General features: G+C 63.2%; 222 protein-coding genes, 3 tRNA genes, 1 other RNA gene, 3 pseudogenes and 1 riboswitch (1 of these 230 running past the window's edge). Of the genes and pseudogenes, 87 read left to right on the top strand and 142 right to left on the bottom strand.

The genetic code is table 11. The features are described from left to right. The 6 genes from ilvC to mrcB all read right to left on the bottom strand — a co-directional run. On the bottom strand, window positions 1-426 hold the start of the coding sequence (ilvC, locus tag AC1MHZ_RS20020) for a ketol-acid reductoisomerase (protein ID WP_043215774.1). Its footprint begins 591 nt before the window's first position; 426 of the gene's 1,017 nt are visible here — the first part of the coding sequence; it begins with the start codon at window positions 424-426; its stop codon lies beyond the left edge, outside the window. Between the two features lie 58 nt (window positions 427-484). Beyond that, window positions 485-976 carry an acetolactate synthase small subunit gene (ilvN, locus tag AC1MHZ_RS20015; RefSeq protein ID WP_003250040.1) on the bottom strand — a complete coding sequence of 164 codons (492 nt, stop codon included), beginning with the start codon at window positions 974-976 and terminating at the stop codon, window positions 485-487. Between the two features lies 1 nt (window position 977). Beyond that, entirely contained in the window at window positions 978-2,702 is a 1,725-nt protein-coding gene (locus AC1MHZ_RS20010; RefSeq protein ID WP_084855570.1) for an acetolactate synthase 3 large subunit, read from the bottom strand. 408 nt (window positions 2,703-3,110) lie between these two features. Next, on the bottom strand, window positions 3,111-3,443 hold the full coding sequence (locus tag AC1MHZ_RS20005; RefSeq protein ID WP_084855447.1) for a YqcC family protein: 333 nt from the start codon (window positions 3,441-3,443) through the stop codon (window positions 3,111-3,113). Continuing rightward, on the bottom strand, window positions 3,440-4,222 hold the full coding sequence (locus tag AC1MHZ_RS20000; RefSeq protein ID WP_084855448.1) for a tetratricopeptide repeat protein: 783 nt from the start codon (window positions 4,220-4,222) through the stop codon (window positions 3,440-3,442). The genes AC1MHZ_RS20005 and AC1MHZ_RS20000 overlap by 4 nt, the downstream gene beginning before the upstream one ends. 25 nt (window positions 4,223-4,247) lie before the next feature. Next, window positions 4,248-6,566 carry a penicillin-binding protein 1B gene (gene mrcB / locus AC1MHZ_RS19995; RefSeq protein WP_084855449.1) on the bottom strand — a complete coding sequence of 773 codons (2,319 nt, stop codon included), beginning with the start codon at window positions 6,564-6,566 and terminating at the stop codon, window positions 4,248-4,250. Between the two features lie 153 nt (window positions 6,567-6,719). Between mrcB and AC1MHZ_RS19990 the strand changes: the two genes are divergently transcribed. Further along, the gene (locus tag AC1MHZ_RS19990) at window positions 6,720-8,282 is read left to right on the top strand and encodes a bifunctional aminoglycoside phosphotransferase/ATP-binding protein (protein WP_084855450.1); all 1,563 of its coding nucleotides are present in this window, start codon (window positions 6,720-6,722) and stop codon (window positions 8,280-8,282) included. Window positions 8,283-8,497: 215 nt separating this feature from the next. Continuing rightward, window positions 8,498-8,776 (top strand): TfoX/Sxy family protein, encoded by a 279-nt coding sequence (locus AC1MHZ_RS19985; RefSeq protein ID WP_224457905.1) that lies wholly within the window; start codon window positions 8,498-8,500, stop codon window positions 8,774-8,776. A gap of 190 nt (window positions 8,777-8,966) precedes the next feature. Here the strand turns inward: AC1MHZ_RS19985 and AC1MHZ_RS19980 are convergent, their stop codons facing one another. From AC1MHZ_RS19980 to AC1MHZ_RS19965, 4 genes are read right to left on the bottom strand one after another with little or no spacing between them, the layout of a single operon-like run. After that, window positions 8,967-9,845 carry a ChaN family lipoprotein gene (locus AC1MHZ_RS19980; RefSeq protein ID WP_482966825.1) on the bottom strand — a complete coding sequence of 293 codons (879 nt, stop codon included), beginning with the start codon at window positions 9,843-9,845 and terminating at the stop codon, window positions 8,967-8,969. An 11-nt stretch (window positions 9,846-9,856) separates the two neighbouring features. After that, on the bottom strand, window positions 9,857-10,624 hold the full coding sequence (locus AC1MHZ_RS19975; protein ID WP_084855453.1) for a heme ABC transporter ATP-binding protein: 768 nt from the start codon (window positions 10,622-10,624) through the stop codon (window positions 9,857-9,859). Beyond that, window positions 10,624-11,607: a FecCD family ABC transporter permease gene (locus AC1MHZ_RS19970; protein ID WP_172402965.1), complete on the bottom strand. Its 984-nt coding sequence runs from the start codon at window positions 11,605-11,607 to the stop codon at window positions 10,624-10,626. Before AC1MHZ_RS19970 ends, AC1MHZ_RS19975 begins: the two co-directional genes overlap by 1 nt. A 50-nt stretch (window positions 11,608-11,657) precedes the next feature. Continuing rightward, a complete protein-coding gene (locus tag AC1MHZ_RS19965) occupies window positions 11,658-12,527 on the bottom strand; it encodes a heme/hemin ABC transporter substrate-binding protein (protein WP_482966824.1) in 870 nt (289 codons plus the stop codon). A 150-nt stretch (window positions 12,528-12,677) separates the two neighbouring features. On the opposite strand from AC1MHZ_RS19965, the gene AC1MHZ_RS19960 reads away from it, so the two are divergent. Continuing rightward, the gene (locus AC1MHZ_RS19960; protein ID WP_084855456.1) at window positions 12,678-12,995 is read left to right on the top strand and encodes a Rieske (2Fe-2S) protein; all 318 of its coding nucleotides are present in this window, start codon (window positions 12,678-12,680) and stop codon (window positions 12,993-12,995) included. Here AC1MHZ_RS19960 and sfsA read toward each other — a convergent pair. Beyond that, window positions 12,985-13,698, bottom strand: a complete 714-nt coding sequence (gene sfsA / locus AC1MHZ_RS19955) for a DNA/RNA nuclease SfsA (RefSeq protein ID WP_084855457.1) — start codon at window positions 13,696-13,698, stop codon at window positions 12,985-12,987. The two genes, AC1MHZ_RS19960 and sfsA, sit on opposite strands and share 11 nt — an antisense overlap. Then, window positions 13,698-14,870: a pyridoxal phosphate-dependent aminotransferase gene (locus AC1MHZ_RS19950; protein WP_084855458.1), complete on the bottom strand. Its 1,173-nt coding sequence runs from the start codon at window positions 14,868-14,870 to the stop codon at window positions 13,698-13,700. Before AC1MHZ_RS19950 ends, sfsA begins: the two co-directional genes overlap by 1 nt. Before the next feature lie 211 nt (window positions 14,871-15,081). Between AC1MHZ_RS19950 and dksA the strand changes: the two genes are divergently transcribed. From dksA to AC1MHZ_RS19885, 13 genes are all read left to right on the top strand, one after another. Next, window positions 15,082-15,528: an RNA polymerase-binding protein DksA gene (gene dksA, locus AC1MHZ_RS19945; RefSeq protein ID WP_084855459.1), complete on the top strand. Its 447-nt coding sequence runs from the start codon at window positions 15,082-15,084 to the stop codon at window positions 15,526-15,528. Window positions 15,529-15,590: 62 nt separating this feature from the next. Continuing rightward, the gene (gene gluQRS / locus AC1MHZ_RS19940; protein ID WP_084855460.1) at window positions 15,591-16,478 is read left to right on the top strand and encodes a tRNA glutamyl-Q(34) synthetase GluQRS; all 888 of its coding nucleotides are present in this window, start codon (window positions 15,591-15,593) and stop codon (window positions 16,476-16,478) included. 161 nt (window positions 16,479-16,639) lie between these two features. Next, on the top strand, window positions 16,640-16,816 hold the full coding sequence (locus AC1MHZ_RS19935; RefSeq protein ID WP_003250005.1) for a hypothetical protein: 177 nt from the start codon (window positions 16,640-16,642) through the stop codon (window positions 16,814-16,816). Continuing rightward, window positions 16,800-19,775, top strand: coding sequence for a sensor histidine kinase (locus AC1MHZ_RS19930; RefSeq protein ID WP_172402961.1), 2,976 nt, complete (start codon window positions 16,800-16,802; stop codon window positions 19,773-19,775). Before AC1MHZ_RS19935 ends, AC1MHZ_RS19930 begins: the two co-directional genes overlap by 17 nt. 4 nt (window positions 19,776-19,779) lie before the next feature. Beyond that, window positions 19,780-21,237 carry a sigma-54-dependent transcriptional regulator gene (locus tag AC1MHZ_RS19925; protein ID WP_324814819.1) on the top strand — a complete coding sequence of 486 codons (1,458 nt, stop codon included), beginning with the start codon at window positions 19,780-19,782 and terminating at the stop codon, window positions 21,235-21,237. Window positions 21,238-22,006: 769 nt separating this feature from the next. Beyond that, window positions 22,007-23,395 (top strand): polynucleotide adenylyltransferase PcnB, encoded by a 1,389-nt coding sequence (locus tag AC1MHZ_RS19920; protein WP_482966823.1) that lies wholly within the window; start codon window positions 22,007-22,009, stop codon window positions 23,393-23,395. Window positions 23,396-23,397: 2 nt separating this feature from the next. Then, window positions 23,398-23,877, top strand: a complete 480-nt coding sequence (folK, locus tag AC1MHZ_RS19915) for a 2-amino-4-hydroxy-6-hydroxymethyldihydropteridine diphosphokinase (protein ID WP_482966822.1) — start codon at window positions 23,398-23,400, stop codon at window positions 23,875-23,877. Between the two features lie 251 nt (window positions 23,878-24,128). Next, window positions 24,129-24,929, top strand: coding sequence for a 3-methyl-2-oxobutanoate hydroxymethyltransferase (gene panB, locus AC1MHZ_RS19910; protein WP_084855465.1), 801 nt, complete (start codon window positions 24,129-24,131; stop codon window positions 24,927-24,929). Beyond that, the gene (panC, locus tag AC1MHZ_RS19905) at window positions 24,926-25,789 is read left to right on the top strand and encodes a pantoate--beta-alanine ligase (RefSeq protein ID WP_482966821.1); all 864 of its coding nucleotides are present in this window, start codon (window positions 24,926-24,928) and stop codon (window positions 25,787-25,789) included. Before panB ends, panC begins: the two co-directional genes overlap by 4 nt. 194 nt (window positions 25,790-25,983) lie before the next feature. After that, window positions 25,984-27,648: a glucose-6-phosphate isomerase gene (gene pgi, locus AC1MHZ_RS19900; RefSeq protein WP_084855467.1), complete on the top strand. Its 1,665-nt coding sequence runs from the start codon at window positions 25,984-25,986 to the stop codon at window positions 27,646-27,648. A gap of 228 nt (window positions 27,649-27,876) precedes the next feature. Next, window positions 27,877-29,811 (top strand): acetate--CoA ligase, encoded by a 1,935-nt coding sequence (gene acs, locus AC1MHZ_RS19895; protein ID WP_324817908.1) that lies wholly within the window; start codon window positions 27,877-27,879, stop codon window positions 29,809-29,811. Between the two features lie 30 nt (window positions 29,812-29,841). Next, window positions 29,842-30,711, top strand: a complete 870-nt coding sequence (locus AC1MHZ_RS19890) for an oxygenase MpaB family protein (RefSeq protein WP_482966820.1) — start codon at window positions 29,842-29,844, stop codon at window positions 30,709-30,711. A gap of 79 nt (window positions 30,712-30,790) precedes the next feature. Continuing rightward, on the top strand, window positions 30,791-33,727 hold the full coding sequence (locus AC1MHZ_RS19885; RefSeq protein WP_482966819.1) for a DUF748 domain-containing protein: 2,937 nt from the start codon (window positions 30,791-30,793) through the stop codon (window positions 33,725-33,727). A gap of 122 nt (window positions 33,728-33,849) precedes the next feature. Here AC1MHZ_RS19885 and AC1MHZ_RS19880 read toward each other — a convergent pair whose 3' ends face one another. Beyond that, window positions 33,850-34,263, bottom strand: a complete 414-nt coding sequence (locus tag AC1MHZ_RS19880) for a VOC family protein (RefSeq protein WP_084855470.1) — start codon at window positions 34,261-34,263, stop codon at window positions 33,850-33,852. 60 nt (window positions 34,264-34,323) lie between these two features. On the opposite strand from AC1MHZ_RS19880, the gene AC1MHZ_RS19875 reads away from it, so the two are divergent. Further along, window positions 34,324-34,638: a heme-binding protein gene (locus tag AC1MHZ_RS19875; RefSeq protein ID WP_324817902.1), complete on the top strand. Its 315-nt coding sequence runs from the start codon at window positions 34,324-34,326 to the stop codon at window positions 34,636-34,638. Between the two features lie 107 nt (window positions 34,639-34,745). Here the strand turns inward: AC1MHZ_RS19875 and AC1MHZ_RS19870 are convergent, their stop codons facing one another. The 16 genes from AC1MHZ_RS19870 to rlmE form a co-directional block, all read right to left on the bottom strand. Next, window positions 34,746-35,093, bottom strand: a complete 348-nt coding sequence (locus AC1MHZ_RS19870; RefSeq protein ID WP_084855472.1) for a BON domain-containing protein — start codon at window positions 35,091-35,093, stop codon at window positions 34,746-34,748. Window positions 35,094-35,348: 255 nt separating this feature from the next. Continuing rightward, window positions 35,349-37,454: a polyribonucleotide nucleotidyltransferase gene (gene pnp, locus AC1MHZ_RS19865; protein WP_084855473.1), complete on the bottom strand. Its 2,106-nt coding sequence runs from the start codon at window positions 37,452-37,454 to the stop codon at window positions 35,349-35,351. A gap of 250 nt (window positions 37,455-37,704) precedes the next feature. Next, the gene (rpsO, locus tag AC1MHZ_RS19860) at window positions 37,705-37,974 is read right to left on the bottom strand and encodes a 30S ribosomal protein S15 (RefSeq protein WP_011532144.1); all 270 of its coding nucleotides are present in this window, start codon (window positions 37,972-37,974) and stop codon (window positions 37,705-37,707) included. 149 nt (window positions 37,975-38,123) lie between these two features. Beyond that, window positions 38,124-39,041: a tRNA pseudouridine(55) synthase TruB gene (gene truB / locus AC1MHZ_RS19855; protein WP_368829983.1), complete on the bottom strand. Its 918-nt coding sequence runs from the start codon at window positions 39,039-39,041 to the stop codon at window positions 38,124-38,126. A gap of 3 nt (window positions 39,042-39,044) precedes the next feature. Beyond that, on the bottom strand, window positions 39,045-39,443 hold the full coding sequence (gene rbfA / locus AC1MHZ_RS19850) for a 30S ribosome-binding factor RbfA (protein WP_084855475.1): 399 nt from the start codon (window positions 39,441-39,443) through the stop codon (window positions 39,045-39,047). 115 nt (window positions 39,444-39,558) lie between these two features. Then, complete coding sequence (gene infB, locus AC1MHZ_RS19845) at window positions 39,559-42,096, bottom strand: translation initiation factor IF-2 (RefSeq protein WP_084855476.1); 2,538 nt, start codon at window positions 42,094-42,096, stop codon at window positions 39,559-39,561. Between the two features lie 27 nt (window positions 42,097-42,123). Beyond that, on the bottom strand, window positions 42,124-43,605 hold the full coding sequence (gene nusA / locus AC1MHZ_RS19840; protein ID WP_070092245.1) for a transcription termination factor NusA: 1,482 nt from the start codon (window positions 43,603-43,605) through the stop codon (window positions 42,124-42,126). Window positions 43,606-43,664: 59 nt separating this feature from the next. Further along, entirely contained in the window at window positions 43,665-44,123 is a 459-nt protein-coding gene (rimP, locus tag AC1MHZ_RS19835) for a ribosome maturation factor RimP (RefSeq protein ID WP_043210161.1), read from the bottom strand. A gap of 130 nt (window positions 44,124-44,253) precedes the next feature. After that, window positions 44,254-44,330 (bottom strand) — tRNA-Met (locus AC1MHZ_RS19830). 98 nt (window positions 44,331-44,428) lie between these two features. Then, window positions 44,429-44,514 (bottom strand) — tRNA-Leu (locus AC1MHZ_RS19825). Window positions 44,515-44,535: 21 nt separating this feature from the next. Next, entirely contained in the window at window positions 44,536-44,928 is a 393-nt protein-coding gene (secG, locus tag AC1MHZ_RS19820; protein ID WP_084855477.1) for a preprotein translocase subunit SecG, read from the bottom strand. A gap of 4 nt (window positions 44,929-44,932) precedes the next feature. Continuing rightward, on the bottom strand, window positions 44,933-45,688 hold the full coding sequence (gene tpiA, locus AC1MHZ_RS19815) for a triose-phosphate isomerase (protein WP_084855478.1): 756 nt from the start codon (window positions 45,686-45,688) through the stop codon (window positions 44,933-44,935). Between the two features lie 66 nt (window positions 45,689-45,754). Further along, the gene (glmM, locus tag AC1MHZ_RS19810; protein WP_480462124.1) at window positions 45,755-47,095 is read right to left on the bottom strand and encodes a phosphoglucosamine mutase; all 1,341 of its coding nucleotides are present in this window, start codon (window positions 47,093-47,095) and stop codon (window positions 45,755-45,757) included. Window positions 47,096-47,111: 16 nt separating this feature from the next. After that, complete coding sequence (gene folP / locus AC1MHZ_RS19805; protein ID WP_084855480.1) at window positions 47,112-47,963, bottom strand: dihydropteroate synthase; 852 nt, start codon at window positions 47,961-47,963, stop codon at window positions 47,112-47,114. Window positions 47,964-47,971: 8 nt separating this feature from the next. Next, entirely contained in the window at window positions 47,972-49,879 is a 1,908-nt protein-coding gene (gene ftsH, locus AC1MHZ_RS19800) for an ATP-dependent zinc metalloprotease FtsH (RefSeq protein ID WP_084855481.1), read from the bottom strand. A gap of 203 nt (window positions 49,880-50,082) precedes the next feature. After that, window positions 50,083-50,709 (bottom strand): 23S rRNA (uridine(2552)-2'-O)-methyltransferase RlmE, encoded by a 627-nt coding sequence (gene rlmE, locus AC1MHZ_RS19795; protein ID WP_084855482.1) that lies wholly within the window; start codon window positions 50,707-50,709, stop codon window positions 50,083-50,085. Window positions 50,710-50,811: 102 nt separating this feature from the next. Between rlmE and yhbY the strand changes: the two genes are divergently transcribed. Next, window positions 50,812-51,120 (top strand): ribosome assembly RNA-binding protein YhbY, encoded by a 309-nt coding sequence (gene yhbY / locus AC1MHZ_RS19790; RefSeq protein ID WP_084855483.1) that lies wholly within the window; start codon window positions 50,812-50,814, stop codon window positions 51,118-51,120. Between the two features lie 119 nt (window positions 51,121-51,239). On the opposite strand, the gene AC1MHZ_RS19785 is transcribed toward yhbY, so the two are convergent. From AC1MHZ_RS19785 to grpE, 8 genes are all read right to left on the bottom strand, one after another. Then, window positions 51,240-51,689 (bottom strand): MFS transporter, encoded by a 450-nt coding sequence (locus AC1MHZ_RS19785; protein WP_084855484.1) that lies wholly within the window; start codon window positions 51,687-51,689, stop codon window positions 51,240-51,242. After that, window positions 51,667-52,149, bottom strand: a complete 483-nt coding sequence (greA, locus tag AC1MHZ_RS19780) for a transcription elongation factor GreA (protein WP_003258067.1) — start codon at window positions 52,147-52,149, stop codon at window positions 51,667-51,669. The genes AC1MHZ_RS19785 and greA overlap by 23 nt, the downstream gene beginning before the upstream one ends. Then, complete coding sequence (gene carB / locus AC1MHZ_RS19775; RefSeq protein ID WP_482966818.1) at window positions 52,146-55,367, bottom strand: carbamoyl-phosphate synthase large subunit; 3,222 nt, start codon at window positions 55,365-55,367, stop codon at window positions 52,146-52,148. The genes greA and carB overlap by 4 nt, the downstream gene beginning before the upstream one ends. Before the next feature lie 107 nt (window positions 55,368-55,474). Continuing rightward, a complete protein-coding gene (gene carA / locus AC1MHZ_RS19770; RefSeq protein WP_084855486.1) occupies window positions 55,475-56,611 on the bottom strand; it encodes a glutamine-hydrolyzing carbamoyl-phosphate synthase small subunit in 1,137 nt (378 codons plus the stop codon). A 253-nt stretch (window positions 56,612-56,864) separates the two neighbouring features. After that, window positions 56,865-57,671 carry a 4-hydroxy-tetrahydrodipicolinate reductase gene (gene dapB, locus AC1MHZ_RS19765; RefSeq protein WP_084855487.1) on the bottom strand — a complete coding sequence of 269 codons (807 nt, stop codon included), beginning with the start codon at window positions 57,669-57,671 and terminating at the stop codon, window positions 56,865-56,867. A 13-nt stretch (window positions 57,672-57,684) separates the two neighbouring features. Next, window positions 57,685-58,809 (bottom strand): molecular chaperone DnaJ, encoded by a 1,125-nt coding sequence (dnaJ, locus tag AC1MHZ_RS19760; RefSeq protein WP_084855488.1) that lies wholly within the window; start codon window positions 58,807-58,809, stop codon window positions 57,685-57,687. A 190-nt stretch (window positions 58,810-58,999) separates the two neighbouring features. Beyond that, entirely contained in the window at window positions 59,000-60,925 is a 1,926-nt protein-coding gene (gene dnaK, locus AC1MHZ_RS19755) for a molecular chaperone DnaK (protein WP_084855489.1), read from the bottom strand. A 101-nt stretch (window positions 60,926-61,026) separates the two neighbouring features. After that, on the bottom strand, window positions 61,027-61,581 hold the full coding sequence (grpE, locus tag AC1MHZ_RS19750; RefSeq protein WP_084855490.1) for a nucleotide exchange factor GrpE: 555 nt from the start codon (window positions 61,579-61,581) through the stop codon (window positions 61,027-61,029). Between the two features lie 192 nt (window positions 61,582-61,773). Between grpE and recN the strand changes: the two genes are divergently transcribed. Continuing rightward, entirely contained in the window at window positions 61,774-63,441 is a 1,668-nt protein-coding gene (recN, locus tag AC1MHZ_RS19745; protein ID WP_482966817.1) for a DNA repair protein RecN, read from the top strand. A gap of 197 nt (window positions 63,442-63,638) precedes the next feature. Here the strand turns inward: recN and fur are convergent, their stop codons facing one another. Then, on the bottom strand, window positions 63,639-64,043 hold the full coding sequence (gene fur, locus AC1MHZ_RS19740; protein ID WP_084855492.1) for a ferric iron uptake transcriptional regulator: 405 nt from the start codon (window positions 64,041-64,043) through the stop codon (window positions 63,639-63,641). A 97-nt stretch (window positions 64,044-64,140) separates the two neighbouring features. Here fur and AC1MHZ_RS19735 point away from each other — a divergent pair, with 97 nt between their 5' ends. Continuing rightward, complete coding sequence (locus AC1MHZ_RS19735; RefSeq protein ID WP_084855493.1) at window positions 64,141-64,662, top strand: outer membrane protein assembly factor BamE; 522 nt, start codon at window positions 64,141-64,143, stop codon at window positions 64,660-64,662. An 88-nt stretch (window positions 64,663-64,750) separates the two neighbouring features. Here AC1MHZ_RS19735 and AC1MHZ_RS19730 read toward each other — a convergent pair whose 3' ends face one another. Both AC1MHZ_RS19730 and AC1MHZ_RS19725 read right to left on the bottom strand, forming a co-directional pair. Next, complete coding sequence (locus AC1MHZ_RS19730; RefSeq protein WP_482966816.1) at window positions 64,751-65,059, bottom strand: RnfH family protein; 309 nt, start codon at window positions 65,057-65,059, stop codon at window positions 64,751-64,753. Continuing rightward, window positions 65,052-65,486 carry a type II toxin-antitoxin system RatA family toxin gene (locus AC1MHZ_RS19725; RefSeq protein ID WP_482966815.1) on the bottom strand — a complete coding sequence of 145 codons (435 nt, stop codon included), beginning with the start codon at window positions 65,484-65,486 and terminating at the stop codon, window positions 65,052-65,054. The genes AC1MHZ_RS19730 and AC1MHZ_RS19725 overlap by 8 nt, the downstream gene beginning before the upstream one ends. Before the next feature lie 162 nt (window positions 65,487-65,648). On the opposite strand from AC1MHZ_RS19725, the gene smpB reads away from it, so the two are divergent. Continuing rightward, on the top strand, window positions 65,649-66,131 hold the full coding sequence (gene smpB, locus AC1MHZ_RS19720; RefSeq protein WP_084855496.1) for an SsrA-binding protein SmpB: 483 nt from the start codon (window positions 65,649-65,651) through the stop codon (window positions 66,129-66,131). A 173-nt stretch (window positions 66,132-66,304) separates the two neighbouring features. Here the strand turns inward: smpB and AC1MHZ_RS19715 are convergent, their stop codons facing one another. Continuing rightward, window positions 66,305-67,072 carry an FCD domain-containing protein gene (locus AC1MHZ_RS19715; protein WP_084855497.1) on the bottom strand — a complete coding sequence of 256 codons (768 nt, stop codon included), beginning with the start codon at window positions 67,070-67,072 and terminating at the stop codon, window positions 66,305-66,307. Between the two features lie 253 nt (window positions 67,073-67,325). Here AC1MHZ_RS19715 and AC1MHZ_RS19710 point away from each other — a divergent pair, with 253 nt between their 5' ends. The 5 genes from AC1MHZ_RS19710 to ssrA all read left to right on the top strand — a co-directional run bounded on the left by AC1MHZ_RS19710 (window position 67,326) and on the right by ssrA (window position 74,092). Next, window positions 67,326-68,996, top strand: a complete 1,671-nt coding sequence (locus AC1MHZ_RS19710; RefSeq protein ID WP_084855498.1) for a lactate permease LctP family transporter — start codon at window positions 67,326-67,328, stop codon at window positions 68,994-68,996. Window positions 68,997-69,059: 63 nt separating this feature from the next. Further along, window positions 69,060-70,205, top strand: coding sequence for an FMN-dependent L-lactate dehydrogenase LldD (gene lldD, locus AC1MHZ_RS19705; protein ID WP_084855499.1), 1,146 nt, complete (start codon window positions 69,060-69,062; stop codon window positions 70,203-70,205). Window positions 70,206-70,279: 74 nt separating this feature from the next. Next, on the top strand, window positions 70,280-73,090 hold the full coding sequence (locus AC1MHZ_RS19700; protein WP_482966814.1) for an FAD-binding and (Fe-S)-binding domain-containing protein: 2,811 nt from the start codon (window positions 70,280-70,282) through the stop codon (window positions 73,088-73,090). Between the two features lie 221 nt (window positions 73,091-73,311). Further along, complete coding sequence (locus AC1MHZ_RS19695; protein ID WP_084855501.1) at window positions 73,312-73,611, top strand: hypothetical protein; 300 nt, start codon at window positions 73,312-73,314, stop codon at window positions 73,609-73,611. Between the two features lie 89 nt (window positions 73,612-73,700). Further along, window positions 73,701-74,092: a transfer-messenger RNA gene (gene ssrA / locus AC1MHZ_RS19690) on the top strand. Between the two features lie 79 nt (window positions 74,093-74,171). Here the strand turns inward: ssrA and AC1MHZ_RS19685 are convergent. Then, a complete protein-coding gene (locus AC1MHZ_RS19685) occupies window positions 74,172-74,396 on the bottom strand; it encodes a hypothetical protein (RefSeq protein ID WP_482966813.1) in 225 nt (74 codons plus the stop codon). A gap of 460 nt (window positions 74,397-74,856) precedes the next feature. On the opposite strand from AC1MHZ_RS19685, the pseudogene AC1MHZ_RS19680 reads away from it, so the two are divergent. From AC1MHZ_RS19680 to AC1MHZ_RS19670, 3 genes and pseudogenes are all read left to right on the top strand, one after another. Beyond that, a pseudogene (locus AC1MHZ_RS19680) lies at window positions 74,857-75,027 on the top strand (integrase domain-containing protein); the annotation flags it as partial. Beyond that, window positions 75,024-75,297: pseudogene (locus AC1MHZ_RS19675) on the top strand (hypothetical protein). The pseudogenes AC1MHZ_RS19680 and AC1MHZ_RS19675, both read left to right, overlap by 4 nt. A 260-nt stretch (window positions 75,298-75,557) precedes the next feature. Continuing rightward, complete coding sequence (locus AC1MHZ_RS19670) at window positions 75,558-76,220, top strand: hypothetical protein (RefSeq protein ID WP_482966812.1); 663 nt, start codon at window positions 75,558-75,560, stop codon at window positions 76,218-76,220. 161 nt (window positions 76,221-76,381) lie between these two features. Here the strand turns inward: AC1MHZ_RS19670 and AC1MHZ_RS19665 are convergent, their stop codons facing one another. After that, window positions 76,382-79,321 carry a DEAD/DEAH box helicase gene (locus AC1MHZ_RS19665; protein ID WP_482966811.1) on the bottom strand — a complete coding sequence of 980 codons (2,940 nt, stop codon included), beginning with the start codon at window positions 79,319-79,321 and terminating at the stop codon, window positions 76,382-76,384. Window positions 79,322-79,617: 296 nt separating this feature from the next. On the opposite strand from AC1MHZ_RS19665, the gene AC1MHZ_RS19660 reads away from it, so the two are divergent. The 3 genes and pseudogenes from AC1MHZ_RS19660 to AC1MHZ_RS19650 form a co-directional block, all read left to right on the top strand. Then, window positions 79,618-80,001 (top strand): nucleotide pyrophosphohydrolase, encoded by a 384-nt coding sequence (locus AC1MHZ_RS19660; protein WP_482966810.1) that lies wholly within the window; start codon window positions 79,618-79,620, stop codon window positions 79,999-80,001. Window positions 80,002-80,025: 24 nt separating this feature from the next. After that, window positions 80,026-81,894 (top strand): DNA/RNA helicase domain-containing protein, encoded by a 1,869-nt coding sequence (locus AC1MHZ_RS19655; RefSeq protein ID WP_482966809.1) that lies wholly within the window; start codon window positions 80,026-80,028, stop codon window positions 81,892-81,894. 449 nt (window positions 81,895-82,343) lie between these two features. Continuing rightward, window positions 82,344-82,512, top strand: a pseudogene (locus AC1MHZ_RS19650) (arsenic resistance protein); the annotation flags it as partial. 91 nt (window positions 82,513-82,603) lie between these two features. Here the strand turns inward: AC1MHZ_RS19650 and AC1MHZ_RS19645 are convergent. The 7 genes from AC1MHZ_RS19645 to AC1MHZ_RS19615 all read right to left on the bottom strand — a co-directional run bounded on the left by AC1MHZ_RS19645 (window position 82,604) and on the right by AC1MHZ_RS19615 (window position 89,421). After that, window positions 82,604-83,533: a malate dehydrogenase gene (locus AC1MHZ_RS19645; RefSeq protein ID WP_482966808.1), complete on the bottom strand. Its 930-nt coding sequence runs from the start codon at window positions 83,531-83,533 to the stop codon at window positions 82,604-82,606. A gap of 134 nt (window positions 83,534-83,667) precedes the next feature. Further along, window positions 83,668-84,111 carry a GFA family protein gene (locus tag AC1MHZ_RS19640; protein WP_084855508.1) on the bottom strand — a complete coding sequence of 148 codons (444 nt, stop codon included), beginning with the start codon at window positions 84,109-84,111 and terminating at the stop codon, window positions 83,668-83,670. 270 nt (window positions 84,112-84,381) lie between these two features. Beyond that, window positions 84,382-85,776 (bottom strand): GABA permease, encoded by a 1,395-nt coding sequence (gene gabP / locus AC1MHZ_RS19635; protein WP_084855509.1) that lies wholly within the window; start codon window positions 85,774-85,776, stop codon window positions 84,382-84,384. Window positions 85,777-86,230: 454 nt separating this feature from the next. Beyond that, a complete protein-coding gene (locus AC1MHZ_RS19630; protein ID WP_324818081.1) occupies window positions 86,231-87,241 on the bottom strand; it encodes a zinc-dependent alcohol dehydrogenase family protein in 1,011 nt (336 codons plus the stop codon). A gap of 61 nt (window positions 87,242-87,302) precedes the next feature. After that, complete coding sequence (locus tag AC1MHZ_RS19625) at window positions 87,303-87,893, bottom strand: HAD family hydrolase (RefSeq protein ID WP_084855511.1); 591 nt, start codon at window positions 87,891-87,893, stop codon at window positions 87,303-87,305. Beyond that, on the bottom strand, window positions 87,890-88,759 hold the full coding sequence (gene tesB, locus AC1MHZ_RS19620; RefSeq protein ID WP_482966807.1) for an acyl-CoA thioesterase II: 870 nt from the start codon (window positions 88,757-88,759) through the stop codon (window positions 87,890-87,892). Before tesB ends, AC1MHZ_RS19625 begins: the two co-directional genes overlap by 4 nt. Window positions 88,760-88,851: 92 nt before the next feature. Next, entirely contained in the window at window positions 88,852-89,421 is a 570-nt protein-coding gene (locus AC1MHZ_RS19615) for a GNAT family N-acetyltransferase (protein WP_084855513.1), read from the bottom strand. A 225-nt stretch (window positions 89,422-89,646) separates the two neighbouring features. Between AC1MHZ_RS19615 and AC1MHZ_RS19610 the strand changes: the two genes are divergently transcribed. Together AC1MHZ_RS19610 and AC1MHZ_RS19605 are read left to right on the top strand one after the other, a co-directional pair. Then, window positions 89,647-90,561: a histone deacetylase family protein gene (locus AC1MHZ_RS19610; RefSeq protein ID WP_084855514.1), complete on the top strand. Its 915-nt coding sequence runs from the start codon at window positions 89,647-89,649 to the stop codon at window positions 90,559-90,561. Between the two features lie 149 nt (window positions 90,562-90,710). Beyond that, entirely contained in the window at window positions 90,711-91,952 is a 1,242-nt protein-coding gene (locus tag AC1MHZ_RS19605) for a TIGR03862 family flavoprotein (protein ID WP_482966806.1), read from the top strand. Window positions 91,953-92,057: 105 nt separating this feature from the next. On the opposite strand, the gene rhlE1 is transcribed toward AC1MHZ_RS19605, so the two are convergent. Both rhlE1 and yedA read right to left on the bottom strand, forming a co-directional pair. Next, window positions 92,058-93,389, bottom strand: a complete 1,332-nt coding sequence (rhlE1, locus tag AC1MHZ_RS19600; RefSeq protein WP_084855516.1) for an RNA helicase RhlE1 — start codon at window positions 93,387-93,389, stop codon at window positions 92,058-92,060. 54 nt (window positions 93,390-93,443) lie between these two features. After that, entirely contained in the window at window positions 93,444-94,364 is a 921-nt protein-coding gene (yedA, locus tag AC1MHZ_RS19595) for a drug/metabolite exporter YedA (protein WP_084855517.1), read from the bottom strand. A 154-nt stretch (window positions 94,365-94,518) separates the two neighbouring features. On the opposite strand from yedA, the gene AC1MHZ_RS19590 reads away from it, so the two are divergent. Next, window positions 94,519-94,977 (top strand): Lrp/AsnC family transcriptional regulator, encoded by a 459-nt coding sequence (locus tag AC1MHZ_RS19590; RefSeq protein WP_084855518.1) that lies wholly within the window; start codon window positions 94,519-94,521, stop codon window positions 94,975-94,977. Window positions 94,978-95,014: 37 nt separating this feature from the next. Here AC1MHZ_RS19590 and AC1MHZ_RS19585 read toward each other — a convergent pair whose 3' ends face one another. Both AC1MHZ_RS19585 and AC1MHZ_RS19580 read right to left on the bottom strand, forming a co-directional pair. Then, the gene (locus tag AC1MHZ_RS19585) at window positions 95,015-95,494 is read right to left on the bottom strand and encodes an NYN domain-containing protein (protein ID WP_084855519.1); all 480 of its coding nucleotides are present in this window, start codon (window positions 95,492-95,494) and stop codon (window positions 95,015-95,017) included. A gap of 71 nt (window positions 95,495-95,565) precedes the next feature. Next, window positions 95,566-96,297, bottom strand: coding sequence for a DUF2076 domain-containing protein (locus AC1MHZ_RS19580; RefSeq protein WP_482966805.1), 732 nt, complete (start codon window positions 96,295-96,297; stop codon window positions 95,566-95,568). Between the two features lie 154 nt (window positions 96,298-96,451). On the opposite strand from AC1MHZ_RS19580, the gene AC1MHZ_RS19575 reads away from it, so the two are divergent. Continuing rightward, window positions 96,452-97,108 carry a YciC family protein gene (locus tag AC1MHZ_RS19575; protein ID WP_084855521.1) on the top strand — a complete coding sequence of 219 codons (657 nt, stop codon included), beginning with the start codon at window positions 96,452-96,454 and terminating at the stop codon, window positions 97,106-97,108. 355 nt (window positions 97,109-97,463) lie between these two features. Beyond that, window positions 97,464-97,985: a hypothetical protein gene (locus AC1MHZ_RS19570; RefSeq protein WP_084855522.1), complete on the top strand. Its 522-nt coding sequence runs from the start codon at window positions 97,464-97,466 to the stop codon at window positions 97,983-97,985. 38 nt (window positions 97,986-98,023) lie between these two features. Here AC1MHZ_RS19570 and hrpB read toward each other — a convergent pair whose 3' ends face one another. After that, a complete protein-coding gene (gene hrpB, locus AC1MHZ_RS19565) occupies window positions 98,024-100,552 on the bottom strand; it encodes an ATP-dependent helicase HrpB (RefSeq protein WP_482966804.1) in 2,529 nt (842 codons plus the stop codon). 117 nt (window positions 100,553-100,669) lie between these two features. Here hrpB and AC1MHZ_RS19560 point away from each other — a divergent pair, with 117 nt between their 5' ends. Further along, window positions 100,670-101,089, top strand: a complete 420-nt coding sequence (locus AC1MHZ_RS19560; protein ID WP_084855524.1) for a polyribonucleotide nucleotidyltransferase — start codon at window positions 100,670-100,672, stop codon at window positions 101,087-101,089. A gap of 22 nt (window positions 101,090-101,111) precedes the next feature. After that, window positions 101,112-101,981 carry a cation diffusion facilitator family transporter gene (locus AC1MHZ_RS19555; protein WP_482966803.1) on the top strand — a complete coding sequence of 290 codons (870 nt, stop codon included), beginning with the start codon at window positions 101,112-101,114 and terminating at the stop codon, window positions 101,979-101,981. Between the two features lie 8 nt (window positions 101,982-101,989). On the opposite strand, the gene AC1MHZ_RS19550 is transcribed toward AC1MHZ_RS19555, so the two are convergent. Next, window positions 101,990-102,793, bottom strand: a complete 804-nt coding sequence (locus AC1MHZ_RS19550; protein WP_084855526.1) for a DUF6515 family protein — start codon at window positions 102,791-102,793, stop codon at window positions 101,990-101,992. Window positions 102,794-103,180: 387 nt separating this feature from the next. Between AC1MHZ_RS19550 and AC1MHZ_RS19545 the strand changes: the two genes are divergently transcribed. Then, window positions 103,181-103,657, top strand: coding sequence for an Lrp/AsnC family transcriptional regulator (locus tag AC1MHZ_RS19545; protein ID WP_011535815.1), 477 nt, complete (start codon window positions 103,181-103,183; stop codon window positions 103,655-103,657). A 45-nt stretch (window positions 103,658-103,702) separates the two neighbouring features. Continuing rightward, window positions 103,703-103,906 carry a DUF2788 domain-containing protein gene (locus AC1MHZ_RS19540; protein WP_013974331.1) on the top strand — a complete coding sequence of 68 codons (204 nt, stop codon included), beginning with the start codon at window positions 103,703-103,705 and terminating at the stop codon, window positions 103,904-103,906. Window positions 103,907-104,014: 108 nt separating this feature from the next. Here the strand turns inward: AC1MHZ_RS19540 and AC1MHZ_RS19535 are convergent, their stop codons facing one another. The 4 genes from AC1MHZ_RS19535 to AC1MHZ_RS19520 form a co-directional block, all read right to left on the bottom strand. Next, complete coding sequence (locus tag AC1MHZ_RS19535) at window positions 104,015-104,644, bottom strand: pseudouridine synthase (RefSeq protein WP_084855527.1); 630 nt, start codon at window positions 104,642-104,644, stop codon at window positions 104,015-104,017. 6 nt (window positions 104,645-104,650) lie between these two features. Then, window positions 104,651-106,138, bottom strand: coding sequence for an AMP nucleosidase (gene amn / locus AC1MHZ_RS19530; protein WP_172402964.1), 1,488 nt, complete (start codon window positions 106,136-106,138; stop codon window positions 104,651-104,653). A gap of 70 nt (window positions 106,139-106,208) precedes the next feature. Beyond that, window positions 106,209-107,861: an acyl-CoA dehydrogenase family protein gene (locus AC1MHZ_RS19525; RefSeq protein ID WP_482966802.1), complete on the bottom strand. Its 1,653-nt coding sequence runs from the start codon at window positions 107,859-107,861 to the stop codon at window positions 106,209-106,211. Window positions 107,862-107,965: 104 nt separating this feature from the next. Continuing rightward, on the bottom strand, window positions 107,966-109,945 hold the full coding sequence (locus AC1MHZ_RS19520; protein WP_324817530.1) for a sensor histidine kinase: 1,980 nt from the start codon (window positions 109,943-109,945) through the stop codon (window positions 107,966-107,968). Window positions 109,946-110,210: 265 nt separating this feature from the next. On the opposite strand from AC1MHZ_RS19520, the gene AC1MHZ_RS19515 reads away from it, so the two are divergent. From AC1MHZ_RS19515 to AC1MHZ_RS19500, 4 genes are all read left to right on the top strand, one after another. Beyond that, entirely contained in the window at window positions 110,211-111,008 is a 798-nt protein-coding gene (locus AC1MHZ_RS19515; protein WP_084855531.1) for a hydroxymethylpyrimidine/phosphomethylpyrimidine kinase, read from the top strand. Window positions 111,009-111,024: 16 nt separating this feature from the next. After that, window positions 111,025-111,648, top strand: a complete 624-nt coding sequence (gene thiE / locus AC1MHZ_RS19510; protein WP_324817534.1) for a thiamine phosphate synthase — start codon at window positions 111,025-111,027, stop codon at window positions 111,646-111,648. A gap of 15 nt (window positions 111,649-111,663) precedes the next feature. Beyond that, window positions 111,664-112,947 (top strand): glutamate-1-semialdehyde 2,1-aminomutase, encoded by a 1,284-nt coding sequence (gene hemL, locus AC1MHZ_RS19505; RefSeq protein ID WP_368830152.1) that lies wholly within the window; start codon window positions 111,664-111,666, stop codon window positions 112,945-112,947. Window positions 112,948-113,200: 253 nt separating this feature from the next. Further along, window positions 113,201-113,752: a tetratricopeptide repeat protein gene (locus tag AC1MHZ_RS19500; protein ID WP_084855534.1), complete on the top strand. Its 552-nt coding sequence runs from the start codon at window positions 113,201-113,203 to the stop codon at window positions 113,750-113,752. A gap of 8 nt (window positions 113,753-113,760) precedes the next feature. Here the strand turns inward: AC1MHZ_RS19500 and AC1MHZ_RS19495 are convergent, their stop codons facing one another. After that, window positions 113,761-114,087 (bottom strand): DUF1820 family protein, encoded by a 327-nt coding sequence (locus AC1MHZ_RS19495; protein ID WP_084855572.1) that lies wholly within the window; start codon window positions 114,085-114,087, stop codon window positions 113,761-113,763. Between the two features lie 125 nt (window positions 114,088-114,212). Here AC1MHZ_RS19495 and miaB point away from each other — a divergent pair, with 125 nt between their 5' ends. From miaB to lnt, 5 genes are all read left to right on the top strand, one after another. Then, window positions 114,213-115,541 (top strand): tRNA (N6-isopentenyl adenosine(37)-C2)-methylthiotransferase MiaB, encoded by a 1,329-nt coding sequence (gene miaB / locus AC1MHZ_RS19490; protein WP_084855535.1) that lies wholly within the window; start codon window positions 114,213-114,215, stop codon window positions 115,539-115,541. A 189-nt stretch (window positions 115,542-115,730) separates the two neighbouring features. Then, window positions 115,731-116,729 carry a PhoH family protein gene (locus AC1MHZ_RS19485; RefSeq protein ID WP_084855536.1) on the top strand — a complete coding sequence of 333 codons (999 nt, stop codon included), beginning with the start codon at window positions 115,731-115,733 and terminating at the stop codon, window positions 116,727-116,729. Beyond that, window positions 116,722-117,207, top strand: a complete 486-nt coding sequence (gene ybeY / locus AC1MHZ_RS19480; RefSeq protein ID WP_084855537.1) for an rRNA maturation RNase YbeY — start codon at window positions 116,722-116,724, stop codon at window positions 117,205-117,207. Before AC1MHZ_RS19485 ends, ybeY begins: the two co-directional genes overlap by 8 nt. Window positions 117,208-117,212: 5 nt before the next feature. Further along, the gene (locus AC1MHZ_RS19475) at window positions 117,213-118,052 is read left to right on the top strand and encodes an HlyC/CorC family transporter (protein ID WP_084855538.1); all 840 of its coding nucleotides are present in this window, start codon (window positions 117,213-117,215) and stop codon (window positions 118,050-118,052) included. An 8-nt stretch (window positions 118,053-118,060) separates the two neighbouring features. Next, window positions 118,061-119,578: an apolipoprotein N-acyltransferase gene (gene lnt / locus AC1MHZ_RS19470; RefSeq protein WP_084855539.1), complete on the top strand. Its 1,518-nt coding sequence runs from the start codon at window positions 118,061-118,063 to the stop codon at window positions 119,576-119,578. A gap of 127 nt (window positions 119,579-119,705) precedes the next feature. Here lnt and AC1MHZ_RS19465 read toward each other — a convergent pair whose 3' ends face one another. Both AC1MHZ_RS19465 and AC1MHZ_RS19460 read right to left on the bottom strand, forming a co-directional pair. Next, window positions 119,706-120,467 carry a YdcF family protein gene (locus tag AC1MHZ_RS19465; RefSeq protein WP_482966801.1) on the bottom strand — a complete coding sequence of 254 codons (762 nt, stop codon included), beginning with the start codon at window positions 120,465-120,467 and terminating at the stop codon, window positions 119,706-119,708. Between the two features lie 132 nt (window positions 120,468-120,599). Beyond that, complete coding sequence (locus AC1MHZ_RS19460) at window positions 120,600-120,911, bottom strand: hypothetical protein (protein ID WP_084855541.1); 312 nt, start codon at window positions 120,909-120,911, stop codon at window positions 120,600-120,602. 230 nt (window positions 120,912-121,141) lie between these two features. On the opposite strand from AC1MHZ_RS19460, the gene leuS reads away from it, so the two are divergent. From leuS to AC1MHZ_RS19435, 5 genes are all read left to right on the top strand, one after another. Next, the gene (gene leuS, locus AC1MHZ_RS19455) at window positions 121,142-123,748 is read left to right on the top strand and encodes a leucine--tRNA ligase (RefSeq protein WP_482966800.1); all 2,607 of its coding nucleotides are present in this window, start codon (window positions 121,142-121,144) and stop codon (window positions 123,746-123,748) included. A gap of 61 nt (window positions 123,749-123,809) precedes the next feature. Then, entirely contained in the window at window positions 123,810-124,415 is a 606-nt protein-coding gene (locus tag AC1MHZ_RS19450; protein WP_084855543.1) for an LPS-assembly lipoprotein LptE, read from the top strand. A 39-nt stretch (window positions 124,416-124,454) separates the two neighbouring features. Continuing rightward, complete coding sequence (gene holA / locus AC1MHZ_RS19445; protein WP_084855544.1) at window positions 124,455-125,492, top strand: DNA polymerase III subunit delta; 1,038 nt, start codon at window positions 124,455-124,457, stop codon at window positions 125,490-125,492. Between the two features lie 110 nt (window positions 125,493-125,602). Further along, window positions 125,603-125,767 carry an alternative ribosome rescue factor ArfA gene (gene arfA / locus AC1MHZ_RS19440; protein ID WP_084855545.1) on the top strand — a complete coding sequence of 55 codons (165 nt, stop codon included), beginning with the start codon at window positions 125,603-125,605 and terminating at the stop codon, window positions 125,765-125,767. Window positions 125,768-125,827: 60 nt separating this feature from the next. Continuing rightward, window positions 125,828-127,144 (top strand): lytic murein transglycosylase, encoded by a 1,317-nt coding sequence (locus tag AC1MHZ_RS19435; RefSeq protein WP_084855546.1) that lies wholly within the window; start codon window positions 125,828-125,830, stop codon window positions 127,142-127,144. A gap of 106 nt (window positions 127,145-127,250) precedes the next feature. Here the strand turns inward: AC1MHZ_RS19435 and AC1MHZ_RS19430 are convergent, their stop codons facing one another. From AC1MHZ_RS19430 to AC1MHZ_RS19370, 13 genes are all read right to left on the bottom strand, one after another. Further along, window positions 127,251-128,189, bottom strand: coding sequence for a S66 peptidase family protein (locus tag AC1MHZ_RS19430; RefSeq protein ID WP_324817264.1), 939 nt, complete (start codon window positions 128,187-128,189; stop codon window positions 127,251-127,253). 135 nt (window positions 128,190-128,324) lie between these two features. After that, window positions 128,325-129,332: a lipoyl synthase gene (gene lipA / locus AC1MHZ_RS19425; RefSeq protein ID WP_084855548.1), complete on the bottom strand. Its 1,008-nt coding sequence runs from the start codon at window positions 129,330-129,332 to the stop codon at window positions 128,325-128,327. Between the two features lie 2 nt (window positions 129,333-129,334). Further along, entirely contained in the window at window positions 129,335-129,982 is a 648-nt protein-coding gene (gene lipB / locus AC1MHZ_RS19420) for a lipoyl(octanoyl) transferase LipB (protein ID WP_084855549.1), read from the bottom strand. Then, on the bottom strand, window positions 129,982-130,257 hold the full coding sequence (locus AC1MHZ_RS19415) for a DUF493 domain-containing protein (protein WP_043211184.1): 276 nt from the start codon (window positions 130,255-130,257) through the stop codon (window positions 129,982-129,984). The genes lipB and AC1MHZ_RS19415 overlap by 1 nt, the downstream gene beginning before the upstream one ends. A gap of 73 nt (window positions 130,258-130,330) precedes the next feature. Next, window positions 130,331-131,491 carry a D-alanyl-D-alanine carboxypeptidase family protein gene (locus AC1MHZ_RS19410; RefSeq protein WP_084855550.1) on the bottom strand — a complete coding sequence of 387 codons (1,161 nt, stop codon included), beginning with the start codon at window positions 131,489-131,491 and terminating at the stop codon, window positions 130,331-130,333. 253 nt (window positions 131,492-131,744) lie between these two features. Continuing rightward, window positions 131,745-132,749, bottom strand: a complete 1,005-nt coding sequence (locus AC1MHZ_RS19405; protein ID WP_482966799.1) for a septal ring lytic transglycosylase RlpA family protein — start codon at window positions 132,747-132,749, stop codon at window positions 131,745-131,747. After that, window positions 132,749-133,759 carry a lytic murein transglycosylase B gene (gene mltB / locus AC1MHZ_RS19400; RefSeq protein WP_084855573.1) on the bottom strand — a complete coding sequence of 337 codons (1,011 nt, stop codon included), beginning with the start codon at window positions 133,757-133,759 and terminating at the stop codon, window positions 132,749-132,751. The genes AC1MHZ_RS19405 and mltB overlap by 1 nt, the downstream gene beginning before the upstream one ends. A gap of 17 nt (window positions 133,760-133,776) precedes the next feature. Beyond that, on the bottom strand, window positions 133,777-134,880 hold the full coding sequence (gene rodA / locus AC1MHZ_RS19395; RefSeq protein ID WP_172402970.1) for a rod shape-determining protein RodA: 1,104 nt from the start codon (window positions 134,878-134,880) through the stop codon (window positions 133,777-133,779). A 38-nt stretch (window positions 134,881-134,918) separates the two neighbouring features. After that, entirely contained in the window at window positions 134,919-136,808 is a 1,890-nt protein-coding gene (gene mrdA, locus AC1MHZ_RS19390; protein ID WP_084855553.1) for a penicillin-binding protein 2, read from the bottom strand. A 17-nt stretch (window positions 136,809-136,825) separates the two neighbouring features. Beyond that, entirely contained in the window at window positions 136,826-137,293 is a 468-nt protein-coding gene (rlmH, locus tag AC1MHZ_RS19385) for a 23S rRNA (pseudouridine(1915)-N(3))-methyltransferase RlmH (protein WP_084855554.1), read from the bottom strand. 9 nt (window positions 137,294-137,302) lie between these two features. Continuing rightward, window positions 137,303-137,722 carry a ribosome silencing factor gene (gene rsfS, locus AC1MHZ_RS19380; protein WP_084855555.1) on the bottom strand — a complete coding sequence of 140 codons (420 nt, stop codon included), beginning with the start codon at window positions 137,720-137,722 and terminating at the stop codon, window positions 137,303-137,305. A 43-nt stretch (window positions 137,723-137,765) separates the two neighbouring features. Then, window positions 137,766-138,425 carry a nicotinate-nucleotide adenylyltransferase gene (gene nadD / locus AC1MHZ_RS19375; RefSeq protein WP_084855556.1) on the bottom strand — a complete coding sequence of 220 codons (660 nt, stop codon included), beginning with the start codon at window positions 138,423-138,425 and terminating at the stop codon, window positions 137,766-137,768. 1 nt (window position 138,426) lies between these two features. After that, a complete protein-coding gene (locus AC1MHZ_RS19370) occupies window positions 138,427-139,698 on the bottom strand; it encodes a glutamate-5-semialdehyde dehydrogenase (RefSeq protein WP_324817277.1) in 1,272 nt (423 codons plus the stop codon). Between the two features lie 219 nt (window positions 139,699-139,917). On the opposite strand from AC1MHZ_RS19370, the gene AC1MHZ_RS19365 reads away from it, so the two are divergent. Together AC1MHZ_RS19365 and AC1MHZ_RS19360 are read left to right on the top strand one after the other, a co-directional pair. Continuing rightward, window positions 139,918-140,610, top strand: coding sequence for a DNA-3-methyladenine glycosylase (locus AC1MHZ_RS19365; protein WP_482966798.1), 693 nt, complete (start codon window positions 139,918-139,920; stop codon window positions 140,608-140,610). Window positions 140,611-140,613: 3 nt separating this feature from the next. Then, complete coding sequence (locus tag AC1MHZ_RS19360) at window positions 140,614-141,930, top strand: bifunctional DedA family/phosphatase PAP2 family protein (RefSeq protein WP_084855559.1); 1,317 nt, start codon at window positions 140,614-140,616, stop codon at window positions 141,928-141,930. Between the two features lie 45 nt (window positions 141,931-141,975). Here the strand turns inward: AC1MHZ_RS19360 and AC1MHZ_RS19355 are convergent, their stop codons facing one another. Genes AC1MHZ_RS19355 through AC1MHZ_RS19345 form a run of 3 tightly spaced genes read right to left on the bottom strand, consistent with a single transcriptional unit; the run spans window position 141,976 to window position 143,651 of the window. Then, window positions 141,976-142,566, bottom strand: coding sequence for an LON peptidase substrate-binding domain-containing protein (locus AC1MHZ_RS19355; RefSeq protein WP_084855560.1), 591 nt, complete (start codon window positions 142,564-142,566; stop codon window positions 141,976-141,978). A gap of 9 nt (window positions 142,567-142,575) precedes the next feature. Beyond that, on the bottom strand, window positions 142,576-143,292 hold the full coding sequence (locus AC1MHZ_RS19350) for an LrgB family protein (RefSeq protein ID WP_084855561.1): 717 nt from the start codon (window positions 143,290-143,292) through the stop codon (window positions 142,576-142,578). Further along, on the bottom strand, window positions 143,289-143,651 hold the full coding sequence (locus tag AC1MHZ_RS19345) for a CidA/LrgA family protein (protein WP_084855562.1): 363 nt from the start codon (window positions 143,649-143,651) through the stop codon (window positions 143,289-143,291). The genes AC1MHZ_RS19350 and AC1MHZ_RS19345 overlap by 4 nt, the downstream gene beginning before the upstream one ends. Before the next feature lie 168 nt (window positions 143,652-143,819). Here AC1MHZ_RS19345 and AC1MHZ_RS19340 point away from each other — a divergent pair, with 168 nt between their 5' ends. The 3 genes from AC1MHZ_RS19340 to AC1MHZ_RS19330 all read left to right on the top strand — a co-directional run bounded on the left by AC1MHZ_RS19340 (window position 143,820) and on the right by AC1MHZ_RS19330 (window position 146,756). Then, complete coding sequence (locus AC1MHZ_RS19340) at window positions 143,820-144,275, top strand: MaoC family dehydratase (RefSeq protein WP_084855563.1); 456 nt, start codon at window positions 143,820-143,822, stop codon at window positions 144,273-144,275. A gap of 76 nt (window positions 144,276-144,351) precedes the next feature. Further along, complete coding sequence (locus AC1MHZ_RS19335) at window positions 144,352-146,085, top strand: C13 family peptidase (protein WP_084855564.1); 1,734 nt, start codon at window positions 144,352-144,354, stop codon at window positions 146,083-146,085. A 26-nt stretch (window positions 146,086-146,111) separates the two neighbouring features. Continuing rightward, entirely contained in the window at window positions 146,112-146,756 is a 645-nt protein-coding gene (locus tag AC1MHZ_RS19330) for an oxidoreductase (RefSeq protein ID WP_084855565.1), read from the top strand. Window positions 146,757-146,832: 76 nt separating this feature from the next. On the opposite strand, the gene AC1MHZ_RS19325 is transcribed toward AC1MHZ_RS19330, so the two are convergent. The 4 genes from AC1MHZ_RS19325 to AC1MHZ_RS19310 form a co-directional block, all read right to left on the bottom strand. Further along, a complete protein-coding gene (locus tag AC1MHZ_RS19325) occupies window positions 146,833-147,120 on the bottom strand; it encodes a YceK/YidQ family lipoprotein (protein ID WP_084855566.1) in 288 nt (95 codons plus the stop codon). Next, window positions 147,117-147,746 (bottom strand): flavin prenyltransferase UbiX, encoded by a 630-nt coding sequence (gene ubiX, locus AC1MHZ_RS19320; RefSeq protein ID WP_482966797.1) that lies wholly within the window; start codon window positions 147,744-147,746, stop codon window positions 147,117-147,119. The genes AC1MHZ_RS19325 and ubiX overlap by 4 nt, the downstream gene beginning before the upstream one ends. Continuing rightward, complete coding sequence (gene mpl, locus AC1MHZ_RS19315) at window positions 147,743-149,092, bottom strand: UDP-N-acetylmuramate:L-alanyl-gamma-D-glutamyl-meso-diaminopimelate ligase (RefSeq protein ID WP_482966796.1); 1,350 nt, start codon at window positions 149,090-149,092, stop codon at window positions 147,743-147,745. Before mpl ends, ubiX begins: the two co-directional genes overlap by 4 nt. Window positions 149,093-149,158: 66 nt before the next feature. Next, the gene (locus AC1MHZ_RS19310; RefSeq protein WP_368830274.1) at window positions 149,159-151,123 is read right to left on the bottom strand and encodes a sigma-54-dependent Fis family transcriptional regulator; all 1,965 of its coding nucleotides are present in this window, start codon (window positions 151,121-151,123) and stop codon (window positions 149,159-149,161) included. A gap of 266 nt (window positions 151,124-151,389) precedes the next feature. On the opposite strand from AC1MHZ_RS19310, the gene exaC reads away from it, so the two are divergent. The 9 genes from exaC to AC1MHZ_RS19265 all read left to right on the top strand — a co-directional run bounded on the left by exaC (window position 151,390) and on the right by AC1MHZ_RS19265 (window position 160,714). Beyond that, on the top strand, window positions 151,390-152,910 hold the full coding sequence (gene exaC / locus AC1MHZ_RS19305) for an acetaldehyde dehydrogenase ExaC (protein ID WP_324815770.1): 1,521 nt from the start codon (window positions 151,390-151,392) through the stop codon (window positions 152,908-152,910). Window positions 152,911-153,081: 171 nt separating this feature from the next. Continuing rightward, on the top strand, window positions 153,082-154,530 hold the full coding sequence (gene eat, locus AC1MHZ_RS19300; protein ID WP_084857425.1) for an ethanolamine permease: 1,449 nt from the start codon (window positions 153,082-153,084) through the stop codon (window positions 154,528-154,530). Window positions 154,531-154,578: 48 nt separating this feature from the next. After that, window positions 154,579-155,973 (top strand): ethanolamine ammonia-lyase subunit EutB, encoded by a 1,395-nt coding sequence (locus tag AC1MHZ_RS19295; protein WP_324815772.1) that lies wholly within the window; start codon window positions 154,579-154,581, stop codon window positions 155,971-155,973. Window positions 155,974-155,981: 8 nt separating this feature from the next. Next, window positions 155,982-156,800 carry an ethanolamine ammonia-lyase subunit EutC gene (gene eutC, locus AC1MHZ_RS19290; protein ID WP_084857431.1) on the top strand — a complete coding sequence of 273 codons (819 nt, stop codon included), beginning with the start codon at window positions 155,982-155,984 and terminating at the stop codon, window positions 156,798-156,800. 104 nt (window positions 156,801-156,904) lie between these two features. Further along, window positions 156,905-157,363, top strand: a complete 459-nt coding sequence (locus tag AC1MHZ_RS19285) for a GNAT family N-acetyltransferase (protein WP_084857421.1) — start codon at window positions 156,905-156,907, stop codon at window positions 157,361-157,363. A 324-nt stretch (window positions 157,364-157,687) separates the two neighbouring features. Beyond that, entirely contained in the window at window positions 157,688-158,335 is a 648-nt protein-coding gene (locus AC1MHZ_RS19280; protein WP_084857419.1) for a DedA family protein, read from the top strand. A 5-nt stretch (window positions 158,336-158,340) separates the two neighbouring features. Continuing rightward, the gene (locus AC1MHZ_RS19275) at window positions 158,341-159,156 is read left to right on the top strand and encodes a M90 family metallopeptidase (protein ID WP_084857416.1); all 816 of its coding nucleotides are present in this window, start codon (window positions 158,341-158,343) and stop codon (window positions 159,154-159,156) included. Window positions 159,157-159,248: 92 nt separating this feature from the next. Further along, window positions 159,249-159,776 carry an inorganic diphosphatase gene (gene ppa / locus AC1MHZ_RS19270; protein WP_084857414.1) on the top strand — a complete coding sequence of 176 codons (528 nt, stop codon included), beginning with the start codon at window positions 159,249-159,251 and terminating at the stop codon, window positions 159,774-159,776. Window positions 159,777-160,036: 260 nt separating this feature from the next. Further along, window positions 160,037-160,714, top strand: a complete 678-nt coding sequence (locus tag AC1MHZ_RS19265; RefSeq protein ID WP_482966795.1) for an XRE family transcriptional regulator — start codon at window positions 160,037-160,039, stop codon at window positions 160,712-160,714. Between the two features lie 244 nt (window positions 160,715-160,958). On the opposite strand, the gene AC1MHZ_RS19260 is transcribed toward AC1MHZ_RS19265, so the two are convergent. Further along, window positions 160,959-161,858, bottom strand: a complete 900-nt coding sequence (locus tag AC1MHZ_RS19260) for a LysR family transcriptional regulator (protein WP_084857410.1) — start codon at window positions 161,856-161,858, stop codon at window positions 160,959-160,961. A gap of 113 nt (window positions 161,859-161,971) precedes the next feature. Between AC1MHZ_RS19260 and AC1MHZ_RS19255 the strand changes: the two genes are divergently transcribed. Both AC1MHZ_RS19255 and AC1MHZ_RS19250 read left to right on the top strand, forming a co-directional pair. Then, window positions 161,972-162,397, top strand: coding sequence for a VOC family protein (locus tag AC1MHZ_RS19255; RefSeq protein WP_084857408.1), 426 nt, complete (start codon window positions 161,972-161,974; stop codon window positions 162,395-162,397). 12 nt (window positions 162,398-162,409) lie between these two features. After that, on the top strand, window positions 162,410-163,003 hold the full coding sequence (locus AC1MHZ_RS19250; protein ID WP_368829827.1) for a glutathione S-transferase family protein: 594 nt from the start codon (window positions 162,410-162,412) through the stop codon (window positions 163,001-163,003). 75 nt (window positions 163,004-163,078) lie between these two features. Here AC1MHZ_RS19250 and AC1MHZ_RS19245 read toward each other — a convergent pair whose 3' ends face one another. Next, on the bottom strand, window positions 163,079-164,284 hold the full coding sequence (locus AC1MHZ_RS19245; protein WP_084857430.1) for an RtcB family protein: 1,206 nt from the start codon (window positions 164,282-164,284) through the stop codon (window positions 163,079-163,081). 95 nt (window positions 164,285-164,379) lie between these two features. Continuing rightward, window positions 164,380-164,521: riboswitch (FMN riboswitch) on the top strand. A gap of 79 nt (window positions 164,522-164,600) precedes the next feature. Between AC1MHZ_RS19245 and ribB the strand changes: the two genes are divergently transcribed. The 5 genes from ribB to AC1MHZ_RS19220 all read left to right on the top strand — a co-directional run bounded on the left by ribB (window position 164,601) and on the right by AC1MHZ_RS19220 (window position 170,581). Beyond that, entirely contained in the window at window positions 164,601-165,248 is a 648-nt protein-coding gene (ribB, locus tag AC1MHZ_RS19240; protein WP_324815785.1) for a 3,4-dihydroxy-2-butanone-4-phosphate synthase, read from the top strand. Window positions 165,249-165,466: 218 nt separating this feature from the next. Further along, window positions 165,467-165,709: an exodeoxyribonuclease VII small subunit gene (locus AC1MHZ_RS19235; protein ID WP_011531978.1), complete on the top strand. Its 243-nt coding sequence runs from the start codon at window positions 165,467-165,469 to the stop codon at window positions 165,707-165,709. Beyond that, entirely contained in the window at window positions 165,706-166,593 is an 888-nt protein-coding gene (gene ispA / locus AC1MHZ_RS19230) for a (2E,6E)-farnesyl diphosphate synthase (RefSeq protein WP_324815788.1), read from the top strand. The genes AC1MHZ_RS19235 and ispA overlap by 4 nt, the downstream gene beginning before the upstream one ends. Before the next feature lie 131 nt (window positions 166,594-166,724). After that, window positions 166,725-168,620 (top strand): 1-deoxy-D-xylulose-5-phosphate synthase, encoded by a 1,896-nt coding sequence (dxs, locus tag AC1MHZ_RS19225; protein ID WP_084857399.1) that lies wholly within the window; start codon window positions 166,725-166,727, stop codon window positions 168,618-168,620. A 116-nt stretch (window positions 168,621-168,736) separates the two neighbouring features. Beyond that, window positions 168,737-170,581, top strand: a complete 1,845-nt coding sequence (locus AC1MHZ_RS19220; protein WP_482966794.1) for a TonB-dependent receptor plug domain-containing protein — start codon at window positions 168,737-168,739, stop codon at window positions 170,579-170,581. Here the strand turns inward: AC1MHZ_RS19220 and AC1MHZ_RS19215 are convergent. The 11 genes from AC1MHZ_RS19215 to nrdR form a co-directional block, all read right to left on the bottom strand. Continuing rightward, window positions 170,559-171,371 carry a cobalamin-binding protein gene (locus AC1MHZ_RS19215; protein WP_084857396.1) on the bottom strand — a complete coding sequence of 271 codons (813 nt, stop codon included), beginning with the start codon at window positions 171,369-171,371 and terminating at the stop codon, window positions 170,559-170,561. The genes AC1MHZ_RS19220 and AC1MHZ_RS19215 overlap by 23 nt on opposite strands. Continuing rightward, on the bottom strand, window positions 171,371-171,790 hold the full coding sequence (locus AC1MHZ_RS19210) for an MFS transporter (protein WP_084857394.1): 420 nt from the start codon (window positions 171,788-171,790) through the stop codon (window positions 171,371-171,373). Before AC1MHZ_RS19210 ends, AC1MHZ_RS19215 begins: the two co-directional genes overlap by 1 nt. Continuing rightward, the gene (gene ribA, locus AC1MHZ_RS19205; protein WP_084857392.1) at window positions 171,787-172,401 is read right to left on the bottom strand and encodes a GTP cyclohydrolase II; all 615 of its coding nucleotides are present in this window, start codon (window positions 172,399-172,401) and stop codon (window positions 171,787-171,789) included. The genes AC1MHZ_RS19210 and ribA overlap by 4 nt, the downstream gene beginning before the upstream one ends. A 238-nt stretch (window positions 172,402-172,639) precedes the next feature. Next, window positions 172,640-173,143 carry a phosphatidylglycerophosphatase A family protein gene (locus AC1MHZ_RS19200; protein ID WP_084857390.1) on the bottom strand — a complete coding sequence of 168 codons (504 nt, stop codon included), beginning with the start codon at window positions 173,141-173,143 and terminating at the stop codon, window positions 172,640-172,642. Continuing rightward, complete coding sequence (thiL, locus tag AC1MHZ_RS19195; protein ID WP_368829823.1) at window positions 173,140-174,102, bottom strand: thiamine-phosphate kinase; 963 nt, start codon at window positions 174,100-174,102, stop codon at window positions 173,140-173,142. The genes AC1MHZ_RS19200 and thiL overlap by 4 nt, the downstream gene beginning before the upstream one ends. Window positions 174,103-174,120: 18 nt before the next feature. Further along, window positions 174,121-174,621 (bottom strand): transcription antitermination factor NusB, encoded by a 501-nt coding sequence (gene nusB / locus AC1MHZ_RS19190; RefSeq protein ID WP_084857386.1) that lies wholly within the window; start codon window positions 174,619-174,621, stop codon window positions 174,121-174,123. Next, on the bottom strand, window positions 174,618-175,094 hold the full coding sequence (gene ribH / locus AC1MHZ_RS19185) for a 6,7-dimethyl-8-ribityllumazine synthase (RefSeq protein WP_043210219.1): 477 nt from the start codon (window positions 175,092-175,094) through the stop codon (window positions 174,618-174,620). Before ribH ends, nusB begins: the two co-directional genes overlap by 4 nt. 91 nt (window positions 175,095-175,185) lie before the next feature. Further along, window positions 175,186-176,277 (bottom strand): bifunctional 3,4-dihydroxy-2-butanone-4-phosphate synthase/GTP cyclohydrolase II, encoded by a 1,092-nt coding sequence (gene ribBA, locus AC1MHZ_RS19180; RefSeq protein WP_084857384.1) that lies wholly within the window; start codon window positions 176,275-176,277, stop codon window positions 175,186-175,188. Between the two features lie 18 nt (window positions 176,278-176,295). Continuing rightward, window positions 176,296-176,961 carry a riboflavin synthase gene (locus AC1MHZ_RS19175; RefSeq protein ID WP_070093931.1) on the bottom strand — a complete coding sequence of 222 codons (666 nt, stop codon included), beginning with the start codon at window positions 176,959-176,961 and terminating at the stop codon, window positions 176,296-176,298. Between the two features lie 43 nt (window positions 176,962-177,004). Further along, window positions 177,005-178,135: a bifunctional diaminohydroxyphosphoribosylaminopyrimidine deaminase/5-amino-6-(5-phosphoribosylamino)uracil reductase RibD gene (ribD, locus tag AC1MHZ_RS19170; RefSeq protein WP_482966793.1), complete on the bottom strand. Its 1,131-nt coding sequence runs from the start codon at window positions 178,133-178,135 to the stop codon at window positions 177,005-177,007. A 2-nt stretch (window positions 178,136-178,137) separates the two neighbouring features. After that, window positions 178,138-178,602 (bottom strand): transcriptional regulator NrdR, encoded by a 465-nt coding sequence (gene nrdR / locus AC1MHZ_RS19165; protein ID WP_043210325.1) that lies wholly within the window; start codon window positions 178,600-178,602, stop codon window positions 178,138-178,140. 105 nt (window positions 178,603-178,707) lie between these two features. On the opposite strand from nrdR, the gene AC1MHZ_RS19160 reads away from it, so the two are divergent. From AC1MHZ_RS19160 to trxA, 3 genes are read left to right on the top strand one after another with little or no spacing between them, the layout of a single operon-like run. Next, window positions 178,708-179,160 (top strand): YbaY family lipoprotein, encoded by a 453-nt coding sequence (locus AC1MHZ_RS19160; RefSeq protein WP_084857381.1) that lies wholly within the window; start codon window positions 178,708-178,710, stop codon window positions 179,158-179,160. Then, complete coding sequence (locus tag AC1MHZ_RS19155; protein WP_084857379.1) at window positions 179,161-179,820, top strand: class I SAM-dependent methyltransferase; 660 nt, start codon at window positions 179,161-179,163, stop codon at window positions 179,818-179,820. 31 nt (window positions 179,821-179,851) lie between these two features. Next, a complete protein-coding gene (trxA, locus tag AC1MHZ_RS19150; RefSeq protein ID WP_084857377.1) occupies window positions 179,852-180,736 on the top strand; it encodes a thioredoxin in 885 nt (294 codons plus the stop codon). A 326-nt stretch (window positions 180,737-181,062) separates the two neighbouring features. Here the strand turns inward: trxA and AC1MHZ_RS19145 are convergent, their stop codons facing one another. Next, window positions 181,063-181,407: a hypothetical protein gene (locus tag AC1MHZ_RS19145; RefSeq protein ID WP_084857428.1), complete on the bottom strand. Its 345-nt coding sequence runs from the start codon at window positions 181,405-181,407 to the stop codon at window positions 181,063-181,065. A gap of 187 nt (window positions 181,408-181,594) precedes the next feature. On the opposite strand from AC1MHZ_RS19145, the gene AC1MHZ_RS19140 reads away from it, so the two are divergent. The 5 genes from AC1MHZ_RS19140 (at window position 181,595) to AC1MHZ_RS19120 (ending at window position 185,551) form a co-directional block, all read left to right on the top strand. Then, on the top strand, window positions 181,595-182,176 hold the full coding sequence (locus tag AC1MHZ_RS19140) for a DUF2796 domain-containing protein (RefSeq protein WP_482966792.1): 582 nt from the start codon (window positions 181,595-181,597) through the stop codon (window positions 182,174-182,176). After that, a complete protein-coding gene (locus tag AC1MHZ_RS19135; RefSeq protein ID WP_084857373.1) occupies window positions 182,177-182,887 on the top strand; it encodes an ABC transporter ATP-binding protein in 711 nt (236 codons plus the stop codon). Beyond that, window positions 182,887-184,152: an ABC transporter permease gene (locus AC1MHZ_RS19130; protein WP_482966791.1), complete on the top strand. Its 1,266-nt coding sequence runs from the start codon at window positions 182,887-182,889 to the stop codon at window positions 184,150-184,152. The genes AC1MHZ_RS19135 and AC1MHZ_RS19130 overlap by 1 nt, the downstream gene beginning before the upstream one ends. An 84-nt stretch (window positions 184,153-184,236) precedes the next feature. Further along, window positions 184,237-184,758: a DUF3299 domain-containing protein gene (locus tag AC1MHZ_RS19125; protein WP_253249343.1), complete on the top strand. Its 522-nt coding sequence runs from the start codon at window positions 184,237-184,239 to the stop codon at window positions 184,756-184,758. A 109-nt stretch (window positions 184,759-184,867) separates the two neighbouring features. Continuing rightward, a complete protein-coding gene (locus AC1MHZ_RS19120) occupies window positions 184,868-185,551 on the top strand; it encodes an OmpW/AlkL family protein (protein WP_084857366.1) in 684 nt (227 codons plus the stop codon). Window positions 185,552-185,623: 72 nt separating this feature from the next. Here AC1MHZ_RS19120 and AC1MHZ_RS19115 read toward each other — a convergent pair whose 3' ends face one another. From AC1MHZ_RS19115 to AC1MHZ_RS19105, 3 genes are all read right to left on the bottom strand, one after another. Next, entirely contained in the window at window positions 185,624-186,556 is a 933-nt protein-coding gene (locus AC1MHZ_RS19115; RefSeq protein WP_084857364.1) for an NAD-dependent epimerase/dehydratase family protein, read from the bottom strand. Beyond that, complete coding sequence (locus AC1MHZ_RS19110) at window positions 186,549-187,433, bottom strand: sugar nucleotide-binding protein (RefSeq protein WP_084857362.1); 885 nt, start codon at window positions 187,431-187,433, stop codon at window positions 186,549-186,551. Before AC1MHZ_RS19110 ends, AC1MHZ_RS19115 begins: the two co-directional genes overlap by 8 nt. 120 nt (window positions 187,434-187,553) lie before the next feature. Beyond that, window positions 187,554-188,366: a helix-turn-helix domain-containing protein gene (locus tag AC1MHZ_RS19105; protein WP_084857360.1), complete on the bottom strand. Its 813-nt coding sequence runs from the start codon at window positions 188,364-188,366 to the stop codon at window positions 187,554-187,556. A 178-nt stretch (window positions 188,367-188,544) separates the two neighbouring features. On the opposite strand from AC1MHZ_RS19105, the gene AC1MHZ_RS19100 reads away from it, so the two are divergent. Then, window positions 188,545-189,987 (top strand): alanine/glycine:cation symporter family protein, encoded by a 1,443-nt coding sequence (locus AC1MHZ_RS19100; protein WP_084857358.1) that lies wholly within the window; start codon window positions 188,545-188,547, stop codon window positions 189,985-189,987. 69 nt (window positions 189,988-190,056) lie between these two features. Continuing rightward, window positions 190,057-191,046 carry an asparaginase gene (locus AC1MHZ_RS19095; RefSeq protein WP_084857356.1) on the top strand — a complete coding sequence of 330 codons (990 nt, stop codon included), beginning with the start codon at window positions 190,057-190,059 and terminating at the stop codon, window positions 191,044-191,046. 93 nt (window positions 191,047-191,139) lie between these two features. Here the strand turns inward: AC1MHZ_RS19095 and AC1MHZ_RS19090 are convergent, their stop codons facing one another. The 11 genes from AC1MHZ_RS19090 to AC1MHZ_RS19040 all read right to left on the bottom strand — a co-directional run bounded on the left by AC1MHZ_RS19090 (window position 191,140) and on the right by AC1MHZ_RS19040 (window position 204,660). Beyond that, complete coding sequence (locus AC1MHZ_RS19090; RefSeq protein WP_482966790.1) at window positions 191,140-191,790, bottom strand: hypothetical protein; 651 nt, start codon at window positions 191,788-191,790, stop codon at window positions 191,140-191,142. 59 nt (window positions 191,791-191,849) lie between these two features. Beyond that, a complete protein-coding gene (locus AC1MHZ_RS19085; RefSeq protein WP_482966789.1) occupies window positions 191,850-192,869 on the bottom strand; it encodes a hypothetical protein in 1,020 nt (339 codons plus the stop codon). 372 nt (window positions 192,870-193,241) lie between these two features. Beyond that, window positions 193,242-193,337 (bottom strand) — tRNA-Sec (locus AC1MHZ_RS19080). Between the two features lie 6 nt (window positions 193,338-193,343). Further along, entirely contained in the window at window positions 193,344-195,266 is a 1,923-nt protein-coding gene (gene selB, locus AC1MHZ_RS19075) for a selenocysteine-specific translation elongation factor (RefSeq protein ID WP_324813737.1), read from the bottom strand. Beyond that, window positions 195,263-196,690: an L-seryl-tRNA(Sec) selenium transferase gene (selA, locus tag AC1MHZ_RS19070; RefSeq protein ID WP_084857348.1), complete on the bottom strand. Its 1,428-nt coding sequence runs from the start codon at window positions 196,688-196,690 to the stop codon at window positions 195,263-195,265. Before selA ends, selB begins: the two co-directional genes overlap by 4 nt. A gap of 159 nt (window positions 196,691-196,849) precedes the next feature. After that, window positions 196,850-197,770, bottom strand: coding sequence for a formate dehydrogenase accessory protein FdhE (fdhE, locus tag AC1MHZ_RS19065; protein WP_084857346.1), 921 nt, complete (start codon window positions 197,768-197,770; stop codon window positions 196,850-196,852). 4 nt (window positions 197,771-197,774) lie between these two features. Beyond that, entirely contained in the window at window positions 197,775-198,431 is a 657-nt protein-coding gene (locus tag AC1MHZ_RS19060) for a formate dehydrogenase subunit gamma (RefSeq protein ID WP_084857344.1), read from the bottom strand. Next, entirely contained in the window at window positions 198,428-199,378 is a 951-nt protein-coding gene (fdxH, locus tag AC1MHZ_RS19055; protein WP_084857342.1) for a formate dehydrogenase subunit beta, read from the bottom strand. Before fdxH ends, AC1MHZ_RS19060 begins: the two co-directional genes overlap by 4 nt. After that, a complete protein-coding gene (gene fdnG, locus AC1MHZ_RS19050; RefSeq protein ID WP_482966788.1) occupies window positions 199,379-202,447 on the bottom strand; it encodes a formate dehydrogenase-N subunit alpha in 3,069 nt (1,022 codons plus the stop codon). It lies immediately after the preceding gene. A gap of 269 nt (window positions 202,448-202,716) precedes the next feature. Further along, window positions 202,717-203,256 carry a single-stranded DNA-binding protein gene (locus AC1MHZ_RS19045; protein ID WP_196145403.1) on the bottom strand — a complete coding sequence of 180 codons (540 nt, stop codon included), beginning with the start codon at window positions 203,254-203,256 and terminating at the stop codon, window positions 202,717-202,719. A gap of 9 nt (window positions 203,257-203,265) precedes the next feature. Beyond that, on the bottom strand, window positions 203,266-204,660 hold the full coding sequence (locus AC1MHZ_RS19040; protein WP_084857334.1) for an MFS transporter: 1,395 nt from the start codon (window positions 204,658-204,660) through the stop codon (window positions 203,266-203,268). A gap of 129 nt (window positions 204,661-204,789) precedes the next feature. On the opposite strand from AC1MHZ_RS19040, the gene uvrA reads away from it, so the two are divergent. Then, window positions 204,790-207,624: an excinuclease ABC subunit UvrA gene (uvrA, locus tag AC1MHZ_RS19035; RefSeq protein WP_084857332.1), complete on the top strand. Its 2,835-nt coding sequence runs from the start codon at window positions 204,790-204,792 to the stop codon at window positions 207,622-207,624. A gap of 119 nt (window positions 207,625-207,743) precedes the next feature. On the opposite strand, the gene bfr is transcribed toward uvrA, so the two are convergent. The 31 genes from bfr to AC1MHZ_RS18880 form a co-directional block, all read right to left on the bottom strand. Beyond that, window positions 207,744-208,208: a bacterioferritin gene (bfr, locus tag AC1MHZ_RS19030; protein ID WP_084857331.1), complete on the bottom strand. Its 465-nt coding sequence runs from the start codon at window positions 208,206-208,208 to the stop codon at window positions 207,744-207,746. 162 nt (window positions 208,209-208,370) lie between these two features. Then, window positions 208,371-209,810 carry a catalase gene (locus AC1MHZ_RS19025; RefSeq protein ID WP_482966787.1) on the bottom strand — a complete coding sequence of 480 codons (1,440 nt, stop codon included), beginning with the start codon at window positions 209,808-209,810 and terminating at the stop codon, window positions 208,371-208,373. A gap of 171 nt (window positions 209,811-209,981) precedes the next feature. Further along, window positions 209,982-210,368 (bottom strand): 50S ribosomal protein L17, encoded by a 387-nt coding sequence (gene rplQ, locus AC1MHZ_RS19020; protein WP_043210290.1) that lies wholly within the window; start codon window positions 210,366-210,368, stop codon window positions 209,982-209,984. 42 nt (window positions 210,369-210,410) lie between these two features. Further along, the gene (locus AC1MHZ_RS19015) at window positions 210,411-211,412 is read right to left on the bottom strand and encodes a DNA-directed RNA polymerase subunit alpha (RefSeq protein ID WP_003255452.1); all 1,002 of its coding nucleotides are present in this window, start codon (window positions 211,410-211,412) and stop codon (window positions 210,411-210,413) included. 22 nt (window positions 211,413-211,434) lie between these two features. Then, window positions 211,435-212,055 (bottom strand): 30S ribosomal protein S4, encoded by a 621-nt coding sequence (gene rpsD, locus AC1MHZ_RS19010; protein ID WP_084857327.1) that lies wholly within the window; start codon window positions 212,053-212,055, stop codon window positions 211,435-211,437. A gap of 15 nt (window positions 212,056-212,070) precedes the next feature. After that, on the bottom strand, window positions 212,071-212,460 hold the full coding sequence (rpsK, locus tag AC1MHZ_RS19005) for a 30S ribosomal protein S11 (protein ID WP_003255454.1): 390 nt from the start codon (window positions 212,458-212,460) through the stop codon (window positions 212,071-212,073). A gap of 18 nt (window positions 212,461-212,478) precedes the next feature. Then, a complete protein-coding gene (gene rpsM / locus AC1MHZ_RS19000; protein WP_084857325.1) occupies window positions 212,479-212,835 on the bottom strand; it encodes a 30S ribosomal protein S13 in 357 nt (118 codons plus the stop codon). Window positions 212,836-212,966: 131 nt separating this feature from the next. Continuing rightward, window positions 212,967-213,083, bottom strand: a complete 117-nt coding sequence (gene rpmJ, locus AC1MHZ_RS18995) for a 50S ribosomal protein L36 (protein ID WP_011531897.1) — start codon at window positions 213,081-213,083, stop codon at window positions 212,967-212,969. 29 nt (window positions 213,084-213,112) lie between these two features. Continuing rightward, a complete protein-coding gene (gene secY, locus AC1MHZ_RS18990) occupies window positions 213,113-214,444 on the bottom strand; it encodes a preprotein translocase subunit SecY (RefSeq protein WP_084857323.1) in 1,332 nt (443 codons plus the stop codon). Then, window positions 214,445-214,879 (bottom strand): 50S ribosomal protein L15, encoded by a 435-nt coding sequence (rplO, locus tag AC1MHZ_RS18985; protein ID WP_084857322.1) that lies wholly within the window; start codon window positions 214,877-214,879, stop codon window positions 214,445-214,447. Between the two features lie 3 nt (window positions 214,880-214,882). Next, on the bottom strand, window positions 214,883-215,059 hold the full coding sequence (rpmD, locus tag AC1MHZ_RS18980; RefSeq protein ID WP_028690238.1) for a 50S ribosomal protein L30: 177 nt from the start codon (window positions 215,057-215,059) through the stop codon (window positions 214,883-214,885). Between the two features lie 2 nt (window positions 215,060-215,061). Continuing rightward, complete coding sequence (gene rpsE / locus AC1MHZ_RS18975) at window positions 215,062-215,562, bottom strand: 30S ribosomal protein S5 (RefSeq protein ID WP_023382626.1); 501 nt, start codon at window positions 215,560-215,562, stop codon at window positions 215,062-215,064. Between the two features lie 3 nt (window positions 215,563-215,565). Beyond that, window positions 215,566-215,916, bottom strand: a complete 351-nt coding sequence (gene rplR / locus AC1MHZ_RS18970; protein ID WP_009397496.1) for a 50S ribosomal protein L18 — start codon at window positions 215,914-215,916, stop codon at window positions 215,566-215,568. A gap of 10 nt (window positions 215,917-215,926) precedes the next feature. Further along, complete coding sequence (rplF, locus tag AC1MHZ_RS18965) at window positions 215,927-216,460, bottom strand: 50S ribosomal protein L6 (RefSeq protein WP_084857320.1); 534 nt, start codon at window positions 216,458-216,460, stop codon at window positions 215,927-215,929. 12 nt (window positions 216,461-216,472) lie between these two features. Next, window positions 216,473-216,865 carry a 30S ribosomal protein S8 gene (gene rpsH, locus AC1MHZ_RS18960; RefSeq protein ID WP_084857318.1) on the bottom strand — a complete coding sequence of 131 codons (393 nt, stop codon included), beginning with the start codon at window positions 216,863-216,865 and terminating at the stop codon, window positions 216,473-216,475. Window positions 216,866-217,070: 205 nt separating this feature from the next. Next, entirely contained in the window at window positions 217,071-217,376 is a 306-nt protein-coding gene (rpsN, locus tag AC1MHZ_RS18955; protein ID WP_013970638.1) for a 30S ribosomal protein S14, read from the bottom strand. A 13-nt stretch (window positions 217,377-217,389) separates the two neighbouring features. After that, the gene (gene rplE / locus AC1MHZ_RS18950; protein WP_084857317.1) at window positions 217,390-217,929 is read right to left on the bottom strand and encodes a 50S ribosomal protein L5; all 540 of its coding nucleotides are present in this window, start codon (window positions 217,927-217,929) and stop codon (window positions 217,390-217,392) included. 20 nt (window positions 217,930-217,949) lie between these two features. Then, window positions 217,950-218,264 carry a 50S ribosomal protein L24 gene (gene rplX, locus AC1MHZ_RS18945; RefSeq protein WP_013970637.1) on the bottom strand — a complete coding sequence of 105 codons (315 nt, stop codon included), beginning with the start codon at window positions 218,262-218,264 and terminating at the stop codon, window positions 217,950-217,952. Window positions 218,265-218,275: 11 nt separating this feature from the next. Continuing rightward, a complete protein-coding gene (gene rplN / locus AC1MHZ_RS18940; protein WP_008089810.1) occupies window positions 218,276-218,644 on the bottom strand; it encodes a 50S ribosomal protein L14 in 369 nt (122 codons plus the stop codon). Between the two features lie 23 nt (window positions 218,645-218,667). Continuing rightward, a complete protein-coding gene (rpsQ, locus tag AC1MHZ_RS18935) occupies window positions 218,668-218,934 on the bottom strand; it encodes a 30S ribosomal protein S17 (protein ID WP_084857315.1) in 267 nt (88 codons plus the stop codon). A gap of 2 nt (window positions 218,935-218,936) precedes the next feature. After that, complete coding sequence (gene rpmC, locus AC1MHZ_RS18930) at window positions 218,937-219,128, bottom strand: 50S ribosomal protein L29 (RefSeq protein ID WP_002555481.1); 192 nt, start codon at window positions 219,126-219,128, stop codon at window positions 218,937-218,939. Further along, window positions 219,128-219,541: a 50S ribosomal protein L16 gene (rplP, locus tag AC1MHZ_RS18925; RefSeq protein WP_009397508.1), complete on the bottom strand. Its 414-nt coding sequence runs from the start codon at window positions 219,539-219,541 to the stop codon at window positions 219,128-219,130. Before rplP ends, rpmC begins: the two co-directional genes overlap by 1 nt. Window positions 219,542-219,553: 12 nt before the next feature. Then, complete coding sequence (gene rpsC / locus AC1MHZ_RS18920; protein ID WP_003255481.1) at window positions 219,554-220,240, bottom strand: 30S ribosomal protein S3; 687 nt, start codon at window positions 220,238-220,240, stop codon at window positions 219,554-219,556. Window positions 220,241-220,253: 13 nt separating this feature from the next. Next, the gene (gene rplV, locus AC1MHZ_RS18915) at window positions 220,254-220,586 is read right to left on the bottom strand and encodes a 50S ribosomal protein L22 (protein ID WP_003103908.1); all 333 of its coding nucleotides are present in this window, start codon (window positions 220,584-220,586) and stop codon (window positions 220,254-220,256) included. An 11-nt stretch (window positions 220,587-220,597) separates the two neighbouring features. Further along, window positions 220,598-220,873: a 30S ribosomal protein S19 gene (gene rpsS / locus AC1MHZ_RS18910; RefSeq protein WP_010486981.1), complete on the bottom strand. Its 276-nt coding sequence runs from the start codon at window positions 220,871-220,873 to the stop codon at window positions 220,598-220,600. A gap of 16 nt (window positions 220,874-220,889) precedes the next feature. Then, window positions 220,890-221,714, bottom strand: a complete 825-nt coding sequence (gene rplB / locus AC1MHZ_RS18905) for a 50S ribosomal protein L2 (protein WP_084857313.1) — start codon at window positions 221,712-221,714, stop codon at window positions 220,890-220,892. A gap of 14 nt (window positions 221,715-221,728) precedes the next feature. Beyond that, on the bottom strand, window positions 221,729-222,028 hold the full coding sequence (rplW, locus tag AC1MHZ_RS18900) for a 50S ribosomal protein L23 (protein ID WP_003255484.1): 300 nt from the start codon (window positions 222,026-222,028) through the stop codon (window positions 221,729-221,731). Next, the gene (gene rplD / locus AC1MHZ_RS18895) at window positions 222,025-222,627 is read right to left on the bottom strand and encodes a 50S ribosomal protein L4 (protein WP_043210315.1); all 603 of its coding nucleotides are present in this window, start codon (window positions 222,625-222,627) and stop codon (window positions 222,025-222,027) included. Before rplD ends, rplW begins: the two co-directional genes overlap by 4 nt. A gap of 12 nt (window positions 222,628-222,639) precedes the next feature. Next, window positions 222,640-223,275 carry a 50S ribosomal protein L3 gene (gene rplC, locus AC1MHZ_RS18890; protein ID WP_043210317.1) on the bottom strand — a complete coding sequence of 212 codons (636 nt, stop codon included), beginning with the start codon at window positions 223,273-223,275 and terminating at the stop codon, window positions 222,640-222,642. Between the two features lie 80 nt (window positions 223,276-223,355). Continuing rightward, window positions 223,356-223,667, bottom strand: a complete 312-nt coding sequence (gene rpsJ, locus AC1MHZ_RS18885) for a 30S ribosomal protein S10 (RefSeq protein WP_003186070.1) — start codon at window positions 223,665-223,667, stop codon at window positions 223,356-223,358. Between the two features lie 141 nt (window positions 223,668-223,808). Next, a partial coding sequence (locus AC1MHZ_RS18880) for an EF-Tu C-terminal domain-related protein (protein ID WP_455752439.1) occupies window positions 223,809-224,006 on the bottom strand: 198 nt, incomplete at its 5' end.

The raw sequence follows: 224,006 nt of genomic DNA, 5'->3' as shown, positions 1-224,006 counted from the left end.
CTTGACGAACTCGGAGCGCACGGTGTGGCCCGGAGCCTTCGGCGCGATCATGATCACGTCGAGGTCGGCACGCGGCACGACCTGGTTGTAGTGGATCGAGAAGCCGTGGGAGAAGGCCAGGGTAGCGCCCTTCTTGATGTTCGGCTCGATCTCGTTCTTGTACAGAGCGCCCTGGAACTCGTCCGGGGTCAGGATCATGACCAGGTCGGCGGCAGCGACGGCAGTGGCCACGTCAGCCACTTTCAGGCCGTGGGCTTCTGCCTTGGCCACGGTGGCCGAACCTTTACGCAGACCGACGGTAACGTCCACACCGGAGTCCTTCAGGTTGCACGCCTGGGCGTGGCCCTGGGAGCCGTAACCGATGATGGCGACTTTCTTGCCCTGGATGATGGAAAGGTCGCAGTCTTTGTCGTAATAAACTTTCATGAAATACCCCTGTTATATCTCGGCTCCACGGAGCCATCACTGATTCTTGTATGCGTATTCAGATACTGAGCACTTTGTCGCCACGGGCAATGCCGGTAACGCCGCTGCGCACGGTTTCCAGGATCGACGCAGTGCCGATGGCCTGGATGAAGCTGTCCAGCTTGTCGCTGGTGCCGCTCAGTTGCACGGTGTACACGCTGGCGGTGACGTCGACGATCTGGCCACGGAAGATATCCGTGGTGCGCTTGATCTCGGCGCGCTGGGCGCCGGTGGCCTTGACCTTGACCAGCATCAGCTCGCGCTCGATGTGAGCACTTTCCGACAGATCGACGAGTTTGACCACTTCGACCAGCTTGTTCAGGTTCTTGGTGATCTGTTCGATCACTTCGTCATGACCAACGGTCGTCAGGGTCAGGCGCGACAGGGTCGGATCCTCGGTCGGCGCCACGGTCAGGCTTTCGATGTTGTAGTTACGCTGGGAGAACAGGCCGACCACGCGAGACAAGGCACCGGGTTCGTTTTCCAACAGCAGGGAAATGATGTGCCGCATATCAGGTACGCTCCGTCTTGCTCAGCCACATGTCACGCATCGAGCCGTCCTTGATCTGCATCGGATAGACGTGCTCGGTCCTGTCGACCGCGATGTCGATGAACACCAGGCGGTCCTTCATCGCGAAAGCCTCTTCCAGCTTCGGCTTGAGGTCCTTCAGGCTGGTGATGCGGATACCCACGTGACCATAGGCCTCGACCAGCTTGACGAAGTCAGGCAGCGACTCCACGTAGGAGTGCGAGTGACGGCCGCTGTAGGCCATGTCCTGCCACTGGCGAACCATGCCCAACACACCGTTGTTCAGGTTGACGATCTTCACCGGCAGGTCGTACTGCATGCAGGTGGACAGCTCCTGGATGTTCATCTGGATACTGCCTTCGCCGGTCACGCAAGCGACGTCCTGATCGGGGAAGTTGAGCTTGATGCCCATCGCCGCCGGGAAACCGAAGCCCATGGTGCCCAGGCCGCCGGAGTTGATCCAACGGTTCGGCTTGTTGAAGCGGTAGTACTGCGCCGCGAACATCTGGTGCTGGCCTACGTCGGAGGTGATGAAGGCATCGCCCTTGGTCACTTCGCAGAGGGTCTCGATCACGGTCTGCGGCTTGATCACGCTGCCGTCGCCCTTGTCGTAGGGGAACAGGTCGCGATCGCCGCGCCACTCCTCGATCTGCTTCCACCAAGCGTCGAGCGCGGCCTTGTCGGGCTGCTCGCCGATTTCCTTGAGGATGGCCAGCATCTCGTTGAGGACGCTTTCCACAGGGCCTACGATCGGCACGTCGGCCTTGATCATCTTGGAGATCGACGCAGGGTCGATGTCGATGTGGATGATCTTGGCATTCGGACAGAACTTGGCCGGGCCGTTGACCACACGGTCATCGAAGCGCGCGCCGACCGCGAAGATCACGTCGGCATTGTGCATGGCCATGTTGGCGGTGTAGCTGCCATGCATACCGAGCATGCCGAGGAACTGACGGTCGGTACCCGGGAAGCCTCCCAGGCCCATCAGAGTATTGGTGACCGGCAGGTTCAGCGACTTGGCGATCTCGGTGAGCGCTTCGGAGCCGCCGCCAAGGATGACGCCGCCGCCGGAGTACACCACCGGGCGCTTGGCGGCCAGGAGCATCTCGGCCGCCTTGCGGATCTGGCCGGAGTGACCGCGTACCGCCGGGCTGTAGGAGCGCAGCTTGACCTTCTTCGGGTAGACGTATTCGAACTTCTCAGCCGGGTTGGTCATATCTTTTGGAATGTCGACCACGACCGGGCCTGGGCGACCGGATTGCGCCAGGTAGAAGGCTTTTTTCAGAACTTCGGGAATTTCCGTGGCATGTTTGACCATGAAGCTGTGCTTCACGATCGGCCGGGAAATACCAATCATGTCGGTTTCCTGGAAGGCATCGGTCCCTACCATGGTGCTGGGCACCTGGCCGGAGAGGATGACCATCGGGATCGAGTCCATGTAGGCGGTGGCAATGCCGGTGATGGCATTGGTCGCGCCCGGGCCGGAAGTGACCAGTACCACACCAGCCTTGCCGGTGGCACGGGCATAGCCGTCCGCCATATGGGTGGCAGCCTGCTCATGACGAACCAGGATGTGGTTGATCTCCGGTTCCTTGAACAGGGCGTCGTAAACATGAAGGAGAGCACCACCAGGGTACCCATAGATGTGCTTAACGCCTTCGTCACGCAAGAAGCGGACGACCATCTCAGCGCCAGATAAAAGCTCCACGTTGTTCACCTCTAAAACGCCAGAATACCGCCCTCATTGGGCGGGTCTTAATAGGTTTACTGCCAAGCAGAGCATGAGCGAACGTCAGCACTGACTGAGCAAGTATTGGGAGCGCCCCAGAGTGTTGCGGGGGTTTCCCACCCAGCGCGAGGTAACGCGTTGCGGGGTGTAACAAGTCGGCGCGGGTGTGCGCCTCATGATCTGCTTAGCGGGTCTGCTTCTGGCAGTCCCTCTACAGCGGAAACTGGATTCTTCTGATTCGGCACGCGTAAGTCAAGAAAAATTATTGCCAATTTTTCCAAAGGATGAAGTGCTGCCACCACTAAAAACGAACTCTGCAGCAGAAAAATAAAGAATTCAATAAAAAAGGGCCACAATCTGCGGCCCTTGAAGGAAAAAGAGAAGAAATCAGGCGGAAGGGCCGATCAATTGATCGAACGCTGCCAGCAGGCGCCGTAGCTCGCGGCTCTGTTCCGGACGATCGACGAACACGGTTTCGGCCATGACCAGGATGCCGGAGGCGTTGGGCAGCGGATGTCCTTGCTCGATGATGAGCTTCATACGGGGCAGGAAGATCCATTGCAACCACTGCTCGAAGGCCATGGTGTCCACCGCGAACGGCACCACGCTGGCGAGCGCTTCGGCCGTCGGCGTCTCGGCGCTCCACCAGCCTTGAACCTGTAGCTCACGCTCGATCAGCAGCAGGTGGTCGGCGATGTCCAGGATACGCTGCTCCATCACGATGTCGTCCGCGCCTTCTGCCGCGCCAATGCCGCGCCAGCGCTGTCACCCTGCTTCTCGCGGGCCTGGGCGATGGTGTTCCACAGCTCGGCCTGCAGGTCGGGGCGACCGTTGGCGTAGGTCAGGGCGCGACGGGCCAGTTGTTCGGCCTGGGCGGCGTCGCCCTGGGCCAGGCGTACCTGGGCCAGACGGAACAGTACCTGCGGCTCGCGCGGGGCGATGCGCTGGGCACGCTCCAGGCTCGATGCGGCACCGTTGAAGTCACCGCCGCCCTGCTGTTGTTGGGCAGTGGTCAGCAACGCCAGCACAGGGCCATCCAGTTGCTCGTCGGCCGACAAGCCACCGCTGCCCACGTTGCTGCGCGGAATGCCGGTCGGGGCACCGGAGGTGGCGCTCGGCGCGCTGTTCATCGACGCGATGTCGAACGGCTCATCCGCCACCGGATTGGGGTTGGTGGTAATCGGGCCGGTGCTGATCGGCCCAGGCGTGATCGGCCCAGTGCTGATTGGCGCCGCGCTGCTGCCGGCCGGGAAGGACTGGATCGGTGCACCGCCGGCCCCTTGCGGGATCATTACGGTCACGCCGGAGTCTTCGGGCAGGGCCTGGGCCTGGCGGGTGCCGCCACTGGTCGGCAGGCCACCACTGCGGTTGGCCGCGACCCGCTCGCTGTTGGAGACCCGGGTGCTGGAGTCCACCACCGGGATATTGCCGCGCGGCACGCTGGCGCAGCCATGGAGCACGGCCATCGCCGTCAAGGCAGGAAACAACCACTTGTTCACGTCACACCCTCTTCGAAGCTAGCGCTCAATTCATCCATCCCTTGACCCAGTCCATGACGGACTCGACCGGGTCCTGTGGGCCACAGATGGCACCGGGAGCCGGTTCACTCCCTCGAATATACGGCATCTGCACCGCACCCGGACAGCTGCTGTCCGACCCCTGGCCGCTGTACGGGTCGATCCAGGCTTGTACCACGTTGTCCGGTTGCGGCATGTCCAGCGGCAGTGGGTCGGCCTTGCGCATGAAGCTGGTCCAGACCTGCAGAGCGCCGGTGGCACCGGTGAAAGGGGTCTTGCCGTTGTCGTCACGCCCCAGCCAGACCACCGCCAGCAGGTCCTGGCTGAAACCGGAGAACCAGCTATCGCGCGAGTCGTTGCTGGTACCGGTCTTGCCGGCCAGGGTCAGCGAGCGTGGCAGCACGTTGTAGACCGAGCGGCCCGTACCTTCGCGCATCACCCGCTGCATGGCGTTCTGCACCAGGTAGATGGCGCCCGGGTCGAAGGACTGCTGGATCTGGAACGGATAGCGCTTGAGCGGCTCGCCTTCGGCGGTGAGCACGCTACGGATACCGCGCATCGGCGTGTTGAAGCCACCGTTGGCGATGGTCTGGTACATGGTCGCGACCTGCATCGGCGACATGCCGCCGGCCCCCAGCAGCATCGACGGGAATGCCGGCCAGTCGACGTTCACGCCGAGCCTGCCGATGGTCTTGATCACGTTGGGCACACCCACTTCCAGGCCGATCTTGGCGGTGGACAGGTTGTACGAGTTCGCCAGGCCCTGGTACAGGTAGATGGTGCCGTGGGGGCGGCGGTCGTAGTTCTGCGGGCGCCAGACCTGGCCGTCGGCACCTTTGACCGAGAACGGCTCGTCCTGCACCCAGCTGGTCAGGGTGTACTTGGTCGGTTTTTCCAGCGCGGTCAGGTACACCGCCGGTTTCACCAGCGAGCCGATCGGCCGTACCGCGTCGATGGCCCGGTTGAAGCCGGCGAAACCGGCCTGGCGACTGCCGATCAGTGCCTGCACCTCGCCGGTTTCGGGGTTGGTCACCACCATGGCCGACTCCACCTCATCAGCGCCCTTGCGTCCGGCCAGGCGCTTGAAGGTCTCGCTCATGGCCGTCTCGGCCTTCATCTGCAGGATCGGGTCGAAACTGGTGAAGATGCGCAGGCCTTCTTCGGTCAAGTCTTCGTCGCGGTAGTCCTGGCGCAACTGGCGCTTGACCAGGTCGAGGAATGCCGGGAAGGAGCTGTCGGCGAGGCTGCCGCGCTTGGTCACGCCCAACGGCATCTTCTTCGCCGCCGCGACCGCTTCCGGGGTCGCCACGCCCTGCTCGGCCAGCAGGTCGAGCACCAGGTTGCGACGGGCCAGGGCGCGGTCCGGATGGCGCCGCGGGTTGTAGTAGGACGGCCCCTTGACCATACCGACCAACAGGGCGATCTGGTGCAGCTTGAGTTCGGCCAGCGGCTGGCTGAAGAAGAACTGGCTGGCCAGGCCGAAGCCGTGCACGGCGCGCTGGCCGTCCTGGCCGACGAACACCTCATTGAGGTAGGCCTCGAGGATCTCGCGCTTGTCGTAGTGCAGCTCCAGCAACACCGCCATCATCGCTTCGGTCAGCTTGCGGCTGAGGCTACGCTCGTTGGTGAGGTAGAAGTTCTTCACCAATTGCTGAGTCAGCGTACTGCCGCCCTGGCGCATCGCGCCCGCCGACGTGTTGACCCACATGGCACGGGCGATGGACTTGGGTGATACGCCGAAATGGCTGTAGAAGTCGCGGTCTTCCACGGCCACCAGGGTTTCCAGCAGATACGGTGGCACCTGGTCGATCTTGATCAGGATGCGGTCTTCCAGGTTCTTGGGGTAGATGCCGCCGATCATCAGCGGCTCCAGACGCACCACGTCGAGCTTGCCGCCATTGGCCCCGGAGAGCCCTGCCACATAGTCGCCGGAAAAACGCACGCGTACGAACTGCGCGGGCTCCATCCCCTCGTAGAACTGGAAGCCACGGGTATTGAGGTCGACGGTGTTACCGTTGACCGATGCTTCGCCCGGGCCTTGGGCGGCGGTTTCACGGCGGTAGCCGAGGGCATCGAGTTCGGTGAGGAAGTCGTTCTTGCTCAGCTTCTGGCCGACGAACAGCTCCAATGGCCGGGCGTACACCTTGGCCGGGATGGTCCAGCGCTTGCCGGAGAACTTCTCCTGGACGACAGCATCGAGGTAGACCGCGAAGCCGGCGATCAGCACCAGGCCGACCAGGCTGAGCTTGAGGGCCCAGCCCAGCCAGGCGCGGGAGCGGCCGGTCGGGCGTTTCTTGGGGGTGCGGGAGTTTCGGGTACGAGTCATGGCGGCGGATTATACGCACTTTGGTCAAGGCTGGTGGGCTGCGGGGCGATTCAGAATAGTCGCTTCGTCCGCCTGGAATTCCAGCGGTTTGCAGGGACGGCACCATTGACCATAATGGCGCTTTCGAATTCCCTGCCTCCAGAAGGATTGCCCGTGAGCCAAGCCCTGATCAGCGCGCTGCAGAACCCCGCCCTCTATTCCCATCCAGTGGACGGGTTCCAACTCATCGAGACGCATATCTCCTGGGTGCTGCTGACCGGCGAATATGCCTACAAGATCAAGAAGCCGATGAACTTCGGCTTCCTCGACTTCACCGGCCTGGACCAGCGCCAGCATTTTTGTAACGAAGAGCTGCGCCTGAACCAGCGCCTGACCGACGGCCTGTACCTGGAAGTCCTGCCGATCACCGGCAGCGCCGAAGTCCCGCAACTGGGCGGCGATGGCGAGCCGATCGAATATGCACTGAAGATGCGTCAGTTCCCCCAGGGGCAGATGCTCAATACCCTGCAGGCCAATGGGGAACTGAACGCCGGCCACATCGACCAGATGGCCCGACAGATCGCCGAGTTCCACCTGCAGGCGCCCAAAGTCTCGGTCGATCACCCATTGGGGACACCGGAGAGCGTCATGGCCCCGGTGGAGCAGAACTTCGAGCAGATTCGCCCGTTCCTCACCGACAAGGCCGACCTGCAACAACTGGACAACCTGCAGGCCTGGGCTCGCAGCAGCTTCGAGCGGCTGCACGGCCTGCTCGAGTCGCGCAAGGCCAACGGCTTCATCCGTGAATGCCACGGCGACATCCACCTGGGCAATGCCACACTGATCGATGGCAAGGTGGTGATCTTCGATTGCATCGAATTCAACGAGCCCTTCCGCCTGACCGATGTCTACGCCGACATCGCCTTCCTGGCCATGGACCTCGAGGACCGCGGCCTGAAGTGCCTGGCGCGCCGCTTCATCAACCAGTACCTGGAGCTGACCGGCGACTACGAAGGCCTGGAGCTGCTGAACTTCTACAAAGCTTACCGTGCCCTGGTACGCGCCAAGGTCGCCCTGTTCAGCATGCCGGCCGAAGCCGACGGCGTGCAGCGCGCCACCACCCTGCGCACCTACCGCAACTATGCCAACCTGGCCGAAAGCTACAGCGCTATTCCATCGCGCCTGCTGGCCATCACCCATGGCGTCTCGGCCGTGGGCAAGAGCCACGTGGCCATGCGCCTGGTCGAAGCCCTGGGCGCGATTCGTGTCCGTTCGGATGTCGAGCGCAAGCGCCTGTTCGGCGAGCAACAGCAACAAAGCGCTGGCCAACTGCAGGCCGGCATCTATGACCAGGACGCCAGCCGCGCCACGTATCAGCGCCTGCATGAGCTGGCGGCGATCATCCTGCGTGCAGGCTTCCCGGTAGTGCTCGATGCCACCTACCTCAAGCTGGCCCAGCGCCAGGCCGCGGCCCAGGTTGCCAACGAAACGGGCGTTCCCTTCCTCATCCTCGATTGCCAGGCGCCCGACGCCGTCATTGCCAGCTGGCTGGCCCAGCGCCAGACCGAGGCTAACGACCCCTCCGATGCGACCCTGGAAGTGGTCAAGGCCCAGCAGGCCAGCCGCGAACCGCTGAGCGCCGAAGAACTGCCCCACTGCAAGCGGGTGGACACTCAGGAAAGCGCCAGCATGGACCAGTTGATCGAGCAGATCCGCCAGCGCCTCCCGGGTATCTGAACGATTCATGAAGGGCTGCTTTTGCAGCCCTTTTTTTGCATGCCATCACGGCCGGGCAAAGCCGCTCTCACGGACGCCAATGCCCAGCTTTCAGGATCGCCCTCGTCGGGGGTCGATGGCAAAAGGCCGCGTATTTCCCAACCCCCGCTACACTCCTTTCTGACCTGCTCGCGATTTATTCCACAGACCTCGTTCAGCCATCGCCAGGAGGCCAGATGAACGATGAATTGCAGCATCTGAGAAATCTTGGCAAGACCTCCGCACAATGGCTTCACGCCGTCGGTATCCACAGTGCATCGGACCTGCGCCGCCTGGGCGCGGTGGGCGCCTATCAGGCCGTGAAGTCACGAGGGTTCCGGGCCTCGAAGGTGTTGTTGTACTCCATCGAGGCAGCATTGCTGGACATGCACTGGAACGATTTGCCCGCCGAGCGCAAGCAGGCGCTCGACGATCAACTGGATGCCAAGACCCCTGCGCAAAAAAAACCAAAATAATCGGGTGGAGGGATTGACGCCGAAATGAGAATAGTTATGATTATCACGGCTGGTCGCGAGACTGGTTGGATAAGCTGAAAGGTCCCTGGTTCGGACGCTCAGATTATCTCCTCATCAGGCTAATCACGGTTATTGACCCGGCAGTTTTGCCGGGTCTTTTTTTTGGCCGGCATTCGGCAACGGCGGTATCTCATCGCCGCAACTGAGCGCAATAGTCCTGGGCAGGCAATGCCGCCGTGTACCACACATAGTCCGCCATGCCTGGCTCGACCTTCTCTCCGACCTCCACCAGCAGCAAGACCTTCGTCTCGCCCGGCGTCCCCAGGTCTGCCAAGTGCAGCGGCACGCCAAGGTCCTTGCGTGCATGGTAGCTGCCAGCGAACAGCAAGGCCGGGGCCGGCGCAGCCATGATCCGCTCGGCGATACGCCGGTCGCGTTGCTGCTGGACGGCAAGCATGGCTGGCAGTTGCGGCTCCGGCAGCAACCCACAATGGCCAGCACGGACGTGCTCTAGCAACGCAGCCTTCACCGCCGGAGCATTCGAGTGCTGCCCGTCCAACACCAGCGGGTTGCGATAGGCCTGGCGCATTTCATCTGGCGTCAGGTTGGCCGCCAGCAAAGGGATCTGCCGCTGCAAGGCCTCACGCACGATAGGCCCGTACAACCGCCAGTCCCATCCCTCTTGCCAGGCCAGGGCCTGCGGCAGCTTCTCGGGCTGTGTCGCCTGCCCTTGCAGTGCATCGACCAAAGGTTGCTGCGCTGGCTGTAGCATTTCCAGCAACAGGCTGCCCTGCGCACGCCGGGTTTCCAGCGCACGCAGCAACCATAACTGCAGGGCGTGGTGGTCGGGATTGTCGTGCTTTTCGCCCACCAGCACCCGAGGGGCTCGGGCCAACTGCGCCACGAGCTGGTCAGGGGTGAGCTGTTGACCATCGGCCAAGTTGCGGATCGCCCCTAGCTGCGCATCATTCCGCCCCTCGGAGCCCTGCCAGGCGGGCAAGGGCGGCAGGCTGGCCTGGCAGCCGGTCAATGCCAGAACCAACAAGCCGGACAACAACCCATGGCGCATGGCAGAACCTCCTAGCGGATGATGATCAGCGGATGCCCACGCTCCGGATGCGCCTGCACCAACACATCGATGCCGAACACCGCCTTGAGCGCTGCGGGTGCAAGAACTTGTTGCGGCGTACCCAGGGCATGGCTGCGCCCCTGCTCCAGCAACAGGATACGGTCACAGTAGCGCGCCGCCAGGTTGAGATCATGCAGGATGACCAGGATCGCAGCCCCCTGGTCGGCGAATCGACGTACCGCCTGCAAGGTGGTGTGCTGGTGCAAGGGGTCAAGCATCGAGGTGGGTTCGTCCAGCAATAACGTGCTGCCCGCCTCGCCTGGCCATAACTGCGCCAATACCCGGGCCAGGTGCACCCGCTGGCGCTCGCCGCCGGACAGCGCCAGGTAGTTGCGCTCCAGCAGGTGCCAGGCATCTGCCGCACGCAAGGCCGCCTCGACGATTTCCCGATCACGCTGGCGGCCACTGGCATGAGGCAGCCGGCCGAGCCCGACCACCTCTTCGACGCCAAAAGCAAAACCCAGGCTGGAGACCTGTGGCAACACCGCCAGGCGACGAGCGCGCTCCTGGCCCGGCCAGTCTGCCAACGGGCGCCCCTGCAACTGCACCTGCCCCTGGCTGGGCACCAACTCGCCACACAAGGCGCCCAACAGGCTGCTCTTGCCGGCGCCATTGGGCCCTAGCACACCCAGGACCTGCCCGGGCCGCACCTGCAGGTCTATCCCGTGCAGCACATCATTGCTGCCACGCCGCAGGTGCAGGCCGTCGACTTGCAACATCAGGCGCGCCCTCGAATCAGCAGGAACAGGAAAAATGGCGCACCGATGAATGCGGTCACGATACCGATCGGTAGCTCTGCGGGTGCCAACGCCAAGCGCGCCACCAGGTCGGCGAACAGCAACAGCGCCCCGCCGGCCAACAAGGATGCCGGCAACAGCACCCGATGGTCCGGGCCGCAGAGCAGACGTACCAGGTGTGGCACCACCAGGCCGATGAAGCCGATCAGCCCGGCTGCAGCAACGGCGGCCCCCACTCCCAAGGCAGTACAGAACACCAGCTCGCGCTTGAGCGCTTCCACGTCGACACCCAGGTGCCGCGCCTCCGATTCTCCCAGCAGCAGGGCATTGAGCGCCTGGGCTCGGCGTGGCAACCACAACGAGACGGCCGTCGCCACCAGCAACAAAGGCCACAGGCGCTCGTAGCTGGCGCCGTTGAGGCTGCCCAGGTTCCAGAATGTCAATGTACGCAAGGTGGCATCGTCGGCCAGGTAGGTGAACAGCCCCACGGCCGAACCCGCCAGCGCGGTCAGGGCGATGCCCGCCAACAGCATGGTGGCGACGTTGGTCTGGCCGTCGCGCCGCCCCAGGCGATAGACCAGCGCAGTGACGCCAAGACCGCCAAGAAAAGCGCACGCCGACAACAGGTAAGGGGCGAACCACTCCGGGATTCCGCCCAACCAGCTGCCGCCGACGATCGCCACTGCCGCGCCCAGGGCCGCGCCACTGGCAACGCCGACGAGCCCGGGGTCGGCCAACGGGTTGCGGAACAACCCCTGCATCGCCACGCCCGACAGCGCCAGCACCGCACCTACCGCCAACCCCAGCAGGGTACGTGGCAGACGAATCTGCCCGAGAATCATCTCGGCCTGCTCCAGACCATCGACGGCAATGGGCAACCCCAACAGGTGCAACCCTGCACGCAACGTATCGAACAGCGGCAGGCTGACCGGGCCCAATGCCAGCGACAACCAAGTCGCCAACAGGCACAGCAGGGTCAGGCCGATGAACAGAGCACGAGGCTGGACACGTTGTCTCATTGGGCGGCCGGATAGAAGGCCTCGACCAGGCCGTTCAAGGTCGTTGGCAGGCGCGGGCCAAGACCACCGACCAGCAAGGTCGGGTCCAGGGAAACCAGGCGTTTGTCACGCGCTGCACGGGAGGCTGCCAGAGCTGGGTTTTCCTTGAGCAGCGCCTGCATGGCCTGCTCCCCCTCCAGGGCGCGGTCGGAAAACACCACCACGTCCGGGTCCAGGACAGCGAGGGTCTCGACGGAGAAGTTCTTGTAGCCTTGGTGATCGGCCAGGTTGCGGGCACCGGCCTGGCGCAGCAGCCAATCGCCGGACGTCCCCTGCCCTGCGATCAGGGGCATGGCGCCAGCATGACCGACCAACAACAGGACTCCCGGAACCTTCCCGCTGGCCTGGGCCCGCTTGACCTTCGCCTGCACGGCCTTCAGTTGCTGGTGATAACCGGCGCTCAGCTCGGCGGCCTTCTGCTCGGCACCAAGCAGGCTGCCCAATTGCTTGAGGTTGCCGTCCACGGCGCCCAGTTCGGCTTTGCTGGAAAACAGCTCGACCCGCACACCCGCCTTACGGATCTGCGCCAGCACGGGGGGTGGCCCCATTTCCTCGGTACCAACCAGCACGTCAGGTCGCAGGCTGAGGATGCCTTCGGCAGAGAGCTGGCGCTGGTAGCCGATGCTGGGCAGCGCCTTGAGCGATGCCGGGTGCTGGCTGGTGGTATCGACCCCGACCAACCGCGGCTCGCCCCCCAACGCACTGATCCATTCACTCAACGCACCGCCGGCGCTGACCCAGCGCTTGGGCAGCTCGTCGCTCAGGGCCTGGGTGGAGAGAAAGACACCCAGGCACAGAGCGATCAGGGCAGCAGGACGACGCATCATCGTATTCCTTTGCAGAGGGGGGGCACACGCTTGTCGCAGGCGGCGGAACTGCGCACCATAGACAGCCGGACGCAGCGCGTGCGGGCAATTTGATAATTATTCGCATTGAAGCGTCAAGCCATCCCTTTGTTACACGAGTCGTCTGCATCGATGCATTTTCTCTGCGCTTCAACCGACCTGGCCGAAGGTGCCAGCCGCGCTTTCAGCGTAGCCGGCGAGCACCTGTTCGGTGTGCGCCGCCAGGGCCGGGTCTATCTCTACCGCAATCGCTGCCCGCACCGCGGCATCCCCTTGAACTGGGATGTCGATGCCTTTCTCGACGACAGTGCCAGCCTGATCCATTGCGCCCACCATGGCGCATTGTTCCTGATCGAAAGTGGTGAATGCGTGGCCGGCCCTTGCGAAGGCGAGCAGCTGGACGCCCTGGACTGCCTGGAAGACAGCCAGGGCATCTGGGTCAAGGCGTGAGCAACACCGGCAATGGCCGGTCGATGACGATCTGCTCGGCATCCAGCCGGGTACCGTAGGCCAGCACTTCGACGCCATCCGCCACTGCAGCCCGCAAAGCCTGCGCATAGGCCGCGTCGATCTCCTCGGCCGGGCGCACCGCCTCCACGCCGGTGAGGTTGACGCAGTACAGCTGCACCGCGCGAATACCTTGGCGCGCCAGCGCCGCCAGCTCGCGCAGATGCTTGGCGCCGCGCTGGGTCACCGCATCGGGAAAGGCGGCAATCGGCGTATCCGGGTAACCCAGGGTAACGCTCTTGACCTCCACGTAGGCCGGCCCGTCCGGAAACTCCAGGCGAAAGTCCACCCGGCTGCCTTCCTCGCCATAGGCCACCTCGCGCTTGAGCGCGGTGAAGCCGGACAGCTCGGCGATCTGCCCACCGCGCAGGGCCTCCTCCACCAAGGCATTGGCCCGACCGGTGTTGACGCAGGCCAGGCGTCCCTGGGGCGTCTCGCTGATTTCCCAGGTGCCCGGCAGCTTGCGCTTGGGGTCATTGGAGCGGCTGAACCAGACCTGCCCGCCCTCGCGCATGCAATTGAGCATGGACCCGGTATTCGGGCAATGGATGGTCAGTTGTTCGCCACTGGCCAGTTCGATATCGGCCAGGAAGCGTTTGTAGCGGCGCAGCAGGCGCGCCTGTTCAAGTGCGGGAAAGAACAGCATCAGCCTTGCCAGCTCTTCAGGCCACGGGCAATGCGCTGCACCGCCTCCTCCAGGCGCGGCAGGCTTTGGGTATAGGCGAACCGTACGTGGTGGCCGGCCTGGTGGCGGCCGAAGTCCAGGCCGGGGGTGAAGGCCAGGTGCTCGGTCTCCAGGAAATGCCGGCAGAACGCGAAGGCATCACCGCCGAAGGCGCTGATATCGGCGTACAGGTAGAAGGCGCCCTGGGGCTCCACGGCAATGCCGAAGCCCAGCTCGCGCAGGGCCGGCAGCAGGTAGTCGCGTCGCCGGGCGAATTCGGCCCGGCGCTCCTCGAGGATGGCCAGGGTCGCAGGCTCGAAACACGCCAACGCTGCGTGCTGGGCCATGCTGGGCGCACTGATGTAGAGATTCTGAGCGAGTTTTTCCAGGTCGCCCACGGCACTGGGAGGCGCTACCAGCCAACCGAGCCGCCAGCCCGTCATGCCGAAGTACTTGGAAAAACTGTTCAGGACAAACGCCTGGTCGTCCACTTCCAGCACGCTGGGCGCGTCCATGCCATAGGTCAGGCCGTGGTAGATCTCGTCCACCACCAGGTGCCCGTGGCGTTCACGGGTGGCCTTGGACAGGCTGGCCAGCTCGGCGCGGTCGAGGACCGTGCCAGTGGGGTTGGCCGGCGAGGCCACCAGCGCACCGACGGTGTCTTTGTCCCAGTAGCGCTCGACCAGGTCGGCAGTGAGTTGGTAGTTGACCTCCGGCCCTACCGGCACCAGCTGCGCCCCACCTTCGACCAGCCGCAGGAAGTGCCGGTTGCAGGGATAGCCAGGGTCGGCCAACAGCCAGTGCTTGCCCGGGTCGACCAGCAGGCTGCTGGCCAGCAGCAGTGCACCCGAACCGCCCGGGGTGACGAGGATGCGCTCCGGGTCCACGCTCACGCCATAGCGCTGGGCATAGAAGCCGGCGATCGCCTCGCGCAGCGCCGGCAGGCCACGCGCCGCGGTGTAGCGGGTGTGGCCTGCGGCCAATGCCGCCTGGCCTGCAGCCACGATGGGTTCCGCTGTGGTGAAGTCCGGCTCGCCGATCTCCAGGTGGATGACATCATGGCCGGCCGCCTGCAGCTCATTGGCGCGCGCCAGCAAGGCCATGACGTGGAAGGGTTCGATGGCGCGACTGCGCGCACTGTGTGGCTGAGCCATGGGCCTTCTCTCAATTGGGTCTAAACTGGTGATTCTACCTCTGCGCGGCATCGAACGTGCGGCTTGCGTCGCTGTCAACACCTAGGATCGGGCGGGGTAGCGCACCCCCGATCTATCTGGTAAGTTCGGCGGCTCGCAGTCGCAGGGCCGGCGGGTGCCGGAGATGGAGCAGCCTGCGCATTGGATCAGATGAGTAAGAGGCGGTCTATTCATGTCCACCGTAGAAAAGCAAAAAGCCGGTCAGACCATGTACGGTGTCGAACCCTACGTCGAAACCAAGGGTGAAGAGTACATGGGCGAGCCCATGAAACAGCACTTCACCAAGCTCCTCAGTGCCTGGAAGCAGGAACTGATGACCAGCGTGGATCGCACCGTGGATCACATGAAGGACGAAGCGGCCAACTTCCCCGACCCGGCCGACCGCGCCAGCCAGGAAGAAGAATTCGCCCTGGAACTGCGTAACCGTGATCGCGAGCGCAAGCTGATCAAGAAGATCGACAAGACCCTCGACAAGATCAAGGAAGACGAATACGGCTGGTGCGATGCCTGCGGCGTCGAGATTGGCCTGCGTCGCCTGGAAGCCCGCCCGACCGCCGACCTGTGCTTCGACTGCAAGGAGCTGGCGGAGAAGAAGGAAAAGCAGGTCGGCAAGGCCTGACCTGATTCCCACCTGAACGGGGCGCTCGAGGCGCCCCGTTTCATTTATATAGCCTGTACCCCATGAACGACTCCCGCTACATCGGACGCTTCGCCCCTACGCCCAGTGGTTTTCTGCATTTCGGCTCCCTGGTCGCCGCCCTCGCCTCGTGGCTCGATGCACGCGCGGTGGGCGGCCGTTGGCTGCTGCGCATGGAAGACACCGACCCACCACGGGAAATGCCCGGCGCCCGCGATGCCATCCTGCAGACCCTGGAGCGCTACGGCCTGGAGTGGGATGGCGAGGTGGTATTCCAGAGCCAGCGGCACGACGCCTATGCCGCCGTGGTCGACCGCCTGTTCAATATGGGCCTGGCCTATGCCTGCACTTGCTCACGTAAGCAACTGGAGGAGTACAACGGCATCTACCCGGGCTTGTGCCGCAACGCCGGGCATGCCCGAGAGGGGGCCGCGATCCGCTTGCGGGTACCGGAGCTGATCTACCGCTTCACCGACCGGGTGCAAGGCGAATTCCAGCAACACCTGGGCCGCGAGGTGGGCGATTTCGTCATCCAGCGCCGCGACGGGTTGTATGCGTACCAGTTGGCGGTGGTGCTGGACGATGCCTGGCAGGGTGTCACTGACATCGTGCGCGGCGCCGACCTGCTCGACAACACCCCACGCCAACTGTACCTGCAGGAGCTGCTGGGCTTCTCGCAGCCGCGTTACCTGCACATTCCGCTGATCGTGCAGCCGGATGGGCACAAGCTGGGCAAGTCATACCGCTCGCCGCCGCTCGAGGCCGACCAGGCAACGCCCTTGCTGTTGCGGGCCTTGCGTGCGCTGGGGCAGGACACCGAGCCTGCCATGGCAAGTGCTGGCCCCGCCGAGGTGCTGGCTGTCGCCCGGCAACGCTGGCGGCCGGAGGCGATTGCACGGCAACTGAGCGTGCCTGAGGCTGACCTGCACTGATACAGCGGACACGATCGATGTAGGAGCGGCGTGCAGGCTGAAAAACAAAAGGCCAATAAATTCAAACTCTTGGCGAACCCTACCGATTCCCGCTAGCATCGCTCCAGCCATTTGCGCCAATAATAAGTCCAAGCCCGCAGCGCCCAATCAACGAGGCCAGCATGTACATCTATCGTTTGGTCCTGCTTCTGGTCGTGGGGATCTACCTCTTCTCCCCGGCCATCATGGACTGGTGGATCGAGCCGACCGGTGCCTGGTACCGCCCTTACCTGCTCTGGCTGATCCTCATCGTCGTCACCTTCATTCTGCAGAGCCAACGAGATGCCGATGAGCTTTAGCCTGACCCAGATGATCCTGATCAGCGCCGCCTACCTGCTGGTGCTGTTCGGCGTGGCCTGGATCAGCGAGCGCGGGCTGATCCCCCGCTCGATCATTCGCCACCCGCTGACCTACACCCTGTCTTTGGGCGTCTACGCCAGTGCCTGGGCCTTCTACGGTTCGGTAGGCCTCGCCTATCAGTACGGCTATGGCTTCCTGGCCTGCTACCTGGGGGTGTCCGGCGCCTTCCTGCTGGCCCCGGTGCTGCTCTACCCGATCCTGAAGATCACGCGCACCTACCAGCTCTCATCACTGGCCGACCTGCTGGCGTTTCGCTTTCGCAGCACCTGGGCCGGCGCGCTGACCACCATCTTCATGTTGATCGGCGTGCTGCCGCTGCTGGCCTTGCAGATCCAGGCGGTCGCCGACTCGATCAGCATTCTCACCGGTGAGCCGGTCAAGGCACGGGTGGCCTTCGCCTTCTGCGCGCTGATCATTCTGTTCACTATCTTCTTCGGCTCGCGCCACATCGCCACCCGCGAGAAGCATGAAGGCCTGGTATTCGCCATTGCCTTCGAATCGGTGATCAAGCTCCTGGCCCTGGGCGGCATCGGCCTGTACGCGCTGTATGGAGTATTCGGCGGCCCGCACCAGCTGGAGGTCTGGCTGTTGCAGAACCAGACCGCCCTGGCCGCGCTGCACACCCCGCTGCAGGAAGGCCCCTGGCGGACCCTGCTGCTGGTGTTCTTCGCCTCGGCGATCGTCATGCCGCACATGTATCACATGGCCTTCACCGAGAACCTCAACCCGCGCTCGCTGGTCAGCGCCAGCTGGGGCCTGCCGCTATTCCTGCTGCTGATGAGCCTGGCCGTGCCGCTGGTACTCTGGGCAGGGCTGCGCCTGGGCGCGAGCACCAACCCCGAGTACTTCACCCTGGGCCTGGGCATCGCCGCCGACAACCCAGCGCTGGCGCTGCTCGCCTACGTGGGCGGGTTGTCGGCCGCCAGTGGCCTGATCATCGTCACCACCCTGGCGCTGTCCGGCATGGCGCTGAACCACCTGGTGCTGCCGCTCTACCAGCCGCCGGCCGAAGGCAACATCTACCGCTGGCTGAAGTGGACCCGTCGGGCCCTGATCGTGGCCATCATCACCGCAGGCTTCGTGTTCTACCTGACCCAGAACAACCATCAGAGCCTGGCCAACCTAGGCATCGTCGCCTTCGTCGCCACCTTGCAGTTCTTGCCTGGCGTGCTGTCGGTGCTGTACTGGCCGACCGCCAACCGGCGCGGCTTCATCGCCGGCCTGATGGCCGGTATCGCGGTGTGGATGGTGACCATGCTGCTGCCGCTGCTGGGCAACCTGCAGGGCTTCTATATTCCTTTGCTGGATATGATCTATGTGCTGGACGACACCAGCTGGCACATGGCCGCCATCGGTTCGCTGGCAGCGAACGTGCTGCTGTTCACCCTGATCTCGCTGTTCACCAACGCCAGCAGCGAAGAGGTCAGCGCCGCCGAGGCCTGTGCCGTCGACAACGTCCGCCGCCCGCAGCGTCGGGAGCTGCACGCCGCCTCCCCCCAAGAGTTCGCCACCCAGCTGGCCAAGCCGCTGGGCGCCAAGGCGGCGCAGAAGGAGGTGGAGCAGGCCCTGCGCGACCTCTACCTGCCCTTCGATGAACGCCGCCCCTACGCCTTGCGCCGTCTGCGCGACCGCATTGAGGCCAACCTGTCCGGCCTGATGGGGCCAAGCGTGGCCCAGGACATGGTCGAGACCTTCCTGCCGTACAAGTCGGGCAACGAGAACTACGTCACCGAAGACATCCACTTCATCGAGAGCCGCCTGGAAGACTACCACTCGCGCCTGACCGGCCTTGCCGCCGAGCTCGACGCCCTGCGTCGCTACCACCGCCAGACCCTGCAGGAGCTGCCGATGGGCGTCTGCTCCCTGGCCAAGGATCAGGAGATCCTGATGTGGAACAAGGCCATGGAGGAATTGACCGGTGTTGCCGCCAAGCATGTGGTCGGCTCGCGCCTGGTCACCGTCTCCGAGCCCTGGCGCGGGCTGCTGCAGAACTTCATCAATGTCCCGGACGAACATTTGCACAAGCAGCGCCTGGCCCTGGACGGCCAGACCCGCTGGCTGAACCTGCACAAGGCCGCCATCGCCGAGCCACTGGCACCGGGCAACAGCGGCTTGGTGCTGCTGGTCGAGGACCTCACCGAGACCCAGGCCCTGGAAGACAAGCTGGTGCATTCCGAGCGCCTGGCGAGCATCGGCCGCCTGGCCGCGGGTGTGGCCCACGAGATCGGCAACCCCATCACCGGCATCGCCTGCCTGGCGCAGAACTTGCGCGAAGAACGCGAAGGCGACGGCGAGATCATCGAGCTGTCCAGCCAGATCATCGAGCAGACCAAGCGCGTCTCGCGCATCGTGCAGTCGCTGATGAGCTTCGCCCATGCCGGCGGCAGCCACCAGAACAGCGAGGAGCCGGTATGCCTGGCCGAGGTGGCGCAGGATGCCATTGGTCTGCTGGCGTTGAACCGGCGCAATTTCGAAGTACAGTTCTTCAACCTTTGCGACCCGGACCACTGGGTAGAAGGTGACCCGCAACGCCTGGCCCAGGTGCTGATCAACCTGCTTTCCAACGCCCGCGACGCGTCCCCGCCCGGCAGTGCCGTGCGTGTGCGCAGCGAGGTCAACGAGCACACCGTCGACCTGGTCGTCGAGGATGAAGGCAGCGGGATCCCGAAAAGCATCATGGACCGTCTGTTCGAACCCTTCTTCACCACCAAGGACCCGGGCGAAGGCACCGGACTTGGGCTTGCTCTGGTCTATTCCATCGTGGAAGAGCATTATGGGCAAATCACCATCGACAGCCCCGCCGATATCGAACGGCAGCGTGGCACCCGGATCCGCGTGACCCTGCCCCGGCATGTCGTAGCGACGTCCCCTGAAATTCGAGACCGTCGAGAGAATTGAATCAATGCCGCACATTCTGATCGTCGAAGACGAAACCATCATCCGCTCGGCCTTGCGTCGACTGCTCGAGCGGAACCAGTACCAGGTCAGCGAAGCCGGCTCGGTGCAGGAAGCCCAGGAACGCTTCAGCATTGCCACCTTCGACCTGATCGTCAGCGACTTGCGCCTGCCCGGCGCCCCGGGCACCGAGCTGATCAAGCTCGGCCAGGGCACGCCAGTACTGATCATGACCAGCTACGCCAGCCTGCGTTCGGCGGTCGACTCCATGAAGATGGGCGCGGTGGACTACATCGCCAAGCCTTTCGACCATGACGAGATGCTCCAGGCCGTGGCGCGCATCCTGCGCGACCGGCAAAACGCCCCGGCACCTGCCGCGGCCGTCGGCGGCACCGAGCCGCGGGCCAACGGCAAGCCCGTCGTCTCCGACAAGGGCAGTCCTGCACCCGCAACCGGCGAGATCGGCATCATCGGCTCGTGCCCGCCCATGCAGGATATGTTCAGCAAAATCCGCAAAGTCGCGCCCACCGACTCCAATGTGCTGATCCAGGGTGAGTCCGGTACCGGCAAGGAGCTGGTCGCCCGAGCCCTGCACAACCTGTCGCGTCGGGCCAAGGCACCGATGATCTCGGTGAACTGCGCGGCCATTCCGGAAACCCTGATCGAGTCGGAACTGTTCGGCCACGAAAAGGGCGCCTTCACCGGCGCCAGCGCTGGCCGTGCGGGCCTTGTCGAAGCGGCCGACGGCGGCACCCTGTTCCTCGATGAAATCGGCGAATTGCCGCTAGAAGCCCAGGCCCGCCTGCTGCGCGTGCTGCAGGAGGGCGAGATCCGCCGGGTCGGCTCGGTGCAATCGCAGAAGGTCGACGTGCGCTTGATCGCCGCGACCCACCGGGACCTGAAGAACCTGGCCAAGGCCGGCCAGTTCCGCGAAGACCTTTATTACCGCCTGCATGTCATTGCGCTGAAGCTTCCGGCCCTGCGCGAACGCGGCAGCGACGTCAATGAAATCGCCGACGCCTTTCTGGCCCGGCAGAGCGCCCGTATCGGTCGTGACGACCTGCACTTCTCCACCGAAGCAGAGCAAGCCATCCGCCATTACAGTTGGCCGGGTAACGTGCGCGAGCTGGAAAACGCCGTGGAGCGCGCGGTGATTCTCAGCGAGAGCTCGGAAATTTCCGCAGATCTGCTGGGCATCGATATCGAGCTGAGCGGCCTGGAAGATGAAGAAGCCTTCGATATCGCGCCAGCCGCTTCGGGCGCCAGCGCCAACAACGCGAGCCATGAGCCGACCGAGGACCTCTCCCTGGAGGACTACTTCCAGCACTTCGTCCTCGAGCACCAGGACCATATGACCGAGACCGAACTGGCCCGCAAGCTCGGCGTAAGCCGCAAATGCCTGTGGGAGCGCCGCCAGCGCCTGGGCATTCCACGGCGCAAGAGCAACGCCACCAGCGATAACTGATCCTTCCTGGGCGGGAACACAGCTTCCCGCCTCTTTCTCTGCTCGTTCTCGATACCGCAATCGCGGGCCGGCCCTGCTATCGCAATGGCATAGGCAAGGGCACCCTCACTGCGCCTAAATCTGTTACCCAACCTGCCCAGCCGTAACATCCACCGAGGCGTACGGTAACGAAATTTCCACATTTCCAGCCTTCCAGACGCTGCACACACCTCTCAAACCCCTGATTTTGCTGGCTTTTGAAAAGTTGGCACGGCACCTGCTATATCTTTGGTACAAGAACAATAACAAGCACTGCAATCCAGAATAAGAACAAGACGAAACGGCTCACGCACAATAAAAACAAGACGGCGGAGGCGCAGCTAACTGATTCTTTTGGAGAGGAGTTGTGTTTGGGGCTTGCCCCACAACCAGGCAGAGAACAATAAAAACTGCACTAAAAAGCAGCGCCTGAACTGGTTGGATCGATCGATCAGCATAACATCAGCGACCAAAGCAATCCGTTTGCTCTTCACCCCCGGGTTGGGGGTCGTCCACAAGCTTCGAGATTTGTGGGCAGGGCATTCAACAAAAACAAGAAGCCCGGCAGAAAAACAATAAGAGCACGCAACGACTTTCCTGGGGAGCTTCGGCTCCCCATGTCGTTTCTACCCCCCGCAGCGACACCCGGGCGTACCGCCTACACCATTCCCAGAGTAAATGCTAGAATCCCCGCCCATCATGCGGCCATTCTCCTATTCTTGGCCGAACATTCCTTCAAACAGTGCATCCCATGCTGAAGAAGCTGTTCCAGTCGTTCCGCCCTCCCCTTCGTGGCCAACACCACAGGCGCACCACGCCTGAAGTGATCAACAAAAGCCAGCACTCGCTGCAGCGCAGCCAGTTCAGCCGCCACGCGGTGAGCATCGTCGAGCGCCTGCAGGGCGCCGGCTACCAGGCCTATCTGGTCGGTGGCTGCGTGCGCGACCTGCTTTTGGGTATCACCCCCAAGGACTTCGATGTCGCCACCAGCGCCACCCCCGAACAAGTGCGCGCCGAGTTCCGCAATGCCCGGATCATCGGCCGGCGCTTCAAGCTGGTCCATGTGCACTTCGGCCGCGAGATCATCGAAGTCGCGACCTTCCGTGCCCACCATTCCGAAGAAGACCAAGGCGACAGCCACCGTTCGTCGCACAACGCCAGCGGGCGCATCCTGCGCGACAACGTATACGGCACGCTGGAGGACGACGCACAGCGTCGTGACTTCACCATCAATGCCCTGTACTACGACCCGGTCAGCGAGCGCGTCCTCGACTACGCCAATGGCGTGCATGACATTCGTAACCGTCTGCTGCGCCTGATCGGCGACCCGACCCAGCGCTATCAGGAAGACCCTGTGCGCATGCTGCGGGCCGTGCGTTTCGCCGCCAAGCTCGACTTCGGCATCGAGAAGCACACCGTGCAGCCGATTCGCGAACTGGCACCGCTGCTGCGCGAAATCCCGCCCGCGCGCCTGTTCGAGGAAAGCCTCAAGCTGTTCCTCTCTGGCCAGGGCGCTATCACCTTCGAAATGCTGGTCGACCTGCAACTGTTCGACCCACTGTTCCCAGCCAGCGCCCACGCGCTGGAAGAACGCCCGACCTACACCCATACCCTGATCAGCCACGCCCTGGCCAACACGGACCTGCGCGTCAAGCAGGGCAAGCCGGTCACGCCGGCGTTTCTGTTCGCCGCCCTGCTCTGGCCGGCACTGCCCGGTCGCGTCATGTACCTGCAAAGCCAGGGAGTACCGCCGATTCCGGCCATGAACGGCGCAGCCCACGACCTGATCGCCGAGCAATGCCAGCGCATCGCCATTCCCAAGCGCTTCACCCTGCCGATCCGCGAAATCTGGGACATGCAGGAACGCCTGCCACGCCGCAGCGGCAAGCGTGCCGACGTGATGCTCGACAACCCGCGCTTCCGCGCCGGCTACGACTTCCTGCTGTTGCGCGAAAGCGCGGGCGAGGAAACCGATGAGCTGGGCCAATGGTGGACCGACTACCAGGACGCCAACGACAGCGAGCGGCGCGAAATGATCCGTGAGCTGGGCAGCCGCGACGACGCCTCCGGTGCCGCCCCACGCAAGCGCAAGCGCAGTGGCAGCAAACGCAAGCGCAGTAATGACGAGGCCTGGGACTGAGCATGACGGTGCGCGCCTATATCGGCCTGGGCAGCAACCTCGATGCCCCCGCCGACCAACTGCGCAGCGCCCTGCAGGCGCTGGACCAGATCGCTGACACCCGCCTGGCCGCGGCCTCGGCGCTGTACACCAGCGACTCGCTGCTGCCCGGCCAGCCGCGCTACACCAACGCGGTAGCGGCCCTCGACACCAGCCTCGCGCCGCTGGACCTGCTCGATGCCCTGCAAGGCATCGAGAACGACCAGGGCCGGGTACGCAAGGAGCGCTGGGGCCCGCGCACCCTCGACCTGGATATCCTGTTGTTCGGCGAAGAAGTGATCGACGTGCCGCGCCTGAAAGTGCCGCACTATCACATGCAAGCCCGTCCGTTCGTGCTCTACCCGTTGGCCGAACTGGTGCCCGCCGACTTTCGCCTTGCCGACGGCCGCAGCTTGGCGCAACTGCTCGAAGCCTGCCCCTTCGTGGGCCTGGAACGCCTGTAAATCGGGCGTTCCGGCCATCGGTAACGCCAGTAACACCCTGATCGTAACAATGCGGTAACAGGGTGATTGACTTCCCCCCCCTCGCTCACGACTATAGGCGTCCCGTGGCACCAAAGTGCCGCCTCATTGACCGATTTAGGCTCGGACGGACCTGTGCCCAAACATCACGCGCGATGATGTGCCGCTCCGAAAGATGATTACACGCGTTGTACGCAGTCGTTTTTCACAGCGCCTGAACGAGGATTTCCTACATGCCTGAAGTAACCCTGACCACTCTGCACGGCCTCAAGGCCAAGGGTGAGAAAATCGCCATGCTGACCTGCTACGACGCGACCTTCGCCAAGGCCGCCAGCGAGGCCGGCGTGGAAATACTGTTGGTGGGTGACTCCCTGGGCATGGTCCTGCAGGGCCATGACAGCACCCTGCCGGTGACGACCGCCGAGATGGCCTACCACACCGCCTGTGTGAAGCGCGGCAACAGCGGGGCGCTGATCCTCGCCGACCTGCCCTTCATGGCCCACGCTACACCCGAACAGGCCTTCGCCAACTGCGCCACCCTGATGCAAGCCGGCGCCCACATGATCAAGCTCGAGGGTGCCGCCTGGCTGGCCGAAACCATCCGCCTGCTGGCCGAACGCGGCGTGCCTGTGTGCGCGCACATGGGCCTGACGCCACAGTCGGTCAATGTCCTGGGCGGTTACAAGGTTCAGGGCCGCCAGGAAGCCCAGGCGCGGCAGATGCGCGCCGACGCCATCGCCCTGGAACAGGCCGGCGCGGCCATGCTCCTGCTCGAATGCGTACCCAGCGAGCTGGCGGCGGAAATCACCCAGGCCGTGAGCATTCCGGTCATCGGCATCGGCGCCGGCAGCGCCACCGACGGGCAGGTGCTGGTACTGCACGACATGCTCGGCCTTTCCCTGAGCGGCCGCGTGCCGAAGTTCGTGAAGAACTTCATGACCGGCCAGCCGGACATCCACAGCGCCCTTGCCGCCTATGTCGCGGCGGTCAAGGACGTCAGCTTCCCAGGCAGCGAACACGGGTTCAGCGCATGAATACAGTCAAGACCGTCCGAGAACTGCGCGCCGCCGTGGCGCGCGCCCGCGGCGAAGGCAAGCGGATCGGCTTCGTGCCGACCATGGGCAACCTGCACAGCGGACATGCAGCCTTGGTAACCAAGGCGGCCCAACGCGCCGACTTCGTGGTCGCCAGCATCTTCGTCAACCCGCTGCAGTTTGGCGCCGGCGAAGACCTGGACAAGTACCCGCGTACCCTGGCAGCCGACCAAGAGCACCTGCTCCAGGCCGGCTGCCACCTGCTATTCGCCCCGGGCGTGGAGGAGATGTACCCCGACGGCATGGCAGTACAGACCCGTGTCAGCGTGCCGCAACTGTCCGAAGGCCTGTGCGGCGCCAGCCGGCCCGGCCACTTCGAAGGCGTGGCCACGGTGGTCAGCAAGTTGTTCAACATGGTCCAGCCGGACCTCGCCGTGTTCGGCGAGAAGGACTATCAGCAACTGGCGGTGATCCGCGCAATGGTGCGTGACCTGAACATGCCGATCCAGATCATCGGCGAGCCTACCGTGCGTGCCGAAGACGGCCTGGCACTGTCGTCGCGCAACGGTTACCTGAGCCCAGAGCAACGTGCCGCCGCGCCTGCGCTGTACCGTACCTTGAGCGCCATGGCCGAGGCCATCCGCAGGGGCCAGCGTGATTTTCCCGCGTTGATCGCCGATGGCCAGGCTCAGCTGGTGGCTGCCGGGTTCCGCCCGGACTACCTGGAAGTGCGCCATGCCCTGACTTTGCGCCCGGCAATGGTCGACGACCGTGATGTGGTGGTGCTGGCCGCCGCGTACATGGGCACGACGCGATTGATCGACAACCTGTACGTGCATCTGGACGAAAAGACCGCATAACGCCCGACATGTGGGAGCGGGCTTGCCCCGCGATTGGGCCCGCGCCCACATTAAGAGATCGTGCCCCGAAAAGGGGCGCACGGCGCCCCCCCATTCCCCCCGCGCCACCAATGCCTATAATGATGGCCGGCCTGCAACTGGCAGCCACGGCCTGATGTCCAAGGCCAGACCACGCACCAAGGAAAGCATCCGCAATGGCGTATTACCGTACTCCCCACGATGTGACGGCGCTGCCCGCCTGGCAGGCGCTCCAGCAACACCGCGACGCCATGCAAGGTTTCAGCATGCGCGAAGCCTTCGCAGCCGACCCCAAGCGCTTCGACCAGTTTTCCCTCAGCAGTTGCGGCCTGTTCCTCGACTACTCGAAGAACTTGATCACCGAGCAGACCCGTGACCTGCTGGTGAACCTGGCCAATGAAGTGGGCCTGGCGGACGCGATCAAAGCGATGTTCAGCGGCGAAATCATCAACGCCTCCGAAGGTCGCCCGGTATTGCACACCGCCCTGCGCCGCCCGGTAGGCGACAAGCTCAGCGTCAATGGCGTCAACGTGATGCCCGAAGTGCACAAAGTGCTCAACCAGATCACCGAGCTGGTGGGCCGCATCCACGACGGCCTGTGGCGCGGCTACAGCGAAAAGCCGATCACCGACGTGGTGAACATCGGCATCGGCGGCTCGTTCCTGGGCCCGGAGCTGGTCTCCGAGGCGCTGCTGCCCTACGCCCAACGCGGCGTACGCTGCCATTACCTGGCGAACATCGACGGCAGCGAATTCCACGAGCTGTCGGCCAAGCTGCGCGCCGAGACCACCTTGTTCATCGTCTCGTCGAAGTCGTTCAACACCCTCGAAACCCTGAAGAACGCCACTGCCGCACGCACTTGGTACCTGGCCCAGGGCGGCTCCGAGGCGGAGCTCTACCGCCACTTCATCGCCGTATCGAGCAACAAGACCGCCGCCGTGGCCTTCGGTATCCGTGAAGAGAACATCTTCCCCATGTGGGACTGGGTGGGTGGGCGCTACTCGCTGTGGTCGGCCATCGGCCTGCCGATCGCCCTGGCCATCGGCACCGCCAACTTCAAGGAACTGCTGTCCGGTGCCTACACCATGGACCAGCATTTCCAGAACACCCCGTTCGAGAAGAACATGCCGGTGCTGCTGGCCTTGCTGGGCGTATGGTATGGCAACTTCTGGGGCGCCCAGAGCCACGCGATCCTGCCGTACGACCACTACCTGCGCAACATCACCAAGCACCTGCAGCAATTGGACATGGAGTCCAACGGCAAGAGCGTGCTGCAGGACGGTACCCCAGTGAAGACCGAAACCGGCCCGGTGATCTGGGGCGGTGTCGGCTGCAACGGCCAGCACGCCTATCACCAGTTGCTGCACCAGGGCACCCAGCTGATCCCCGCCGATTTCATCGTGCCGGTGGTGAGCTTCAACCCGGTGGCCGACCACCATCAATGGCTGTATGCCAACTGCCTGTCCCAGAGCCAGGCGCTGATGCTCGGCAAGACCCGCGCGGAGGCCGAAGCCGAATTGCGGGCCAAGGGCCTGAACGAAACGGACATCGAGAAGCTCGCACCGCACAAGGTGATCCCGGGCAACCGCCCGAGCAACACCCTGGTGGTCGAGCGCATCAGCCCACGTCGTCTCGGGGCGCTGGTGGCCATGTACGAACACAAGGTCTTCGTACAGAGCGTCGTCTGGGGTATCAATGCCTTCGACCAGTGGGGCGTGGAACTGGGCAAGGAGCTGGGCAAGGGTGTATACCAGCGCCTGGTCGGCAGCCTGGAAGACAGCGCCGAGGATGGCTCCACCCAGGGCCTGATCAACTACTTCCGCGGCCGCCACCGCGGCTGAACCAACAGGCCCAATCGCCGGCAAGCCGGCTCCCACCCGCCCCGTGCAGACTCGCACCCGTGGGAGCCGGCTTGCCGGCGATTGGGCTACTGCTCCCCGGAACACCTTCGCGGGCTACACTGTCCAATCGAATAGCCGTTGCACCTCATCCTGCCGGCGATCATGTCATTGCCTTGCGTATCGGGATGTCGTGCAGTCCATCGCCCGACAAGAGCAGGACCACCCGCCATGTTCGATATCCGCGACTATCCCCAGGCCCTGGCCGTCAGCCAGTCCGCACGCCTTTCCCCCGACGAGTACCGCCGCCTCTACCGCCAGTCGGTCGAAGACCCCGACAGTTTCTGGGCCGAACAGGCCAAACGCCTGGACTGGATCAAGCCCTGGCGCCAGGTGCAGCAATGCGACCTGAGTACCGGCGCGGCGCGCTGGTTCGACGGTGGCCAGCTCAACGTCAGCTACAACTGCATCGACCGCCACCTGGCCACCCGAGGCGACCAGACCGCGCTGCTCTGGGAAGGCGACGACCCAAAGGATGCCAAGGCGATCAGCTACCGCGAACTGCACCGCCAGGTCTGCCGGCTGGCCAATGCCCTCAAGGCCCGGGGCGTGAAGAAAGGCGACCGGGTGTGCATCTACATGCCCATGATCCCTGAGGCGGCCTATGCCATGCTCGCCTGCGCACGCATCGGCGCCATTCATTCGGTGGTGTTCGGCGGCTTTTCGCCCGATGCCCTGCGTGACCGCATCCTCGATGCCGACTGCCGCACGGTGATCACCGCCGACGAGGGCGTGCGCGGCGGCAAACGCATCCCGCTGAAGCAGAACGTCGACAAGGCCCTGGCAAGCTGCCCCAATGTGACCAGCGTGCTGGTGGTACGCCGCACCCGGGCCGACGTCGCCTGGAGCGAAGGTCGCGATCTGTGGTACCACGACGCGACGGAACAGGCCGGTGACGACTGCGCACCCGAGCCCATGGACGCGGAAGACCCGCTGTTCATCCTCTATACCTCCGGCAGCACCGGCAAGCCCAAGGGCGTGCTGCACACCACCGCCGGCTACCTGCTGCAGGCCGCCCTCACCTTCGAGGTGGTGTTCGATTATCGTGACGGCGAGGTGTTCTGGTGCACTGCCGATGTCGGCTGGGTCACCGGGCACAGCTATATCGTCTACGGCCCTCTGGCCAACGGCGCGATCTCGCTGATGTTCGAAGGCGTGCCCAACCACCCGGACAGCTCGCGCTTCTGGCAGGTGGTGGACAAGCATCAGGTGAATATTTTCTATACCGCCCCCACGGCCTTGCGCGCCCTGATGCGCGAAGGCGAGGCGCCGCTGCAGGGCACGTCGCGGCAAAGCCTGCGCCTGCTGGGCAGCGTGGGCGAGCCGATCAACCCGGAAGCCTGGGAGTGGTACTTCGAAGCAGTCGGGCAGAAGCGCTGCCCCATTGTCGATACCTGGTGGCAGACCGAGACCGGCGGCATCATGCTCACCCCGTTGCCCGGCAATACGCACCTCAAGCCAGGCTGTGCCACCCAGCCGATGTTCGGCGTGCAGCCGGTGCTGCTGGACGAGAAAGGCAAGCTGATCGATGGGCCAGGTGCCGGCCTGCTGGCAATAAAGGCCAGCTGGCCTGGGCAGATCCGCAGCGTCTATGGCGATCACCAGCGCATGGTCGATACCTATTTCAAACCCATGCCCGGCTACTACTTCACAGGTGACGGCGCCCGTCGCGATGCAGACGGTGACTACTGGATCACCGGGCGCGTGGACGATGTGATCAATGTCTCCGGCCACCGCATCGGCACAGCCGAGGTGGAAAGCGCATTGGTGCTGCACGACAGCATCGCCGAGGCCGCCGTGGTGGGGTACCCTCACGACCTCAAGGGCCAAGGCATTTACGCCTTCATCACGCCCATGAACGGTGTTACCCCGGACGACGCGCTCAAGGCCGAGCTGCTCGCCCTGGTCAGCAAGGAGATCGGCAGTTTCGCCAAGCCGGAACTGATCCAGTGGGCCCCGGCCCTGCCCAAGACCCGCTCGGGCAAGATCATGCGGCGTATACTGCGCAAGATCGCCTGCAACGAGCTGGACAACCTGGGCGACACATCGACCCTGGCCGACCCAGGCGTGGTCCAGGGGCTGATCGACAAACGCCTCAACCAGTAAATGGCCGCCATGGCGGCCTGCAGGACCGCCATGGAAGCCCTACGTCGCCGTATCGAAACCCAGGTCATGAGCCTCACCGGGCTGGCCCTCGGCCAGCTCGACCTGGAGTCGCCCAAGGGTGACCCAGGGCTGTTCGGCCCGCAGAGCGTCAGTTGGCAGGTGCACGGCGACTTCCCCAGCATGCTGGTTGGCGGCATCAGTGCCCTGATGCTGCAATTGCTGCACCCCCTGGCGCTGGCCGGGGTGTGGGATCACTCCAACTTCCGTCACGACCTGCTCGGCCGCCTGCGCCGCACCAGCCAGTTCATTTCCGGCACCACCTTCGGCTCGACCCGCGACGCCCAATGGCTGATCGACAAGGTCCGCACCATTCACCTGCAGGTGGTCGGCACCGCGCCCGATGGCCGCCCTTATGCGGCCAGCGACCCGGACCTGCTGACCTGGGTGCATGTCGCCGAAGTCAGCAGCTTCCTCGCCGCCCACCTGCGCTACCGCAACCCCAACCTGCCACGCGCCGACCAGGATGCCTACTACAACGAGATCGCTCTCATCGCCGAACGCCTCGGTGCCCGGGAGGTGCCACGCTCCTGCCAGCAGGTCGAGCACTACCTGCAGCGCATGCGCCCGCAGCTCCAGTGCGATGCACGCAGCCATGAAGTGGTGAAGATCCTGCTCGACGCCCCCGCCCCCAGCCGCATGGCCGAGCCGGTGGGCAAGCTGATGCTCCACGCCGGCATCGACCTGCTGCCCGACTGGGGCCGCAGCCTGCTTGGCCTGCACCAAGGCCCATTGCAGCAGCGCCTGATCCGCCTGGGCATCAAAGGCACCGCGCCCGTGCTGCGCTGGGCCATGCGCGACGGGTCCGCGCATCGCGCGCGGCGCCGCATGGGTATCGAGTAAGGTATTTTGGTCGCTTCGTCGGAACCGTTTTAACGTGCCATACTCCAAGGCACCTCGCTTCAGACAGATGACGCCTTACATGCCCAAAGGATTGACTCGCGCCCTCGGCGCCTTGCTGGCCATCGTTGCCTCTTACAGCCTGCTTGGCTTTCTCATTCTCCCCGGTGTCGGCCTGCGTATCGCCAACCAGCAACTGGCGCAATACGCCACGGTGCCGGCGCACTTGCAGCGCATCGAATTCAACCCCTTCAGCCTGGAGCTGACGCTCTGGGGCCTGCAGATCGGCGAGCCCGGCAAGGAACAGGTCGGCTTCGAACGCCTGTACGCCAACCTCTCGCTGGACAGCCTGTGGACCAAGGCCCTGCACCTGGATGCCGTGGAGCTGGACAAGCCACGCAACGAAGTGCTGTTCGCCAAGGACGGCAGCCTCAACCTGACCCAGCTGTTCAAGCTCCCGGCCAGCGAGCCCAAGCCTGACGAGCCGCCCAGCGATCCCTTCCCGCTGCGTATCGGCAGCATCAAGCTCAGCGAAGGCTACCTGCATTTCCAAGACCTGCGCCCCAGCGAGCCCATCGAGTTCCTCTACGACTCCATGAACCTGGAGCTGAAGAACCTCAGCACCTTGCCCGACGACAACGCCGACATGACCTTGGTGGCCAACGGCCCCAACGGCGGGCGCATCGACTGGAACGGTACCCTGAGCCTGGCCCCCATCGCCTCCGAAGGCACCCTCAAGGTCACCGAAGGCCGAATGAAGTCCTTCTGGCCCTACGTACGCGATGCCGTCCCGCTGGTGCTGGAGGATGGCGTGGTGAGCCTCGATACCCACTACAAGCTCAACCTCGCCAAGGAAACCGAGCTGCTGCTGGACAAGACCTCGCTGCGCATCGCACCGTTCGCCATCAAGGCCCCTGATGGCCGCCAACTGGCACGCCTGGCCAGCCTGGATGTCAGCGAGACGTCCATCGACCTGGCCAGGCAGCAGGTAATCGTAGGCAAGGTCCGCAGCGAAAAGCTGGAGACCTGGGCCGCCTTGGAACAGGATGGCCAGCTCGACTGGCAGAAGCTGTTCGCCAGCCAGCCGGCCAAGGCCACCCCGAAGGAAAAGGCCGAGCCCGCCGCCGCCGAACCGAGCGACACGGAAAAGGCCGCCAAGGCGCCGAGCAAACCCTGGCAGGTGCTGCTCAAGGATGTACAACTGCGCAACTACCAGGTCCACCTGGCCGACCGCAGCCAGAAGGCGCCGGTTGCGCTGGATGTCGGCCCGCTCAACCTGGACCTGCAGAATTTCGACAGCCTCAACCAGTCGCCATTTACGCTCAAGCTGGACACCGGCGTGGGCAAACAAGGCAAGCTGCAGGCGGCAGGCCAGGTCAACCTGGCCCCGGTCACGGCCAAGCTCGACGTCAGCACCCGCGACATCGACCTGCGCGTGGCCCAGGCCTACATCAGCCCGTATATCCGCCTGGAACTGCGCAGCGGCATGCTTGCCAGCGACCTCAAGGTCGACCTCAAGAGCACCGAACCGTTGGCCTTCACCGTTGGCGGCAAGGCCCAAGTCAGCCAGCTGCATACCCTGGACACCATCAAGGACCGGGACTTCGTCAAATGGCAGCAACTGGACCTGAGCGGCCTGTCCTACGTTCATGGCGACGCCCTGTCGATCGACAAGGTGAGCCTGCTGCAGCCCTATGCACGCTTCATCATCAACGAAGACCGCACCACCAACGTCGACGACCTGCTGATCCCCCAACCGGCAGGCGCACCGGGCAGCGGCCAGGCCAAACCGGCCAGTGCGAGCAATGAAAAGCCGCTGGGCATTCGTATCGGGCAGACCGACATCAACGATGGTTCGGCCAACTTCGCCGACCTGACCCTCACGCCCAACTTCGCCACGGCGGTGCAGCAGCTCAACGGCCAGATCGGCACCATCGACAACCGCAAGCCGGCACCGGCCAAAGTGGACGTCAAGGGCAAGGTCGACCGCTACGCCCCGGTCACCATCAAAGGGGCGCTCAACCCGTTCAATCCTCTGGCGAGCCTGGACATCGCCACCAGCTTCAAGCGGGTCGAGCTGACCACCCTGACGCCCTACTCCGGCAAGTTCGCGGGCTTCCGCATCCGCAAGGGCCGGCTCAACCTCGACCTGCACTACCTGATCACCAACGGCCAGCTCAAGGCCGAGAACAAGGTGGTGGTCGAACAGTTGCAGCTGGGCGAGAAGGTGGACAGCCCCGATGCCGTAGACCTGCCGATCCGCCTGGCGGTCGCGCTTCTGAAGGATACCGAGGGCAAGATCTCCATCGAGCTGCCGGTTTCAGGCGACCTGAACAACCCTCAGTTCAGTGTCATGCCGATTGTCTGGCAGACCCTGCGCAACCTGGTGCTGCGCGCGGCACAGGCGCCGTTCAAGTTCATCGGTGGGCTGATCGCCGGCGGCGGCTCGGAAGACCTTGGCACCGTAAAATTCGCGCCTGGCTCCAGCGAGCTCAGCGGCGATGCCCAGTCGGCCCTGGACAAGCTGGCAGCGGCCCTCAAGGAACGCCCGGAACTGCGCCTGGAAATCGAGGGTACCAGCGCCCAGAGCAGCGACGGCCCATTGATTGCCCAACAGCGCTTGGAGCGTGAATATCAGGCCACTTGGTACAAGATGCTCCAACGCCGCGGTGACAAGGTACCGGCCAATGCTTCGATGCTGGTGGTCGACGACAGCGACAAGCCAGCCATGCTCGAAGGCATCTACCGCAACCGCCTCAAACAGCAGCCCCCGGCCGAATGGAAAGAGCTCGGCCGCGAGGAACGTACCATCAAGCTGCGCGATGCGGTGATCAAGTCCTGGGCCGAAAGCGCAGCACTGCTGCGTACCCTCGGCCAGGAGCGCGCCAGCAGCATCAAGGACTACTTGGTGGACAAGGGCCAGCTGGAGGATGATCGGGTGTATTTCCTCGATACCACCCTGGGGCAGGCCGAGAGCGATGGACAGGTCGTTACGCCAATGCACCTGGATGCCGAGTAGGCATCAGCAGCCACCTCTTGCCAGACGCGTGTCATTTTCGCGGATAGACCCGCTCCCACAGGATTTTACGCAGCCCTGTGGGGAGCGGGTTTACCCGCGAATCTCATCGGCAAACCTTTCCTTCAGACCAACCGCTGCCCGGACACCGCCGGGTGATACAGCGGCTGCACCTTGTTACCTGCCGGGTCGAGCACATGGAAGCTGCGCGCTCCATCGCCGTGGTCGAACGGGCGGTCCAGCAGGGTCACGCCATGGGCCTTGAAATAGGCGTACCAGGCATCGAGCTCTTCCACGCTGTCGACGATGAACCCGTAGTGGTCCATGGTCTGTAACCCATTGGCCGCCCCTGCGGCACGCCCCAGGGACAGGTTATCGTTACCGCAAGTCAGGTATACCAGGTCTTCATGAGCACGGTGCAGCACCTCCATGCCGAGCAGGTCGACGTAGAAACGCTCGCACTCCTCCAGATTCGGGACCAGCAGGGCCAGATGGCGCAAGCCATTCAGGCGGCCAGGACGGACGGGTAAATCGGACATGGACTCGGCTCCTATTATGTATACAATTTGAAGCCGAATTTAAAACAAAAGGATCGCCCTGTGTACAGTTTGTTCATCAAGACCCGTGTAATACCCGGTAGCGCCGAAGCCTTTCTTTCGGCCATCAAGGTCAACGCCGCCGCTTCGGTGGCCAACGAGCCGGGCTGCCTGGTGTTCGATGTGTCCCAGGACCGTGTCGATCCCGAGGTGATCTATCTCTACGAGATCTACCGTGATGACGCAGCGTACGAGGCCCATACCCAGACGGCCCATTTCCGCGACAGCAGGCCGCTGGTCGAGCCGTTGATCCTTGAACAGGAATGCTTCGAGAGCGATGTGATCGCCTTCAACCCGGTACGCCTGGGCGGGGAGTGAGCGCAGCCGCTGCCCCCAGCTCTTGACGCAACACAAGGCCGCTCCTGCAGACAGAAGCGGCCTTGTGCGAAGGGGTGGCCAATTCCGTTTGGCCGACGGGACATGCCTTATTCGGCTTTCAGGCCATCAGCGGATACGGCCTGCACACCCTTGATCTTCTTGGTGATGGCGATCGCCTGCTCTTTCTGCGATTGGGTAATGGCTACGTCAGAAGACAGGGAGACCACGCCTTTGTTGGTCTCGACCTTGATGTCGCTGCCAGGGATGCCTTTCTCTGTCATCAGGTCGGCCTTCACTTTGGTGGTGATCCAAGTGTCTTTGGTTTCTTCCTTGGCCTTGGTCATTTCACCGGCCGCCAGCGTCATTGGCTGGGCGGGTTGCTGGGCGAATGCCGCATTAGCCATGGTCAGGGTCAAGGCGGTGGCAGTAGCGGCAGCAATGGCGAATTTCTTCATGTGAGTCACTCCTGTTGTTCGAAAGGCCTGCGCCGTCGTTCCTGGCAGCAGGTGTGAATACCATTGCACGCGCTGTGCCAGCTTTCCCAGATTAGCAACCCCTTTAAAATCAGCCAGTTACAATGGGTGACAAACAAATGCCATCGTGCAATTTGCAACCCTGGGCAAAATCCTGCATGCAAGATGCAAGCGGGCAAAGTAAAAATCGAGGCAAAAAAAAGAGCCCCGAAGGGCTCTTTCTTTTGTCGCCGAGGTTTAGACGCCGGAGGCCTTGGCAGCCGCCACGTCCTTGATCGACAGCTTGATACGGCCGCGGTTGTCCACGTCCAGTACCAGTACTTCGACTTCCTGGCCTTCCTTCAGAACGTCGGTGACCTTCTCCACGCGCTCGTTGCTGAGCATGGAGATGTGCACCAGGCCGTCCTTGCCCGGCAGGATGTTGACGAAGGCGCCGAAGTCGACGATACGCTCGACCTTGCCCACGTAGATCTTGCCGATCTCGGCCTCGGCAGTGATACCCAGGATGCGCTGCTTGGCAGCTTCAGCGGCTTCCTTGGTTTCGCCGAAGATCTTGATCGAGCCGTCGTCTTCGATGTCGATCGAAGCTTTGGTTTCCTCGCAGATGGCGCGGATGGTGGCGCCGCCCTTGCCGATGACGTCACGGATCTTGTCGGTGTCGATCTTCATGGCCAGCATGGTCGGGGCGTTGGCCGACAGCTCGCTGCGCGATTGGGCGATGATCTGGTTCATCTGGCCGAGGATGTTCAGGCGCGCTTCCAGGGCCTGGCCCAGGGCGATTTCCATGATCTCTTCGGTGATGCCGTTGATCTTGATGTCCATCTGCAGCGCGGTGACGCCCTTGGCGGTACCGGCAACCTTGAAGTCCATGTCGCCCAGGTGGTCTTCGTCACCCAGGATGTCGGTCAGGACCGCGAACTTGTCGCCTTCCTTGACCAGGCCCATGGCGATACCGGCAACCGGCGCCTTCATCGGTACACCTGCGTCCATCAGGGCCAGGGAAGCACCGCACACCGAGGCCATGGAGCTGGAGCCATTGGATTCGGTGATTTCCGACACCACGCGGATGGTGTACGGGAACTCGTCGTCGCTCGGCAGCATGGCCTGGACGCCACGACGAGCCAGACGGCCGTGGCCGATTTCGCGACGGCCGGCACCGCCCATGCGGCCGCACTCGCCGACCGAGAACGGTGGGAAGTTGTAGTGCAGCATGAAGGCGTCTTTCTTCTCGCCTTCGAGGGTGTCCAGCAGCTGGGCATCACGGGCAGTACCCAGGGTCGCGACGACCAGGGCCTGGGTTTCGCCACGGGTGAACAGGGCCGAACCATGGGTCTTGGGCAGAACACCGACTTCGATGTTCAGCGGGCGGACAGTGCGGGTGTCACGGCCATCGATACGCGGCTTGCCGTTGACGATGTTTTCGCGGACGGTGCGGTATTCCAGCTCGCCGAAGATGTCCTTGATCTGGCCGGCGGTCGGGCCGGTCTCTTCGTTGGACAGGCGGGCAACAGCCTGGTCGCGCAGCTCGCCCAGACGGTTGTAGCGGTCGGCCTTCAGGGTGATGGTATAGGCCTGAGAGATGGCCTCGCCGAACTCGGCACGCACCAGATTCAGCAGCTCGGTGTTGGCAGCAGGTGCTTGCCAGTCCCAGGTCGGCTTGCCGGCCTCGGCAGCCAGTTCCTTGACGGCCTGGATCACGGCCTGGAACTCGTCGTGGGCGAACAGCACGGCGCCCAGCATCTGGTCTTCGGTCAGTTCCTTGGCTTCGGACTCGACCATCAGTACGGCGGACTCGGTACCGGCGACGACCATGTCCAGGCTGGACGCTTGCAGTTGCTCGTAGGTGGGGTTCAGCAGGTAGCCGGTGCTTTCATGGAAGGCGACGCGTGCTGCGCCGATCGGGCCTTCGAACGGAATACCAGAGATGGCCAGGGCAGCCGAGGTACCGATCATCGCAGCGATGTCCGGGTCGGTCTTCTTGCTGGTGGAAACCACGGTGCAGACGACCTGCACTTCGTTCATGAACCCTTCAGGGAACAGCGGGCGGATCGGACGGTCGATCAGGCGCGAGGTCAGGGTTTCCTTTTCGGAAGGACGGCCTTCACGCTTGAAGAAGCCACCCGGGATCTTGCCGGCGGCGTAGGTCTTTTCCTGGTAGTGGACAGACAGCGGGAAGAAACCCTTGCCTGGATCGGCCTGCTTGGCACCGACCACGGTCACCAGCACGGTGACATCGTTATCGACGGTGACCAGTACAGCACCGGTGGCCTGACGGGCGATACGGCCTGTCTCGAGAGTAACGGTCGACTGACCGAACTGGAACGTCTTGATTACCGGGTTCACGGTTTCCTACCTTTTTCAGTGGCTCTGGGGGGAACTTGTTCTTGCGAATTCTTGGGCAGAACGGGGAATCGGCCCCATTGACCGTCCAGATACAACACGAGGCTGGGAGCCTGACCGCCGGGCGGAAAATCCGCTCAGCACAGCCAGGCTGCCAACCTCGGAGATACGCGTGGCGTGCCTGACGCGAATGCTGCCAGGCAGCATTCCCGAAACATGCGACACGCCATGCACACCACTGGCCAGGACGCTATTAGCGACGCAGGCCCAGGCGACCGATCAGGGCGCTGTAACGAGTGGTGTCTTTGCCCTTCAGGTAGTCCAGCAGCTTACGACGCTGGTTGACCATACGGATCAGGCCACGACGGGAGTGGTGGTCTTTCTCGTTGGCCTTGAAGTGGCCTTGCAGCTTGTTGATGTTGGCGGTCAGCAGAGCAACCTGCACTTCCGGGCTACCGGTATCGCCGGCGGCTTGCTGGTATTCGGCAACGATCTGAGCTTTTTCTTCGACGCTGAGGGCCATTTGGCTTCTCCTGATAAACGGATCCCGCGAACGGTCTCCAATAGGCCAGGGACAAGTCCCTGTATTAATGAGAAGAGGAGTGACCGTGCCTATTGACAGCCACCCTCGGTTCCGCAGGTTTCGGCCGGGGCCTCGGCCTGCGATTTCGATCATTCCGACCGAATCAGTCGACGCGGCGCAATACGCCCGTCTTCGCTCACTTCACCGATACCGATGAAGCGTGCATTGTGATCCTGTACCCGGACCATGCCGAACTGCGGGGCATCCGGGGCGCGAACAGCCTGGCCATGCAGCCAGTAGAACGCACTGTGCTCGGAGAGACGCACCAGCGGCCAGTCCTGCAACCCACTGTCGGACGGCATCAGGAAGCGATCGAGCGCTTCGTTGCCGCCGTCTGCATGGGCCTGCTCAAGGGCCTCGAGGGTCACGGTCTGGGCCAGTTCGAACGGGCCGGCCTGGGTACGGCGCAATTCGGCGACATAGGCACCACAGCCCAGCGCCTCACCGATATCCTCCACCAGAGTGCGGATATAGGTGCCTTTGCTGCAACCAACCGACAGGCGAACCCGGGTGCCTTCGCACTCGAGCAACTCCAAGCGGCTAATAGTAACAGAACGCGCCTCGCGCTCCACTACCTCTCCTGCACGCGCCAGTTTGTACAACGGCTGGCCGTCACGCTTGAGGGCCGAGTACATCGGCGGAATCTGGCTGATTTGACCGCGAAAACGCGGCAGCACGGCCTCGATGTCGGCACGACCAACGGTCACCTCGCGGGTCTGCAGAACTTCGCCCTCGGCATCGCCGGTGCTGGTCGTCTGCCCCAACTGCATGACCGTCTCGTAGCCCTTGTCGGAATCGAGCAGGTACTGGGAGAACTTGGTGGCTTCGCCGAAGCACAGCGGCAGCACGCCGGTGGCCAAGGGGTCGAGACTGCCAGTGTGGCCGGCCTTTTCGGCATTGAGCAGCCAACGGACTTTCTGCAAGGCGGCGTTGGAGGTGAACCCCAGCGGCTTGTCCAGCAGGATGATGCCGCTGACATTGCGGCGGATTCGTTTGACCTGGGCCACCGGTTACTCCTCGGCGTCCGCTTTGTCGGCATCCTTGTGCAGGCGATCCTCAGCCACGGCCCGCTCGATCAGCGCCGACAGGTGGGCACCCCGGCTGACACTTTCATCGAAGTGGAAGTGCAGCTGCGGCACGCTACGCAATTGCATGACACGGCCCAAGTGCAGGCGCAGGAAGCTTGCGGCGCTGTTGAGCGCCTTGAGCGTCTGCTGCACGGCATCGGCGCCGTCCTGGCCCATGACGGTGATGAAGACCTTGGCATGGCCCAGGTCGCGACTGACATCCACGGCGGTGATGGTCACCAGGCCAACTCGCGGATCCTTGACTTCACGACGGATCAGCTCGGCCAGCTCACGCTGCATCTGATCGCCGATGCGTTGGGTACGGCTATATTCTTTTGCCATTCTTGCTACCTGTAACTAAAGCGGCAAACGCCCGGACAGGCTCAAGCCTGACCGGGCGCTACCTTCAGAGGCGCTGCCAGCCGCCCTGGGGCGGGGGCTGCGCCACGCTCGCCCCTTACAGGGTACGAGCCACCTGGACTTTCTCGAAGACTTCGATCTTGTCGCCGACCTTGACGTCGTTGTAGCTCTTGACGCCGATACCGCACTCCATGCCGTTACGCACTTCGGAGGCGTCGTCCTTGAAGCGACGCAGCGATTCCAGTTCGCCTTCGAAGATCACCACGTCTTCGCGCAGTACGCGGATCGGACGGTTGCGGTACACGGTACCTTCGATGACCATGCAGCCGGCAATGGCGCCGAACTTCGGCGAGCGGAACACGTCACGCACTTCGGCGACGCCCAGGATGTTCTCGCGAACATCGCTGCCGAGCATGCCGGTCAGTGCCTTCTTGACGTCTTCGATGATGTCGTAGATCACGTTGTAGTAACGCATATCCAGACCTTCCTGCTCGACGATCTTGCGCGCACCGGCATCGGCACGCACGTTGAAGCCGAACAGCACCGCGTTGGACGCCAGGGCCAGGTTGGCATCGCTCTCGGTGATACCACCGACACCGCCGCCGACCACACGGACCTGCACTTCGTCGTTGCCCAGGCCGCTGAGCGAGCCCTGCAGCGCTTCGAGGGAACCGCGAACATCGGTCTTGAGGACGATGTTGAGGGTCTTCTTCTCTTCCTGACCCATGGTCTCGAAGATGTTTTCCAGCTTGCCGGCGTGGGCACGGGCCAGCTTGACCTCGCGGTACTTGCCTTGACGGAACAGGGCAACCTCGCGGGCCTTCTTCTCGTCGGCGACCACGGACATCTCGTCACCGGCTTCAGGCGTGCCATCCAGGCCGAGGATCTCGACCGGGATCGCCGGGCCAGCTTCCTTCACAGGTTTGCCGTTTTCGTCGAGCATGGCACGCACGCGGCCATAGTTCGAGCCGACCAGGACCATGTCGCCCTGACGCAGGGTACCGTCCTGAACCAGGATGGTCGCCACCGGGCCACGGCCCTTGTCCAGGCGCGACTCGACCACGACACCACGACCTGGAGCGGTCGGGGTAGCGGTGAGCTCGAGAATCTCGGCCTGCAGCAGCACGGCTTCGAGCAGTTCGTCGACGCCGGTACCCATCTTCGCGGAGACCTTGACGAACGGGGTATCGCCACCCCAGTCCTCGGAGGTCACGCCTTCGACGGCCAGCTCGTTACGGATGCGGTCGATATCGGCACCCGGCTTGTCGATCTTGTTCACCGCGACCACCAGCGGAACGCCGGCAGCCTTGGCGTGCTGTACCGCTTCGCGGGTCTGCGGCATCACGCCGTCGTCCGCCGCCACCACCAGGATGACGATGTCGGTGGCCTTGGCACCACGGGCACGCATCGCGGTAAACGCGGCGTGGCCCGGGGTGTCGAGGAAGGTGACCATGCCGCGGTCGGTTTCCACGTGGTAGGCACCGATGTGCTGGGTGATACCACCGGCCTCGCCAGCGGCAACCTTGGCACGACGGATATAGTCGAGCAGCGAGGTCTTACCGTGGTCGACGTGGCCCATGACGGTCACGACCGGTGCACGCGGCTCGACTTCACCTTCGAACTTCAGCGATTCGGCCAGGGAGTCTTCCAGGGCGGTGTCGCTGATCAGGGTTACCTTGTGGCCCAGTTCCTCGGCTACCAGCTGGGCGGTTTCCTGGTCGAGCACCTGGTTGATGGTGACCGGGGTACCCAGCTTGAACATGAACTTGACGACTTCAGCAGCCTTGATCGACATCTGCTGCGCCAGTTCCGAAACCGTGATGGTCTCACCGATGGTCACGTCACGGATGACTGGACCGGTCGGGTTCTGGAAGCCGTGCTGGTTGCGCTTCTTCGGCTTGCCCTTGCCACCGCGACCGCGACGGAAACCATCGCTCTCTTCGTCGGTGGTACGAGGCGCTGCGCGAGGCGTAGGCGCTTTTTCCTTTTCCTTGACTTTGACCTTGATCGAAACGCGCGGGGCTTCGCCACGGCGCTCGCCACCCCCGCGACGGTCGTCGTCACGGGTACGGCTTTCGTTGCGGCGGGTCTCGTCCTTCTTGCGCTCGGCGGCACGGGCCGCTGCGTCTTCGGAGACCGGGGCCTCGGCCACTACCGGTGCGGCAACAGGCGCCGGAGCCGGCTCAGCCTTGGCCGCAGGGGCCGCGGACGCGGTTTCGGCAGCCTGGCGACGAGCCTGCTCTTCGGCGCGCTGGCGCGCTTCAGCGTCGGCTTTCTCGCGAGCAGCGTTTTCGGCTGCACGACGCTCTTCCAGCTCACGCTTCTGCTCAGCCTGGATTTCTTCCGGGCTGCGCTGCACGAATACTTTCTTCTTGCGTACTTCTACGCTGATGCTCTTGCTACCGGCGACACGCAGGGTGCTGGTGGTCTTGCGCTGCAAGGTGATCTTGCGCGGCTCTTCCGCCTTGCTCTTGTGGCTGCTCTTCAAATGAGTCAACAGAACCTGCTTTTCATTGTCGGTCACTACCTGACCGGCGTCGGTGTGCGGCAGACCTGCCTCACGCATCTGCTGCAGCAGGCGCTCTACCGGTGCCTCGACCTCTTGGGCCAGCTCTTTCACCGTGACTTGCGTCATGCACTTCTCTCCTCAGGCCACGCCTAATTACTCGAACCAGTGGGCTCGGGCGGCCATGATCAACTTGCCGGCACGCTCTTCGTCGATGCCGTCGATGTCGAGCAGATCGTCAATCGACTGCTCGGCCAGGTCTTCGCGGTTAACCACGCCGCGCACCGCCAGTTCCGCCGCCAGGTCCTTGTCCATGCCCTCGAGGGAGAGCAGGTCGTCGGCCGGGTGGGCGTCTGCCAGTTTTTCTTCGGTAGCGATGGCCTTGGTCAACAAACGGTCCTTGGCACGAGCGCGAAGCTCATTGACGATGTCCTCGTCAAAGCCATCGATGTTGAGCATTTCTTCCAACGGTACGTAGGCAATTTCTTCGAGGCTGGTAAAGCCTTCGTCGACCAGCACTTGGGCCAGCTCCTCGTCGACTTCCAGTTCCTCGATAAAGTTGCGCAGGATGTCGCCGGTTTCTGCTTGTTGCTTGGCCTGGATATCCTTTTCGGTCATCACGTTCAGGGTCCAGCCGGTCAGCTGACTGGCCAGGCGAACGTTCTGACCGCCACGGCCAATGGCCTGGGCCAGGTTGTCTTCGGCGACGGCAATGTCCATCGCATGGGCGTCCTCGTCAACGATGATCGCTGCAACCTCGGCAGGCGACATGGCGTTGATGACGAATTGCGCCGGGTTCTCGTCCCACAGGACGATATCCACACGCTCACCGCCCAGCTCGCCGGATACGGCCTGGACGCGCGAACCGCGCATGCCGATGCAGGCACCTTGCGGGTCGATGCGCTTGTCCTTGGAGCGGACGGCGATCTTGGCACGCGACCCCGGATCACGGGAGGCGGCCATGACTTCGATGAGGCCTTCGGCGATTTCCGGCACTTCGATGCGGAACAGCTCGATCAGCATCTGAGGCGCGGTGCGCGACAGGATCAGCTGCGGGCCGCGGTTCTCGGTGCGGATCTCCTTGAGCAGTGCGCGCAGGCGCACGCCGACACGGAAGGTCTCACGTGGAATGATGTCTTCACGGGCCAGCAACGCTTCGGCGTTGTTGCCCAGGTCGACGATGACGTTGTCGCGGGTCACCTTCTTGACCGTGCCGGAGATGATCTCGCCAACACGTTCGCGGTAGGCGTCGACCACCTGGGCGCGCTCGGCTTCGCGAACCTTCTGCACGATCACCTGTTTGGCGGTCTGGGCGGCGATGCGGCCGAATTCGATCGACTCGATCTTCTCCTCGATCACGTCACCGACCTTGGCATCCGGGTGGGTCTCGTGGATCTTGCTCAACCAGGTCTCGATTGCCGGATCGTCCAGATCGGCTTCGTCAACCACGGTCCAGCGACGGAAGGTCTCGTAGCTACCGGTGTGGCGGTTGATTTCCACACGCAGGTCGACTTCGTCCTCAAAACGTTTTTTGGTTGCAGTGGCCAGAGCCACTTCCAGCGCTTCGAAAATGACGCCGGGCGGTACACCTTTTTCGTTGGATACCGATTCAACAACCAGCAGTACTTCTTTGCTCATCGTACGCCTCGCCTTGCGCAAGCCATTGGGCCCGGATAGTCCGCCGGGCCCGGCACGTCTCAGTCAAAACTGGGAATAATATTGGCCTTGTCGATCGAGTCGATCGGCAGCAGGAATTCATGGTTGTCCACCTGGACCACCACATCCTGGTCCTCCACGCCGCGGAGAAGGCCCTGGAAGTTACGACGACCTTCGAAGGGCGTACGCAGCTTGATCTTCACTTGTTCGCCGGCATGCGAGGCAAACTGTTCCAGAGTGAACAGCGGGCGGTCCATGCCAGGAGAGGACACCTCAAGGGTATATTCGTTGGTGATCGGGTCTTCCACATCGAGGATGGCGCTGGCCTGGCGACTGACCGCTTCGCAGTCGTCCACCAGGATCCCGCCTTCCTTGTCGATGTAGATACGCAGTACCGAATGCTTACCCTGGGAAACGTACTCGATCCCCCAGCATTGATAGCCCAGACCCTCGACCACCGGGGCCAACAAGGCCTGCAACTGTTCTAGCTTGCTCGACACCTGAACCCCCTCGTGCATGCTGTGCAAATAAAAAATGGGCAAAGCGCCCATCCCTGAAAGCGCCGTTGGACAACGACGCGAAGAACTGTTCAGCTAGCAAAAAGCCCCTGAAAAGGGGCTCCGCTGAAGCTGGTTGCGGGGGCTGGATTTGAACCAACGACCTTCGGGTTATGAGCCCGACGAGCTACCAAGCTGCTCCACCCCGCGACAAAGCTGGGGCGAAAGTATAAGACCGAACCCGTTACAGGGTCAATCCGACCTCCACCTGCAAGAAAGCCCGCTAAAGCGGGCTCTCATGCTTCAATTGGTACCGAGAAGGGGACTCGAACCCCTACACCCTATGGGCACAACCACCTCAAGGTTGCGTGTCTACCAATTCCACCACCTCGGCAATACTACTTCTTGAAACCCGTTACTTCTGCTCGTCGGTTGGAGGAGGTACATCACCAGCGTTGGTGGTTTCGCTCTTCTTCTCCTGGAGCACCGGTACATCATCATTTACTGCCGGCTTCTGCTCTTTGACTTCCAGCACTGCTGGATCTGGCAGACCTGCTTGAGTCAGCTGGTGAGCTTTCTCTTTAGCGAAGTATCCTAACCCAAGAGCAGTCAAAAAGAAAGTGGCAGCAAGTATAGCAGTAACTTTACTCAAAAAGGTAGCGGAACCTTGGCTTCCGAACACAGTATTTGAAGCACCTGCGCCGAAAGATGCACCTGCTTCCGCACCTTTACCCTGTTGCAGCAACACGAACACTACGAGTGCCACGGCCGCCAACAGATGAAAAACAACTACGACTGTTTCCAGCATTTGTTCAGTTTCCTGCGGCGCGACAAATTGCACCGAATTCGTCTGCGTTCAGGGACGCTCCACCAATGAGCCCCCCATCGATATCCGGCATGCCGAACAGTTCGGCCGCATTGGCCGCCTTCACGCTGCCGCCGTAGAGAAGCTGCACGTTCTGGGCAACTTCAGCGTCCAGCGCCGCCAACTGCGCCCGAATGGCTGCATGCACATCCTGGGCTTGCTGGGGCGAGGCCGTCAGACCTGTGCCGATGGCCCAAACAGGCTCATAGGCGATTACTGCGTTGGCAAAAGCGGCAACACCGAACGCGTCGATGATACTGCTCAATTGACGCCCAACGACTTCGAGCGTCTTGCCTGCCTCGCGCTCCTCAAGGGTTTCCCCTACGCAGAGCACGGGCTTCAAACCACTTGCCTGGGCGGCTGCGAACTTGCGGTTGAGCACTTCGTCATTCTCGCCAATGATTTGGCGACGCTCCGAATGCCCGATCAACACAAGCTTGCAACCCACCTCAGCTAGCTGAGCCGGTGAGATCTCCCCGGTCAGCGCGCCCTGTTCGGGCTGTACAGCAGAATTCTGGGCTCCGACGATGATCCCCTTCCCTTGCAGCCCATCAATCACTTGATTGATGAACAGGGCCGGTGGAAACACCGCGACTTCCACACCGCTCGGCAGGGCCAGATTGCTCAAGCCCTCGGTCAGCTCAGCGACGCTGGCGCGGGTACCGTGCATCTTCCAGTTACCAGCTACCATGGGGCGACGCATGCTTTACCTCGTCGGTCAAAGTGGGCGCAGATCTTACCCAACCCGAACTGTGCTGGCAAGCGTCTTTCAGGCACAAACTTCGCCAACCAGCTTGGCCAATGCCTCGGCATGGCCACGGACCTGGTTTTCGTCGTCACCTTCGACCATCACGCGCACCAATGGCTCGGTGCCAGACTTGCGCAGCAGCACCCGGCCGCGACCGGCCATGGCCTCGGTGACCTTGGCACTGGCCTCCTGCACGGCGGGATTTTCCAGCGGGTCGTCCTTGCCCGCGCCGAAACGCACATTGATCAACACCTGAGGGCACTTGCGCAGCCCCTGGCGCGCCTGGGCCAGGGTCTCGCCGCGACGCTTGAGCGCCATCAGCACCTGCAGCGCCGCGATGATCGCATCACCCGTGGTGGTGTGATTGCCACACACCACATGCCCGGAGTTCTCGCCTCCCAGCTGCCAGTCGCGCTCGAGCAGCTCGGCCATCACGTAGCGGTCGCCGACCTTGGCACGGGCGAACGGGATATCGAGGTCTTTGAGCGCAAGCTCCAGGCCCAGGTTGCTCATCAGGGTGCCCACTACCCCGCCCTGCAGCTTGCCGCGATCCTTGAGGTCACGGGCGATGATGAACAGGAGCTCGTCGCCGTCGACGATGGCACCGGTGTGATCGACCATCAGCACACGGTCACCGTCACCGTCGAAGGCGATGCCCAGGTCCGCATGGCCTACCAGTACGGCAGCCTGCAGCGACTCGATATGGGTCGAACCGCAGCCTTCGTTGATGTTCAGGCCGTCAGGCTGGGCGTGCAGCACGGTGACTTCGGCGCCAAGCTCACGGAAGACGCTTGGCGCCACCTTGTAGGTCGCACCATGGGCGCAATCGACCACCAGCTTGAGCCCGTCGAAGCTGGTGCTGCTCGGCACGCTGCTCTTGCAGAACTCGATGTAGCGACCGGCCGCGTCGTTGATACGCGACACCTTGCCCAGCTTGCTCGACTCGACCACGGTCATGGGCTGGTCGAGCAACTCCTCGATCATCAGTTCGACTTCGTCGGGCAGCTTGGTGCCTTGGCCGGAGAAGAACTTGATGCCGTTGTCATCGTGCGGGTTATGCGAAGCGCTGATGACGATACCGGCTTCGGCGTGGAAGGTACGCGTCAGGTAGGCGATCGCCGGCGTCGGCATCGGCCCCAGCAGCAACACATCAGCACCTGCCGCGGACAAGCCGGCCTCGAGGGCGGACTCGAACATGTAGCCGGAGATGCGCGTGTCCTTGCCCACCAGCACGCGGCAATTGCCCTGCTTGCGGAAGGCCATGCCCGCCGCCCAGCCAAGCTTCAGCATGAAGTCGGGAGTGATCGGGTATTCGCCGACGCGGCCACGGATGCCGTCGGTACCAAAGTATTTTCTGCTCATAGGGACTCCAATGTTCTTATTCGGCGTTCTGCACCGCGGCAATCATGCGTACCACGTCGACGGTTTCAGCCACGTCGTGCACGCGCAGGATGCTCGCACCCTTGGCCATGGCCAGCGCGGCCAGCGCCAGGCTGCCGTAAAGCCGCTCACCGACAGGACGATCCAGCGTCAGGCCGATCATGCTCTTGCGCGAGACCCCGACCAGCAACGGGCGCCCCAGGCGGTAGAGCACTTCCATGTGTTTGAACAGGCTCAGGTTATGCTCGAGCGTCTTGGCGAAACCGAAGCCCGGATCGAGGATGATCCGCTCGGCGTCGATTCCGGCGGCCGCGCATGCCGCCATCCGCTCTTCAAGATAGCGCGTCACATCCACGGACACATCGTCGTAGTGTGGATTGTCCTGCATGTTGCCCGGCTCGCCACGCATGTGCATCAGGCACACCGGCAACCCGGTAGCCGCGGCGGCATCCAGCGCGCCGTCGCGCTCCAGGGCGCGCACATCGTTGATCAGGCCTGCGCCCAGGCGGGCCGACTCGCGCATGACGGCTGGCGTAGACGTGTCGACCGAGATGACCACGTCAAGGCGGCTGTTGATCGCCTCGACCATGGGCGCCACGCGCTCCAGCTCCTCGGTGGGCGAAACCGCCCGCGCCCCAGGGCGGGTGGACTCTCCACCGATGTCGATCAGGGTCGCGCCGGCCGCCACCATCGCTTCGGCGTGGCGCAAGGCTTCGTCACGTTGACTGAAGCGCCCGCCATCGGAGAAGGAATCGGGGGTGACATTGAGGATACCCATGACATGGGTACGGGACAAATCAAGAACCCGGTTGCCGCAAGGCAACCGGGTCGGGTACTGCTTTGAAGTCATAGATGCCCTTAGTGTTGAGCCGCAGGACCGCCGATCGGCGACTCCGGGCGATCACCCTGGGAGGCCTGGTTGCCGGAGGTACCGGCGTCGTTGTCCCAGTCACGCGGTTCACGCGGCGTACGGCCGGCCATGATGTCGTCGATCTGGTCGGCATCGATGGTCTCGTACTTCATCAGGGCCTCGGCCATGGCGTCGAGCTTGTCGCGGTTGTCGGTCAGGATCTGCTTGGCCGTGGCGTAGCAGTGATCGATGATGCTGCGCACCTCAGAGTCGATCAGCTTGGCCGTCTCACCCGACACGCTGGCATGCTGGCTCGCCGCGCTGCGGCCGAGGAACACCTCGCCCTCCTCCTCGGCATACATCAGCGGGCCGAGCTTCTCGGACAGGCCCCACTTGGTAACCATGTTCCGGGCGATCTGACTCGCGCGCATGATGTCGTTGGAAGCACCGGTGGTGACGCCGTCGAAGCCCAGGGTCATTTCCTCAGCGATACGGCCGCCATACAACGAGCAGATCTGGCTGATGAGCGCACGTTTGGACAGGCTGTAGCGATCTTCCTCGGGAAGGAACATGGTCACGCCCAGCGCACGACCGCGCGGGATGATCGAAACCTTGTACACCGGGTCGTGCTCGGGAACGAGGCGACCGACGATGGCATGGCCCGCCTCGTGGTAGGCCGTGTTCTGCTTTTCCTTCTCGGACATGACCATGGTCTTGCGCTCGGCACCCATCATGATCTTGTCCTTGGCCAGCTCGAACTCCTTCATCTCGACCAGGCGCTTGCTGGCGCGAGCGGCGAACAGCGAGGCCTCGTTGACCAGGTTGGCGAGGTCGGCACCGGAGAAACCGGGGGTACCGCGGGCGATGACGGCCGCGTTGACGTTCTCGCCGACCGGCACCTTGCGCATATGCACCTTGAGGATCTGCTCACGGCCACGGATATCCGGCAGGCCGACCACCACCTGGCGGTCGAATCGGCCAGGACGCAGCAGCGCAGGGTCCAGAACATCCGGACGGTTGGTGGCGGCGATCACGATGATGCCGTCGTTCATCTCGAAGCCGTCCATCTCCACCAGCAACTGGTTGAGGGTCTGCTCGCGCTCGTCGTGACCACCGCCCATGCCGGCACCACGATGGCGACCCACGGCATCGATCTCGTCGATGAAGATGATGCAAGGCGCGTGCTTCTTCGCCTGCTCGAACATATCACGGACGCGGCTGGCACCCACGCCGACGAACATCTCGACGAAATCGGAACCGGAAATGGTGAAGAACGGCACCTTGGCCTCGCCTGCGATGGCCTTTGCCAGCAAAGTCTTACCGGTACCGGGCGGGCCGACCATCAGTACGCCACGCGGAATGCGGCCACCCAGGCGCTGGAACTTGCCCGGGTCGCGCAGGAACTCGACCAGTTCGCCGACCTCCTCCTTGGCCTCGTCGCAACCGGCGACGTCAGCCAGGGTGGTCTTGACCTGGTCTTCGGACAACAGGCGCGCCTTGCTCTTGCCGAAGCTCATCGGGCCGCCCTTGCCGCCCGCGCCACCCTGCATCTGGCGCATGAAGAACATGAATACGGCAATGATCACCAGGATCGGGAAGCTGGCCACCAGCAACTGGGTCCAGATGCTCTGCTGCTCAGGTTGCTTGCCTTCGACGGTGACATGGTTGTCGACCAGGTCGCCGATCAGGCCGTTGTCGGTGATGGCCGGGCGGATGGTCTTGAAGTTGTCGCCGTCGGTGCGCTTGCCGGTAATGACATAGCCGTCGACGGTGACACGCTCGACCTTACCGTCCTTGACCTGCTGAATGAAGTCGGAGTAGTTGAGGGTCTGCGGCTCGTTCGGGCTGGAGAAGTTGTTCATCACCGTCACGAGGACTGCCGCGATGATCAACCACAGGATCAAATTCTTTGCCATGTCGTTCAATTAGCTACCCTCTGAGGCCGGCGCACGACGCTGCCGTGCCTCGCATGATATTCACCGCCCTAACTTACTACATTACCTACGCATCCGCAGGCGCCGTCTGTAACCCTTTGTGAAAGCTAGACTACACGAAGTTCGGACGATCCTGACGGAACCGCCGATTGGAAATAACTATCGGAGGCCCCGCAAAACGTCACTCACGCCCCTTTGAAGCCGCGGCCCAACAGGTACTGTTCGCGGGAACGATCCCGGGAGGACGAAGGCTTGCGCATCTGTACCTTGTCGAACTTGCTGCGTACATCCTTGAGGTACTGGTCGAAACCCTCACCCTGGAAGATCTTGATCAGGAAGTCCCCACCAGGGCGCAATACGCGGGTCGCGAGATCCAGGGCCAGCTCACAGAGGAACATGGCGCGCGGCATGTCCACGGCGGGCGTACCACTCATATTGGGGGCCATGTCGGAAATCACAAGGTCCACGTGCGAATCGCCCACCGCCTCGAGGATGCGCTGGAGCACTTCATCCTGGGTAAAATCGCCCTGGATAAAGGTAACGTCGGGGATCGAGTCCATTTCCAGGATGTCCGAAGCGATCAGGCGCCCTTGCCCGCCGATCAGACGACTGGTCACCTGTGACCAGCCTCCCGGGGCCGCGCCCAGGTCGATCACGCTCATGCCAGGGCGGATCAATTTGTCCTTTTCCTGGATCTCCAGCAGTTTGTAGCTCGCGCGCGAGCGGTAGCCGTCCTTTTGCGCCTGCTTGACGAAAGGATCGTTGAAATGCTCTCTCAGCCAGTTATGGCTGCTCTTGGAACGTTGCGCCACAGGGCACCTCGATGATATGCGTCGTGATTGACTGGGCGGAGCCAGTGGCCCTCGGGTAAAATGGCCACCAATTTTACAGAATCAGACGAAAAGGGTCAGATTATGCCGCTCAATAACGAGCAGAAGAAACAATACAAATCGATTGGTCACGACCTGAAGCCGGTCCTGATCGTCGCGGGCAATGGTTTGAACGAAGGCGTGGTCGCCGAACTGGAGCGCGCCCTGACCGATCACGAACTGATCAAGGTCGAGATCCGCTCGGAAGACCGCGAAGAGCGTGCCGCCGCCATCGCGGAACTGTGCAAGGCCGGCCGTGCCGAGCTGGTACAGACTATCGGCAAGAAGGCGCTGATCTACCGCAAGAACCCGCAGCCGAACAAGCAACTGTCCAACATCCACCGTTACAAGTAACGGTACGGACGCAACCGTACAAACCTGTGGGAGCCGGCTTGCCGGCGATCACCGGCGCCAAGCACTGCGATGCCTTCATCGCCGGCAAGCCGGCTCCCACAAAGGCATGGATAGCCAGGTCAATGGCGCGATTTTCGCGCCCTGACCGGAACGGGCTGGGCCACTAGCACGATGCCGGAAAAGCCCAGCACCAGGAAACAGAACATTTGCCACCGCTCGCCCACGGAGATCCCGTAGCGCAGTGTGTAGTAGCCGACGCAGGCACCGAAGCCGAGCAATAGCATCTGGCCACGGAACTGCCGCCACCAGGCCGAAAGGCCATCCACCCTCGCCAATACCGCCAGCTGGGTCATCAGGCCGAGCAACGCGACGCCGATCAACCAGCGGTCGATCTGCGCAGCCACGTCCTGCACGAGCAATGGCGCAAGGCCGGTCACCTTGAGCGCCGGCACCAGCCCTACATGAAATACCCATAGGCCGCCGACCCAGAAGACCTGGGCCAGCTGCCAGAGGATCCCTTCGAGGGATGGCGCCCGCGGATGCCGGTCAGATGTGCTTGACTTCGACAATCTCGTACTCGACCGTGCCGTTTGGTGTCTTGACGACAACGGTGTCACCTTCTTCCTTGCCGATGATGGCACGGGCGATCGGCGCACTGTTCGAGAGTTTGCCTTTCTTTACGTCCGCCTCGTCCTCGCCCACGATCTGGTAGGTCACCTGATCGCCGGTCTCGGTATTCTCAAGGTCCACGGTGGTCCCGAAGATCACCTTGCCGGTGTGCGCAATGGTGGTGACATCGATCACCACCGAGTTCTGCAGGCGACCCTCGATGTCACGGATACGCGCCTCGACCATACCCTGCTCCTCGCGGGCGGCATGGTATTCGGCGTTTTCCTTCAGGTCACCCAGCTCACGCGCCTCGCCAATCGCCTGGCTCAGGCGCGGGCGCTCGGTCTTGCTCAAGAAGAGCAGTTCCTCTTCCAGGGCGCGAGCGCCCTGGACGGTCATTGGGTACTTGGTAATGCTCATACGTTCAATCCTGCGTGCAGATCCTGCAAGCGACGAACGGTCTTCTCGGGACCGAATTTCAGCGCTTCACAGATGGCTTCACCTGCCGCAATGGTCGTGGTGCAGTAGATTTTGTGCTGCAGCGCATTGCGACGAATCGAGTAAGAATCGGCGATCGACTGACGGCCTTCGGTGGTGTTGATGATCAGTGACACTTCGTCGTTCTTGATCATATCGACCACATGCGGGCGACCTTCGGTCACCTTGTTCACGCGGCGCACCTTCAGGCCTGCCGCCTCGATAACCTTGGCGGTGCCCGCGGTAGCGACGACTTCGAAGCCCAGGGCGATCAGGTCGCGGGCGACACCGGCCACTTGTGGCTTGTCGTCATCGCGCACGCTGATGAACGCGGTACCGCTGCAAGGCAGGATTTCGCTGGCGCCCATCTGGGCCTTGGCGAAGGCTTCACCGAAGCTGTCGCCGACACCCATGACTTCACCGGTGGATTTCATCTCAGGGCCGAGGATCGGGTCAACACCTGGGAACTTGGCGAACGGGAAGACGGCTTCCTTGACGCTGTAGAAGTTCGGGATGATTTCCTTGGTGAAGCCCAGCTCCTTCAACGACTTGCCGGCCATGACACGGGCCGCGATCATCGCCAGCGAAGTACCGATGCACTTGGAGACGAACGGCACGGTACGCGAAGCGCGTGGGTTGACCTCGATCACGTAGATCTTGTCGCCCTGCAGGGCCAGTTGCACGTTCATCAGGCCGACCACGCCCAGCTCCAGGGCCATCTTGCGGACCTGCTCGCGGACTTCGTCCTGGACATTGGCCGGAAGCGAGTACGGCGGCAGCGAGCACGCGGAGTCACCGGAGTGCACGCCGGCCTGCTCGATGTGCTGCATGATCGCGCCGATCACCACGTCGGTACCGTCGCAGACCGCATCCACGTCCATCTCGATGGCGCAGTTGAGGAAGTGGTCGAGCAGTACCGGGCTGTCGTTGGATACCTGGACCGCTTCGCGCAGGTAGCGCTTGAGCTCGTCCAGCTCGTAAACGATTTCCATGGCACGGCCACCCAACACGTAGGACGGACGCACCACCAGCGGATAGCCGATGTCGCCAGCGGCGCGAATGGCTTCGTCTTCGCTGCGCACGGTGGCGTTTGGCGGCTGGCGCAGGTTCAAGCGCTGGACCATCTGCTGGAAACGCTCACGGTCTTCGGCACGGTCGATGGCGTCCGGGCTGGTACCGATGATCGGCACGCCGGCTTCTTCCAACGCGCGCGCCAGTTTCAGCGGGGTCTGGCCGCCGTAGTGGACGATGACACCTTTTGGCTTCTCGACACGGCAGATTTCCAGCACGTCTTCCAGGGTCAGCGGCTCGAAGTACAGGCGGTCGGAGGTGTCGTAGTCGGTGGAGACGGTTTCCGGGTTGCAGTTGACCATGATGGTCTCGTAACCGTCTTCGCGCAGTGCCAGGGCTGCGTGCACGCAGCAGTAGTCGAACTCGATGCCTTGGCCGATACGGTTCGGGCCACCGCCGAGGATCATGATCTTGTCGCGGGTCGACGGGTTGGCCTCGCACTCTTCCTCATAGGTGGAGTACAGGTAGGCCGTGTCGGTGGCGAACTCGGCGGCGCAGGTGTCGACGCGCTTGTAGACCGGCAGCACCTCCAGCTTGTGGCGGTGACGGCGCAGGTTCTTGTCGGTCACGCCCAGCAGCTTGGCCAGGCGCTGGTCGGAGAAGCCCTTGCGCTTGAGGCGCAGCATCAGTGCCTTGTCGATGGCGGCCAGGCCCAGGGTCTTGACCTTCTCTTCTTCCTGGATCAGGTCTTCGATCTGCACCAGGAACCAGTGGTCGATCTTGGTCAGGGCGAAGATTTCATCACGGCTCATGCCGGCACGGAAGGCATCGGCGACATACCAGATACGCTCGGCGCCCGGCACGGTCAGCTCACGCTTGAGGATGCTCATGGCTTCCGGGTTGGCCAGGTCGACCTTCGGGTCCAGGCCGCAGGCGCCGACTTCCAGGCCGCGCAGGGCTTTCTGCATGGACTCCTGGAAGGTACGGCCGATGGCCATGACCTCACCCACGGACTTCATCTGGGTGGTCAGGCGGGCATCGGCTTTCGGGAACTTCTCGAAGGCGAAGCGCGGCAGCTTGGTGACCACGTAGTCGATGGAAGGCTCGAAGGATGCCGGGGTACGACCGCCGGTGATGTCGTTCTGCAGCTCGTCGAGGGTGTAGCCGACGGCCAGCTTGGCGGCGATCTTGGCGATCGGGAAGCCGGTGGCCTTCGAGGCCAAGGCCGAGGAACGCGATACCCGCGGGTTCATCTCGATCACGACCATGCGGCCGGTGTTCGGGCAGATACCGAACTGCACGTTGGAACCACCGGTCTCGACGCCGATTTCACGCAGCACCGCCAGCGAGGCGTTGCGCATGATCTGGTATTCCTTGTCGGTCAGGGTCTGTGCCGGTGCGACCGTGATCGAGTCGCCGGTGTGCACACCCATCGGGTCGAAGTTCTCGATGGAGCAGACGATGATGCAGTTGTCCTTCTTGTCGCGGACAACCTCCATCTCGTATTCCTTCCAGCCGATCAGCGATTCGTCGATCAGCAGCTCCTTGGTCGGCGACAGGTCCAGGCCGCGGGCGCAGATTTCTTCGAATTCTTCACGGTTGTAGGCGATACCACCACCGGTGCCGCCCATGGTGAACGACGGGCGGATGATGCAGGGGAAGCCCAGGCGCTCGAGCACCGCATTAGCTTCTTCCATGCTGTGGGCGATACCGGAACGCGGGCACTCCAGGCCGATGGCCTTCATCGCCTGGTCGAAACGCGAACGGTCTTCGGCCTTGTCGATGGTGTCGGCATTGGCGCCGATCATTTCCACGCCGAACTTCTCCAGCACGCCGTGGCGCTCGAGGTCCAGGGCGCAGTTCAGGGCGGTCTGGCCACCCATGGTCGGCAGCAGCGCGTCCGGGCGCTCCTTTTCGATGATCTTGGCCACCGATTGCCATTTGATCGGCTCGATGTAGGTGGCGTCGGCCATGGCCGGGTCGGTCATGATGGTGGCCGGGTTGGAGTTCACCAGGATGACGCGGAAGCCTTCCTCGCGCAGGGCCTTGCAGGCCTGGGCGCCGGAATAATCGAATTCACAGGCCTGGCCGATCACGATCGGGCCGGCGCCGAGAATCAGGATGCTTTTGATGTCTGTACGTTTTGGCATGGGTTGTCACTCAAATCCGCGGGTCAGTCGGCAAGCCGTCTTGAACAATCTGGGTCAGGCGCTTCCGGGCGCGGCGCAAGCCGCCCCGGGGCCTTGATGCAGGATGCTCAGCGGCGCTTGGCCATGGCATCGATGAAACGATCGAACAGTGGCGCGACGTCGGTCGGGCCTGGGCTCGCTTCAGGGTGGCCCTGGAAGCTGAACGCGCTCTTGTCGGTACGCTCGATACCCTGCAGGGTGCCGTCGAACAGCGACTTGTGGATGGCGCGAACGTTGCCCGGCAGGGTGGCTTCGTCGACGGCGAAACCGTGGTTCTGGCTGGTGATCATGACCACGCCGCTGTCCAGATCCTGGACCGGGTGGTTGGCACCGTGGTGGCCGTGGCCCATTTTCATGGTCTTGGCGCCGGAGGCCAGGGCCAGCAGCTGGTGACCCAGGCAGATACCGAAGACCGGAATGTCGGTCTCGAGGATGTCCTTGATCGCCTGGATCGCGTAGTCGCACGGCTCGGGGTCGCCAGGGCCGTTGGAGAGGAACACGCCATCAGGGTTCAGGGCCAGGACTTCGCTGGCTGGGGTCTGGGCCGGCACCACGGTCAGGCGGCAGCCACGGGCGACCAGCATGCGCAGGATGTTCAGCTTGACGCCGTAGTCGTAGGCCACCACGTGGTAGGGCAGATCGGCCGCTTCCAGGGTCGGGTGGCTGTCAGTTTCCAGGTTCCACACGCTGGAGCGCCATTCGTAGCGGTCCTTGGTGGACACTTCCTTGGCCAGGTCCATGCCCTTGAGGCCCGGGAAGGCGCGGGCAGCGGCGATGGCGGCTTCTTCGCTGATGTCGTCACCGGCCAGGATGCAGCCGTTCTGAGCGCCTTTTTCGCGCAGGATACGGGTCAGGCGGCGGGTGTCGATGCCGGCGATGGCCACGACGTTGTTGGCTTTCAGGTATTCAGGCAGCGACTGGGTGTTGCGCCAGTTGCTGGCCAGCAACGGCAGGTCGCGGATGACCAGGCCGGCGGACCAGACGCGGTTGGACTCAGCGTCTTCAGGGGTAGTGCCGGTGTTGCCGATGTGCGGGTAAGTCAGGGTGACGATTTGCTGGGCATAGGAAGGGTCTGTAAGGATTTCCTGGTAGCCGGTCATAGCGGTGTTGAACACCACCTCACCAACGGTTTGACCGTCGGCTCCGATGGCTTCACCGCGAAAAATGCTGCCATCGGCAAGGGCGAGTATGGCTGGCTTAGTCAAGAAGACCTCCCGTAAATCAAGCCTGAAAGGGCGATCGCAGGTTGCAAAAAAGCGGAATGACGTATGGACACGTCACCCCGCTTTTATGCTGAATTTGTCTGCGCGCTTTTAGTGGACACACTAAAGCTGTAGCTTACAGAAAATTACGTTTTAGGTCTACCGCGTATGTGTCTCTGAAACACAGGAATGCGACAAGCGATGCCAGTCTCTTGCAGGAGCGGGCCGAGCCCGCCCTACAAAGACGGCGATGCGATCAACGCAGTTCGAGCACATCCTGCATGTCGTACAGACCCGGCTCGCGCCCATCCAGCCACAGCGCGGCGCGCACCGCCCCCTTGGCGAAGGTCATGCGGCTGGAGGCCTTGTGGGTGATCTCGACGCGCTCGCCTTCCGCGGCGAACAGCACGGTGTGGTCACCCACCACGTCGCCGGCCCGCACCGTGGCGAAACCGATGGTCTGGCGATCACGGGCACCGGTCTGGCCTTCGCGCCCATAGACCGCTACTTCACCCAGGTCACGCCCCAGCGCCTGGGCCACCACCTCGCCCATGCGCAGCGCGGTACCGGACGGCGCATCGACCTTGTGCCGGTGGTGCGCTTCGATGATTTCGATGTCCACCTCATCACCCAGCACCCGCGCCGCAGTATCCAGCAACTTCAGGCACAGGTTGACGCCTACGCTGAAGTTGGCAGCGAAGACAATCGGGATCTCCTTGCCCGCCTCAGCCAGCAGTTCCTTCTCTTCCGGCGTGAAGCCGGTGGTACCGATCACCATGGCCTTGCCCGCCTTGCGGCAGAACGCCAGGTTCTTCAGGGTCACCGAGGGGTGAGTGAAGTCGATCAGCACGTCGAACTCGTCGGCGACCTTGGCCAGGTCACCACAGATCTCCACGCCGATGCGCCCCAGCGCTGCCAGCTCACCCGCATCGGCCCCGACCAGGGTGCTGTCGGGGCGATCGATCGCCGCCGTCAGGCCCGCCTGGGGCGCCTGTTGCTGCACGGCCTCGACGAGGGTCTTGCCCATCCGCCCCGCCGCGCCCATCACTGCAATACGTCGCATAACCTGTTCCTTGTCAGAGATCGCCGAAGAAGCGCTTCACACCCTCGAACCAGCCGCTGGCCTTGGGCGAATGGGAGCTGTCGCCCTGGAGTGAGTCACGCAGTTCCTCGAGCAGCTCGCGCTGGCGGCGGCTCAGGTTGACCGGCGTTTCCACCGCCACACGGCACAGCAGGTCGCCCGCCGCACCACCACGCACCGGGGCCACGCCCTTGCCGCGCAGGCGGAACTGCTTGCCGGTCTGGGTACCTTCCGGGATCTTGAGCTTGACCCGGCCATCGAGGGTCGGCACCTCCAGCTCGCCGCCCAGGGCGGCATCGGTGTAGCTGATCGGCACTTCGCAGTACAGGTGCTTGCCGTCGCGCTGGAAGATCGCGTGCTCACGCACATTGATGACCACGTACAGGTCACCGGTCGGACCCCCATGGGTACCCGCCTCGCCCTCGCCAGAGAGGCGGATGCGATCGCCGGTGTCGACACCGGCCGGCACCTTGACCGACAGGGTCTTGTATTCCTCGACACGGCCTTCGCCATGGCAGGACGAGCATGGGTCGGTGATGATCTTGCCCTGGCCATGGCAGCGCGGACAGGTCTGCTGCACGGAGAAGAAGCCCTGCTGCATGCGCACCTGGCCGATACCGCCGCAGGTCGGGCAGGTCGCCGGAGCGGAGCCCTTCTTCGCACCGGAGCCATCGCACGGTTTGCAGTTGACCAGCGTCGGCACGCGAATGCTGACCGTGGTGCCACGCACCGCCTCCTCGAGGTTCAGCTCCAGGGTGTAACGCAGGTCGCTGCCGCGCTGGGCACCGCCACGTCCACCGCCCCGACCACCGCCGAAGAAGTCACTGAACACATCACCGAAGATGTCGGAGAAGTTGGCACCACCGAAACCTGCACCACCGCCACCCATGCTCGGATCGACGCCAGCATGGCCATACTGGTCGAACGCTGCGCGCTTGCTCGCATCAGACAGCACTTCGTAGGCCTCGTTGGCCTCCTTGAACTTGTCTTCCGACTCTTTATCGCCCGGGTTGCGGTCCGGGTGGTACTTCATCGCCAACCGGCGATAGGCTTTTTTGAGGTCTGCTTCGCTGGCGCCGCGCTCGACACCCAGTACCTCATAATAATCACGCTTGGACATAGGTCATTTGCACCTTGTTGGGCGTCTGGCATCTGCGCCACGCCATCAACACCTGCCGCCGCTCGGCGCTGACAGATGCTGTAAAAATTCTCGAATTCCAGATACGCCAACGCGGGAGCAAGCCCCCGCGCGGCGACATCCTACCAGCTCACCGACAAACGACGGTGAGCCGGCCGACAACATGCAGGGATTACTGCTTGTTGTTGTCTTTCACTTCTTCGAACTCGGCATCGACCACGTCGTCGTGCTTGGCTTCCGGCTCGGCCTGCTGGGCACCGCCCTGAGGCTGCTCGGCCTGCTGCTCGGCGTACATCTTCTGGGCAACCGGCGCGGAGACCTTGGACAGCTCCTCGACCTTGGCATCGATCGCGGCCTTGTCGTCGCCTTTGACAGCGGCTTCCAGGGCAACGACAGCAGCCTCGATGGCAGCCTTCTCTTCGGCGGTTACCTTGTCACCGGCGTCGGCGACCATCTTGCGGGTCGAGTGCACCAGCGCGTCACCCTGGTTACGGGCAGCGGCCAGCTCTTCGAACTTGCGGTCTTCCTCGGCGTTGGCCTCGGCGTCACGCACCATGCGCTCGATTTCTTCGTCCGACAGGCCGGAGTTGGCCTTGATCACGATCGACTGGGTCTTGCCGGTGGCCTTGTCCTTCGCGCCGACGTGCAGGATGCCGTTGGCGTCGATGTCGAAGGTCACTTCGATCTGTGGCACGCCACGCGGAGCCGGCGGAATGTCGGCCAGGTCGAATTTACCCAGCGACTTGTTCTGTGCAGCCTGCTTGCGCTCACCCTGCAGTACATGGATGGTCACAGCACTCTGGTTGTCATCGGCGGTCGAGAACACCTGCGACTTCTTGGTCGGGATGGTGGTGTTCTTCTCGATCAGCGCGGTCATCACGCCACCCATGGTTTCGATACCCAGGGTCAGCGGGCTGACGTCCAGCAGCAGCACGTCCTTCACGTCACCGGCCAGTACCGCACCCTGGATGGCTGCACCCATGGCCACGGCTTCGTCCGGGTTGACGTCCTTGCGCGCTTCCTTGCCGAAGAAGTCGGCAACGGCTTTCTGTACCAGCGGCATACGGGTCTGACCGCCGACCAGGATCACGTCGTCGATCTTGCTGACGTCGATACCGGCGTCCTTCAGGGCGATGCGGCAAGGCTCGATGGTGCGCTTGACCAGGTCTTCGACCAGCGACTCCAGCTTGGCGCGGGAGATCTTCACGTTCAGGTGCTTAGGACCGGTCGCGTCTGCAGTGATGTACGGCAGGTTGACGTCGGTCGACTGCGAGGACGACAGCTCGATCTTGGCCTTTTCAGCAGCCTCCTTCAGGCGCTGCAGGGCCAGCGGGTCGTTCTTCAGGTCCATGCCGGACTCTTTCTTGAACTCGTCGACGAGGTAGTCGATCAGGCGCATGTCGAAGTCTTCGCCACCCAGGAAGGTGTCGCCGTTGGTGGCCAGTACTTCGAACTGGTGCTCACCGTCGACTTCGGCGATTTCGATGACCGAGACGTCGAAGGTACCACCACCGAGGTCATAGACGATGACGGTGTGGTCGCCCTTGGCCTTGTCCATGCCGTAGGCCAGCGCAGCAGCGGTCGGCTCGTTGATGATACGCTTGACGTCCAGGCCGGCGATGCGACCTGCGTCCTTGGTGGCCTGGCGCTGGCTGTCGTTGAAGTAGGCCGGAACGGTGATGACCGCTTCGGTGACTGGCTCGCCGAGGTAGTCTTCGGCGGTTTTCTTCATTTTTTTCAGGACTTCGGCGCTGATCTGCGGGGGCGCCATTTCCTTACCGCCGGCTTCGACCCAGGCGTCACCGTTGTTGGCCTTGACGATCTTGTACGGCACCAGCTTGATGTCTTTCTGCACGACGTCTTCTTCGAAGCGACGGCCGATCAGGCGCTTCACTGCGAACAGGGTGTTGTGCGGGTTGGTGACGGCCTGGCGCTTGGCCGACTGACCGACCAGGATCTCGCCATCGTTGGCGTAGGCCACGATCGAAGGGGTGGTACGCGCGCCTTCGGCGTTTTCGATGACCTTGACGTTACCGTTTTCCAGGATGGAGACGCACGAGTTGGTGGTCCCCAGGTCGATACCGATGATTTTGCCCATGTTTACTCTCCCGAAACTTGAATTAGGTAGCAGCGACTACTTTGGCCAACTGCGGTAATACTTGAATGCTTGACACCTAGATGGGGATGCCCGGAAGGATTTCAAGCCTTTTCGTCGATCGATGGCTGGGGCGCCGCCGGTGCCTTGCTGACCACCACCATGGCGGGACGCAGCAGGCGACCATTGAGCAGGTAGCCCTTCTGGAACACCTTGAGCACGCTGTTGGGCTCGACCTCGGCGCTTTCCTGCATGGCCATGGCCTGGTGGTGTTCGGCGTTGAAGGGTTCGCCGTGCGGGTCGACCGCCTCGAGGTTGTAGCGCTTGAGGGTGTCGTGGAACATCTTCAGGGTCAGCTCGATGCCTTCGCGCATCGGCTTGATGGTCTCGTCGTCGGCGCTGGACAGCTCCAGGCCACGCTCCAGGCTGTCGACCACTGGCAGCAGGTCGCCGGCGAACTTCTCAAGGGCGAACTTGTGGGCCTTCTCGACATCCTGTTCGGCGCGACGGCGGATGTTCTGCAGCTCGGCGGCAGTACGCAGGGACTGGTCCTTGGCGGCGGCCAGCTGCTCCTCGAGCACTTGGACGCGGGCACCGAGATCCTCTGCACCAGCCTCTTCGGCGTTAAGGTTCTTCTCATCCAGCTGTTCGTCAGCCATTAGGTTTCTCCTCCGCAATTTCTTGGTGGGCGAGCCGAGCTCGTCTTGTCTTGCCGGCTATATGGGGTCGGAAAAACCGGGTTCAAGGGGCAAGCCGCTTTTCATGACTCACCCTGTTCGTCCTGCGGGGATTGGCAGGCCTGAAAAAAGTACTGTATAAATAACCAGACAAAAGCCTTCGGGAGCCGCCCCATGCTGGTGCACCTGTCCATTCACAACTACGCCATCGTCGAACACCTCGATCTCGAGCTTGCCCGCGGCATGAGCGTGATCACTGGCGAGACCGGCGCGGGCAAGTCGATCATGCTCGACGCCCTCGGCCTGGCCCTGGGCGATCGCGCCGACAGCGGCGTGGTGCGCCCGGGTGCGGACAAGGCGGACATCCTCGCCACCTTCGACCTGGACGAAATCCCGGAGGCCCGCAACTGGCTCGCCGAACGCGACCTGGACCACGCCGGCCCGTGCATCCTGCGCAGGGTGATAACCGGCGAAGGCCGCAGCCGTGGCTATATAAATGGCACGCCCTGCCCGCTGGGCGACCTCAAGGCACTCGGCGAACTGCTGATCGACATCCACAGCCAGCACGAGCACCAGTCCCTGCTCAAGACCGACACCCATCGCCGCCTGGTGGACGAATACGCCGGCGCCATTGACCTGGCCCGCCAAGTACACCTGGCGGCCCAGCGCTGGCGCCAGACCCGCCTGGAGCTGGAGCGCCTGTCCAATTCCGGCGACGAGCAACGCGCCCGCCATCAATTGCTCAGCTACCAGCTGGAGGAGCTGGACAACCTCGGCCTGGGCGAGAACGAACTGGAGCAACTGGAACAGGAACACAAGAGCCTGACCAACGCCGAGGCTTTGTTCGGCATCTGCCGCCAGGTCATCGACCAATGCAGCGAAAGCGACTCGGGTAACGTGCTCAGCGCCCTGACAGCCAGCCTCAACCGCCTGAGCGCCGTGGCCAATGCACCCAAGGCACTCGGTGAAGCGGCCAACCTGATCGCCAGCGCGCAGATCCAGATCGAAGAGGCCGTGGGCGAGCTCAACCGCTTCCTCGACCATTTCGACGCCGATCCCATGCGCCTGCAGGCTCTGGAGGAGCGGCTCGACACCATCTATACCCTGGCACGCAAACACCGCGTGCACCCCACCGAGCTTCCGCACCTGCAGCAGCGCCTGATTGAGGAGCTCGAAGGGCTCAACACCAGCGATGAGTCGATCGAGCGGCTGGGCGAGGAGCTCGCGGCCTATGCCCAGCACTACCGCGAGAAGGCCACCGAGCTCAGCGGCTTGCGTCAGCAGGCTGCCAAACAGCTTGCGACCGCCGTCGAGCAGGAAATCCAGCGCCTGGGCATGCCTGGCGGGCGTTTCTGCATCGAGCTGACCCCCTATGCAGGCGATGAACTGTCGCCCCATGGCCTGGAAGGGGTCGAACTGCTGGTCAGTGCCAACCCCGGGCAACCACTCAAGGGCCTGGCCAAGGTAGCGTCGGGCGGCGAACTGTCACGCATCAGCCTGGCGATCCAGGTCATCACCGCACAGACCTCGCGCATTCCCACCCTGGTGTTCGACGAAGTGGACGTCGGCATCGGCGGCCCTACCGCCGAGATCGTCGGCCAACTGCTGCGCCGCCTGGGCGAGCGTGGCCAAGTACTGACGGTCACCCACCTGCCCCAAGTCGCCGCGCAAGGGCATCATCACCTGTTCGTGCACAAGGTGCGCAACAGCGACACTACCCATACTGCAGTCGCCAGCCTGGGCAAGCGCGAGCGGGTGGAGGAAGTGGCGCGAATGCTGGGGGGCATCGACCTGACCAAGGAATCGTTGGCCCATGCACGCAAGATGGTAGTGAAGTCCTGACATCAATGCTGTAGGAGCGGCCTTGTGCCGCGAAAGGGCCGCAAAGCGGCCCTGCAATCTCTGCTGCGAAGCTGAAATTAGGGAGCGCTACGCACTCCTTTCGCGGCACAAGGCCGCTCCTACAGGGGCGGGCATCACCCGCTGAAAGCACAAAGGCGACCCGAAGGTCGCCTTTGCTTTTGGTAACGAGAAAATCGTTACTTTTTCTTGCGTACGTACAAAACCAGATTGTGATCCACCAGCTCGTAGCCGTGCTGGGCAACGATCTCTTTCTGGCGCCTCTCGATCTCGGCATCCATGAATTCGATGACCTCGCCGGAATCCACGTTGACCATGTGGTCGTGGTGGCCGCCATCAGCCAGCTCGAATACTGCATGACCGCCGTCGAAGTTGTGGCGAACCACCAGACCCGCCGCTTCGAACTGGGTCAGTACGCGATACACGGTCGCCAGGCCAACATCCTCGCCAGCCTCCATCAGCGCCTTGTAGACATCCTCGGCGCTCATGTGACGCTGCTCGGTGGAGTCGAGCATCTGTAGGATCTTGACTCGAGGCAGGGTCACCTTGAGACCGGCTTTGCGCAATTCGCTATTTTCAACCATGGTCAGCTTTCTCGCCGATGCTGCTTCGCAGCTTCTCTTAATACGGGTATGATCGGGGTTTACGTTGTCCAGCCAAGATAGTGGAAGTCGCCCACCGATGCAAAACACCAAGCTCTTGCTAACCAGCCTCACCCTCGTGGGACTGCTCGCACTCGCCGGTTGCTCGTTTCCCGGGGTTTACAAAATCGACATCCAGCAGGGCAATGTCGTTACGCAGGACATGATAGACCAATTGCGCCCCGGAATGACCCGCCGGCAAGTAAGGTTTATCATGGGCAACCCACTGATTCAGGACACCTTCAACACCAACCGCTGGGACTACCTCTACAGCCTCCAGCCCGGCGGTGGCCAGCGCCAGCAAGAGCGCATGAGCATCTTCTTCAACGACAGCGACCAACTGGTCAGCCTGTCCGGCGACTTCATGCCAGGCGTGAGCCGCGACCAGGAAATCCTCGGTGGCAGCGGCGACACCACCGTCAGCCCAGCTGCCGAACAGGGCCAGCCGGAAGAAAAACCAGCCAAGCCAGGTTCGCTGGAAGAGTCGATCCAGAAAGAGATCGACACCATCGAGACCACGCCGGTCCCGACGCCAGCACCACTGGAAACCTCCCCGCAGTAAACGCGGCCGACACGAAAAAGCCCGGGCAGTGCCCGGGCTTTTTGTTACAAGGCTGTCGAACCCACACCTACAGAAGCCCGCATGCCCCTCAGCCTTGCCGCGCCGCCCGCGCCTTGGCTGCCCGCTGCTTGCGCACTTCCTTGGGGTCGGCCAGCAGTGGCCGGTAGACCTCCAGGCGATCGCCCTCTTCGACCCTGCGCTGCGCAGGGTCCGCAACCACCTTGCCAAAGATCCCTACCGGGCACGCTTCCAAATCCAGGCCAGGCACCTGCTCGGCGAGCCGAGACAGACGCAGCGCCTCACGCACGCACGTCCCTTCAGGCACTACGCACGCCAACAACCACTGGCGCTCGGCCGTGGCATACACCACCTCTATATTCAGGCCCGAGTCAGCCATTGAGCTGCTTGGCCCGCTGACAGAAGGCATCGACCAAGGTGTTGGCTGCCTGGTTGAACAGCGGCCCCAGGGTGGCGCGCACCAGTGGCCCGGCGTAGTCGAAGGACAAGTCCAGGCTGATCTTGCAGGCCTTCTCGCCCAACGGTTTGAACACCCACAGCCCATGCAGCTGGGTGAACGGCCCCTCTTCGAGGTTCATCTCGATCGATTGCCCCGGCACCAGCACATTGCGCGTGACGAACTGCTGGCTCATGCCGCCCTTGGCCACTTCCAGCTTCGCCCGCATGTGCATCTCGCTGGCCTCGATCACAGTCGCGGCCGAGCACCACGGCAGGAACTTCGGATAACTGGCCACATCGTTGACCAGATCGTAGAGCGCCTGGGCAGGGTATGGCAGCAGGGCAGAGCGTTGAATATGGGTAGTCATCCAGGCGTCACTTCCAAGACAGGGCGGCAGCGCTTCTCAGCGCTTCGAAAACAGTGCTGTTCACAGAAACAGGCCCTGCATTGTCCGGGATTCATCCTACAGGCTCAAGCACACCTAAACCCCGTAGCCGACAACGCGACGACTCCCTATAATGCGGCCCCTATGGCTAAGCAAAAGAAACATCCGACCGGGACCATCGCGCAGAACAAGAAAGCGCGACACGATTACTTCATCGAGCATAAGTTCGAGGCCGGGCTGGTCCTGTCCGGCTGGGAAGTAAAGAGCCTGCGGGCCGGCAAGGCGCACCTGACCGACAGCTACGTGCTGCTCAAGGACGGCGAAGCCTGGCTGTTCGGCAGCCACATCACCCCGCTGACCACCGCCAGCACCCACGTCATCGCCGACCCCACGCGCACCCGCAAGCTGCTGCTGAACAAGCGCGAGCTCGAGCGCCTGGAAGCGTCCGTGGCACAGAAGGGCTACACCTGCGTGGCCCTGTCGCTGTACTGGAGCAAGCACCTGATCAAGTGCGAGATCGCACTCGGCAAGGGCAAGAAGGAATACGACAAGCGCGACACCATGCGCGAACGCGATTCCAACCGCGAGCTGCAACGGGCTGTGCGTAACAAGGGCAAGGACGAGTAATCCCCCTAGCCAGCTGGCGCAGTTATTGTAGGAGCGGCCTTGTGCCGCGAAAGGGCTGCCCAGCAGCCCCAGCACTCCGAGCGCCAACGACAAGCCCCCGGGGCGGCCAAGCGGCCCTTTCGCGGCACAAGGCCGCTCCTACAACGACCGTACGGATCGTCGGCCACAGGCAATCAACGCCCGCTGCGCCGCTCCGCCCGCGCCACCCGCTGGGCTTCTTCCTGCGCTTCCTCGAGCACTTCCTGCACATACAGGATATGCCGGCTCGACACCTCCCGCGCATCCTCCGCCCTGCCCTCGACAATCGCCTGGTACAGCTCCCTGTGCTGGCTGATCAGCATGTCCCGGGTCTCGGAGCGCTGCTGGTACATGCCGCCGATGTTGGTCACCACGTTGCGCTTGAGCAGGTCGAACAGGCCGCGGATGGTGTGCAGCAGCACTGCGTTATGGCTGGCCTCGGCAATCGCCAGGTGGAAACGCGCATCGGCCGCGCCCTCCTCTGCCCGGCTGACCTCACTGGCCCGGGAATAGCAGTCCTGCAACGCATCGAATGCCGCCTTGAGCCGCTCGCGGTCAGGCTCGGTGGCGCGCTGGGCTGCGTAGAAGGCGCATGAAGCCTCAAGGGTGTGACGAAACTCCAGCAGGTCGCGCTGCGCGTCGGGGTTGCGCTCGAACAACTGCATCAGCGGGTCGCTGAAGGTCGAACCCAGCGTCTCGGCGACGTAGTTGCCACCGCCCTGGCGGCTGACCAACAGGCCCTTGGCCACCAACTTCTGGATCGCCTCGCGCAGGGACGGTCGGGATACGCCGAACTGCTCGGCCAGGACACGCTCGGCCGGCAGGCGCTGCCCCGAGGTCAGCGTGCCCTCGAGAATCATTCCTTCCAACCGGTCGACAATATCGTCGGACAGGCGCCGTTGGCGGACCTGATCAAAAACCATCACATGTTCTCCACAAACCCCACGAACACCGGGGCCGCCTATTCTCGCCGATACCGGCCACGACGACACCCATCAGATGACGATTTTCCCTACCCGACAGATGCCCATTCATCGACATCCGACCAAAGTTTTCCCCGAGACAAATTGACACGGCCTCAACGAGGCTTTTAACCTAGCGACCAGCCATTGTAAATTGGTCTTACCAATTATCCAATGCCAGTGCCTGACCAACAACAATTAGGGGCCACCCCATATGCAAACCTGGCAACAGCTCTATAGTCCGCTTGGTAGTCTTGGCCTGTCCGCGCTGGCGGCAGTCATTCCCATCGTGTTCTTCTTCCTTGCCCTGGCCGTGTTCCGCCTCAAAGGCCACGTCGCCGGCAGCATCACCCTTGCCCTGTCGATCCTGGTGGCGATCTTCGCCTTCCAGATGCCCGTCGACATGGCACTGGCCGCCGCAGGCTATGGTTTCCTCTACGGCCTATGGCCCATCGCCTGGATCATCGTCGCCGCGGTGTTCCTGTATAAACTCACGGTCAAGAGCGGCCAGTTCGAAGTGATCCGCAGTTCGGTCCTGTCGATCACCGACGACCAACGCCTGCAAGTGCTGCTGATCGGCTTCTGCTTTGGCGCCTTCCTGGAAGGTGCGGCCGGCTTCGGCGCGCCGGTGGCCATCACCGCCGCGCTGCTGGTGGGCCTTGGCTTCAACCCGCTGTACGCCGCGGGCCTGTGCCTGATCGCCAACACCGCGCCCGTGGCCTTCGGCGCCCTGGGCATCCCGATCATCGTCGCCGGCCAGGTGACCGGCATCGACGCGTTCCACATCGGTGCCATGACCGGTCGCCAGCTGCCCTTGCTGTCGCTGTTCGTGCCGTTCTGGCTGGTGTTCATGATGGATGGCCTGCGCGGCGTGAAGGAAACCTGGCCTGCCGCCTTGGTCGCTGGCCTGAGCTTCGCCGTCACCCAGTACTTCACCTCGAACTTCATCGGCCCGGAACTGCCGGACATCACCTCGGCCCTGGCCAGCCTGATCGCCCTGACCCTGTTCCTGAAAGTCTGGCAGCCCAAGCGCGCCTTCGCCGAAGCCAAGGGCAGCGTCGGCGCTGCCGTGGTCAGCGGCGGTGGCAGCCAGCCTTCCCCGTACAGCCTGGGCGAGATCTTCAAGGCCTGGTCGCCGTTCCTGATCCTCACCGTACTGGTGACCATCTGGACGCTGAAGCCGTTCAAGGCCGCGTTCGCCGCGGGTGGCTCGATGTACGACTTCGTGTTCAACTTCGCCATTCCGCATCTGGACCAACTGGTGATCAAGGGCGCGCCGATCGCCGCCACGCCAACCGCCATGCCGGCGATCTTCAAGCTCGACCCGATCTCCGCCACCGGCACTGCGATCTTCCTCTCGGCGCTGCTGTCGATGATGGTGCTGAAGATCAACGTCAAAACCGGTCTGACCACTTTGAAGGAAACCTTCTGGGAGCTGCGCTGGCCGATCCTGTCGATCGGCATGGTCCTGGCCTTCGCCTTCGTCACCAACTATTCGGGCATGTCCTCGACCATGGCCCTGGTGCTGGCCGGTACGGGTGCCGCCTTCCCGTTCTTCTCGCCGTTCCTGGGCTGGCTGGGCGTGTTCCTGACAGGCTCCGATACATCGTCCAACGCCCTGTTCAGCTCGCTGCAGGCCACTACCGCGCATCAGATCGGGGTCAACGACACCCTGCTGGTAGCGGCCAACACCAGCGGCGGCGTGACCGGCAAGATGATCTCGCCGCAATCGATCGCCGTGGCCTGCGCCGCTACCGGCCTGGTCGGCAAGGAATCCGACCTGTTCCGCTTCACCGTCAAGCACAGCCTGTTCTTCGCCACCATCGTCGGCCTGATCACCCTGGTCCAGGCCTACTGGCTCACCGGCATGCTGGTTCATCACTAAAGTGAAAGGGGCCGGGCGCCCTGGCGCGCCCGGCAACCACACCCACCCACGCTGCGAGAATCCATGATCATTTCCGCCTCCACCGACTATCGCGCCGCGGCCCAACGCAAGCTGCCTCCTTTCCTCTTCCATTACGCCGACGGCGGCGCCTACGCCGAGTACACCCTGCGCCACAACGTCGAGGACCTGGCGAGCATCGCCTTGCGTCAGCGGGTGCTGAAGAACATGTCCGAGCTGAGCCTGCAGACGACGCTGTTCGGCGAAACCCTGAGCATGCCCGTGGCCCTGGCCCCGGTGGGCCTGACCGGCATGTACGCACGCCGAGGCGAAGTGCAGGCGGCACGCGCGGCGGCGGCCAAGGGCATTCCCTTCACAATGTCGACCGTCTCGGTCTGCCCCATCGAAGAGGTCGCCCCGGCCATCGACCGGCCGATGTGGTTCCAGCTCTATGTGCTCAAGGACCGCGGCTTCATGCGCAACGCCCTGGAACGTGCCAAGGCCGCTGGCGTGAAGACCCTGGTGTTCACCGTCGACATGCCGGTCCCCGGCGCCCGCTACCGCGACGCCCATTCCGGCATGAGCGGCCCGAACGCACCGCTGCGGCGTATCTGGCAAGCCATGACCCACCCACAATGGGCCCTGGATGTCGGCTTGCTGGGCCGCCCCCATGACCTGGGCAACATCTCCAAGTACCGTGGCAACCCCACCGGCCTGGCCGACTACATCGGCTGGCTGGGCGCCAACTTCGACCCGTCCATTTCCTGGAAGGACCTGGAGTGGATCCGCGAATTCTGGGACGGCCCGATGATCATCAAGGGTATCCTCGACCCCGATGACGCCCGGGACGCGGTGAAATTCGGCGCCGACGGCATCGTGGTGTCCAACCACGGCGGGCGCCAGCTCGACGGTGTGCTGTCCAGCGCCCGCGCGTTGCCGGCGATCGCCGATGCGGTCAAGGGCGACCTGAAGATCCTCGCCGACTCCGGCATCCGCAACGGCCTGGACGTGGTGCGCATGGTCGCCCTGGGCGCCGATACCGTGCTGATCGGCCGCGCCTTCCTCTACGCCCTGGCCACCCACGGCGAAGCCGGGGTGAAGAACCTGCTCGAGCTGTTCGAGAAGGAAATGCGCGTGGCCATGGTGCTGACCGGCGCCAAGTCCATCAGCGAGATCAGCCGCGACTCGCTGGTCCGCGAACTGGGCGCCTGAGCGCCCGTCCGAACACTGCCTGATTGCCCGGGGCACGCAGCGCGCCAGACGCCGCGGCCCCACGAGGAGACTGCATGAGCTTGCCCGCCGCGTTCCTGCGAGATACCGAGCATTTGATTCCCGCCGAGCGCCGATTCGACGACCCGACCTCGACCCTGGCCTTCGGTACCGATGCCAGCTTCTACCGGTTGGTTCCCAAGCTGGTGGTGCGGGTCGAATCCGAGGACGAAGTGGTGGGCCTGCTGCACCTGGCCCAGCGCGACCGCGTGCCGGTGACCTTCCGCGCCGCCGGCACCAGCCTCTCGGGCCAGGCCATCAGCGACTCGGTACTGATCGTGCTGGGTGACAACTGGAACGGCCGCCAGATCCGCGGCCAGGGCGAGCAGATCCGCCTGCAGCCCGGCGTCATCGGCGCCCAGGCCAACGCCTGGCTGGCGCCCTTCGGACGCAAGATCGGCCCGGACCCGGCCTCGATCAACGCCTGCAAGATCGGCGGCATCGTCGCCAACAATGCCAGCGGCATGTGCTGCGGCACGGCGCAGAACACCTACCACACCCTGGCCGGCATGCGCCTGGTGCTGGCCGACGGCACCCGCCTGGACACCGAAGACCCGGCCAGCGTCGCCGCCTTCGAGCAGAGCCATGCCACGCTGCTGGACGAACTGGCCCGCCTGGGCCGGGAAACCCGCGCCAACACGGCCCTGGCCGACAAGATCCGGCACAAGTACCGCCTGAAGAACACCACCGGGCTGTCCCTCAATTCGCTGATCGACTACGACCAGCCGCTGGATATCCTCCAGCACCTGCTGGTCGGCTCCGAAGGCACGCTCGGCTTCATCAGTGCGGTCACCTACGACACCGTGCCCGACCATCCGCACAAAGCCAGCGCGCTGCTGGTCTTCCCCAGCGTGGAAAGCTGCTGCCGCGCCGTGACCGTACTCAAGCCGCAGCCGGTTTCCGCCGTCGAGCTGCTCGACCGCCGCAGCCTGCGCTCGGTGCAGGACATGCCCGGTATGCCGAGCTGGGTCAAAGGCCTGTCGGCCAATGCCTGCGCCCTGCTGATCGAGTCCCGCGCCGCCAGCCAGGGCCTGCTGCACGAGCAGCTTGGCCAGGTGATGGCCGCCATCGCCGAATTCCCGCTGGAGCAGCGGGTCGACTTCAGCGAAGACCCGGCGGTGTACAACCAGCTGTGGAAGATCCGCAAGGACACCTTCCCCGCCGTCGGAGCCGTGCGCCAGACCGGCACCACGGTGATCATCGAAGACGTGACCTTCCCCATCGAACAATTGGCCGAAGGCGTCAACCGCCTGATCCAGCTGTTCGACAAGCACCACTATGACGAAGCGATCATCTTCGGCCATGCCCTGGAGGGCAACCTGCACTTCGTGTTCACCCAAGGTTTCAACAGCGCCGTGGAAGTGGCGCGCTACCAGGCCTTCATGGACGATGTGGCGCAGTTGGTGGCTGTGGAGTTCGGCGGCTCGCTCAAGGCCGAGCACGGCACCGGGCGCAACATGGCCCCCTTCGTCGAGCTCGAATGGGGCCATGAGGCCTACCAATTGATGTGGACGCTCAAGCGCCTGCTCGACCCTAACGGCATCCTCAACCCTGACGTGGTGCTCAGCGACGACCGGGACATCCACCTCAAGTACCTCAAGCCCCTGCCGGCCGCCGATGACATCGTCGACAAGTGCATCGAGTGTGGCTTCTGCGAGCCGGTGTGCCCGTCCAAGGGGCTGACCCTGAGCCCACGCCAACGGATCGTCATGTGGCGCGACATCCAGGCGAAGAAACGCGCCGGCGTCGATACCCGCGAACTGATGCAGACCTACCAGTACCAGGGCATCGACACCTGTGCCGCCACCGGCCTGTGCGCCCAGCGCTGCCCGGTGGGCATCAATACCGGCGAGCTGGTGAAGAAGCTGCGCAGCCAAGCTGCCGAGCACAACAAGGCCGCCGACTGGCTCGCCGACAACTTCCATACCGCCTTGCGCGGCGCACGCCTGACGCTGGCCGCCGCCAACGGCGCGCGCAAACTCCTCGGCGCCCCGCGCCTGAGTCGCCTGAGCGCCTCGCTGAGCAAGGCCAGCAACGGCCGCCTGCCGCAGTGGACGCCAGCCATGCCGCAGCCGCTGCGCACCTTCGCCCCGGCCCGGCCGATCAATGACGCCCGCCCACGGGTGGTTTACCTGGCTGCCTGCGTGTCCCGGGTCATGGGCCCGGCCGCTGGCGACAAGGAGCAAAGCTCACTGCTGGACAAGACCCGCGCCCTGCTGGAAAAAGCCGGCTACCACGTGATATTCCCGGAAAAGGCCGACAGCCTATGCTGCGGCCAGCCGTTCGCTTCCAAGGGCTACCCCGAGCAGGCCGAACACAAGCGCCAGGAACTGATCAACGCCCTGCTGCACGCCAGCCGCGGCGGCCTCGACCCCATCTACTGCGACACCAGCCCCTGCACCCTGCGCCTGGTCCAGGACCTGGGCGACACCCGCCTGGACCTCTACGACCCGGTGCGCTTCATCCGCACCCACCTGGTCGACAAGCTGGAGTTCACGCCGCAGCGCGAGCCAGTGGCCGTACACGTCACCTGCAGCACCCAGCATTTGGGCGAAAGCCAGGCACTGATCGACCTGGCCAGACTGTGCAGCCAGCAGGTGGTGATCCCGGAAGGCATCCATTGCTGCGGCTTCGCCGGCGACAAAGGCTTCACCACACCCGAGCTCAACGCCCACTCCCTGCGCACGCTCAAAGATGCGGTGCAGCATTGCAGCGAAGGCATTTCCACCAGCCGCACCTGCGAAATCGGCCTGTCCAGCCACAGCGGCATCGACTATCACGGGCTGGTGTACCTGGTGGATCGCGTTACCCGACCGCGTCCTCTGTAATCCCTCCCGACGGCCCGCCCGGACTTTTCCATGCCGGGCCCGCCCCAATCGCCGGAAAACCGGCTCCCACAACCTCTGAAAACAACGCAGAACAGGTGGGAGCCGGCTCGCCGGCGATTCGAGGGCGCAGCCCTCGCCTGCACCTCGATTGAACCCTCGCCAAATCCTGGGAGTCCACCCTTACAGGCCCACCTACCAGAGGCCATCACGAGGAGACACCCATGAAAGGTACTGCGCTTTCCGCCCTGTTCGCGGCCGCAACCCTGCTGGCCTCGCCGGTGTTCGCCGCCGAGGACCTCTGTGCCATCAACCTGCAGAAGATCGATGACAACATGGCCACCGTCGGCACCACCTCCGAAGGCCTGGACAAAGCCATCACCGAGCAGGTCGACAAAGCCAAGGCAGCCCAAGCCGCCGGCGATACCAAGGAATGCATCGCCGTCACCTCCAAAGTGCTCGAACGCATGGAAAAAACCGAGAAAGGCAGCGGCTCGACCGGAGGCGCCGGCAGCGGCTCTTGAGGCACGCCGGCCGCAGCAGTCGACGCAGCCCATGCAAAGGCGTATACTGCGCTCACGTGTCGAAGGGCACGTCAGCTAGAGCTGAGTGTGGGGCCGATCAGGATTCGACGCCGGTAGCGAAACTCTAGGTGCATGCCGAGTTGGTAACAGAACTCGTAAATCCACTGTTGCAACTTTCTATAGTTGCCAATGACGAAAACTACGAGGGCTACGCTCTCGCTGCGTAAGCAGCTGAGCCCGCTCTCCTGGTAGCTTCGGCTCCAGCAATCACCAGGGGATGCCTGTAAACCCGAAGTGATTGTCATACAGAACAGGATCGTCGTGTAGCACGTTGTGGGCAAAGCGACTAAAACTTACACAACTCGTCCAAAGCACCCTGCCCGTCGGGCGGCTGCGGATTAACTCAGTAGACACGGCTAAGCATGTAGTACCGACAGCGGAGTACTGGCGGACGGGGGTTCAAATCCCCCCGGCTCCACCAAATCCTAAGAAGAAGACGCCCTAGGGCGTCTTTTTTTATGCCTGGAATTCAGTGTCTCAGCGGCATCGACACCATGCCATCATCTTCTTTCCTCCTCCTTCATCGCCTCCAGCTTGCTGAACTGCTCGCTGGCCAGCCGGCTAATGATCCGGATCGCCTGATGAATACCCGCCGTGTTACGGAAGCTCAGCTGTGGGTTGTGCTCGCACTCCAGCACTTCGTCATGCTGGACCAGCACCTCACCGAGCAACTCGAGCGTCCAGACGTAGCTCTGGATAGAAGATAGGCATTCATGGTCAGACATGGGGCACCTCCCGATTAGCACGGGTGGCGCGGGATTGGCTGTCGATCGGATAGAAGGTTGGGGCTGGGGTGGCTGCGGGGGTTGGGCGGCGGAGAGCGGATGCGAGGATCCTGCTCAGAATGCGAATAAGCATGCATGAGACTCCAAGTTTGAGATTGGAGCTACCACGATCCTTCCTACGGGATTGGGTGGCAGCTGTGCGTGGGGTAGGAATACCGGGAAACTTGGAACCCGGCCAGGCCGAAGCCTGCCCACACACAGCCGCCATGACATCGCAGCGGGCGCAAAAAAGGCGCCAGCCGTTGTGATGGGGCGCCTAGTGCGTGCGCCAAGTTTACCAGCAGGTTCCTACACCTGGTCGCAGATTTTGCTGCGACCCGGGTAATGTAGGCCTAGGCCGGATCGATTCGCAACGGCTGGTGTGGAAGGAAAATTCCTGTAACTGAGAAGGAAAAACCGTTACGCATGTGAACGCTATGAGCAGATCACCTAGCATCGCCCACCTATCAACGGCGGCCACTGTTGTCAGGTAGATAGAGCCCTTGATCGTGAGGCCCGGCGGCAGATCAGCTATGAGCTGGGCCACGGTCGGATTGATGTGGTCGCTGCTTACGTAGGAGGTCACAAATGAGAAAGCCATTTGATATGGAGTTGTTCTTGGCTGGCCTGCTGACCGGATCTCACGCCAGCCGCCAACGCCATGTACGACAGGCGAAAATCATCCAGTCTGAGATCGCAGAGCGCTGGCAGCACAGAAACCTTGGACTTGGTAAAAAAGCACGTGGCTTGGTTTCTTGAGCATCGACTAAATCGACGAAGCGATGCGACGCGATATTACTATCTGCTGACCGTGCGGCTGCTCGCTCGTCGTTTACAAAAAACATGGGGTTTCAATCTATGAGTAAGACCGGCTGCTATTGACTCATAGCCACCGTTCGGCGCTGGCAGCAACCGGCCATTAGCTGCCCTTACTGAACAGCAACTTTGACTTGGTAGCAAACACTTTGGGGGCATTCAAAGGCTTGTGCTCCCGGCTTTACCGGAATTTTGCCAGCGGTGGCAGGGATGGCTTGATGTGGACCGTACGAGGGAATATCGTCTGGCTGCGCTATCAGCTGCGAGGTACACCATTTCAAGCAATCGAGGCAGGGATTTCTCGCTATGAACCACCCCCAAATAACGCTGTTGAAACTAGCCCGTGATCGACAACTCCCCCATCCAGCTATGCTGGACAAGTTCAATATTTCCAGCTGGCTTCAAGCCTATGAGTGGACTAGGAGCGAGCGAACCGAGGAGCGCGGCTTTCTCAATGGTGTTAACTGGCTCAATGAGCATTTCCGGCGCGTACAAAATACTCGTCAGCAATTCACTTTCAGCCGAGAAGCTCCGCTAAGCGCGAACGAACTTATCCAAGCACACTTGGGTGCCGCCAATCACGCGTTCTACCGGATTTCCGAAGAACAGATGGCGCTCATGACGGGACAGCCAGACGCGGCGATGGAGCAATATCTTGACCTTAAGTCCACCCTTACTAATAGCGGCGTTGAGGTTGATCCTAATACATTGAACGCGTTTCGGCTCGATAGCTTATGCGGGCCCTTCTGGGAGCTATTAATAAAACATAGGGATGACATAGACCGGGTCTTTCCTGAAGCTCGCCCCCATAAACTGGACAAGTTCATGTTCTTTGAGAACGAAACTTCAATGGCCCAGATTTTTTCGGGCAAAGTCGAGCAGCTCGTCCCACTGCCCTGGCGATGGCTTGGACAAAGCCGTCTCTTCTCCCCCCCATTTTCACCAACACCTTGGAAATTTCTAAAGTAACATCTGAGCGCTACATGCAGATCTTGGAGAAAATCGCTAAAGGCAATCTTCGCAAAAACTTTTAACTCCTAATTACAAACTATCACCAAAGGGCGCCCAGGAGGTTCGGATCAAAGCATGACATCAGCGGAATCAGCTGCAATTCCGCTGGTGCAAGTCAATCAAGGGCTAACAATGACCTTGATGTCCGAGCCCGAGATGCTCTTGATGTATGAATAGCTCGTTCCCAAGACGGCCAGTTGCTCCTTCGACACCTTCTCCGCTGATATCGCAGGCTGCACGATCACAAATTTGAAAATCAGCTCATGGTCGTGGCATTTGTTGCGCAGGATCTCCAGCTGCTGAGGCGTGCCTTTCAGCATTCGGTCGAAGTCCTTCAGCAGTCCTTGCTGGTAGCGATCCATTAGCCGGTTGAAGAACTTCTCGCCGGTGTAAAGCCATTTTACCGACCTGGATGCCTGACCGCATACTTCATAGACATCGGCGACGCGCGCCCCAGGTGCGGCGACGCCATTCGTCATAGGACAGAATTTGCAGTGGTACAGGTCGACGTAGATGGCATCCTGGTTCTCCCGAATTGCCACCAGGTCAGCGATTTCGCCTTTGCCGTCATCGTTGAACACGATTGAGTAATCGTCAGCGATCTTGTCGAAAGTGAACCCTTGTACTGAATCCTTGCGTCGCTCCGCACGCATTGACTCCTGATGGATTTTCGTCGTTCCCCAATCCCAGGCTTCGAGCAAACCAGCTGGCAGTTTTACATCCATGCTGTTGAGCGAGTACTGACGGTAGTTGCCCTGCACCATGGATCCGTCGACCTTGAGAAGTACCAGCGGCTCTCCATCCAGGTAAGAATCCAGTGGCATTTCGTGAGGGTAAAGGATCTTCACACCTGGGCAGGAGGTCTTGTACCCATCCTCCAACAATTTGATGGCGATGGTGGTCAGCCGGCGCTCCTCGCCCTCGTTACCCACAACAATGACGGGGATTTCCAGCGTCCGTGTATCAATGTACTCAGGCTTACCAAGCTCGACATCGAGCAGGTTGAAAGTCTCTCCCTGAAAATACAGCGAGATCCTTTGCTCGTTTTCGATCGCGATCGACACAGGCCAGTCGGCGTAGAACAGCCCCTCTGGCCATTTGTCCTTGATTTGGTCGGCACGCATGACATTTTTGAGGACGTCACCAGGGTCAATGGTGTTGTCGTTGAGTTTGACCGCCATCCGCTTGCACCACTCGACCCAGTAGTTGATCGGAGAGGAGTTCATCTCCCAGATCTTGCCCTTGTGCGAGCAGCCCACGGTGGTTCGTTCTCCATCCTCAAAACCAGTGGCGAAGATGTTCGACTTTGTCGCATTACCTTTCTCGATATCGCTGATCACCTGGTTGATGTCGCGCCCCACATGCATCGTAAACCGCAGGTCTTTCCGGGCGCGGGACAGGCCAACGTTCTGCAGCTTCATCAGCTTGATGTCGTGGAGCGTCCGGAACGCCGGCTCACCATTGATGCGACGAGAGTCTTTGGCCACCAGGTTCAGGAAGCGAGTTGCCTGGGTGTCGTCACCCGAGGAGTGAATGAAGAGGGTTTTCTGCGCTTTGTCATAGAACGCGATGTAAAGATTCCAGTTGGTATCGACGATTTCTTCGGTCTGAGCCCAGCCAACTAATGTCTCTCGCCGGGTTACCGCAATAACGGTATCGGCTTGCTCATTGATCGAGAAGTACTGCAGTGTCTCTCTACGCCCATCCAGACTCTGCGCCCGCTGCGGTGTCCAGTCTTTGGCAGAGACGTGATACGCCACGGCGCTGATTTTGGGGTTCGGGTTGAGCCCAAAGATCACCTGGGCATCGTCACCCTCAGCGAACTGTTCGTTGAAGTCCGCCTTCTCAATTTCCCGGCTGACCTTTTTCTCACTTACATTGCGAATGACTGCCCCCCAGTCAGCACTCTCCTTATAGAGGTCAGCCATCTGATGATCGGTCTTCTGGTTAGCGATGTTCGCCACGAACTTGGCATCGCCTAGGGCCGCATCAACCCGTGTCAGGCGGCCAATGAACTGGAGCGTCACTGCAGGGCTTTGGTGTTGGTCATGAATGGCAGCAATTTTGAGCTCAGGCAGATCGAAGCCCTCACCAAGCATATCGACGCACACGATGATCCGGTGCTTCTTCTTGATAATTTCAGCCATCACCCTAGCCTGATTCGGCACATTGCTATGAATCAGTACCGGCGTGAGGTCGGGGTGCTGCTTGTATATCTCAAACAGGTCCGACGCCCGCTTGTGCGACTTTGCCCGCACCATCATCAGATGGTTATACCCAGCCTTGAGGTCAGCCCTGAGCAGCTCAACAGCCTTGTCTGCGATGGCCTGATCGGACAGCTTGAGGTTGTATTCTCGTACCGGATGGAACTCGATACCTTTGAAATAGCCGTCAAGCTGCGCATCCCGGAGCGGGTAGTTGTAGATAATCTTGCCAGCTAGAGCCAGACCATCCTCCCGGAATGGCGTTGCAGTGAACTGAATACATGGTTTACCCATGAAGGCGGTTTTGATCCGGTTCCAGCTGGCAGCGGCGACATGATGAGCCTCGTCGATCATCAGGTGGCTGCACATGTTGACCAACGCCTCCAAGGCGGCCTCTTTGAATAACAACAGAGCCTGGGGAGTGGCCACAATGATGTTGGCGCTAGCCAAATCAGCAACCTGGTCCTCTGACAGCTTTGAATCGATGGCTGCAACAATGGGGTTGCGCGCCGTGTCCGATACCGCCCCCACGGAGCGGAGCGTCTTCATCTCCGTACACTTGCCCACCAACTGCGTTCTTAGGGCATCCGAGGGAACCAGGATCAAGGTCCTGGGCATCCTAGCAGCGATGATCAGCGCGAGCATGGTGTCGGTCTTCCCTGTACCGGTCGGCATGACCACGGTGGCCGTCGAAGAGGGATCAACCACCAGATGTCCCAAGGTGGCATAGAGCGCAGCCAATTGCGGTTTGCGCAGCCCGGGTACGTTCGTCTTGGGATCGTCGAGACTGAATTTGAAGAGATGGTTTTGCCAGCTCTGGTACACATCCAAATGCGTTATGACTACGTCGTCCATGGTGATTACCTGATGGCAGAAGAGACGTCCCAGGAAATAGGTGGCGATATAGTAGCACGCCCATTATTGCCTGCACGGCCTTAACCAATTAGACAAAAGGACAAACCCGTCGAGGCCCGCACAGGTTTGACGAATTGTCGTGCTCGCTTTTGGCCAAATGCTGAGCACTGGCATCAATCCGACCAGTAGCCGACAGGTGAGGCTAAACACAAAAAACTGCGAAAGCGGTAAAAACCCTTACAATCCAAGGCCGGATTTCCTACACATTGTCCCCATCGTTGCCAAAGAGATAGCCCGTGAGTAACTCAGAAAGCGCATCCGCGCCACTGGTTGACGTAGTGAAGCTTGCCGCATCCCTCCAACGGTTCGCAGATGATCGCGATTGGCAGCAGTTCCATTCCCCCAAAAATCTCATCCTGGCGCTCACTGGTGAGGTAGGAGAACTGTGCGAGATTTTCCAATGGATGAGCGACGCCGATTCGATCTCCGCCGCAACAGACCCCGAAATCGGCCAAGCCGTCAAGGATGAACTGGCGGACGTATTCATGTACCTGGTCCGCCTGAGCAGCGTACTTGGCATTGACCTCAACGAGGCGGTGACACAGAAACTCGCCTCGAATGGCCAGAAGTACCCCGTAGATAAAGCCAGAAGCACCAGCAAAAAGTACGACCGACTCTGACCAACACGCACCTAAGGACAACCCGTGATCGTTTACGCTGCGACCAAACAGCAATTTCTTAAAGACAACGATAACGATGACATTGAGGAGGTGATCCTCAGGCATTACAAGGAAGCTACCGGCAAGAACGTTGGCTCCTCGGAAATCAGGTCGTGGCAAGGGTCCCTGACGTACATGGCCAAGGTCCTTAGAGATGAGGGCCTCCCGAGCGATGCAGGCCTGGCCATTGAATTGCACATTCCGCAGTCGTCGAAGCGAATCGACTTTCTACTCACCGGTCGCGACGAAAACCAGGCAAAAAAGGCCGTACTGATCGAGCTGAAGCAATGGAGCAAGGCCAACGCCACAACCAAAGACGCCATCGTCAAAACGGCGTTGGGTGGCGGCCTCATTGAGACCATTCACCCGTCCTATCAGGTATGGTCCTATGCAGCGCTGCTGGAAGGCTTCAACGAGGCGGTGTATGACAAAAGCATCGAAATCCGTCCGTGTGCCTACCTCCATAACTATGTCAGCGACGGGGTCATAGATTCAGCACACTATGAGCCCCACATCAGCAAGGCTCCGCTGTTTCTGAAAGGCCCGGAAGAGCTCACTAAACTCAGAACCTTTCTGAAAAAGCATATAAGTCATGGCGACAACAAAGAGGTTCTTTACGAGCTGTCCGAAGGAAAAATTCGCCCATCCAAGGCGCTAGCCGAAGCCCTCGGGGGGTTGATGAAAGGCAAACCCGAGTTCGTATTGATTGACGATCAGAAAGCAATTTTTGAGTCGGCGCTTGCGGCGGCATGCGAGGCCTCGGACCAAGCACCCAAGGTGATGATCATCGAAGGTGGACCGGGCACCGGAAAAACTGTTCTGGCTATCAATCTGCTGGTGAAGCTCACCGAATTGAAGCTGATGAGCAAATACGTCTCCAAGAATGCTGCCCCTCGCAAGGTCTACGAAAGCAAACTGGTTGGCACCATCAAGCGTAGCCATTTCTCGAATTTCTTTTCAGGCTCTGGGGCATTCATCGACACTGAGCCCAACACATTCGATGCGCTTATCGTGGACGAGGCTCACCGGCTGAATGAGAAAAGCGGGCTTTATGGAAACCTTGGGGAGAACCAGATCAAGGAGCTGATTGACTCAGCGAAATGCTCCATTTTCTTCATTGATGAGGACCAGCGTGTAACCTTGAGCGATATCGGCAGCAAGCAGGCGATTCGCGCCTTTGCGAAAGCCAAGGGTGCGGTGGTTGAAGAACACGTGCTGTCTTCGCAGTTTCGCTGCAGTGGTTCTGACGGTTACCTGGCATGGCTGGATGACACGCTAGGCATTCGCTCGACGGCAAATCCGACGCTTGAGACCCAAGAGTACGAGTTTAAGGTGTTCGACTCACCTCAGGCGATGCATGACGCAATCAACGAGAAAAACCACAGGAACAAAGCTCGTGTGGTCGCGGGCTATTGCTGGCCTTGGTTGAGCAAGAAAGACCCCACCGCTTTTGATATCGTGATTGGTGACTACAAACGCCAATGGAACCTGGATCAGGATGGCAGCCTGTGGATCATCGCTGAAAACTCCATCGAGCAGGTTGGCTGCATTCATACCTGCCAAGGTTTGGAAGTCGACTACGTCGGGGTAATTATCGGTCCAGATCTGGTCGTGCGTGACGGTCAGGTAGTGACATCCCCGGATGAGCGCGACAAGCACGATAAATCGATTCGCGGCTGGAAAAAAATGATGAAAGAGCAACCTACCCTCGCGAAAAGTGAAACAGACCTGATCATCAAAAATACATACCGAACCCTGATGACACGGGGGATGAAGGGTTGCTACCTGTACTGCACCGACAAAGAGACGGCGCAATACTTCGAGAGTCGGCTTAGCCAACACGGCAATCATTGACGGTATCGTTTGCTAGGAGCCCCTGTACCGGCAAGCGCAGGGGCAACGGTCAACTGGATGACCATTTGCTTTATAGATTCGGCCCCGATTCGTTTTCGGGGCCGGTTCTCAAAAAGCACCGTCCATCGGAATCCAGACCACGCAACGTTCCAACTGGTATTCCATACAAGTTGACCAAAAAATTATTTACCAGCCAAAACAGATAGATACCGACCGGCTTCAAATTACCCCAGCCCATTAAAAACCGTCCACGGACGTCTCTTCTTTGGGACTTTGCACTATCCAGAACTAACATTTTTTACCGGTATGCCACTGACGATTTACATTCCCGTGGGGCATCATCAGGTGCCTAGCATAAAACCATCCCCTTCCAACGAGCGTACCCTGAGCAACGCCCAGAAGCAGCACGAAGAGCGCGGGCACGGCAATCAGCTGGATTCTGACCCGCGGCACCGCTGCTCGGTTTGCTCTCGGCGCGCCCGCGGCGCCTACAGCCCAGCGAGCCACGCGCGGTAAATCTTTAGCGCCTCCACGCACAACTCACTGGTGGTATTGCCGCTGGCACTGGCCTTGCCTGAAAACATCCGCAGACTGGCAGCGGCAGCAGCCATTACCCAGATATCGGGCAGCACCCCGGCTGTTACATTGATTCACTCCCCGTACCCATTCTGCCCGGATCTTATTCGTCAACGCCCAACCCCTACACTGCTCACAACGCTTTCATCTCAGCAATATCCCGCGCCACCTGATCTGCAGAGTGATCAAACATTGCCTGCTCCTGCACATCCAGCGGCAACTCGATCACCCGCGCCAGTCCCTGCTCTGCCAGTACACAAGGCACGCCCATGGCGATGTCGTGACGCCCGTACTCGCCCTGCAAAATGGCCACCGCCGGCAAAATGCGGTTTCGTCCATTGGCGATCGCATCGACCATCTGGGCAATGGCCACACCCGGTGCATCGCAGGCGCTGCTCAGTTTCTTCAGGCCGAGGATCTCACCACCACCTTTACGCGTACGCTCGACAATTTGCTCGATCTGCTCATTGCTCAAGAAGTGCGACAACGGCACCGAGCCGATCTGGCAGTAGCGCATCAGCGGCACCATGCTGTCACCATGCCCGCCCAACACCAGCGCCGTGATGTCCCGGGCAGAAAACCCGGTTTGCTCGGCGATGAAACACTTCATGCGGGCAGTGTCCAACACGCCGGCCTGCCCGAACACCTTGTCGCGACCCAGGCCGCTGATACTCCAGGCGCGGTAGGTGAGCACGTCGACTGGGTTGGACACCACCAACACCGTTGCCGTAGGTGCATGCTGTTTGATATCGGCCATGATGCTGTCGAGGATGGGCAAGTTGGTACTCAGAACATCCTGACGCGACTGGCCTGGCTTGCGCGGAACGCCTGCAGTGATGACCACCAGCTCGGAGCCATCCAGCATCTCGGCTTTGGCCCCGCCGTAGACACGGGTATCAGACCCGGACTCTACAGCAGCCTGCCACACATCCAGCGCCTTACCCTGCGCCAGCTCACCCTGAACGTCCATCAACACCAGCTCATGGCATAACTCATCCCGAGCGATGATTTGCGCTGCCGCCTCGCCGACCAGCCCGGCACCCACGATTGTCAGTTTGTCCATCAGACACCTCCTAGCCGCGTGCGCCACCAGGAACACGCCTGCGTATAGAGAAGTATCGTCCGCTGGGGCGAAAACACATCCGAAAACTTGCGCCGTCGCAGGCCTGTCGTGAGCGACCTTTTAGGGCCATGAAGTCACTCAGGATGGCGCGCGTAACGCAGCCACCCGGCAATGCCTGAGCCGCCCTCTACGCGGTCTTTGGGATGACTCCGGCCCTCATTGACGGGCACTTCCGGGAAGTCGAACGGGCTCATTCCCTCGATACATGCCACGTTGACGCCGTATTGGTCCGGCGCAGAACGGCGTTGGTGGAACGTGTAGATGCCGCACTTTGAGCAGAAGTAATGCTTTGCTTCACGTGTGTTGAACTGATAGAGGGTGAGCGCCTCTTCCCCCTGGGTGACCGTGAGGTCGTTCAGGTTGGCCGATACCGCTACGGCACCACGCATACGGCAGAGCGAGCAGTTACATCTGCGTGCGGTACGCAAACCATCGGTCAGGCGCACAGAAAAGCGGACAGTCCCGCAATGGCAGGCTGCTTGGTAGAGTGGACGGTCATCGTTGCTGTCATCGGTCATAACAGGCCTCTAATCGGTTCCTGGAAGGCGAAGCGTGGGCTTGCCACGGGTGCAATTCTTCAGGGCTGTGTGATCTCCTTCAAAGCATACAATCACCCCTTTCGCAAGGAGCCACTCTGTAGACCGCTGCCGCACCAGTGCCCACTACCAGGTCGTAGCCACAGTTGCGACAGATAACCCCCGAGTGCCTCACACCGAAACACCTCGCCCATAACGAAAAAAGGCACCTGTCACCAGATGCCTTTTCCTTTACCCAGAATCGACCGACCGTCAGCCCACCGAGCGAGCCATCGACGCCGCCCGCGCCTGCCCACGGCTGGTGATGATCCCCAGGAAGGAAATCACCAACGCCAAGCCCAGGGTCGAAGTCACCTCCGCGCGATGCTCCTCGGTGAACATCATCACCCCCAAGGCGCCAGCGATGAAGATGATCACCGCCCAGGTCAGGTACGGGAACAACCACATACGGAACTTCAGCTCAGTGCTTTCGCGCTCCAGGCGGCGGCGCATGCGCAGCTGGGAAATGGCGATGGCCATGTATACCAGCAAGGCAATGGCACCGGAGCTTGCCAGCAGGAACTCGAACACGCCCTTGGGTGCGAAGTAGTTGAGGATGGCGATGCCCGCTCCGATCAGGGTGCTGCCGAACACGGCTGCGTAGGGTACGCCGGCTTTGTTGGTGTGGTTCAGGACGGCTGGGGCGTCGCCGCGCTTGGCCAGGGAGTACATCATCCGCGAGGCGATGTAGATCGACGAGTTCATGCAGCTGGTCACGGCCACCAGCACCACCAGGTCGACCATGAACGCAGCATTGGGGATGTTCATGATTTCCAGGGCGCGCTGGTAGGAGCCGACCACTGCCAGTTGCGGGTCGTTCCACGGCACGATGGAGATGATCACGAAGATCGACAGGATATAGAACGTGCTGATACGCCAGATCACCGAACGGGTGGCCTTGGCGATGTTGCGCGACGGGTCGCTGGACTCGGCGGCAGCGATGGTCACTGCCTCGGTGCCGATGAAGCTGAACATCACCGTGATGAACGCGCCGACTACTGCGGACCAGCCCTTGGGCGTGAAGCCGCCATGCTCGGCCATCAGGGTGCTCAGGCCGCTGACTTCGCGGTTTGGCAGCCAGCCCATCAGGGCCGCGAAGCCCAGGCCGATGAAGCCGAGGATCGCCGTGACCTTGAGGATCGCGAACCAGAATTCGAATTCGCCGTACTTGGCCACGCTGAACAGATTGGTGCCAGCGAGCAGCACGACCGACAACAAGGCGAAGATCCAGCTGTCCACCTGGGGGAACCAGGCGTTGAGCACATGGCCTGCGGCCAACGCTTCGATAGGGATCACCAATACCCAGAACCACCAGTACAACCATCCGATGGTGTAGCCGGCCCAGCGGCCGATGGCTTGTTCAGCGTAGGTGGAGAAGGAACCGGTGTCTGGATGGGCGACGGCCATCTCACCGAGCATGCGCATAACCAGTACCACCAGGGTGCCGGCCACGAAGTAAGAAAGAATGGTAGCTGGCCCGGCCGCCGCGATGGCGTGCCCGGAACCTACGAAAAGTCCGGCACCGATGATGCCCGCGATGGACAACATCGTTACATGACGTGGCTTGAAACCTTGTGCAAGGTTGCCATCAGATCCCACGGTGTTCATTGGTCTTGTTCTCTTTTTGCTGACACAAGGAAAGACGGGCAGACGTAGGCGAAAAGCTTCTCCTTTGAAAGAACGGTAACCAGGTACACCACTCACGCTCTGTTGTTGACGTTTTCACGCTCAGGGCGATGCACCGACAAAATGCGGGGTCCACTTTAAGCCGGGGTGGCCGAGGGCAAAATACTCGAAAACGTCCCGCAACTGTTCGATCACGACACGGCGTTGCCGGGCTGGTCACATTTATCAAATGGCCACTAGGGGTGCTCTGGGACGGGCGTTCCAGCGGAATGGGACCGAGGGCGCTACGCGCCCTTTTCGCGGCACAAGGCCGCTCCTACAGGGGGGCGCGCGTCCTGTAGGAGCGGCCTTGTGCCGCGAAAGGGCTGCGCAGCAGCCCCCTATAGGGGCGGCCTTGTGCCGCGAAGAGGCTGCGCAGCAGCCCCCATTGGCAGCCTCAGTAGGTCAGGCAGATCTTGCCGAAATGGCGATTGCTTTCCTGGTAGCGGAAGGCCTCGACGATCTGCTCGAGCTCAAAATGCTTGTCCACCACCGGTCGCAGGCCATTGGCGTCGATCGCGCGGATCATCGCCTGCTGCTGGGCGCGGCTGCCTACCAGCACACCCTGCAGGCGAATCTGCCGAACCAGCGCCTGGACCAGCGGCAGTTGCCCAGCAACGCCGGTAAGGATGCCGATCAGCGAGACATGCCCGCCGATACGCGCGGCGATCATCGACTGCTCCAGGGTCGCCGGGCCACCCACCTCGATCACGTGGTCCACGCCACGGTTGCCCGTGAGCTCGCGCACTTTTTCGCCCCACGCCGGGGTGCTGCGGTAGTTGATCAGGTGATCGGCGCCCAGGGCCTTGAGGCGCTCGAGCTTGGCATCGCTGGAGGACGTAGCGATCACCGTGGCACCGGCCAGCTTGGCGAACTGCAGGGCGAAGATCGACACCCCGCCGGTACCCTGCACCAGGACCGTATCGCCTGGCTTGAGATGGTCATCGCTCATCAGCGCGCGCCAGGCGGTCAGGCCGGCGGTGGTCAGGGTCGCCGCCTCGGCATGGCTGTAGCCCTGGGGCGCCTGGGTGAAGGCGGTGGCGCGGGCGGTGACCTGCTCGCGGGCATAGCCATCGATACCGTCCCCGGGCACGCTGGCGAAACCTTCCACGTTCGCCTGGCCGTCGAGCCAGCCCGGGAAGAAGGTGCTCACCACCGAATCCCCGACCTTGAATTCGCTGACGCCCGGGCCCACGGCAACCACCTCGCCCGCGCCGTCGGCCATGGGGATGCGCCGCTCGCTCGGCCCCCACATGCCGCTGACCACTGCGAAGTCATGGTAGTTGAGGGAGCTTGCGTGCAGGCGCACGGTGATCTCGCCAGCCTGGGGCGCAGGCGCCTCGCAGGTGCCGACCTGGACCTTGTCATAACCGCCGCCGGGTTGGACGTAGATCGCTTTGCTGCTCATGGCTGGGTCTCCTTGGTAAGTCGAAAATTGCAGTGCAGCTTAGCCTGTGCCTGCATGCCGGTCAGCTCAACAACCCTCGCAGCGCATGGCAATCTGCTGCATGCCAGTCCACAAGCTCCGGCCAGGGGTTGTCCGGCAGGTTGACCAATACCGTGCGCGCGCCGGCGGCACGCCCGCAATCCAGGTCGAAACGGTAGTCGCCGACCATCACCAGCTCGCTCGGTGACACGCCCCAGGCGCGGGCGATCCTCAGCAGGCCGTCGGGGTTGGGCTTGGGCGCGGCTTCGTCGCGGCCAAGAATATGCTCGACCGGGAAGCAGTCCGCCAGGCCGATGGCCTCCAGCGTCACATGGGCCAGCTCCCGGGCGTTGCGGGTGAGGATACCCAACTGGCAGCCGCGCCCGGCCAATTCACGCACCAGCTCGACGGCGCCAGCCGCCGGGCGCGAGGCGATCGCCAGGTCCCGTTCATGCTCCAGCAGCCAGGCGTGCTTGGCGGCCGCCTCCTCCACCGGCAAGGCCGCCAGGTGGGTAAGGATGTCGTGCTCCGGCGGAATGCCCAAGGCCTCGCGGATGGCGGCGAAATCATGCACGGCCACCGTCAGGGTGCCGTCCATGTCGAACACCCAATGACGAATGGCGCCAAGGCTCATGCCCAGTCCTCGCGATGGCGGATCAGGCCTTCCTGGCACGACGATGCCACCAGTTGGCCGGCGCGGTTGAAGATGCTGCCGCGGTTGAACCCGCGAGCGTTGCCGGCCCAGGGGCTGTCGGTGGCATACAGCAGCCACTCATCGGCGCGCAGGTCGCGATGGAACCACAACGCGTGGTCGAGGCTGGCGATCTGCATGTCCTTCTGCCACACCGACTTGCCGTGGGGCAGCAGCGAGGTGGTCAACAGGCCGAAGTCCGAGGCGTAGGCCAGCAGGTACTTGTGCAGGGCCGGCATGTCCGGCAGCTTGCCGTCAGCGCGGAACCAGGCGTACTTGATCGGCTCGCCCGGCTTGGGGTTGAACGGGTCGCGCTCGGTGACCGGGCGGATCTCGATCGGCTTGGCGCACAGCACCTTGTCACGAATGCGCTCGGGCAACCGGTCAGCCATGGCGCTGGCCAATTCGACCTCGGTGGGCAGGTTTTCCGGGCCGACCACGTCAGGCATCTGCACCTGGTGCTCGAAGCCGCCCTCGTCGTACTGGAACGAAGCGCTGCAGGTGAAGATGGCATGGCCTTTCTGGATCGCCGTCACCCGCCGGGTGCTGAAGCTGCCGCCGTCACGCACGCGGTCCACCGAGTACACCACCGGCATGCTGGCATCGCCTGGGCGCAGGAAATAGCCGTGCAACGAGTGCACATGGCGCGCCTCCTCGACCGTCTGGCTCGCGGCCGACAGCGACTGGCCCAACACCTGGCCGCCGTACAGTTGGCGGAAACCCAGGTCCTGGCTGCGCCCACGGAACAGGTTCTCTTCGATGGATTCAAGGCTCAACAGGTCGACCAGGTCGTCCAATACGTGGCTCATGGGGTTCTCCTAGCAAGGCATCACGGCTCTACGGCGCAGTTATGCAGCAAATGATACAGGGTTTGTCATTGACGCCCTGCATAAGCTGCCATTCAGCCACGCAAGGTTTCTTGCCAGCGTGCCCGGTCGATGCGGTACAGCACATGGGGGCGCAAGGGGTGGTCGACGGCCAGGCGGGGGTGTTCGAAACTGCCGGCGGGGTCCTGGACCATGCCGATGGCCTGCATGACCTTCTGCGACGGCAGGTTGCCCTCGGCAGTGAACGACACCACCTCATCCAGGCGCAATTGGGCGAACGCACAACGCAGGCAGGTCCAGGCCGCCTCGCTGGCGAAGCCAAGCCCCCAATGGCGCCGGGCCAACCGCCAGCCGATCTCAACGGCCGGAGCGAAGGGGGCATCGAAATTGACATTGAGCAAGCCGGTCATGCCGATGAACGCACCACTGTCCTTGCGCTCCAGCGCCCACAATCCGAAGCCGTACTCGTTGAAATGCCCACGGATGCGCCCGATCAGCGCTGCCGCCTCCAGGCGCGTCATCGGCGCGGGGAAATAGCGCATCACCTGAGGGTCGGCGCAAAGCGCGGCGAACTCGCGCAGGTCATCGTCCTGCCACTGGCGCAGGATCAGGCGTGCGCTCTCCAGTTCGAAGATCGGGGTCATCGGGGCCGCTCCGCATTCATAGTCATGCAGTCTATAGCGTAGGCGCGGGCCTGGCCTTCACCCAGCCCCCAAGACCGTGAATGTATTTTCCACGCCCACTTCACCGGCCACCGGGGTAGCGCATGCAGCCGAGCAATGCCCTGGAAAACCGCCTCCACCGTCCTCGGTGGCATCGCCTCGTCACTGCTGGCAAGATCAGTGCCTGCCCCTCGACGCGATACCACCATGCCGTTGCCGCTGATCTACCACGACGACTACAGCCCGGAGTTCCCAGCCGAGCACCGTTTCCCCATGGACAAGTTCCGCCTGCTGCGCGACCACCTGGTCGACAGCGGCCTGACCCTGGACACCGAGCTTCTGCGTCCGCAGATCTGCCCCAACGACATCCTCGCCCTGGCCCATGACCGCAGCTACATCGAGCGCTACATGCAAGGCGAGCTGTCCCGTGAGGATCAGCGCCGCCTCGGCCTGCCCTGGAGCGAGGCGTTGGCGCGGCGTACCGTACGTGCCGTGGGCGGCTCGTTGCTGACCGCCGAAATGGCCCTGGAAAAGGGCATCGCCTGCCACCTGGCCGGTGGCACCCACCATGCGCACTACGACCACCCGGCTGGGTTCTGCATTTTCAACGACCTGGCGGTGATCAGCCGCTACCTGCTGGAAGCCGGTCGCGTGCACCGGGTGCTGATCTTCGACTGCGATGTCCATCAGGGCGACGGCACCGCACGGATCCTTCACGACACCCCCGACGCCATCACCGTGTCGCTGCATTGCGAACAGAATTTTCCCGCACGCAAGGCCCAAAGCGACTGGGACATCCCCTTGCCTCGGGGCATGGGCGACAACGCCTACCTGAAGGTGGTGGACGACGCCCTGAACTACCTGCTGCCGCTGTACCAGCCTGACCTGGTGCTGTACGACGCCGGCGTGGACGTGCACAAGGACGACGCCCTGGGGTACCTGCAACTGACCGACGCTGGCCTGGCTGCCCGTGACGAGCAGGTCATGCGCCATTGCCTTGGCCGCGACATCCCCGTGGCCGGGGTGATCGGCGGTGGCTACAGCAAGGATCGCCAAGCCTTGGCCAAACGTCATGGCATCCTTCACCACAGTGCGGCGCGGGTACTCGGTTGTGCACAATGACTGTGGAACCGCCTGTGGATAACCTGAGCGAAAGACGCTGCAGGCCTTTAACTGCCTGATCTGCAAAGCATTGGTTATTTTTTGTGCAGTGTTTCCCTGGGCCCGCCTGGGGTAGAATGCCGGCTCTTTTCCACAGCCTGAAATCGCCCATGCCCAGCCAACGCTCCGCCTCCCCTCCCCTGGTCGCTGTCATTGGCGGCGGTCCCGCCGGCCTGATGGCCGCCGAGGCACTGGCAGGCGCTGGCATGGCCGTGCAGGTGTTCGATGCCATGCCGTCGGTGGGCCGCAAGTTCCTGCTGGCCGGCGTGGGCGGCATGAACATCACCCATTCCGAACCTTACCCAGCCTTCGTTTCGCGCTACGCCGAGCGTCGTAACGAAATCGACGCCCTGCTTCGCGACCTGGATGCCGACGCCTTGCGCCAGTGGATCCACGGCCTGGGCATCGAGACCTTCGTCGGCACGTCCGGGCGGGTGTTCCCCCGCGACATGAAAGCCGCGCCGCTGCTGCGCGCCTGGCTCAAGCGTCTGCGCGACAGCGGTGTGGTTATCCACACCCGCCACCGCTGGCTGGGCTGGAACGATGACGGCACCTTGCGGATCGCTTATCCACAGGGCGAGCTGCGCCTGCACGCCGATGCCGTGGTACTGGCGCTCGGGGGCGGCAGCTGGGCACGCCTGGGTTCAGATGGTAGCTGGCAGCCGCTGCTGGCCGAACGGGGTGTGGATATCTCGCCGCTGCGGCCAAGCAACTGCGGCTTCGAAGTGGAAGGATGGAGCGCGCTGCTCAAGGAGAAGTTCGCGGGCGCGCCGCTGAAGAATATTGCCCTGAGCGTGCCGGGCAGTACGCCGCGCAAGGGTGAATTCATCCTCACCGTCCAGGGCGTCGAAGGCAGCCTCGTCTATGCATGGTCCGCAGCAGTGCGCGAGGCCATCCACCGCGACGGCCGGGCCACGTTGCTGCTCGACCTGCTGCCGGACCGGCCTGTGGATAAAGTTGCCCAGGCCCTGGCCAAGCCACGTGGGTCCCGTTCCATGGCCAAGCACCTGCAGGGCCAGTTGGGGATCGACGGAGTCAAGGCGGCATTGCTGCGTGAGCTGACCGACCAGGCAACCTTCGCCAACCCCACCTCGCTGGCCAAGGCAATCAAGGCCCTGCCGATCGAACTGGTGCGCACGCGGCCCTTGGACGAGGCGATCAGCAGCGCCGGTGGCGTGCGTTTCGAAGGGGTGGATGAAGGGTTGATGCTCAAGCAGGTGCCTGGCGTATTTTGCGCGGGGGAAATGCTGGATTGGGAGGCGCCGACCGGCGGCTACCTGCTGACCGCCTGCTTTGCCAGCGGGTTGCGAGCGGGCAAGGCGGCCGTGGCATGGCTGGAGCGGCGTCGCTGATAGGGGGCTGCCTTGCAGCCCAATCGCGGGACAAGCCCGCTCCCACAAAGACCGTGTAGGAGCGGGCTTGTCCCGCGATTGGGCCGCACAGCGGCCCCCAAAATCTCAAGGCTTACGCTTACGCGGCCCGCTGTTGAAGCTCGGCACCTTGCGCACCGGCTTGACCGCAGGCTCCGAAAAACTCGCCTCGGCACTGTCCATCCAGCGCCCCAACCCACGCTTGGCGCTGCTCTCCTTCGGTTTCTTGGGTTTCTTCGGCTTCTTCAGCACCTGACCATTGGCATCGGTCAGCGGCACCCGGTGATCGGGGATGAAGTCCGGCTCTTCATGGCGCGGCAGCGTCTGGCGAATCAGCGTCTCGATCGCCGCCAGCAGCTGCACTTCATCCGCACATACCAGCGAGATCGCCTCGCCCTTGTTGCCCGCCCGGCCCGTGCGGCCGATACGGTGCACGTAGTCTTCGGCCACGATCGGCAGGTCGAGGTTGACCACCAATGGCAAGTCGTCGATATCCAGGCCCCGAGCGGCGACATCGGTGGCCACCAGCACCTGGATCTCGCGCGCCTTGAAGCTGTCCAGGGCGCGCTGGCGGGTGGCCTGCGGGCGATCGCCATGGATACCGTCGGCGTTGACGCCCTCGCCCAGCAGCCGCTCCACCAACTGGTCGACGCCGTTGCGCGTCTTGGCGAACACCAGCACCTGCTTCCAGCGCTGCTTGCGCAGCAAATGGCAGAACAGGTCGGCCTTGCGCTTCTTGTCCACCGGCACCAGCCACTGCTTCACGGTGCTGGCGGTGGTGTTGCGCGGGCTGACCTCGATGCTCAGCGGGTCGTTCAAGGCCAGGCCCGCGAGCATGCGGATCTGGTCGGAGAAGGTCGCGGAGAACAGCAGTGTCTGGCGCTTGCGCGGCAAGGCGGCATACACCGCCTGCAGCTCTTCGGCGAAGCCCAGGTCGAGCATGCGGTCGGCCTCGTCGAGCACCAGCACCTGCACCTGGCCGAACTTGACGGCGTTCTGGCGGAACAGATCGAGCAGGCGGCCAGGGGTGGCCACCAGCAGGTCGACGCCTCGACGCAGGCGCATCATCTGCGGGTTGAGGCTGACCCCGCCGTACACCGCGTAGGTGCTCACCGGCAGGTTTTCGGCGTACTCACGAACGTTGGCATGAACCTGCTCGGCCAGTTCGCGGGTCGGCACCAGCACCAGGGCACGAATCGAATTGCTCTGCACCTTTTCCCCTTCCAGGGCCAGGCGCTGCAGGACCGGCAAGGCGAAACCGGCGGTCTTGCCGGTGCCGGTCTGGGCTGCGGCCATCAGGTCGCGGCCGGCCAGTACGGCGGGAATGGCCTGGGCCTGGACCGGGGTCGGAGTGGTGTAGTCCAGCTGCTGCAGGGTGCGCAACAGCGGTTCGATCAGGCCGAGTTTGGCGAAATTCATGGAGATACCATCAGGGGGTTCAGCGAAGGCGGCAGTTTACCGCAACACCCCACCCTACTTGCACATTTCGCCCTTCAACGGCGCCGGCTGCTCAGGCGCCTTGCGCCACTGCGGCAGGCCGATCAGCACCACCGCCCCGATGATCACCGCCATCGCCACGCATTCCTCGGCACCGATCCGTTCGCCCGCGAAGACGATACCCAACAACACCGCCACCGCCGGGTTGACATACGCATAGCTGGTGGCCGCCGCCGGGCGCACATGCTTGAGCAGGTACATGTAGGAGCTGAACGCCAGGATCGAACCGAAGAACACCAGGTACGCCAACGCGCCCCAGCCCGCGGCGGTCGGCATCTGCACCAGGCGCTCGCCGCTGACCGCGCTGCCGATCAACAGCGCGGCCCCACCGACCAGCATTTCGGCAGCGCTGGCCATGGCTCCCTGGGGTAATGGCAGGCTCTTGCTCCATACCGAGCCAAAGGCCCAGGCCGCCGCAGCGAACAGGATCAGGGCCGCACCCATGGGGCTGGCCTGCAGGTTGGAGCCCAGGTTGAGCAAGCCGATACCCACCAGGCCAAGCGCGATGCCCGCCCACTCCAGGCGCGAATTGCGATGCCCGAACAGCAAGCCGAACACCAGGGTGAACAGCGGCACCGTCGCCACCGCCAACGCGGCGACACCCGACGCCACTCCGGCATGCTCGGCCAGGGTCACACCGCCATTGCCGCAACTGAGCAGCAAGAAGCCGATCGCCCCCGCCGCACGCCATTGCGGCCAGGTCGGCGCGGGTACGCCCCGCCAGCGCAGGAAGCCATACAGCAGGCTGCCGGCGATGACGAAACGCACCCCGGCCATGAGCATCGGCGGCCAGGACTCGACGCCGATCCGAATGAACAGGTAAGTGGAGCCCCAGACCAGGTAGAGGGCGAGGAAGGCGCCGATGAGCAGCAACGGGGCAGGACGGGACGCAGGCATGGGAAAACACTCGAAATCCGTTTACGGGTGACTTAGTTTAGAAAGGGCTTCGCGCAAACTTAAGTTACAAAACGGCTTTAAATGACCAATACACTTTGCAATGAACGGTTATGCGAGGGCTTAGCCGTGGATTGCATGGCAGCCAGGAACCACCATGGATAAGTACGACCGCATGCTACTCGCCGCCCTGCTGGAAAACGGCCGGGCCACCTACGCGCAACTGGCTCGCCAAGTGAATCTGTCCGCACCGGCGGTGGCCGAGCGGGTGGCCAAGCTCGAGGCCAGCGGCGTGATCACCGGCTACACCGCCAAGGTCGATCTGGAGAAGATCGGCCTGCCGATCCAGTGCGTGATCGAATTGCGCCTGGCCAGCCACGGCAACCAGCAGGCCTACGACGCGCTGACGCGGATCCCGCAGCTCACCGAATGCCATCGGGTGACGGGCGACCCCTGCGTGATCATGCAGGCGGCCGTGGGGTCGATGAATGAGCTGGAGGCATTGATCAACCAAGTGTCGCAGCTGGGCTTCAGCAAGACCTCGATCATTCTTTCCAGCGCCGTGGAGCGGCGGGTGCCGCTTGGGCAGCTAGAGGGCAACGGGAGGAAGGGCTGAGGCGCACATCTCCCCTGTGGGAGCGCCCACCGGCCTGTCAATGGCGCAGCAACAGCTGCCCCTCGATCGGCACGTACCGGCTGGCCGCGCGAATCAACGACAGCGCGGTAAGCCCAGGCACCCCATAGACCACCGTCTCGACGCCATGACGCTGGTTGGCCCGCTCCATCAGTAGATCAAAGTCGCCATCGCCAGAGGCCAGCACCACCTGGTCGACCCGGCTGGCGGCGTCGATCACATCCAGGGTGATACCCACATCCCAGTCCCCCTTGGCCGAGCCATCGCTGCGTTGGATGAACGGTTTGAGCCGCACCTCGAAGCCCAGGTTACGCAGGATCTGCTGGAACTGTTGTTGCTTGCTGTCACCACGGTCGATGGCATAGGCCACCGCCTCGACGATCTGCCCCTGGCGACTGACATCGGCCCAGAGCGCGGCGTAGTCGAAGTGGCAGCCATGCACCTGGCGCACGGTGTAGTAGAGGTTCTGCACATCGGCGAACAACGCGATCTTCTTCACCCTGACCTCTCTGGCTGCGTGAACGGGGCCGCACGGCAGCAGCCCCAATGCGCGCCAGTATGCCAGAGGCGTCAGACGAAGGTGTCGTCGTCAGAGAAGAAGCCACCGCCATCGCTGCCGTAGTCGCTGTCCGCAAAGCCTTGGTCGTAGCCGTAGTCGCCGTTGTCGGCCACCTGGGGTTGGCCGCCCTGGTCGGTCCAGCCGCCGTTGTCGCTGGCCGGCGCCGGTTCTTCCTTGATCACCTCGACCACTTCCTCGGGCTGGGAGCCATGGTTGAACAAGCTGCTGATGCCTTGTGCCAGCAGCACGCCACCGGCCACACCGGCGGCCGTCTGCATGGCACCGCCCAGGAAGCTGCTGGCGCCACTGCGCGCCGGCGCGGCATTGAAGGCAGGCTGCTGGCGTTGGCCGAAGCCTGGCGCCGACGGCTCGCGCCAACCGCCACCGGAGGCCACGGGCGCGGTCGGGCGCTGGGGTTGGGGCGCCGGCGCGGCCTCGCGCGCCCCGCCACCGAACAGCCCCGACAGGAAGCCCCCGCCACCACTACCGCTGCGGCTCGTCTCCGCTTGTGCTCGGGCCTGCTTGAGTTCGGCCTCGAGCTGCTTGTTCTGCTCGTCCAGACGCTTGATCGCGGCCTCCTGGACCAGGATTGCCTGGGTCATGTAGTACGGCGCTGCCGGCTGCTGGCGCAGGTGTTCCTCGATGCGCGATTGCGCCTGGGCGTCGCGGGCCTGGCCTGCGTCCTCGGCTTGCTTGATGCGGCCGAACAGGCCATCGATCAGGGTTTGCTCTTCAGTATTCATTGGCTACCTCGTGCACAGGGCGAACATCGGATAGCGTCAAAGATGGGGGTCGCGGGCGATGGAATCAATCAACCAAAGGGTGAAACTTTTTTCAGCGAGCGACGGACTGGGCTAAAGTTACGCCCTGCTTTTTCTGCCATGCGATATAGACCCGATGAATCCGCTGAGCGTCCTGCGCGACTCCCTGTACTTCTTCCGCCGCCACCTGCTGAACATCATTCAGCTCTGCCTGCCCTTGGTCGCGGCCGAGGCCCTGTGCACCCAATTGCTGTACCGCCAGTTGGGCGACGAGGCCTCCACGGCCTACGGCATGCTGGTCAGCATGCTGTTCTACCCGCTGTACAGCGCCGCCCTTATTCTTTACATGGACACCCGCAGCAACGGCCAGGACGTTGCCAAGCGCAACCTGTTCGCCCGCGCCGTGCAGCTGTGGCCGGCCCTGGCCCTGCTGATCCTCATCAGCTCGCTGCTGATCATGGCGGGCCTGGCGCTGTTCATCTTCCCGGGCGTGTGGATCATGATCAACCTGGTGTTCGCCGAGTACCTGCTGGTGCTGCGTGGCCTGCCGGTGGTACAGGCCATGCGCGAGAGCGCCCGGATGACCACCGGGCACTTCATGCGCATCCTGATCTGCATGCTCGCCGTACTGGCTCCGCTGTGGCTGCTCGACGGCCTGCTGCTGATGGCCTTCCCCGAGCCGCAGCCGGGTGTGCAACTGGCGCTGGACAGCCTCAGCGGCTTCCTGCAACTGTTCAGCAGTGTGGTGCTGTACCGCCTGTTCATGCTGCTGGAAAACGACGCACTCGCCTGAGCATCAACGAGCGCACGCTCTCAGGAGCCGCTGCAATCTGCTGCGCCGGCGGCTGCGCTCTCTTCTACAGCGGGCTGAGCGGGACAAATGTTCCCTCTCGGCCCACCTCTTCGCCCTCGACGGCACCCGCCTGGCCCGTGCCCAAACGCAGGATGCCATCCTGTTGCAGGAGCCGGACAACAGCGCCAAGACCCTCCTGAAGTGCCGCCTGTCGGCCAGTGATTCGCCTTGCATCGCGTCAGGTTTCTGAGCGTTAAGCACGGAAAAGCCTCCAACTTCGCCCCAGTTCGACGCCTGGTTAGTGTTCTGTTCGTGGACCACAAGCCTCTATTCAACAGAACGGCGGAGTATTTTCATGACCGACAACCTCACGAACTGGATCGCAACAGCTGGGTCTTTCGATGCCCACATACACTGTTATGTGACTCCAATGTACTGGACCGGTAACTACTGGGCAGAGGTGAACCCTTTTGAGGAGCTAGACATCCAAGATCGCCCTCCACAATCCCCCGTACGCCTGAGCGAAGGTTCCAGTCTCGAAGAAAACTGGCTCATCGCTGGAGGCGGGACGCCCACGACCTTCAAAATTCTGTTCGACTCCCAAACCCCCAACCGCCTGTACGTCCGCATAAAAGGCACTGGCAGCAACAGCAACAGCCAAGTCGAGATCAGCCGCAATGGCTACCTTGGCCTCTACCGAGGTGATGCGAAGGTTGACCTATTGAAACTCGAGCCGCTGGAGTGGACTCAGGACACGCTACGTTGCCGAATCCGTGATCACTTGGGACACACCGTGAAACTTGCACGCAGTAATCAAATCTACCTCTGCGTGCAAGACGGAGACGACACGACATTCCTGATCACCCGACAGCAGTGACAGCCGGATGAATTGCCCCCTCGGCAACCCTGGAATCATCAGGTACCTCTGGGCTTGGCCCTCGCCGTGGCTTCGGCCACGAGCGGGTCATCGGGCCAATAGTGCTTGGGATAGCGACCCTTGAGGTCCTTCTTCACCTCGGCGTAGGTGGTGCGCCAGAAGTTGGCGAGATCCTGGGTCACCTGCACCGGGCGGCGCGCCGGTGACAGCAGGTGGAGCTTGACCTGTTGGCGCCCCTGGGCGATGCGCGGCGTGTCGGCCAACCCGAACAATTCCTGCAAACGCACAGCGAGGATCGGCGGATTCTCGCTGTAGTCCAGGCGAATGCTCGAGCCGGATGGAACCGTCAGGTGCGCAGGAGCCAACTCCTCCAGGCGCTGGGGAAGCGGCCAAGGCAACAGGTTGCGCAAGATCGACGGCAGGTCCAGTTGGGCAAAGTGGCTGAGGCGAGACACCTTGCCCAAATACGGCTGCAGCCAGCTCTCCAGGCTGGCGAGCAGGGCCTCGTCGCTCAGATCGGGCCACTCGCTGTGGCCGTCCTTGTTCATGTCCAACTGACGCAACAGTGCTATTCGTGCCTGCCATTGACGCAGTTCGGGTGTCCAGCTCAGCAGGTTCAAGCCCTTGCGTCGCACCAGGCCCAGCAACGCCTTGGCACGGGCTTCGTCATTCAGCTCCGGCAAGGGTTCGCGGCTGAGCACCAGCTCGCCGACCTTGCGCTGGCGCTCGGCGCGCAGCACCTGCTCGCGTTCGTCCCAGTCCAGGATATCGAGTGTTTCCACCTGCTCGGCCAGCGCCCCCTCGAACAGGCTCGGATAGAACTCGGCGGCCAGGTAGATGCGCTCCTCGCGCTGCCCCTGACGGCTACCCAGGTCCGCGATTACCAGCCATGGGCACTTCATCAGTGCATCCACCTCGGCGAACAGCGCCGCACGTCCATTGGCCAACCGGTACTCAGCGCCACCCTCGCGCCGCTGCTGGGCAATCCGGTCGGGATAGGCCAGCGCCAGCAATGCGCCCAACCAGCGTGGGTGATCCACATCGGCGACAGCCGCGCCACGCTCGCCGCGCAGCAGGCCACGGTACTGGCGCGCCAGTTGCCGGACGCGCTGTACGCCCCCTGGGCCGCCACGGGCCGCCTTGGTTTCGCCGCTGAGCAGGGCCAGCCGGCTGTGCAGGTCAGCGCCAGCCCCGCGCAGAATGTCGCGCTCACCCAGCAGCGCGGCCACATCGCACGCCATGTCGGCCAGGCCCAGTGCCTGGCCACGCAACAACAGATGGGCAATGCGCGGGTGCGCAGGCAGTTCGGCCATGGCCTGGCCATGTTCGCTCAAGTGCTCACGGCTGCCAGGCTTGAACGCCCCCAACCGGGCGAGCAAGTCGCAGGCCTGGGCATGGGCAGCGCTCGGCGGTGCATCCAGCCAGCGCAACTGATCGGGCCAGACACCCCAGCGCGCCAGTTGCAAAGCCAGGCCCGCCAGATCGGCCTGGAGGATCTCGGCGCTGCCATGGGCCGCCAGCTGGTCATGCTGGGCCTCGGACCACAGGCGATAGCACACGCCCGGCTCCAGGCGCCCGGCACGGCCGGCGCGCTGGGTGGCGCTGGCGCGAGAAATACGCTGGGTCTCCAGGCGCGTCATGCCGCTGCCGGGATCGAACCGAGGCACACGCGCCAGCCCGGCGTCGATGACCACGCGTACACCGTCGATGGTGAGACTGGTCTCGGCGATGTTGGTGGCCAGCACCACCTTGCGCAGGCCCTTGGGTGCAGGCTCGATGGCGGCGCGCTGGGCATTGAGGTCGAGTTCGCCATGCAATGGGCAAAGCAGCACATCCGCGCACTCGCCCAAGGCCTCTTGCAGCGACTGGTGGACCCGCCGAATCTCAGCCTGGCCCGGCAGAAACAACAGCAGGCTGCCGGGCTGTTCGGCCAAAGCCTGGAGCACGCAATCGACCACCCGCGGCTCGACGAACTCACCTGGCTGATACGGCCTGCTCCAGCGAATATCCACAGGGTGCATGCGCCCTTCGCTGCTCACCACCGGGGCATCGTCGAGCAAGCGCGACAGCCGCTCGCCCTCCAGGGTGGCGGACATCAGCAGGATCTTCAGCGGCGGCTCGTCACGCAGCAGTTCCCGGCCATTGAGGCTCAGCGCCAAAGCCAGGTCTGCGTCCAGGCTGCGTTCATGGAATTCGTCGAAGATCACCAGCCCCACCCCCTCCAGCGCAGGGTCGGCCTGCAAGCGGCGGGTGAGGATGCCTTCGGTGACCACTTCGATACGTGTCGTGGGGCCGACCTTGCTGTCCAGGCGGATGCGGTAGCCCACGGTTTCACCGACCTTTTCGCCCAGCTCACTGGCCAGGCGCTCGGCGGCCGCGCGGGCGGCCAGGCGACGGGGCTCGAGCATCAGGATGGTCTGACCGGCCAACCACGGCTCGTCGAGCAGGGCCAGGGGTACGCGGGTGGTCTTGCCGGCGCCGGGCGGCGCCTCGAGCACGGCTTCGTCGCGCTCGGCCAGGGCCTGGCGCAAGGCGGGCAATACGGCATCGATTGGTAATGAAATCATGGTGGTCCTCGAACAGAGGTCCGAGTATAACGGCGAACCACGCCTGGCTTATCATGGTCTGAACAACAGGAGCTGGCGTTTGGCCTGCTCCTTCGGGTTACCGTTTCGGAGATTCACATGCGCATCCACTCCCGCATCATCGGTGGCGCCCTCATCGCCACGTTGCTGGCCCAGCTCACCGCCTGCGGCACCATCTTCTACCCGGACCGCCGCGGCCAGATCGAAGGCAAGATCGACCCGGTGGTCGCTGCCCTGGACGCCATCGGTATCCTCTTCTACGTCATCCCGGGGCTGATCGCCTTCGGCGTAGACTTCGCCACCGGTGCCATCTACTACCCGGGCGGCACCACCGCACATGTCGACCCGGCCAAGCTCAAGCCCGCCATCAAGGCCGATGGCCAGGTCGACAACGCCAAGCTGCAGGCTATCCTCGAAAGCGAACTGGGCCAGCGCCTGCCACTGACCGACCCACGGCTGATCCAGCACCGTGGCAGCGTCGAACAACTGGCCGCCTACGGCCTGGCCCCAGCCGCCTGATCGAAGGGAACACCTGCCCGGCATGACTTCCAGCGCCGAACACCAACGCCTGCTGCGCCTGGCCACCCGCGCCTCTCTGGCCGTGGCCAGCCTGCTGGTACTGAGCAAGGCCGTGGCCTGGTGGCTGAGCGGTTCGGTCAGCTTGCTGGCCGGCCTGACCGACTCGGCGCTCGATGCGGTCGCTTCCTTCCTCAACCTGCTCGCGGTGCATTACGCCTTGCGCCCGGCCGACGATGACCACCGCTTCGGCCACGGTAAGGCCGAAGCACTGGCCGGTATGGCCCAGGCGCTGTTCATCGGCGTCAGCGCGGTGTTGATCGGCGTGCAGGCGGTCGAGCGGCTGAAAACGCCACAGCCCTTGGGCGACACCGCCGCCGGTATCGCCGTGATGGTATTGTCGCTGATGCTGACCCTGGCCCTGCTGGCCTTCCAGCGCAAGGTGATCCACGCCACCGGCTCCACGGCGGTGCGCGCCGACTCGCTGCACTATCGCTCCGACCTGCTGCTCAACGGCAGCATCCTGCTGGCCCTGGTGCTGGCCCGCTTCGGCTGGCCACAACTCGATGCCTTGTTCGGCCTGGGCATCGCCGTCTACATCTTGTGGAGTGCGGTGCAAATTGCGCGCGAAAGCACCGCGATCCTGATGGACAAGGAACTGCCCGCCGACATCGGCGAACGCATGCTCGAGCTGGTATGCGCCATACCTGGGGTAAGGGGTGCACACGACCTGCGTACGCGGGTCTCGGGTAACCGCTGGTTCGTCCAGTTGCACCTGGAGCTGCCAGGCGAGCTGGCTCTGCACGAGGCCCACGCGCTGTGCGTGAAGGCCTCCGAGGCGATCCGCCAGCGTTATCCACAGGCGGATGTGATGGTGCACGCCGACCCGGTATAGCTGGCGCGTCAGTTCACGCTGTAGCCCCGGTCGCTCAGGCATGCCCCCAAGGCCCGGTGATAGGCATCCGCCACATGCACCGGCGGGGCAGAAGATGCCGATGCCGGGTCGAACCCCGATTGCTGCACGGCCCAGCGATGGCACTGGTAACGGTCTTGGTCCTGTTGTGCGGGTGTCTGCCCGGACAATGGGTGGGCGACCACATCGTAGCCGGTGCCCAATGCCGGCCCCGGTGGCGGCAGGATGTTGGGTGGGTTGACCACTACGTAGCCCTGGTCGCCGCCCAGGTATTGGTAATAGCTGTCGGCCACCAGGAAGAACAGCGAATCCCCGACCCAGACCTCCCGTGCATAGCTGGGCAGGTAACCCACCCGCACACCGTAGGGTGGCGTCACCACGATATAGCCGCCACCGTTGGGCCTGTACCAATACCCGCCGGAATAGAAATAATCCTGCCCCTGGTAGGGCACCTTCCAGTAGCGGTCTGCGAATCGGTCGACCCTGTGCCCCGGCCGGTACTGCGGCCCCGGCCCCCAGCCATCACCATGGCCATCAGGGCGTCCGGCCCAGTCGCCGCCTGGGCGCTGCCCGTGCCCGCCCGCGTCCCAGTGCCCACCACGCCGAGGAATATCCTGGTAGTAGCCCTGGCGAGGTGGCTGGGTCTGGCGCACTTCGTCCCGCGAATTCAGTGGCGAAGTGCCCATGGCGCCGCCATTGGGGTCCTGCGGGCCGGGCTCTTGGGCCAACGTGCCCAGGCTGATACCCAACCCCAGCAAACCAATACCGGCCAATTGCCGAATGCGCGACGTCATGATGCCCTCTCGAAAACCGCTGGATCTGCCAGCAGTCTACCGTGCCCGCAGGCTGGCGGATGAAAATCCAGACATGAAAAAAGGGAGGCCATCGGCCTCCCTTTGGGAATTGTCGTCCGTGCTCGGCGCTTGTGACACCGGCTCACCTCACGCCGTCTTCTGGACGGTGTGTAGCCCGGGGGCCTGGCGGATCCTGTTGGATGGCTGGCCGCGACGGCCTTCCTGAGGCCGGCGCCGTGGACTGTTGTCCGGGCAGTGATTCTGTTGATAAAGATACGGATTCGACGCAGCAGAGGATTGCGAAGATTGCTCTGATAAATAGCACTTGCGCAATTTTTAACCTCGGATCGATAATTCGCAGCAATCCATACAGAAAAGGCCTTATCCATGAGCAAGCTTGACCGCTACGACCTGAGCATCCTCGCCGAATTGCAGCGTGACGCCCGCATTTCCAACCAGGAACTGGCCGAACGCATCGGCCTGTCCCCCTCCCCTTGCTCGCGGCGGGTCAAGCAGTTGGAAGACGACGGCTACATCTCGCGCCAGGTGGCCTTGCTGGACCGCAAGAAGCTCGGCCTGAGCCTGACCGCCTATGTGCTGATCGGCATGGATCGCCATACCCCCGAACGCTTCGAGACCTTCGAGGCGGCCATCCGCAGCCTGCCCCAAGTACTCGAATGCAGCCTGGTCACCGGGATGGACGCTGACTACCAGCTCAAGGTCGTGGTGCCGGACATGGACCACTACCAGAAACTGCTGCTCGGCAGCCTGACCCGCATCGAGGGCGTCACCAGCGTGCGCTCGAGCTTCGTGCTCAACCAAGTGCTGGCCAGTACCGAGCTGCCGCTGACCCACCTTCGCTGATCACTCGGCGTATACTCGAACGCTCAGCCTGCCTGGAGAATATTGATGGATCCCGCCGTATTCGAAGAATGGATGATGATCATCCTCGTCACCGTGTTGATCGGTTTCATGGGCTTCATCGTCTGGGACCTGGCGAAGAAATCCAAGGCAGGCCGCTTCGGCACGCTGATCCTGTTCTTCGTGCTGGGCCTGGGCGTGCTCGCGTTCATCATCAAGAGCGTGGTGGTGGGGTTTCTCGAAGGGGTGTAGCGCCTCAGACCCTATCGCCGGCAAGCCGGCTCCCACAGGTATGACGGTGTCTCTGAAAACGGCACAGAGCAGGTAGGGGCCGGCTTGCCGGCGATGGGGCCCTACCCCTCAAAGCCTGGGTGGCACTTCCCGCCAGCACCCTTGCTCCAGCCCATCCAACGCCCAGTCGCCAATGCGCACCCGCACCAGGCGCAAGGTCGGCAACCCCACTGCTGCCGTCATGCGCCGTACCTGGCGATTGCGCCCCTCGCGTATCACCAGCTCCAGCCAATGGGTCGGCACGCTCTTGCGAAAGCGCACCGGCGGATTGCGCGGCCACAGGGCAGGCTCGTCGAGCAAGCGCGCCTCGGCTGGCAATGTCGGCCCGTCATTGAGCTCCACGCCCTCGCGCAAACGCTGCAACTGCGCCTCGCTCGGCTCACCCTCCACTTGCACCCAATAGGTCTTGGGCAGTTTGTGCTTGGGGTCGGCGATGCGCGCTTGCAACCGGCCATCGTTGGTCAGCAGCAACAACCCTTCGCTGTCGCGATCCAGACGGCCGGCCGGGTAGATGCCAGGGATATCGATGTAGTCCTTGAGCGTCGCACGCCCCTCGCCATCGCTGAACTGGGTCAGCACGTCGAACGGCTTGTTGAACAGGATCAGGCGGGGCTCGGCCGGCGGCGCCTTGGGCTGGCGACGCGGGCCGGCTGGCCGCGCCGAAGGGCGGCGCGGCTTGGAACGGGGAGGCAGGGGCATGGATCCTCAGCGGAACGGCGGCTCATCGAAGCTGCGTAGTTTACGCGAGTGCAACGAGTTGAGCTCGGTGCGCAGCAGGTCGAGGGCGGCGATGCCGATCTTCAGGTGCTGGCTGACCGCGCGGTTGTAGAACGCATTGGCCGAGCCCGGCAGCTTGATCTCGCTGTGCAGCGGTTTGTCCGATACACACAGCAAGGTGCCGTACGGTACCCGCAGGCGATAGCCCTGGGCGGCGATGGTGCCGCTTTCCATGTCCACCGCCACGGCACGCGACAGGTTGATCAGCGGACGCTCCTGGGCCCAGCGCAGCTCCCAGTTACGGTCGTCGTAGGTCAACACGGTGCCGGTGCGCAGGCGCTTCTTGAGCTGCTCGCCACGCTCGCCGGTCACCTGCGCCGCCGCCTCCTGCAGGGCCAGCTGCACTTCGGCCAGGGCCGGGATCGGGATGTTCGGTGGCACTACCCGGTCGAGGATGCCATCGCGACGCATGTAGGCATGGGCCAGCACATAGTCGCCGATGGTCTGCGACTGGCGCAGGCCGCCACAGTGGCCGATCATCAGCCAGCAGTGCGGTCGTAGAACGGCCAGGTGGTCGGTGATGTTCTTGGCGTTGGACGGGCCCACACCGATGTTGACCAGGGTGATGCCGTCGCCATCATCGGCGATCAGGTGGTAGGCCGGCATCTGGTAGCGGTGCCAGACCACGCCGGCCACCAAGGCCTGGGCGACGCCTTCGTCCATGCCTTTTTCGATGATCACGTTGCCGGGCAGGACCATGCGCACGAAGCGCGGGTCCTGCTGCAGCTGCTCCAGGCCGTGGGCGATGAACTGATCGACATAGCGGTGGTAGTTGGTCAGCAGGATCCATGGCTGTACGTGATGCCAGTCGCTACCGGTGTAGTGCACCAGGCGCCGCAGCGAGAAATCCACTCGGGCGGCATCGAACAGGGCCAGGGGCAGCGTTTCGGCGTTGCCCCAGTCGTACAGGCCATCGGCAATGTTGTCGGTGGCCGCCGACAGGTCGGTACTGGGGAACACACGGGCCAGCTCTGCGGCGGTGATACCGCTGCCGGCCAGCTCGTCGCCCTGGTCGACCACATAGGGGTACGGGATGTTCTGCTCGCTGACGCCGACCTCCAATGTCACGGTGTAGTCATGCATCAGGGGTCGCAACTGTTCGAGCAGGTAACCACGAAATGCCGCTGGCTGGGTGATGGTGACGCTGTAGGTGCCGGCCACCTGCACCTTGGCGTACGCCCGGGTGGTCGCGGCGACTTCGCCATGGCTGTAGTAGGTCAAGCGCAGGGCCGGGTAGCGGAACAGCGCGCGCTGGTCGTCATCCGGCTCGGTGCGGTCCTTGAGGTAGCGCTTGAGGGCCTGGCTGAGGGCGCCGGTGGCCTGCTCATGCAGGGCCGCCAGACGATCGACGGCCTGTTCGGGGGTATCAACGACTACAAACGCTTGGCTCACGCTGGGCTTCCTGTCTTCTGGCATGCATGGCGTTTATCTTGCCTGCCTTCCATGGCAATTACACCCCCGGCCGCCTATTACGGCCCTATCGCATTCAGCCTTGCCAGGCGGGCGTCGCCCGGGCCACCAGTGCCGTAACGTCAATGCCTCGGGGCAAGGCGCCATATACGCGCCCTCCCGCCCCCAGGCGGCTGTCGATGAAGGCATCGCTGACCGTCGCATTCCCAGCCTCCAGCAACAGCTTGGCCTGCAGCGCCACGGCGATGTCCTCGGTCAACTGCCGGGCGCGGTACTGGATGTCGCTGGTGTCGCTGAACGCCCCCTTGAGGTTGCCGATATGCGCCGCCAGGCGCGGGTCGCCGTGGCCATCGCCGAGCTCGGCGAACAGCGCATCGATTACGCCTGGCTCCTTGGACAGCGCACGCAGCACATCCAGGCATTGCACGTTACCCGACCCTTCCCAGGTGGAGTTCACCGGCGCCTCGCGGTACAGCCGCGGCAGGATGCTGTCCTCCACATAACCCGCGCCGCCCATGCACTCGGCAGCCTCGTTGATCATGGCCGGCGCACGCTTGCAGATCCAGTATTTGCCCACGGCGGTGACCAGGCGGGCGAAATGCGCCTGCTGCGGATCGTCCAGTTGGTCCAGGGCCTGGCCCATGCGCAGGCTCAGGGCCAACGCCGCCTCGCTTTCCAGGGCCAGGTCGGCCAGCACGTTCTGCATCAAGGGCTGTTCGTTCAGCACCCGGCCGCCGACCTTGCGATGGGCACAGTGATGCGCCGCCTGGGTCAGGGCCTGGCGCATCAGGGCGCTGGAGCCGACCATGCAATCGAAACGGGTCATGGCCACCATCTCGATGATGGTCGGCACGCCTCGCCCCTCCTCACCGACCATCCACGCCAGGGCGCCACGGAACTCCACTTCGCTGGACGCGTTCGAGCAGTTGCCAAGTTTGTTCTTCAGCCGCTGGATATAGAACTGGTTGCGGCTGTCGTCCGGGCGGTGGCGCGGCAGCAGGAAACAACTCAACCCCTTGTCGGTCTGGGCCAGGGTGAGAAACGCGTCGCACATCGGCGCCGAGCAGAACCACTTGTGACCGACCAGCTCGTAGGCCTGGCCAGGCCCTGGGGTACCGACCGGGTAAGCCCGGGTGGTATTGGCGCGCACATCGGTGCCCCCCTGCTTCTCGGTCATGGCCATGCCGAGGGTCACGCCAGCCTTGTGCCGGTCACCAATGTTGCGCGGGTCGTATTCACGTGCAAGCACCTTGGGCAACCAGTACTCGGCCAACTCCGGTTGCAGACGCAGGGCTGGCACCGCGGCGAAGGTCATGGTCAACGGGCAGCCGGTGCCGGCCTCCGCCTGGCTGTGCAGGTAGGTCATCGACGCCCGTGCCACGTGGGCGCCCGGGCGGGGCTCGGCCCAGGGCAAGGATGGCAGGCCATGTTCGACTGCCGTACGCATCAGCTCGTGATACGCCGGATGGAATTCCACCAGATCGATGCGATGGCCATAACGGTCATGGCTGCTGAATTCGGGCTTGTGGGCGTTGGCCAGGAACCCCGCCGCCATCAGGGGACCACCGGCCAGGGCACCATAGGCATCGATCCGCGACTCGGCCCAGCCGGCCCCAAAGTACCGGGACCATTCCTGCAGCGGCAGATCGAGGCGGTACAGGTTGGCGCCATCGAGCGACGGCGGCTGGTTGGTGACTTCGTGGGTTTCAGCGAACTGGTGCAGGTTCATCGGGGGCTCCCTGGATCCGGTCATGCCTGAAAGCCCCAGTGAAGCACTCCTTCCCCGCGAGTCAAAGTGGCAAAAACGCCTGACTCGACGCCCGGAGGGACACCCTAACCGCCTGCCGCCTGGTTGGAAGGCCTTTGCGCCTGGGCCACGGCCAGGTTCAGCGTCAGTTCGAAGCGGCTACCCAGGCCCCGGCTCGACTCATGCACCAGGCGAGCGCCGATCAGCTCGCCCAGTTGTCGACAGATCGACAAACCGATGCCCAGGCCACCATAACGACGGGTCATGGAACCATCGACCTGGAAGAAGCGCTGGTAGAGGATGGCTTGGTCCAGGTCATCGAAGCCGATGCCGCTGTCAATCACCATGAAGCTCAACGCCAGGCTGTCCGGTGCCAGCCAACGGCCTCGCACCTGGATCATCACGCCGCCCTGGTGGGTGAACTTCAGGCCGTTGTCCACCAGGCAGGCAAGGCAACGCTGCAGCTTGGCCGCATCCCCTACCAGGTCGTCGGGCAGGTCGGCCGGGATGTCCAGGCTCAGGTACAGCCCCTTGCCCAATGCTCGCCCGGCAAAACCGGCACGCAACTCCTGAAGCTGCCGGCGCAGGCTGAACGGTGCAGCCTGGGCGCGCAGGCGGCCGGCCTGCAACTCGGTGAGCACGAGGATATCGTCGACCATGGCCATCATGTCCTGCGCGGACCCGGTGGCCGTGCGGTGGTACTGGGCATGCTCGGCGCCCATGGGCAGGGTGTGCATCAGTTCCAACGAGCCGATCACACCGTTCATCGGTGTGCGCAGCTCGTGGGTTACGGTGGCGAGGAATTCATCCTTCAGCTGATTGCTGCGGGCCAGCTGCTGGTTCAGCTGCTCCAGGGCACGCCCCGTTTCGCGCAAGGCCTGGGCCTGCTGTTCACGCAGGCTGTTGATGCGATCGGCCAGGGCCAGCGACAGCAGCGCCACCTCCAGCGCCGAACCCAGTTGGCTGGCATACATGGTCAGGAACATGTTCGGCAGGTAGCCCAGCACCATCAGGGTGTTGACCAACCCACCCACAAGAAAGGCCGTCCAGGCGATGATGAACCAGCGCGCGACCCGCACCCCTCGCCACCAGGCGTACAGCCCGGCGGCAAAGATGCTCACGGTGAACAGCAGTGCCAGCAACGTGGCCATGCGCAGGGCAATGCCATAAGGGGTGGTCACCGCCAGCGCCATGACCAATGCACCACCTGCCATCAGCGCCAGCAGCAGCCAGTCCAGGCCACGGCTGAGCCGCCCAAGCTGCAGGAAATGCCGCGCGAACTGGCAACCGAACAACCCTGCGGCCCCGATGAACAAGGGGGTGGCAGCATTGGCCCACCAGGGGCTGTCCGGCCAGAAATAGGCCACACCCGCGCCATTGACCGACACCTGGTACAGCCCGAACGAGGCGATATAGCAGATGTAGTACAGGTAGCTGACGTCACGCACGCCCAGGTAGATGAACAGGTTGTACACCAGCATCACCAGCAGCACGCCGTAGATCATGCCCAACACATAAAGGCGCGTAGGCTGGTCTTCCAGGTAGGCCTCGAGTGACCACAACGCGACCGGTGCCTGCACCGAGCCCTGGCTCTGCAGACGCAGGTAGGCCGTGATCGCCTGGCCTGGTCGCAGCGGGAGTTCGAATAGGTAGTTGTTCTGCCGGATCTGCCGGCTGGCATAGGGCCAGGCATCGCCGGTTCGCCGCACCAGACGATAGCCGCCCTGGTCATCGGGCAGGTAGAGGTCCAGGTGGTCCAGCGGAGGGTACGCCAATTCCAGCAGCCATTGGCGGGGCGTGGCGGACTCAGGGCTGGTGTTGCGCAGATCGATCTTCAGCCAGAACACGGAGGTGGAATAACCGGCATTGAGCACCGCCTCATGATGCTGGCGGAAACGGTGGGCGAAGGCCGGCGAGCTGACCTGGACGATGCTGGCGCTGCCATCACGGTCCTCGAAAACCTGCATGGCCTTGCCCAAGGGAAGATGGCGGGTGGAATTGTCGAAATCGACCGCTCCGGCGAACAGGGGCACGCAGCCCAGCAGCATTATCAGCAAATAGCGCATACAGCCCCAGCATGGCGTGTCCGGTCGCGTCGTGGTGGCCTCCCTTCCCTTTGAGACGACGGTTTCCGGCAGCGCCCGTTTATCGAGTTATCCGAGCACTCTAGCATAGCCTTCCGCGCACTCCACCAGCCACTTCACGATATGAAGAAAAGGCTCTATCTCAATACTTTCAGACAATAACCACGATATTTTCTGACCATTTGATCAACAAAAGCCCCGCGCAGGGCGCTTCGCCCCAACAGGTTTGGTGGTAAGCTCGCCGACCATGAATACCTACAGCTCCCGCCCCGTTGTCCTCTGTCTCTCCGGCCACGACCCCAGTGGCGGTGCCGGCCTGCAGGCAGATATCGAAGCCCTGATCGCCCAGGGCTGTCACGCCGCACCTGCCGTGACCGCCCTGACCGTGCAGGATACCGTCAACGTCTCCGACTTCCGTGTGCTCGACCGCGAGTGGGTCCTGGCCCAGGCCAATGCCGTGCTGGCCGACTCCACGGTGGCAGCGGTCAAGCTCGGTATGCTCGGCTCGATCGAAATGGTCGATACCGTTGCCGAACTGCTCGCCGCCCACCCGCACCTGCCGCTGGTCTGCGACCCGGTCCTGCGGGCCGGCGGCGGTGGTCGACTGGGCAAGGACGAAGTCGGCTACGCGCTGCGTGAGCGCCTGCTGCCGCTGGCCCTGATCGCCACGCCGAACCTGCCTGAAGCCCGCATCCTCGCCGAGCTGCCCGAAGGCACCGCGGACGAATGCGCCGAGAAACTTTTGCCGTTCTGTAGACATCTGCTGATTACCGGTGGTCACGGCGACGAAGCGCAAATCCACAACCGGCTCTATAGCCGCGACGGCCAGCAGCACACCTGGACCTGCGAGCGCCTGCCAGGCAGCTACCATGGCTCGGGCTGCACGCTGGCCAGCGCCCTGGCCGGTCGCCTGGCCCTTGGCGAACAGCTGGAAAGTGCCGTGCGCAGCGCGCTGGACTACACCTGGCGCACCCTGCGCGATGCCGAGCAGCTGGGCAAGGGGCAGTTCGTCCCACGCCGGCTGCCCTTGGATTTCTGCTCCTGATCCACGAGGTCTTGCGATGAAGTTACGCGGTCTGTACGCGATCACCGACAGCCAGCTGCTCGCCGGTCGCTTCCTGTCCCATGTCGAGGCGGCCTTAGACGGCGGCGTGTGCCTGCTGCAGTACCGCGACAAGAGCGATGACGCAGCCCGCCGCCTGCGCGAAGCCGAAGCGTTGGCGAAGCTCTGCGAGCGCTACGGTACCCAGTTGGTCATCAATGACGACGCCGAGCTGGCCGCACGTCTGGGCGTCGGCGTACACCTGGGCCAGACCGATGGCCCCCTGACCCCGGCCCGCGCCCTGCTCGGCCGTGACGCCATCATCGGCTCCACCTGCCACGCCCAGCTCGAACTGGCCGAGCAGGCCGCCGCCGAAGGCGCCAGCTACGTGGCCTTCGGCCGATTCTTCAACTCCGTGACCAAACCCGGTGCACCGGCCGCCGACCTCGCCCTGCTGGGCCAAGCCCGCGCCCGCGTGCAACTGCCGATCGCCGTGATCGGCGGCATCACCCTCGACAACGCCGCCCCGCTGGTCGCCCAAGGCGCCGACCTGCTGGCGGTGATCCATGGCCTGTTCGGTGCCGACAGCGCGCAGGAAGTCACCCGCCGCGCCCGCGCCTTCAACGCCTTGTTCGCTTCCTGATTCGAGAGAAATCCCATGTCCCGTTCCGAATCCCTGTTCGCCCAAGCCCAGAAGCACATCCCCGGCGGCGTGAACTCGCCCGTGCGTGCCTTCCGCAGCGTCGGCGGCACCCCGCTGTTCTTCAAGCATGCCGAAGGCGCCTATGTCATCGATGAAGACGACAAACGCTACGTCGACTACGTCGGCTCCTGGGGCCCGATGATCCTCGGCCATAGCCACCCGGACGTCCTTGCGTCGGTGCGCAAGCAGCTGGAGCACGGGCTGTCCTACGGCGCCCCGACCGCCATGGAAACCGAGATGGCCGACCTGGTCTGCTCGATCGTGCCGTCCATGGAAATGGTGCGCATGGTCAGCTCCGGTACCGAGGCGACCATGAGCGCCATCCGCCTGGCCCGTGGCTATACCGGCCGCGATGCGATCATCAAGTTCGAAGGCTGCTACCACGGCCACTCCGACAGCCTGCTGGTCAAGGCCGGTTCCGGCCTGCTGACCCAGGGCGTGCCGAGCTCCGCCGGCGTGCCGGCGGACTTCGCCAAGCACACCCTGACCCTGCCGTTCAACGACATCGCGGCGGTGGAGAAAACCCTGTCGGAGGTCGGCCAGACGGTAGCCTGCATCATCGTCGAGCCGGTGGCCGGCAACATGAACTGCGTACCGCCGGCGCCAGGCTTCCTCGAGGGCCTGCGCGAACAATGCGACAAGCACGGCGTGGTGCTGATCTTCGATGAAGTGATGACCGGTTTCCGCGTGTCCCTCGGTGGCGCCCAGGGCCATTACGGCATCAAGCCGGACCTGTCGACCTTCGGCAAGATCGTCGGTGGCGGCATGCCGGTCGGCTGCTTCGGCGGCAAGCGCGAGATCATGGAGTGCATCGCCCCGCTTGGCCCGGTCTACCAGGCCGGTACCCTGTCGGGTAACCCGCTGGCCATGGCCGCGGGCCTGACCACGCTCAAGCTGATCAGCCGCCCGGGCTTCCACGATGAAGTGACCGCCTACACCAGCCGCATGCTCGACGGCCTGCAGCAGCGCGCCGATGCCGCTGGCGTTCCGTTCGTCACCACCCAGGCGGGCGCCATGTTCGGCCTGTATTTCAGCGGCGCCGACGACATCGTCACCTTCGACGACGTGATGGCCAGCGATGTCGAACGCTTCAAGCGCTTCTTCCATCTGATGCTCGAGGGCGGCGTGTACCTGGCGCCGAGCGCGTTCGAGGCCGGCTTCACCTCCATCGCCCATGGCGATGCCGAGCTGAAGATCACCCTGGATGCAGCCGAGCGCGCCTTCGCAGCCCTGAAATAAGGGTTGTCTGCACGGCCCCCTTCGCGGGCAACCACGCTCCCACAAGCCCATCATCAACGCTGTGGGAGCGGGTTCACCCGCGAAGGGGCCGGTTCACGCCGGCTTTGTGACGCCTGTCACACCCCCAACCTCTGGATGACCCAGCTTCACCTATACAGAAAATCGAGTAAAACTTTGTAAGGTAGGCGCTGCTTATCCCATAATGTGCCACCAGAGACATTGGCCGCAGCTTTGCAGAGGTAAGTCGATCCCCATGAACCGCACCGGCCGAGCCCTTACCCTGGGCTGCCTGCTGCTTCTTCAGCCCCTGCTGGCCCTGGCGGAGGGCGGCAACTCGTTGCTCATTCCAGCGACGGGACGCTGCACCCTCAATACCCAGCCAGAGGACCTGGAGAATGCCCTGAAGGCGTGCGAGCGGACGGCAGAATCGGGGGATGCCCAGGCACAGTACGAACTGGGCGAGTTCTACTACAGTGGCAACCAGGCCCCCAAGGACCTGAAAAAAGCCGTCAACTGGTTCGAGAAGGCCTCGCTGCAAGGCCAAGCCCAGGCCCAATACCGCCTGGGTGCCATGTTCTTCCATGGCGAAGGGGTCCCGGCCAACAATGTGCAGGCCTATATCCTGCTGAAGATGGCCGCGGTCAATGGCGATGAAGACGCCCTGGACATGGCCGACGAAGTCACCGAGCAGATGCCCCGCGACGAACTCGAGCATGCCACCCAGGTGCTTGGCCAGATCTTCCGCAAATACCTGTTGGAATTGCAGAACGCCGAAGGGCGTACGCCGTTCTCTCCCCTGCCCTAACAGGCCGCCTATTTCTCCGGCATCGGCATCGGGAACGGCATCACGTTGCCGCCCCCCTTGGCCTCGCTGATCTTCGCGGTACCCAGGCGCTCCACCTCGTCGATACGCACGATCGAATGCATCGGCACGAAGCTGCGTACCACGCCTTCGAACTGCGCCTTGAGCTTTTCTTCGCTGGGGTCGACCACCACCTGGGAGCGCTCGCCGAAGACGAATTCCTCGATCTCCAGGAACCCCCACAGGTCGCTCTGGTAGATCTGCTTGGCGTACATCTCGAAAACCTGGCCCTGGTTCAGGAAGATCACTTTGTAGATAGCGGGTTCGCGTTTGCTCATGATCGAAAGAAACGACACAAAGATAGGAAAAGGCCGGCATCATAGCAGACCGCCTGGCCTGTTAAGCACCCGCCCCGGTCTCTATAATGTGCGGCCCTTTCAGCACCCGCAGCAGATGATTCGCCATGGCCAAGAAGCTCTACATTGAAACCCACGGTTGCCAGATGAACGAGTACGACAGCTCGCGCATGGTCGACCTGCTGGGCGAATACCAGGCCCTGGAAGTGACCGAGCACCCCGATGATGCCGATGTCATCCTGCTCAACACCTGCTCGATCCGCGAAAAGGCCCAGGACCAGGTGTACTCCAAGCTCGGCCGCTGGCGCGCCCTGAAGGACCGCAACCCGGACATGGTCATCGCCGTCGGCGGCTGCGTCGCCAGCCAGGAAGGCGAGGCGCTGCGCAAGCGGGCGCCTTATGTCGACGTGGTGTTCGGCCCGCAGACCCTGCACCGCCTGCCCGAGATGATCGACGCCGCCCGCAGCACCCGCCTGCCGCAGGTCGACGTGTCGTTCCCGGAAATCGAGAAGTTCGATCACCTCCCCGAGCCCCGCATCGACGGGCCGACCGCGTTCGTCTCGGTCATGGAAGGCTGCAGCAAGTACTGCACTTTCTGCGTGGTGCCCTACACCCGCGGCACCGAAGTCAGCCGGCCGTTCGACGACGTGCTGGCCGAGGTGATCCACCTGGCCGAGAACGGCGTGCGCGAGATCACCTTGCTCGGCCAGAACGTCAACGGCTACCGCGGCCTGACCCACGACGGGCGCCTGGCCGACCTGGCCGAGCTGATCCGCGTCGTGGCCGCGGTGGACGGCATCGAGCGGATCCGCTACACCACCTCGCACCCGCTGGAGTTCTCCGACAGCCTGATCCAGGCCCATGCCGAGGTCCCGCAGTTGGTCAAGCACCTGCACTTGCCGGTGCAGGCCGGCTCCGACCGGGTGCTGGCGGCCATGAAGCGCAACCACACGATCCTCGAATACAAGTCCAAGCTGCGCAAGCTCAAGGCCGCGGTACCGGACATCTGCATCAGTTCGGACTTCATCGTCGGCTTCCCCGGCGAGACCGAAAAGGACTTCGAGCAGACCATGAAGCTGGTGGCGGAGGTCGGCTTCGACTTCTCCTTCTCGTTCGTCTACAGCGCCCGCCCAGGCACCCCGGCGGCGGAGCTGGCGGACGACACGCCCGAAGACGTGAAGAAGCAGCGCCTGCAACGGCTGCAGCACCGCATCGACCAGCAGGGGTTCGAGATCAGCCGACGCATGGTCGGCAGCATCCAGCGCATCCTGGTCACCGACTTCTCCAAGCGCGACCCGGGCAAGCTGCAGGGGCGCACCGAGAATAATCGAATCGTCAACTTCCATTGCGACAATCCTGCACTGATCGGCCAGTTGGTGGATGTACGGATCGAAGAGGCCAAGCCGCATTCGTTGGTCGGCTCGTTGGTTCAATGATGATCGGTGGCTGGCCTTTTCGCGGGTGAACCCGCTCCCACCGAATGGCGGTGAACCTCGTGGGAGCGGGTTTACCCGCGAATGCGCCACCAGATACCTGTCCCTTGATCGTTTCAGTGCTTTCACCACCGCCCTTCAAGGGTTATTCTTGAGTTCACATCCATTGCCGTCGAGCGGCTAAAAACGACCTTGAACGCACCCATACAACCCCATCGCTTCATCCTCGAGCCCTTCGAGGCCCACCGCTTCGCCAACCTGTGCGGCCAGTTCGACGAGCACCTGCGCCTGATCGAACAGCGCCTGGCCATCGAAATCCGCAACCGTGGCAATCAGTTCGAACTGATCGGCGAGCCCAAGACCACCTCGGCTGCCGAACAGCTGCTGCGCCGCCTCTATCGCGAAGCCAAGGCCTCCGAGCTGTCACCGGAAACCGTCCACCTGTACCTGCAGGAGTCGACCGTCGAGACCCTCGACAACCCGGCCGTCAATGAAGTCAGCGTCTCGCTGCGTACGCGCAAGGGCAACATCCGCCCGCGCGGTGTCAACCAGCAGCGCTACGTGAAGGAAATCCTGGCCAACGACATCAACTTCGGCATCGGCCCCGCCGGTACCGGCAAGACGTACCTGGCCGTGGCCTGCGCCGTGGATGCCCTGGAGCGCGAACAAGTGCGCCGCATCCTGCTGGTGCGCCCGGCCGTCGAGGCGGGCGAGAAGCTCGGCTTCCTGCCTGGCGACCTGGCGCAGAAGATCGACCCGTACCTGCGTCCGCTGTACGACGCCCTCTACGAGATGCTCGGCTTCGAACATGTGGCCAAGCTGATCGAACGCCAAGTGATCGAAATCGCTCCGCTGGCCTACATGCGTGGCCGCACCCTGAACAACAGCTTCATCATCCTCGACGAAAGCCAGAACACCACTCTCGAGCAGATGAAGATGTTCCTCACCCGCATCGGCTTCGGCTCGACTGCGGTGATCACCGGCGATATCACCCAGGTCGACCTGCCACGTGGCACCAAGTCGGGCCTGGCCCATGTGATCGAGGTGCTCAAGGACGTGCCGGGCATCAGCTTCACCCACTTCCAGCCCAAGGACGTGGTTCGCCACCCCTTGGTGCAACGCATCGTCGAAGCCTACGACCGCTTCGACGCCCGCCAGGCCAAGCCCGAGGCACCCGCCCAAGATGCTTGAACTCGACCTGCAACGGGCCACGGATGCCGCTGCCCCTGATGACGCCGCCTTCCGCCGCTGGTGCGAGCTGGCCCTGCGCCAGCGCAGTGCCGACTCGGAAATGACCATTCGCCTGGTCGATGAGGCCGAAGGCCGCGAGCTCAACAACACCTACCGGCACAAGGACTACGCGACCAACGTGCTGTCGTTCCCGGCCGATGTCCCCGACGAGCTGCTCGACATCCCGCTGCTGGGTGACCTGGTCATCTGCGTGCCGGTGGTCGAGCGCGAAGCCGCCGAACAGGGCAAGGCCCTCGAGGCGCACTGGGCGCACCTGGTCATCCATGGCTGCCTGCACCTGCTCGGCTACGATCACATCGAAGATGACGAAGCCGAGGAAATGGAAGCCCTGGAACGAACCTTGCTGGCGGAACTGGGTCATCCCGACCCGTACGCCGATGACGAAATCACTCCTCCCGCGACAAAGGATCACGAGTAACCGCCATGAGCGAAGACCGATCGAGCAATGGGCAGAAGTCCTGGCTGGGTAAACTGACCCAGGCTTTTGCCCATGAGCCGAAAAACCGCCAGGAGCTCCTCGAGCTGCTGCGCGAAGCCCATCAGAACAAGCTGCTCGACAGCGAAGCGCTGACCATCGTCGAAGGCGCCATCCAGGTCGCCGACCTGCAGGTGCGCGACATCATGGTGCCGCGCTCGCAGATGATCAGCATCAAGGCCAGCCAGTCGCCACGCGAATTCCTGCCGGCGGTGATCGACGCCGCGCACTCGCGCTACCCGGTGATCGGCGAGAGCCATGATGATGTGCTCGGGATCCTCCTGGCCAAGGACCTGCTGCCGTTGATCCTCAAGGAGAACGGTGACAGCTTCAACATCAAGGACCTGCTGCGCCCCGCCACCTTCGTGCCGGAGTCCAAGCGCTTGAACGTGCTGCTGCGCGAGTTCCGCGCCAACCACAACCACATGGCCGTGGTCATCGACGAATATGGCGGCGTAGCCGGCCTGGTGACCATCGAGGACGTGCTGGAGCAGATCGTCGGCGACATCGAGGACGAACACGACGTCGAGGAAGACAGCTACATCAAGCCGCTGCCCAGCGGTGACTTCCTGATCAAGGCCCTGACACCTATCGAGAACTTCAACGAGTTCTTCGACTGCGAGTTCTCCGACGACGAATTCGACACCGTCGGCGGCCTGGTGATGAGTGCTTTCGGCCACCTGCCCAAGCGCAACGAGACCACCGAGATCGGCACCTACAAGTTCCGTATTCTCAACGCCGACAGCCGGCGGATACACTTGCTGCGCCTGACCCCGATCACCCGTTAAGGACAAACATGCGTTGGATCACCCGCCCCGGCTGGCCCGGTAACCTGCTGGCCCTGGCGGCTGGCGCATCGACCCTCCTGGCCCTGGCGCCGTTCGACATCTGGCCGCTGGCGCTGCTGTCCATCGCCCTGCTCTACCTCGGCCTGCGTGAGCTCAGCCCACGCCAGGCCATGTGGCGTGGCTGGTGGTTCGGCTTCGGCCTGTACGGCGCCGGCACCTGGTGGATCTATGTCAGTATGAACACCTACGGCGGCGCCTCGCCGCTGCTGGCGGTGGGGCTGCTGCTGGCGTTCTTCGCTGCCCTGGCCTGGTTCTTCGCCCTGCCCACCTGGCTGTGGGCGCGCTGGCTGCGGCGCAACGAGGCGCCGCTGGCCGACGCCCTGTGCTTCGCGGCCCTGTGGCTGCTGCAAGAAGCCTTCCGCGGCTGGTTCCTGACCGGTTTTCCCTGGTTGTACGCCGGCTACAGCCAGCTCGACGGCCCACTCGCAGGCCTGGCACCACTTGGGGGCGTATGGCTGGTTTCCTTTGTTCTGGCATTGAGCGCGGCGCTGCTGTGCAACCTGCCCCGCTTGCGCGCACGCCCCTCGTTCCTGGCAGCGGGCGTGGTACTGCTGGTGGCGCCCTGGGGCGTCGGCCTGGCCCTCAAAAACCACGCCTGGACCATACCCTCCGGCGACCCACTGAAGGTCGCCGCCTTGCAGGGTAACGTCGAGCAGGACCTGAAATGGGACCCGGCGCACATCGACGCACAACTGACGCTGTACCGCGACATGAGTTTCACCTCCAAGCCCGTGGACCTCCTGGTGTGGCCGGAAACCGCCGTGCCGGTGCTCAAAGACCAGGCCCAGGGCTACATCGATGTGATGGGGCGTTTTGCCGCCGACCGCCATTCGGCGCTGATCACCGGCGTACCGGTGCGTGAAGTGGTGCATCATCAGCGCCGCTATTACAACGGCATCACCGTAACCGGCGAAGGCGACGGCACCTACCTCAAGCAGAAGCTGGTGCCGTTCGGCGAGTACGTACCGCTGCAGGACATGCTCCGTGGGCTGATCGAATTCTTCAACCTACCCATGTCGGACTTCGCCCGCGGCCCGTCGGACCAGCCGCTGTTGCAGGCCAAGGGCTACCAGGTTGCGCCGTTCATCTGCTACGAGGTGGTGTACCCCGAGTTCGCCGCAGGCCTGGCAGCGCGTAGCGACCTGTTGCTGACCATCAGCAACGATACCTGGTTCGGCACCTCGATCGGCCCTCTGCAACACCTGCAGATGGCCCAGATGCGTGCCCTGGAAGCAGGCCGCTGGATGATCCGCGCCACCAACAACGGCGTGACTGCGCTGATCGACCCGTTCGGCAGGATCACCGCGCAGATTCCGCAATTCCAGCAGGCGGTCCTCTATGGGGAAGTGGTGCCGATGCAACAGCTGACCCCCTACCTGCAATGGCGCTCGTGGCCGCTGGCGATCGTCTGCGCCCTGTTGCTGGGCTGGTCGCTGCTGGCAAGCCGGATCGCCAAGACAGTCTAAGTTTTCCTGCCCCGGCCTCATCGCGGGACAAGCCCGCTCCCACAGGATCTCCACAGCCCTTGAGGTTTGTGCGTACCTGTAGGAGCGGGCTCGTCCCGCGATGAGGCCGGTCCAGCAGCAGAAAGCATCAATAGAACAACCGATACCCCACCAACCCCACCGCCTCGTTGAGTAACTGCCCACTGCGCCAAACCGCCCGGCTATCGGGCAGCAAGCCGGCGAACGGCTGGGCATGGTCGCCACCGAGGAACCCCACCGGCGCCGTCACCACCTCGAACCCCGCCCGCTCGAAGCTCCACCGCGCACGCGGCATGTGCCAGGCCTGGGTCACCAGCACCACCCGACGGACGCCCTGGGGCTGCAGCAGCCGCGCACTGAACTGGGCATTCTCCCAGGTGGTGCGGCTGGCCTCCTCCTTCCAACGCACGGCAACGCCGAAGTCCGCCTGCAATCGGTCAGCCATCAATTGCGCCTCGCTCGGCGGCGTCCCGTAGTGCAGCCCGCCACTGATCGCCAGCGGCACCCCCGAGGCCTTGGCCAGCTGCGCGGCATAGCGCATGCGCTCCAGGGCCGTGCCGGTCGGTTGGTCCTGGCCGCCCCAGGCCGGGTCGCCACGCTCACGGCCGGCGCCCAGCACGACGATGGCATCGGCACGCTCGGCCAGGGCCGGCCATTGCGCCGGCAGCAGCGGCGCTTCGGTTTCCAGTTGCCGGGCAGCCTGCTCCACCACCAGGGGCAGGCTCATCAGCCACAGGCCGCCCAGGCCCAGGGCGAAGCAGGCCGCCGCCAGGCGCGGGCGTCGCGTGCGCAGCCACCAGGCGGCCAGCAGCAGCAGGAACAGCATGCCAGGCGGCAGCAACCATTGTTTGATGAAGTAGCGAAGCAGCATGCACAGACCTCCCATGAAGGCGTGCAGCCTAAGAGGATCGACGCCGGGCAACAAGTGTGTGTCCGACGCCGATCATGAGCAGTTGTAAGAAAGAACCGGCGCACGACGGTCTGCGCCTGGAACCCAGAACGGCTAGCGGGGCAGCGTCCGGGATCTTGCCGTGATGGCAGGGCGTTTCTTGTCCTTGAGCCAGACGATCTTCGCCGAAGTCGGCTCCGGTGGCGGGTAGGCCCCGGTACTGGCAAAGCGACCTTCCGGGAGGGTTTCCAGGTAGGCCTTGATCACTTCGAACTCGGCATGGCTCAGGCCACGCAGTTCCAGTTCGGCTGGCATCTCGTCGCGTAATCGTACGGAGGTCCTGGCCACTTCCAGAGCCAGGCCCAGGCGGTCGATCAAGCGTTCGTATAGCTCCGGTTTGATTGCGGGTAGCTGCGACTCTCCCATCCGTTCACCTCATTGAAGATAAGAATATCTCCCCCACAGATGAGCTTAGCGTCACTGCAAAAAGCAGCCGGATGCCGCGACCAACGGCCCGTGGGCCGCATTCAGGGTTTCCCACGATACGCGACGCTCATGTATGCTACGGCGTTCACTCTACCGACACCGGAGTGCCGGACGCAGCGAGGTTCCGCTGCGGAAAACAGGGTCCCTACCTCTCTCAGCACAAAGTAGCCATGCACGAACAATACACGCCCCGTGAAATAGAAGCCGCCGCCCAGACCTTCTGGGACGAGCAACAATCGTTCGCTGTCACCGAACAGCCAGGCAAGGACACCTACTACTGCCTGTCGATGTTCCCGTACCCGAGCGGCAAGCTACACATGGGTCACGTGCGCAACTACACCATCGGCGATGTGATCGCCCGCTACCAGCGCATGCAGGGCAAGAACGTGCTCCAGCCGATGGGTTGGGACGCCTTCGGCATGCCGGCGGAAAACGCCGCGATGAAGAACAACGTCGCCCCGGCCAAGTGGACGTACGAGAACATCGACTACATGAAGTCCCAGCTCAAGAGCCTGGGCCTGGCGATCGACTGGTCCCGTGAAGTCACCACCTGCAAGCCGGACTACTACCGCTGGGAGCAGTGGCTGTTCACCCGCCTGTTCGAGAAGGGTGTCATCTACCGCAAGAACGGCACCGTCAACTGGGACCCGGTCGACCAGACCGTCCTGGCCAACGAACAGGTCATCGACGGCCGTGGCTGGCGTTCGGGCGCGCTGATCGAGAAGCGCGAAATCCCGATGTACTACTTCCGCATCACCGACTACGCCGACGAGCTGCTGGAAAGCCTCGACGAGCTGCCGGGCTGGCCTGAGCAGGTCAAGACCATGCAGCGCAACTGGATCGGCAAGTCGCGCGGCATGGAAGTGCAGTTCCCCTACGACCAGGCGAGCATCGGCCACGAAGGCGCCCTGAAGGTCTTCACCACCCGCCCGGACACCCTGATGGGTGCCACCTACGTCGCCGTCGCCGCCGAGCACCCGCTGGCCACCCAGGCTGCCCAGGGCAACCCGGCGCTGCAGGCGTTCATCGACGAATGCAAGAGCGGCAGCGTCGCCGAGGCCGACATGGCCACCCAGGAGAAGAAGGGCATGCCCACTTCCCTGTTCGTCCAGCACCCACTGACCGGCGAAAAGCTGCCGGTCTGGGTCGCCAACTACGTGTTGATGCACTATGGTGATGGCGCCGTGATGGCAGTCCCGGCCCATGACGAGCGCGACTTCGAGTTCGCCCACAAGTACAACCTGCCGGTCAAGGCAGTGGTACGCACCAGCGCGGGCGACGAGGTCGGCAGCGAATGGCAGGCCGCCTACGGCGAGCATGGCCAACTGATCAACTCCGGCGAATTCGACGGCCTGGACTTCCAGGGCGCGTTCGACGCCATCGAAGCCGCACTGATCCGCAAGGAACTCGGCAAGTCGCGCACCCAGTTCCGCCTGCGCGACTGGGGCATCAGCCGCCAGCGCTACTGGGGCTGCCCGATCCCGATCATCCACTGCCCGTCCTGCGGCGACGTGCCGGTGCCGGAAGACCAACTGCCGGTCAAATTGCCCGAGGATGTGGTGCCGGACGGCGCCGGCTCGCCCCTGGCGCGCATGCCCGAATTCTACGAATGCACCTGCCCGAAATGCGGCGCTGCGGCCAAGCGTGAAACCGACACCATGGACACCTTCGTCGAGTCGTCCTGGTACTTCGCCCGCTATGCTTCGCCAAACTACGAAGGTGGCATGGTCGACCCGAAGGCGGCCAACCACTGGCTGCCGGTGGACCAGTACATCGGCGGTATCGAGCACGCCATCCTGCACCTGCTGTACGCGCGCTTCTTCCACAAGCTGATGCGCGACGAAGGCCTGGTCACCTCCAACGAGCCGTTCAAAAACCTGCTCACCCAGGGCATGGTCGTCGCCGAGACCTACTACCGCACCGCCAGCAACGGCGGCAAGGACTGGTTCAACCCAGCCGACGTCGAGGTCGAGCGTGACGCCAAGGCCAAGATCATCGGCGCCCGCCTGAAGTCCGACGGCCTGCCGGTGGAAATCGGTGGCACCGAAAAGATGTCCAAGTCCAAGAACAACGGCGTCGACCCGCAGGCCATGATCGACGCCTACGGCGCCGACACCTGCCGCCTGTTCATGATGTTCGCCTCGCCGCCCGACATGAGCCTGGAATGGTCCGACTCCGGCGTCGAGGGTGCCAGCCGCTTCCTGCGCCGTGTCTGGCGCCTGGCCCAGGCCCATGTTGCCCAGGGCCTGCCGGGCAAGCTGGATGTCGCTTCGCTGGACGACGCGCAGAAGACCATTCGCCGCGCCATCCATGCCGCGATCAAGCAAGCCAGCACCGACGTGGGCCAGTTCCACAAGTTCAACACCGCCATCGCCCAGGTGATGACCGTGATGAACGTGCTGGAAAAAGCCCCGCAAGCCACCGAACAGGACCGTGCCCTGCTGCAGGAAGGCCTGGAGGCCGTCACCCTGCTGCTGGCCCCGATCACCCCGCACATCAGCCATGCGCTGTGGAAGCACCTGGGCCACGACCAGGCGGTGATCGATGCCACCTGGCCGAGCGTCGACGAAAGCGCCCTGGTACAGGACAGCATCACCCTGGTGGTCCAGGTCAACGGCAAGCTGCGCGGCCAGGTTGAAATGCCCGCCGGCGCCAGCCGTGAAGAGATCGAAGCCGCCGCTCGCAGCAACGAAAACGTCCTGCGCTTCATCGATGGCCTGACCATCCGCAAGGTCATCGTCGTGCCGGGCAAGCTGGTCAACATCGTCGCCAACTGATGGCAACGCCCACCCGCACACGGCGCGGGTGGGCGGAACAGGCCCACAAGGGAGCTACAACATGATCAAACGCAATCTGCTGGTAATGGGCCTGGCCGTCGTGCTCAGTGCCTGTGGTTTCCAGCTGCGCGGCACCGGCACCACCGAGCTGACCATCAAGGAAATGGACCTGCGCGCGCGCAACGCCTACGGCGAGACCGTGACCGAGCTGCGCGAGACCCTGGACCGCAACGGCGTCAACGTCCACGCCGGCGCGCCCTATCGCCTGGTGCTGACCGACGAGAAGCAGACCCAGCGCGCAGCCACCTACAGCGGCGGCAACCGCTCGGTCGAGTACGAACTCACCACCGTGCTCAGCTACAGCATGCTGGGGCTGAACGACATTCCGCTGCTCAGCGACAAGGTCGAGGTCCGCAAGATCTACGTGCATGACGGTGACAACATCACAGGCTCCGACCAGGAAGCCACCCAGGCCCGGGAAGAAATGCGCCGCGATCTGGTCCAGGCCATGATGGTGCGCCTGCAGATGCTGACCCCGTCCCACCTGGACGAACTGCAACGTGAAGCCGAAGCCCGCGCCAAGGCCGAAGCCGACGCCCTGGAAGCGGCCCGTCGCCAGCAGGACGAAACGCCGCAGCAGTCCCCGATGGAAGTACCGGCCAACTAAGACGAGGCCGAGGGGCACCTCTGGGTGCCCCCATACCCCATGAAGCTCGCCCCCGCCCAACTCAACAAACACCTGCAAGGTGCCCTGGCCCCGGTCTACGTGGTCAGCGGCGATGACCCACTGCTGTGCCAGGAAGCGGCCGACGCCATTCGCACCGCCGCGCGCCAGCAAGGCTTCGACGAACGCCAGGTGTTCAGTGCCGACGCCAACTTCGACTGGGGCACCCTGCTCCAGGCCGGTGCCAGCCTGTCATTGTTCGCCCAACGCCGCCTGCTGGAGCTGCGCCTGCCATCCGGCAAGCCGGGCGACAAAGGCGCCGCCGCGCTCATGGAGTATTGCGCCAACCCCGCCGAGGACACCTTGCTGCTGATCAGCCTGCCCAAGCTCGACGGCAGTGCGCAGAAGACCAAGTGGGGCAAGGCGCTGATTGAAGGCCAACACTGCCAGTTCATCCAGATCTGGCCGGTGGACGCCCAGCAACTGCCGCAGTGGATCAACCAGCGCCTGGCCCAGGCCGGGCTGTCCGCACAGCGCGATGCGGTCGACCTGATCGCTGCGCGGGTCGAGGGCAACCTGCTGGCCGCCGCCCAGGAGATCGAGAAGCTCAAGCTGCTGGCCGAAAGCAACCAGATCACGGTCGAAACCGTCCAGGCGGCCGTCGCCGACAGCGCACGCTTCGATGTCTTCGGCCTGGTCGATGCAATCCTCAATGGTGAGGCCGGCCACGCCCTGCGCATGCTCGAAGGCCTGCGTGGCGAGGGGGTCGAGCCACCGGTGATCCTCTGGGCCCTGGCCCGGGAGCTGCGCCTGCTGGCAGGGCTCGCCCAACAGTTCAGCCAGGGCGTGCCGCTGGACAAAGCCTTCAGCCAGGCACGCCCGCCGGTGTGGGACAAGCGCCGACCCTTGGTCAGCAAGGCTCTGCAGCGGCTCTCGGCGCAGCGCTGGGCTCAGTTGCTGCAGGATGCGCAGCGCATCGATGCGCAGATCAAGGGTCAAGCCGAAGGTTCGCCCTGGACCAGCCTGGCGCGCCTGTCGCTGCTGATGGCGGGCCAGCGTCTGGCCTTGCCACCAGAATAAGCCCGTTCCACAGGGTGCACGCGGCGCTTTCCATAAACACAATCAATTGGCCCCACCCCCACCCCAGCCTTACAGTGCGCCCCGACATCCACCCAACCGGGGTAATCGCCATGAGCAAGAAGCCGAAAAAGCACGGCCCGAACAAGGCCAAGTCCATCGTCGCCCAACCACTGTTCCGCTGCCGCCAGGAACGACCGAGCAAGGGCAAAGGCAGCTACCGCCGCGAAGCCTTCCAATCGAGAGATTGGGAGGCTTCTTGCTTTTTGGCCGCATGAAGGCAGGAAGGGCCCAGTCATGATATGGTCGGCACCTGAACCGCAATTCTGGATCTGTGCATGCCCTTTCGTCTGTCCCTGCGCTGGCACCCACGCCAGCTGATCGCAGCCTCCAGCTTCATCCTGCTCGTTGCCTGCGCGGAAAAACCCACCGCCGCCGACGCCCTGCCGCTGGCACCTGCCCAGCCCACTGCAAACGTGACACTGCCAGGCACCACGCCCGATACCAGCAGCGAAATCCAGCCCCTGCAGACCTTCGCCCAATGGCAGGCGGGCTTCCGTCAGCAGGCCCTGCAGGCCGGTATCAGCCCCAGCACGTTCGACCGCGCCTTCCTCGGCGTCACGCCCGACATGGATGTGATCAAGGCCGACCGCAGCCAACCTGAATTCGCCCGCCCGGTGTGGGAATACCTCGACGGCGCCCTGTCGCCATTGCGCGTGCGCAACGGCAAGAAGCTACTGGTACAACACGCCGAGCTGCTGTCGCAGATCGAGCAGCGCTATGGTGTGGATCGCCAGGTCCTGGTGTCGGTCTGGGGCATGGAAAGCAATTTCGGCCAGTTCCAGGGCAGCAAGTCGGTGATTCGTTCCCTGGCCACCCTGGCCTATGAAGGCCGTCGCCCGACCTTCGCCCAGGACCAGCTGATCGCCGCCCTGCAGATCCTGCAGAATGGCGACATCCAGCCTGAGGCCATGCGTGGCTCCTGGGCCGGTGCCATGGGCCAGACCCAGTTCATCCCCACCACCTACAACACCCACGCCGTAGACTTCGACGGCGACGGTCGCCGGGACATCTGGAACAGCACTGCCGATGCCCTGGCCTCCACCGCCCACTACCTGCAGAGCTCGGGCTGGCAGAAGGGCCAACCCTGGGGCTTCGAGGTGCAGGTGCCTGCAGGTTTCGACTACTGGTTGGCCGATGGGGCGCAGCGCAAGACCGTCAGCGAATGGCTGCAGCTGGGCGTGACGCTGCCGACCGGTACCCAACTGCCTGCGGGCAGCAACCAGCTCTCGGCCGCCCTGCTGCTGCCTGCGGGCGCCCGCGGCCCGGCGTTCCTGGTGCTGGACAACTTCCGGGCGATCCTGAAGTACAACAATTCGTCGTCCTACGCCCTGGCAGTCAGCCTGCTGGGAGATCGTTTCTCCGGCTGGGGCTTCATCGCCGGCAGCTGGCCCAAGGACGACCTGCCGCTGAGCCGCAGCGAGCGCATAGAGCTGCAAGACCTGCTTAATGCCCGCGGCCACGAGGCAGGCAATGCCGACGGCATCATCGGCGCCAATACCCGCAAGGCCATACGCAATGCCCAGCAAGGGCTCGGATGGCCGGCCGATGGGTACCCGACGCACAAGCTGCTCGATAGCCTGCGCCGGCAGTGATGCTCCGGGGGCCGCTTCGCGGCCCTTTCGCGGCACAAGGCCGCTCCTACAGGCCCTGTGGAGCGACCTTGTGCCGCGATAGGGCTGCGAAGCAGCCCCAACCACCTCAAGCCTTGAACAACCCCTGCTCCAGTACCAGTACCTGCTTCTCACTGTCCAACCGCACCCTGGCCCCCAGCGGCAGGCACAGGTTTGGGTCGCAATGCCCACTGCGCCACCCCGCCAATACCGGTACGCCCAACGGCCCGAAGATATCCTCGAGCAGCGGCACCATCGCCGGTACGGTGATCCCGGCAAAATCGCCCACCAACACGCCTCGCACCCCGTCCAGCTTGCCCGCCAGGCGCAATTGGGTCAGCAACCGATCGACCCGGTACAACGGCTCGTTGACGTCTTCGATGAACAGGATGCAGCCCTGGCTGTCGATCTCGGCAGGCGTCCCCAGGGTGGCGCAGAGCAGCGACAGGTTGCCACCCAGCAAGCGCCCGCTCGCCACGCCAGGCTGCACACAGGTCAGCGGATAGGCATCAGGATGGCGTAACACGTCACCTTCGCCCAACTCACCCCTGAGCTGGCCGAGCAATGACGGCACGGTCGGCTCCCGCTTCTCGCCCAACAGGTCGGCATTGAGCATCGCACCGTGGAAGGTGATGAGCCCGGCGTGGCGGTTGAGCGCAGTGTGCAAGGCGGTGATGTCGCTGTAGCCGATCAACGGTTTGGGATGGCGGCGGATCAGGTCGAAGTCGAGCCGGTCGAGCAGGCGCATGCTGCCGTAGCCCCCGCGCATGCAGAGGATGGCATCGATGTCCGGGTCGGCGAACGCTGCGTGCAGGTCATCGAGGCGTTGCTGATCGCTGCCGGCGAGGTAGCCCTGCGCCTGGCTGACCCCGGGATACAGCCGGCATTGCATGCCCCGGCTGGTGAACCAGCGGTGGGCTTTCTCCGCATCCAGCCGGGCCGGGCCGGCCGGGGCGACGATGGCGAAGCTGGCATTGGCCGGTATAGCGGTTGCCAAGTGCATGTCGAGGGATTCGGGGCAATTCATCGAGCAACTCCTAGCAGGTACGAGGCCGGCACGATCACGCATGCCCAGGGCCCAGTGCAGGGGGAATACCCCCCTGCAAACAAAAATGCCGATGGCGCCTTCCGGCACGCATCGGCATGGGTCACACAGCCAGGCTCAGAGCTTGATCTTGGCTTCGTGGGCTTGCTGGTCGGCGTGGTACGAGGAGCGTACCAGCGGGCCGGAAGCGACGTTCTTGAAGCCCATCTTGTAGCCTTCCTCGGCGAACCAGGCGAAGGTGTCCGGGTGCACGAAACGCTGTACCGGCAGGTGGTTACGCGAAGGCTGCAGGTACTGGCCCAGGGTCAGCATGTCGATGTCATGCTCGCGCATGCGCTGCATCACCTCGATGACCTCCTCGTCCGTTTCGCCAAGGCCCAGCATCAGGCCGGACTTGGTCGGCACATGCGGCACCATCTGCTTGAACTTCTGCAGCAGGTCCAGCGACCAGTCGTAGTCCGAACCGGGGCGCGCGGCCTTGTACAGGCGCGGTACGGTCTCCAGGTTGTGGTTGAACACATCCGGCGGGGTCTGCGCGGTGATTTCCAGCGCGACGTCCATCCGCCCGCGGTAGTCCGGAACCAGGGTTTCCAGCTGCACGCCAGGCGACAGCGCACGAATCTCGCGGATGCAGTCGGCGAAGTGCTGGGCACCGCCGTCGCGCAGGTCGTCGCGGTCCACCGAAGTGATCACCACGTACTTCAGGCGCAGGTCGGCGATCGCGATGGCCAGGTTCTTCGGCTCATCGACGTCCAGCGGCTTGGGCCGGCCATGGCCGACGTCGCAGAACGGGCAGCGACGGGTGCAGATGTCGCCCATGATCATGAAGGTTGCGGTACCGCCGGAGAAGCACTCGCCCAGGTTCGGGCAGGAGGCTTCCTCGCAGACGCTGTGCAGCTTGTGCTTGCGCAGCAATTGCTTGATCCGGTCGACTTCCGGGGAAACCGGGATGCGCACGCGGATCCAGTCAGGCTTCTTCGGCAGCTCTTCGGTGGGGATGATCTTGACCGGGATACGCGCGACCTTGTCGGCGCCGCGCAGCTTGACGCCCGCCTCGACCTTCTTCGGCGCGGGGCGCGCGGTAGCTTCCGGGGTTGGCACGGTTTCTTGCACAGTTGTTGTCATATTCAGTCGATTCCGCCCGTGAGGGTCGTCTGCTCAGCATAGTCGAGGTGCTTGACCAGCTGTCCGCGCAGCCTTGTCCTGACCTCGGAGAGTTCGATCGGGCCTGCCAGGTCTCGCAGCTGGGTCATGGCCAGCCCCGCATACCCACAGGGGTTGATTCGGCGGAATGGCGCAAGGTCCATGTCCACGTTCAGAGCAAGGCCGTGGAAAGAACGACCGTTGCGGATTCGAAGGCCGAGAGAGGCAATCTTCGCCCCCTCGACATAGACACCCGGCGCATCGGGCTTGGCCATGGCCTGGACATCGTAGCTGGCCAGCAGGTCGATCAACGTCTGCTCGATACGGCTGACCAGCTCGCGCACGCCAAAGCCGAGGCGACGAACGTCCAGCAACAGGTAGGCCACCAACTGCCCGGGGCCATGGTAGGTCACCTGGCCGCCCCGGTCGGTCTGCACCACCGGGATATCGCCCGGCACCAGCAGGTGCTCGGCCTTGCCGGCCTGACCCTGGGTGAAGACCGCTGGATGCTCGACCAGCCAGACTTCGTCCTGGCTGTCCGGGCTACGCTGCTCGGTGAAGCGACGCATGGCTTCCAGCACCGGTTCATAGGGCTGCAGGCCGAGATCGCGAAAACCGAGGCAGGACGGCATCAAAGCACCATTTTCACGATGCCGGTCGCGCGCAGGGCGCTGTTGATATCGTGCAGCTGGTTCTCGCTTTCGGCAACGATGTGCAGCTGTACCGTGGTGTACTTGCCTTCCTTGCTCTGGCGCTCGGCCAGGGTGGACAGGTCGACCTTGGCATATTTGCTCAGGATCTCGATCACGGTGTCCTTGAAACCGACCACGGTATCGCCGATTACCTTGATCGGGTAATCGTCGCAGGGGAATTCGATCTTGTGCGACTTGACGTCAGGTTCGCTCATGGCGGAAACGGCCTCGTAAGCCGTGGCAACAACAATGCCCCCGCAGGATACGCGGGGGCATGCAGGTCACGTATCAGTTGAACAACCCGTAGAAGAACAGACGGATGCTATCCCACATACGGCGGAAGAAACCACCTTCCTCGACGCCGTCGAGGGCGATGAGGTCGGCGCTGTGAACCACTTTCTCGTCCAGTTTGACTTCCACTTTGCCGATCACGTCACCTTTGGCGATCGGTGCGGTGAGCTGCGGGTTCATGGTCATCGAAGCCTGGAGGCGCTTCAATTGGCCTTTAGGCATAGTCAGGGTCAGGTCGTTGGCAAGGCCCGCCTTCACCTGGCTGGTGGCGCCCTTCCAGACCGGAGCCTGGGTCAGCTCGGTGCCCTTCTGGTAGAAGGTTTGGGTTTCGAAGAAGCGGAAACCGTAGGTCAGCAGCTTCTGGGTCTCGGCAGCGCGGGACTGCTCGCTGTTGGTGCCGAACACCACGGCGATCAGGCGCTGGCCGTCACGAACGGCCGATGCCACCATGCAGTAGCCGGCTTCGTCGGTGTGGCCGGTCTTCAGGCCATCGACGGTCTTGTCACGCCACAGCAGCAGGTTGCGGTTAGGCTGCTTGATGTTGTTCCAGAAGAATTCCTTCTGCGAATAGATAGCGTAGTGGGCCGGGTCTTCGTCAATGATCGCGCGTGCCAGCACGGCCATGTCGTGGGCCGAGGAGTAGTGCTCCGGATGCGGCAGGCCGGTCGGGTTCATGAAGTGGCTGTTGGACATGCCCAGGTCGGCAGCGGTCTTGTTCATCATGTCGGCGAAGGCGTCTTCGCTGCCGGCAATGTGTTCGGCCAGGGCCACCGAGGCGTCGTTGCCCGACTGGATGATGATGCCGTGCAGCAGGTCGCTGACGCTGACCTGGGAGCCGACCTTGATGAACATGCGCGAACCACCGGTGCGCCAGGCGTTTTCGCTGACGGTGACCGGGTCGTTCTCGCCGATCTGGCCACGGCGGATGTCCAGGGTGGCGATGTAGGCGGTCATCAGCTTGGTCAGGCTGGCCGGCGGCAGGCGCTCGTCACCGTTGTTCTCGACCAGCACGTTGCCGCTGGACGCATCCATGAGTACATAGGACTTGGCAGCCAGCTGCGGTGGCGATGGCATCATCTGCTCCGCCGCGAAGGCAGCGGGCGTGATCATCAGCAGAACGGGCAGGCAAAGTCGTTTGGCAAGGTTGGTGATGTTCATCCGTCTCTCGAAAATCGCTAATGGTCTGATGTTTCGCGGGCCACATCGTGTGCCCGGCGCCAGTCAGGCTAGTTTTTGAGGCCGTCGGCCGGGCCCGCAAAATGCGGCGTTATGTCGCTGCGGGCAAAAGCCGACATTGTACATGGCCAGGGCCGGCAATTCATGACAAAACCGACAGTTTGGCTGTACACCTGTTGCCGGTGCACAACCGGTAGGAGCGGCACAAGGCCGCTCCTACAGAAAAAGTCGTGGATCAGTCGGCCGTGACCAGCTTGGCCTGCCCCAGGTTGGCCAGGCGAATGCTGTCCTGGGCCTGCTGGATCTCGCCCTGGCTGTTGATCGGCCCCAAGCGCACGCGATGCAGGGTCTGCTGGTTACGCACGATGGAGCTGATGAACACCGGCGCACTGACCATGGTGCTGAGCTTGGCGCGCAGCAACTCGGCAGCATCCGGGTTGGCGAAGGCCCCGACCTGCAGGAAGCTGCCGCCGTTGTTGGCCGGTACATTGTTGCCGCCCATCTGCACCGGCACCACCGGCGCCGCATGCTGCTGGGGCGGCGGCGTCCACTGCTCGACCTTGCCGGTATTGGCCGGAATCGCCTGAGTCTGGGCCACTTGGGGCTGCTTGAGCACCATGGGCGCCGGCTGACCACGCTCGGCCCACCACTGCTGCGGGTCGATCCCCTCGACGCGCACGCGGGCGGTGCCGATTTCGGCATAGCCGAGCTTCTTCGCCGCCGCGTAGGACAGGTCGATGATACGGTCGGAGTAGAACGGGCCACGGTCGTTGACCCGCAGGATCACGCTGCGACCATTGGCCAGGTTGGTCACCCGTACGTAGGCCGGCAGCGGCAGGGTCTTGTGTGCCGCGCTCATGCCATAGAGGTCGTAGAGCTCGCCGTTGGCGGTATTCTGGCCATGGAACTTGGTGCCGTACCACGACGCGGTACCTTCGGCACGGTAGTTGCGCGAGTCCTGCATCGGGTAGTAGGTCTTGCCCAGCACCGTGTAGGGGTTGGCCTTGTAGGCGCCGGTGTGCACGGTCGGCGTGGCATCGGGGATCTTGTTCACATCCACGTCCCACCAGGGGGCGCCGTCCTTGTGAGCCCGATTGATGTCCAGCCCGGGCTGGGTACGCACGACATTGCCGCTTTGTTTGGGCGCCGTGGCGCGATTGGAGGAGCAGCTGGCCAGGGCCAGGCCGACCGCGACACAGCCCAGCAGCTTGAGGGAATGGGTGGAGAAAATTACGCGCATTACTTGACGCCCCGTGCTTGAACCAGCTGTTCCGAAAGCTGATGCACCGCCATGGCGTACATCACGCTGCGGTTGTAACGCGTGATCGCGTAGAAGTTTTTCAGGCCCATCCAGTATTCCGGGCCCTGCTCGCCTTCGAGCCGGAAGGCCGTGACCGGCAGATCATCGCGCAGCGCATCATGACTCGACCAGCCCAGGGCTCGCAACTCTCCGACAGTCTTGACCGGCTCGATACCGGTGGTCAGGCCCTCGTCGGCGCGCTCGCCGACCACCAGCGCGCGGCTGACCACAGGCTCGCCGGCCACCCAGCCGTGGCGCTTGAAATAGCTGGCGACGCTGCCGATGGCATCATCCGGGTTGTTCCAGATATTGATGTGGCCGTCGCCGTCGAAATCCACGGCGTAGCTGCGAAAGCTGCTCGGCATGAACTGCGGCAGGCCCATGGCGCCGGCGTACGACCCCTTGAGGGTGAGTGGATCGAGCTGCTCTTCACGGGCCAGCAGGAGGAATTCACGCAGTTCCTTGCGGAAGAACTCGGCGCGCGGCGGGTAATCGAAACCCAGGGTGGACAAGGCGTCGATCACGCGGAAGTTGCCGGTATTGCGACCGAAGAAGGTCTCCACGCCGATGATCGAGACGATGACCTGCGCCGGCACGCCATACTCCTGCTCGGCGCGGGCCAGGGTCGCCTCGTGCTGGCGCCAGAAGTCCACGCCACGGGCGATGCGGGCATCGGTGATGAACATCGGCCGGTAGTCCTTCCAGGGCTTGACCCGCTCGGCCGGACGCGAAATGGCGTCGAGGATCGACTGCTTGCGCTGCACCTCGCCGAACACGCCCATCAACTGCTCCTGGGCGAAGCCGTAATCGCGGGTCATCTCGCCGACGAACTCGGCCACCTGAGGCGAGCGCTCGTAATCGCCGGCATTGGCCTGCTGGACTGCGCCGAACAAGCCCATCGCGCCAATCCAGGGCGCACAACGGGCAGCCCAGCCACGCACTGCTTGCATGAAATTCTTCACCTTATTCAAACCTGTGCAATCCATTTGCGGTGCGTATGGATCGACATCAGAACGCCAAACGCTGACAGCAGCGTCACCAACGAAGTTCCGCCATAGCTGATGAAGGGCAGCGGCACGCCCACCACGGGCAGAAGGCCGCTGACCATACCGATATTGACGAATACATATACAAAGAACGTCATGGTCAGGCTGCCTGCCAGCAGCTTGCCGAACAGGGTCTGGGCCTGGGCTGTGATCACCAGGCCACGCCCGATCAGCAGCAGGTAGATCAGCAGCAGCAGACAAATGCCGACCAGGCCGAATTCCTCGCCGAGCACGGCGATGATGAAGTCGGTATGGCTTTCTGGCAGGAAGTCCAGGTGCGACTGGGTGCCTAGCAGCCAGCCCTTGCCGAACACCCCGCCCGAACCGATCGCCGCCTTGGACTGGATGATGTTCCAGCCAGTGCCCAGCGGGTCGCTCTCCGGGTCCAGGAAGGTCAGCACCCGCTGCTTCTGGTAGTCGTGCATCACGAAGAACCACATGGCCACCGCCACCGGCACGGCGGCGGCGATCACGCTAATGATCCAGCGCCAGCGCAGGCCACCCATGAACAGCACGAACGCGCCCGAGGCCAGGATCAGCAATGCCGTGCCCAGGTCGGGCTGGCGCACGATCAGGATGAACGGCACGCCGATCAGCACCAGGCTGATCGCCACGTGCTTGAGGTCCGGCGGCAAGGTGCGCTTGGACAGGTACCAGGCGATGGTCGCCGGCATGATGATCTTGAGGAATTCCGAGGGTTGGAAGCGGATCACTCCGGGGATGTTGATCCAGCGCGTGGCGCCCATGGCGTTGTGGCCCATGACGTCCACCACCACCAGCAGCAGCACCCCGACCACGTACGCCAGGGGCACCCAGCGCGCCATGAAGCGAGGCTCGAGCTGGGCGATGACGAACATCGACACCAGGCCCAGGCCGAACGAGCTGGCCTGCTTCATCAGCAGGTCCCAGTTCTTGCCGCTGGCCGAATAGAGGACGAACAGGCTGCCGGCCGCCAGGGTCAGCAGGATGACCAGCAGGGGGCCGTCGATGTGGATGCGCTGCAGGAAGCTCGCGCGTCGCCGCATCACGTCCTCGCTGGAGAGCATGCGATCGAAATTGTTCTTCACGGGGCCGATTCCTGGACAACGGTGGCAGGAGCGAATTCGGGTTTGAGGCGGCCGTTCTCGTCGAGCAGCCAGGCGTCCATCACCTGGCGGACCACCGGTGCCGCAACGCCGGAGCCGGACTCGCCGTTCTCGACCATCACCGAGACCACGATCTTCGGGTCTTCGGCCGGGGCGAAGGCAACGAACAGGGCATGGTCGCGATGGCGCTCCTGAAGCTTGTTGCGGTCATATTTCTCGCCTTGCTTGATCGCCACCACCTGGGCGGTACCGCTCTTGCCGGCAATGCGGTACTGGGCACCGAGGGCGGCCTTGCGCGCAGTACCGCGGGCGCCGTGCATCACCTGCTCCATGCCGTGGGTGACCTTGGCCCAGTCGGATTTGTCGCGCAGGACGATGTCCGCCATGGGGTTTTCGTCCACGGGTGGCTTGCCTTCGATGGTCTTGGCCAGGTGCGGGCGGTTCCACTTGCCCTTGTTGGCGATCAGCGCGGTGGCCTGGGCCAGCTGCAGGGGGGTGGCCTGCATGTAGCCCTGGCCGATGCCGAGGATCAGGGTCTCGCCGGGGAACCAGGCCTGGCGGCGGGTGGCGCGTTTCCATTCACGCGACGGCATCAGGCCGGACGACTCCTCGAACATGTCGAGGGAGACCTTCTGGCCGATGCCGAACTTGTTCATGTAGGCGGACAACCGATCGATGCCCATCTTGTGGGCAAGGTCATAGAAGTAGGTGTCGTTGGACCGCATGATCGCGGTGTCCAGGTCGACCCAGCCGTCGCCGCTGCGGTTCCAGTTGCGGTACTTGTGGTCATAGTTGGGCAACTGGTAGTAGCCCGGGTCGAATACACGGCTGCTGGCGGTCACCACGCCACTGTCCAGGCCTGCGATGGCCACTGCCGGCTTGATGGTCGAACCCGGCGGGTACAGGCCGCGCAGCACACGGTTGAACAGCGGCCGGTCGATCGAATCGCGCAGCTCGGCGTAGGCCTTGAAGCTGATGCCGGTGACGAACAGGTTGGGGTCGAAGCTCGGCTGGCTGACCATGGCCAGCACCTCGCCGGTACGCGGGTCGAGCGCGACCAGTGCGCCACGGCGTCCGCCCAGGGCCTTCTCGGCCGCCTCCTGCAGCTTGATGTCCAGGCTCAGGACGATGTCCTTGCCCGGGATCGGGTCCGTGCGCTTGAGCACCCGCAACACCCGGCCCCGAGCGTTGGTCTCGACTTCCTCGTAGCCCACCTGACCATGCAGTTCGGCTTCGTAGAAGCGCTCGATGCCGGTCTTGCCGATATGGTGGGTGCCGCTGTAGTTGACCGGGTCGAGGGTCTTGAGCTCTTTTTCGTTGATCCGCCCGACATACCCCACCGAGTGGGCAAAATGCGCCCCCTGCGGGTAATGGCGCACCAGCTGCGCCGCCACGTCCACGCCAGGCAGGCGGAACTGGTTGACGGCAATGCGGGCGATCTGCTCCTCGCTCAGCTCGAACAGGATCGGCACCGGTTCGAACGGCCGGCGCCCCTGCTTCATGCGTTTTTCGAACAAGGCGCGGTCGTCCGGGGTCAGCCCCAGCACCTCGACGATGGTGTCGAGCACCTGGCGCCACTCGCCGGCGCGTTCGCGGGTCATGGTCAGGCTGAAGCTTGGGCGGTTGTCGGCGACGATCACGCCATTGCGGTCGAAGATCAGCCCACGGGTCGGCGGGATCGGCTGCACATGTACCCGGTTGTTCTCCGACAGCGTGGAGTGATAGTCGTACTGGATGACCTGCAGGTAGTACAGCCGGGCGATCAGCACGCACACCAGCAGCACGACCGCCACTGCGCCGACCACGACGCGGTTGCGCACCAGGCGGGCGTCTTTCTCGTGGTCCTTGAGACGAATCGGCTGCGACATCGGGCGGGCTTACAGGCTCATTTGTGGTAAGGGTGCCCGGACAGCACGGTCCAGGCGCGGTAGATCTGCTCGCCGATCAGTATCCTTACCAACGGGTGCGGCAAGGTCAACGGCGACAGCGACCAGCGCTGTTCACTGCGGGCGCAGACTTCCGGCGCCAGCCCTTCCGGGCCACCTACCATCAGGTTGACCGTCCGCGCATCCAGGCGCCAGCGATCCAGCTCGGTCGCCAGCTGCTCGGTGCTCCAGGGCTTGCCATGGACCTCGAGGGTGACGATGCGTTCACCCGGCTGCACCTTGGCCAGCATGGCTTCGCCCTCCTGGCGGATCAGGCGGGCGACGTCGGCATTCTTGCCACGGGTGTTCAGCGGGATTTCCACCAGCTCGAGCGACAGCTCCGGGGGCAGGCGCTTGGCATATTCATGCCAGCCTTCCTCGACCCAGCGGGGCATGCGCGAGCCGACCGCGATCAGACGCAGGCGCACAGCGTGCCCTCAGCCCCGGTCCTTGAGGTTTTCGGAGTAGCTGTGGGCGTTCTCCGGGCTGTGGTGCTTACCGTCGGCGGAGCGGCTCTGCTCGGCACCCAGCCACAGGCGCTCGAGGTCGTAGAACTGGCGCGCGGCGGCAGTCATCATGTGCACGATGACGTCGTTGAGGTCCAGCAGCACCCAGTCGCTGTCGCCCTTGCCTTCCTCGCCCAGGGGCTGCACGCCCTGCTGCTTGACGATTTCACGGACCTTCTCGGCCATGGCGTTGATCTGCCGGTTGGAGGTACCGGTGGCAATGATCATGTAGTCGGTCAGGCTGTGCTTTTCACGTACATCGATGACCTGGATGTCCTGGGCCTTGACGTCTTCCAGGGCCGATTTGGCCAGGTTGACCAATTCTTCGCCGTTGATTTTCTGCTTGCTCATAAGAAACTCGTTCAATTCATGAATGAGGCGCCTGCGGGCGCCATCAGTGCGACGCACGGTAAAGGTCGTGCGCCTCGATATAGGCCAGTACTGCGTCCGGCACCAGGAACCGTACCGACTTGCCGCTGGCCAGCAGCTGTCGGATCTGCGTGGCGGACACCGCAAGCGGTGTCTGCCAGACGAACGAAATGTGCCCCGCCGGGCCGGACATGGCGGTGGGATCGCTCTCCGAGCGCGCCGCCAGCAGGTTGCGCAGCTCGTCAGTGGGTTCGACATCGGCATCCGGGCGTTGCAGCACCAGGATGTGACAGTGTTGCAGCAGCTCTTCCCAGCGATGCCAGCCGGGCAGGCCGCAGAATGCGTCCCAACCCAGCACCAGGAACAACTGGTCGTCGGCGCCCAGTTCGGCGCGGATCGACTCGAGGGTATCGATGGTGTACGACGGCTTGTCGCGCGCCAGTTCGCGCGCATCCACGCTCAGGCGTTCGACGCCCTCCACGGCGCTGCGCACCATGGCCAGGCGGTCTTCAGCCGCCACCTGCGGTGTGTCGCGGTGCGGCGGCCGGGCGTTGGGCAACAGGCGCAGCTCGTCGAGCCCCATGAACTCGGCCACTTCCAGCGCGCTGCGCAGGTGGCCGATGTGCACGGGGTCGAAGGTGCCGCCTAGAATGCCGACGCGCCGGACTGCCTGGGCCTTGCTCAACTCAGCAGGACTCCTGGCCGCGCAGCTGGCCGTCGCCGATCACCACGTACTTCTCGCAGGTCAGGCCTTCCAGGCCCACCGGGCCGCGGGCGTGCAGCTTGTCGGTGGAAATACCGATTTCCGCGCCCAGGCCATATTCGAAGCCATCGGCGAAGCAGGTCGGGGTGTTGAGCATGACCGATGCCGAGTCGACCTCGGCCATGAAGCGCCGGGCACGGCCCTGGTGCTCGGTGATGATCGAGTCGGTGTGGTGCGAGCCGTAGTGGTTGATGTGCTCGATGGCCTGCTCCAGGCCATCGACGACGCGGATCGACAGGATCGCGTCGAGGTATTCGGTGTGCCAGTCGTCCTCACTGGCCGCCTTGGCCTCGATGATCGCCCGGGTGCGCTCGCAACCGCGCAGCTCGACGCCCTTTTCCTGGAAGCGGCGGGCCATTTCCGGCAGGAAGGCTTCGGCGACGCTGGCGTCCACCAGCAGGGTCTCCATGGCGCCGCAGATGCCGTAGCGGTAGGTCTTGGCGTTGAAGGCAACGCGCCAGGCCTTGTCCAGCTCGGCGTGCTGGTCGACGAATACATGGCAGATACCGTCCAGGTGTTTGATCACCGGGACGCGGGCATCACGGCTGATGCGCTCGATCAGGCCACGACCACCGCGCGGAACGATGACGTCGACGAATTCCGGCATGCTGATCAGCGCACCCACGGCTGCGCGATCGGTGGTCTCGACCACCTGCACCACCGCCGCCGGCAGGCCGGCCTCGGCCAGGCCACGCTGGATACAGGCGGCAATAGCGCGATTGGAGTGGATGGCCTCGGAGCCGCCGCGCAGGATGGTGGCGTTGCCGGACTTCAGGCACAGGCTGGCGGCATCGATGGTCACGTTCGGGCGCGACTCGTAGATGATCCCGATCACCCCAAGCGGCACACGCATCTTGCCGACCTGGATGCCCGACGGACGGTAGCTCATGTCGCGGATCGCGCCCACCGGGTCCGGCAGGCCGGCCACCTGGCGCAGGCCGGTGATCATGCCGTCGATGCGTGCCGGGGTCAGGGCCAGACGGTCGAGCAAGGCCGGTTCAAGGCCGTTGGCACGGCCGGCGGCCAGGTCCTGTTCGTTGGCTGCGGTCAGCTCGGCGCGGGCGGCGTCCAGAGCGTCTGCGGCGGCCTGCAGGGCGCGGTTCTTCTGCGCGGTGCTGGCACGGCCGATCACCCGCGAGGCCTCACGGGCGGCGCGACCCAGGCGGGTCATGTAGTCAAGAACGGACTCAGTCATGGGCTCGGTGTCTTGGCGAAGGGGAAATCGGCTGATTATAACTGGCACGCTCCGGTACGCCCAGCGGCGGGTGGCGGATGGTCGAAAATCTCTTGGTTGGCTGAGGCTTTGTAGCGCCTGTGAGAGCTCCCCGCACCAAGCACCTCCAAGCCTCACGTTCAGCCTCGATTAAGCCATTAATTGCTATCATTCGCGCTTCACAGACCGCGAACCGCCAGCATGCAAGCACCCGCCCCCTGCCCGGCCCGAGCCCTGCCCGACAGTTTCTTCGACCGCGACGCCCAGACCGTAGCCCGCGAACTGCTGGGCAAGGTGATCCGCCATCGCCATGGCGATCTCTGGCTTGCGGCCCGGATCATCGAGACCGAGGCCTACTACCTCACCGACAAAGGCAGCCATGCCTCTCTCGGTTATACGGAAAAACGCAAGGCGCTGTTCCTCGATGGCGGCCACATCTACATGTATTACGCCCGCGGTGGCGACTCGCTGAACTTCAGCGCCCATGGCCCGGGCAATGCCGTGCTGATCAAGTCCGCTTACCCGTGGGTGGATGCCATTTCCGATGCCAACAGCCTGGCACAGATGCAACTGAACAACCCCGACGCCAGCGGCAACCTGCGCCCGACCGAGCGCCTGTGCGCCGGCCAGACCCTGCTGTGCCGGGCCCTGGGCCTGAAAGTACCGAACTGGGACGCCAAGCGCTTCGACCCCGAGCGCCTGTATGTCGAAGACTGCGCAATTACCGTGCCGCGGGTGGTCCAGACCACCCGCCTGGGCATTCCCCACGGCCGTGACGAACATTTGCCGTACCGCTTCGTCGATGCCGAGTTCGCCCGCTTCTGTACGAGGAACCCGCTGCGCCGGGGCCAAGTCGAAGGGCGTGATTTCTTTATCCTGGAACAAGGAAGCTGACTCATGGGCCAATGGCTCGACAGCCTGACCGGCTGGCTCAGCGCCAACCCGCAGTGGCTTGGCCTGGCAATTTTCCTGGTGGCCTGCGTGGAATGCCTGGCCATCGCCGGCATCGTCGTGCCGGGCACCGTCCTGTTGTTCGCCGTGGCCGTGCTGGCCGGCAGCGGAGCCTTCAGCCTCGGCGAGACCTTGCTGCTGGGATTTGCCGGAGGCCTGCTGGGCGATGCCATCTCCTACGGCCTGGGCAAGAAGTTCCACCAGAACATCCGGCGCCTACCCCTGCTGCGCCATCACCCGGAATGGATCGCCAGCGCCGAGGCCTATTTCCACCGCTACGGCATCGCCAGCCTGCTGGTGGGCCGCTTCATCGGCCCGCTGCGGCCGATGCTGCCCATGGTGGCGGGTATGTTCGACATGCCATTGCCGCGCTTCATCGCGGTGAGCCTGGTGGCCGGTGCCGGCTGGTCGGTGGCCTACCTTTTGCCCGGCTGGGCCACGGGCGCAGCCATGCGCCTGCCGCTGCCGGAAGGTTTCTGGCTCGATGCCGGCATCATCGCGGGCACCCTGGCCGTGTTGATCGGCTTGAGCCTGCACAGCAGCATTCGCGACCAACGCCACGGTACCCGCCTGATCGCGGGCCTGAGCTTCCTGGCCCTGGTGGCGGTGTTCATCGGCTGGCCCTACCTGCATGAATTCGATCAAGGCGTGATGACGCTGGTCCAGGAGCATCGCAGCGAGGCCATCGATGGCCTGGTGGTGGTCATCACCCGTTTGGGCGACTTCCGCACCCAACTATGCCTGGGCGCCCTGCTCACGGGCCTTCTGCTGCTGGCCAGGCAATGGCGCCATGCGCTGTTCGCCGGCGGCGCCCTGATGGGCACGGCGGTCGCCAACGGCACCTTGAAATGGCTGTTCGCCCGCGCCCGCCCGGAGGTGCTGACCGACCCGCTGACCAGCTATAGCATGCCCAGCGGCCACAGCTCGGCATCCTTCGCGTTCTTCTTGGTGCTGGCCGTGCTGGCCGGGCGAGGCCAGCCACCACGCATGCGCCTGACCTGGGTAATGCTGGGGTGCTTACCGGCCCTGGCGATCGCGCTGTCGCGGGTGTACCTCGGGGCCCATTGGCCGACGGACATCATGGCCGGCGCCCTGCTGGCCTGCTGCGTGTGTGCCGTCAGCCTGACGCTGGCGCAATATCGCACGCCGCTCGATGCCCTGCCGTTGCGGGTGTGGTGGCTGGTGCTGCCGGCGTGCGTGGCGCTGCTGGCGTTCTTTGCCTTGTATGCTCTGCCCCAGGCGCTGCTGCGCTATCAGTACTGATGAATGCTGCACCGGCGATAGGGCCGGTGCACAGCACGAAAAAGGTCAAGCGAACAACTCGCCCTGGATCCGCTCCAGCAGGTCCTGGATCGCCTCGAGCCGCAGCTGCGGCGAGTCGATTGCCAGCAGGTCGAGCTTGTCCTCTTCCATGAACGGCAAGAGGTAGCCCAGCTGGTTGGCAAGGGACTGGCAGCCATCCACGGCGCGTGGCATGTCCAGTGCTGCCACCATGGGGTGCTCGCCAAGGGCCTGGAGCAAGGCCAGCAGGTCATCGTCCCGCTCGGACAGGGCGCTGTCCGCCAGCTCCGGCAGCCACTGCACCTCACCAACCATCAGCTGGTCCTTCTGTACCTCGGTCTGTTCCAGGCGAAAACGCCGCACGCCCTCGACACGGATACCGAGCAGGCCGTTGTCCTGCTGCACGAAGTCACGGATCATCGCCTCGCAGCCGACCGAGGCGACCACCGGCGGCGCCTTGCCGACCTGCTCGCCTTCGAGGATGCACACCACGCCGAACCCGCCGCCCTGCTTCATGCAGCGGCTGATCATGTCCAGGTAGCGCGCCTCGAAGATCTGCAGGTCGAGCAGGCAACCGGGAAACAGCACGGTATCGAGGGGAAACAGCGGTAGCGTCATCGTCCGTCCTCAAGCCACCAGGCTGATCGCCAGCGGCAGGAACACCGCCGTGGCCACACCCATCAGGCTCATTGCCAGCGCGGCGAAGGCGCCGCATTCGTCACTTTCCTGCAAGGCCACCGAAGTGCCCACCGCATGAGCGGTCACGCCCAGGGACATGCCTCGGGCCTCGGGGCTGTGCACACCAAAGCGGGTCAGCAACGCCGGGCCGAAGATCGCACCGATCACCCCGGTGATCAACACGAACACCGCCGCCAGCGCTGCCACGCCGCCGATCTGCTCGGCCACCAGCATGGCGATGGGCGATGTTACCGACTTCGGCGCCATGGTCATCAGGATCATGTGCTCGGCACCGAACCACCAGCCCAGCAACAAACAGGCCACGGTGGCGAACAGGCCTCCGATTACCAGCGTAGTAAATGTGGGCCAGAACAGCTGGCGGATACGCCGCAGGTTCAGGTACAGCGGCACGGCCAGGGCCACGGTGGCGGGGCCCAGGAGGGTGGCCATGATTTCCGTGCTCCTGCGGTACTCGACATAATCGATGCCGCAGGTCACCAGCACACCGATGACCAGCAACATCGACACCAGCACCGGCTGCAGGAAGATCCAGCGGGTCTTCTCGTAGGCGGCCAGCACCAGTTGGTAGGCCCCCAGGGTAATGCCGATGCCGAACAGGGGGTGGTGGATGACGGCGTCGAGCGCGCCTTGCCAGTCGAACATCATGCCTGCTCCTTGCGCTTGCCCTGACGGTGGATGAGCTTTTGCATCAGCACACCGACGAAGACCAGGGTCACCAGGCACGAGATCAGCAGCGCGCCGGCGATGGCCCAGAAATCGGCGGCGATGTCCTTGGCGTAGACCATCACCCCCACCGCCGGCGGCACCAGCAACAGCGGCAGGTAGCGCAGCAGGCTGCTGGACGCCTCGTTCAAGGGCTTGCCGACCTCGCCCCGGATCATCAGGGTCACCAGCAGCAAGAGCAGGCCGATGATCGGCCCAGGCAGGATGGGCAGGAACAGGTGATTGATCGCCGTACCCAGCAGCTGAAACAGCACCAGCCAGGTCAAACCACGCAACAGCATAAGGATCTCCTCCGGGCAGTGCGGCCATTATAAGCACGGCCCTGGGGCGTCTATAAGGCGATTTGCGGCGAAAAGATGACAACTTGACTGTATTGCCACAGCGTGCTGATCTTGCACTCGCGTACCAGATCAAGCCTACCGACGCGCAAGACTACTTGGAGAGTCACGATGCCCTATGTACCTGTAAGCGCGTTATCGCACTATGTCGGCAAGCCTTTGGGGCGTTCCGAGTGGCTGAAGATCGACCAACTGCGCATCAACCAATTCGCCGAAGCCACCGGGGACTTCCAGTTCATCCACGTGGACCCCGAGAAGGCCGCAAAGACGCCGTTCGGCAGCACCATTGCCCATGGCTTCCTCACGCTATCGCTGATTCCCAAGCTGATGGAGGACATCCTCGTATTGCCCGAAGGCCTGAAGATGGCGCTCAACTATGGGCTGGACAGCGTGCGCTTCATCCAGCCAGTGAAGGTCGACAGCCGGGTGCGGCTGAGCGTCGAGCTGGCCGAAGCCACCGAGAAGAAGCCGGGGCAATGGCTGCTCAAGGTCACCGCCACCCTGGAGATCGAAGGCGAGGAGAAACCCGCCTACATCGCCGAACCCCTTTCGCTGTGTTTCGTCTGAACCACCGCAGCCTACCCGGCTGTCTCCGCTTCTGCTTCTGCGGCATACTCGACGCATCGTTTGCCCGGAACCTGCCATGCGTGCCCTGCTGCCCCTGACCCTGACCCTGTTGCTCGCTGCCTGCGGCGAGGGCGAACCCTTGTCACCACCGGACGCCCGCCTGCCTGACGGCGGGCGCTACCGGGGCGAGGTGGTAGATGGCCTGCTGCAGGGCGAGGGGCGCATCGACTACCCCAACGGCAGCTGGTATGCCGGCACCTTCCAGAACGGCCAATGGCATGGCCAGGGCGAGTGGCATGGCAGCAACGGCGAGGTCTATCGCGGCCAGTTCGCCGAGGGCCTGTTCCACGGCCTGGGCGAGCTGACCACCCCAGGCAGCCACTATGCCGGCACCTTCAAGCATGGCCGACGCGACGGCGAAGGCACCCTCAAGCAGAACGACCAGACCTACCGCGGCCAGTTCAAGGACGACCTGTACGAAGGCGCCGGCGAGCTCGAATTGGCCGACGGCAGCCGCTACCAGGGCCTGTTCGCCAAGGGCAAGCCCAACGGCGCCGGTGTGCGCAGCGATGCCAGCGGCAACCAGTTCAGCGGCCGTTTCATCGATGGCCTGCTGCAAGGCAGCGGCACCTACGACAGCGTCGACGGCGAGCAGTACATCGGCGAGTTCAAGGACAATCGCCTGGAGGGTCGCGGCCGCTACGAGAACGCAGAAGGCGATGTGTGGATCGGCGATTTCAAGGATGGCTCCCTCGACGGCCAAGGCGAAATGCTCGGCAGCGACGGCAGCCGCTACCGGGGCAGCTTCCGCGAATGGCGCTTCCATGGCCAGGGCCGCCTGCAACTGGCCGACGGCAGCCAGTACATCGGCGGCTTCGAGAACGATGCCTACCACGGCGAAGGCCGGCTGATACAGGCCAACGGCAAGGTGAGCAAGGGGTATTGGATCAACGGCGTACGCGTGCGTGATGCCAAGGGCCAGCTGCTCCCCGACCCGCTTGACCTGGCCCTGCTCAACCAGGGCAGGCTGCTGGACAAGGCATTGGCCGCGGTGCCACCCAGCCAGGCGCCCATCGAGCTGTACAGCCTGGTGGTGGCAGGTGATGGCCAGCAAAGCGTATTCCTGCGCGAGGCCGATTATGTCAGCAACATGCTCAAGGTCCGCTTCGGCGCCCATGGCCAGGTAACCCTGGTCAACCACCGTGACCACATGGCTGACCGCCCCATGGCCACCCGCGAGAACCTCACCCGCGCCGCCCGTACCCTGGCCGAGCGCAGCGGCCCCGAGGACCTGGTGTTCATCTACCTCACCAGCCATGGCAGCCAGGACCACCAACTGGTGCTCGACCAACCGCGCCTGCAACTGGCCGACCTTGCCGCCGACGAACTGGCCAGCGCCCTGGCTCCGCTCAAGGACCGTGACAAGGTCATTGTCATTTCGGCCTGCTATTCCGGTGGCTACATCGCCCCGCTCAAGGACGAGCGCACCCTGATCATGACCGCCGCCCGCCCGGACCGGGTGTCCTTCGGCTGCTCGGAAGAAGCCGACTTCACCTACTTCGGCGACGCCCTGTTCGCCCAGGCCCTGAACCAGACCGACGACCTGAAACAAGCGTTCGAACTGGCCCGCACCAGTGTTGCCGAACGAGAAAGAAGAGAAGGCTTCGAAGCCTCCGAGCCGCAGCTTTGGGCGCCACCGCCGGTGCTTGCACACTGGCAGCGCCTGCGCCGGCAGCAGGCCGAGGAAGCCTTGCGCAATGAAGCCCAGCCAGCGGTGGATGAACAGGAAAAATCGCCTGCCACCCACTAAGCTGTGTGTAACAAGGGAGAGACATCATGTACTTGACGCCTCAGCATGTATTACTTGCCGGAGCAACAGGCCTGACGGGTGAACACCTGCTCGACCGGCTGCTCAACGAACCCACCATCAGCCGGGTGCTGGCCCCTACCCGTCGGCCACTGGCCGAGCATCCGCACCTGGAAAACCCCGTGGGCGACCCGGCCGTGTTTCTCCCGCAACTGGCCGGCCGCGTCGATATCGCCTTCTGCTGCCTGGGCACCACACTCAAGCAGGCAGGTTCGGAAACCGCCTTCCGCGCCGTCGACCTGGACATGGTCGTGGCGTTCAGCAAGCGCGCCCGGGAAATGGGCGCCCGCCACTTGCTGGTGGTCAGCGCCTTGGGAGCCGACCCCAAGTCGCCGATCTTCTACAACCGGGTCAAGGGTGAGATGGAAGAAGCGCTCAAGGCCCAGGACTGGCCGCAGCTGACCATCGTCCGGCCTTCGCTGCTGCTCGGCGAACGCCTGGAGCCGCGGATGGGTGAGCGTCTGGCCGCCCCGTTCTCACGGCTGATACCTGGCAAGTACCGAGGAATCGAGGCGTGCACCTTGGCCCGGGCGCTGTGGCGCCTGGCGCTGGAAGAAGAGGATGGAGTGCGGATCGTCGAATCCGACGAGTTGCGCAAGCTGGGCAAGAAATAACCCCTGGTCGCTTCCAGCCTGATCGCCGGCAAGCCGGCTCCCACCTGTGGGAACCGGCTGGCCAGCGATCAGCGCATCACAGACCGCCGGTTGCCTGGAAACCAACTCCCAATGCCGTCAACAGCGACAACGGCAGCAACAGGGTATCGAGCAACGCGCTGCCCGGCAGGTCGAGCCCAGGATACGCCGGCGCCTTGGCCCCGAAACGATCCTCGGGGCAGCATCCCCCGTTCATCGCATACAGGTCCAGCCGCGTTCCGGCGTACACCACCGGTGCGCCCGGTTTATTGGCATCCAGCGTTCGCACGGTCGCGCAGCCACCGAGCAGGGCCAGCACCAACAGCCCCGCCAGTGCACGCCTCAATCGTCGACCCCGAAGTGATGTTCACCCCAGCGCGGCAGCATGTCCTGCGGAATGCTCATCAGGTTGAGGATACGCGCCACCACAAAATCGACGAGGTCGTCGATGGTCTGCGGCTGGTGATAGAAGCCCGGCGCCGCCGGCAGGATCACAGCGCCCATCTGCGACAGCTTGAGCATATTCTCCAGGTGAATGGTCGAGAACGGCGCCTCACGCGGCACCAGGATCAACTGGCGCCGTTCCTTCAAGGTCACGTCCGCGGCACGTTCGATCAGGTTGTTGCAGGCGCCTGTGGCAATGGCCGACAAGGTACCGGTGGAACAGGGCACCACCACCATGGCCGCGGGCGCGCCGGAGCCCGAGGCTACCGGCGCCATCCAGTCTTCCTTGCCGTACACGCGGATCTGCCCGTCGGCTGCGCCGGTGTACTCGGTCAGGAATGCCTGCATCGCCTGGGGCTTGGCCGGTAGCACCACGTCGGTCTCGGTGGCCATTACCAGCTGCGCCGCCTTGGAGATGAGGCAATGCACTTCGCGATCCTCACGCACCAGGCAGTCGAGCAGGCGCAGGCCATACTGCGCCCCGGAAGCACCGGTCATGGCCAGCGTGATGCGCTCCGGCCCGCTCATTTGAGGGCCTCGGCGAGCTTGCCATGCAGGCCGCCGAAGCCGCCATTGCTCATGATCACCACATGGGTGCCTGGGCGGGCCTGGCCCTTGACCCGCTCGATGATCGCCTCAAGGCTATCGGCCACCACAGCCGGCACCTTGCATTGCGCCGCCGTGGCCGCCAGGTCCCAGCCCAGGTTGGGCGGTGCGTACCAGATCACCTGGTCGGCATTGTCGACGCTGTCAGGCAGGCCATCACGGTGGGCGCCAAGCTTCATGGAGTTGGAGCGCGGTTCGATGACGGCGATCACCGGCGCCTCGCCGACACGCTTGCGCAGGCCGTCGAGGGTGGTGGCAATGGCCGTCGGGTGATGGGCGAAGTCGTCGTAGATGGTGACGCCCTGCACTTCGGCCACCTTCTCCATGCGCCGCTTGACGCTTTTGAAGGCGCTCAGACCTTCGATGGCCATGGCCGGAGCCACGCCTACATGGCGGGCCGCCGCCAGGGTCGCCAAGGCATTGGCCACGTTGTGCTGGCCGGTCAGCTCCCACTCGACCACCCCCTGCACCACGCCCTCGAACAGCACTTCGAAGTGCGAACCATCGGCACTGAGCAACCGGGCCTGCCACTGGCCACCTTCGCCGGTAGTCTGCACCGGCGTCCAGCAACCCATGCCGATCACGCGCTCCAGGGCTTGCTCGGTGGTGGGGTGGATAACCAGGCCTTCGCTGGGAACGGTTCGTACCAGATGGTGGAACTGCCGCTCGATGGACGCAAGATCAGGGAAGATATCCGCATGATCGAATTCAAGGTTGTTGAGGATCGCCGTGCGTGGGTGGTAGTGGACGAATTTGGAGCGCTTGTCGAAGAAGGCGCTGTCATACTCGTCGGCCTCGACCACGAAGAACGGGGTACCGCCCAGGCGGGCAGATACGGAGAAGTTCTGTGGCACGCCGCCGATCAGGAAGCCCGGGCTCATGCCGGCATGTTCCAGGACCCAGGCCAGCATGCTGCTGGTGGTGGTCTTGCCGTGGGTACCGGCGACGGCCAGTACCCAACGCCCCTGCAGCACATGGTCGGCCAGCCACTGTGGGCCGGAGACGTAGGGCAGGCCCTTGTTCAGCACGTACTCCACCGCGGGGTTGCCCCGGGACATGGCGTTACCGATCACCACCAGATCCGGTGCCGGCTCCAGCTGGGCCGGATCGTAGCCCTGGGTCAGTTGGATGCCCTGGGCTTCGAGCTGGGTGCTCATCGGGGGGTAGACGTTGGCGTCCGAGCCAGTGACCCGGTGGCCCAGCTCCTTGGCCAGCACCGCCAGCGAACCCATGAAAGTGCCGCAAATACCGAGAATGTGAATGTGCATGGTCGACCTCGCAAAACGTCGAGGCAGGGTAGCCCAGGGCGAGGGAAATCGCACTCGCTGTTTCGCTCAGCCGACCTTCGAAATGCCGTGCTTGCGCAGTTTTCGATACAAGGTATTGCGGCTGATGCCCAGATGCTCGGCGGTATGGGTCATGTGCCAGCGCTTTTCTTCGAGCACTGCCAGCAACGCGGCCCGTTCGGCGCCTTCGAGTGTCGCACGGTTGTGGGAGCGGGCTTGCCCCGCGATTGCGCCAGCAGGGTCGTTGTGGGAGCGGGCTTGTCCCGCGATTGCGCCAGCAGGCCCCATGGACGTCCTGACGATTGCAGGCAGGTCGGCATAGGCAATGCGGTTGTCTTCGCACAGCGCCACCAGCGTCTTGAGCACATTGCGCATCTGCCGCACGTTGCCTGGCCAGGCGAACGCCAACAGCGCCTGGCGCGCCGCAGGCTCGATGTCCACCGGCTGCCCGCCAGCCTCCTGCGCCAGCAGGAAGTCCAGCAACTGCGCCTTGTCGCTGCGCTCGCGCAAGGCCGGCAAGGCCACTTCCAGGCCATTGAGGCGGTAGTACAGGTCTTCGCGGAAGCTGCCCTCTTGTACCCGCTCCAGCAGGTCGCGGTGGGTCGCACTGATGATGCGCACATCCACGGGCTGGGGCTCGCCACCGATCGGTACCACCTGGCGCTCCTCCAGCACCCGCAACAGGCGTGTCTGCAAGGCCAGCGGCATGTCGCCGATCTCATCGAGCAGCAAGGTGCCGCCATCGGCCTGCAGCAGCTTGCCACGCATACCTTCCTTGCGCGCCCCGGTGAAGGTGCCGCCGCGATAGCCGAACAGCTCGCTCTCGATCAGGCTCTCGGGGATCGATGCACAGTTGATGGCCACGAACGGTTTGTGCCGGCGCTGGCTGGCCCGGTGCACGGCCTGGGCGAACGCCTCCTTGCCACACCCTGTCTCGCCCTGCAGCAGCAAGGGCACGTCACGTTCGAACACACGCACGGCGCGCTGCAGGTCGAGCGCCAGCGCGGGGTCGACCAGGCAGATGCCCTCAGGCGCCTCGCGCCGGGCCGCGGCCAGGCTGGCCGGCACCGACCAGGCCGAGGTACGCCCCTGCCCGCGCAGGCTGGCGTATACCTGGCGCCCGTCGCGGGTATGCAACGGCCAGGCGGCGCTGCCCTGGGGCGTGGCGCGGCTGAACAGTTCGTCATGGCTGCAGGCGAAGAACATCTCCACCGGTTTGCCAAGCATCCCACCGCGAATAGTGCCCAACAGGTTCAGTGCACTCTGGTTGACCGCGCAGATCCGCCCATTGCCATCGAACGCCACCAGCCCCTCGCTGAACAGCCCGACCGATTCGGCCTGCAGATGGAAGCGCAGCAGCCACTGGCCCTCGAAATGACGCAAGAAATAGCAGCTCTCGATCATCTTCGCCGAGAGGTTGACCAGCGCCATGGTGTGGAACTGGCTCTGGCGCGAGACATCCGGGCGCGCCGAAGACACATCGAGCACCGCCAGCAGCTCGCCGTGCGGGTCGAACACCGGGCTCGCCGAGCAGGTCAGGCCGGTATGCCGGCCACGGAAGTGCTCGCCCTGGTGAATGGTCAGGGCCTGGCGCTCGACCAGGCAGGTGCCGATGCCGTTGGTGCCTTCGCTGGCCTCGCTCCAGTCGGCGCCCAGCCACAACCCGGCACGCTCGAAGATACGCCGCTCGGTAGGGGCGGTGACGCAATTGAGGATCACCCCGCGGGCATCGGTCAGCAATACCGCATGGCCGGCGCCGGACAGCTGCTGATGCAGGCTGTTCATTTCGGTATCGGCGATCTGCAACACCTGGCGCAGACGCTCACGGCTTTCCAGCAGGCGGCCATGCTCCAGCACGACAGGCGCCTGGGCCAGCGTCGGGTCCAGGTGGTAGTCCTCCAGGCAGCGCAGCCAGGAGCGGGCGATCGACGGGTCGCTGCCCGGCCCGCTGGCCTGGCCACGGGCGACCGTGAGGACCTGGTGGGCGTGGCGGCTGAAGGCGTTGCTCTGCATCGTTCTTGTTCTCCGCAGATAGAGCGTCCCGCCAGCATCCTCCACCCATCGAGGCTTTGCAATGGCACGCTGACCGACGAGTCATGGGCTGCGCCGGGAACGGTACAAACTGTCACGCAACGCGTGCCACAGTTGCCACACAGGCCATTGCGCCGCTCATCATCAACCGGCCAACACCTTGATTATCAAGGGCTCGACAGCACTGGCCCGACCTTTGCTCTACGCTTTTGAACTCCGCAACAAACACAATAGCCAGGAGACACACCATGCGTTACGCACATCCGGGTACCGAAGGCGCGAAAATCACCTTCAAGAGCCGCTATGGCAACTACATCGGCGGTGAGTTCGTTCCTCCGGTCAAGGGTGAATACTTCACCAACACCTCGCCGGTGAACGGCCAGCCGATCGCCGAATTCCCCCGTTCCACCGCCGAGGACATCGACAAGGCCCTCGACGCCGCCCACGCCGCCGCCGATGCCTGGGGTCGCACTTCGGTGCAGGACCGCTCGAATGTGCTGCTACGTATCGCCGACCGCATCGAACAGAACCTGGAAATCCTGGCCATCACCGAGACCTGGGACAACGGCAAGCCGATCCGCGAAACCCTCAACGCCGACATCCCCCTGGCCGTGGACCACTTCCGCTACTTCGCCGGCTGCATCCGCGCCCAGGAAGGCGGCGCCGCCGAAATCAACGACAGCACCGTGGCCTACCACATCCACGAACCGCTGGGCGTGGTCGGGCAGATCATCCCGTGGAACTTCCCGCTGCTGATGGCCGCCTGGAAGCTGGCCCCGGCCCTGGCTGCCGGCAACTGCGTGGTGCTCAAGCCTGCCGAGCAGACCCCGCTGGGCATCACCGTGCTGCTCGAGCTGATCGGCGACCTGCTGCCCAAGGGCGTGCTCAACGTGGTGCAAGGCTTCGGCCGCGAGGCCGGCGAGGCCCTGGCCACCAGCAAGCGTATCGCCAAGATCGCCTTCACCGGCTCCACGCCGGTGGGCTCGCACATCATGAAATGCGCCGCCGAGAACATCATCCCGTCCACCGTGGAGCTGGGTGGCAAGTCGCCGAACGTGTACTTCGAGGACATCATGAAGGCCGAGCCGGCCTTCATCGACAAGGCCGCCGAAGGCATGGTGCTGGCGTTCTTCAACCAGGGCGAGGTGTGCACCTGCCCATCCCGTGCGCTGGTGCAGGAGTCGATCTACGACGAATTCATGCAGGTGGTGATGAAGAAGGTCCTGCAGATCAAGCGCGGCGACCCGCTGGACACCGACACCATGGTCGGCGCCCAGGCCTCGCAACAACAGTTCGAGAAGATCCTCTCCTACCTGGAGATCGCCCAGAAGGAAGGCGCCGAGCTGCTGACCGGGGGCAAGGTGGAGAAACTCGAAGGCAGCCTGGCCACCGGCTATTACATCCAGCCGACCCTGCTCAAAGGCAACAACCGCATGCGCGTGTTCCAGGAGGAGATCTTCGGCCCAGTGGTCAGCGTCACCACCTTCAAGGACGAGGCCGAGGCCCTGGCCATCGCCAACGACACCGAGTTCGGCCTCGGCGCAGGCGTCTGGACCCGTGACATCAACCGCGCCTACCGCATGGGTCGCGGCATCAAGGCCGGCCGCGTATGGACCAACTGCTACCACCTGTACCCGGCCCATGCCGCGTTCGGTGGCTACAAGAAGTCCGGCGTGGGGCGTGAGACGCACAAGATGATGCTCGACCACTACCAGCAGACCAAGAACCTGCTGGTGAGCTACGACATCAACCCGTTGGGCTTCTTCTAAACGGGCATCGCGGGGCAAGCCCGTTCCTACAGGTGGCAGCACGTTCCCTGTAGGAACGGCCTTGTGCCGCGATGGGCCGCGCAGCGGCCCCGCTCCATCTGGCCCACTTCATGCAAAACCGATCACCACAGACCGCCCCGCCGGTCATCAAGAAGAAAAAAGGTGAACACCATGCCAAGCGATCATTCCGGCAGCGCGCCGGCAAGCTCCTCCGTTGACTTCGAAAAAGTCGACGCGGACTATTTCCAACACCGACAACTGAAGAAAGGCGCCGCCGGCTGGGTCCTGCTGGTGGGCCTGGGCGTGGCCTACGTCATCTCCGGTGACTATGCCGGCTGGAACTTCGGCCTGGCCCAGGGCGGCTGGGGCGGTATGTTCCTGGCCACCCTGCTGATGGCCACCATGTACCTGTGCATGTGCTTTTCCCTGGCCGAACTGTCGTCGATGATCCCGACCGCCGGCGGTGGCTACGGCTTCGCCCGCAGCGCCTTCGGGCCCTGGGGAGGGTTCCTCACCGGCACGGCGATCCTCATCGAGTACGCCATCGCGCCCGCGGCCATCGCCACCTTCATCGGCGCCTACTGCCAGTCGTTGTTCGGCATCGGCGGCTGGATGGTCTACCTGGCGTTCTACATCGTGTTCATCGGCATCCACATCTTCGGCGTCGGTGAAGCGCTCAAGCTGATGTTCATCATCACCGCCGTCGCCGCGATCGCCCTGGCGGTGTTCCTGGTGGCGATGGTGCCCCATTTCGATGCAGCCAACCTGTTCGACATCGCCCAGACCGACGCCGCCGGCGCCAGCAGCTTCCTGCCGTTCGGCTATGTCGGTATCTGGGCGGCGATCCCCTACGCCATCTGGTTCTTCCTGGCCGTCGAAGGTGTGCCCCTGGCCGCCGAGGAAACCAAGAACCCGCGCCGCGACCTGCCGCGCGGCCTGATCGGCGCCATGCTGGTGCTGGTGGCCTTCGCCCTGCTGATCCTGGTGGTCGGCCCTGGCGGTGCGGGCTCCGAAGCCCTGAAGGCCTCGGGCAACCCGCTGGTCGAGGCGCTGGCCAAGGCCTACGGCGGCTCCACCTGGATGGGCAGCTTCGTCAACTTGGTGGGCCTGGCCGGCCTGATCGCCAGCTTCTTCTCGATCATCTATGCCTATTCGCGGCAGATCTTCGCGCTGTCCCGTGCCGGCTATCTGCCGCGCAAGCTCTCGGAGACCAACAAGAGCAAAGCCCCGGTGCTGGCCCTGGTGATCCCTGGGATCATCGGCTTCGCCCTGTCGCTGACCGGCCAGGGTGACCTATTGATCCTGGTCGCCGTGTTCGGTGCCACCCTCTCCTATGTGCTGATGATGGCTGCGCACATCACCCTGCGCATCCGTCGCCCCAAGATGGAGCGCCCCTACCGTACGCCGGGCGGCATCTTCACCTCGGGCCTGGCCCTGGTGCTGGCCTGCGTGGCCGTGGTCGCCGGCTTCCTGGTCGACCCACGGGTGGTGATTGGCGCCGCAGTGATCTATGGGGTATTAATTGCCTACTTTGCTTTCTACAGCCGTCATCACCTGGTGGCGGGGACGCCGGAAGAGGAATTCGCCGCGATCCAGAAGGCCGAAGAGGCCTTGCACTGATCGCCGACTTACGCCGCGGGCACGCCCGCGGCGCTCTGGAGATTCTGTATGGCAAGTTTCGTACACACGGTAGGCAACCAGGTCTACCGCTTCGACAGCCTCAAGGACGTCATGGCCAAGGCCAGCCCGGCACGTTCGGGCGACTTCCTGGCCGGTGTCGCGGCCAGCAACGATGGTGAACGGGTCGCCGCGCAGATGGCGCTGGCCGACATTCCGCTCAAGCATTTCCTGAGCGAGGCCCTGATCCCCTACGAAAGCGATGAAGTCACCCGGCTGATCATCGACACCCACGACGCCCAGGCCTTCGCCCCGGTCAGCCACCTGACCGTCGGAGGGCTGCGCGACTGGTTGCTGAGCGAACAGGCCAACGAAGACAGCTTGCGCGCCCTGGCCAAGGGCCTGACGCCGGAAATGGCCGCGGCGGTGTCGAAGATCATGCGCGTCCAGGACCTGGTGCTGGCCGCGCAGAAGATCCGCGTGGTCACCCGGTTCCGCGGCACCATGGGCTTGCGCGGGCGCCTGTCGACCCGCCTGCAGCCCAACCACCCCACCGATGAGCCGGCGGGCATCGCCGCCAGCATCCTCGACGGCCTGCTCTATGGCAATGGCGATGCCATGATCGGCATCAACCCGGCCACCGACAGCATCGCCTCGATCTGTGCCCTGCTGGAAATGCTCGACGCCATCATCCAGCGCTACCAGATCCCGACCCAGGCCTGCGTGCTCACCCACGTCACCACCTCGATCGAAGCGATCAACCGCGGCGTGCCGCTGGACCTGGTGTTCCAGTCCATCGCCGGAACCGAGGCGGCCAATGCCGGCTTCGGCATCAACCTCAACGTGCTTCAGGAAGGCTACGAGGCAGGCCTCTCGCTCAAGCGCGGCACCGTCGGCCAGAACCTCATGTACTTCGAGACCGGCCAGGGCAGCGCGCTGTCGGCCAACGCCCACCACGGCGTCGACCAACAGACCTGCGAAACCCGCGCCTATGCCGTGGCCCGGCATTTCAACCCGTTCCTGGTCAACACTGTGGTCGGTTTCATCGGCCCCGAGTACCTGTACAACGGCAAGCAGATCATTCGCGCGGGCCTGGAGGATCACTTCTGCGGCAAGCTGCTGGGCGTGCCCATGGGCTGCGACATCTGCTACACCAACCATGCCGAGGCCGACCAGGACGACATGGACACCCTGCTGACCTTGCTGGGCGTGGCCGGGATCAACTTCATCATGGGTATCCCGGGCTCGGACGACATCATGCTCAACTACCAGACCACCTCGTTCCATGACGCGCTCTATGCGCGCCAGACCCTGGGCCTCAAGCCCGGGCCGGAATTCGAGGCCTGGCTCGAACGCACCGGCATCTTCACCCAAGCCGATGGCCGGGTACGCTTCGGTGACAACTTGCCGCCAGCCTTCCGCCAAGCCCTGGCGCAGCTTGCATAGGGATGACCATGGACCGACCGACCACCACGCCTGAAAACCCCTGGCTGGCCCTGCGCAACCTGACACCGGCACGCATCGCCCTGGGTCGCACCGGCATCAGCCTGCCGACCGGCGCACAGCTGGACTTCCAGTTCGCCCACGCCCAGGCCCGCGATGCCGTGCACCTGCCGTTCGACCATGCCGGCCTGCGCCAGCAACTGGCCGACCGTGGCCGCGAAAGCCTGTTGTTGCACAGCGCTGCCAACGACCGTGACCAGTACCTGCAACGCCCCGACTTGGGACGGCGCCTGGACGATGCATCGGCCCAGCGCCTGCGCGAGCATGCCCAGGCCAACCCGGGCGGCGTCGATGTGGCGATCGTGGTCGCCGACGGCCTGTCGGCCTTGGCCGTGCACCGCCACACCCTGCCCTTCCTGGCCCGCTTCGAAGAGCAGGCCGCTGCCGACGGCTGGACCAGCGCACCGGTGGTGCTGGTGGAGCAAGGCCGCGTGGCGGTCGGCGACGAGGTGGGCGAACTGCTCGGCGCGCGCATGACAGTGATGTTGATTGGCGAGCGCCCGGGCCTGAGTTCGCCCGACAGCCTGGGCCTGTATTTCACCTACGGCCCCAAGGTCGGCCTGACCGACGCCTACCGCAACTGCATCTCCAACGTGCGCCTGGAGGGCCTGAGCTACGGCATGGCCGCCCACCGCCTGCTGTACCTGATGCGTGAGGCCTGCCGTCGGCAGCTTTCCGGGGTAAACCTCAAGGACGAAGCCGAGGTGCACAGCATCGAGACGGACGGCGCACCCGGCAAACGCGGCAATTTCCTGCTCGGGGACGGGTAAGAAACCTGTAACACCAGGCGGATTGCGCTTCACGCCAGCTTTGTGCAGCATGCAGTCAAAGCCGTGGCAATCCGCTGTTTCCAAATGGACTCTGAGGGCCGCACATGCGCATCATCAAGGCAACCCTGGAACACCTCGATCTGCTGACCCCTTTGTTCGTGAAATACCGCGAGTTCTATGGGCAGCTGCCCTACCCGGACAGCTCGCGGAGCTTCCTGGAAAAACGCCTCAAGCGCGATGAGTCGGTGATCTACCTGGCCCTGCCGGACGACGATGACGGCCGCATCCTCGGCTTCTGCCAGCTCTACCCGAGCTTCTCCTCGCTGTCGCTCAAGCGCGTGTGGATCCTCAACGACATCTATGTGGCCGAAGACTCCAGGCGCATGCTGGTGGCCGACCACCTTATGCGCGAAGCCAAGAAGATGGCCAAGGATACAAATGCCGTGCGCATGCGTGTCTCCACCAGCAGCGACAACGACGTGGCACGCAAGACCTACGAGTCGATCGGTTTTCGCAAGGACACCGAGTTCGAGAACTACATATTGCCGATTACCCAGGACTGACGCCTGCGTAGGAGCGGCCTTGCGCCGCGATCGGGCGCGAAGCGGCCGTAGATTCTGTCACCCCGTTGTGCCAGGTAGCCCGCGATTACCAATTTTACGGCCGCTTCGCGCCCGATCGCGGCACAAGGCCGCTCCTACACGAGCAGGGGTGCCATGCGGAAACCCGCCGCTACAAACTCTCCGGGCACATTCCTGACATCGCCGTATAATGCCCCCTCCTGTCATGTGTGAAAATTTACCCACCCGCAGGTAACCAAACCTACGCCCTTGGCACAGTCCGTCATCGTGCGCCCGTAGTCGCGGGTCAGAACACAGGTGTTGTACATGGAATTCAACCCGCTGGACCTTATCCTGCATCTCGATGCCTATCTCGATCTGCTGGTCACCAACTACGGCCCCTGGATCTACGCGATCCTCTTCGCGGTGATCTTCTGCGAGACCGGCCTGGTGGTCATGCCCTTCCTGCCCGGCGATTCGCTATTGTTCATTGCCGGCGCGGTGGCCGCTGGTGGCGGCATGGACCCGGTTCTGCTCGCTGGCCTGTTGATGGCCGCGGCGATCATGGGTGACAGCACCAACTATGTCATCGGCCGCACCACCGGCGAGCGCCTGTTCCGCAACCCGAACTCGAAGATCTTCCGCCGCGACTACCTGCAGCGTACCCACGACTTCTACGAACGCCATGGCGGCAAGACCGTGACCATGGCGCGCTTTCTGCCGATCCTGCGTACCTTCGCCCCGTTCGTCGCCGGCATCGCGCACATGCACTACCCGCGCTTCCTGGCCTTCAGCGTGGCCGGCTCGCTCTTGTGGGTGGGCGGCCTGGTGACCCTGGGCTACTTCTTCGGCAATGTGCCGTTCATCAAGCAGCACCTGTCGTTGATGGTGGTCGGGATCATCATCCTGTCGCTGGTGCCGATGATCCTCGGCCTGCTGCGCGGCCGCCTGGGCCGCGCGGCCAAGGCCCACTAAACAGCATGTGGTCGCTGCGCGCCTGGCGACGCCGGCGCACTCTGGCCCGCTACCCGGTTGCCCCACAGTTGTGGCAGACCGTGCGCGAGCGCCTGCCGCTGCTCGACGGCATCAGTGACGAGGAAGACCGCAGGCTGCGCGAAGCCTGCGTATTGTTCCTGCACGACAAGCACCTGACGGCCCTGCACGGCGTCGAGCTGGACGACGAGCAGCGCCTGTTCCTCGCCGCCCAGGCCCAGCTGCCGCTGCTGCACCTGGGCGATCTGGACTGGTACCAGGGCTTTCATGAGATCATCCTCTACCCCGACGACTTCCTCAGCCCCCAGCGCCATCGCGACGCCAGCGGCGTGGAGCACACCTGGGACGCCGAGCACAGCGGCGAGGCCTGGCAACAGGGGCCGGTGATCCTGGCCTGGCCCGGCGTGCTGGCCAGCGGTGGCTGGGAAGCCTACAACCTGGTGATCCATGAGCTGGCCCACAAGCTCGACATGCTCAACGGCGACGCCAATGGCCTACCGCCGCTACACAAAGGCATGCCTGTGCAAGAGTGGGCCGATGCCATGCAGCAAGCCTTCGATGACATGAACCGGCAACTGGATGCCAACCCCGACGCCGAGACCGCCATCGACCCCTACGCCGCGGAAAACCCCGCGGAATTCTTCGCCGTCACCAGCGAGTACTTCTTCAGCGCCCCCGACCTGCTGCAACAGGCTTATCCCAAGGTCTATCGACAACTGTCGCTGTTCTACCGCCAAGACCCACTGGCGCGCCTGGAACAATTGCAGGCCGAGCACCCGCTGTACCGCGAAACCCACGCCTGACGGGCCCGCACATCCGGCCGGGCGTGGCATGCCCGGTAGGAATGTGCCTATAATCGCCGCCACTTTTTGGTCAAACACGGGGGCACTGCCCAATGAGCTACAGCAAGATTCCGGCGGGCAAGGACCTGCCGAACGACATCTACGTCGCCATCGAGATTCCGGCCAACCACGCGCCGATCAAGTACGAGATCGACAAGGACAGCGACGCCCTGTTCGTCGACCGTTTCATGGCCACCCCGATGTTCTACCCAGCCAACTACGGCTACATCCCGAACACCCTGGCCGACGACGGTGACCCACTGGACGTGCTGGTCGTGACCCCTTACCCGGTCGCCCCAGGCTCGGTCATCCGTGCCCGTCCGGTCGGTATCCTGAACATGACCGACGACGGCGGCGGCGATGCCAAGGTTGTCGCTGTGCCTCACGACAAGCTGTCGCAGCTGTATGTCGACGTGAAGGAATACACCGACCTGCCGGCCCTGCTGATCCAGCAGATCGAACACTTCTTCGAGAACTACAAGGATCTGGAGAAGGGCAAATGGGTCAAGATCGAAGGCTGGGAAGGCGCCGACGCCGCCCGCGCCGCGATCACCAAGTCGGTTGCCGCCTACAAAGGCTGATACCGGACTGAAGAAAGCCCTGCTCCGGCAGGGCTTTTTTTTTGGCTGGAATTTGGTCGATGGGCATTGGCGCCCCATCGCAGGCAAGCCGGCTCCTCCGCGCAATCTCGGTGGGAGCCGGCTTGCCGGCGATAGCACGCTCAACCTTACCCACTCTTACAGCCCCCTAAGAAAGATCCTTCTTTACACCCACTTTCCTACAAAACCCATAAACAACGCGTTCATTCCAAGGCATGAACCACCCCGCTAGACTCGGCCACATGACTACCTCCGGTGACCGCCTGAGAGCCCTCCTCCTGGAGTGCCGCCTGACCCCTTCGAATTTCGCCGCCCATCGTGGCGTAACGCCCCAGCACGTGAACAACTGGTTCAACCGCGGCGTCCCCCTGGCCCGCCTGGACGAAATCGCCGCCCTGTTCTGCGTACAGCGGCGCTGGCTGCTCAGCGGCGAAGGGCCGAAACATGCCAACCCACTTCCGCGCCAGTGCGCTTCACATGACGACGTGACCCGCCCATCCATTCGCGAAGGGCACCTGCTGCGCATTCCCTTCCATGTACTGCAGGACGGACGACTCCAGCCCGACGGGAACCAGTACTTGCCGTTTTCCGAACAGGCATTGCAAGCCCTGGGCGTCAACCTGGAGCATGCCGCCTGCGTTTCCATGCCGCCATCGGCTGCTCCTTCGACCATTCCCAGGGATACCATCCTGGTCATCGACCGCAGCCTGACCTGGGTCATCGAGGACGAGACCTACATGCTGCTCCACAACGGCCGCCTACGGGTCGACCGCCTGACCCAGGATCGTCAGGGCAACCTCTACCTGCACGGCCAAGGGCCTGCCGAGCGCTACACTCCCAAGCAACGCCAAGCCCAGGGTATGCAGATTCTCGGCTGGGTGTTCCATTGGTCGTCCGTCAGCCTGCACCGCCCAGGCTGACATACCCTGTGCCATTTTTTGCTGGGCAACCCGCGCCGGCCCTAGTATGCTACGCGGCACATTTCGCCCCGACCGGCTCAGGCCGCGTTCCAGAGGGCCTGGCGACGCCTCACACAGCCGTCCGCCATCTTTATCAGGCCCCTGGTGGCCATCCCGTTTAAGGCGGTTGCGGCTTACCAAAAATTAGCCAAGACCGTCCCCGAGAAGCCGGCCACAAGCCGGCTTTTTAATGCCCGCTCATTTCTCACTCGGCCGGATCGGGAATCACCGCACTCAGCCGCGGCGAGGCCCAGTCGATGAATTGCCGTACCCGCGCCGAAAGCAGCCGCGCGTGTGGGTAGACCATCTGGATCGGCAGGTCGGCCAGTTCGTACGCCTGCAGCACCCGCACCAGCCGACCGTCGGCCAGCTCGCTGGCCACTTGGTAGTGCAGCAGTTGGCCGATACCGACACCTTGCTGGCAGGCGAGGCTGGCCACCTGGATCTGGTTGGTCGTCATACGCACAGAAACGGACCGAGTCACGACAGCGCCCTGCTCCTGGAATTGCCATTGCCTGCCCTGGGGCGCGAAGCCGATGCAGGCATGTGCCAGCAAATCCGACGGCTGCTCGGGCACGCCGCTACGCTGCAGATACTCGGGGCTTGCACAGCGCACCAGGCGGGTGTGGCCCAGGGGTGTTGCGATCAACGAGGAGTCCGGCAGTTGCCCGATGCGGATGGCCAGTTCCACGCCTTCGTCGAGCAGGTCGACGAGGCGGTCGAGCAAAGTCAGCTCCACCTGGATGGCCGGATGCAGGGCCAGGAATTCGTTGACCAAAGGCGCGACGTAGCGGCGCCCGAACTCCACCGGCGCAGTGATGCGCAGCAGCCCGCCAGGGCTTTTGCGCCGTGCATCGAAGCCGTGCTCGACCTCGTCGAACTCGGCGAGTATGCGCCGGCTCCAGGCCAGGAATTCGGCGCCCTCGTCGGTCAATGCCAGGTGCCGGGTATTGCGATTGAGCAGCCGCGTGCCCAGGTGTTTTTCCAGCGCTGCCAGGGTGCGCACCACCGAGGCGGTGGATTGGCCCGAGGCATTCGCTGCGGCACTGAGGCTGCCGCTGTCGACAATACGCACCAGGGTGGCCATGGCTTTCAATCGGTCCATCGTCGGCTCTCGTCTGTGCAACAAGTGCAATAGTGTTGTCAGCTTACAGGCATTGGTGAAACGCCCGCTAATGGCCACACTGGGCCTCTTTGAAAACGTGTGTGGTTTCCATCATGAGCGTTAACGCCGCAACAAGCCCCTCGCCGATCCTCGCCTATGATCACATCGGCATCCGCGTCAGCGATCGCAGCCGTGCCCTGGCGTTCTACGAGGCGCTGGGTTTCGTCGAAAGCGCGCGTTTCAGCGATTTCGAGGCCAACGAGATGCTCACGCCCAGCGGCGTGCGCATCAACCTGATCTTCAATGGTGCGCGCCAGCCCCACGCCCGTAACGTGTTGCTGGATGCACCAATCAAGCTGCCCGGCATGACCCACCCGGCCTTCATCGTGGAAGATCTGGAGGCCCTGCAGGGCTGGTTGCACCAACAAGGCATCACCATCACCGAAGGGCCGCACCGCATCGGGCCGCGACGCGTTGCATTGTTCATTCGCGACCCCGACGGCAACGTCCTGGAATTCAACCAGCTATTGGCCCAATAACAAGGAAACGTCATGAAGCTCTATGACCTGGAACTGTCCGGCAACTGCTACAAGGTTCGCCTGTTCGCCCACCTGGCGAACCTGGACCTTGAGATCATTCCCGTGGACTTTCTCGGTGGCGAACACAAGCGCGCCCCGCTGATCGACCTCAACCCCTGGGGTGAGGTACCGATCCTGGTGGATGGGCAGCGGGTACTGCGCGACTCCCAAGCGATCCTGGTGTACCTGGCAGGCACTTATGGTGGCGCAGCCTGGTGGCCGGTGGAGCCGCACCTGCAGGCCGAAATCATGCAGTGGCTGTCCACCGCGGCCAATGAGATCCAGAACGGCCCCGCCGCCGCTCGCCTTGTGGACAAATTCGGCTATGTCATCGACAAGGCCGACACCCTGAAGAGAGCGGCGCGCATCCTGCCCTTGCTGGACGCGCACCTGGCCACGCACGACTGGCTGGCCCTGTCGCGGCCGACCATCGCCGATTGCGCGGTATTCCCCTATGTCGCATTGGCACCTGAAGGGGGTGTCGACCTGTCGCCCTATACCCATATCACCCGCTGGATGGACAGGATCAAGCAATTGCCTGGCTTCGTGCCGATGCCAGGTATCTGACAAGACGCCCGTCCATTCCGTGGAAGCTAGCCCAGCCCCTTCGGGCTGGGTGATCTCCTACAGGGCCCTGCCTCTTCACCCCTTGACGCACACCACCTGACGCAAGGTGTGCACCACTTCCACCAGCTCACGCTGGGCCTGCATCACCGCATCGATGTCCTTGTAGGCCATGGGGATCTCGTCGATCACGTCCTGGTCCTTGCGGCACTCCACATGGGCGGTGGCGCGCCGCTGATCTTCGAGGGTGAAGCGGCTCTTGGCCTTGGTCCGGCTCATCACCCTGCCGGCGCCATGGCTACACGAACAGAACGATTCTTCGTTCCCCAGCCCACGCACGATGAAGCTCCTGGCACCCATTGAGCCCGGAATGATGCCCAGTTGCCCCTTCTGCGCCGATACCGCGCCCTTGCGGGTCACCAGCACCTCGCGACCGAAGTGCCGCTCGCGCTGTACATAGTTGTGGTGGCAGTTGACCGCTTCGAGGCTGGCGTCGAAAGGCCTGCCCAGCGCCCTGCGCACAGCACCGACCACCGCCTGCATCATCAGCTCGCGGTTATGCCGGGCGAAATCCTGGGCCCATTCCACCGCTTCGACGTAGTCGGCGAAGTGCCGGCTGCCTTCCTCGAAGTAGGCCAGGTCCTTGTCCGGCAGGTTGGCCAGGTGCTGGCGCATGTCCGCCTGGGCCAGCTCGATGAACAGGTTGCCGATGGCATTGCCCACCCCGCGCGAGCCGCTGTGCAACATGAACCACACACGCTCGGCTTCATCCAGGCACACCTCGATGAAGTGGTTGCCGCCGCCCAGGGTGCCCAGGTGATGGCGATTGTTAGTCTTCTCTAGGCGCGGGTACTTGTCGGTAATCGCCTTGAAGCGCACGGCCAGCCCTCCCCACACTTGATCTGCCTGGGCCGGCACCTGGCCCCAGGCCCCCTGGTCGTGGCGGCCGAAGGTCTTGCCGTGGGGCACGGCCTGCTCGATGGCGCTGCGCAGGCCATGCAGGTTGTCCGGCAGGTCGCGGGCATGCAGCGAAGTACGCGCGGCGATCATGCCGCAGCCGATGTCCACGCCCACGGCCGCCGGGATGATCGCGCCGACCGTGGGGATCACGCTGCCGATGGTCGACCCCTTGCCCAGGTGGACATCCGGCATCACCGCCAGGTGCTTGAAGATGAATGGCATGCGCGCAGTGTTCAGCAACTGCCGGCGGGCATCGTCTTCCACGGGTACGCCGTCGGTCCACAACTTGACCGGCTTGCCACCGGCGACTTCGAGAATATCCATGGTGTCGTTTTCCGAAAAAGCCTTGGTGACCATCATACCGCCGAAGGTCGTAGGCCGGTCGCTTGCCAGCGGGGTGGCACAGTGCTGTATGCTTGCTTGGTCTTCAGGGCGGGGTGAAAGTCCCCACCGGCGGTAAATCGAAAGATGAGCCCGCGAGCGCCCCGGCCATGCCGGGGGTCAGCAGACCTGGTGAGATTCCAGGGCCGACGGTCATAGTCCGGATGAAAGAAGGCGTCAGGCGGGAGCCATCCGGTGCTCCTGCGCGCGCATTTTGTTCGCCCCGAGACGTTCATCGATCAATTACGAGGAGCGTTTCATGTCCACCATGCACCACCCCAAATTCCCCAACGTCACCGCTGCCATCGCCGCCTTCCAGGCCGGGCGCCCCGTGCTGCTGCTCGACGATGACGACCGAGAGGACGAAGCAGACATCATCGCCGCTGCCGAGAATATCTCGCTGCAGACCATGGCCATGATGATCCGCGACTGCAGCGGCATCGTCTGCCTGTGCCTGGACGAGGCCACCGTCGATGACCTGCAGCTGGCTCCCATGGTGCAGAACAACCAAGCCCGCCATGGCACCGGCTTTACCGTCAGCATCGAAGCCGCCGAGGGCGTCACCACCGGCGTGTCCGCCCAGGACCGGATCACCACCATCGAGGCGGCCCTGCGCTCGACCGCCGAGCGACGCCATATCGTCAGCCCTGGGCACGTGTTCCCGCTGCGTGCGCGTGACGGCGGCGTGCTGGCCCGCCGAGGCCATACCGAAGGGTCGGTCGACCTGGCGCGCCTGGCGGGCCTGCGGCCTGCGGCGGTGCTGTGCGAGTTGATGAACCCGGACGGCAGCATGGCCCGTGGCGAGGAGGTGGCGGTGTATGCGCGGCAATACAACTTGCCGGTGCTGACCATCGAGGAACTGGCGCAGTACCGCCAGGCGATGATGCTGGAAACAGCGAACGCCTGAAGGCTCGTCGGGGCTGCTTCGCAGCCCTTTCGCGGCACAAGGCCGCTCCTACAGGACAGCGCCAGCCTCATCGTTTGCGCTGCCCTGTAGGAGCGGCCTTGTGCCGCGAAAGGGTCGCGCAGCGGCCCACGATTGGCGCCAGCTGGCCTGGGAAGTTTGCTCCCCTTGCCCCGCTCTGCTAGTGTCGCGCCGTTCTGAAAGCCACCGAGACAGTCGCCATGGCCCGCAAAAAAGCCTCCATCGATTTCGAGCAATCCCTCGCCGACCTGCAAGCCTTGGTCGAGCGCCTGGAGAACGGCGAATTGTCGCTGGAAGAGTCGCTGGCCGCCTTCGAACAAGGCATTGCCCTGACCCGCGATTGCCAAGGCGCCCTGGCCCAGGCCGAGCAGAAGGTGCAGATCCTGCTCGAGCGCGACGGCGAGCTGGCGGCCCAGCCGTTCGACGCGGAGCCCGAAGCATGATCGGCCAGTACCAGGCAAGCTGCCAGGCACGCGTCGATGCAGCCCTGGAGCCGCTGTTCGTAGCCCCGTCCAAGGAGCTCGAGCGGCTCTATGCGGCCATGCGCTACAGCGTGATGAACGGTGGCAAGCGTGTGCGGCCATTGCTGGCCTATGCCGCCTGCGAAGCCTTCGGTGCCCCGGCCGAACAGGCCAACGGCGCAGCCTGTGCCGTCGAGCTGATCCATGCCTACTCGCTGGTGCATGACGACCTACCTGCCATGGACGACGACGACCTACGCCGTGGCCAGCCGACCACCCACAAGGCCTTCGACGAAGCCTGCGCCATCCTCGCTGGCGACGGCCTGCAAAGCCTGGCCTTCAGCGCCCTGCTCGACCCCCTGCTCAGCCCCCAGGCCGATACCGTTCGCCTGCAGATGGTCCAGGCCCTGGCCCAGGCTGCCGGCCCGGCCGGTATGGTCGGCGGCCAGGCCATCGACCTGGGCTCGGTGGGCCTTAAGCTCGACCAGCAGGCCCTGGAATACATGCACCGGCACAAGACCGGCGCCCTGATCGAAGCCAGCGTGCGCCTCGGCGCCCTGGCCAGCGCCCGCGCCAGCCAGGCGCAGCTGGACGCCCTGCAGACCTACGCCCAGGCCATCGGCCTGGCATTCCAGGTACAGGACGACATCCTCGATGTAGAGAGCGACACCGCCACCCTGGGCAAGCGCCAGGGCGCCGATATCGCCCGCGACAAGCCCACCTACCCGGCCCTGCTGGGCCTGGAGGCTGCCAAGGCCTATGCACTGGAATTGCGCGACCAGGCCCTGGGTGCACTCGAAGGCTTTGGCGACAGCGCAGAACCCTTGCGGGCGCTGGCTCGCTATATCGTCGAGCGTCGCCATTAAACCCTGACGCCGAACCCTGTGGGAGCGGGTTCACCCGCTCCCACAGAGGGCCTGCAACCTGTGTCTGAATGGGCAGCTTTTCCCACAATGGGGTAAACTGCCGCGTCTTCATATCTATAACGACTCGCCTGATGCCCACGACGTTTCAAGAGATCCCCCGCGAACGCCCGGTCACGCCATTGCTGGACCGCGCTGACACGCCTGCCGGCCTGCGCCGGCTGGCTGAAGCCGACCTGGAGACCCTGGCCGACGAGCTGCGCCAGGAGCTGCTCTATACCGTTGGTCAGACCGGTGGGCATTTCGGCGCCGGCCTGGGCGTCATCGAGCTGACGATCGCCCTGCACTACGTCTTCGACACACCGGACGACCGCCTGGTGTGGGACGTCGGCCACCAGGCCTACCCGCACAAGATCCTCACCGGCCGGCGCAACCGCATGCTCAGCCTGCGCCAGAAGGACGGCATCGCCGCCTTCCCACGTCGTGTGGAAAGCGAGTACGACACCTTCGGCGTCGGCCACTCCAGCACCTCGATCAGCGCGGCCCTGGGCATGGCCATCGCCGCCCGCCTGCAGAACGACCCGCGCAAGTCCATCGCGGTGATCGGCGACGGTGCCCTGACCGCCGGCATGGCCTTCGAGGCGCTGAACCACGCCCAGGAAGTCGATGCCGACATGCTGGTGATCCTCAACGACAACGACATGTCGATCTCGCGCAATGTCGGTGGCTTGTCCAACTACCTGGCCAAGATCCTTTCCAGCCGCACCTACGCAAGCATGCGCGAAGGCAGCAAGAAGGTCCTGTCGCGCCTGCCAGGTGCCTGGGAAATCGCCCGCCGCACCGAGGAATACGCCAAGGGCATGCTGGTACCGGGCACCCTGTTCGAGGAGCTGGGCTGGAACTACATCGGCCCTATCGACGGCCACGACCTGCCGACCCTGATCGCCACCCTGCGCAACATGCGCGACCTCAAGGGCCCGCAGTTCCTGCACGTGATCACCAAGAAGGGCAAGGGCTTCGCCCCCGCCGAGCTGGACCCGATCGGCTACCACGCCATCACCAAGCTCGAGCCCGTCGACAAGCCCGCCGCGCCGAAGAAGGTCAGTGGGCCGAAGTATTCGGCGGTGTTCGGCCAGTGGCTGTGCGACATGGCCGCCGCCGACAATCGCCTGGTGGGCATCACCCCGGCGATGAAGGAAGGCTCGGACCTGGTGGCCTTCAGCGAACGCTACCCCGAGCGCTACTTCGACGTGGCCATCGCCGAGCAGCACGCGGTCACCCTGGCCGCAGGCATGGCCTGCGAGGGCGCCAAGCCGGTGGTCGCCATCTACTCGACCTTCCTTCAGCGTGCCTACGACCAGCTGATCCACGACGTGGCGGTGCAGAACCTCGATGTGCTGTTCGCCATCGACCGTGCAGGCCTGGTAGGTGAGGACGGCCCGACCCACGCGGGCAGCTTCGACCTGTCGTACCTGCGTTGCATTCCAGGCATGCTGGTGATGACCCCCAGCGACGAGAACGAGCTGCGCAAGATGCTCACCACCGGCCACCTGTACAACGGCCCGGCAGCGGTGCGTTACCCTCGCGGCACTGGCCCCAACGCGCCGATCAGCGGCGACCTTGAGCCACTGGTGATCGGCAAGGGTGTGGTGCGGCGCAAGGGCGAGAAGGTCGCCCTGCTGGTATTCGGCGTACAGCTGCCCGAGGCGATGAAAGTGGCAGAGCAGATCAACGCCACCGTGGTCGACATGCGTTTCGTCAAACCGCTGGACGAGGCCCTGGTGCTGGAATTGGCAGCCAACCATGAGCTGCTGGTGACCCTCGAAGAGAATGCCATCATGGGCGGCGCCGGCGCCGCAGTCAGCGAGTTCCTGGCCCGCGAAGCAGTGCTCAAGCCTGTGCTGCACCTGGGGCTGCCGGACATCTATGTCGAGCACGCCAAGCCTGCGCAGATGCTGGCCGAATGTGGCTTGGATGCAGCCGGGATAGAGGCTTCGGTGAAAGCCCGTATGGCCAAGCTCGGCCTGTAATCCCTGGGCCCGCTTTGCGGCCCATCGCGGCACGAGGCCGCTCCTACAGGATCGTGCGGTCCCTGTAGGAGCGGCCTTGTGCCGCGATCGAGGGCTCTCGCTACATGGAACCGTCAATGAAACCCCCTGCCCTTGCCCTGCTCTGCCTCCCCCTCCCGCTGCTGGCGGCCGAACCGGACCGCGATGACGCCCTCAAGCTTCCCGACGTACTGATCAGCGCCAGCCGCCAGGTCGAGTCGCGCAGCGCCACCAGCGCCGCGAATACCGTCTTCACCCGCAGCGATATCGACCGCCTGCAGCCTTCCAACGTCACCGACCTGTTGGGCCGAGTACCCGGCGTACAAGTGGCGCCTACAGGCGGGCGCGGCAGCCTGCCGGGGATCTTCATCCGCGGCACCAAGGCTGCACAGACGCTGGTACTGGTCGACGGCGTGCGCATTGCCAACGCCACCTCCGGCGACAGCGGCCTGCAGTTTCTCGATATCGACCAGGTCGAGCGGGTCGAGGTGCTGCGTGGCTCACGCTCGGCTCTCTACGGCAGCGATGCCATCGGCGGGGTCATCCAGATCTTCACCCGCCGAGGCAACGGCCCGGGCCTGCAACCGCGCTTGCGTCTGGCAGCGGGCAGCAACCAGACGTTCCAACGCAGCCTGGGGCTTTCCGGCGGCAACGGCTCGACCCGCTTCAACCTGGGGGCCAGCCTGGACGAAACCGCCGGCATCGACTCGACCGGGCCCTCGTTCGCCAGTGACAGCGATCACGATGCCTACCGCAACCAGTCGTTCAACCTGAGCCTGAGCCATACGTTTGGCGAGCGGTTCGAGGCGGGGGTGAATGTGCTTGATAGCCGTGGGCGCCACGAGTATGACGAGCCACGCGGGTCCGGCCCGCAGGAGCCCTACTCGAATTTCGCCGTCAGCAGTATCGGAAGTTATCTGGATACCCAGGTGACCGAGCAATGGAATACACGGCTCGAATTGGCTCACAGCGAGAACCGCGATGACAGCCGGGACAAGCTCAGCCACTCAAGCTTCCCGTTCAATACATACCGCGACCAGGCCACCTGGCAGAACACTCTCGCCTTGGACGAGCGCAACAGCTTGCTCCTGGGCGGCGACTGGTACGAAGATCGCGTCCATGCCAGCACCGACTTCACCGAGGACAGCCGCTGGAATCGTGCTGTATTTGCCCTGCATCGCTTTGTTGGCGAACGTTTCTCTACCGAGTTCGGCCTGCGCCATGACAAGAACCAGCAATTCGGTGGGCAAACCACCTGGAGCGGCAGTCTGACCGTACCGTTCAACGCGAACAACGACGTGCTGCTGTCCTACAGTGAAGGCTTCCGGGCGCCCACCTTCAACGATCTATATTTTCCCGGCTACAACAACCCTGGCCTAGAACCCGAACATTCGAAGAGTTATGAACTTCAATGGCGCAGCCAACTGAGCGACAGCAGCAAACTGGAAACATCGCTGTATCGCACCGATCTGCGTGACGCGATCGAATACAGCAACCAACCCGAGAATGTAGGCTCAGCTCGCATCAACGGCCTTGAAATGGCACTGAACCAAGAGTGGGATGGTTGGACATCGCAGTTGGGCCTATCGCTGATCGACCCGCGCAACCGCGAGAACGGTCATACCCTATCTCGCCGGGCCCGTCGTACCTTGAGCCTGGATATCGACCGTCAGTTCGATCGTTTTGCCGTTGGCGCCACCTTGCAAGCGGCTAGCAGCAGCTACAACGATGAAGCCAATACCGACCCAATCGCGGGTTATGGCACCGTGGGCCTACGTGGAAGCTGGACGGCAAGTCGTGAGCTGAGGCTCGATCTAAAGCTGGATAACCTGTTGGATAAACAGTACAACCGCACCCACTATAGCCACCAGGGCGACTATTACGGCTACCGCGAAGAAGGCCGCACCTGGCTGCTGAGCGTCACCTGGACGCCGGCGCTCTAGCCGCCAGCAGCGCGCACAGGCGCGCCGTGGCCTCGATCATCTGGCCACTGGGGCGCTCCAGCCCCTTGTCGGGCACTACCAGCAAGCGGTCATTGGCCACCGCATCGAGGGTGCGCCAGGCCTTCCAACTGGCCAGCTGGACCTTGTCGCCAGCAAGGATCACCTGCGGGTCACGCAACAGCACGGATTCCACGCTCACCTGGGGCGCAGGCTGGGTGAGGTCGGCGAAGACATTGCGCGCACCACAAACGCCCAGCGCATCGCTGACGATCTGCTGCCCGCCAAGGGTGTACAGCGGCCGGTCCCACACCTGGTAGAACACCCGCAACGGCTGTTGCCGCCGGTACTGCTGGCGCAACCCCCGCAGCCGTTCACGCAACGCGGCCGCGTATTGCCGGCCTCGTTCGGCACGCCCTACCCGCTGGCCGATGGCTTCGATCTGCCCGATCAACTGGTCGATATCCTTGGGCTCGCCAACGAAGGTCGGGATGCCCAGGCGCCTGAGCTGGTCGCGCTGCGCCGGCGCCACGCTGTCGGGCCACAACAGCAGCAGGTCGGGTGCAAGGCTGAGCAGGCGCTCCATGTCGAGCTGGCTGTACCGCCCTACCGAAGGCAGGCCTTGCAGCGACGCCGGCCGCTGACCACCGTCGAGCACACCCACCAGCAGGTCCTCGGCATGCAGCTCGAGCATGATCTCGGTCATCGAAGGGGCCAGGCTGACCACCCGCGAAACACCCTCGGCCTTGGCGCCGAAGGCCAACAGGGCCAGCAGGCAGAAAAGAATGCGCATCAGCCCAGCTGGCGGGGAATGCGGTACAGGTAGAGCAGCACCGCGGTGGAGAGTGCCAGGAGGATCTGCGGCACCGCCTCCAGGCCGACCAATACCGAAAGTGCCGCGACCCAGGCAGGGAAGCAGGCGAACAACATGGCCATGCGTCGCACTTCGGCCAGCTCGATCCACGCCTGGGGCTCCTCGGGCGAGCCAAGGGCTTTCGACGTGGCGATCAGGGCGCGTTTGTAGGCGCCGAAACGCGGCAGGCTGAGGAACATCGAGGCAGCGCCGGCAATGAACAGCGGCATGGCCAGGACTGGGATAAGGGCATCGCCGCCACCAAAGGCCCAGGCCATCACCGGCAGTGGCACCAGGCCTACCGCCAGGTATTGCCACCACGCCAGCGCCAGGCGCCGTTTCACCTGGCTGCGGGTCACGCCTGCGGCTCGCCCTGGTGCTCGTTGCCCATCATATGGCCAAGCTTGCCGGCCTTGGTGGCCAGGTAGTGACGGTTGTGCGGGTTGTGGCCGGTGTGCAGTGGCACGCGCTCGGCGACCTTGATGCCCATGTCGGTCAATGCCTTGACCTTGCGTGGGTTATTGGTCATCAGGCGCAGCGAGCCTACACCCAGGTGCTCGAGCATGGGCTGGCACATGGCATAGTCGCGCTGGTCGGCGGCAAAGCCCAGGCGCTCGTTGGCCTCGACGGTGTCGGCACCGCCATCCTGCAGCTCGTAGGCGCGGATCTTGTTCAAAAGACCGATGCCACGGCCTTCCTGACGCAGGTACAGCAGCACGCCACGGCCTTCACGGGCGATGGCCTGCAATGCGGCTTCCAGTTGCGAACCGCAGTCGCAGCGCTGGCTGAACAGCGCATCACCGGTCAGGCATTCGGAATGCAGGCGCCCCAGCACCGGCTCGCCGTCGGCGATATCACCCAGGCTGAGCACTACATGCTCACGACCCGTGGCTTCGTCGAGAAAACCATGCATGGTGAAGATCGCGAAGGGAGTCGGGAGTTTCGAGGCGGCGACAAAGACGACGGGCACGTTGTGCTCCTAAAAAAATAAGCAGTTCCAATTGCCCGATTGTATCAGCAGGTTGCTGCCCATGCGCAGGCTGAATATCGCCGCTTAAGATCGAAAAGTTTGATAGTTGGGCCGCGAGCGCGCCCGCCTCATCGCGGGGCAAGCCCGCTCCCACAGGGACCGCGCCAGTCCTCAGACGTACGCGCCCACACTGATCTTGTGGGAGCGGGCTTGTCCCGCGATTGGCCCGCCACCTACGTCAGGCAACCACCCACACCAACACCTGCATGCCCAGCCAGGCGAACACACCGGCCAGGATATCGTCGAGCATGATCCCGACGCCGCCATGCACGTGGCGGTCGATCCAGCGGATCGGCCAAGGCTTGAGGATGTCGAAGAAGCGGAACATCAGGAACCCTGCCAGCAACCACTGCCAACCCTCCGGCACCAGCCACAGGGTGATCCACATGCCGACCATCTCGTCCCAGACGATGCCTTCGTGGTCATGCACACGTAGGTCATTGGCGACCTTGCCGCACAACCAGAAGCCGAACAACATGGTGATGCCCAGCAGCAGCCAGTAGCCCCAGTCCGGCAGCATCTGCCAGAGCGGAACGAACGGCAGCGCCACCAGCGAGCCCCAGGTGCCAGGCGCCTTGGGCAAGGTACCGGAGCCGAAGCCGAAGGCGATGAAGTGCCAGGGGTTGCGCCAGACCGAAGGCGGAACGAACTCCGCAGGCACCTGGTTGGGGTGGTCGGTCACGGTGTCTCCCTAAAATGTTGATAACCCCGTTGCGCCGGGGTGATGTCCTGGCCCTGCCCGTCGCGCAGCGTGACACCCTGCCCTTCGAGCACGCGGCCGATGACATGGATGACGCCAGGGTCAGGCAGGGATGAAAGTTGCGCTTCTGGCAGGGTGAATGCCAATACGTAGTCGTCGCCACCGGTGAGCGCGGCATGCAGGGCCGCCTCATGGCCGAGGAAGGCCTGCAGGGCGGATGACATCGGAACCCGCTCGGCATCCACCTCAAGCGCGACGCCGGACGCCTTGGCGATATGCCCGCAGTCGGCCAGCAACCCGTCGGATATGTCCAGTGCCGCCGTAGCCCGGCCACGCAACAGCTGACCCAGGGCAAGCTGGGGCAAGGGCGACCAGTACTGGGCCAACAGCGGTTCGGCAACTTCGGCCGGCGCCGTGCGCTCACCCAGTACCAGTGGCAGGGCCCCGGCCGCGTTACCCAGGCAACCGCCCACACACAGCAAGTCGCCCGGCCGAGCACCGCTGCGGCGCAGGGCCTGCCCTGCAGGCGCCTTGCCGAACACGGTCACGGTGATGGCCAGGGGGCCGCGGGTGGTGTCGCCACCGATCAGGCTGACACCGCAACGCAAAGCCATGCGGTTCAGGCCATCGGCATACCGCCGGAGCCAGTCGGCACCGACCTGGGGCAGGGTCAGGGCGAGGGTGAAGCCGATGGGGTCGGCGCCCATGGCCGCGAGGTCGCTGACCGCCACGGCCAACGAGCGCTGTCCGAGCAACAGGGGATCGCAGGCGGCGGGGAAATGCACGCCTTCAACCAGGGTGTCGGTGGACACCGCCAGCTGCTCGCCAGCAGGCAACTGCAGCAGGGCGCAGTCGTCACCAATGCCGAGGACCACGCCTTCGCCGCCCTGCGCGCAGGCCGCGGCGGCGAAGTAATGACGGATCAGCTCGAACTCACCCATGATCGGTCGGCGCCACGATCAGCGCTTGGCCGCCTTGACTTCCGCGTCGCGCAGAGTCGGCGCGAGCTTGTCCAGCACACCGTTGACGAACTTGTGGCCATCGGTGGCACCGAAGACCTTGGCCAGCTCGACACCTTCGTTGATCACCACGCGGTACGGTACGTCGACACGCTTGATGAACTCCCAGGTGGACAGGCGCAGCACCGCGAGCTCGACCGGGTCGAGCTCATCCAGCGGCAGGTCCAGGCACGGGGCCAGGGCCTTGTCGATTTCGCCTTTGATCGCCGGGACCCCATGCAGGATCTCGCGGAAATAGGCGCCATCGATATCGGAGAAATCGTTGTCGACCCGGAACTGAGCCTCGATCTCGTTCAGCGAATGCTGGGCCATGTGCCACTGGTAGAGGGCCTGGGTCGCGAGCTTGCGGGCTTCACGGCGCTTGGCGCTCTTGGAGGGCTTGCCTGCATCCGCCGCGCGTGGCTCGCGCGGGTTGAAACGATCGCTTTCGTCGCTAATCACTTGGCCTCCAACTGCGCCAGCAGGCTGACCATTTCCAGGGCGGACAGGGCAGCTTCGGCACCTTTGTTGCCGGCCTTGGTGCCGGAACGCTCGATGGCCTGCTCGATGGAGTCGACGGTCAGGACGCCGAAGGCCACCGGAACACCGAACTCCATGGACACCTGGGCCAGGCCCTTGGTGCACTCGCCCGCCACGTATTCGAAGTGCGGGGTACCGCCACGGATCACCGCACCCAGGGCGACGATCGCGTCATATTCACCTTGTTGGGCGACTTTCTGTGCAACCAGCGGGATCTCGAAGGCGCCCGGGGCACGGATGATGGTGATGTCGCTTTCGCTGACGCCATGGCGTACCAGGGCATCAACGGCACCGCTCACCAGGCTTTCGACGACGAAGCTGTTGAAGCGGCCAACCACCAAAGCATAGCGACCTTTGGGGGCGATGAAGGTACCTTCGATGGTCTTCAGGGTCATTCCGGTGTTCTCATCTTAAAGAGCGAGGCCGCGCACACGCGGCCTGCGGGAGGGTTTGGGCACGAGCGGCAGGACGACAGTTACGCCTGTGTCACTCGGAGGGCACGTATTCTACAACTTCCAGATCGAATCCGGATATCGCGTTGAACTTCATCGGCGAGCTCATCAGGCGCATCTTGCGCACGCCCAGGTCACGCAGGATCTGCGAACCGGCACCGACGGTGCTGTAGGTGGTCGGCGCCTTGGGCTGCGCATCGCCGGCGCTTTCGCGGATGTGTGCCAGCAGCACGTCGCCATCGAGCGGGTGCCCCAACAGCAGCACCACGCCGCTGCCGGCCTCGGCCACAGCGCTCATCGCCGCGCGCAGGCTCCAGCGTCCTGGCTGCTTGACCAGCAGCAGGTCGCGCAGCGGGTCCATGTTGTGCACGCGCACCAAGGTTGGCTCTTCGGCGCGGATGTCACCGAGAGTCAGGGCCATGTGCACATCGCCTTCCACCGCGTCACGGTAGGTGACCAGGTTGAACTGGCCCAGCTCGCTGTCCAGTGGCTGTTCGGCGATACGCTGCACGGTGCGCTCGTGGATCATCCGGTAATGGATCAGGTCGGCGATGGTGCCGATCTTCAGGCCGTGCTCGGCGGCGAAGGCCTCCAGCTCCGGACGACGGGCCATGGTGCCGTCGTCGTTCATCACTTCGCAGATCACGCCGCTGGGCTCGAAACCAGCCATACGCGCCAGGTCGCAGGCCGCCTCGGTGTGCCCGGCACGCGCCAGGGTACCGCCGGCCTGGGCCATCAGCGGGAAGATGTGGCCGGGGCTGACGATGTCGTCGGCCTTGGCATCACGGGCAGCAGCCACCTGCACGGTGCGTGCGCGGTCGGCGGCGGAAATGCCGGTGGTGACGCCCTCGGCGGCCTCGATCGACACGGTGAACTTGGTGCCGAAGCCCGAGCCGTTGCGTGGCGCCATCAGCGGCAGCTTGAGCGTTTCGCAGCGCTCGCGGGTCATCGGCATGCAGATCAGGCCACGGGCGTGCTTGGCCATGAAGTTGATGTGCTCGGCCTGGCAGCACTCGGCGGCCATGATGATGTCGCCTTCGTTCTCACGGTCTTCGTCGTCCATGAGAATGACCATTTTGCCCTGGCGGATGTCTTCCACCAGCTCTTCGATGCTGTTGAGCGCCACTCGGCACCCCCTTCTCAATCAGGATTTCAGGTAGCCGTTGGCGGCCAGGAAGCTTTCGGTGATGCCACTGCCCTTGCTCGACTCGGCGGCCTTGTCGCCCAGCAGCAGACGCTCCAGGTAACGGGCCAGCAGGTCGACCTCAAGGTTGACCCGACGACCTGCGCGGTAGTCGGCCATGATGGTTTCGGACAGGGTGTGCGGGACGATGGTCAGCTCGAACTCGGCGCCATCGACCTCATTGACCGTCAGGCTGGTGCCATCGACGGTGATCGACCCTTTGTGGGCGATGTACTTGGCCAGCTCCTTGGGCGCACGCACGCGGAACTGGATGGCGCGCGCGTTATCGCTGCGCGAAATGATCTCGCCGACGCCGTCGACATGGCCACTGACCAGGTGGCCGCCCAGGCGGGTGGTAGGGGTCAGGGCCTTTTCCAGGTTGACCCGGCTGCCGCTCTTGAGGTCGACCATGGCGGTGCGCTTGAGGGTCTCGACGCTGACGTCGGCCCAGAAGCCGTCGCCGGGCAGCTCCACGGCAGTCAGGCAGACGCCGTTGACGGCGATGCTGTCGCCCAGCTTGACGTCGCCCAGGTCGAGCTTGCCGGTTTCTACGTAGACGCGCACGTCACCGCCCTTGGGGGTCAGGCTGCGGATGGTGCCGATGGATTCGATGATGCCGGTGAACATGGTGTCCTCCTCGGGAACAGGGCTGCGCGTGGCAAGCCGGGCATTATACGCCGGAGGCCGGCAAGGGGATGGCCGTGATCCGCCAGTCATCGCCGACTGCGCGCACCTCGGTGATCTTCAGGCGCGGCGCCTCGCTCATCTGCGCCAGCGGCCAGTCCAGCAGCGGGCGGGCGGTGCTGCCGAGGAATGTGCCGGCGACGAAGAGTTGGAACTCATCGACCAGGCCCAGGCGCGCGAAGGCGCCGACCAGGCCTGCGCCGGCTTCCAGCAGGACCTCGTTGACACCGCGGGCGGCCAGGGCCTGCATCAGGCCAGACAGGTCGACTCGGCCGGCTTCACCGGGCAGGCACAGCAGCTCATGGCCGGCCTGGGCGTAACGCGGGTCGTCTGCGCAGGCGGTCACCACCAGTGCGGGGCCGGCTTGGAAGAACGGCGCATCCAGCGGCAGGCGTAGACGCCCGTCGACCAGCACGCGCAGGGGCGGCCGGGCCAAGGCCAGGGCCGTGGTTTCGGCGTCCAGCCCCAGTTCGGCGCCGCGCACGGTCATGCGGGCGTTGTCGGCCAGCACGCTTTCGGCGCTGGTCAGCACTACACTGGAACGAGCACGCAGGCGCTGCACCGCAGCGCGGGCGGCAGGGCCGGTGATCCACTGGCTCTCGCCACTGGCCATGGCGGTGCGGCCATCCAGGCTCATGGCGAGCTTGGCACGCACGAACGGCAGGCCATGTTCCATGCGCTTGAGAAAGCCTGGGTTGAGGGCGCGGGCCTCGGCTTCGAGCACGCCGCTGCTGACGTCGATACCGGCCTCGGCCAGGCGTCGCAGGCCCTGGCCGGCTACCTGCGGGTTAGGATCCTGCATGGCCGCCACCACCCGGGCCACGCCTGCCTTGACCAACGCCTCGGCACAGGGCGGCGTGCGGCCATGGTGGCTGCACGGCTCGAGCGTCACGTAGGCGCAGGCGCCGCGTGCGCGCTCGCCGGCCTGGCGCAGGGCGTGGACTTCGGCATGGGGCTCGCCGGCACGCACATGCCAGCCTTCGCCCACCACCTCGCCGTCGCGCACGATCACGCAGCCTACGCGCGGGTTGGGGTGGGTGCTGTACAGGCCCTTGCGGGCCAGCTCCAGGGCGCGCGCCATGTAGTGGGCGTCGAGGATGGCAGCGTGGCTCGGCATGGTCATTCCTTGGCAGGTTCCCGAGCCAGGCGGTCGATTTCCTCGCGGAACTCGTCGAGGTCCTGGAAACGCCGGTAGACCGATGCAAAGCGGATATAGGCGACTTCGTCGAGCTTGCGCAGCTCGGCCATCACCAGCTCGCCGACCACCAGCGACTTGACCTCGCGCTCGCCGGTGGCGCGCAGCTTGTGCTTGATGTGCGCCAGCGCCGCTTCCAGGCGCTCGACGCTGACCGGACGCTTTTCCAGCGCTCGCTGCATGCCGGCACGGAGTTTTTCCTCGTCGAACGGCTGGCGCGTGCCGTCCTGCTTGATCAGCCGTGGCAGGACCAGCTCGGCGGTCTCGAAGGTGGTGAAGCGCTCGCCGCAGGCGACGCATTCACGGCGGCGACGCACCTGTTCACCCTCGGCGACCAGGCGCGAGTCGATGACCTTGGTGTCGTTGGCACCGCAAAAGGGACAGTGCATGGTGGCAGGCAACAAAAAAAGGGAGGGCCATGGTAGCGCATCCCACTGGCAAGACAAGCCAAAGGGTTTACCATCCATGCAATTCTGCCTGTGAAGGACTACCCCATGCACTACCGAGCGCTCGTCGTGCTGTGCCTCGCCAGCCTGCTCGCCGCCTGCGGCAGCGACCGACCGAAGCCCGAGCAAACCGCTGCAGTACCGTCTGCCAAGGCCGTCAAGAAGCCAAAGGAGCTTGGCCCGCTGCCCGCCTACCAGCGCGAGGTGAGCGGCACCTTGCTGGAAGTACCGGCCGGTGCCGAAGTGGAACTGGCCCTGCTGGTCATCGATGAGCGCGGCCGCCCACAACGCCTGCTGGCCAGCAGCAACCTCACCGGTACCGGCCAGGCCCTGCCCTATCGCCTGCGCTTCAACCCCGAGGCTTTTCCGGCCGGCGCCCGCGTCGAGCTGCGCGGCCGCGCCAGCCGCTCCGGCCAGCTGATCCTGCACCTGCCGCCGCTGCGTATCGCCCAGGCCACCAACCAGGCCACCGGCCCGCTGCGCTTCGAGAAGGCGCCATAGATGCCCCCTCTGCTCCTGCAACAGGCCCTCAGCGGCCTGATCGGCGAAGCGCGCCTGGTCGTCAGTGACCTACCCGCATGCGAACTCAGGCTCTGGCTGATCGATGCGCAGAACATGGACCGCGCATTCAGCCCCGAGGAGACCCGCCGCATCCTCGACGAGCCGCCCTACTGGAGTTTCTGCTGGGCCAGCGGCCTGGCGATGGCCCGCTACTTGGCCGAACACCCCGAATGGGTTCGGGGCAAGCGCGTGCTGGACTTCGGCGCAGGCTCCGGCATCGCCGGGATAGCCGCGGCGCGCGCAGGCGCACTGGAAGTGGTGGCCTGCGACCTGGACCCGCTGGCCCTGGATGCCTGCCGGGCCAACGCCGCGCTCAACGACGTGACGCTTGGCTACAGCAATGACTTCTTCGCCGAAGAGGACCGTTTCGACCTGGTCCTGGTTGCCGATGTGCTCTATGACCGCGCCAACCTGCCGTTGCTCGACGCGTTCCTGGGCCGCGGCCGCCAGGCCTTGGTGGCCGACTCGCGGGTGCGCGACTTCAATCACCCGCGCTACCGCCAGCTGGGCGTGCTCGAGGCCTTGACCCTGCCGGACCTGGCCGAGCCGCACGAATTCCGCCGGGTCAGCCTGTACCACGCCAGCCGCGAGCCTTTATAGTGGTGCCATTCACGGGTTTGCGAGAGTCGCGATGAGCCAAGCTCCTAGTAAAGATCTGCCGTACATCTTCGATGCCACCGATGCCAACTTCCAGCAACTGGTCATCGAAAACTCCTTCCACAAGCCGGTGCTGGTCGACTTCTGGGCCGAATGGTGCGCGCCGTGCAAGGCGCTGATGCCGCTGCTGGCAAAGATCGCCGAGGGCTACCAGGGCGAATTGCTGCTGGCCAAGATCAACTGCGACGTTGAACAGCAGATCGTCGCCCAGTTCGGCATCCGCAGCCTGCCCACGGTGGTGCTGTTCAAGGACGGCCAACCGGTCGACGGTTTCGCCGGTGCCCAGCCCGAGTCGGCTATCCGCGCCATGCTCGAGCCCCACGTGCAAATGCCCGCGCCACCTGCCGCCGCACCGCTGGAGCAGGCCAAGGCACTGTTCGCCGAGAGCCGCTTCGCAGAAGCCGAGGCCATGCTCCAGGCGCTGCTCGGCGAAGACAACAGCAATGCCGAGGCGCTGATCTACTACGCACGCTGCCTGGCAGAACGGGGTGAGCTGGGTGAAGCCGAAGTGGTGCTCGAGGCGGTCAAGACCGACGAGCACAAGGCTGCCCTGGCAGGCGCCAAGGCCCAGCTGACCTTCCTGCGCCAGGCCGCCAGCCTGCCGGAAGCCGCCGAGCTCAAGAGCCGCCTGGCGCAGAACCCGCAGGACGACGAAGCCACCTACCAGTTGTGCATCCAGCAACTGGCGCGCCAGCAGTACGAGGCGGCGCTGGAAGGTCTGCTCAAGCTGTTCCAGCGTAACCGCGGCTACGAGAACGGCTTGCCGCAGAAGGCACTGCTGCAAGTGTTCGAATTGCTGGGCAACGAACACCCGCTGGTGAGTGTGTATCGGCGCAAGTTGTCGGCGGCGATGTTCTGAACCCTGCCGGCCCAATCGCTGGCAAGCCAGCTCCTATAGAACAACGCATGACCATTTGATTTGCGGCACCCTGTGGGAGCGGGCTTGTCCCGCGATTAGGCCGGGCCCGATATCACCGTCGCCTGGCAAGGGCTTCGCCCTTGATCGCGGGACAAGTCGGACCGCCGCACCGCCGCTCCCACAGGGGCAGCATTGGCCGCTTGTTCTCTGCGCGACAGCGCAGCCCGAAGGGCTGGGTAATCTCCCACAGGTACGGCGTGGTCTCTAAAACAGCGCAGGACAGGTGGGAGCCGGCTTGCCGGCGATTGGGCCGGCCCAGGTAGATGTCACCCGACCCAGTGATACACCGGCGCATCCGCCCCGCTTTCCACCTTCACCTCACTGCTGTGCCGCAAGCGCACCAGCAGCCGCTTGCCCGCCGCCGTGCTTCCGGCCAAACCTTCCAGCCGCCCCAGCAGTTCCGGCCCACTGACCTGCCCGGCCTGGCGCAACAGTTCGCGCGCCGCCAGCCATTGCCCGTCGTCCTCGCGCGGCGTGGCGCCAGCTGTCGCCGCGACTGCCTCAGCTACCGCGGGCACGTCCAATTGACGCCCCAACTGCACCCACTCGGCAGGTTCCAACTCGATGGTCAGGTCCACCGGCCAGTCACCGATCTGTCCGCGAATTCTCACGTTGTCACCCTCAAGTCCGAAATCACTGGCCGCTATGCTCTCATAATCTCCTGTAGGAACGGGCTTGCCCCGCAAGCGAGCCCCTCGGCCAACACGCCTGCATGAAACCTGCACCCGGCAGCTGGCGAGCGCAAGAAAAGTTGTTATAACATTACGAACTTCGTATCCATCCGCCCAGGAGTGTTCCATGCGCCGCCTGTTCCTCGCCCTGCCCTTCGCCCTGCTGCCTTTGGCCATGGCCCAGGCCCAGCCCCATGACGATCACGACCATGACCACGCCCATGGCACCCTCGCCGCCCACGAACACGGCGCGGCTAAGCTCGATGTCGTGCTCGACGGCAACGCCCTGGAACTGGCGCTGGACAGCCCTGCGATGAACCTGGTCGGTTTCGAACACGCCCCCGGCAGCGATGCCGACAAGGCCAAGGTCGCCGCCACACGCCAGCAGCTGGAGCAACCCCTGCAATTGTTCGGCCTGGCCCAGGCTGCCGGTTGCAAGGAAGACGCCCAGGAGCTCGACAGCCCGCTGTTCGGCGAGGCCGGGCACGACGATGCGCATAGCGATGAACACGACCACGAGCACGGTCACGCCGACATCAACGCCCACTACCAGCTGACCTGCGTCACACCGGCCAAACTCACCCAGGTCGACCTGACGCCGCTGTTCAAAGCCTTCCCGGCTACTCAGAAAATCACCGTGCAGGTCATCGGCCCGAATGGCCAGAAAGGCCTGCAAGCCACGCCTGGCAAGCCATTGGTCTCCTTCTGAATGAGCCTGCCGTTGATCGACTTGCAGGGGCTGGTATTCGCCTGGCCCGGCCAGCCACCATTGCTGGATATCCCCGCGTTTCGCCTGGAGGCTGGCGAAGCATTGTTCCTCAAGGGCCCCAGCGGCAGTGGCAAGACCACTCTGCTGGGCCTGCTGGGCGGGGTGAACAAGCCCGGGCAAGGTAGCATCCGCCTGCTCGGCCAAGACCTCGCCGCTCTAGGGCAAGGCGCCCGGGACCGCTTCCGGGTCGATCACACCGGCTATATCTTCCAACAATTCAACCTGCTGCCGTTTCTCTCGGTGCGGGAGAACGTCGAGCTACCCTGCCGCTTTTCACGTAGCCGCGCCGAACGCGCCCAGCAGCGTCATGGCAGCGTCGATCAGGCGGCCGCCCGACTGCTCGCCCACCTGGGCCTGGATGACCCAGCCCTGCTCGCCCGCCGCGCCGACAGCCTGTCGATCGGCCAGCAGCAACGTGTTGCGGCGGCCCGGGCCTTGATCGGCCAACCAGAGCTGGTGATCGCTGACGAGCCGACCTCCGCGCTCGACGCCGATACCCGCGAAGCGTTCATCGGCCTGCTGTTCGACGAATGCCGGGCAGCCGGCGCCAGCCTGTTGTTCGTCAGCCACGACCAGAGCCTGGCCCCGCTGTTCGACCGTCACCTGTCCCTGGCCGAGCTCAATCGCGCGGCCAAGCCCCGGGAGGCCTGATGTACCTGTTCCGCCTTGCCCTGGCCAGCCTGGCCAACCGTCGCTTCACTGCGTTCCTGACCGCCTTCGCCATCGCCCTGTCCGTGTGCCTGTTGCTGGCCGTGGAACGCGTGCGCACCGAGGCCCGTGCCAGCTTCGCCAGCACCATCAGCGGCACCGACCTGATCGTCGGCGCCCGCTCAGGCTCGGTGAACCTGCTCTTGTATTCGGTGTTCCGCATCGGCAATGCCACCAACAACATCCGCTGGGACAGCTTCGAGCACTATGCCAAGGACCCTCGGGTGAAATGGGCCATCCCGGTTTCGCTGGGCGACTCCCATCGTGGCTACCGGGTGATGGGCACCACCGGCGAATATTTCAGCCACTACCAGTTCGGCCGCCGGCAGCACCTGGCCCTCAACCAAGGCCGTGCATTCGCCGACGACCCGTTCGAGGTGGTGCTCGGCGCCGAGGTGGCCGACGCGCTGCACTACAAGCTGGGCGACAAGTTGGTGCTGGCCCACGGCGTCGCCGCCATCAGCCTGGTCAAGCACGACGACAAACCGTTCACTGTGGTTGGGATCCTCGCCCGCACCGGTACGCCGGTGGACCGCACCCTGCATATCAGCCTGGCAGGCATGGAAGCGATCCATGTCGACTGGCACAACGGTGTGCCGGCCCGTGGCGCCGGGCGTATCAGTGCTGAACAGGCGCGGGCGATGGACCTGCAGCCGGCCGCCATCACCGCCTTCATGCTCGGGTTGAACAGCAAGATCGCCACCTTCAGCCTGCAACGGGAAATCAATGAGTTCCGCAGCGAACCGTTGCTGGCGATCCTGCCCGGCGTCGCCCTGCAGGAGCTCTGGAGCCTGATGGGGACCGCCGAACAAGCGTTGTTCGTGGTGTCGCTGTTCGTGGTCCTGACCGGGCTGATCGGCATGCTCACGGCGATCCTCACCAGCCTCAACGAACGTCGCAGGGAGATGGCTATCCTGCGCTCGGTGGGCGCGCGACCCTGGCATATCGCCGGGTTATTGGTACTGGAGGCGCTGGCGCTGGCCGTGGCCGGTATCGCCGCCGGGCTAGGCTTGCTGTACGCGGGTATCGCCCTGGTCCAGGATTTCGTCCAGGCCAACTATGGCCTCTACCTGCCACTGGCCTGGCCCAGCGCCCATGAGTGGACGCTGCTGGCCATCATTCTCGGCGCCGCGCTGCTCATGGGCAGCGTGCCGGCCTGGCGTGCCTATCGGCAGTCGCTGGCCGATGGTTTGTCCATTCACCTTTGAGCAACCTGCATGTTCCTATTCATGTCCCCCGTTACCGCCATCGTCGGCAAGCCGGCTCCCACAGGTACAGCGAGGCCAAACAGAATGGGGGCTCTACCGGCCCTGCTGCTCCTGTTGCTGCTTTCGCCGGCCTTGCCTCTGCTGGCCGCCGAACCCCGCTCCCTGGACTGGCCCGCCCTGATTCCCGAAGGTGCACCGGTGGTGCCGGTGCAACAGGCACCGCTGCACGACCTCTCGCAACTGGGCAGCGCACTGGCCGAAGCCGCCCCCGCCGCGCGCCAGCAGGCGCCCGACGCACCGGTAGTCAAAGCGCTGGATGGCCAACAGGTCAAGCTGCCCGGCTACATCGTGCCGCTGGAGGTCAGCGAGGAAGGCCGCACCACCGAGTTCCTGCTGGTGCCCTACTACGGCGCCTGCATCCACGTACCACCACCGCCGTCGAACCAGATCGTGCACATCGTCAGCGAGATGGGCGTGCGCATCGAAGACCTCTACCAGCCCTACTGGATCGAAGGCCGCATGCAGGTCAAAGCCACCCGCAGCGAACTGGCCGAGGCCGGTTACCAGATGGAAGCGGAGAAAATCTACGCTTATGAGCTGCAGTGAGAACTGTTTCCGCTTTGTGAAACGGCTTCGTTGAGCTGAATCAAAAGTTACGTTCGGCTGGCTCCGTACCATTGGACTACTCGATTACCTACGTCCTTTGGGAGCTTCCATGAACAAGTCCTTGCTCGGCGCCTCGCTTATTGCCTTGGCGCTCGCAGCCCCTGTTGCCCACGCCCACCAGGCCGGTGACATCATCATGCGCGCCGGCGCCATCACCGTTGCGCCGAACGAAGACAGCAGCGACCTGAAGTTCGACGGCACCAGGGTGTCGGGCACCAAGGCGACCCTGGACAGCGACACCCAGCTGGGCCTGACCTTCGCCTACATGCTCACCGACCACATCGGCGTCGAGCTGCTGGCCGCCACGCCGTTCAACCATACCGTGGCCGTCAAGGGCCTGGGCGGCGGCCTGGACGGTAAGCTGGCCGACATCAAGCAACTGCCGCCGACCCTGTCGCTGCAGTACTACCCCATGGCACCTTCGTCGAAGTTCCAGCCCTACGCGGGTGTCGGCATCAACTACACCACCTTCTTCGACGAAGACCTCAGCGGCGCACGCAAGCAGCAGGGCTTCAGCAACCTGAAGCTGCAAGACTCGGTCGGCCTGGCCGCGCAACTGGGCATGGACTACATGCTGACCGACAACCTGCTGGTCAACGCCTCGGTCTGGTACATCGACATCGACACCAAGGCCACCGTCGACGGTCCGACCGCGCTGGGCTACAGCAAGACCAAGGTCGATGTGGACGTGGACCCGTGGGTCTACATGGTGGGCCTGGGCTACAAGTTCTGAGTTATGGCCAACAACTGAGCTGAAAGAAGCGGCGGTCCGGCATCCCGGCCCGCCGTTTCTTTTTCATGGGACTCAGGCCTTGCCCAACAACCTCGCCAGGCCTTCGACCATCGAGGTGGGTTGCGGGAACCGGAAACGCGCCAGCAGGCGCGTGTTGTCTGCCCGGGAATGGCGGATATCGCCCGAACGTGCCGGGCCATGGCTGATCGGTGGCAGCCCACCAATGACGTTCTCCAGGGCCGTCAGCAGTTGGTTCAACGACGTGGCCTGGTTCAAGCCGATATTCACCGCTCCCTCTTCCACCTGCCGCAGTTCCAGCGCCTGGACCATCACCTGGACCAGATCGCCCACATAGAGGAAATCGCGGGTCTGCTCGCCATCACCAAACACCGTGATCGGCTGGCCTTGGGTGGCACGCTCGCAGAAGATGCTGATCACACCCGAATAGGGCGAGGACGGGTCCTGTCGTGGCCCAAAGATATTGAAGAAGCGGAACACCACCGGCTCCAGCCCATGCTGGCGACGGTAGAAGTCCAGATATTGCTCACTGGCCAACTTATCCACGGCGTAGGGGGTCAGCGGCGCCTTGGGGGTGTCCTCGGCGATCGCCTGGCCTTCGCCATTGTTGCCGTACACCGCCGCGCTGGAGGCGAACAGTACGCGGCGCACGCCATTGAGGCGCATGGCCTCGCACACATTGAGGGTGCCGATAAAGTTGCTTTGATGGGTACGCACCGGGTCTTCGACCGAGGCTTGCACCGACGCGACCGCAGCCAGATGCACCACGGCCCGGCAACCCTCGACGGCACGGTTGACCAAGGCGGCATCGGCGACGTCGCCTTCGATCAACTCCAGGGCGGGATGATCGAGCTGCAGGTTGGTGCGCTTGCCGGTAGACAGGTCGTCCAGTACCCGCACGGCATAGCCTTTGGCCAACAACGCATCGCACAGGTGGGAGCCAATGAAGCCGGCGCCGCCGGTGATCAGGATGGGAGCATCAGCCATTTCGGTAGAATCGGTCCAGTAGGGGCGGCAAGCCGGCGCGCCAGGCACGGGGCTTGATACCGAAGGTATGAAGAATTTTCTTGCAGGCCAACACGGCGTTCTGCGGCTCCTCGGCGGCATCCGGACGCGCGGCATGGGCCTGGGGCGTGGGTGCCTGCACGGCCAGCTTCTGCCATTGCGCCGCCTCGGTGAGGATTGCCTGGCCCAAGGCCAGCGGCGTGGTCGCTTCGTTGCCGGCGTAGTGGTAGGTGCCCCACAGCGGCGCGTCACAATCGAGCTGCTTGAGCACCGAGAGGATCACCCGGGCGGCGTCGTCCACTGGCGTGGGGTTGCCACGCCGATCGTCCGCCAGCAGCAGCTCCTGGGGTTGTTCAGCGCGGGTGAGGAAGCGCCCGAGCGCGCCGTCGATGCTTTCGTCCAGCACCCAGCCGAAGCGCAGCAGTACATGCTGTGGGCATGCTGCCCGCACACTTTGCTCGATACGCCACAGAGCCTGGCCACGCAGCCCCAGCGGCACCGGCTCGTCCTTCTCGCTGTAGGCCGTGGCCCGCGAACCGTCGAACACGCGATAGCTGGAGGGCTGCACGAGGATGATCTGGTGGTGCTGGCACAACTCGGCCAAGCGCTCCACGGCCCGTTCCTGCAACGCCAGGCGCTGCTCGCTGACCGACTCAGCCTGGAACCAGTCGAAGTAATAAGCCAGGTTGACCACCACGTCGGGGCGATGGTCATCGAGCAACTGCGTGAGGCTGGCCGGCGTCCAGCCGTTCTCCGGCGGGCGTGGCGCCAGGAACCCGATGTCCTCTTCGGCTCCGAGACGAATCAGCGCTTGCCCGAGGGCATTGCCACCACCCAACAGCATCAGGCGCATACGCATAGAGTCAGCAGATCCGAACAGGTTGAGGGAAAGAAGCGGACATTTTGCGGGTTCCTCTCGGGGAAGTCCAACCACAGCCTTACTGAATAGCTGTTATCGCTCGATCGTCGCAATAGCGGGTCACTCGATTTCGAACAGTCCGTTCTTGAGCGGCCCGACACTCAGTCGCTCTCGTACGTCGTCATCGATACGCGGGTCGTCCGGGCGATACAGCTTGACCTGGCGATAGGCGTTGATGCGGTTGACCTCCTCGCCCAGGTACTCCCAGACCACGCGGGTGCAGGCGGGGTTGCGGCGGTCGCCGCTGGAAACGCCGTTCTTCAGGCCGTTGAGGCGGGTAATGCGGCTCTTGAAGCTGGGGATGAGGATGGTCTGGCTCATCTCGTTGAAGGTCAGCGACTCGTAGTCGATGAGAAACATGCGGTCCTGCAGCTGGAACGCCGCGCCCAGGTAGCGGCACCGCACTTCGGCATGCTGGTCGGTGGCACTGGAGCGTTCCTGGCGCTCCAGGCGCTCGAACAGGAAGCTGCCACGCTCTTCCCACAGGTGCACCAGCGACACGAGGATCGAACCTGGCACCGACATGCAGTTGGAGTATTCGAAGTAGTAGCCGCAATAACGCGACAGGTTGCCCGCCTGGGTATGCAGTGGCTTGAACAGCTCACTGATCGGGTCGTTGTGCTGTTCGGCCTGGGCCGACAGGTTGCGCACGCCGATCAAGCGGGCGAACTGTTCCGGGGGCAGGCCCAGCTCATAGTCCTCCACGCCGAAGAAGTCGCCAATGCGCTTGAGGTTGTAGGCCGTCGGACGGCTCTGGCCGCTCAAGTACTTGTTGAATTGCGCGCGGTTGATCGACAGCTGTCGGCAAACCTCTGAAATAGAGCGGTAATGGCTGCAGGCCAATTTCAGGTTGATAGCGAAATGATCGCCCATGAGAAGGTCCAGGTGATGCGAGTGATGCAATTCTAGCATCAAGTCGCATCAAGTGAGAGCAACCCGCGAAATTGTAACCACAGTTGTCATGGCCAACCATGCGCGCCAATGAAAGCGGTGCGTCCCTGCCGCCCGCTGCTCTTTCCACGCGAACAATAAGAATCGAGGTCATTTTCCAATGCTCGAAGCACTCAACGATTTCCTGTCGGGGAAACTTCTCATCGTGCTGATCGTCGGACTCGGCGGTTACTTCACCATCCGCTCTCGGTTCGTCCAGTTCCGTCATTTCGGCCACATGTTCGGTGTGTTCAAGGAATCCCTTCGCGGCCAGGCCGGCCAACTGAGCTCGTTCCAGGCCCTGATGCTGAGCCTGGCCGGCCGTGTCGGTGCCGGTAACATTGCCGGGGTCGGCATCGCCGTGACCCTCGGTGGCCCAGGTGCCGTGTTCTGGATGTGGGTCACCGCACTGGTGGGCATGGCCAGCAGCTTCTTCGAATGCACCCTGGCCCAGGTCTACAAGCGCGCCGACGGCGACGGCCTGTACCGCGGCGGCCCGGCCTACTACATCCTGCACGGCCTGAAGCTGAAAAGCATGGCCATCCTGTTCTCCATCCTGCTGCTGGTCACCTACGGCTTCGCCTTCATCGGCGTGCAGTCGTACACCATGACCCACTCGCTGCAGAATGCCTTCGGCTTCGAACCGGGCACCACCGGTATCGTCCTCGCCGTACTGCTGGCCATCACTTTCATCGGCGGCATCAAGCGCATCGCGGCGGTGTCCGACCTGCTGGTCCCGGTAAAGACCCTGGCCTACATCGGTGTGACCCTGTACGTGATCGGCACCCAGATCGAACACGTGCCAGCCATGCTGGAAACCATCTTCAAGAGCGCCTTCGGCCTCGACCCGGCATTCGGCGGCCTGCTCGGCAGCGCCATCGTCATGGGCGTGAAGCGTGGCGTGTTCGCCAACGAAGCAGGCTTGGGCAGCGCGCCGAACGTCGCCGCCGTGGCCGCCGTGAAGCACCCGGGCGCCCAGGGCGTGGTGCAGGCCTTCAGCGTATTCCTCGACACCTTCGTGATCTGCACCTGTACCGCGCTGCTGATCCTGCTGTCGGGCTTCTACACGCCTGGCTTCGAAGGTGACGGCATCGTCCTGACCCAGAACTCGCTGGCCGCCGTGGTCGGTGACTGGGGCCGCCTGTTCGTCAGCGTCGCGCTGTCGCTGTTCGTCTTCACCTGCATCCTCTACAACTACTACCTGGGCGAGAACAGCCTGCAGTTCCTCAGCCGCAACCGCGTCGTGCTAATGGTCTTCCGTGGCCTGGTGCTGGCATTGGTGATCTGGGGTTCGGTACAGAACCTGTCCACCGTGTTCGCGTTCGCCGACATCACCATGACCTGCCTGGCGTTCGTCAACCTGATCGCCCTGGCCCTGCTGTTCAAGACCGGCCTGCGGGTGATGCGCGACTACGACGACCAACGCCGTGCAGGCATCGAGCAACCGGTGTTCGATTCCAGCAAGTTCGCCGACCTGGACCTGGACCGCAACGCCTGGCCAGCCAATCCACAGGCTGACACAGCCGCTGACAAAGCCGCCGCCCAGGCTCAGCCGCAGCGCTGATATCCTCTCCTGCCCAGCCGCCCCGTCCGGGGCGGCTCTCTTCTCCGCTCATCGCTACGGAAGCTTTCCATGCGTGCAGTCAAGAATCTTCTCGTCCTCTACACCGGTGGCACCATCGGCATGCTGCAAACCCCTGAAGGCCTGGCCCCGGCCAGCGGCTTCGAGGCGCGAATGCGCGAATACCTGGCCTCGCAGGCCGACGCGCCAGGCCTGGCCTGGTCGCTGCGTGAGCTCGACCCGCTGATCGACAGCGCCAACATGCAGCAGGCCAACTGGCTGGCCATGCGCGACACCATCGTTGAGGCGGTGGAGCGCGATGGCCATGACGGGGTACTGGTACTGCACGGCACCGACACCCTGGCCTACAGCGCGGCTGCGTTGTCGTTCCTGCTGCTGGGCCTGCCAGTACCGGTAGTGCTGACCGGCTCCATGCTGCCGGCCGGCGCACCCGACAGCGATGCCTGGGGCAACCTGCTCGGTGCCCTGCGGCTGCTGGAGCGAGGCCTGGAAAGTGGCGTACAGCTGTATTTCCACGGCCAGCTGCTGCACGGCTGCCGTGCCTCGAAGCTACGTAGCGAGGCATTCGATGCCTTCGCGGCCCTGCCCCGTCATCGCGAGGGCGAACGGGCTGCGGCAATTCCCCCGGCACTCGATTACCGGCAGCGCCGCGAACCGGTGAAGCTTGCGGTTTTGCCGGTAGTGCCTGGGCTGCAGGCCGGCTTCGTCCAAGCGTTGCTCGCCACCGGCATCCAGGGCCTGGTGCTCGAATGCTATGGCAGCGGCACCGGCCCGTCCGACGACCAGGCCCTGCTCGATGCCTTGCACGATGCCCGCCAGGGCGGTGTGATGATCGTCGCGATCAGCCAGTGCCCGGAGGGCTCGGTGGTGTTCGATACCTATGCCGCAGGGAGCCGGTTGCGTGACACAGGGCTGGTCAGCGGCGGCGGAATGACCCGCGAGGCGGCGCTGGGCAAGCTGTTCGCCCTGCTGGGCGCCGGGCTCGATGTCCAGGCGGCAGAACACTGGTTTGCCCTGGACCTGTGCGGCGAGCGCGCGTAAGAGCGGCCTTGTGCCGCTAAAGGGGCGCATAACAGTCCAGGGATTTCAGTTCCCCACGCTGGACCGCCGGGGACGCTGCGCCGCAGCGTCTCGTCAGCGAAGACGTATTCCAATAGCGTTGTTCAAGGCGATAAACAGGCGTGCGGCCCAAGAGCGGGCGCGTATCGCTTGGATTTCTTCGAGGTTGGAGAAAGTGTAGCGCACGCCCTTGCGGCGTTCTTCTGCGCGCAGGTGGGTGAGGCCGGCTATGGTTCGCCAACAGCACACAATTATAATTGCGGGCATCGACATGGCGACGACGAGTGTTACGGTGGGGTACGCATCCATGAGCGGAGAGATAGCGCCGCTACTGAAGGTCAACATCGCGATTAACACCGGAGAAACATACGTACTCTTGCGAGGTGCGACATGAACTCTATCCCCTCGTATTTCGTAAGGTAAAGGAGTTATTTTCCAACGACTCACTAAAGCATAAATAAGCATGGTAGGGCCTAAGAAGGCAATAAGAACCAGAGCGTTTAACATCTGCCCCCCTACTTCCGCATCGAGATAAAGGGCACACACCCAAAAAACAAGACAAAACAAAAACAGCGACTGAAATAAAAAATATACTCCATAACGACTATAGCTGCAGTTAGTGTACACGCAAACACTACGCTCCCAGAGTAAAAATGAGTAAATCACCGTTACAGGCACTGTCGCCCAAGGGTGTTCAACGCAGGGTATGTAAAGCATTAGAGCCATAGCCAATAGACCATAGCGCGTCCCATTAAAAATGAAATACGGCCCGGGCGACACCATTATTATCTTTTTCCTGTGAGCGCATCACCAATACGCCTGTCAAATCCGCTCTTGATAAATTGGTGTTGCACAAATGTGCTGGTCGCGGCAGAAAGAGCAATAACCACGACCAATGGCAAGCCAGCACCACCTATGAAAACGGTCGCAGCCACGCCTACGGAAAACCCAACCAAATTGCTAATTTGGCTATACGCAGACCGCTCCCAGAATTCACCTAATGAGTGGGAAGCCCTGGCATCGATAAGTGCTTGTGGGCCGAATGACAATAGGCCTCCCACCGCATTGCTTGAAATCACCTTTGCGAATCCCTTCGAACCATAGGTCTGAGGATCAAGCCCTACGCGACTGTTCAGCAATCGTTGAGCATGGTGAACCGGCATATGGATATTGTTCCCCACCCGCAACGACCTGATGTTGTAATAGGCCGCCCCCTTCATCACCGGCACCTGGAACTTGAGTGCACCGCCCATGTGCACCAATTTAATCCGGCGCTGAAACGACTTGCGGGCCGAGCGGCTGCCTGCACGCCCGCGCTCCGCGGCCCAGGCCTTGAGGTCTTTCTTCAGAGGTTCGGGCAGGTCCAGCAGGTCGATCAAGCGCTTGGTGTTCGACGCCGCATACACCAGGTGGATGACAGTGCCGAGCGTGCTGGAGAGGCTGGCGGGAGAGAACCAGAGCGGCCCTATGGTCGGGATCGACTCGGCGCGTTCACGCAAGGCTTCCAGCTCTTGGACAGTATTCCGGCCGGCGTTTTCCAGCCTGGCGAACAGGCTGAGCAGGAGTGTAAGCGATTCCTGGGCCTCGTCTGCCGACATCTCAGCGTCGGGCATCGCTAGCTCATTGGCCAGGAACATCGCTGCACTGTAGTCGTCGGTGTTATACCAGCCTTCGATGTCGATCAATGACGGGAAGGCTCGAGCGGCGACCAGTTCAGGCCAGGGCAATTCGCCTTTGCCGAGTAGGCCGCGGGGGTTTTCGCCCCAGGGATTGGTGCGTGTGCAAAGCGGGGGTATGTAGTACATGGTCTGCATTCCTTACTGTGCATGAATTATTCATGCCTGCATCCTGCAGTAAGTGGGTAAGTGGCGTGCAGAAGAGTAAAAAAGAGCAAGGAGCTTCAGTCAATAAACGCGAAGGCGTTTTGGCTGGATAATTTTTTATTAGGCATTTCGAAAAGTAGGAAGTTTATTTCGCTAGCTGTAGGAATAGTCTCTTTGCAGGCATTACTGGCCGAACTTTCTTGACATATTTATGGGTATGATAATTGGACATAGTGCTAGGTGGATGAGCGGACGGGATAGGCCTGACGGTATGGCATGGCTGTTTTGGGGCTGCTGCGCACCCTTTTCGCGGCGCAAGGCCGCTCCTACAGAGAATGCACGTGTTGGGGTTAATGGCGGAAGGCAGCGGGAGTCGAACCTGCCCGGGAACGGCTGCCGTCCCCAACCGGGTTTGAAGCCCGGCCGCGCCACCGGGCGCGATTGCCTTCCTTGTAGTCAGTGCCTGGCCGGTTGCTGGGCCAAGGCGCTGTCGGCGCGGATGTAACGCTGGTCGGCGACCCTCCGGGTCAGGCCGAGACGGTCGAAGTATTCGAGAATCTGTACGCTTCGCTTGCGACCGATGCCCAACATATCGCGAAACGCCGCGACCTGCACTATCGGTGTACTGGCCGAATGCTGCAATAGCATGTCGGCCATGTGCCGGATCGTCACCTCGGGGTAGAACAGATCGCGCACCACCTGGTGCACCAACCCCAGCCGGGCCAGCTTGCGCAGCAGCAGGCGTACTTCGCTCTCGTCGCGTTTTTCCGCCGAAGCCAGGGTACGGACCCACGGCGGGTCATACAACCCTTCCAGCAATACCGGCTGCAGCCGCGCCCATAAGGCAGCGTCGGCTTCGCTCAACTGCACCTTGTGATCCGGCAGGTGCAGCCAGGGGCCGCTGCTGACGATATCGCCCGACGCCAGCAGCTCCTCCAGCAAAGTGACAAATGCCGGGCGCTCTACGGGCAAGGCAACGAAACGGCGCAGCCGGTCGCGGTCCGGGCCGAGCTGGTCCGGTTCCTGTTCATGGAAGTACGCAAGCTGTGCGATTACCTGCTGCTTGAGTGCCTGCCAATGATGCCGGGCAAACAACAGCGGGCCCTGTTTCGTGGTGATGGTTTGCACACCCTCGGGCAACTGCCAGCTTTCACGCAACCGATTGAACTGACGTTCCAGGCGCTGCGGGTCCAACCCTCCCGGTGCTACGTCCAGCATGGCAGGCAAGGCCTGCTCCAACTCCGAGGTATCGCGCAACACCTGCAACTGGCGCAGGCGCGCTTCGCTACGCCGCTGGCGGCTTGGGGCGAAGGGGTCGAGTACCCGACCACCACCCAGCGTGCGCTGGGCACGCTGGTCACGCAGCACCAGGCGGTCACCGTGCACCGCCTGCAAGGGCGCGTTGAGCAGCAGTTGGGCGAACATCCGCTGACCAGCCTTCAGTGTCTCACCTTCGAGCAGCGCTACCCGCGCCGTGACATCCTGCGTGCCCAAATGCACATGCACGGCGCTGAAATGCTCGAAGGTGCGTGTTTCGCCCGGCAGCAGCGTGAGCTCAATGTCCACCCGCGTGCTTGGCGCATGCAGCCAGTCGGGCACCAACCAGTCGCCGCGATGGATCTGCTCCAGGGCCAGGCGCTCGGCATTGATGTTCAAGGCCACTCGCTGGCCGGCGTCGGCCACCAGCGCGGCCTGGTTCTGCGCATGCAGGCCGCGGACCCGTACCGCTTTGCCCGCCTTGCCCAGCAACAGGTTGTCCCCGGCACTGACCCGCCCGGCCAGCGCCGTACCGGTGACCACGATACCCGCACCGGGCACGGCGAACGCCCGGTCCACCGCCAGCCGGAAGCCGCCCCGGGCGCTGCGCTGGCCCACGCGCGCCTCGGCCGCCAGCAAGGCCTGGCGCAACGCCTCAATGCCTTCACCTGTGACGCTGGACAACGGAAACTGGGCCGCATCGGCATAAGGGCCGGGCGCCAGCAGGTCGCTCACTTCGGCCTGCACCTGGGCCACGCGCACCGGGTCGGCGCGGTCGCACTTGCTGATCGCGACCAAGGCCTGGGGAATGCCCAGCAGCTCGATGATCGCCAGGTGCTCGCGGGTCTGCGGCATCACGCCGTCGTCGGCGGCCACCACCAGCAGTACCAAGTCGATGCCATGGGCACCGGCCAGCATGTTATGGATGAAGCGCTCGTGGCCCGGCACATCGATAAAACCGGTCAGCGGTCCCCCTTCGGCCAGGGCGGCGTAGCGATAGCCGAGGTCGATGGTCATGCCCCGTGCGCGCTCCTCCTGGCGATGGTCACCCGCCTGGCCGGTCAGGGCCTGGAGCAGCGCGGTCTTGCCATGGTCGATATGGCCGGCAGTGCCGACGATCATTGGACCGGCCCCAACTGCAGCTCAGGGAGCTGCGCCAGCCACTGGGCTTCGTCATCCAACTGGCGCAGGTCGAGCCACAGGGCATCGTCGTCGATGCGCCCCAGCACCGGCACCGGCAAGGCGCGCAAGGCACGTTCCAGTACGTGCAGGCTACGCCCGCGCAGCTTCTTCGACACCTGTGGACGCAGGCACAACGCCGCACTGGGAAGACGTGCCACCGGCTGGCTGCCGCTGCCGATCATGCCCAACGCGGGCTCCACGCTGACGACCCATTGCGGCCCCAGGCAGTTGGCCAATACAGGCGCCAGGCGCTCGGCCTGGGCAGCGATCTCTCCTTGCGGGCGCGTCAGCAAGCGCAGGCTGGGCAGGCGCTCGGCCAGGCGATCAGGGTTGCGGTATAGCGCCAGCACCGCCTCCAGGGCAGCCAGGGTGATCTTGTCAACGCGCAGGGCACGCTTGAGCGGGTTCTTCTTGATCTTGGCGATCAGCTCCTTGCGCCCCACGATAATGCCGGCCTGGGGACCGCCGAGCAGTTTGTCGCCACTGAAGGTGACGATGTCGGCGCCATCGGCCAGGGCCTGGCGTACCGTAGGTTCGGCCGGCAGCCCCCAGCGCGTGAGGTCGAGCAGGCTGCCACTGCCCAGGTCTTCGAGCAGGGGCAGCCCGTGGGCGTGGGCGATGATGGCCAGCTCGGCCGTGGGCACCTGGTTGGTGAAGCCCTGGATGCTGTAGTTGCTGCAGTGCACGCGCATCAGCAGACCTGTGCGCGGGTTGATCGCCCCTTGGTAGTCACGGGCATGGGTGCGATTGGTGGTGCCCACCTCGTGCAGGCGCACACCGGCGCGAGCCATGATGTCCGGGATACGGAAGGCACCGCCGATCTCGATCAGCTCGCCCCGGGAGATGATGCCCTCCTTGCGCGCGCCCAGGCTGTTGAGCGCCAGCAACACGGCAGCGGCATTGTTGTTGACCACGGTGACCGCTTCGGCGCCGGTGAGCTCGCGGATCAAACCTTCGATCAAGTCGTCGCGGTCGCCACGCTTGCCGGTTGCCAGGTCGAACTCCAGGTTGAGCGGGTAGCGGGCGGCGGTCTGCATGGCCTCGACGGCTTCTTCCGGCAGCAGGGCGCGGCCGAGGTTGGTGTGCAGCACGGTGCCGGTGAGATTGAAGACTCGGCGGACCTGGCTGCGCTGCTGTATGGCCAGGCGCTCGCCGGCGCGGCCCAGCAGGACTTCAGCAGCCAGTTCGGCGGCGCTGAGCTGGCCGGTGCGGGCGGGGGCACGCAGGTCGTCGAGCAGTTGCCGTAGGGTGGCCAGTACCGCGTCGCGGCCGTGGCGGTCGATCAGCGGGAGGCAGGCTGGGTGGCGCAGAAGAGTGTCGATGGAGGGCAGGCGTGGGGTGTCGCTGGCTACGCTGGAGGACATGCGGTACTACCTTGGACTGATCCGTTGTCTGTACTGACCTCTTCGCGGGTAAACCCGCTCCCACAGGGTCCGAGCAGTTTTTGAGGCTTGCCCGGTACCTGTGGGAGCGGGTTTACCCGCGAAGAAGGCGACTCGGTCTTACAGTGTAGACACTCTCCATTACCCAGGTGCGAGCATCAGGTTCGGTGCCAACCGATGGAAGCCCTCTTCATCCAGGCGCATGTCCAATGCCAGGCTGGCCAGGTCGTCGGCCAAGGGCTCGGCGGCGCTGTCGTTCTCCAGATAGCACTGCTTGAGGTAGCTGTTGCAGCCGGGGCAGCACTCGGCGCGCAGCGGCGCCTTGCCCGGCGCATGGCGGTCATCCTCGAGGTTGGTGTAGCGCAGGTCCTTGCTCGAGTCGCAGTACACGCACTTGACCCGCACCACATGCCACTCGCAGGCACACAGTGAACAGGCCAGGTAACGCAGGCCATTGTGTTTGCCACGGTTACGCACTACCCCGGCCATGGCCGGCGAGCCACAGGCTGGGCACTGCGAAAGGCTGCCACCAGGTTTGAGTTCAGGCTCCGGCAGGCTCAGCAACCAATGGCTCCACGCCGCCTGCAATGCAGCACCAATGAAGGGCACCACGGCAGCTGGCACAGCATCATACTGGCCGCCGAGCAAGGCGATGGCCCAGCCCTTGCGCTGCGCTTGATCACTGTTGCCCAAGGTACGCACGGCATCGGCCAGCGCGTTGCTCGGCTCATCCTGGAAGTGCTCGAGCAATGCGTCCAACCAAGGCAGCCAGGGTCCCTCGCGCACCAGGCTGTCGGCGGCCAGCGGCGGCAGGCCATGGCTCAGGCACAGGCGCCGACGCTCCTCGGCCACGGGCAGGGGGGTTGGCGGCTGCGCCAGCAAGCCCTGCTGGACACGACACAGCCGGGCGGCCAGCCGAAGGTAATCGCTCAAGGCGTGCCCCTCGGCCAGGTGTTCGAGCCGTTCGGCCCGCAACTGGAACAGCTCGGAGGATGGAAGATGCAGAAACGGCGGCGCAGTCGCCGCCGCCTCGATCTGCCCAGGTTCGAGAATCGTGCTCAAGCGGTCATCCTTCTTTTCTACCCGGGCTTGGCGGGGCCTTGTCGCCCGTCACGTCCCGGTACCACAGTTCATGATGCTTGCGCGCCCAGGCGCGGCTCACCGTGCCATGCAGCATCGCACCCACCGAGCCCTTGATCCAGATACCGGCGTAGATGTGCACGATGATGCTGAGGATCAGCACGAATGCCGCCAGGGCGTGCAGCAAGGTGGCCAGGCGAATGGCGCCGATGTCGAAGTACTGGCTGAACCAGGCTCGCCAGATCACCACGCCACTGACCAGCAACACGAGCATGCACAACAGCAGGGTCCAGAACAGCAGCTTCTGCCCGGCGTTGTACTTGCCGATCGGTGGCACGCCCTCTTCCTTGTTCAGCATCACCCGGTCGATACGGCGTAGCCACAGGCGGTCGTTGGCCGAGATGTAGTTGGCGCGCCAGAAACGCAGCACCAGGCCGAGGAAGAACACGAACATCGCCACCCCGAGGAACGGATGCAGGATGCGTGTCCACGGCCCGCCGCCAAACAGGTGGCTGAGCCAGAACAGTGCCGGATGGAACAGCGCCAGCCCCGACAACCCGGCCATCACGAACAGGATCGCGACGATCCAGTGGTTGCTTCGCTCGTTGGCGTTGTAGCGCACGATAGGTTTGTGGTCGCTCATGGCCGTGGCTCCCCTTGTCCACCGGGCTTGGTCGGGTCATAGACATGGACCGACGGGTCCACTTGGTGCACGCCGTCTTCGCCCGTGGTCGGATGTTCCTGCTCCTCGACCCGCTGTGGGCCGACCCGCACATAGTGGAAGAACCCGGCCAGCACCGCCGCGCCCATGGCCAGCAGCGCCAATGGCTTGCTGATGCCCTTCCACAACCCCACCAGGGGGCTGATTACCGGCTGGTCTGGCAAGCCGGCGTACAACTTGGGCGTATCGGCATGGTGCAACACGTACATCACGTGGGTGCCGCCGACGCCGTCCGGGTCGTACAACCCGGCGTTGTCGTAGCCACGGGACTTGAGGTCGACGATGCGCTCGGCGGCATGCACCTTCATTTCGTCCTTGCTGCCGAAGACGATCGCCCCGGTCGGGCAAGTCTTCACACAGGCCGGCTCCAGGCCCACGGCCACGCGGTCGGAACACAGGCTGCACTTGTAGGCTTTGTGGTCCTTCTGCGAGATGCGCGGGATGTTGAACGGGCAACCGGTGATGCAATAGCCGCAGCCGATGCAATGGTCCTGGTTGAAGTCGACGATGCCGTTGGCGTGCTTGATGATCGCCCCCGGGCTCGGGCACGCCTTCAGGCAACCAGGTTCGGCGCAATGCATGCAGCCATCCTTGCGGATCAGCCACTCCAGGTTGCCATCGTCGCGCTCGTGCTCGGTGAAGCGCATCAGGGTCCAGGTGTCGGCAGTCAGGTCCTGGGGATTGTCGTAGGTGCCATGGTTGTGGCCGACCTCGTCACGCAGTTCGTTCCACTCCGAACACGCCACCTGGCAGGCCTTGCAACCGATGCACTTGGTGGTGTCGATCAGCTTGGCCACTTCTTGCTGTTGGCGTACCGAAGGCGGTACGGTCGTGGTGGCCGAGCGGGCGATGATGTCTTGCTGGGCCATTTAGATTTTCTCCACGTTGACGAGGAACGACTTGGACTCCGGCGTCTGGGTGTTGCCATCGCCCAGGAATGGCACCAGGGTGTTGGTCAGGTAGCCATGCCGGGTGATGCCGGTAAAGCCCCAGTGCAACGGGATACCCACGTGGTGCACGGTCTGGTTGTTGACCTTCAGCGGACGGATCCGCTTGGTCACCACCGCCACCGCCTCGATATGCCCTCGCTTGGAGCTCACCCGCACCCGATCGCCCGCCTTGATGCCCTTCTCATTCGCCAGCACCTCACCGATCTCGACGAACTGCTCAGGTTGGGCAATGGCGTTGAGACGGCAATGCTTGCTCCAGAAGTGGAAGTGCTCGGTCAGCCGGTAGGTGGTTGCCGCATAGGGGAACTCGTCGGCCTTGCCGAGGGTATCCCACACCGAGTCGAAGACCCGCCCGGCCGGGTTGCTGGTGGCCTTCTTGTTCTGCGGGTTCAGCGGGTTGATGCCGATGGGCGTCTCGAACGGCTCGTAGTGTTCGGGGAACGGCCCCTCGGCCATCTTGTCGATGGCGAAGAACCGCGCCACACCTTCGGGGTTCATGATGAACGGGTTCATCCCGGCTTCCGGCGGCGAGTCGACCTTGAAGTCCGGCACGTCGGTACCGGTCCAGGCCTTGCCGTTCCACCACACCAGGCGCTTCTTCTCCGGCTCCCAGGGTTTGCCCTGCGGGTCGCTGGAGGCACGGTTGTAGAGGATGCGCCGGTTGGCAGGCCACGCCCAAGCCCAGTTCTGCACCTGATGCATGCCGTAAGGGTCGCTGTTGTCGCGCCGGGCCATCTGGTTGCCCTGCTCGGTCCAGCAACCCGAGAAGATCCAGCAACCGGACGCGGTGCTGCCATCGTCTTTAAGCTGGCCGAAGCCGGAGAGCTGCTGGCCTGCCTTGAGGGTGGTACCGGCAGCATCGACCTGGTCGGTGATCGCCCAGCCGTTCATTTCCTTGGCCAGCTCCTCCGGGGAAGGCTCTTCAGGAATCTTGTACGGCCAGCTGATATTGAGCATCGGGTCGGGGTAGGCACCGCCCTCGGCCTTGTAGCGATGGCGCAGGCGCAGGAACAGCTCGCTCATGATCTGTACGTCGGTGCGGGTCTCGCCCGGGCCGTCGGCGCCCTTCCAGTGCCATTGCAACCAGCGGCTGCTGTTGACCAGCGAGCCATCCTCTTCGGCGAAGCAGGTGGTGGGCAGGCGGAACACCTCGGTCTGGATATTGACCGTGTCGACGTCGTTGAACGGGCCGGCGTTGCGCCAGAACTCAGAGGTTTCGGTGGCCAGCGGGTCCATGATCACCAGCCACTTGAGCTTGGCCAGCGCGGCGGTGACACGGTTCTTGTCCGGCAACGCAGCGATGGGGTTGAAGCCCTGGCACATATAGCCGTTGACCTTGCCCTGCCCCATCATCTCGAACATGCGCAGTACGTCGTAGGAGCCGACATCCAGCTTGGGCAGCCACTCATAGCCCCAGTCGTTCTCTGCGGTGGCGTTGGCGCCATACCAGGCCTTCATCAGGCTGACGTGGAATTTGCCGTAGTTCTGCCAGTAGGACAGCTGCCCTGGGCGCAGCGGTTTGGATGCGCGTTTGTCGATGTACGTGGCGTAGTCCTGCTCGGCATCGCCGGGCAGGGTCAGGTAGCCAGGCAACGAGTTGGACAGCAGCCCCAGGTCGGTCAGGCCCTGGATGTTGGAGTGGCCGCGCAGCGCGTTGACCCCGCCGCCCGGCATGCCGACGTTGCCCAGCAGCAACTGGACCATGGCCGCACTGCGGATGATCTGCGCACCGATCGAGTGCTGCGTCCAGCCGAGCGCATAAAGGATCGTCATGGTCTTGCCCGGTTGCGAGCAGGTGGCGATCTCTTCCCAGATCTTCATCATGGCGTCCTGGGGCATGCCACAGGTCATGCTCGCCACTTCCGGGGTGTAGCGGCTGTAGTGCTGCTTCATCAGTTGGAAGACGCAGCGCGGGTGCTGCAGGGTCGGGTCGACCTTGGCGAAGCCGTCTTCACCGAGCTCATAGCCCCAGCCGGACTTGTCGGCATAGATACGCTTGTCCGCATCGTAGCCGCTGAACAGCCCATCTTCGAAGCCATAGCCTTCGTTGACGATGAACGACACGTCAGTGTAGTTGCGCACGTACTCGTGCTGGATCTTGTCGTTGCTCAGCAGGTAATTGATCAGCCCGCCCATGAAGGCGATGTCGGTACCGGTACGGATCGGCGCATAGTAGTCCGCCACCGAGGCGGTACGCGTGAACCGCGGGTCGACCACGATCAGCCGCGCCTTGTTGTGCGCCTTGGCTTCGGTCACCCACTTGAAGCCGCACGGGTGCGCCTCTGCTGCGTTGCCACCCATCACCAGGACCAGGTTCGCGTTGGCGATATCAGACCAGTGATTGGTCATGGCGCCACGGCCATACGTCGGGGCAAGACTTGCCACCGTCGGGCCGTGTCAGACACGCGCTTGGTTATCGAACCCCAGTACACCCAGCGAACGGACCACCTTGTGCGTCAGATAGCCGGCCTCGCTGGAGGCAGCCGACGCGGCGAGGAAGCCCACGGTAAGCCAACGGTTGACCGTCTGGCCCTGATCGTTCTTCTCGATGAAATTGGCGTCGCGGTCCTTCTTCATCAGGTCGGCGATGCGATCGAGCGCCTCGTCCCAGCTGACCCGGGTCCACTCCTTGCTGCCTGGCTTGCGCACCTCGGGGTACTGCAGGCGGTTGGGGCTGTGGATGAAGTCCAACAGGCCGGCGCCCTTAGGGCACAGGGTGCCACGGTTGACCGGGTGATCCGCATCGCCCTCGATGTGGATGATGTTCTGCTTGACGTTCTTCCCCGCGTCGCCCTGGCTGTACATGATCAGGCCGCAGCCGACCGAGCAGTAGGGGCAGGTGTTGCGGGTCTCTTTGGTGTGCGCCAGCTTGAAGTGGCGCACCTGCTCGGCGAACGCAGGCGTAGGGGCCATGCCCAACGCCGCAAGGCTCGAGCCTCCAAGGCCGACAGCGGCGACCTTGAAGAACTGCCGACGGTTGAGGTCCATCGTGCACTCCTGATCAGGTTCTGGGCGCCTGGAACGTGCCGGCGCCTCTAGGACTCACGGTAGCGGCCATCGGGATGGCCACCAACCTGTAACTCTAGTCAAGAATCAGGAATGTGCGATGACATGGGTCAGGCATGAAGCAATCGCGGGGCAAGCCCGCGCCTACAAGCAACCCCTTGTAGGCGCGGGCTTGCCCCGCGATGGGCTGTGTAACAGCCCCATTACTGCAGATAGCTCAGGACCGGCGTAGTTCGAGGCCCTGGCGCAGGTCAGAACGGAATATCGTCATCAAAGCTGTCGAAGTCGGCCGCTGGCTGCGGTGCTGGCTGCTGCGGCGCGGGGCGTTGCGGGGCTTGCTGCGGACGCGGGGCCTGCTGGCGTGGTGCCTGGTTGTATTGCTGCTGGCCGCCCTGGTTGTAATTGCCGCCACCCTGGTTGTACGGATCACCGCCCTGCTGGTTCTGCGGACGGCCGCCGAGCAACTGCATGGTGCCGTTGATGTCGACGATGATTTCGGTGGTGTAGCGCTTGATGCCGTCTTTTTCCCACTCGCGGGTCTGCAGCTTGCCTTCGATGTAGCACTGCGAACCTTTGCGCAGGTACTCGCCGGCGATCTCGGCGACCTTGCCGAACAAGGCCACGCGGTGCCATTCGGTACGCTCGACCTTCTGGCCGGACTGCTTGTCGGTCCATTGCTCGCTGGTGGCCAGGCTCAGGTTGGTCACGGCGTTACCGTTGGGCAGGTAGCGGACTTCGGGATCCTGACCGCAGGTGCCGACCAGAATGACTTTGTTAACCCCACGGGCCATAACGTTCTCCTAGGCTTCGCACGCCGAAGAGGCTGGGTTCACCAGACGCTCGAGGGTCGCACGGTCCAAAATTTTCGTATCCAGTTTGATATAGATGGCGGCTTCTTCTGCCACCACCACGGCGTCGGTCACACCCGGCACGGCCAACAGTCGCTCGGTCAAGCCGGCTTCCCGGAGACCTTCCGGCGTCAGCGGCATGCGCAGGCTGGTCACGTACGGCGGCTCGTTCATGCTCAAGGCAGTCACCAGCCACACGGCACACAGCCCTGCGCAACCGAGGAACACCATGCCCAGGCCACCGTGCTGGAACAACCAGCCACCGATGATTCCTCCCAGGGCGGCACCCAGGAACTGGCTGGTGGAATAGACCCCCATGGCCGTCCCCTTGCCGCCTGCGGGCGACACTTTGCTCACCAGCGAAGGCAGCGATGCCTCCAGCAGGTTGAATGCCGTAAAGAATACCACGGTGCCGGTCACCAGTCCGCGCAAGTTGTCAGCCCATTGCCAGAAGAACAGCTCGACCACCATCAGCACGCCGACAGCGCCGATCAGCACGCGCTTCATCTTGCGCTTCTTTTCGCCATAGATGATGAACGGGATCATTGCAAAAAATGAGACGAGCAAGGCGGTCAGGTATACCCACCAGTGCTGTTCCTTCGGCAGGCCGCCGCGCTCGACGAAGGCCAGGGGCAACGCAACGAAGCTGGCCATGAGGATGGCATGCAGGACGAAAATGCCCACGTCCAGGCGCAGAAGGTCCGGATGACGCAGGGTCGGGCCCAGGGCCTGGCGCGCCACACCGGACTCGCGGTGCTGCAGGGCCTTGTGGCCGCTGGGCACGACAAAGGCAATGAGGGCGATGCCGACGAGGGCAAGTCCTGCAGTGGCGAGGAACAATCCTGACAAGCCAAAGGCACGGGTCACCAATGGGCCAATAACCATGGCCACGGCGAACGACAGGCCGATGCTCATGCCGATCATGGCCATGGCCTTGGTGCGGTGCTGCTCGCGGGTCAGGTCGGAAAGCAATGCCATGACGGCCGCCGAAATGGCCCCTGCACCTTGCAGGATGCGCCCGGCGATCACACCCCAGATCGAGTCGGCCTGGGCCGCCAGCAGGCTGCCGAGGGCGAACACCACCAGGCCCAGGTAGATCACCGGGCGGCGCCCGATGCGGTCGGAAATCACCCCGAACGGAATCTGCAGCACGGCCTGGGTCAGGCCGTAGGCACCGATGGCCAGGCCGATCAGCGCAGGGGTCGCGCCGGCCAGGTCCATGCCATAGGTCGCCAGCACCGGCAGGACCATGAACATGCCCAGCATACGAAAGGCAAAGACCAGGGCCAGGCCGCTTGCGGCGCGGGTTTCGCTGCCACTCATGCGCTCGTTGTGGGTGTCGTGCATGGAATAACCTCGTGTGAACCGGCGGCGATTCTATCAGTCCGACAGCGTAACAGCATCCACGCGACGCTTTGCCGCGTACTGGCAGCGCGCCTTATACTCCCTTGTTTATGCCCGCCGAGCGAGGCCGCAGTGGACAAGATCCTGATTCGTGGGGCACGCACCCACAACCTGAAGAACATCGACCTGACCCTGCCCCGGGACAAACTGATCGTGATCACCGGCCTGTCCGGTTCCGGCAAGTCGTCCCTGGCGTTCGACACCCTGTACGCCGAGGGACAGCGCCGCTACGTGGAGTCCTTGTCGGCCTATGCCCGGCAGTTCCTGTCCATGATGGAAAAGCCCGACGTCGACACCATCGAAGGCCTGTCGCCGGCCATCTCCATCGAGCAGAAATCCACCTCGCACAACCCCCGCTCCACCGTCGGCACCATCACCGAAATCTACGACTACCTGCGCCTGCTCTACGCCCGCGTCGGCACGCCACGCTGCCCGGACCACGACATCCCGCTGGAGGCGCAAACGATCAGCCAGATGGTCGATCTGGTGCTTGCCCAGCCCGAAGGCAGCAAGCTGATGCTGCTCGCGCCGGTAGTACGTGAACGCAAGGGCGAGCACCTGGCGGTGTTCGACGAACTGCGCGCCCAGGGCTTCGTACGCGCCCGGGTCAACGGCAAGTTGTACGAGCTCGACGAACTGCCCAAGCTGGACAAGCAGAAGAAGCACAGCATCGATGTGGTGGTGGACCGCTTCAAGGTCCGCGAAGACTTGCAGCAGCGATTGGCCGAGTCCTTCGAGACCGCGCTGAAATTGGCCGATGGCATCGCCTTGGTAGCGCCGATGGACGACGAGGCCGGTGAAGAGATGATCTTCTCCGCCCGTTTCGCCTGCCCGGTGTGCGGCCATGCCATCAGCGAACTCGAGCCTAAGCTGTTCTCCTTCAACAACCCGGCCGGTGCCTGCCCGACCTGCGACGGCCTGGGCGTGAAGCAGTTCTTCGACACCAAGCGCCTGGTCAACAACGAGCTGACCCTGGCCGAGGGCGCCATACGCGGTTGGGACCGGCGCAACGTCTATTACTTCCAGATGCTCGGCTCCCTGGCCTCGCACTATGGCTTCAGCCTGGAGCTGCCGTTCGGCGAGCTGTCGGCCGAACACCAGAAGGTGATCCTGCACGGCAGCGGCAAACAGAGCGTCGATTTCAAGTACCTCAACGACCGTGGCGACATCGTCAAGCGTTCGCACCCCTTCGAGGGCATCGTGCCCAATCTGGAGCGACGCTACCGCGAGACCGAATCCGCCACTGTGCGCGAGGAGCTGGCCAAGTACCTCGGTACCCAGCCCTGCCCGGACTGCCGCGGCACCCGCCTGCGTCGCGAAGCGCGTCACGTCTGGGTAGGCGAGAAAACCCTGCCGGCGGTCACCAACCTGCCGATCGGCGAAGCCAGCGATTATTTCAGCGACCTGACCCTGACCGGCCGACGCGGCGAGATCGCGGCGAAAATCCTCAAGGAGATCTGCGAGCGCCTGCAATTCCTGGTCAATGTCGGCCTGGACTACCTGACGCTGGACCGCAGCGCCGAGACCTTGTCCGGCGGCGAAGCCCAGCGCATCCGCCTGGCCAGCCAGATTGGCGCCGGCCTGGTGGGCGTCATGTACATTCTCGACGAACCGTCCATTGGCCTGCACCAGCGGGACAACGACCGCTTGCTGGCGACCCTGAACCACCTGCGCGACCTGGGCAACACGGTGATCGTGGTGGAACACGACGAGGACGCCATTCGCCTGGCCGACTACGTGGTCGACATTGGCCCGGGGGCAGGTGTGCACGGCGGCCAGATCGTCGCCGAGGGATCGCCGGAAGAGGTGATGGCCCACCCCGACTCGCTGACCGGCAAGTACCTCTCCGGGCGCAAGAAGATCGTCGTGCCGGCCAAGCGAACCCCACGTAACAAGAAGCTCGCGCTCAAGCTCAAGGGCGCCCGTGGCAACAACCTGCAGAACGTTGACCTGGAAGTGCCGATTGGCCTGCTTACGTGCGTCACGGGTGTTTCCGGCTCGGGCAAATCGACCCTGATCAACAATACCCTGTTCCCCCTGGCCGCCACCGCGCTCAATGGGGCCAGCAGCCTGGAGGCCGCGCCGCACAACAGCCTGGATGGCCTGCAGCACCTGGATAAGGTCGTCGACATCGACCAGAGCCCGATCGGCCGCACACCGCGCTCCAACCCGGCAACCTACACCGGCATCTTCACCCCGATCCGCGAACTGTTCGCCGGCGTGCCGGAGTCGCGCGCACGGGGCTACGGCCCGGGGCGTTTCTCCTTCAACGTCAAGGGTGGGCGCTGCGAGGCGTGCCAGGGCGATGGCCTGATCAAGGTGGAGATGCATTTCCTGCCGGACATCTACGTACCGTGCGATGTGTGCAAGAGCAAGCGCTACAATCGCGAGACCCTGGAGATCAAGTACAAGGGCAAGAACATCCATGAAGTGCTGGAAATGACCATCGAGGATGCCCGGGCATTCTTCGACGCGGTACCAGCCCTGGCGCGCAAGCTGCAGACGCTGATGGACGTGGGCCTGTCCTATATCAAGCTGGGGCAGTCGGCCACGACACTGTCAGGCGGCGAGGCGCAGCGGGTCAAGTTGTCTCGCGAACTGTCCAAGCGCGATACCGGCAAGACGCTGTATATCCTCGATGAGCCGACTACCGGCCTGCATTTCGCCGATATCCAGCAACTGCTGGATGTACTGCATCGCCTGCGCGACCACGGCAATACCGTGGTGGTGATCGAGCATAACCTGGACGTGATCAAGACGGCCGACTGGCTGGTGGACCTGGGGCCGGAAGGTGGTTCCAAAGGCGGCCAGATCATTGCCTGTGGCACCCCGGAGGAATTGGCCGAGATGAAGCAGTCCTATACCGGACATTACCTCAAGCCGTTGCTGGAGCGGGATCGGGCCTGAGGCACCGGGGCGCTTTGCGCCCCTTTCACAGCAAGAGGCCGCTCCTGCAAGACCGCACATTGCGCTGTCCTGTAGGAGCGGCCTTGTGCCGCGAAAGGGCTGCAGAGCAGCCCCGGCTTTTACATCTGCGATTGCAGGTAGTTCTCCAGGCCGATCGCCTTGATCAACCCCTGCTGCTTCTCCAGCCAGTAGGTGTGGTCTTCCTCAGTATCGGCCAACTGCGCACGCAGGATATCGCGGCTGACGTAGTCCTTGTGCAATTCGCATAACTCGATGCCTTTGCACAATGCCGCACGCACCTTGTACTCGAGCTTGAGGTCGGCCTCGATCATCTCGGGCACGGTGCTGCCCACTTCCAGATCATCGGCGCGCATGTCCGGCGTGCCTTCGAGCATTAGGATGCGGCGCATCAGGGCGTCGGCGTGCTGGGTCTCTTCTTCCATCTCGTGGTTGATACGTTCGTAGAGCTTGGACAGGCCCCAGTCTTCGTACATGCGCGAATGGATGAAGTATTGATCGCGTGCTGCCAGTTCGCCCTTCAGCAACGTGACGAGGTAGTTGATTACGTCCGGGTGACCTTGCATCGCCCTGCTTCTCCCTGTGAATACGTCAATGCCAATAGTGTGAACCAGCTTTGCCTCGCGGTCACGGAGAAAGGCGCAATTAGAAGCAAAAAATCGGTTAAACAGTAGTGATATTCATTGAAAAACCGCCCAAATGAGGGCGGTTCTTCTTATCACTTCGACTTAGGCAAGCTTCACGCCCAGCGCCTTGGCGACACCTTCGCCATAGGCCGGGTCAGCCTTGAAGAAGTACTGCAGCTGGCGTTGCATCACATCCATGCTGACCCCCGCCATCGCGGCGGCGATATTGCTGATGAGCAAGGCCTGCTGCTCGGCGTTCATCAGCCGGAACAACGCACCGGCGTGGCTGAAGTAGTCATTGTCCTCGCGATGATCGTAGCGATCGGCAGCACCTTGCAGGGCGAGGGCTGGCTCGGCATGGCGCGGCGACTGCTTGGGCGCGTCGCTGTAGCTGTTTGGCTCGTAGTTCGGGGCGCTGCCATAGGTGCCGGACGCCATCGCGCCATCGCGCTGATAGCTGTGCACCGGGCAGCGTGGGGCATTCACCGGCAACTGCTGGTGATTGGTGCCGACACGGTAGCGGTGGGCGTCAGCGTAGGCGAATACTCGACCTTGCAGCATCCGGTCCGGCGACAGGCCAACACCCGGTACCATGTTGCTCGGGCCGAAGGCCGCCTGCTCGACTTCGGCGAAGTAGTTGAGCGGGTTGCGGTTGAGCTCCAACACACCGACCTCAATCAGCGGGTACTCCTTCTGCGACCAGGTCTTGGTCACGTCGAAGGGGTTCTCCGCACGGCCAGCGGCTTCGGCCTCGCTCATCACCTGGATGCACACGGTCCAACGCGGGTAGTCGCCACGCTCGATGGCCTCGAACAGATCGCGCTGGGCGTAGTCCGGGTCGGTACCTGCCAGACGGGCCGCTTCAGCGGGTGCGAGGTTCTTGATGCCCTGCTGGGTCTTGAAGTGCCATTTGACCCAGGTGCGCTCCCCCTTGGCGTTGATCAGGCTGTAGGTGTGGCTGCCAAAGCCGTGCATATGCCGATAGCCATCCGGGATGCCACGGTCGGAGAACAGAATCGTGACCTGGTGCAGCGCCTCAGGAGAATGGGACCAGAAATCCCACATCATCTGGGCGTTCTTCAGGTTGGACTGCGGGTGGCGCTTCTGGGTATGGATGAAGTCTGGGAACTTGAGCGGATCGCGGATGAAGAACACCGGTGTGTTGTTGCCCACGATGTCCCAGTTGCCTTCCTCGGTGTAGAACTTGACTGCGAAACCGCGCGGGTCACGCTCGGTATCGGCCGAGCCTCGCTCGCCACCGACTGTGGAGAAACGCAGGAAGGTCTCGGTTTGCTTGCCGATGGTGTCGAACAGCTTGGCGCTGGTGTACTGGGAGATGTCATGGGTAACGGTGAAGGTGCCATAGGCGCCCGAACCCTTGGCATGCACCCGGCGCTCAGGAATGTTCTCACGGTTGAAATGGGCGAGCTTCTCGATCAGATGGAAGTCGTCGAGCAGCAGCGGGCCACGTGGGCCTGCCGAACGGGAGTTCTGGTTGTCGGCTACTGGGGCACCGCTGGCGGTGGTGAGAATCTTGCTCATGGGCTCTCCTTATCAGTCTAGGGCTACCGCTGTATCGGCGTGCTGACAAGTATGGTCGAGCCTGGTTACAACAACTAATTCATTGAATTAGTAGAATCGATAGAAAATACCAATTCACACAAGCACAAAAAACCGGGCACTAGGCCCGGTTTCTTGTAGCAGACAGACGTCTTACTCGGCAGCTTCTACAGCACCACCGACCGGACGATCAACCAGCTCGACGTACGCCATAGGCGCGTTGTCGCCAGCGCGGAAACCGCACTTCAGGATACGCAGGTAGCCGCCCTGACGGGTGGCGTAGCGCTTGCCCAGGTCGTTGAACAGCTTGCCGACGGCAGCTTTCGAACGGGTACGGTCGAAAGCCAGGCGACGGTTAGCGACGCTGTCTTCCTTGGCCAGGGTGATCAGCGGCTCGGCAACGCGGCGCAGTTCCTTGGCTTTCGGCAGGGTGGTTTTGATCAGCTCGTGCTCGATCAGCGACACAGCCATGTTCTGGAACATAGCCTTGCGGTGAGAGCTGGTACGGCTCAGGTGACGTCCACTTTTACGATGACGCATGATTCATTCCTTACCAAACACTACGTTCGGTGATTACGACGATCAGGCGGTCGCCTTGTCGTCTTTCTTAAGACTTGCAGGCGGCCAGTTGTCGAGGCGCATGCCGAGAGACAGACCACGGGAGGCCAGGACGTCCTTGATTTCAGTCAGGGACTTCTTGCCCAGGTTCGGAGTCTTCAACAGCTCTACTTCGGTACGCTGAATCAGGTCGCCGATGTAGTAGATGTTCTCCGCCTTGAGGCAGTTGGCCGAACGTACGGTCAGTTCCAGATCGTCAACCGGACGCAGCAGGATCGGATCGATCTCGTCTTCCTGCTCGACTACAACAGGCTCGCTGTCACCTTTGAGGTCGACGAACGCGGCCAGCTGCTGCTGCAGGATGGTCGCGGCACGACGGATGGCCTCTTCAGGGTCCAGGGTACCGTTGGTTTCCAGGTCGATGACCAGCTTGTCCAGGTTGGTACGCTGTTCAACACGGGCGTTCTCGACCACGTAGGCGATACGACGCACCGGGCTGAACGAAGCGTCCAACTGCAGACGGCCGATGCTGCGGCTTTCGTCTTCGTCGGTTTGACGGGAGTCGGCCGGCTCGTAACCGCGACCACGAGCTACGGTGAGCTTCATGTTCAGGGCGCCGTTGGACGCCAGGTTCGCGATTACGTGATCGGGATTGACGATCTCGACATCGTGATCCAGCTGAATATCGGCAGCGGTAACCACCCCCGAACCCTTTTTCGACAAGGTCAGCGTAACTTCGTCACGACCGTGCAGCTTGATGGCCAGGCCTTTGAGGTTCAACAGGATTTCAATGACGTCTTCCTGTACACCTTCGATCGCGGAGTACTCATGGAGTACGCCGTCGATCTCGGCCTCGACTACTGCACAGCCAGGCATGGAGGACAACAGGATGCGACGCAGCGCGTTGCCCAGGGTATGGCCGAAGCCACGCTCGAGAGGCTCGAGCGTGATCTTGGCGCGGGTCGGACTGACAACCTGCACATCAATGTGGCGGGGTGTCAGGAACTCATTTACCGAAATCTGCATGGATGCACCTATTTTCTAGCCCTTACTTGGAGTAGAGCTCGACAATCAGGTTTTCGTTGATGTCGGCGGACAGGTCGCTGCGAGCAGGAACGTTCTTGAAAACGCCCGACTTCTTGGCAGCATCCACGTCAACCCACTCAACGCGGCCACGCTGGGCGCACAGTTCAAGGGCTTGAACAATGCGCAGCTGGTTCTGCGACTTCTCGCGAACCGCGACCACGTCACCCGGACGAACTTGGTAGGATGGAATGTTTACGGTCTTGCCGTTGACGCTGATTGCCTTGTGCGAAACCAGCTGGCGCGATTCCGAACGAGTGGAACCGAAGCCCATACGGTAGACGACGTTGTCCAGACGGCACTCGAGCAGTTGCAGCAGGTTTTCACCGGTAGCACCCTTCTTCGAGGCTGCCAGCTGGTAGTAACCGCGGAACTGACGCTCCAGGACACCGTAGATACGACGAACTTTTTGCTTCTCGCGCAGCTGGGTACCGTAGTCGGACTGACGGCCACGGCGCTGGCCGTGGATACCTGGGGCTGCTTCGATGTTGCACTTCGATTCCAGAGCGCGAACGCCGCTCTTCAGGAACAGATCGGTGCCTTCACGACGAGACAGTTTGCATTTTGGACCAATGTAACGTGCCATTTATCTGTCTCCTGATTACACGCGACGCTTCTTCGGCGGACGGCACCCGTTGTGCGGGATTGGCGTCACGTCGGTGATGCTGGCGATCTTGTAGCCGCAGCTGTTCAGTGCACGAACGGCGGACTCACGACCTGGACCTGGGCCCTTGACGTTGACGTCGAGGTTCTTCAGGCCATATTCCAGCGCAGCTTGACCAGCACGCTCAGCAGCGATCTGGGCTGCGAACGGGGTGGATTTGCGCGAACCACGGAAACCCGAACCACCGGAGGTCGCCCAGGACAAAGCGTTGCCCTGACGGTCGGTGATGGTCACGATGGTGTTGTTGAAAGACGCATGGATGTGGGCGATGCCATCAACCACTGTCTTTTTGACTTTTTTACGAGGACGAGCAGCAGGTTTTGCCATGTCTATATTCCTGGGCGATTACTTGCGGATCGGCTTACGCGGGCCCTTACGGGTGCGTGCGTTGGTCTTGGTGCGCTGACCGCGAACCGGCAGACCTTTACGATGACGCAGGCCGCGGTAGCAACCCAGGTCCATCAAGCGTTTGATCTTCATGTTGATGTCACGACGCAGATCACCTTCGGTGGTGATCTTCGCGACTTCGCCACGCAGGGTTTCGATTTGCTCGTCGCTCAGATCCTTGATCTTAGCGGCTGGGTTTACACCAGCGTCTGCACAGATCTTCTGTGCAGTAGTGCGACCGACACCATAGATGTAGGTCAGCGAGATAACAGTGTGCTTGTTATCTGGAATGTTGACGCCTGCAATACGGGCCATTCAGTGGGACTCCAATTGACAGCTACCTACGCCCCGGAAGCCAAGAAATAGGGCGCGAGATAATATCGCTGTAGAAACGAATAATCAACCCAGCAGCACACTAGCTGCTGGGTTTGAAGCGCGGATCACACTCAGCCTTGGCGCTGCTTGTGACGCGGTTCCGCGCTGCAGATCACGCGAACGATACCTTCGCGACGAATGATCTTGCAGTTGCGGCACAGCTTTTTCACCGATGCACGAACTTTCATTACCGACTCCTCGAACCTTAGGGGGTCTATCAGCGCAGCAGGCCGCTGCCACCGTAGCCTTTCAGGTTGGCTTTCTTCATCAGGGATTCGTACTGGTGCGAAACGAGGTGCGATTGTACTTGGGACATGAAGTCCATCACAACCACTACCACAATCAGCAACGAGGTCCCGCCAAGGTAGAACGGCACGTTTGCTGCCACCACCAGGAACTGGGGCAGAAGGCAGACGGCCATCATGTAAAGAGCACCGAACATGGTCAGACGGGTCAGAACGCCATCAATATAGCGTGCCGACTGCTCACCAGGACGGATACCCGGAATAAAGGCACCGGACTTCTTCAGGTTTTCCGCTACGTCTTTCGGGTTGAACATCAGCGCTGTATAGAAGAAGCAGAAGAAAATGATCCCTGCACTAAACAGCAAAATGTTCAACGGCTGACCAGGAGCGATCGACTGCGAGATGTCCTGTAGCCAGCCCATACCCTCGGACTGACCGAACCAGGCACCCAGCGAAGCCGGGAACAGCAGAATGCTGCTGGCGAAAATGGCCGGGATAACCCCTGCCATGTTCACCTTGAGCGGCAAGTGGCTGGTCTGCGCGGCAAAGACCTTGCGGCCCTGCTGACGCTTGGCGTAGTGAACGGCGATACGACGCTGACCACGCTCGATGAACACCACGAAGCCGATAATCGCTACTGCAAGCAAACCGATAGCGACCAGGGCGAAAATGTTGATATCGCCTGTACGTGCAGACTCGAAAGACTGCCCGATTGCTCTCGGAAGACCGGCAACGATACCTGCGAAGATCAACATCGAGATACCGTTGCCCACACCGCGCTCGGTGATCTGCTCGCCCAGCCACATCATGAACATCGCGCCGGCCACGAAAGTGGCAACGGCGACAACATGGAAGCCCAGGCCAACAGAAAACGCCACGCCCTGGTTGGCCAGGCCAATGGACATGCCAATGGCTTGAACCAGTGCCAGGATAACGGTGCCGTAGCGGGTGTACTGGCTGATCTTGCGACGGCCAGCTTCACCTTCCTTCTTCAACTGCTCCAGTTGCGGGCTGACCGCGGTCATGAGCTGCATGATGATCGACGCCGAAATGTACGGCATGATCCCCAGCGCAAAAATGCTCATGCGCTCCAGCGCGCCACCGGAAAACATGTTGAACAAGCTAAGAATGGTCCCCTCATTCTGCCGAAACAGATCCGCCAGACGGTCCGGGTTGATGCCAGGCACCGGGATATGCGCGCCGATCCGATAGACGATGATCGCCATGAACAGAAAGCGCAGACGAGCCCAGAGTTCCGACATCCCGCCCTTTCCGAGCGAAGAGAGAGCACCTTGCTTAGCCATTTATTCCTCGAACTTGCCGCCAGCTGCTTCGATAGCCGCACGCGCACCCTTGGTGGCTGCGATACCCTTGATGGTGACTGCGCGAGTGACTTCGCCCGACAGCATGATTTTCACGCGCTGTACGTGCTGGCCGATCACGTTGGCATCCTTCAGGGATTGCACGGAGATCACGTCGCCTTCCACCTTGGCCAGCTCGGACAGACGCACTTCGGCGCGGTCCATGGCTTTCAGGGAAACGAAGCCGAACTTCGGCAGACGACGGTGCAGCGGCTGTTGACCGCCTTCGAAGCCCGGAGCGATCGAACCACCGGAACGGGAGGTCTGACCTTTGTGGCCGCGGCCACCGGTCTTGCCCAAACCGCTACCGATACCACGACCCGGACGATGCTTCTCGCGACGGGAACCCGGCGCTGGACTCAGATCATTGAGTTTCATCGATTAACCCTCGACCTTCAGCATGTAGTAAGCCTTGTTGATCATCCCGCGGTTTTCGGGAGTATCCTGGACTTCTACAGTGTGACCGATGCGACGCAGACCCAGGCCTTTAACGCACAGTTTGTGGTTAGGCAGACGGCCGGCGGTGCTTTTGATCAGCGTTACTTTTACAGTTGCCATGATCAGATGATCTCCTCAACGCTCTTGCCGCGCTTGGCAGCAATGGACTCAGGAGATTGCATGGCTTTCAGACCCTTGAAGGTGGCGTAAACCACGTTCACTGGGTTGGTCGAACCGTAGCACTTGGCCAGAACGTTCTGGACACCAGCAACTTCCAGGACAGCACGCATTGCGCCGCCGGCGATGATACCGGTACCTTCCGAGGCAGGCTGCATGTAGACCTTCGAGGCGCCGTGGGCGGCCTTGGTGGCGTACTGCAGGGTGGTGCCCTTCAGGTCGACTTGAATCATGTTGCGACGGGCAGCTTCCATGGCTTTCTGGATCGCGGCAGGTACTTCGCGCGATTTGCCACGGCCGAAACCAACACGGCCCTTGCCGTCACCTACCACGGTCAGCGCGGTGAAGGTGAAGATACGGCCGCCTTTAACGGTTTTAGCTACGCGGTTAACTTGAACCAGCTTCTCGATGTAGCCTTCGTCGCGCTTTTGATCGTTATTTGCCATAACTTAGAACTCCAGCCCGCCTTCACGAGCAGCATCAGCCAGCGCCTTGACGCGGCCGTGGTACTTGAAGCCGGAACGGTCAAAGGCAACTTGAGATACACCGGCGGCTTTCGCACGCTCAGCTACCAGCTTGCCAACCTTAGTGGCCGCGTCGATGTTGCCGGTGGCGCCATCACGCAGTTCTTTGTCCAAGGTCGAGGCGCTTGCCAGAACCTTGCTGCCGTCGGCCGAAATGACCTGGGCGTAGATGTGCTGCGAGGAGCGGAACACGCACAGACGCACGACTTCGAGTTCGTGCATTTTCAGGCGTGCTTTGCGAGCGCGACGCAGTCGAGTAACTTTTTTGTCGGTCATTTGCTAGGCCCTACTTCTTCTTGGCTTCTTTACGACGGACTACTTCGTCCGCGTAACGCACACCCTTGCCTTTGTAAGGCTCTGGCGGACGGAAGTCGCGGATTTCAGCGGCCACCTGACCAACCAGCTGCTTGTCGATACCCTTGATCAGGATGTCGGTCTGGCTGGGAGTTTCAGCGGTGATGCCGGCTGGCAGTTCGTAGTCCACTGGGTGCGAGAAGCCCAGAGCCAGGTTCAGGACGCTGCCCTTGGCCTGTGCCTTGTAACCAACACCGACCAGCTGGAGCTTGCGCTCGAAGCCTTGGCTTACGCCCTGGACCATGTTGTTCACCAGGGCACGGGTAGTACCGGCCATGGCGCGAGCTTGCTGGTCACCGTTGCGAGCGGCGAAACGCAGCTCACCAGCTTCCTGGGTGATTTCAACAGACGAGTGAACGTTCAGTTCGAGAGTGCCCTTGGCACCCTTCACCGAAAGCTGCTGGCCGGCGAATTTGACTTCGACGCCGGAAGGCAGCTTAACGGGGTTCTTAGCGACGCGAGACATGCCTATCTCCCCTTAGAACACTGTGCACAGAACTTCGCCGCCAACACCGGCAGCGCGCGCAGCGCGATCAGTCATCACACCTTTGTTGGTGGAGACAATAGACACGCCCAGGCCGCCACGTACTTTCGGCAGGTCTGCGACGGACTTGTACTGGCGCAGGCCTGGACGGCTGGAGCGCTTCAGTTCCTCGATGACCGGACGGCCTTCGAAGTACTTCAGTTCGATCGACAGGGAGGGTTTGGCTTCGCCACTGACCTGGTAGCCAGCGATGTAACCTTCGTCCTTCAGAACTTTGGCAACCGCGACCTTCAGGGTGGAGGAAGGCATGCTTACGACGGACTTTTCAGCCATCTGGGCATTACGGATGCGAGTTAGCATGTCCGCTAACGGGTCCTGCATACTCATGGGCTAGATGCTCCTGATACAAGAATTATTAGCCTTGCGGCTATCACAACCACCCGAGCGGGCAGGGTAAAAAACCCGGGCTCAGGTGAGCCGGTCATTCTAGACACAAGACAGAAACGAAACAAGCCCCATAAGGGGCTTGTTTGTTGGCGAGGTCACCGACGGTCGGAAGATTGCTCCCCTTCCGTCGGGACTACACCTGCGATTACCAGGAGGCCTTGACCAGACCTGGTACGTCACCGCGCATTGCAGCTTGACGCAGCATGTTACGGCCCAGGCCGAACTTACGGTATACACCGTGAGGACGGCCGGTCAGGCGGCAACGGTTACGCAGGCGCGAGGCGCTAGCGTCACGTGGCTGCTTCTGCAGAGCGACTACGGCAGCGAAACGCTCTTCAGGAGAAGCGTTCAGGTTGACGATGGTCGCCTTCAGCTCAGCGCGCTTCTTAGCGTACTTGGCTACCGTGAGCTGACGCTTCAGCTCGCGGTTTTTCATGCTCTTCTTGGCCATTTTCCTACTCCAATCAGTTGCGGAACGGGAATTTGAAAGCACGCAGCAGAGCGCGGCCTTCGTCATCCGTACGAGCAGTGGTGGTCAGGGTGATGTCCAGACCGCGCAGAGCATCGATCTTGTCGTAGTCGATTTCCGGGAAGATGATCTGCTCTTTCACGCCCATGCTGTAGTTGCCACGACCATCGAAGGACTTGGCATTCAGGCCGCGGAAGTCGCGAACCCGAGGCAGGGAGATCGCCAGCAGGCGGTCCAGGAATTCGTACATACGATCGCGGCGCAGGGTTACCTTGACGCCGATCGGCCAACCTTCACGAACCTTGAAACCCGCAATCGACTTGCGAGCGAAAGTCACGACCGGCTTTTGACCGGTGATCTTTTCCAGGTCGGCAACGGCGTTCTCGATGACCTTCTTGTCACCGACCGCTTCGCCCAGACCCATGTTCAGGGTGATCTTGGTTACGCGAGGAACTTCCATCACGTTCGCGAGCTTAAGTTCTTCCTTAAGCTTGGGAGCGATTTCGTTCCGGTAAATCTCTTTCAGTCGTGCCATTGTCTTCTACCTAGCAGTGTTCAAGCATCAACCGCTTTCTGGGTCGACTTGAAGACACGAATTTTCTTGCCGTCTTCAACCTTGAAGCCAACGCGGTCAGCCTTGTTGGTTTCACCATTGAAAATGGCAACGTTGGAAGCGTGCAGAGGCGCTTCTTTTTCGACGATACCGCCCTGGACGCCCGCCATCGGGTTAGGCTTGGTATGACGCTTGACCAGGTTGACACCGCCAACAACCAGACGGTTGTCAGCGAGCACCTTCAGCACCTTACCGCGCTTACCTTTGTCCTTGCCGGCGATCACGATGATCTCGTCGTCACGACGAATCTTTTGCATGTCGGATCTCCTTAGAGCACTTCAGGGGCGAGCGAGACGATCTTCATGAACTTCTCGGTACGAAGTTCACGGGTCACTGGCCCGAAGATGCGAGTGCCGATCGGCTCTTGCTTGGTGTTCAGCAGAACAGCAGCGTTGCCGTCGAAACGAATGATGGAACCGTCAGCGCGACGTACACCGTGACGGGTACGGACGACAACAGCAGTCATCACCTGGCCTTTTTTGACCTTACCGCGAGGAATGGCTTCCTTGACGGTAACTTTGATGATGTCACCGATACCGGCGTAACGGCGGTGGGAACCGCCGAGCACCTTGATGCACATGACGCGACGAGCGCCGCTGTTATCGGCCACATCGAGCATGGATTGAGTCTGAATCATAAAATTTCTCCGACCCTTCGCCCTTAGACTTCAACAGCGCGTTCGAGGACTTCAACCAGTGCCCAGGACTTGGTCTTGGCCAGCGGACGGGTTTCGCGGATGGAAACCTTGTCGCCGATCTTGCACTGGTTGGTCTCGTCGTGCGCGTGCAGCTTAGTCGAACGCTTAACGTATTTACCGTAGATCGGGTGCTTGACGCGACGCTCGATCAGAACGGTGATGGTCTTGTCCATTTTGTCGCTGACGACACGGCCAGTCAGCGTACGGACGGTTTTTTCAGCTTCAGCCATGATCACTTACCTGCCTGCTGGTTGAGCACAGTTTTCACGCGAGCGATGTCACGCTTAACTTGCGAGAGCAGGTGCGACTGCCCCAACTGGCCAGTTGCCTTCTGCATACGCAGATTGAACTGGTCGCGCAGCAAGCCGAGCAGTTGCTCGTTCAGCTGCTGTGCCGATTTTTCACGAAGTTCATTCGCTTTCATCACATCACCGTCCGCTTAACAAAGGAGGTGGCGAGTGGCAGCTTTGCAGCAGCCAGGGCGAAGGCCTCGCGCGCCAGCTCTTCAGAAACACCCTCGATCTCGTACAGGACCTTGCCTGGCTGGATCTGGGCAACCCAGTACTCAACGGAACCCTTACCTTTACCCATACGAACCTCGAGAGGCTTCTTGGTAACCGGCTTGTCCGGGAATACACGGATCCAGATCTTGCCGCCACGTTTTACGTGACGGGTCAGGGCACGACGTGCCGACTCGATCTGACGGGCGGTGAGACGACCGCGAGCAACAGCCTTCAGGGCGAATTCGCCGAAGCTGACCTTGCTACCGCGCAGTGCCAGACCACGGTTGTGGCCGGTCATCTGCTTGCGGAATTTTGTACGCTTTGGTTGCAACATTTGGCGTACCCCTTACTTAGCAGCTTTTTTACGAGGCGCTGGTGCTTGCGGCTTCAGCTCTTCCTGGCGACCACCAATCACTTCGCCTTTGAAGATCCAAACCTTCACACCGATCACACCGTAGGTGGTGTGAGCTTCGTAGGTGTTGTAGTCGATATCGGCACGCAGGGTGTGCAGGGGCACACGACCTTCGCGATACCACTCGGTACGTGCGATCTCGGCACCGCCGAGACGACCGCTCACCTGGATCTTGATGCCTTTGGCACCAATACGCATGGCGTTCTGTACGGCGCGCTTCATGGCGCGACGGAACATTACGCGGCGCTCCAGCTGCTGGGCTACGCTCTGGGCAACCAGCATAGCGTCGAGTTCCGGCTTGCGGATCTCTTCGATGTTGATGTGCACAGGCACACCCATCTGCTTGGTCAGGTCCTGACGCAGCTTCTCAACGTCCTCACCTTTCTTACCGATAACGATACCGGGACGAGCGGTGTGGATGGTGATGCGTGCAGTTTGAGCCGGACGATGAATATCGATACGGCTTACGGACGCGCTTTTTAGTTTGTCCTGGAGGTACTCACGCGTTTTCAGATCCTTCAACAGGTAATCTGCGTAAGTAGCGCCGTCTGCATACCAGACGGAGGTGTGCTCCTTGACGATTCCCAGGCGAATGCCAGTGGGATGTACTTTCTGACCCATCTGATCGACTCCGTTACTTGTCCGCAACCTTGACAGTGATATGGCAAGACCGCTTGACGATGCGATCAGCGCGGCCTTTGGCACGCGGCATGATGCGCTTCAGCGAACGCCCTTCGTTGACGAAGACGGTGGAGACCTTCAGGTCATCAACGTCTGCGCCTTCGTTGTGTTCGGCGTTGGCAACGGCCGACTCGAGGACTTTCTTCATGATTTCAGCGGCTTTTTTGCTGCTGAAGGCCAACAGGTTGAGCGCTTCGCCCACCTTCTTCCCGCGGATCTGGTCGGCGACCAAGCGGGCTTTCTGGGCGGAGATTCGAGCGCCCGACAACTTAGCGGCTACTTCCATTTCCTTACCCCTTAACGCTTGGCTTTCTTGTCAGCCACGTGCCCGCGATAGGTGCGGGTACCGGCGAACTCGCCCAGTTTGTGGCCGACCATGTCTTCGTTCACGAGAACGGGGACATGCTGGCGACCGTTGTGTACCGCGATGGTCAGACCGACCATTTGTGGCAGGATCATCGAACGGCGCGACCAGGTTTTAACTGGCTTGCGATCGTTCTTCTCCACCGCCACTTCGATCTTCTTCAGAAGGTGAAGATCGATAAAAGGACCTTTTTTCAGAGAACGTGGCACTGTCGTATCCCTCTAGTTACTTGCGACGACGGACGATCATGTTGTCGGTACGCTTATTACCACGGGTCTTCGCACCCTTGGTCGGGAAGCCCCATGGCGATACCGGATGACGACCACCGGAGGTACGACCTTCACCACCACCATGTGGGTGGTCAACCGGGTTCATGGCAACACCACGAACGGTTGGGCGAACGCCGCGCCAGCGTTTAGCACCTGCTTTACCCAGCGAACGCAGGCTGTGCTCGGAGTTCGAGACTTCGCCCAGCGTCGCACGGCACTCAGCCAGTACTTTACGCATTTCACCAGAGCGCAGACGCAGGGTCACGTAAGCGCCTTCACGAGCGATCAGCTGAGCCGAGGCGCCAGCGGAACGAGCGATCTGTGCACCCTTGCCCGGCTTCAGTTCGATGCCGTGAATGGTGCTACCTACTGGGATGTTGCGCAGTTGCAGGGTGTTACCGGCCTTGATTGGGGCCAGGGCACCTGCGATCAGCTGGTCGCCGGCAACAACGCCTTTAGGGGCGATGATGTAACGACGCTCGCCGTCTGCGTAGCACAGCAGGGCGATGTGAGCAGTACGGTTCGGGTCGTATTCGATACGCTCGACAGTGGCAGGGATGCCATCTTTGTCGTTGCGACGGAAGTCGACCAGACGGTAATGCTGCTTATGACCACCACCAACGTGACGAGTGGTGATGCGGCCATTGTTGTTACGACCACCAGACTTCGATTTCTTCTCGATCAGCGGTGCGTGAGGAGCGCCTTTGTGCAGCTCCTTGTTGACCACCTTGACCACGAAACGGCGGCCAGGGGAAGTCGGTTTGCATTTAACGATTGCCATGATGCACCCCTTCCTTACTCAGCACTGCTGCTGAAATCGAGATCTTGGCCTGGCTGAAGGGAGACGATCGCCTTCTTCCAGTCATTACGCTTGCCCAGACCACGTGCGGTACGCTTGGTTTTACCCAGGACGTTGACGGTCGACACGTTTTCAACTTTTACGTTGAACAGGCCTTCGACAGCTTTCTTGATTTCCAGCTTGGTTGCATCGGTAGCAACCTTGAATACGAACTGGCCTTTCTTCTCAGCCAGAACGGTAGCCTTCTCGGAAACGTGCGGGCCAAGGAGGACTTTAAATACGCGTTCCTGGTTCATCCCAGCAGCTCCTCGAATTTCTTCACGGCCGAGACAGTGATCAACACTTTCTCGTATGCGATCAGACTGACCGGATCGGAACCCTGAACGTCACGTACGTCGACGTGCGGCAGGTTACGAGCAGCCAGGTACAGGTTCTGATCAACGGCGTCGGAAACGATCAGTACGTCGTTCAGACCCATGCCGTTCAGCTTGTTCAGCAGGTCCTTGGTCTTCGGGGCTTCGACTGCGAAGTCCTGAACTACGACCAGGCGCTCGCTACGTACCAGCTCGGAGAGGATGGAGCGCAGAGCTGCGCGGTACATCTTCTTGTTGAGCTTCTGCGAGTGATCCTGAGGACGAGCTGCGAAGGTGACACCACCGCCGCGCCAGATCGGGCCACGAGTGGTACCGGCACGAGCACGGCCGGTGCCCTTCTGACGCCATGGGCGCTTACCGCCACCAGCCACGTCGGAACGGGTCTTCTGCTGCTTGGTGCCCTGACGGCCGCCGGCCATGTAGGCCACGACTGCTTGGTGTACCAGCGTCTCGTTGAATTCGCCACCGAAAGTCAGTTCGGAAACTTCGATCGCCTGAGCGTCATTTACATTGAGTTGCATGTCAGTTTCCCCTTAACCGCGAGCCTTGACAGCTGGACGCACAACCACGTCGCCGCCAGTAGCGCCTGGAACGGCACCCTTGACCAGCAGCAGGTTGCGTTCTGCGTCTACGCGTACTACTTCCAGGGACTGAACAGTCACGCGCTCGGCGCCCATGTGACCGGACATCTTCTTGCCCTTGAATACACGACCAGGAGTCTGGCACTGGCCGATGGAGCCAGGGACACGGTGCGATACGGAGTTACCGTGGGTGTTGTCCTGACCACGGAAGTTCCAACGCTTGATGGTACCGGCGAAGCCTTTACCTTTGGACTGACCGGTTACGTCTACCAGCTGGCCTGCAGTGAAGAGTTCAGCTTTGATCAGATCGCCAGCCTGGAAATCGCCTTCTTCAAGACGGAACTCCCAAACACCGCGACCAGCGGCAACGTTAGCCTTGGCGAAGTGACCTGCCTGAGCGGCAGTCACGCGCGAAGCACGACGCTCGCCGACAGTGACTTGCACTGCACGGTAGCCATCGGTTTCTTCAGTTTTGAACTGGGTGACGCGATTCGGCTCGATCTCGATGACCGTGACCGGAATGGAGACACCTTCTTCGGTGAAAATGCGGGTCATGCCGCACTTACGACCGACTACACCAATAGTCATGTTGTAAACCTCATGAGTGTACGGGGCTTTCACCCGCTATGGCCGCCCATTTCAGAGCGTTACACGACCAGACCGAAGTCTTAGCCGAGGCTGATCTGTACTTCCACGCCTGCCGCGAGATCAAGCTTCATCAGCGCGTCAACGGTTTTATCCGTCGGCTGGACGATGTCCAGAACACGCTTATGAGTGCGAATCTCGTACTGGTCACGCGCGTCTTTGTTGACGTGCGGGGAAACCAGAACGGTGAAACGCTCTTTGCGGGTTGGCAGTGGAATTGGACCACGCACTTGTGCACCAGTACGTTTCGCGGTTTCCACGATTTCCTGGGTGGATTGGTCGATCAGGCGATGGTCAAAAGCCTTCAACCTGATACGGATTTGCTGATTTTGCATTGGATTTCAGACTCCAGGCTGTTCCCATCGGGCGCACTACGCCCGTTAAAAGGAGGCGTGATTCTATAGACGCCCCCATTTAGTGTCAACCCAATAAAAAAAGCCCCCGCTGAGCGGGGGCTTTTTCAATCGACCGAGTGATTACTCGATGATTTTGGCTACGACGCCGGCGCCGACGGTACGACCGCCTTCACGGATAGCGAAGCGCAGACCGTCTTCCATTGCGATGGTCTTGATCAGGGTGACAGTCATCTGGATGTTATCACCTGGCATTACCATTTCAACGCCTTCCGGCAGTTCGCAGTTACCGGTCACGTCAGTGGTACGGAAGTAGAACTG

Source organism: Pseudomonas sp. FA-1, assembly GCF_056856075.1.
Note: the sequence above shows the minus strand (reverse complement) of the source record. Positions and strands in the feature narration are given on the sequence as shown.

Bases quoted from the DNA above. Each gene is read 5' to 3' on its own strand.
- ilvN (WP_003250040.1), bottom strand. From the start codon at position 976: ATGCGGCACATCATTTCCCTGCTGTTGGAAAACGAACCCGGTGCCTTG.
- mrcB (WP_084855449.1), bottom strand. From the start codon at position 6,566: ATGACTCGTACCCGAAACTCCCGCACCCCCAAGAAACGCCCGACCGGC.
- AC1MHZ_RS19985 (WP_224457905.1), top strand. From the start codon at position 8,498: ATGAACGATGAATTGCAGCATCTGAGAAATCTTGGCAAGACCTCCGCA.
- AC1MHZ_RS19980 (WP_482966825.1), bottom strand. From the start codon at position 9,845: ATGCGCCATGGGTTGTTGTCCGGCTTGTTGGTTCTGGCATTGACCGGC.
- AC1MHZ_RS19975 (WP_084855453.1), bottom strand. From the start codon at position 10,624: ATGTTGCAAGTCGACGGCCTGCACCTGCGGCGTGGCAGCAATGATGTG.
- AC1MHZ_RS19965 (WP_482966824.1), bottom strand. From the start codon at position 12,527: ATGATGCGTCGTCCTGCTGCCCTGATCGCTCTGTGCCTGGGTGTCTTT.
- AC1MHZ_RS19960 (WP_084855456.1), top strand. From the start codon at position 12,678: ATGCATTTTCTCTGCGCTTCAACCGACCTGGCCGAAGGTGCCAGCCGC.
- sfsA (WP_084855457.1), bottom strand. From the start codon at position 13,698: ATGCTGTTCTTTCCCGCACTTGAACAGGCGCGCCTGCTGCGCCGCTAC.
- AC1MHZ_RS19950 (WP_084855458.1), bottom strand. From the start codon at position 14,870: ATGGCTCAGCCACACAGTGCGCGCAGTCGCGCCATCGAACCCTTCCAC.
- dksA (WP_084855459.1), top strand. From the start codon at position 15,082: ATGTCCACCGTAGAAAAGCAAAAAGCCGGTCAGACCATGTACGGTGTC.
- gluQRS (WP_084855460.1), top strand. From the start codon at position 15,591: ATGAACGACTCCCGCTACATCGGACGCTTCGCCCCTACGCCCAGTGGT.
- AC1MHZ_RS19935 (WP_003250005.1), top strand. From the start codon at position 16,640: ATGTACATCTATCGTTTGGTCCTGCTTCTGGTCGTGGGGATCTACCTC.
- AC1MHZ_RS19930 (WP_172402961.1), top strand. From the start codon at position 16,800: ATGCCGATGAGCTTTAGCCTGACCCAGATGATCCTGATCAGCGCCGCC.
- AC1MHZ_RS19925 (WP_324814819.1), top strand. From the start codon at position 19,780: ATGCCGCACATTCTGATCGTCGAAGACGAAACCATCATCCGCTCGGCC.
- AC1MHZ_RS19920 (WP_482966823.1), top strand. From the start codon at position 22,007: ATGCTGAAGAAGCTGTTCCAGTCGTTCCGCCCTCCCCTTCGTGGCCAA.
- folK (WP_482966822.1), top strand. From the start codon at position 23,398: ATGACGGTGCGCGCCTATATCGGCCTGGGCAGCAACCTCGATGCCCCC.
- panB (WP_084855465.1), top strand. From the start codon at position 24,129: ATGCCTGAAGTAACCCTGACCACTCTGCACGGCCTCAAGGCCAAGGGT.
- panC (WP_482966821.1), top strand. From the start codon at position 24,926: ATGAATACAGTCAAGACCGTCCGAGAACTGCGCGCCGCCGTGGCGCGC.
- pgi (WP_084855467.1), top strand. From the start codon at position 25,984: ATGGCGTATTACCGTACTCCCCACGATGTGACGGCGCTGCCCGCCTGG.
- acs (WP_324817908.1), top strand. From the start codon at position 27,877: ATGTTCGATATCCGCGACTATCCCCAGGCCCTGGCCGTCAGCCAGTCC.
- AC1MHZ_RS19890 (WP_482966820.1), top strand. From the start codon at position 29,842: ATGGAAGCCCTACGTCGCCGTATCGAAACCCAGGTCATGAGCCTCACC.
- AC1MHZ_RS19885 (WP_482966819.1), top strand. From the start codon at position 30,791: ATGCCCAAAGGATTGACTCGCGCCCTCGGCGCCTTGCTGGCCATCGTT.
- AC1MHZ_RS19880 (WP_084855470.1), bottom strand. From the start codon at position 34,263: ATGTCCGATTTACCCGTCCGTCCTGGCCGCCTGAATGGCTTGCGCCAT.
- AC1MHZ_RS19870 (WP_084855472.1), bottom strand. From the start codon at position 35,093: ATGAAGAAATTCGCCATTGCTGCCGCTACTGCCACCGCCTTGACCCTG.
- rpsO (WP_011532144.1), bottom strand. From the start codon at position 37,974: ATGGCCCTCAGCGTCGAAGAAAAAGCTCAGATCGTTGCCGAATACCAG.
- rbfA (WP_084855475.1), bottom strand. From the start codon at position 39,443: ATGGCAAAAGAATATAGCCGTACCCAACGCATCGGCGATCAGATGCAG.
- infB (WP_084855476.1), bottom strand. From the start codon at position 42,096: ATGACGCAAGTCACGGTGAAAGAGCTGGCCCAAGAGGTCGAGGCACCG.
- nusA (WP_070092245.1), bottom strand. From the start codon at position 43,605: ATGAGCAAAGAAGTACTGCTGGTTGTTGAATCGGTATCCAACGAAAAA.
- secG (WP_084855477.1), bottom strand. From the start codon at position 44,928: ATGCTGGAAACAGTCGTAGTTGTTTTTCATCTGTTGGCGGCCGTGGCA.
- tpiA (WP_084855478.1), bottom strand. From the start codon at position 45,688: ATGCGTCGCCCCATGGTAGCTGGTAACTGGAAGATGCACGGTACCCGC.
- glmM (WP_480462124.1), bottom strand. From the start codon at position 47,095: ATGAGCAGAAAATACTTTGGTACCGACGGCATCCGTGGCCGCGTCGGC.
- folP (WP_084855480.1), bottom strand. From the start codon at position 47,963: ATGACTTCAAAGCAGTACCCGACCCGGTTGCCTTGCGGCAACCGGGTT.
- ftsH (WP_084855481.1), bottom strand. From the start codon at position 49,879: ATGGCAAAGAATTTGATCCTGTGGTTGATCATCGCGGCAGTCCTCGTG.
- yhbY (WP_084855483.1), top strand. From the start codon at position 50,812: ATGCCGCTCAATAACGAGCAGAAGAAACAATACAAATCGATTGGTCAC.
- greA (WP_003258067.1), bottom strand. From the start codon at position 52,149: ATGAGCATTACCAAGTACCCAATGACCGTCCAGGGCGCTCGCGCCCTG.
- carB (WP_482966818.1), bottom strand. From the start codon at position 55,367: ATGCCAAAACGTACAGACATCAAAAGCATCCTGATTCTCGGCGCCGGC.
- dapB (WP_084855487.1), bottom strand. From the start codon at position 57,671: ATGCGACGTATTGCAGTGATGGGCGCGGCGGGGCGGATGGGCAAGACC.
- dnaJ (WP_084855488.1), bottom strand. From the start codon at position 58,809: ATGTCCAAGCGTGATTATTATGAGGTACTGGGTGTCGAGCGCGGCGCC.
- dnaK (WP_084855489.1), bottom strand. From the start codon at position 60,925: ATGGGCAAAATCATCGGTATCGACCTGGGGACCACCAACTCGTGCGTC.
- grpE (WP_084855490.1), bottom strand. From the start codon at position 61,581: ATGGCTGACGAACAGCTGGATGAGAAGAACCTTAACGCCGAAGAGGCT.
- recN (WP_482966817.1), top strand. From the start codon at position 61,774: ATGCTGGTGCACCTGTCCATTCACAACTACGCCATCGTCGAACACCTC.
- fur (WP_084855492.1), bottom strand. From the start codon at position 64,043: ATGGTTGAAAATAGCGAATTGCGCAAAGCCGGTCTCAAGGTGACCCTG.
- AC1MHZ_RS19735 (WP_084855493.1), top strand. From the start codon at position 64,141: ATGCAAAACACCAAGCTCTTGCTAACCAGCCTCACCCTCGTGGGACTG.
- AC1MHZ_RS19730 (WP_482966816.1), bottom strand. From the start codon at position 65,059: ATGGCTGACTCGGGCCTGAATATAGAGGTGGTGTATGCCACGGCCGAG.
- AC1MHZ_RS19725 (WP_482966815.1), bottom strand. From the start codon at position 65,486: ATGACTACCCATATTCAACGCTCTGCCCTGCTGCCATACCCTGCCCAG.
- smpB (WP_084855496.1), top strand. From the start codon at position 65,649: ATGGCTAAGCAAAAGAAACATCCGACCGGGACCATCGCGCAGAACAAG.
- AC1MHZ_RS19715 (WP_084855497.1), bottom strand. From the start codon at position 67,072: ATGGTTTTTGATCAGGTCCGCCAACGGCGCCTGTCCGACGATATTGTC.
- AC1MHZ_RS19710 (WP_084855498.1), top strand. From the start codon at position 67,326: ATGCAAACCTGGCAACAGCTCTATAGTCCGCTTGGTAGTCTTGGCCTG.
- lldD (WP_084855499.1), top strand. From the start codon at position 69,060: ATGATCATTTCCGCCTCCACCGACTATCGCGCCGCGGCCCAACGCAAG.
- AC1MHZ_RS19700 (WP_482966814.1), top strand. From the start codon at position 70,280: ATGAGCTTGCCCGCCGCGTTCCTGCGAGATACCGAGCATTTGATTCCC.
- AC1MHZ_RS19695 (WP_084855501.1), top strand. From the start codon at position 73,312: ATGAAAGGTACTGCGCTTTCCGCCCTGTTCGCGGCCGCAACCCTGCTG.
- AC1MHZ_RS19685 (WP_482966813.1), bottom strand. From the start codon at position 74,396: ATGTCTGACCATGAATGCCTATCTTCTATCCAGAGCTACGTCTGGACG.
- AC1MHZ_RS19670 (WP_482966812.1), top strand. From the start codon at position 75,558: ATGAACCACCCCCAAATAACGCTGTTGAAACTAGCCCGTGATCGACAA.
- AC1MHZ_RS19665 (WP_482966811.1), bottom strand. From the start codon at position 79,321: ATGGACGACGTAGTCATAACGCATTTGGATGTGTACCAGAGCTGGCAA.
- AC1MHZ_RS19645 (WP_482966808.1), bottom strand. From the start codon at position 83,533: ATGGACAAACTGACAATCGTGGGTGCCGGGCTGGTCGGCGAGGCGGCA.
- AC1MHZ_RS19640 (WP_084855508.1), bottom strand. From the start codon at position 84,111: ATGACCGATGACAGCAACGATGACCGTCCACTCTACCAAGCAGCCTGC.
- gabP (WP_084855509.1), bottom strand. From the start codon at position 85,776: ATGAACACCGTGGGATCTGATGGCAACCTTGCACAAGGTTTCAAGCCA.
- AC1MHZ_RS19630 (WP_324818081.1), bottom strand. From the start codon at position 87,241: ATGAGCAGCAAAGCGATCTACGTCCAACCCGGCGGCGGTTATGACAAG.
- AC1MHZ_RS19625 (WP_084855511.1), bottom strand. From the start codon at position 87,893: ATGAGCCTTGGCGCCATTCGTCATTGGGTGTTCGACATGGACGGCACC.
- tesB (WP_482966807.1), bottom strand. From the start codon at position 88,759: ATGAGCCACGTATTGGACGACCTGGTCGACCTGTTGAGCCTTGAATCC.
- AC1MHZ_RS19615 (WP_084855513.1), bottom strand. From the start codon at position 89,421: ATGACCCCGATCTTCGAACTGGAGAGCGCACGCCTGATCCTGCGCCAG.
- AC1MHZ_RS19610 (WP_084855514.1), top strand. From the start codon at position 89,647: ATGCCGTTGCCGCTGATCTACCACGACGACTACAGCCCGGAGTTCCCA.
- AC1MHZ_RS19605 (WP_482966806.1), top strand. From the start codon at position 90,711: ATGCCCAGCCAACGCTCCGCCTCCCCTCCCCTGGTCGCTGTCATTGGC.
- rhlE1 (WP_084855516.1), bottom strand. From the start codon at position 93,389: ATGAATTTCGCCAAACTCGGCCTGATCGAACCGCTGTTGCGCACCCTG.
- yedA (WP_084855517.1), bottom strand. From the start codon at position 94,364: ATGCCTGCGTCCCGTCCTGCCCCGTTGCTGCTCATCGGCGCCTTCCTC.
- AC1MHZ_RS19590 (WP_084855518.1), top strand. From the start codon at position 94,519: ATGGATAAGTACGACCGCATGCTACTCGCCGCCCTGCTGGAAAACGGC.
- AC1MHZ_RS19580 (WP_482966805.1), bottom strand. From the start codon at position 96,297: ATGAATACTGAAGAGCAAACCCTGATCGATGGCCTGTTCGGCCGCATC.
- AC1MHZ_RS19575 (WP_084855521.1), top strand. From the start codon at position 96,452: ATGAATCCGCTGAGCGTCCTGCGCGACTCCCTGTACTTCTTCCGCCGC.
- AC1MHZ_RS19570 (WP_084855522.1), top strand. From the start codon at position 97,464: ATGACCGACAACCTCACGAACTGGATCGCAACAGCTGGGTCTTTCGAT.
- hrpB (WP_482966804.1), bottom strand. From the start codon at position 100,552: ATGATTTCATTACCAATCGATGCCGTATTGCCCGCCTTGCGCCAGGCC.
- AC1MHZ_RS19560 (WP_084855524.1), top strand. From the start codon at position 100,670: ATGCGCATCCACTCCCGCATCATCGGTGGCGCCCTCATCGCCACGTTG.
- AC1MHZ_RS19555 (WP_482966803.1), top strand. From the start codon at position 101,112: ATGACTTCCAGCGCCGAACACCAACGCCTGCTGCGCCTGGCCACCCGC.
- AC1MHZ_RS19550 (WP_084855526.1), bottom strand. From the start codon at position 102,793: ATGACGTCGCGCATTCGGCAATTGGCCGGTATTGGTTTGCTGGGGTTG.
- AC1MHZ_RS19545 (WP_011535815.1), top strand. From the start codon at position 103,181: ATGAGCAAGCTTGACCGCTACGACCTGAGCATCCTCGCCGAATTGCAG.
- AC1MHZ_RS19540 (WP_013974331.1), top strand. From the start codon at position 103,703: ATGGATCCCGCCGTATTCGAAGAATGGATGATGATCATCCTCGTCACC.
- AC1MHZ_RS19535 (WP_084855527.1), bottom strand. From the start codon at position 104,644: ATGCCCCTGCCTCCCCGTTCCAAGCCGCGCCGCCCTTCGGCGCGGCCA.
- amn (WP_172402964.1), bottom strand. From the start codon at position 106,138: ATGCCAGAAGACAGGAAGCCCAGCGTGAGCCAAGCGTTTGTAGTCGTT.
- AC1MHZ_RS19525 (WP_482966802.1), bottom strand. From the start codon at position 107,861: ATGAACCTGCACCAGTTCGCTGAAACCCACGAAGTCACCAACCAGCCG.
- AC1MHZ_RS19520 (WP_324817530.1), bottom strand. From the start codon at position 109,945: ATGCGCTATTTGCTGATAATGCTGCTGGGCTGCGTGCCCCTGTTCGCC.
- AC1MHZ_RS19515 (WP_084855531.1), top strand. From the start codon at position 110,211: ATGAATACCTACAGCTCCCGCCCCGTTGTCCTCTGTCTCTCCGGCCAC.
- thiE (WP_324817534.1), top strand. From the start codon at position 111,025: ATGAAGTTACGCGGTCTGTACGCGATCACCGACAGCCAGCTGCTCGCC.
- hemL (WP_368830152.1), top strand. From the start codon at position 111,664: ATGTCCCGTTCCGAATCCCTGTTCGCCCAAGCCCAGAAGCACATCCCC.
- AC1MHZ_RS19500 (WP_084855534.1), top strand. From the start codon at position 113,201: ATGAACCGCACCGGCCGAGCCCTTACCCTGGGCTGCCTGCTGCTTCTT.
- AC1MHZ_RS19495 (WP_084855572.1), bottom strand. From the start codon at position 114,087: ATGAGCAAACGCGAACCCGCTATCTACAAAGTGATCTTCCTGAACCAG.
- miaB (WP_084855535.1), top strand. From the start codon at position 114,213: ATGGCCAAGAAGCTCTACATTGAAACCCACGGTTGCCAGATGAACGAG.
- ybeY (WP_084855537.1), top strand. From the start codon at position 116,722: ATGCTTGAACTCGACCTGCAACGGGCCACGGATGCCGCTGCCCCTGAT.
- AC1MHZ_RS19475 (WP_084855538.1), top strand. From the start codon at position 117,213: ATGAGCGAAGACCGATCGAGCAATGGGCAGAAGTCCTGGCTGGGTAAA.
- lnt (WP_084855539.1), top strand. From the start codon at position 118,061: ATGCGTTGGATCACCCGCCCCGGCTGGCCCGGTAACCTGCTGGCCCTG.
- AC1MHZ_RS19465 (WP_482966801.1), bottom strand. From the start codon at position 120,467: ATGCTGCTTCGCTACTTCATCAAACAATGGTTGCTGCCGCCTGGCATG.
- AC1MHZ_RS19460 (WP_084855541.1), bottom strand. From the start codon at position 120,911: ATGGGAGAGTCGCAGCTACCCGCAATCAAACCGGAGCTATACGAACGC.
- leuS (WP_482966800.1), top strand. From the start codon at position 121,142: ATGCACGAACAATACACGCCCCGTGAAATAGAAGCCGCCGCCCAGACC.
- AC1MHZ_RS19450 (WP_084855543.1), top strand. From the start codon at position 123,810: ATGATCAAACGCAATCTGCTGGTAATGGGCCTGGCCGTCGTGCTCAGT.
- holA (WP_084855544.1), top strand. From the start codon at position 124,455: ATGAAGCTCGCCCCCGCCCAACTCAACAAACACCTGCAAGGTGCCCTG.
- arfA (WP_084855545.1), top strand. From the start codon at position 125,603: ATGAGCAAGAAGCCGAAAAAGCACGGCCCGAACAAGGCCAAGTCCATC.
- AC1MHZ_RS19435 (WP_084855546.1), top strand. From the start codon at position 125,828: ATGCCCTTTCGTCTGTCCCTGCGCTGGCACCCACGCCAGCTGATCGCA.
- AC1MHZ_RS19430 (WP_324817264.1), bottom strand. From the start codon at position 128,189: ATGAATTGCCCCGAATCCCTCGACATGCACTTGGCAACCGCTATACCG.
- lipA (WP_084855548.1), bottom strand. From the start codon at position 129,332: ATGACAACAACTGTGCAAGAAACCGTGCCAACCCCGGAAGCTACCGCG.
- lipB (WP_084855549.1), bottom strand. From the start codon at position 129,982: ATGCCGTCCTGCCTCGGTTTTCGCGATCTCGGCCTGCAGCCCTATGAA.
- AC1MHZ_RS19415 (WP_043211184.1), bottom strand. From the start codon at position 130,257: ATGAGCGAACCTGACGTCAAGTCGCACAAGATCGAATTCCCCTGCGAC.
- AC1MHZ_RS19410 (WP_084855550.1), bottom strand. From the start codon at position 131,491: ATGAACATCACCAACCTTGCCAAACGACTTTGCCTGCCCGTTCTGCTG.
- AC1MHZ_RS19405 (WP_482966799.1), bottom strand. From the start codon at position 132,749: ATGCGCGTAATTTTCTCCACCCATTCCCTCAAGCTGCTGGGCTGTGTC.
- mltB (WP_084855573.1), bottom strand. From the start codon at position 133,759: ATGCAAGCAGTGCGTGGCTGGGCTGCCCGTTGTGCGCCCTGGATTGGC.
- rodA (WP_172402970.1), bottom strand. From the start codon at position 134,880: ATGCGGCGACGCGCGAGCTTCCTGCAGCGCATCCACATCGACGGCCCC.
- mrdA (WP_084855553.1), bottom strand. From the start codon at position 136,808: ATGTCGCAGCCGATTCGTCTCAAGGACCACGAGAAAGACGCCCGCCTG.
- rsfS (WP_084855555.1), bottom strand. From the start codon at position 137,722: ATGAGCAAGCAGAAAATCAACGGCGAAGAATTGGTCAACCTGGCCAAA.
- AC1MHZ_RS19370 (WP_324817277.1), bottom strand. From the start codon at position 139,698: ATGACTGAGTCCGTTCTTGACTACATGACCCGCCTGGGTCGCGCCGCC.
- AC1MHZ_RS19365 (WP_482966798.1), top strand. From the start codon at position 139,918: ATGCAAGCACCCGCCCCCTGCCCGGCCCGAGCCCTGCCCGACAGTTTC.
- AC1MHZ_RS19360 (WP_084855559.1), top strand. From the start codon at position 140,614: ATGGGCCAATGGCTCGACAGCCTGACCGGCTGGCTCAGCGCCAACCCG.
- AC1MHZ_RS19355 (WP_084855560.1), bottom strand. From the start codon at position 142,566: ATGACGCTACCGCTGTTTCCCCTCGATACCGTGCTGTTTCCCGGTTGC.
- AC1MHZ_RS19350 (WP_084855561.1), bottom strand. From the start codon at position 143,292: ATGATGTTCGACTGGCAAGGCGCGCTCGACGCCGTCATCCACCACCCC.
- AC1MHZ_RS19345 (WP_084855562.1), bottom strand. From the start codon at position 143,651: ATGCTGTTGCGTGGTTTGACCTGGCTGGTGCTGTTTCAGCTGCTGGGT.
- AC1MHZ_RS19340 (WP_084855563.1), top strand. From the start codon at position 143,820: ATGCCCTATGTACCTGTAAGCGCGTTATCGCACTATGTCGGCAAGCCT.
- AC1MHZ_RS19335 (WP_084855564.1), top strand. From the start codon at position 144,352: ATGCGTGCCCTGCTGCCCCTGACCCTGACCCTGTTGCTCGCTGCCTGC.
- AC1MHZ_RS19330 (WP_084855565.1), top strand. From the start codon at position 146,112: ATGTACTTGACGCCTCAGCATGTATTACTTGCCGGAGCAACAGGCCTG.
- ubiX (WP_482966797.1), bottom strand. From the start codon at position 147,746: ATGAGCGGGCCGGAGCGCATCACGCTGGCCATGACCGGTGCTTCCGGG.
- mpl (WP_482966796.1), bottom strand. From the start codon at position 149,092: ATGCACATTCACATTCTCGGTATTTGCGGCACTTTCATGGGTTCGCTG.
- AC1MHZ_RS19310 (WP_368830274.1), bottom strand. From the start codon at position 151,123: ATGCAGAGCAACGCCTTCAGCCGCCACGCCCACCAGGTCCTCACGGTC.
- exaC (WP_324815770.1), top strand. From the start codon at position 151,390: ATGCGTTACGCACATCCGGGTACCGAAGGCGCGAAAATCACCTTCAAG.
- eat (WP_084857425.1), top strand. From the start codon at position 153,082: ATGCCAAGCGATCATTCCGGCAGCGCGCCGGCAAGCTCCTCCGTTGAC.
- AC1MHZ_RS19295 (WP_324815772.1), top strand. From the start codon at position 154,579: ATGGCAAGTTTCGTACACACGGTAGGCAACCAGGTCTACCGCTTCGAC.
- eutC (WP_084857431.1), top strand. From the start codon at position 155,982: ATGGACCGACCGACCACCACGCCTGAAAACCCCTGGCTGGCCCTGCGC.
- AC1MHZ_RS19285 (WP_084857421.1), top strand. From the start codon at position 156,905: ATGCGCATCATCAAGGCAACCCTGGAACACCTCGATCTGCTGACCCCT.
- AC1MHZ_RS19280 (WP_084857419.1), top strand. From the start codon at position 157,688: ATGGAATTCAACCCGCTGGACCTTATCCTGCATCTCGATGCCTATCTC.
- AC1MHZ_RS19275 (WP_084857416.1), top strand. From the start codon at position 158,341: ATGTGGTCGCTGCGCGCCTGGCGACGCCGGCGCACTCTGGCCCGCTAC.
- ppa (WP_084857414.1), top strand. From the start codon at position 159,249: ATGAGCTACAGCAAGATTCCGGCGGGCAAGGACCTGCCGAACGACATC.
- AC1MHZ_RS19265 (WP_482966795.1), top strand. From the start codon at position 160,037: ATGACTACCTCCGGTGACCGCCTGAGAGCCCTCCTCCTGGAGTGCCGC.
- AC1MHZ_RS19260 (WP_084857410.1), bottom strand. From the start codon at position 161,858: ATGGACCGATTGAAAGCCATGGCCACCCTGGTGCGTATTGTCGACAGC.
- AC1MHZ_RS19255 (WP_084857408.1), top strand. From the start codon at position 161,972: ATGAGCGTTAACGCCGCAACAAGCCCCTCGCCGATCCTCGCCTATGAT.
- AC1MHZ_RS19250 (WP_368829827.1), top strand. From the start codon at position 162,410: ATGAAGCTCTATGACCTGGAACTGTCCGGCAACTGCTACAAGGTTCGC.
- AC1MHZ_RS19245 (WP_084857430.1), bottom strand. From the start codon at position 164,284: ATGGATATTCTCGAAGTCGCCGGTGGCAAGCCGGTCAAGTTGTGGACC.
- ribB (WP_324815785.1), top strand. From the start codon at position 164,601: ATGTCCACCATGCACCACCCCAAATTCCCCAACGTCACCGCTGCCATC.
- AC1MHZ_RS19235 (WP_011531978.1), top strand. From the start codon at position 165,467: ATGGCCCGCAAAAAAGCCTCCATCGATTTCGAGCAATCCCTCGCCGAC.
- ispA (WP_324815788.1), top strand. From the start codon at position 165,706: ATGATCGGCCAGTACCAGGCAAGCTGCCAGGCACGCGTCGATGCAGCC.
- dxs (WP_084857399.1), top strand. From the start codon at position 166,725: ATGCCCACGACGTTTCAAGAGATCCCCCGCGAACGCCCGGTCACGCCA.
- AC1MHZ_RS19220 (WP_482966794.1), top strand. From the start codon at position 168,737: ATGAAACCCCCTGCCCTTGCCCTGCTCTGCCTCCCCCTCCCGCTGCTG.
- AC1MHZ_RS19215 (WP_084857396.1), bottom strand. From the start codon at position 171,371: ATGCGCATTCTTTTCTGCCTGCTGGCCCTGTTGGCCTTCGGCGCCAAG.
- thiL (WP_368829823.1), bottom strand. From the start codon at position 174,102: ATGGGTGAGTTCGAGCTGATCCGTCATTACTTCGCCGCCGCGGCCTGC.
- ribH (WP_043210219.1), bottom strand. From the start codon at position 175,094: ATGACCCTGAAGACCATCGAAGGTACCTTCATCGCCCCCAAAGGTCGC.
- AC1MHZ_RS19175 (WP_070093931.1), bottom strand. From the start codon at position 176,961: ATGTTCACCGGCATCATCGAATCCATCGGCACCATCCGCAGCCTGACC.
- ribD (WP_482966793.1), bottom strand. From the start codon at position 178,135: ATGCCGAGCCACGCTGCCATCCTCGACGCCCACTACATGGCGCGCGCC.
- nrdR (WP_043210325.1), bottom strand. From the start codon at position 178,602: ATGCACTGTCCCTTTTGCGGTGCCAACGACACCAAGGTCATCGACTCG.
- AC1MHZ_RS19160 (WP_084857381.1), top strand. From the start codon at position 178,708: ATGCACTACCGAGCGCTCGTCGTGCTGTGCCTCGCCAGCCTGCTCGCC.
- AC1MHZ_RS19155 (WP_084857379.1), top strand. From the start codon at position 179,161: ATGCCCCCTCTGCTCCTGCAACAGGCCCTCAGCGGCCTGATCGGCGAA.
- trxA (WP_084857377.1), top strand. From the start codon at position 179,852: ATGAGCCAAGCTCCTAGTAAAGATCTGCCGTACATCTTCGATGCCACC.
- AC1MHZ_RS19140 (WP_482966792.1), top strand. From the start codon at position 181,595: ATGCGCCGCCTGTTCCTCGCCCTGCCCTTCGCCCTGCTGCCTTTGGCC.
- AC1MHZ_RS19135 (WP_084857373.1), top strand. From the start codon at position 182,177: ATGAGCCTGCCGTTGATCGACTTGCAGGGGCTGGTATTCGCCTGGCCC.
- AC1MHZ_RS19130 (WP_482966791.1), top strand. From the start codon at position 182,887: ATGTACCTGTTCCGCCTTGCCCTGGCCAGCCTGGCCAACCGTCGCTTC.
- AC1MHZ_RS19125 (WP_253249343.1), top strand. From the start codon at position 184,237: ATGGGGGCTCTACCGGCCCTGCTGCTCCTGTTGCTGCTTTCGCCGGCC.
- AC1MHZ_RS19120 (WP_084857366.1), top strand. From the start codon at position 184,868: ATGAACAAGTCCTTGCTCGGCGCCTCGCTTATTGCCTTGGCGCTCGCA.
- AC1MHZ_RS19115 (WP_084857364.1), bottom strand. From the start codon at position 186,556: ATGGCTGATGCTCCCATCCTGATCACCGGCGGCGCCGGCTTCATTGGC.
- AC1MHZ_RS19110 (WP_084857362.1), bottom strand. From the start codon at position 187,433: ATGCGTATGCGCCTGATGCTGTTGGGTGGTGGCAATGCCCTCGGGCAA.
- AC1MHZ_RS19105 (WP_084857360.1), bottom strand. From the start codon at position 188,366: ATGGGCGATCATTTCGCTATCAACCTGAAATTGGCCTGCAGCCATTAC.
- AC1MHZ_RS19100 (WP_084857358.1), top strand. From the start codon at position 188,545: ATGCTCGAAGCACTCAACGATTTCCTGTCGGGGAAACTTCTCATCGTG.
- AC1MHZ_RS19095 (WP_084857356.1), top strand. From the start codon at position 190,057: ATGCGTGCAGTCAAGAATCTTCTCGTCCTCTACACCGGTGGCACCATC.
- AC1MHZ_RS19090 (WP_482966790.1), bottom strand. From the start codon at position 191,790: ATGGCTCTAATGCTTTACATACCCTGCGTTGAACACCCTTGGGCGACA.
- AC1MHZ_RS19085 (WP_482966789.1), bottom strand. From the start codon at position 192,869: ATGTACTACATACCCCCGCTTTGCACACGCACCAATCCCTGGGGCGAA.
- selB (WP_324813737.1), bottom strand. From the start codon at position 195,266: ATGATCGTCGGCACTGCCGGCCATATCGACCATGGCAAGACCGCGCTG.
- selA (WP_084857348.1), bottom strand. From the start codon at position 196,690: ATGTCCTCCAGCGTAGCCAGCGACACCCCACGCCTGCCCTCCATCGAC.
- AC1MHZ_RS19060 (WP_084857344.1), bottom strand. From the start codon at position 198,431: ATGAGCGACCACAAACCTATCGTGCGCTACAACGCCAACGAGCGAAGC.
- fdxH (WP_084857342.1), bottom strand. From the start codon at position 199,378: ATGGCCCAGCAAGACATCATCGCCCGCTCGGCCACCACGACCGTACCG.
- AC1MHZ_RS19045 (WP_196145403.1), bottom strand. From the start codon at position 203,256: ATGGCCCGTGGGGTTAACAAAGTCATTCTGGTCGGCACCTGCGGTCAG.
- AC1MHZ_RS19040 (WP_084857334.1), bottom strand. From the start codon at position 204,660: ATGCACGACACCCACAACGAGCGCATGAGTGGCAGCGAAACCCGCGCC.
- bfr (WP_084857331.1), bottom strand. From the start codon at position 208,208: ATGCAAGGTCACCCGGACGTAATCAACTACCTCGTCACGTTGCTGAAG.
- AC1MHZ_RS19025 (WP_482966787.1), bottom strand. From the start codon at position 209,810: ATGAGCAAGATTCTCACCACCGCCAGCGGTGCCCCAGTAGCCGACAAC.
- rplQ (WP_043210290.1), bottom strand. From the start codon at position 210,368: ATGCGTCATCGTAAAAGTGGACGTCACCTGAGCCGTACCAGCTCTCAC.
- AC1MHZ_RS19015 (WP_003255452.1), bottom strand. From the start codon at position 211,412: ATGCAGATTTCGGTAAATGAGTTCCTGACACCCCGCCACATTGATGTG.
- rpsD (WP_084857327.1), bottom strand. From the start codon at position 212,055: ATGGCACGTTACATTGGTCCAAAATGCAAACTGTCTCGTCGTGAAGGC.
- rpsK (WP_003255454.1), bottom strand. From the start codon at position 212,460: ATGGCAAAACCTGCTGCTCGTCCTCGTAAAAAAGTCAAAAAGACAGTG.
- rpsM (WP_084857325.1), bottom strand. From the start codon at position 212,835: ATGGCCCGTATTGCAGGCGTCAACATTCCAGATAACAAGCACACTGTT.
- rpmJ (WP_011531897.1), bottom strand. From the start codon at position 213,083: ATGAAAGTTCGTGCATCGGTGAAAAAGCTGTGCCGCAACTGCAAGATC.
- secY (WP_084857323.1), bottom strand. From the start codon at position 214,444: ATGGCTAAGCAAGGTGCTCTCTCTTCGCTCGGAAAGGGCGGGATGTCG.
- rplO (WP_084857322.1), bottom strand. From the start codon at position 214,879: ATGAAACTCAATGATCTGAGTCCAGCGCCGGGTTCCCGTCGCGAGAAG.
- rpmD (WP_028690238.1), bottom strand. From the start codon at position 215,059: ATGGCAACTGTAAAAGTAACGCTGATCAAAAGCACCGCCGGCCGTCTG.
- rpsE (WP_023382626.1), bottom strand. From the start codon at position 215,562: ATGGCAAATAACGATCAAAAGCGCGACGAAGGCTACATCGAGAAGCTG.
- rplR (WP_009397496.1), bottom strand. From the start codon at position 215,916: ATGACCGACAAAAAAGTTACTCGACTGCGTCGCGCTCGCAAAGCACGC.
- rplF (WP_084857320.1), bottom strand. From the start codon at position 216,460: ATGTCTCGCGTCGCTAAGAACCCCGTTAAGCTGCCTTCCGGCGTCGAA.
- rpsH (WP_084857318.1), bottom strand. From the start codon at position 216,865: ATGAGTATGCAGGACCCGTTAGCGGACATGCTAACTCGCATCCGTAAT.
- rpsN (WP_013970638.1), bottom strand. From the start codon at position 217,376: ATGGCCAAGAAGAGCATGAAAAACCGCGAGCTGAAGCGTCAGCTCACG.
- rplE (WP_084857317.1), bottom strand. From the start codon at position 217,929: ATGGCACGACTGAAAGAGATTTACCGGAACGAAATCGCTCCCAAGCTT.
- rplX (WP_013970637.1), bottom strand. From the start codon at position 218,264: ATGCAAAAGATTCGTCGTGACGACGAGATCATCGTGATCGCCGGCAAG.
- rplN (WP_008089810.1), bottom strand. From the start codon at position 218,644: ATGATTCAGACTCAATCCATGCTCGATGTGGCCGATAACAGCGGCGCT.
- rpsQ (WP_084857315.1), bottom strand. From the start codon at position 218,934: ATGGCTGAAGCTGAAAAAACCGTCCGTACGCTGACTGGCCGTGTCGTC.
- rpmC (WP_002555481.1), bottom strand. From the start codon at position 219,128: ATGAAAGCGAATGAACTTCGTGAAAAATCGGCACAGCAGCTGAACGAG.
- rplP (WP_009397508.1), bottom strand. From the start codon at position 219,541: ATGTTGCAACCAAAGCGTACAAAATTCCGCAAGCAGATGACCGGCCAC.
- rpsC (WP_003255481.1), bottom strand. From the start codon at position 220,240: ATGGGTCAGAAAGTACATCCCACTGGCATTCGCCTGGGAATCGTCAAG.
- rplV (WP_003103908.1), bottom strand. From the start codon at position 220,586: ATGGAAGTAGCCGCTAAGTTGTCGGGCGCTCGAATCTCCGCCCAGAAA.
- rplB (WP_084857313.1), bottom strand. From the start codon at position 221,714: ATGGCAATCGTTAAATGCAAACCGACTTCCCCTGGCCGCCGTTTCGTG.
- rplW (WP_003255484.1), bottom strand. From the start codon at position 222,028: ATGAACCAGGAACGCGTATTTAAAGTCCTCCTTGGCCCGCACGTTTCC.
- rplD (WP_043210315.1), bottom strand. From the start codon at position 222,627: ATGCAACTCAATGTAAATGACGCTCAGGCGATCGAAGTTTCCGAACTG.
- rplC (WP_043210317.1), bottom strand. From the start codon at position 223,275: ATGACTATTGGTGTAGTCGGTCGTAAGTGCGGCATGACCCGCATTTTC.
- rpsJ (WP_003186070.1), bottom strand. From the start codon at position 223,667: ATGCAAAATCAGCAAATCCGTATCAGGTTGAAGGCTTTTGACCATCGC.